Raw genomic sequence first — 230,686 nt, 5'->3', positions numbered from 1 at the left:
CGCCCGGTCGATGGCGCCCTGCCCGGCATCGCGGTGGATGGCGACAATGCATTCGCCAGCTATCCCTGGTTGAACCCGATCAACCTCGGGCGCATGGCCGATGTGGTGGCCAATGACCTGGAGCGCCTGTCCCCCGCTGACAAGGACAAGATCCAGGCCAACCTCGCCGGGCTCAAGCGACAGATGCTGGAGCTGACGTCCAGCAGCCAGACGCGCCTGGCCGAGGCCGATAACCTCAGCGTGGTCAGCCTGTCGGAACGTCTGGGCTATCTGGTCAGCGGGTTGAACCTGGATGTGGTGTCACAGGCACTGCCGGCAGATGGCAAGTGGGACGAAGCGGCGCTGAAGGCGCTGGGAGAGACCCTCAAGACGCAGGATGTGGCGTTGGTGCTGCACCATCGTCAGCCTGAGCCGCAGGTGCTCAAGGTGATCGAGGCGGCAGGCGCCAGGTTGGTGGTGGTCGACAGCGATCCGGAGGATACGGTGGCGGGGCTCAGGAACACTGTCGACGCTGTGGTGGCCGTATTGGTCAAAGGATGACGAAACGCCTGTTTCGGCAGATCAGAGCATGGCCCGGCATCGCTTCGTACAAGCCACGGCCAGGCACTGGCACCAGCTGCTCGGCCCGCAGTGGCATCTTCATGATGGCCGCCGGGCCAGGTTTATGTCCCGAGACGGCGCACACCCAAACTGGCGGCTGTACTCGCGGCTGAACTGTGACGGGCTTTCATAACCGACCCGATAACAGGCGCTCGACACATCCAGCCCCTCCCCCAACATCAGCCGCCGAGCCTCCTGCAGGCGCAATAGCTTCTGGTACTGCAAGGGGCTCATGGCGGTGACTGCCTTGAAACGGTGATGCAAGGTCGAACTGCCCAGATTGGCGATCCGCGCCAGTTGCTCGATGCGCAGCGGCTGGGTGTAGTGGTTGTTCAACCAGTCGATGGCCTTGCTCACGCGCCGGGTCTGCGAGTCGCCCATGGCCAACTCGTACAGCCGACGCCCATGCACTCCTCGCAGCAAGCGGTAGTGCAGTTCGCGCAGCGCCAATGGCGCGAGCATGCCGATATCCCGTGGCGACTCCAGCAACCGCACCAGGCGCAACATGGTTTCCAGCAGCGACACATCGATCTGTTCGAGAAATAACCCGCGCTCGGGCTCATCCGGTACGCCCGCGGGCGGCGCATCGGCGATCACCTGGGCAAGCTCGGTTGGCTCGAAGTCCAGGCGGATGCACAAGTAAGGCGCCTGCGCGCTGGCTGTCAGCACCCGACCAGACACCGGTAGCGTCACCGACACCACCAGGTAGTTGAGGGGGTCGTACAGATAACGCTCCTCGCCCAGGCCCACCTCTTTTTGCCCCTGCACGATCAGGCACAGCGCCGGTTTGTGCACGGTATGGATGATGTCTGACGGCGCATCCATTCGAATCACGTGCAGCGGCGCGATGGCAGTTTCGTAAATGCCCGGCGCGGTAAAGCGCTCGGTCAGCGAGCGGACGAGCTCGCCACGGTACAAGGCAGTGGTTTGCAGGAGAAAAGCATCGTTCTGCGCCATTCAAGGGCTCTCGCATGTTGGAATTCGGCGTTGTATCACGGTCTTGGTGTGACGGCAGACCATGGGGGCTACCTGGCGGCGTCGTCAGGGCCAGGCACCCATTGTCCCCCGCGAAAAACACCTGCGTTAGGTCGAAACTGTCGTCGAGTTGCCTGATCCTTCCGCTCCGGCGCGTGGCACGAGGCTGCGCGGATCACCGACACGAATAGGCAAAGGTCGCGCAGGTTTCGGCACGCATCGTGCCGCCCCACAACCTTAGTCTTTTCTCCGTACCCAGCAGCAACGTCTGCCTTCCCTGCAGACGCCTGAACCTTCATGTACAGGAGATACGCAAATGTCCAACATCAACGATAAAGTCGTGCTGATCACCGGCGCCAGCAGCGGCATTGGTGAAGCCGCCGCCAGGCTGATCGCCGCCAAGGGTGCTCACGTGGTACTCGGCGCCCGCCGTATCGATCGCCTGCAACAGCTGGTGAGTGAAATCCGCGCCGAAGGCGGCTCGGCAAGTGCCCGCGCACTGGACGTGACCGACCTCGATTCCATGCAAGCCTTTGTCGAGTTTGCCAAGGCGCAGTACGGCAAGGTCGATGTGATCATCAACAACGCAGGGGTAATGCCGCTGTCGCCACTGAACTCGCTGAAAGTCGAGGAATGGAACCGGATGCTCGACGTCAACGTGCGCGGAGTGCTGCACGGCATCGCCGCGGTGCTCCCAGGCATGGAGGCGCAAGGACATGGTCAGGTCATCAACATCTCGTCGATCGGCGGGCTTTCGGTCTCCCCCACCGCTGCTGTGTATTGCGCGACCAAGTACGCCGTTCGGGCGATCTCCGATGGCCTTCGCCAGGAAACCGACAAGATCAGGGTGACGGTGGTGTGTCCTGGGGTGGTGGAATCGGAGCTGGCCGACACGATCACCGACGACACGGCCCGCGAGGCCATGAGAACATTCCGACGCGTGGCGCTGGAGGCCGACGCGATTGCCCGGGCGCTGGTCTATGCCATCGAGCAGCCGGATGATGTGGATGTCAGCGAGCTTGTGGTGCGACCGACTGCCAGTCCTTATTGAGCACTCCTGGGCGTCGGCTGCATGCTCGCGAGAAATGCGCTGGTGTCCCGATCGGAGCGCAGGCAGACCACCCGACAACCCACCGGCGCGCTCGCCGCAAGTTGCTCCATCTTCGTTCGAGCCGAGCGCTTCGTTTGCCACATGAACCTGAAGAACTCCGGCAGGTTGGCCAGCCGCTCCGGGCAGTTGTGCGGCAAGTCCGGACGGGTCTGTCCGCGATAACGCAGCGCTCTGGTCAGCACCCGCCAGAATCGCAGCGTCGCCGACCGGTCGATCCAGATCAGAAGATCGGCGCGAGCCAGTCGATTGCTCCAGGTGGTTGAATGGCCGCCTTCGAAAATCCAGCGATCGCGCGCCTCCACTTCATGGCACAAGCGTGTCTTCTCGTCCCGGCTGCGCTCGACCCAGCCGGGCTGCCAGTGGATGGTGTCGATATGCACCACCGGCAGCCCCGTGTATTCGCCTAGCTTGCGCGCCAATGTGCTCTTCCCGGCGCCGGGTTGGCCGACAATCATGATCCGCTGCATCGAAGCTCCTTTTCGCCATGCATGTTGAACAGGGCGCGCGATTCTACGGAAATGTCCGGCAGCGTCAACCCAAGGAACGGGCGAGCCATTCACGGCGTGTCATCTCCCATATCTCCACCTCAAACGGCCCGGAGACAAAATGCCCGTCGCGCGTGTCCACCAGGCGCATCCCTTCATGCTCCGAGACTTTTCGAGAGGCGTGATTGGCAACGGCCTTGGGCACCTGCATGACAGGGCGAGACAAGGTCTCGAACCAATAGGCATTGACCACCCGGCAGGCTTCACGCATGTAGCCTTGCCCCCACCACTGCGGCGCAAGCCAGAAACCCCGGTTGTTCCCGGGTTCGTCGTACAGGCTGATGCTGCCGATGATGCGCGGGTCTTCACCGCGCAGGCGGATCATCCAATGCCATTCACGGCCCGCGGCCATGGCTGGCAGGGCGATATCACGCACGTAGACCAACGCGCCGTCTTCCGGGTACGGCCATGGCACGCGGCGATCGAGATAACGGACCACCTCCCACTGCGGAAACAACTGCTGGATCGCAGGCGCGTCTTCCAATTGCAGAGGGGTGAGAACAAGGCGTTCTGTATACAGCGTCTTAAGGCAATCCATGGCATTCGCTCCTGAGTACCCTTGTGCAGGGCACTTGATGGTCGGCGATTGCCCCGGCTGTGTCGAGCGCTCGGGCCAACGGGGGCGCTGGGCCGATCTGCCCGTCTCAGATGACGCGCCCCGACAGGGCATTGACCCCCTCCAGCGTCGCAAAGGGAATATCCAACTCGCGAAATTGGTGCGACAGCGCGGATTGTGTCAGGTGCAGGCGTTCGGCGGCGTCGTGCAGGCTGTCCATTTCCCGCAGGGCGTCGATGGTGCGCAGGTGTCTCAAGTCGATCATGGGCAGAACTTCAACCCTGTGCAAAATAGCGAAACCTGAACCGCTCAAAAGGCCGCGAGGTTGCAGTATTGTCCCTTGAAATACAGCAACGGCTGCGTCGCCCCGGCCTCTTGCAGGGTCAGCGCTTTCACTTCCCCAATCACGATCAGGTGATCGCCTGCGGCATGTTCGGCGTGGATTTCGCAATCGAGCCAGTGCAGGCTGCCGGCGATGAGTGGATTCCCCAGAGGCGACGACTGCCATTCGACGCCGTGCCACTTGTCGGTGCCACGGCGCGCGAACTGGTTGGAAATACCGACCTGCTCATCTGAAAGGATGTTGACTGCAAAACGACCGGCCTGGCGAATCTTCGGGTAGCTGGCCGAGTTCGACATCACGCTGAACGACACCAGGGGCGGGCTCATCGACACGCTGTAGAACGACTGGCAGGTAAAGCCGATCGGCTCGTCATCGATGAACGAAGTCACCACCGTGATACCGGAGGCGTAATGCCCGAGCGCTTCGCGAAAACGCAGAGGCTCGATGGCGGTTCCAAGCTGCGACATGACAGACAGACCCTAGTTCGACAGTTCTTGCCGAACGATATCCGCGCCTGCGACCAACGCCTCGAGCTTGCCACTCGCGACGCGACGTGGCAGTGGCGCCATGCCGCAGTTGGTGCACGGATAAAGCTTGTCGGCATCGACGAACTGCAAGGCCTTGCGCAGGGTATTGGCGACTTCTTCCGGAGTCTCGATGGCGTGATTGGCCACATCGATGGCGCCGACCATCACTTTCTTGCCGCGGATGAGCTCGATCAGATCCATGGGCACGTGGGAGTTGTGGCATTCGAGCGAAACGATATCGATAGAGGATTTCTGCAGCTTTGGGAACGCCTGCTCATACTGGCGCCACTCCGACCCCAGCGTCTTTTTCCAGTCGGTGTTGGCCTTGATGCCATAGCCGTAGCAGATGTGCACCGCCGTTTCACACTTGAGGCCTTCGATGGCCCGTTCCAGGGTGGCGACGCCCCAATCGTTCACCTCGTCGAAGAAGACGTTGAATGCAGGCTCGTCGAACTGAATGATATCGACACCCGCCGCCTCCAGCTCCCGGGCTTCCTGATTGAGGATCTTGGCAAATTCCCACGCCAGCTTTTCCCGGCTCTTGTAGTGGGCGTCGTACAGCGTATCGATCATCGTCATGGGACCCGGCAGCGCCCACTTGATGGGTTGACGGGTTTGCTGGCGCAAGAACCTGGCGTCGTCGACGAACACAGGCTTGCGACGCTCGACTGCACCCACCACCGTCGGGACGCTCGCATCGTAGCGATCACGGATCCGCACGGTTTCGCGCTTCTCGAAATCAACGCCGCTGAGGTGTTCGATAAAGGTGGTGACGAAGTGCTGGCGGGTTTGCTCGCCGTCGCTGACGATGTCGATACCGGCCTGCTGCTGTTCGTGCAACGCCAGACGCAGTGCATCCTGCTTGCCCTCGACAAGCCCTTCGTCCTGCAGTTTCCAGGGCGACCAGAGGGTCTCGGGCTGCGCCAGCCAGGAAGGCTTGGGCAAGCTGCCGGCGGTTGAGGTAGGGAGCAGTTTTTTCATGATGGAAGCCTTGTGAATTCGATAAGTCAGATTGCGTACTGAGCAGACCACTGCTCGAGAACCGCCCGATAGGGTTTGATGAAGTGCTCCTCGGCAAACCGCCCTTGTTCGATCGCCAGGCGGCTGCGTTCCTCGCGGTCATAAACGATTCGGGTCAACGAATAATCCTGGTGCTTGAGGCTTGGCTGATAGGATTGCCCTGCCGCAGAGTTCGCGTTGTAGATTTCCGGCCGGTAGATCTTCTGGAAGGTGTCCATCGTGCTGATGGTGCTGATGAGCTCGAGATTGGTGTAGTCGGCAAGCAGGTCGCCCGTAAAGTAGAACGCCAAGGGCGCGACGCTGTTCGCGGGCATGAAATAACGCACCTTCAAGCCCATCTTGCTGAAGTACTCATCCGTCAACGAGTATTCATCCTGACGGTATTCGAACCCCAGTACCGGGTGCTGGTTTTGCGTGCGGTGGTAGGTCCTGCTGCTGGAGACGCTCAGGCAGATGACCGGCAACTTGCTGAAGTTGGCCTTGTAGGCCTGCGAGTTCAGGAAGCACTTGAACAGCTTGCCATGCAGGTCGCCGAAATCATCCGGGGTGCCGAAGCCAGGCTTGCCCTTGTTGTGCTCCAGCAGCAGCACGCTGAAGTCGTAATCACGCACGTAGGAAGAAAAATTGTTCCCTACGATCCCGGCGATGCGCTCGTTGGTTTTCTGATCGACGATGTTGGTTTTCAGAATCTCGATCAACGGGAGCGCATCGGCAGTGCTGTCAGCCCCCAGGTCCATCTCGACGGAAATGATTTCGAGCTCGACCTTGTAACGGTCACCTTCAGGGTTGTCCCAATGGGCCAGGGCATTGAAGCGGTTGTCGATCATCCGCAAGGTATTGCGCAGGTTTTCCTGGCGCTGCTCGCCCCTCGCCAGGTTGGCGAAGTTGGTGGTGATGCGGGTGTTGTCCGAGGGCTGGTAGTGCTCATCGAAACAAATCCGCTTGATCGCGAAAGTGAAGTCTTTGGCCATGGTGATCTGAATCCTGATTCCTGAGGTAAACCTGGAACGCCTCGCGCAGCGAAGGTGCCTGCCGATACGGATGTCCGGTTCCGAGTGGGGGAATTGTCGGGATCAGCCACTCATGAAGCAAACTCATTTTTTTTGCATTCAACCTTAGTAATTTTCATGATCGCTCTTGCGCCTGGGTTGGGTGCAATCCATAACCTAGAGCCTTCCATCGATCCCACTGATGATTACTATCGAACGACCTGCCTATGGGCCTTGCAAATCCGACTCCTATAATCGCCCTCCTATTTTCCCGCCTCCTGCGCCTGCTCCAGGCGACAACACTTGGAATCCGTACCATGCCAAGCGTCAATCAGGCCCCCGATGGCCTTCTTGAACATAACCAACAGAGCGTCAAACAGCAGTGGCTGGCGATTCTCTCGGTTGCCGTGGGCGCCTTCGCCCTGGTCACCAGTGAATTCCTGCCGGTGGGCGTGCTCAACGATGTGGCCAGCGACCTGGGCATCAGTGCCGGCCAGGCCGGCCTGATGGTCACCCTGCCCGGGATCATGGCCGCCCTCGCCGCCCCGCTGCTGTCGGTAGGCATCGGCGCCATGGACCGCCGCTACCTGCTGATCGGCCTGACGCTGATCATGATCATCGCCAACTCGGTGGTGGCCTATGCCAGCGATTTCAGCCTGTTGCTATTCGGCCGCGTGCTGCTGGGTATCAGCATTGGTGGCTTCTGGGCCACGGCCATTGCCCTGAGCGGGCGCCTGGCGCCCAAGGGGGTGGGCGTGGCGCAGGCGACCTCGATCATCATGGTCGGGGTCACCCTGGCCACGGTGCTGGGGGTGCCGGTCGGCACCTGGCTCAGCGGCCTGATGGGCTGGCGCATGACCTTCCTGGTGACCGCCCTGCTGGGTGTGCCGGTGCTGCTCGCGCAGGTCTTCCTGCTGCCGCGGCTCAATCCGGACAAGGCCATCCGCATCAGTGACCTGCCGGCGCTGTTCATCAATCCGCTGGCGCGGGTCGGCCTGATCGCGGTGTTGCTGATTGGCCTGGCGCACTTTGCCGCGTACACCTATGTCGCACCGTTCTTCAAGCAAAGCTCCGGCTTCGATGGGGCAACCATCGGCTCGCTGCTGCTGCTCTACGGTGTAGCAGGCGTCATCGGCAACCTGTTCGCCGGCTTCGCCGCCAACCGCAGCGTGCGCTACACCCTGCTGCTGGTGGCCTTGCTGATCGGCGTCAGCACCGCGCTGTTCCCCTACTTCGCCACCGGCATGACCGGGGCGGTGATGCTGATCGCGCTGTGGGGCTTTGCCTTCGGTGCCTTCCCGGCCTGTGCCAGCATCTGGATGTTCGTGGTCGCGCCCAAGGATGTCGAACGCGGCATGCCGCTGTTCGTGGCCATGTTCCAGGTGATCATTGCACTGGGCTCGTTCTTCGGCGGGCGGATCGTCGACCAGATGGGCAGCTCGGTGCTGCTGAGCCTGGCCACGGCGTTGGTCGGCTGCGGGTTCGTCACCGTGCTGGTGCTGGGGCGTAATGTCAGCAACAGCCTGGCGGCCCAGCCTGCCTGACCTCTGCAGGGGCCGCCTGGCGGCCCCTGTACCTTGCGTCGATCAGCGCGCCATGCAGCGCTGGTAGCGCTCATCCACCCTCCCCGCAAACCACGCCGTGGTCAGCTTGCGGGTGATCTTCGGGCTCTTGAGCACGATCCCTGGCAGCACCGCACGTGGCAGTGGCTTGCCCGCCTTGGCATCGGCGAGTGCGAATACGCCGCGGTACAAGGCGCTGTCCTCGAGCGCCAGGCTGTTCTCCAATTCCAACTGACTGCGAATCTGTGGATTGCGCAGCCCAAGCTTCACCCCAAGGCTGCGCGCCGCGCGCTCGGTGGTGCCTGGCAGGATCGAGCCCGGTGCGATCAGGTCGCCGTCCAACGCCAGTTCCGCCCCCGTCACACTGTTCAGCGCTGCCTGGAAAGCCGCGTTGCGGCTGGCGTACCAGCCTGCGTTGAAATCGGCGAAGCGGTACAGCGGCCGCTCATAGTGGGCGGGATACCCCAACAAGTGGGCGATGCCGAAGTACAGGCCGCCGCGACGGCTGAAGACCTCCTGGCGAATCGTGCCCTGGCGCTGGTAGGGGTAGTCCTGGGCATGGCGTTCGGCAAAGTCGATGCTGACCTGCATCGGCCCGCCGGTACGCACCGGGTTGAGCCCGCCGAGCAGCTTGTCGCCCAGCGGCAGGCCGGCGATGAAATCGTCGAACAGCGCACTGAGTTGCCGCTCGCTGCGCACCGCCAGCAGGCGCTGCTGGTAGCTCTGGCCGTTGGCCGAAGGGGTGGCCAGGGCGCCATCGACCAGCAGCCTGGGGATGTGCAGACGCGCGGCGCGGCGGTCGATTTCCTCGCGGGCGATACGGCCCAGGTTGGGCACCTGGGGGTCGGCGGTGAAGGTGGACTCCTGCTCGGTCACCGCCAGCACCGCACACAGGTTGCTGCGGCTGGGCGCGATGCCCTGGGCGGTGAACGCGACCTGAATGTCCTCGGCCCAGCCCTGGCGGTCCTTGACCGAGGCAGGCAGCAGGCGCATGAGCTGGGCGCGGACCTGGGCAGGGTCGACTTCGGGCGCCTCCTCGCGGCGCCCGGCACAGCCTTGCAGCAGGGCCAGCAGCATCAGCCCAGCGCCCAGCAGCCGCAGGTTCAGGACAGATCACCGACGATGTAGGTCTTGCTGATATGGCGGAACAACGGGTGGCTGGCACTGCCCAGCAATTCGAACAGCACCATCTCGCGGGTCACGATCTGCGCCCCGGCGTCGCGCATACGCGCCAGGCCTGCCGCCTTGCTTGCCGGGGTGCGGCTGTCACAGACGTCCTCGACCACGAACACCTGCTTGCCCAGGCCCAGCAGGCCAAGCACGGTCTGCAGCACGCAGACGTGGGTTTCCATGCCACAGACGATCACCTGCTCACGCGCCAGCAGACTGGCCGGCAGGCACTCGGCAGCCACGCAGGAAAAGTGCAGTTTCTCGACGATTTCGGCCCCTGCCGCCGCGGCCTTGAGTTCGGCCAGGGTCGGGCCCAGGCCCTTGGGGTACTGCTCGGAAATCACCGTGGGCAGTTCGAGTTCGGCGGTGGCGGCCAGCAGCCCGCAGGCCCGCGCGCGGGTGCCCTCGGGATCGCTCATGGCGCCAATGAGGCGCTCCTGGATATCGACGACCAGCAGCGTGGCCTGGCGGGGATCGATCAGCATGGGGACAACCCTTGTCCTGTGGGAAAGCCCCCAGCCTCCCCCAGGCAAAGGCCTACGTCAATCATGCCGAAAGTCGATGAGGTTCCAGAGAGGCGGCCAGCAGGCTCAGCACCCGGTCTTCGTGCTCATGGATGAAGAAGTGCCCGCCGGGGAAGACCTCCAGCGAGAAATCGCCCAGGCTTTCGCGACGCCAGGCCAGCAGTTGCTCTTCGCTGGCGCGGTCGGCCTCGCCGCCCAAAACATGCAGCGGGCAGTGCAACGGCGCGCGCTGGCGATAGTCGTAGCGACCGCACATGAGGAAATCGGCACGCAGAATCGGCAAGGTCAGGCTCATGAGTTCCTCGTTGGCCAGGACCTCCTCGGGGGTCCCTTGCAACTGGCGCAACTCGTCGATCAGCTCGGCATTGGTCTTGGGTTCGCGCCAGCCCTTGCCGTCGTAGTCCTCACGTCGGGTCGGTGCCGCCGTGCCGCAGGCGAACAGTGCGACCGGCGCCTTGCAACCCAGGGCTTGCAGCTCGTGGGCCAGCTCGAAGGCGAGCAGCGCACCCAGGCTATGGCCGAGCAGCGCATAGGGCGTGCTCGCCGCCAGGCGCTGCTCGCTGGCCAGTTGCCGGGCCAGTGCCTGCATGTCGGTTTGCAGGGGTTCGCCCAGGCGAGCACCGCGCCCCGGCAGCTCCACCGGGCGCACCTGCAACCAGGCCGGCAGCTTGCGCCGCCAGCGGCTGTAGACCATGGCACTGGCGCCCGAGTAAGGCAGGCATAGCAGGTTGAGTGCCGTCACGCCTTACTGCACCGCAGCTTCGGCCATCTTCTGGCGCAGGCTCAGGGGGCGCATGTCGGTCCACACTTCATCGATGTAGGCCAGGCAGTCTTTCTTCAGACCGCTCTTGCCTGCGGCGCGCCAGCCGTTGGGGATCGCCTTGTAGTCGGGCCAGATCGAGTACTGTTCCTCGTGATTGATCACTACCTGGAACACGATGTCGTCGCGGTCGAAAACGGAAGTCATTGCCTGTCTCCTTGGGGTGATGATGGCCCGGTCCGTCTGGACGCAGGGCAGCTCTCAGGAAAACGAAGGGAGACGGGGGAAAATTACGCTTTTTTCACGGCTCGACCTGCAAGGGCGTCGAGCGGCAGGCGGCGCTTGCGGGCCATTGCGGCCCGCAGCGCTGTGTTGCGGGGTGATGCTGCTACGGCATTACCGGCGGCACGTACTGCAAGGTGGTGCCCAGCGCCCAGAGCAGCACCAGCACCAGGGGCACGTGCACTAGCAGTTGCACGAAGGAGAAGCCGATCAGGTCCCGTGCCTTCAGGCCCAGCACGCCCAGCAACGGCAGCATGTAGAAGGGGTTGATCAGGTTCGGCAGCGCCTCGGCGGCGTTGTAGATCTGCACCGCCCAGCCCAGGTGGTACTGCAGGTCGTTGGCCACCAGCATCACATAGGGCGCTTCGATGATCCATTTGCCGCCGCCAGATGGAATGAAGAAGCCCAGCACCGCCGAATACACGCCCATCAGCAAGGCATAGGTGTCATGGGTGGCGATCTGGGTGAAGAACACCGAGATGTGGTGCGCCAGGGTCTGTGCGTCGGCGCCCTTCACCTGGGTGAGGATGGCGGCGATCGAGCCGTACAGCGGGAACTGGATCAGCACGCCGGTAGTGGTCGGCACCGCACGGGCCACGGCGTCGAGGAAGCTGCGCGGTCGCCAGTGGAGCAAGGCACCCAGCATGATGAACAGCAGGTTGTAGGTGTTCAGCCCGGAGATGGCGGTGATCGCAGGCTTGGTGGCGAACTCCTGGTACAGCCAGCCGGCCGCCAGGGCCACCAGCAGCAGGATAAGGATCGGGCTGTGCTCCAGCCACTCGCCGGGGCGGGTGCGCTGCGGCGCAGGTGGGGCGGTGAAGGTCGGATCGACACCACAGTCCTGGGCGCTGCGCGCACTGTTCGGACCGGGCGCGGTGGCATAGGCGACGACCAGCGAGACGATCACCAGCGCGGCCAGCATCACCCCGGACTGCCAGAGAAAAATGGTCTCGGTGAACGGAATGACGCCGGTGATCGACAGGATCGACGGCGGCAGGCTGGCCGGGTTGGCCTGCAACTGTGCGGCCGACGACGACAGGCCCAGCGCCCATACCGCGCCCAGGCCCAGGTAGGCGGCGGCACCGGCGGCGCGGTAGTCCATCTTCAGGTCTGTGCGGCGGGCCAGGGCACGCACCAGCAGGCCGCCGAACACCAGCGACAGGCCCCAGTTGAGCAAGGAGGCGAGCATCGAGATCAGCGCCACCCAGCACACCGCCGAGCGGCCGTTCTTGGGCAGGCGCGCGAGGCGGTCGATCAGGCGTGCAGCGGGCGGGGAGCTGGCGACCACATAGCCGCCAATGACCACGAAGGCCATCTGCATGGTGAACGGGATCAGGCTCCAGAAGCCGTCACCAAAGGCCTTGGCGGTGTCGGTCGGCTTGGCGCCCATCGCCAGGGCCCCCAGGCACACCAGCATCACGGCCAGGGCGGCGAACACCCAGGAGTCGGGGAACCAGCGCTCGGCCCAGTTGGAGCAGCGCAGGGCAAAGCGGGCGGAGCGGCTGTCTTGGATTTCAGCGGCCACGAGTGTTTTCCTTTTTTGGTCTTATTGGTGGATGTTGCTTGTCGATCAACGCAAAACCCCTGTGGGCGCGGGGCTTGTTGTAGGAGCGGGCTTGCCCGCGAATACGTTGGTGAATGTACCGACGCATTCGCGGGCAAGCCCGCTCCCAAAACGAGTCCGCCCTCACAGGGGGGAGGTAAAGCAGTAGCGTTAGAACGTCATCTCTTTCACATCGTCCGGCACGATCAGCTTGCCGGCGGTTTTCTCGACGATCTCCTGGACACTCACCCCAGGCGCGGTCTCGCGCAGGATGAAGGCGCCGTTCTCGATCTCGAGGTAGGCAAGGTCGGTGAGCACCTTGCGGATGCAGCCGGCGCCCGTCAGCGGCAGGCTGCAGCGCGGCAGGAGCTTGGACTCGCCGTCCTTGGAGGCGTGGGTCATGGTGACGATGATGTTCTCGGCGCCGGCCACCAGGTCCATGGCCCCGCCCATGCCCTTGACCAGCTTGCCGGGGATCATCCAGGAGGCGATGTTGCCCTCCACGTCCACCTCGAAGGCGCCCAGCACGGTGAGGTCGACATGGCCGCCACGGATCATGGCGAAGGATTGCGCCGAGTCGAAGATCGACGCGCCACGGCGGGCGGTCACCGTCTGCTTGCCGGCGTTGATCATGTCGGGGTCGAGGGTGCTCTCGGTGGGGAACTCGCCCATGCCGAGCAGGCCGTTTTCCGACTGCAGCATCACGTCCATGTCGGCGGGCACGTAGTTGGCCACCAGGGTGGGGATGCCGATGCCGAGGTTGACGTAGTAGCCGTCCTTCAGTTCACGGGCGACACGTTGGGCCATCTGTTCGCGGGTCAGTGCCATGGTCAGGATCTCTTTGTTGTTCTGTGGGCGGCGCTCAGGCCTTGACGGTGCGCTTCTCGATGCGCTTCTCGAAGGTGCCGACGATGACCCGGTCGACGAAGATCCCCGGCGTGTGGATCTCGCTGGGCAGCAGTACGCCCGGCTCGACGATTTCCTCGACCTCGACCACGGTGATCTTGCCGGCGGTGGCGGCCAGCGGATTGAAGTTCTGGGCGGTGTTGCGGTACACCACGTTGCCGTAGTGGTCGGCCTTCCAGCCCTTGACGATGGCGAAGTCGCCGGTGATGGACTCTTCGAGGATGTACTTGCGGCCGTTGAACTCGCGTACCTCTTTGCCTTCGGCGACCGGGGTGCCGTAGCCCGTGGCGGTGTAGAAAGCCGGGATACCGGCGCCGCCGGCGCGCATCTTCTCGGCCAGGGTGCCCTGGGGGGTGAGCTCCACTTCCAGCTCGCCGCTGAGCAGCTGGCGCTCGAACTCGGCGTTCTCGCCGACGTAAGAGGCAACCATCTTGCGGATCTGCCGGTCTTCGAGCAGCACGCCCAGGCCGAAGCCGTCGACGCCGCAGTTGTTGGAAACTACCGTCAGGCCCTTGACTCCGCGGCGCTTGATCTCGGCGATCAGGTTCTCGGGGATGCCACACAGGCCGAAGCCGCCGGCCAGTACCGTCATGTCGTCGGTCAGGCCTTCGAGAGCCTGTTCATAGGTTGCTACGCGCTTGTCCAGTCCGGCCATGCTGATCCGCCTTTGTAGTTGTTTGAGCGTGTGGAAGGCATCTTCACCGCTGGCGACTGATTTGTTAATTTTGTTTTCGTCATCGATTGATAACTTTTGCAAAACAACCAGCGGATCCGCCATGAACGTCAAGCAACTGCGCGCCTTCGTCACCGTGGCCAAGTACCAGAGCTTCGCCCAGGCCGGCGAACACCTGCACATTTCGCAACCGGCACTGAGCCTGACCATCAAGGCGCTGGAGGACAACCTCGGCGGCGCCCTGCTCACCCGCACCACCCGCAGCGTCAGCCTCACCGCCGAGGGCGAAGTGCTGCTGCCACTGGCCCGGCGCCTGCTGGCCGACTGGGACGATACCGAGGAAATGCTGCGCCAGCGCTTCACCCTGCAACTGGGGCGGGTGTCGGTGGCGGCGATGCCGGCCTTTGCCGGGAACCTGCTGCCGCAGTCACTGAAGGTGTTTCGCCAGCGCTACCCCAAGGTCAACGTCACCGTGCACGACGTGATCAACGAGCAGGTGCTGGAGCTGGTTCGCCACCGCCGCGTCGAACTGGGCATAGGCTTCGAACCCGAGCGCAGTGATGCCCTACAGTTCCACCCGTTGTACCTGGACCGTTTCGTCGCGGTAGTGCCTGGCGATTCACCCCTGGCGCAGCAGCCCCAGGTGAGCTGGCGCGAACTGCTGACCCAGGACTTCATCGCCCTGCAACGCCCGTCGGCGGTGCGCCTGCTGCTGGAGCAACACCTGGCCGCCGAGCATGGTCGGCTGGCGGTGGCGTTCGAAAGCCATCAGTTGTCCACGGTCGGGCGCATGGTTGCCAATGGTTTAGGCGTCAGTGCCGTACCGGCGCTGTGCATCAACCAGATGCAGGAATTGGGTGCGCGTTGCGTGCCCTTGGTCGAGCCCACCGTCGAGCGGCGCATCGGCGTCATCGCCCTGAGCGACCACAAGTTGTCCACTGCTGCGCAGGCGCTGCTGGATGTGTTGCTGTCACATACGCGTGCGCCGGAGGTGTGTTCGCATGGGGTTGCGTGAGGGCTGACAGGTGCTTGCCTGAGGTTTTTCAGCGCCGGTGAGATCGAGCGCCGCGCGGGCGGCGCTCGATCTCATAGGCGCTGAAAAACTTTCGGCAAGCACCTCCCCGTAGCAATCAGTTACCAACGAGATAATCACGCAACCGCAGCAACATCGCATCACAACCCTGCAGTTGCGCAACGCTGACAAACTCGTCCGGCTTGTGCCCCTGGTCCATGCTGCCCGGCCCGCAGACCACGGTCGGGATCCCCGCCTGGTCGAACAACCCGCCTTCGGTGCCAAAGGCCACGGTGCCGAAATCTTCCGAACCGCTGAGCAGCGCCACCAGGCGCGCCGCTTCGCTGTCTTCGGGCGTTGCCAGCCCCGGGTAGGCGCTGAGTGGCTTGAGGCGGATATCGCTGGCATCACTGACGGCACGCATGCGCGGCAGCAGGTCGGTTTCGGCGTAGGCCTGCAAGCGCTCGGCCACGACCTTGGCTTCAAAGCCCGGCAAGGCACGCACCTCGAAGTCGAACTCGCATTCCTCAGGCACGATGTTCAACGCCCGCCCGCCCTTGATCACGCCGGTCTGGACGGTAGAGAACGGTGGATCGAAGCGCGCGTCATGGTGCTCGGGACGCGCCAGCTCGCCGCCGATCTCGCCCAGCTTGCCGATCAATTGCGCGGCATACTCAATGGCATTGACGCCATAGGGTGCATAAGCCGAGTGGCACGCGGCGCCGTGCACCTGGCAGCGCATGGCCAACTTGCCTTTGTGCCCGAGCACCGGTTTGAGCTCGGTGGGTTCGCCGATCAGGCACAGGCGCGGCTTGTTCGGGCGCTGTTCGAGCGCCTCCAGCATCGAGCGTACACCGAGGCAGCCGACCTCTTCGTCATAGGAGAATGCCAGGTGCACCGGCGTTGTCAGCGGCTGGGCGAGGAACGCCGGCACCGCCGCCAGTACCGAGGCGATGAAGCCCTTCATGTCGGCCGTGCCACGGCCATACAGGCGCCCATCGCGCTCGCTCAGGCGAAACGGCTCGACACTCCAGGCCTGGCCGTCCACCGGCACCACATCGGTATGCCCGGACAAGACCACGCCGCCACGATCGGTCGGGCCGATGGTGGCGAACAGGTTGGCCTTGGTGCCCTCCTCGTTGAGGAACAGTTCGCTCTCGACCCCCAGCCCCGCCAGGTAATCGCGGATGAAACCGATCAGTTCGAGGTTGGAGTCGCGACTGACCGTGGCAAAGCCGATCAGGCGCTCCAGCACGGCGCGGCTGGTGAGATCACTCATCGCCCGGTACCCCGTAGCTGGGGGCCGTGGTCGGATTCAGGGCACGGGTGACGTAATCCTGCATCTGTGGGCGATAGGCCTGCCACAGGCGGTCGAGTTCGCCGATCGGATCGTGCTCGGCCCAGTCCACACGCAGGTCCACCAGCGGCCAGGTCAGCTCGCCGGCGATCTTCAACGCTGCCGAGTGCACGGGGCCCGCCTCGCCACCGGCAGCCAAGGCCGCGTGCATCGCCGCCAGCAAGCGATCGGCCAGGTGCCCGCCCGCCTGCTCGAACGCGTGCACCATCGCCTCGATCACCTGCGGCGAGGCCAGCAGGTTGCCGGCTGCGGCGCATTGCTCACCCGCCACGGCGTTGTGCACGCCCAGCGCCTCCTTGCCGGTGAACAGCGCGACCTGGCCATGGCTGTCGATCACTGTCACCTGGCGGTACTCGCTCCAACCGTTGGCACTGAGCACCCGGTCCAGCGCCGCGGCGGGCGGCAACTGGCCCTGCTCGAGGGCGTCGAGGATCTGTGGGCCGAGGGCCGGCAAGGTGATGTTCTGCGTCGCCACCGCCCCGACCCCGGCGCGCACCCATGGGCAGCGGGCACCGACGGCGATGCTGGACGAGCTGATGGCGATGCCGACCTGGCCGGTTTCCTGGCAGCGGCCGATGATGGAGAAGGTCATGGTGCAGCTCCTTTCTGGGTTTACCGGCATTCTCGGCAAGCCCTGGCGGCGGCGAAACGAGCATTTTGCTTGGCACTGGCGAGGAAAAAACTGGGCACCCCAGGTTTGCCGGGCAAATCCGCCGGGTTGGCCGCTGCAGCGCTGCCACCCTTCGCCAATTTATCGGCAAGCCCCAGCTAAATACTATTTTCGCGAAATTCCGTGCATCCCTAGTCTGGCCCCAGGCAACGGCGGTCCTCCACAACCGACCTGACAAAAACCGCCTGAACAAGGGCTCGGACATGACACTGAACAATCTCGAAATCGACACCCTCGTGGTCGGCGCCGGCCAGGCCGGCGTGGCCATGAGTGAACACCTGAGCAAACTCGGCGTGCCGCACCTGGTGCTGGAACGCAACCGCATCGCCGAGGCCTGGCGTACCGGGCGCTGGGACTCGCTGGTGGCCAACGGGCCGGTCTGGCACGACCGCTTCCCCGGCCTTGAATTCGACCTCGACGCCGATGCCTTCGCCGGCAAGGACCAGGTCGCCGACTACTTCGAACGCTACGTGCGCAAGTACAACCTGCCGGTGCGTACCGGCATCGAGGTCAAGCGCGTGGTGCGCAACGGCGACCGTCCAGGCTTCACCATCGAAACCAATGAAGGCGTGATCCGCGCCAACCGCGTGGTCGCCGCTACCGGCCCGTTCCAGAAACCGGTGATCCCGGCCATTGCGCCAAAGGACGAGCGCCTGCACCAGATCCACTCCGCCGCCTACTACAACCCGCAGCAGTTGCCTGAAGGCGCGGTGCTGGTGGTCGGCGCCGGGTCTTCCGGGGTGCAGATCGCCGAGGAGCTGATGCGCGCCGGGCGCCAGGTCTACCTCTCGGTAGGCGCCCACGACCGCCCGCCACGTGCCTACCGCAACCGCGACTTCTGCTGGTGGCTGGGCGTGCTGGGTGAGTGGGACGCGGAAATCGCCAAGCCCGGCCGCGAGCACGTGACCATTGCCGTCAGCGGTGCCCGTGGCGGCCATACCGTGGACTTCCGCGCCCTCGCCCACCAAGGCATGACCCTGGTCGGCCTGACCCAGTCGTTCGAAGACGGCGTGGTGCGTTTCCAGGACAACCTGGCCGACAACATCAACCGCGGCGACGAGAACTACCTGGCCCTGCTCGATGCCGCCGATGCCTACATCGAGCGCAACGGCCTGGACCTGCCAGAAGAGCCCGAAGCGCGCCAACGCCTGGCCGACCCGGACTGCGTCAGCAACCCGCTGCTGGAACTGGACCTGGCCAAGGCCGGCGTCACCAGCATCATCTGGGCCACCGGCTACGGTGTGGACTTCAGCTGGCTGCAGGTCGACACCTTCGACGCCAATGGCAAACCCCAGCACCAGCGCGGCGTGGCCCGCGAGCCGGGGGTGTACTTCCTCGGCCTGCCCTGGCTGTCGCGCCGCGGCTCGTCGTTCATCTGGGGCGTCTGGCACGACGCCAAGCACGTCGCCGGCCATATCGCCACCCAGCGCACCTACCTGGCCTACCGCGACCGCGACCAGCGCGACGCGGATCAACAGCTACACACCTCGATCAGCAACGTCAGCACCCTCGGAGCCCACTGATGCCTACCCATACCCGCATCCGCATGTTCAACACCAAGGCCACCTACCCCAACCAGACCTTGGACAACGACCTCTGCCAGGCCGTGCGCGCCGGCAACACCATCTATGTACGCGGCCAGGTCGGCACCGATTTCGAAGGCCGGCTGGTCGGTCTGGGCGACCCGCAGGCACAGGCCGAGCAGGCGATGAAAAACGTCAAGCAACTGCTTGAAGAGGCCGGCTCCGACCTGTCGCATATCGTCAAGACCACCACCTACATCACCGACCCACGCTTCCGCGAGCCGGTGTACCGCGAAGTCGGCAAGTGGCTCAAGGGCGTGTTCCCGATCTCCACCGGGCTGGTGGTCGCGGGCCTGGCGCAGGCTGAGTGGTTGATGGAAATCGATGTGATCGCGGTGGTGCCGGATCAGCAGTAAGCACTGATCGCCACCGCAGTGTTCTTTTCGCGGCGGTTCGGGCAACCGAACCGCCGCGAATCGTTTACAGCTTCGCCAACTCTTCGCGACAGAACTCGACGAACAACTGCGCAGGCTTGGTCAACTGCACACGCTTGAGGTGCGCCGCCGCCAGCCCCGACAGCGCCACCGGCTCGGCGATATCCAGCGTCACCAGGCGCTTGCCATCGTAAGTGAAGGGTGAGTGCGGCCGGGTCACCAGCAGCGAGAAACCGAACCCCTGCCCTACCATCCCCCGCACCATCTCGATCGATGGCGAGCTGAAGACAATGTTCGGCGTCAGCCCCATTTCGTTGAACAGGCTGACGAAGTAGGTACGGCTCGGCGCAACATCGAGCAGGATCATCGGCTCCGGGCAAAGGTCGCGCAGCGAAACCTGGGCCTGGCTGGCGAAGCGGTGCTTCTCGGGCAGCAGCACATAGGGCTTCTGCGGCGGCATCAGCGGCTCGGCCTCGATGGTGCCGTCCAGATCGTGGTCGTAGAGAAACGCCAGGTCGAAGGTGCCCGCCGTCAGCCCCTGGATCAGCTCCTGCTGCTCGCCGTCGCGCAGGCGGATATCCACACCGGGATAACGCTCGCGAAAACCTGCGATCAGCCGTGGCAGATAAAGCGGCGCGACAGTCTCAAAGCAACCGATGTCGATCTGCCCGGCCACCGTATCGTTGTCGGCCAGGGCGTTCTGCTCGAACTCGTGGGACATCTGCAGCAGCGCCTTGGTCTTGGCGTAGAAGCGCTTGCCACTGGGGGTCAGCGACACGCCCTGAGCGTGGTGACGAATGAACAACTGCACACCGAAGCTCTCTTCCAGGCTCTTGATCGCGGTGGAGATCGACGGCTGGGCGATGTACAGCTGGCGCGAAGCCTCGGCAACACTGCCGGCCTCCACGGTGGTGACGAAGTACTTGAGTTGTCGCAAGGTATAGGAAGCCATGGGCACCTCTGGGGCGCCGTGGGCGGCGCGCGGAATTTTCCTCTCACCTTACCTTAGTGGCTCGCGTGCGTGCGGCCAGTGCAGCCTAGGATTTGCCTGGGGGCTGAGCATATTTTTGCTCGCTTGTTGGCCGCCCCCAGGGCAACGGCCCCTCAGAACCCGACCGTCGCCGACAGCAGCCACGTCCGCGGGGTCGACAGGGTCAGACCAGTGGCGGTGCCGTCGGGGACGTTGGCCGAGGCCCAGTAGGTCTTGTCCAGCACGTTCTCGACGCTGGCGCGCAGAGTGACGTCCTTGTCACCGAGCTTGAGCGCGTAGCGCGCGCCCAGGTCATAACGCTGCCAGGCGTCGATCTTCTGCCGGTTGGCGGCATCCAGGTACTGGTTGCCGGTATGGATGACGCGGGCGCTGAGGGTCAGCCCGTCGATGGCTGGCAGGTCCCACTCAACACCAAGGTTGGCATTGACCACCGGCGCACCGATGGCCCGGTTGCCATCGTTGCGGCCATTGGCCGTGCGCGTCTGCTCGGCATCGAGGAACATCGCCCCACCCAACACCCGCACCCCGTCCAGTGGCTCGCCGAACAGGCTGATTTCCAGGCCCTGGTTGCGCTGCTCGCCGTCGGCGCTGAGGTTGTTCTGGGCATCGGTGAAGTACGACGGTTTCTCGATGCGGAACAGGCTGACCGTGGTGCTGAAACGCCCCATGTCGTACTTGGCGCCGACCTCCAGTTGCTTGCTGCGGTACGGCGCGAAGACCTTGCCGGCGTTGTTCGCCGTTTCCGGTGCCACCTGGCCCTGGGTCAGGCCCTCCATGTAGTTGAAGTACAGCGACAGCTGCTCGGTGGTGCGCCACACCAGGCCCATGGCCGGAGAGGTGGCGCGCTCGTCGTAGCGCTGGTCGGGCTCGCCGGGCTCGGAGCTGTCAACCTCGACACGCTGCAGGCGCGCGCCGAGGGTGAGCAGCACAGTGTCGTCAGCGAAACTCAGGGTGTCGGCCAGGGCCAGGCTCGACAGCACGGTGTTGGTGTGGGTCGGGTTGTCGTCGGACAACGGCGCGCCCGGTGCGGGCAAGGTCACCGGGTCGAACAGGTTGCTGAAGCCGTTGGCGTAGCGTGCGCCGCTGTTGTCGAAGGTCAGGTCGAAGCGATTGAGGCTGATGTTGAGGGTATGGCCGACCGCGCCGGTGTTGAACCAGCCGCGCACGCCGACCGTGCCAGTCACCACGTCTTCCTCGCGCTGGAAGGCGCGCGGGCTGACGGTGAAGCGCCCGGCATCGTTGACCACCTGCACGGCGTGGCGCATGAAGTCGTAGTCGCCCTTGCGCGCGCCCAGGGCACCGAGCAGCATCCAGTTGTCGCTCAAGTCGTACTCGCCGCGCACGGCGCCGAAGGTATCCTTGGCCCGCGAGTAGCTCCAGGGCTGGGCGAAATTGTGGTGAATGTCCTTGGCATCCGGCACCTTGAGCCCTGCGGCAAGGCCGACACGCTCCATCGGCGCATCCACGTCACGCGCCTGATGCCCGATATCCAGCGACAGGCGGGTGCGCTCGCCTTTCATGTCCAGGCCCAGCACCGTCGCCTCGCGGTCCATGTGCTGGTGATCCCACTCGGTGTCGCCGGCCTGGCGCACCGCGTTCAGGCGCACGCCAAAACGTTGCTCGTCACCAAAGCGCCGACCGATGTCCAGATGACCGCCCCCCTGTCCCGCCGAGGCGTACAACGCGGTGAACTCGGTCAGCGGTGTCTGGCCAGCGCGCTTGGGCTCGATGTTGACCCCGCCGCCAATGCTGCCATTGGGCGCCAGGCCGCCCAGCAGCGCGCCTGGCCCCTTGAGGATATCGACCCGCTCGACCATCTCCATGTCGATCGAATAGGTCGGCAGCACGCCATACAACCCGCCGTAGGCCACATCGCTGTTGTACAGGCTGAAGCCGCGCACGGAGAACTGCTCGAAGCGTCCACCTGCGGGGTTGGTGCTGCGCACCGAGGGATCGTTGGCGACGACATCGGCAAGGGTGCGGGCCTGCTGGTTCTGCAGCATCTCGCGGGTGTAGGAGGTCATGCTCAAGGGCGTTTCCATGTAGTCGCGCTCGCCCAGCATGCCGAGGCTGCCGCGTCGCGACACCTGGCCGCCGGCGTAGGCGTCGCCTGCCAGCGCAGCGCCCTGGCCATGGACATTGGTTTCGGGCAGCACATGCGCGCCCTCGACCGGCGCGGCCTGGCGTACCAGGGTGAAGCTACCGGGCCCTGCCGAGACCAGTATCAGGCCCGAGCCCTGCAGCAAGGCGGCGAAGCCCTCCTCCACCCCGTATTCGCCCGCAAGCCCCAGGCTGCTGCGCCCGGCGACCAACGCCGGGTCCACCGACAAACTGACCCCAGCCTGGCCAGCAAAGCGTGTCAGCACCGCGCCAAGGCTGCCGCCCGGCACCTGGTAGCTGCGCCGCGCTTCATCGGCCCAACCTGGCGCGGGCAGACCCAGCGCAAGCAGCAGGCCAGCGCGCATCAGGTGCAGGGATAGAGGACGAAGCAAAGGGGTGCGGGACATCCGGAACGCTCTCAGGTCAGGGGTGGATACCCTTGATGACAAGCGGGCGCAAAAAAAGGGACAGGCTTCAGGCAATTTTCTTGCGAGGGGTCAGCGACACCCAGTAGCGGGTGCGGTAATGCACCTGAAGCGGCAGGCTCGCCGCCAGCAGGGCGAGAATGCGGTCGGTGTCATCGAGCTGGAAGGTGCCGGTCACCGCCAACTGCTCCAGCGCCGGGTCCCAACGCAGCAGCCCGGGGCGGTAGCGATCCAGTTCACGCAGCAGATCGCCCAGGGGCTGGTCGTCGACGATCAACAACCCCTGCTGCCAGCCCGGCAGTTGGGCGTCGAACGGCTGGCTGGCTGTCACCCCAGAGGCGCTCAGCATCGCCCGCTGCCCGGCCTCCAGGCGAACCGTCGGCCCGGCCAGCGGTTGCAGGCTGACCTGGCCACGTGTCACCGACACCACACAGCCCTGCGCACGCTCACGCACGCAGAAACTGGCCCCATGCACCCGCACCAGACCGTCGCGGGTCTGCACCTGCAGCGGGCCCACGGTGTCGAGGGCAATTTCGCCCTGCACCAGTTGCAGCCTGTGGCGACCTTCGGCGAAGTCCAGATTGACCGCAGTGCCGGTGTTGAGCTGCAACCGGCTGCCATCGGGCAGGGTCAAGCCGCGGCGCTCGCCCGTGGCGGTACGCAGGTCGGCACGCCAGTCGTCCAGCGGCAACTGCCGATAACCCAGCCAGGCCAGCGGTGCCAGTGCGCCGAAGCCCAGCACTTGCCCCAGCAGGCGGCGGCGATCCGGATCGGGACGGTCCAGGCAAGCCACCGCCAGTGGCGCCGGGACCTGGGCGAAGCGCTGACGCAGACCCTCGGCCTTCTGCCACAAGGCTTCATGGGCGGCACTGCGGGCTCGCCAGCGTTGCAGTGCAGCAGCCTGCTCCGTGTCGAGCTGGCCGGCATCCTGCAAGGCCAGCCACTGCGCCGCCTCACGGGCCAACTGGCGTGCACCGGCATCCACCGGGGTGCTCACAGGTCCACCAGCAGGCAGTGTTCGTATGCCTTGGCCATATAGCGTTTCACCGTTCGCTCTGACACCTCCAGGCGCCCGGCGATGCTGGCGTAGTCCAGCCCTTCTAGCTGCGACCAGAGAAAGGCCCGGCGTACCACAGCAGGCAGGCCATCGAGCAGGTCATCCAGGGCCTGCAAGGTTTCCAGCAGCAACCAGCGCTGCTCCGGCGACGGCGCCAGCGCCTCGGGCAGGTTGGCGAGGGCATTCAGATAGGCCTGTTCGAGGCTGCGCCGCTTGTAGTGGTTGACCAGCAACCGGCGCCCGACCGTCAGCAGGTAAGCCCGTGGCTCGCGCAGGCTCGGCACGGCGTTGCCCTGCTGCGCCGCGAGCACCCGCAGGAAGGTGTCCTGGGTCAGGTCCGCCGCAGTCCAGGCATCGCCCAGGCGCCGGTGCAACCAACCTTGCAGCCAACTGCGATGGTCGCGATAGAGGGTGTTGAAACTGGGTTCGGCTGCCGCGGCGGGGTCGGACATTCGGAGGCACGCTGAGGGAGGATGAGATACGAATGCGAGTGATTCTAATTATTTCTCATCCGCTCGCCAAGGTGCCCTGCTGTCATCCGCCCGCGAAGCGGCGGCTACGGCCACCGGCAAAATCCAATTAAACCCTCACCCACCTCCCCCTTCTAAACAGGTTGTGCCCACGGCACACCCTGCAATCAACAACACCTCGGAGGGGGACCCGATGGACGAACGATTTCTGCAGTTGCTGACCACCACCACGGTATTCGGCATCTCCATCCTCAACCTGCTGCTGGCCCTGACGGTGACGGTGATCACCTTCCTGGTGACGCGCTGGGCGCTGAGTTTCCTCAAGCGCCGTGCCCGCCAGTGGTCCAGCCATGACGGGCAGCTCAGCAGGCTCATCACCCAGGTACTCGAAGGCACCAGCAACTTCCTGCTGATGCTCGCCTCGCTGCTGGTCGGCCTTGGCGTGCTGGACCTGCCGGAACGCTGGCTGGACCGGGTCGGCAGCCTGTGGTTCGTGGTCGCTGCGTTGCAGATCGGCCTGTGGGCCAACCGCGCCATCGCCCTCGGCCTGACCCGCTACTTCGCCCGCCACGACACCGGCAATGCCTACCGCGGCAGCGCGTTGGCGACCCTGTCGGGCTGGGGCGCGCGGGTGCTGTTGTGGTCGGTGGTGCTGCTGGCGATGCTGTCGAACCTGGGCGTGAACATCACCGCCTTCGTCGCCAGCCTTGGCGTTGGCGGCATCGCCGTGGCGCTGGCGGTGCAGAATGTGCTGGGCGACCTGTTCGCCTCGCTGTCGATTGCCGTCGACAAACCGTTCGAGGTCGGCGACTTTATCGTCATCGGCTCGCTCGCTGGCACCGTGGAGAACATCGGCCTGAAGACCACGCGCATCCGCAGCCTCGGCGGCGAGCAGATCGTCATGGCCAACGCCGGCATGATCAGCAGCACCATCCAGAACTACAAGCGCCTGCAGGAACGGCGCATCGTCTTCGAGTTCGGCCTGTCGTACGACACGCCCACCGAGGCTGTGAAAAAGGCCCCGGCGATCGTCGAGGAGTCGATCAAGACCCAGGGCCAGGTGCGCTTCGACCGCGCCCACCTGCGCGGCTTCGGCAAGGAGGCGTTGGAGTTCGAAGCGGTCTACATCGTGCTCGACCCGGGCTACAACCTGTACATGGACATCCAGCAGGCGATCAACTTCCAGTTGCTCGAACGCTTCTCCAAGGTCGGCGCCAAGTTTGCCGTCGGCGCGCGCTCGATCAAGGTGACAGGCTTGCCGGAGGCTTCGAACCAGCTTACTCATGTCAGGGGACGGGACTCGCAGGGGAACTGAACGCCGCCCCCGGCGCTACAGCCGCACCCCGCACATCCCGGCAATGATCGCCAGCGCAATGGCCGCGCAGGCGATCACGCCACTGCGCCAGATCAGACGCACTGCCCGAGCCTGTAAACCGTGCGCCTGCATCACCATGCGCAGCCCAAGCAGCAGGTGCAGCAGTACCAGGAACACACCCAGGGCGTAGTGCGGCACCAGGCGGATGTTCCAGGGATCGAGCAGCACGCGCGCGCTCCAACGCCAGGCCAGATGCAGGCCGCTGACCACCTGGAAGACGAATGCCAGTACCAGCAGCGGTTCAATGAAGCCCGCCCGGTAAAGGGTACGGCCAAGGTCCATGACCTCAACGTGCAGCTCGGGCCCGACCAGCCCGGTCAGATGATTGGCCAGGTGGAACAGCACGTACAGGCACAGAATCGCACCACTCACACCGTGGGCCACGCGCCAGCACACCAGCACCGCCATCAGTGGTACGGCCAGCAGGCTGCGGTTGCCCAGACGTTCGAGCAGCATCGCTCCAGCTGGCGTCGCTTATAGCCGGGCCTGCGTAGTTGGCTCCAGCTTGGGCGACTGCTGCAACAATCCTCGTGGCAACTGAAAACCTTTGAAAGGCTCTTGCGTTATAGGGTTGAAGGCCTTCTCCGCGTTGAGTCGATAGCGCATCACGCCGTCACCGGTCCGGAAGCTCAAGTCCACGCTGGTCGCGGTGCGTCCATTGAGCGAGCCACGGCTGAGCAAGCGGAACATCGACCAAGGCCCGCGGTATTCCAAGCTGCTACTGTTGCCGTTCTGCCTGAGCAAGGTCAGGTTGCTGCGCACGTGCTGCCCCAGAGTATTAGGCCAGACGATACCGGTGATCTGGCGCGGACCATGGGTGTAAGAAATCAGCTGGCCATCGAGGTCCAGCAGGCTGGTACGCTGGTTAGCGCTGAGCCCCAGCGGCTCGATGCTGAACTGTACGCTCAGGTTGCCGCGCTGATCGAAGAACGTTTCGCGGATGCGATCTGCCCGCTCCAACTGTTCGATCACATCGCTGCGAATCAACGACCGCCCTTGCTGGCCAGCCTGCAGGGCTTCGAGATTGTCCTTCAGGAAAACACGCAGGTACTGATCGTTGAACTGCTGCAGCCGTCCCTTAGGCCCGAAGAAGGCTTCAAAGTCGTCCAGCGAAGCATCGGGTGCCCGCACCACGAAGGGGTAACGTCCAGCCAGGCGCTGCTGGAAGAAGCTGTACACCTCGGCATCCCAGCGCCGCTCCAGTTCGCGCAGGGCTTCGATGTTGAGCACTTGTGCCGTTTGATCGGCCACTTTTCTAACCTGGTGGTTGATTGGCTCTGGCAAGCCGGTGGCTACGCGTTGCAAGGTGCCGATCGGATCGGGCCCTGTCATCGAGAAGCGCTGAAGTACTGCCTGGAGTGCTGCTTTGCCTCTGTCCGGACTGTCCTGCACTGCCTTGGCGTAATCATGAACAGCGGCAATGGCAGCAAGGGTTTCATCGTAATAGCTGGGCTTTTCACCCGTTGCCTGCAACATCGCGCTCAGCCCGGCAAACGCACGCTGAATAGCCCACGCCTGTTGTTGCTCGGGCTTGCGGGTTATCGGTCGTAAGGCCTCAGCCTGCGCAACTGCATCTGCCTCCACAGCAGATGACAGCGAAGTATTGACCCTCACCGTATCCAATAGCCGATGCAGCGGTGCGGCTGGGCCGGTGAACTGCTGAAGCACCTCAACCCCATGATCCAGATCGCGGAAGTCGGCCACCGAGAAAGCATTCAAGGCACGCCGCCAACTGTCGATGAAATCGGCGCTGTACAAATTGCGCAGCCGTTCACCCAGCGCCTCTCGGTCTGCATCCGAGTAGTCGAGCTGGCCGCGCTCGCCCAGTGCCCACTCGTCGACCATGGCCATTTCGGCGAACCGTTGGCTACGCGGCTCGAAGTATTCTCTGAAGCCCTTGGCCGTAAGCATGGGTGCTACCAACACACTTTCACCATGCCTGGCACCGACAGACGACTGATACACCACGTCGAAGGTCGGCCCGACCTGATGACGCAGGTCCAGGCCTGTAGGCAACTGCTCCCCCGCCTGCTGCTTGAGGCTCGCATAGATCCGCTCTGGCAGCGGCGCCTTGCGTAAAATCTGCTGCACCTCGGCGATTCGCTGGTTGTATTGCGGCAGTTCGGTATCGGCATACGCCATCGCGTACTTCAGATGCCGCATGAGGTCGCGTTGCAGTTGGCCCTGGCCAGGAAATTTCTGCTGCCACTGGCGAGCCATCCACTCCTCGACCCATTCGGATCGGCGGTTCTGGCGATCCTCCAGCATCCGGTATATCCGCAGGGCAGCCATCTGCTGTTCACTACCTGGCGGGGCCGCATCCATGGCATCGACTACCCCACTGGCCAAGGCCGGCAGGAAGCGTTTCGAGAGCAAACTAAGGTAGGCCTCATCGACACGCGGACCGATGGCACGCCCCTGATACAAACCTAAATCAGCCACACCCGGCCATGCGCCACGGTAGTCGCCAAATACCGACACCGCGTCGCGGATCTGATCCAGCGGCTCCAGCAGGTTGCGCCCGGTCGGGTCGAGTCGCTGGTCCACTTCGTGATGCCTGTACTCCCGACTTTTGGCGAGCACGTTGGCGGCCTTGGCACCATTGATATCGAAGTAGCGTTGCCAACTGGCGATGGCGACAAGAAAAGCCAGTGCGCCCACACCCGTGCCAACCCAGAGCAACTGCCGCTTGCTACGCGCCACTCTGATGTTGTCCCCGGCAAGCCCGGCTTCCTGATAGATGACGCGCCTGAAGGCATGCTGGATGAAGTAGACCAGAGCCTTGCCTTGGACCTTACCCTCGCGCAGCGGAAGTTTTGTCTTGTAGGGCTGGGCAGCCTCGCGAACGAATGCATTGAGCATGTCGCCTTGCTGCACTACCGAAGACCAGTACACACCACGCACCAGCGCAGGCGTGGTGAAACGGTCACTTGCCAGTGCTTCTTGCAGGAATCTCAGTAGTATCGGGCGCAGCCCAACCAGCTGGGCATGCAATGAGAAGAGACGCGCCCGCAGTGATGCATCGCCCAATGTATCGAGTCGGTCCAGCACCTGCTCAAACAACTGGCTGATCAACCGATCGTAGTGATCGCCATACTCGTCCAGCCAGGCGTCGAACGTTCCAATCGCATCCAGCTTGAAGGTGAAGCCCAGCATCTTTTCCCGCGCCGCAGCGGGAAGCCCGGCGTAAAGCTGATCGAAACCATCCAGTAGATCGAACTTGCTCAGTACCACATACAGCGGCAGGCGTGAGCCCAGTTGGCTGCTCACCTCGTACAGCCGCGCGCGCAAGACATGCGCCAGCGCGACACGTTGCTCAGGTGTGCCGTGCAACAGTGCAGGCAGATCGACAACCAGCAGCACACCGTTGAGGGGTCTCTGGCTTCGGTTGCGCAGCAGCCAGTCCAGGAGGTGCTGCCACAATCTGGCCGAAGTGGTGGGAGGTACTGGCATTGCGTCTGCTTCCTCGGCAGGCGAAGCGACCCCAGCCCCCTGGCTGATAAAAGCGCCTGGCGGATCGATGATCACCGCATCGTTGCTGATCCACCAACCGATCGGATAGGTCAGTGCTTGCACTGGTCGGCCACGCGCCCGTGCCTTGTCGATGCGAGTCAGAGAGAAACTTTGTTCGGTACGGTCGAGGAAGTTGGTCTTGCCTGCATGCTGGTCGCCCACTACCAGATACCAGGGCAGTCGGTACAACGCTCGTCGCCCACCGGCATTGTGTAGAAATCGCGAAAGCCCTTGGTCCAATGCCTTCTCTTGCGCTTGAACGAACGGCAACGTTTGATCCAGTTCGACGGCTGCTGCCTGATTGCGCTCTGCCTGCAGATGGCGAAAACGCCTGCGCAACACCACGAGCCAGCACACCAGGGGTATCAGCACAAGCACCAGGCTTGCCAGCCCTCGATGGGCAATGCTGGCCAACGGTCGCTGCTCGCGCCACGTCCATTGCGGACCGAGCCACCAGATGGCAACGAGCATCAGCACAGCAGCCAGCACGAGCAGCAGCGGCATCGCCAGGCCAATGCGCGTCACCAGCGGCAAGCCCCTGCGTTTGAGTTGCTTCCATAATTGCTTCATCAAGATTCCTGCTCCTTGCTCCGTTCAACCAGCAACTGGGGGGCGGCATATTGCTGAAGCCGCTGAAAGACCTCCGGCTCCCAGGCGCTGGCAGTGGTGTGCTGCATCGTCCGGGCAACGCTCGCGCACAGGTCCTGCGCCAGCCAGGACACCCCCCGCGCAGCCAGCAAGTCAGCAGCGACCACCGTGGTATGGCAGCGCTCCCGAGGCGTTCGCAGATCGGCCTGCATCCCTTGCAGCCTGAGCAGAACCGGTTCGACGCCACCGACTTCCAGTTGGCCGGTCAACTCTTCACGCAAGCTTGCAAACTCCTGAGCGCCTGCACCCTGATCGGATTGCCCTTGGGATCCCTTGAGCCAGGCCAGGCATTGGTCATCCACGAATACCCGGCCGTCGCTGAAACACAATTGCTGCAACGCTGGCATGCGCAGCACAAACCGCGCGGTGGCAGCGCGAATGGCCTCGGCCACTTCGCCCATCGCCAACCGGGTTGCGGCGGCCGCCGCGAGGAAACTGCCGCGAATCCAGTAAGGGCAAGCCGTCACACTTTTCTCGATCCGCTGCAGCAATGCCGCATCAACCGTCGTGCCCGCGATGGCCTCTTCATAGTCACCGGCAATATCCTGCGGAACCGCCATCAGCTCCGTTCGATTGTCCTGCCTGGTCTGCGGCGCGGCCTGAATATGTGCCCACAGGCCGAAGCGGCGTAGCTGGTAGCCGGTAGGGTCGTAGGGGTCCTGCTGATTGATGAGCTCGGCCATGCTCAGTACGGCACGCCGCGTTTCTCGCTCGTTGCCCAGCGACACGCGTGGCGTTGGCTTGGCAATGACTTGCGCCAGAGATTCAGGTTTGATGTTGGGTGCAGCAGCCGTAGGCGAAGACTCGCCGGCGCCGCTGGCAAGTTCCAGGTGTTTGCCCAACACGTGCTCGAGCTCGCCCAGTGCCGCGGAATCCAACTGTGCGGCGTCCTGTTGCTGTTGCAGACGCTTCAAGCCGTCCTCAGCCAGGGCTGCATGGGAGGCGTTGTAGGTGAAGCGGTCTAGTCGCGGCAGCGCCTCGATCAAGCGGGTGACCACGATGGTGACCAGCTTGCGCTTGCCCAGATAGCCCTTGGGGCCCGGTTTTGGATGAGCGGTTTCCCAATAGCGTTCAACCACACCCGCCAACAGCTCCAAGGTAAATCCCCAGCGCTGCCAGCAATCGGCGCGCAGCCATGCCGCGCTCAGGTGGGTAACGATTCGCAAATGCTTGCACTGCTGGGCCAAGTACTGCCGGGAAGCCTCTTCGATGTAGGTCCAGTCGATCGAGGTCTCCTGCAACCCTCCCAGCTTGACCATCTCCTGGTCAATGGCCTGGTATGTCTCATCCTCCACATCGAACAGGCCAGCCGGTGCCTGTGGGTCGATCGGCGCAAGCAGCCGGGCGATTTCTTCAGCCGAAACCTGTGCTACCAGCGACATGTCTTGCGCGCCTCATCGATGAGTGGGTCAAGCCCCTGGGCATCAAAGATCAAGCCATCGATGGCCGGGTTGTCGCTCTGGACGTGAATGCGGTGGGCGCCGATCAGTTGCTTGATCTGCTCGATCCCCGGCAAACCTCGACCAGCGTCGAGGACCTGACCGTTTTCCATTACCTGCCATGGTGTCGCGTTGGTATTGCGGCGTTCGCCCAGCAACTGCACCGTCACCCGGCCTACATCGAGCGGGCGTCCAACGACCAACTGCAACCTGGAGATGTTCTGCACACAGCTGATGACCAAGTATGGGGACGGCGTTGCCGATGCGATGGCGGGTGCGGATATCAGCAACCCCTCCCCTTCAGCGCTGAGGCGAAACGTCAGGTCCTCTGGCGGCCGACTCGCTTCATGAGCCAACACGCGGCGCACGGTGGGTGAGTCCTGCTCCGGCGCGGACCACCTCAGCGGCTCAACGCGAGCCGGTGTTCCTGCGGACTTGTCGAAACATGCCAGGCGCTCAAGATTGGACACGATCCTTGGGCAATCTCGATCAGCGTATGCAGGCATCGGCATACAACTGAGTAGCAGAGAAATCCCTACGCCGTATGTATTGCGCACAATCACTGACAATAACTTCCTGTTCTAAATCTGCACTTACCCGAGACCAGACCTGCGCATCGCTTAATTCCAGTCGCATCTTAAAACTGGCGAAATCGTAGGCCATAAGCGAGAAAAACAACAAACAAATATTTAGTTACAAATTCCCGCTCGACCAATTAACACCACTCAATGCAAGGTTTTTAATGATGAAGTTACCGCTAACTATAAAAGTGAAAATTCGCCCCGCACTTAGAGAACTTTCCTACAAGTAAGCTTGCAAAGCTCACGCATCACGGAAACTTCCTACAGACCAAGGATAGATTTTATGGCTAAGAATATTGGCTCAGTCGCGCCCAAGGAACGCATAAACATCAAATATGTTCCGGCCACTGGAGATGAACAAGCCGAAATAGAGCTTCCCCACAAGATGCTGGTCATGGGCGATTTCGGCCTGAATGACAACCGTGCGCTGGAAGATCGTCCTGTCATGCGCATCGATAAACACACATTCAACAACGTACTGAATGACGCGGACGTAAGCCTGGGCATGTCCGTGCCCTCCATGCTCAACGCGGCTCCAGGCACAGAGCTTGCCGTGCAGTTGCAATTCCGGTCGATCAACGACTTCGGGCCAGACCGGATCGCCCGTCAGGTACCGGAGCTGAACAAGCTGCTGGAGCTGCGCGAAGCCTTGGTTGCCCTCAAAGGGCCGTTGGGCAATGTGCCTGCGTTTCGCAAGCAACTGCAGCATCTGTTGAGCAACGAGCACGCCCGAAAACAACTCGCCGAAGAACTGGACCTGGTGCTCGAAGCGCCAAAAGAAGACTGAGACAGCGGAGCGTCCCATGCCTAAGCAAAACAGCACTACCGTGGCCGTTGAAACAACTGTCGACACATTGGGCACAGCCAGCTTGCTCGACCAGATCATGGCAGAAACCAAATTGGTGCCTGCACAAGAGGGTTATCAGGTCGCCAGGCAGGGCGTCTCGGCCTTTATCGCAGAAATACTTAAAAGTGATGACCCAGATCAATTAATCAACAAACACCGCGTCGATCAGATGATCGCCGAAGTGGATCGGGTGCTCAGCAAACAGATGGATGCGATCCTGCACCAGCCTGAGTTCCAGCAGCTCGAATCCTCGTGGCGCAGCCTCAAACTTCTGGTCGATCGCACTGACTTCCGCGAAAACATCAAGCTTGAAGTCCTGCATGTCAGCAAGGAAGACTTGCTCGATGATTTCGAGAATGCTGCCGATATCACCTGCAGTGGAATGTACAAACACGTTTACACGGCAGGCTACGGTCAGTTTGGCGGCGAGCCGGTTGCAGCCATGGTGGGCAACTACAACTTCGGCCCCTCTTCCCCCGATATCAAACTGCTGAGTTACATGGCCTCCGTCGGTGCGATGTCTCACGCCCCTTTCCTCGCCGCGCCGTCCCCCGAGTTCTTCAATCTGAGCAGCTTCGAAGAGCTGCCCAACCTGAAAGAGATCAAGGACATTTTCGCCGGCCCACGTCATGCCAAGTGGCGTGCATTCCGTGAAAGTGAGGACTCCCGGCACGCGGCCTTGACCGGCCCGCGGTTCATGCTGCGCTCGGCCTATCACCCCCAAGAAAATCCCGTCCAGAGCTATCACTACTACGAGGACATCGACGGAAAACACGACAACTACCTGTGGGGTAACTCTGCCTTCCTGCTGGCCAGTTGCATCAACGACAGCTTTGCCCGCTACCGTTGGTGCCCGAACATCATCGGTCCGCAGTCCGGTGGCGCCGTCGAGGACCTGCCGGTGCACCTGTACGAGTCCCTCGGCCAGCTGCAGGCCAAGATCCCGACCGAAGTGCTGATTTCCGACCGCAAGGAGTTCGAGCTGGCCGAAGAGGGTTTCATCGCTCTGACCATGCGCAAGGACAGTGACAACGCCGCGTTCTTCTCCGCCAACTCGGTACAAAAACCGAAAAACTTCCCCAAGACCCCGGAAGGGCTGCAAGCGCAGACCAACTACAAGCTCGGCACCCAACTGCCCTACCTGTTCATCGTCAACCGCCTGGCCCACTACATCAAGGTGCTGCAGCGCGAACAGATCGGCAGCTGGAAGGAGCGTCGTGACCTTGAGTCCGAGCTCAACAAATGGATCAAGCAATACGTCGCAGACCAGGAAAACCCCTCTGCCGATGTGCGCAGCCGCCGGCCATTGCGTGCCGCCAGAGTCGAGGTATCGGACGTTGCCGGCGATCCAGGCTGGTACCAGGTGTCGCTCGCCGTACGCCCGCACTTCAAGTACATGGGCGCGAACTTCGAAATCTCCCTGGTTGGACGGCTCGATACGCAATGAGTGGATTTTTCGATCGCTTGACGGTGGATCAGTCCGTCTGCCGGGAGCCGTCCCGGCAAGAAAACGCCAGCCAAAAGTTCGCCGCCATCAAGCGTCACCTCGAAACCTTGCTCAACGCTCGCCAGGGTTGCTCGCAGAGCAGCCCCGAGCTGGGCTTGCGTGACTTCAATGGACACGACGCAAGCAGTGGCGACCTATTGCAGCAAGTGAGCGCGGACATCCGCCGCACCATCCTGCGCTTCGAGCCCCGCGTGCATGTGCGTTCGCTCAAGGCAGTGCCCGATTGCCACGCGCCGCTGGAGCTGCATTTCAGGTTGGACTGCCACGTGCAGGTCAACAACCACACGGAGCAGTTGCAACTGGAGCTGCTGGTCAACGGCCATAACCGCCACACCCGAGTGAGGTGACGCATGTCGCTCAAGGACAGATTCAGCGAAGAGTTGCGTTACCTCCATGAGCTGGGGAACGACTTCGCCGAAGACAACCCACAACTTGCACGATTGCTCGGCAAGGGTGGCAGCGACCCGGATGTCGAGCGTTTGATAGAGGCTTTCGCTTTCCTCACCGCCAAGCTGCGGCTCAAGCTGGAAGACGACCTCCCTGAGCTGACGCACCCCATGCTGCAACTGCTGTGGCCCAACTACCTGCGGCCGCTGCCGAGCGCCACGATCATCCAGTTCACGCCACGCAAGCAGGCACTCAGTCAATCCCAGCGTATCCCGAGGGGCTCGCGGTTGTTTTCCAAACCTGTGGATGGGGTGCCCTGCGAATTTCGCACCTGCACCGAGGTGGACATCCACCCGTTCGCGATCGAAAAGGTACACGCTACCCAGACACTCGACAGCTCGGTGGTTCGGCTCGACCTGCGAACCTTGGCAGAGCGGCCGTTGAATACGATGAGCTGCCACAGCCTGGACTTTCACCTGAGCGGTGACACCCAGACCGCCCGCACCCTGTATCTCTGGATCGCTCAGTACCTCAAACATGTCAGTGTGATGATCAATGGTGAAGTTCGTCGACTATCCGCCAGTAGCCTCGCTTTCCCAGGCTTCAGGCCAGACGAGGCTTTACTGCCCTACCCGCAGAACGTCTTCGACGGCTACCGAATCCTCCAGGAATACTTCGTTTTCCCTGAGCGCTTCCATTTCTTCACGTTAACGGGGCTGGAGAAGATCTGGCCTGATCAAGCTGCGCAGCAAGTGGGCCTTGAATTTCACTTCTCCCGCCAGTTACCTGACTCACTGCGTGTCGCAGAAGCAGACTTCAGCCTGTGCTGTACCCCTGCGGTGAATTTGTTCGCACACAGCGCCGAGCCAATCGACCTGTCCAATGAGGCTGCCCAGGTCGAGCTCACTCCCAGGGGGGACGCGCGGCATGCCTATGAGATCTTCAGTGTGGACCAGGTAATCAGCACCCGCACGACAACCGACGGTAGTGCCGGCGAACACCTGCGGACCTTCCGCCCTTTCGAATCGTTCGCTCATGAGATCGAGCATGTTCAAGGGCGCAAGGCGCTGTACTACCGCTACACGCTCGAAGAGTCCCTGCGCGGTGATGGGGTCACGCACCGCATTGCCTTTGTGCGCGCGGACGCCAACGCCTACATCGGTGAGCTGGAAACCGCGTCCATCGACCTGACTTGTACCAATCGCGACCTACCGCTGGCACTGGCGATCGATGACATCAACGTGATCTCCGAGTTGACGCCACCGCTTGCCAGCTACAGCAACATCTGTGCCCCAACCCGCCCGTATCGACCGGTGTTGGACGGCCAGTTGCAGTGGGCCCTGATCTCCAACATGTCACTGAACTACCTGTCGTTGCTTTCGGCTGAACCGCTCAAGGCGGTCATTCGCGCCTACGACTTCGCGGCGCTGCACGATATCCAGCAGACACGTACCACCCGCAAACGCCTCGATGGCATCAGGGATGTTCAAACAGAGCCATTGGACTGGCTGATCAAGGGACAGCCCGTTCGTGGCCTGCGCACACGACTGAAGCTGGATCAGGCGGCGTTCCTCTGCGAGGGCGACCTCTACCTGTTCGGTTGCGTGCTCGCACACTTCTTCGCCCTCTACGCCAGCATCAATTCCTTCCATCAACTGGAAGTGATCAACATCACCAATACCGAGCACTACACATGGCCAATCCAGACCGGCAAGCAACCGCTGATCTAGCCGACACGTTGCTCGCCGAGGCACACCAGTACAACTTCTTCCAGTTGCTGGAGCGCCTGCACGGCTTGCACGGTGATGATCTGGAACCGCGTTGGCCAGACAAAGCCACACGTCTGCGCGTGCGGCTTGCCTGCGACCCGCGGCTGACCTTTCCTGTTTCGGACGTATACAAAGCCGAGCGCATGCCTGCGGCGCAAGACCGCTACCGCGTCTGCACCACATTCATGGGCCTGCATGGTACGGACTCCCCCTTGCCGTCCTACTACCTGGAGCAGGTGGCGTATGAGCATGCGCAGGGTATCGGTGTGCGCCCGGCCTTCTTCGACTTCTTCAATCATTACCTGCTCAGCCTGTTACACCGCATCTGGCGCAAGTACCGCTACTACATTCGTTTCCAGCCGGGTGCTACCGACGGCTTCTCGCAGTACATCTTTGCCCTGCTCGGGTTGAATGATAAACAGCTGCGCGGCGACACAGCACTGCCCTGGAGTCGGCTGCTCAGCTTCGCCGGCGTCATCGCCAGCCGCAGCCGTGCGCCCGGCACTGTCGCCGGCATCATCGCCCACTGCTTCGACCTCAAGCAGGTGCAGATCCGCGAGTTCGAAACCCGCTTGGTCCCCACCACGACCCAGCAACTGGTAAGCCTAGGCCGCAGCAATGGCCAGTTGGGCAGTTCGTTCATGGTCGGCAGCCGCACGCGAACCCGCAGCAGCAAGTTCACCATCGTGATCAGTGAGCTCGACCAGAATCAGTTGCGCAACCTGTTGCCCAGCGGCATCAACTTCAATCGCCTGCGTGCACTGATCGACTTCCTGCTGCGCGACGGCCTGGCCTACGACCTGGAGCTGCGTCTCAAGCAGAACGCCCTATCGCCCTTTTGCCTGCACGCCAGCCAAGGCGCCTACCTGGGCTGGACCAGTTTCGTCGATGACCGCCATGGCCAGATCACCCCGGTTGTGCGGTTTCGGGGGCGCTCATGAGCACCTTGACCTTGAGCATCACCAACCTTGAACAGTTGCAGCACGACGTCACGGCACGACATCAGTTCGATCGCACCGGTGGCACCATCGGCAGCGCAGGGGCTACCTGGCGGATCAATGATCGTGAGGGGAACGTTGCGCCGGTCCACTGCGAGATTCGCTGGATCGAAGGCAGCTTCTGTGTCATCGATCACTGCCAGCGCACTTACCTGAACGACAGTCTCGACTGCGTGGGGGCGCTCACCGCCCGACGCCTGCTCGAAGGTGACCAACTGCGCATCGGCGCTTACCGGCTGCAGATTCAGCTTTCACAAGCGGATGTGCGCTCGCTGGAAGACCTGTTCAGCCTTGACCAGAGAACCTTTGATCAATGGCTAATCGATATACCCGCCCAGACCTGGCAATCGGCTTGTGCCACCCGCGAGGCCGTCGTTGAAATCTGCTCGGTCTTCGAACCAGGGGTTGGCAGCGATCCCTTGGCGGCGCTGGATACTGAGACAGGACCTGCGCAGCAGCCCCCCCTGGAAAGCCTGATTGCAGGAGAACGCCCATGATCCGTTACCCATTCGCAGCCGCTCTGCTGACGGCGCTGTTCGGGCTCTGCGGCTGCACTTCTCTGAGCAAGATCGGCCAGGTCATCGTGGACCCCTCGGTGCCCGTCGGACCGCCCAAGGAACACCCGACCCAACTCGCGTTCAGCATCAACGCCAGCCCGACGCTCAACGGCAACGCTCACAGCGTCGAAGTATTCGTCGAGCAGCCTGGCGCCCTGGAAGCGAGCCCCTACGCCGTCAGTTTGAGCGCTGGTGACCCGTACGCCTTGACCGAGAAAGTCGGGACCTTGCTCGAATATCTCCAGCAACAGTTCCCCGCCATGTCGCCAGTCACGATGCCAGTGGACGAGGACGACGACCTGCTGCGATCGCCCATGGAAGAAAGCACTCCTGGCAGCTACGACGACCCGGCCGTGGTCCTGACCTTACCCCACACCACGACCGTGGCCGCCGAGCCTGTCGCTACGCCCATGGCGATCAAGATCCTGCAACTGCGTGACGACTCGCTACTGCGCAACAGCGTTTACGAACTGCTGGACAAGGACCCGCCCAAGGCGTTGCGCAGCACCTACATCCGCGATGACGACTACCTGCTGCGACCGGGCCAGTTCAAGTTCATTCCCTTCGCGCCCATCGATCCCGAAACCCGCTTCATCGCGGTGATCGCCGACTACCGCAACCAGGAAAACGCCACCTGGAGTCAAGTGCTGCGCATTCCCCCTCGCGGCCACCAGATCATCCTGTCGGTGTTGCTCAACGACACGCAGGTCCAGCTCAAGGAGGAAGACTGATGCCACGCCAGACTACCTCACCTACTCACGCTGACACGGAGCGCTCATGAGTTCACGCAACCCCGTACTGTGGCCTGAAGGCCTGTTCGTCAAACCGCAGCATTTTCAACAGGCGGCCCGGGCCAGCGAAGCAGCCCTGCACCAACGCCTGGGCAGCCTCAATGCGGCGTTCTATGGTTTCAGCGAACTGCAGTTGAACGACGAGTACCTGAGCCTGGGCAAGATCGCTATCACCCGTGCGCGGGGCATCATGCCGGACGGCACAGTGTTCGATATACCCGCCGACCTGCCGCCCCCGCCACCATTGGAAATCGAGGACGACGGGGCGAAAGACAGCGAGATCTACCTGTGCCTGCCACTGCGCACCGAAGGTGGCCGAGAGGTGAGCTGGCCCGACAATCCCGCCAATTTCCGATACTGCGCTCAAGCCGAGGAAATCAAGGACACCCACAGCGCAGACGGTGACCTGGTACAGGTCGACTTGGCAGTACCCAACTTGCAACTCAAGCGCAAAGCCGACGACAGCAGCGCCTATACCCGCTTGGCCGTGACCAGGATTCTTGAGCGGCGCCCCGATGGCAGCCTGCAACTGGACGAAGGGTTCTACCCCACTAGCGTTTCGGTACGCGCCATACCGGCACTGCAGCGCTTTCTGGAAGAGATCACCAATACGCTGCGCGAACGCGCACGCAACCTGGCCGCCCGCATCGGCGCTTCTGGGCAGTCGGGCATCGCCGACATCCGCGACTTCAACCTGCTGCAGGCGATGAACCGCTGGTGGCCGTGCTTCCAGCACCTGACCAGGCAAGGCCAGACCCACCCCGAGCAGCTGTATCTGCACATGAGCCAGGCCTGTGGCGAGTTCGTCACCTTCACCGACGAAACCCGGCTACCACAGGACTACCCCGCCTATCACCACACCGCATTGCGCACCTCGTTCAAGCCGCTGGAGGACACACTGCGCCGGGCACTGAGCACTGTGCTGCAACCCCGCGCCGTCTCGCTGCCATTGCAAACGTTGGAGTACGGCGTGATGACGACCACCCTGGAAGACCGTCGCCTGATCGACCAAGCCGACTTCATCCTGGCGGTACGTGCCAATCTGCCACCGCACACGTTGCGCCAGATGTTCGTGCAGAAGGCAAAAGTCGTCTCGCTGGAATCGTTGAATGAAGCTGTGCCGCTGCAACTGCCAGGTATTCCATTGGTGCCGCTGCCCGTGGCGCCTAGGGACTTGCCATTCCACGCAGGTTTCACCTACTTCGAACTGGACCGTCGAGGCCCAGCCTGGGCTGGCATGAAGACGTCCAGTGGCTTCGGCATTCATGTCGCAGGCGAGTTCCCAGGGCTTGAAATTCAGTTCTGGGCAATCAGGAGTGAATGAGATGAGAGATGGTGTTCACGACAGCCAGGATGGCAACAGGGGCCTCTTCGACGCGTTAGCCAACGCAGGTAGGGACGCCAAAAGATCCTCCGACAACATCGCCACGAATGCGCAGGCACAACCTGCTTTTCAAGGTTACTTCGCCGACCCAGACTTCCAACTGCGGGGCGGCTATGCCAATCCCATGCTGGATGCCGCCGCCCCCCTGTTCGGCCTGGTGATGCGCCTGCGCACACTGGATTCATTGCCCAACATCAAGGATGTGCATCAACAGGTGCGCAACCAGATCGACAACATCCGGGAAGAGATGCGCCAGCACGGTTACGAGCATCCTCAGTTGCTCGCCTACTCGTACGGGCTGTGCCTCTATATCGACGAAGCGGTCATGGACAGGCCCTGGGGTAAGACCAGTTGCTGGAGCCAAGAGCCGCTGCTCAGCATCTTTCATGACGAAACCTGGGGTGGAGAAAAACTCTTCACGGTGCTCGCGCGCCTGATGCAAGAACCCAAGCGTTATCAAGCCGTACTGGAGTTCATGTACTTCGCGCTGTGCCTGGGCCTGAAGGGCAAGTACGCCATCGCACCGAAAGGCGATGAGTCCTTGAACGCTTTGATCCACAAGCTCCACGGGATCATCCGTGAACTACGTGGACCAACACCGGTACATGTCTGCGATCCCTACACCAACGTGGCTCCACGCAACTTCCGCATGAACCGGCAATGGCCATGGTGGAGCCCACTGGCAATTTCCGCCGCGGCCATGGCTGCGGCCTACAGCACCTACAGCTACCGCCTGCACCTCATTACCACAGAGGTGCTGGCATCGCTCAACGGCATTTTGCAGCAGTAACCCGCCGACATCCGGCGCAACGGAACTCAACGAATTGACGAGGCAATGGCTTCGTTGACAAGCCCATCGTTTCCGATGGCCACGCCACCGTGTGTGCGCGTGCTCAATCCACATGGACGCAGGAGAAACTGCCATGCCAACACCCGCTTACATCAAGATCGAAGGCCAGACCCAAGGCAACATTACTGCGGGCGCCTTCACCTCCGACTCGGTGGGCAATGTCTTCGTCGAAGGTCACGAAGACGAGATTCTGGTACAGGAAATCAAGCACCAAGTGACCGTACCTACGGATCCGCAAAGCGGTCAGCCCGCCGGACAACGGGTACACAAACCGTTCATCTTCACCAGTTCGCTGAACAAGGCCACGCCGTTGATGTATCAAGCCTTGGCCAGCGGTGAAATGCTGCCCACCGTCGAAGTCAACTGGTACCGCACCTCGGTAGAGGGCAAGCAGGAGCACTTCTTCACGACCAAGATGGAGGATGCAACCATCGTTGATATCAATACGGTGCTGCCTCACGCACAAGACAAGGATAACGCTGATTTCACCCAGCTTATCGAGGTCTCGCTGTCATACCGCAAGATCTCTTGGACCCACGTGACTGCGGGCACCGAGGGTTCCGACGACTGGCGCAAACCGATCGCCTGATCTAACAGAAATGCCCCGGCAGTCATCGCTGCCTGGGCATTTCGTATCTCAGACGGCGGACAAGGATTGCTTATGCCTAGCCAATCTGACTTGCGTTACAGCTTTCAGCCACTTGCTGGCAAAGCAGAATTCGAAGTGGTTTCGTTCACACTCAAGGAGGGCATCAGCCAGCCGTTCACGCTCGAACTTCAGCTGATCAGCCACGAAAACGACATCGACTTCGGTCAGTTGCTCGACAAGCCGGTGTTGTTCACCATCTGGGAAGGTGAACGCCCTGTGCGCTACGTGCACGGCCTGGTCAGCCGTTTCAGCCAGGCTGAAAGCGGCTTCTACCGCACTTACTATCAGGCGCTGGTCGAGCCGCAACTGGCCCGCGCCGACTTGCGTTCGAACTGGCGTATCTTCCAACAGAAGACTGTGCCGCAAATTCTTGAACTGATGCTCAAGCGTCAGGGCATCGACCAATACGAACTGCGTGCCAGCATGGACCACCAGGTCCGCGAGTTCTGCGTCCAGGCCGGCGAGACGGACCTGGCGTTCATCGCCCGCCTTGCTGCTGAAGAAGGCTTCGTCTATCGCTTCGCCCACAGTGAGAAGCTGCACAAGCTGATCATCACCGATCGGCTGCAATCACTGGGGTTGATCAGCCATGGCGCCATCAAGCCCGAGGATAAAGACGAGGGCTTCTTTGATAACGAAGAGCCTGTAGCCCCTGACAGCGTGCTGTACCAAGCCAGCAGCGGTGGCGACCAGCCTGTTCCCTGCTTGCGCCGCTTGAGCTACAGCGAGCAGGTTCGCACAGCACGCCAGGTTCAGCGCGACTACACCTTCACCAACCCGGCTTACCGCCAGGAACACAGGGCCTCCGGCCCCTTCCTGGAGCATCAGTCCAACGAGTACGAATATTTCGATTACCCAGGCCGCTACAAGCGCGATGTCGTAGGTAAACCGTTCACCGAAAACCGCATCACGGCACTGCGTCATGATGTACGACTGGCGCAAGTCGAAGGTGATGACGTACGCCTGCAACCGGGCTTGAGCTTCACGCTGACGGGTCATCCGCGTGATGACCTCAATACCCATTGGCGGGTGAAGGCGGTTACCCACAAAGGTAGCCAGTTCACCAGCCTGCAGGAAGAAGCCACAGGGATCGACCAGAGCACGCGTTATGAGCAGACCGCCGTGCTGATCCCCGGTCGGACCGAATGGCGCCCTGCCCCCCTGGCAAAGCCGCGCATCGACGGCCCGCACATGGCCACCGTGGTCGGACCTAAGGGTGAAGAGATCTATTGCGACGAGTGGGGGCGGGTCAAGGTCAGCTTTCCTTGGGATCGCGAGAGCGAGAGCAACGAGTTCAGCTCCTGCTGGGTACGGGTATCGCAAGGCTGGGCCGGGGGCAGCTGGGGCTCGATGGCCATTCCGCGCATCGGCCAGGATGTGATCATCCAGTATGTCAACGGTGACCCCGACCAACCGATGATCACTGGCCGCACCTACTGCGGCGATCAACTGCCGCCCTACGACCTGCCCGAACACAAGACCCGCATGACCATCAAGAGCCAGACCCACAAAGGGGATGGTTTCAACGAGCTGCGCTTCGAAGATGAACTGGGGCGGCAGGAGGTGTTCATTCATGCCGAGCGGGATCAGAACAATGTGGTCAAGCATGATGAAACCACACAGATTGGAAATGATCGGTCTGAACGTGTAGCGCGGGATGAGCAGATCAGTATTGGCCATGACCGACACGAGGAAGTGGGTAACGACCAAGGTCTGAAAATTGGGAGAGACCATCATCGTGAAACAGGTCGGGATGACCTGCTTCAAATTGGCCGCCATCGCATGATCACCACAGCAGAAGATCGTACGGAGCAGGTGGGTAACAACAGATATGACAAAACCACAGCGAATCACTCGATAGAGATTGGCGGCCATCTGGAGCAACACGTGGTCGGAAATGTCGAGCTACGGGCAGGACAAGCGATTCGCCAAGAAACGCAAGTCATAGAGCTCCAAGTGTCACAAAGCCTAACCATCAAGGCGCCGGGAGCAACGCTAACGCTTGACGGCAGCGGCATCACACTTGACGCCATTGCAATCAAAATCAAAGGCCCTGTAGCACAAAGTCCAACAGGAAGCACGCATAACCTAGCTATCAGTTCCACTCCAACGCCTGCGGAAGCCATCTGCATCAGCTGTTTGCTGAAAGCCATCGCAGAAGGTCGCAATGTCATTCGCATGGAGGGGGATCACGAATGAAAGACCTCTTCGTCGAAAAACTACTCCGTCCTCTACGACAAGCAGAAGGCTATCGACTTTCCGCTGTTCTTGAACTTTCCCAGCTAAGCACTGAACAGTTGGAAAGCCTCGCACAGCGGGAGCACGGAATATTGTGTCCACTGATGCAACAGGATGAGCTCAGCAACCTGCGCCCGTTCGGCACCGGTCTATATGCGGCCAACACCAACGCCAACTTACAGAACCAATCCGACCTCTTCTGGCAGTTGAGCGAGTTCGCAGCCGATGCCATCTGCGGCTGGATCATCAGCTCGTTGCCTACTGCTGCGTTAGCCACTCACCTGGCGCAAGCCAACACAGTTCTGGCACCTGACGGCCAACGCTATTTACTGCGCTATCACACCGAACAGTGCCTGCGTGTGCTGCATGCCCGAAAGGATCTGCCCAAAATCGTCGAATGGTTCGCACCCATTCATAGTTGGTGGGTGCCTTATCCAGATGCCAATGAAGAAACCTGGGGCTGTTTGATGGGGGGCGACAGATCTGCAACCGAAGAACTCAACGACCTAACACTAGACCCTGCGTGCTGGGAGGCGCTGGCAGGAGACCCACTTGAACATCGACTCGCCGATCAATTGAAAAGCTCACTGGCCGCGAGTGGGCAAGCTAAACAATGCCACAGCGTGCGCCTGGGTCGGGTACGCAAGTACCTCGCTGCCGCGCGAGAAGCAGGATTCATCGAGCAACAAGACCTGATCACCTATGTCACCTATTCAGCGCTGCTCGGCGACAGATTGACACTCGATCCCATTTGGCAGGCCGCTATGAAGGAATCACTCGAGCAACGACAGCCATTTGCTCACCGCCTTCAAACACATCTGCACCGCTTACTTCACTAGGACCTCTCATGCTCGATCTGGAGACGCTGCTTGAAATCAATCGGCAGAACTGCGAGGCACTGCAAGATCCTTTTTCAGTTGGGCCTGACGTCACATGTACTCGGACCTTCACTGTGCTGCCATTACGCTATGCCGCCGTTGGCGGCAGTGCCCACCAGCGCCAACGATTACCTACCCTGCCTGAGCATCTGCGCCACCCTCATCGCGTCACTGCGTTGGGTCATGCCGATTACGCCATTCGCCCGCTTCGTGAAGGCTTCCTGTATGTCATGGAAAAGCGCAAACGCAGCGGGCGCTACAGCCTGCATCTACCCTATCGAATCGCCGCGAACGGGGCCCTGTCGCTCATAGACCCTGAACACACCGAGCCTCAACCGTCAGGTACCCACACCCTCCAGGATGTCGTGCGCAATATGACTTGGGCGTTCAAGGTTCAGGATCTCGACGATTTGCTTGAGCTTCGCCTGTTCTACAGCCCTGATCCTTTGACCCTCGCGGCACAGCGACAATTGCTGCGTCGACGCGACGCGCTACCGGCCGTGGATATAGCGCCCTTCGCCGGTCCCAGCTGTCCGACGCCCAGGCCTTACACGATACGTCATGACCAACTGGAGCTTGTCGCCGACTTTGCCGCCGAATCCAACGACGCGTTGCGCAGGCTATTGGACTCCCAGGTATTCAGTACACCCAGCATCAGCTCGCTGGCTGCGGCGCGGCAAGCACTGGCTCCTTTGGGCGACAGACCTGAAGCACGGGGCGTAGCCATCGTGGTGGAGGACGCCATCGGTATTACTCAAGAACTCAATGCCTGGCGCAACGCCGGCATGGAACACCTCAAGCACTGGCTGGAAGCCAGCACCGAGAAAGCCGGCCCTAGTAACGAGCGCAAGGTTTTGGTCGCACAGGCATTCAGCGAATTGCATCAGCAATTCACTGAGCGCAAAGTCGCCGCGCTGGTCGATCACCATAAAGAGGCGATGCGCGCTTATCTCGCCCGCAGCGACCAGGGTGTTCACCCGCAGATGGCCGATTGGTGGGCGCAGACCAAAGAGGACATTCTCGACAGCGCCAGTGAGTTAAAAAGGCAGAACCTTGAAACACGTGCGAGAAACGGCGAATTTGCAAAGCATTTCGAAGAGCGCTACCTGTCAAAGGTCAACCTGCAAGGCATGCATCAACACCTTGACATGTTCGATGCGCAGAGCCTCGAAGCACAACGTATTGCCGAGTCCAGAGCGGCAGATCACCTCACGTGGTTGAAGTCCCCCGAGCTTCTGAAGGCGCTTGCCCACTACGACGAGAACGACCTCGCCAATGGCCTGTGCTTTGCGCAGCAGACGGGGCTGTGCGTGGTCGGCCTCGAAGGCGTGCCCGCCGGCGCAGAGTTACTTGCCCAATGGTGGCGCGCCGACAATATCTCCCCCGACAACTTGGCGCTGCGCTCGTTTGTCTTCAACCAGCGCGCAATCGCCGAGGTGCTTGCGCAAACACGCACAACGCTGGACGCACTGCCGCAGGGTGACGATCCTTTGCAGCAACTGGATACAGCGCTCAAACAAGCCAAGGAACTCGCCGCACACTTCAGCCAGGTCGATAGCCATCTGGACCAGCTCGCGCAACACAGCCCCGCCAACACGGCCGGCGCGCTGGCCTGGCTCGGGCAATTGGGGCGACAGAGCTTGTCAGTGGGTGCCCCTGGCAGCGCCGATCGCTTGCTTTACCGACGCCTGAGCACCTACCTCATCGCCTCACTGGGTGAGCAAGCATTGAACCTGCGATTGAGTGAGCAGGCGCTGGAAGGCCAAACCCCGTCGCCCGGCCGAGTCGCGGCACCTATCGTGCGCCGCCTTGATCGAGCTTATGTCGAGACATTGCATGGCGTACACGGCAATCAGTTCTATCGCTTGCGTGTGGCCAGTGCGCTACTCCTGCTGGAGGCCGGGTTGCTGCTGTTACAAGGAAGGCGGGATGACAAGGACCGACGCTTCTGGAGTGAAGTGACTGCGGCCGCATTGACCAGCGCGGCCGCGGGGATGGAACTACTTGCAGTGGGTACTGAGGTGACGCTCAGAGGTGTTGGTGAGAACAGCGTTACTGCGCGAGGTGCGCAAGTTAGTTTGGGACGTTATCGACTGTGGGGGGCCGGGTTAGCGGCGGTGGGGGGGATTGTCAGTATTACGTGGGACATCGCCGACGCTATAGAGGCAAAGAATAAATCCAAACCAACATTAGCGTTAGCTTATGGAGTTAGAACAGGTGCTACTTTCGCGCTACTCGTGGGGCAAGGAGGAATAGCATTTTCACAGGCTAGTGCGCTTTTCCACTGGCTGTCGGTTAGCGTCTTCACTGCCCGCGTAAATAACTTAAGCGTGACCTTATCAAGATTATCTGCACGATTGGCGGCGAACAGAGCTGCCATGCTTTGGCTCAGTCGTTTGAGCTGGATTGGAGGCGCCATAGTGCTCGCCAGCAGTATCGCCTTACTGATTCTCGATGAAGACGCGCTAGAAAAATGGTGCAGCAAATGCTGCTTCCGCCTTCAACTATCTCACAAAGGTTACACAAAGGATGCAGAAGAACTTGAGGCTTTGTTCAGTGCGACCAGTGAGGTCATATAATGTATTTTGTTGAATGGCTCACATGGCTTGCCTACATTGATCCAAAAGAAGAACGCGACGCTTTTGAAAAGCAGTATAAGAAGGTCAAAAGAAAAGCTTTATATGAAAGCGATGACCTGGAAATGCTCGAATCCGCCAAAAAGCCTGCTTGCAACACACCCAAAAGCCGTGGACCAGTCTATATTTACAACGAGCAAATATTAGAAATGCGATATGGCATGTGGGAAGATAAACGAGGACTGATAAGCATACTATCCCTTACGGCTATAGTTTACTCATTAGTAAATATAGCGATTGTTTTAGAGGACATAAAATTTCTTTTCAACCTAGCACTCAACTATAATGGCGAGCCCTATGGCGAGCAGCTTCTCATGGCGTCATTCTTCCTCACCACGGGCTTAGGTACATTATGGCTTTACCTAAAATTTGGGCTCCGCTTCACGCGATTCGAGATGTTCACATCCCGCCACTTACTAATACGCTTCAACCGCACTACCCAACAAGTTTACCTGCATCGCCCAACGTACTGTGGCGGTATCGTCACACTCCCATGGCACGGCGTGACGTCTAGTGGCTCGGATAAAAAATACGCCACTGCCGGTGGCTTGAGCCTTCCTTTAGATCTCGTGTGGCCACCCTCGTTCGCCGGCGCACTTCATCCCGAATTCATCTACGTAGGCAAGGCCACCAACAACTTCGCGGAACTGCAAGCCGAATGGGAGTTCATCCGCCGCTTCATGGATGAGGGGCCTGAGGGTTTGCCACGCCCTTCTATCACCTCGCACTTTCCCTGGCCCTGGCAGGCCTTCACACCTCAATTCGAAGGGATGACCCATTACTTTCGAAGAGCTTCTCGAATCACCAAGATCGGCCTGGTCTTGATCTCGCCCGCCTTCCTGATCATCGGAACCGGTCACTGGCTGAGCCTCATGCTGTGCTGGAAACCGCGCTGGCCCAAGATCATTCGTGAAGCCGGCCTACCCGGAAAGCCGGTTCCGCCATTCACCACCCTTGACGACTATCCCCCGGCTATCCAGGAACGCTTGCGCGAAAACGCGTACCTCTGGGCTGCTCGTCCAGGCAAGCGTCCGGAGAGAAAGAAACGCACCTCTACGCGTCAGCGAAAGACCGAAGTGGAAACCTCGACCGTCGAAAAGGATATCCCCTGTGAAACCCATCGTGCTGATCGGCCATAAACATGATTGCCCCCTTCATGGTGAGGGCGAAGTCATCTCCGGCACCTCCAGCCTCACAGTGAAAGGCCGAGCGGCCGCGCTTGCAGGAGACCGCATCAGTTGCGGAGCCATCATCGAAACCGGGACTTCGAGCTTTCACATAGAGGGCAAAACAGTCGCCCGCCAAGGCGACCGTACCGACCATGGTGGCGTGCTGATAGAAGGTGACCCAGATTGGCAAATCGCATGAAAACGTGCCCTGGCAGTCATCGCTGCCTGGGCATTTCGTGTCTCGGACGGCGGACAGGGATTGCTTATGCCTAGCCAATCTGACTTGCGTTACAGCTTTCAGCCGCTCGCTGGCAAAGCAGGATTGGAGGCACCATCGTGCTCGTTAGCAGTATCGCCTTAATGATCTTCGATGAAGACGCACTAGAAAAATGGTGCAACAAATGCTGTTTCCGCCTTCAACCATCCCACAAAAGTTATGCCAAGGATGCAGAAGAACTTGAAGATCTGTTCAGCGCGATCAGCGAGATCATATAATGTACTTTGTTGAGTGGCTCACATGGCTTGCCTACATCGACCCAAAAGAAGAGCGTGAGGCTTTTGAAAAACAGCATAAAAAATTCAAAATAAAGATCACATATGAAAGCGACGATCAGGAAATGATTGAGGCCGCCAAGAAGCCAGCCAGCAACAGCCCCAAAAGTCGCGGACCAGTCTATGTTTACAACGAGCATATATTAGAAATACGCTGCGGCATGTGGGAGGATAAACGGGGACTAATAAGCATAATATCCCTTGCATTTATAGCCTACTCATCAGTGAACTTAGCAATTGCTTTAGAAGACATAAAAAGCCTCATCAGCCTATCACTCAACTACAACGGTGAGACCTATGGCGAGCAGCTTTTCATGGGGTCACTCTTCTTCACATTGGGCGTAGGTGCATTATGGCTTTACTTAAAATATGGGCTCCGCTTCACGCGCTTTGAAATGTTCACCTCTCGCCATTTGCTGATACGGTTCAACCGTACCACCCAACAGGTCTACCTACACCGCCCAACGTACTGTGGCGGAATAGTCACACTCCCTTGGCACGGTGTCACGTCCGGTGGCTCGGATAAAAAATACGCCACCGCCGGGGGAGTAGGCCTTCCTTTGGAGCTCTTATGGCCACCCTCCTTCGCCGGCGCACTTCATCCCGAACTCGTCCACGTAGGCAAGGCCGCCAACAACTATACGGAGCAGCAAGCCGAATGGGAGTTCATCCGCCGCTTCATGGATGAGGGACCAGAGGGTCTACCGCGCCCCCGCATCACCTCGCACTTCCCCTGGCCCTGGCAAGCCTTCACACCTCAATTCGAAGGGCTGACCCGCTATTTTCGTACCTCCTCTCGAATCACCAAGATCGGCCTGATCTTGATCTCGCCCGCCTTCCTGATCATCGGAACCGGTCACTGGCTGAGCCTCATGCTGTGCTGGAAACCGCGCTGGCCCAAGATCATTCGTGAAGCCGGCCTACCCGGAAAGCCCGTTCCGCCACTCACCACCCTTGACGACTATCCCCCGGCTATCCAGGAACGCTTGCGCGAAAACGCGTACCTCTGGGCTGCGCGTCCAGGCAAGCGACCGGAGAGAAAGAAACGCACCTCTACGCGTCAGCGAAAGACCGAAGTGGAAACCTCGACCGTCGAAAAGGATATCCCCTATGAAACCCATCGTGCTGATCGGCCATAAACATGATTGCCCCCTTCATGGTAAGGGCGAAGTCATCTCCGGCACCTCCAGCCTCACAGTGAAAGGCCGAGCGGCCGCGCTTGCAGGGGACCGCATCAGTTGCGGAGCCATCATCGAAACCGGGACTTCGAGCTTTCACATAGAGGGCAAAACGGTCGCCCGCCAAGGCGACCGTACCGACCATGGTGGCGTGCTGATAGAAGGTGATCCTGATTGGCAAATCGCATGAAAACGTGCCCTGGCAGCCATCGCTGCCTGGGCATTTCGTATCTCAGACGGCGGACAAGGATTGCTTACGCGACCCGTACCTTGGCCGAACTCCGCCGCTGGATAGAAACCCTGCTCCCGCAACTCAAAGCGCTCAATTTTCGTGACGAGGACGTTGCCGGCCAGTTCATCCGGATGACGGCCAAACACATGTCCGTCATCAGCGATGGCAAGGCCGCAGACATCTACACCAACCTCGAAGAATCGCCCCAAGGGCGCCTGCGGCAACTGCAAGCGCTGATTGATAGCAAGGAGCCCCGCCATGACTGACGTTTCGGTTAGCAGCGCTACTGCCGGCCCGGCCTGCAGCCCGCGCGTACCAATCCTGCCGGTGCGCTACGCGATCGTGCCCCGTGTCGCCGGCGCTCCTGGCTGCCTGTATAGCGACGCAGGTTTCAAGCTGGAGCAGGACCTGCCCCCGCTACAGCATTGTGCCTATACGCTGCGGGCCCTGCGCCCAGGGTACGTCTACGTGTTCATGAAAGGCCCCCTGGGCGAAAAGCTGGTCATTCATGAATACGACGGAAAAGGGAATTACAAAGAGCTGCGCTACCAGGGACTCGAGCAATACCACCGACGCAACCGCTATCGTTCCGGCGAAACCATGGCTTGGGTCTGGGCAGATACCTGCCAGGAGTCAGCCAAGGAAGTGTGGATCGGTTACAGCCCCCACCTATGGACCAACGCTACCACCGCTCGCATCAGCGCTTCGCCCGCCCTACGCAAACGGCACATGCGCCTGCTGGATATGGCTGAGCTGGTGGCCGGCAATCAGGCCCACTCCTCCCAGCCCCATGTTTTGCCCGTCAGCGCGCTGCAGAACTGGGTCGAAGACTTCAAACAGGCCAATCGGCGCATGCCCCTGACTTGGAGCAGCCACCCTGTCGCCGATACCTTGCCAATTGCCATGTTCAGAGCAGCGGCTGGGCATTATCCGTGGTCGCAGCCGAAAGTACCGGTGGTGGTCGCACTCGCTGATGCCGAAGGCATGGCTCTTGACCTGAGCCTATCGGTCTCGGCCTACCAACACCAACTGCGCGACTTGATGCCCGCAGAGCAACTGGAACACACAAAACCTGCACAAAGCCCCGAGCAACAGGAGTTACCCTCCTGTTTCAAGCTGGACGTTGAGCAAGTGAGCCCTCAGAGCCGAGACTTTCACCATCGCAACTTGGTTGCCATGCTGCTGAACAAGACGCTGGAAAGCCTGTACCCGGCAGATGCGCCTTCGCCGCAGTTGGTCGGTTTCAGGTTGAAACCAACCCGCGACAACCCTGCCCATTCGCGCGCCGCAGCACGCTACCTGGCCCTCACCCACGAAGACTACTCTCCCAACGGGGCACGTCTGGGCCTGCGCATCGATACCGAAAAATACCTGCGGTTCCTCGACGAGCGCGATGCGCTGGATCAGCGCATGGCACGCCTGCGTGACCTGGCACTGCAAGCCAGCCATGATCACGACACCTGGCTGGCCACTGCAGAGGCCGGGAATATCGATGACCCTTACAGCCTGGCCGCCGCCTTGGCCTGCTATGACCGTGACGATCGCACTTCCGCCCGCGGCCTGGAAATCATTCTGGCGCTGCTGATTCTGCCCATGAGCCAGCCAACACCCGGCAGCGAAGATCAGGACCCACGGTTCAGGCGCCTGGAGCAGTGGCTCGATCAGCACGACAGCCCGCTGTACACCGCCCTGGCACCGTTCAACCCGTTCAAGGACAAAGCCGATGCGGTCGGCAGCCTGTTGGGAGCCGCCGACAGCGTGATCGAAGGATTGGCCGGCCGCTTCCCGGCGAGTGCCGGCATCACCGAACTCACCGCACAGTCGGTCAGCACCGTAGTGCTCAAGCGCCTGCGTGGCAATACTCGCTGGGACACCAGCCATGGCCTGCGTCAGCAAGTGCTGGCGGCAGCGCGTGAGGCCAATGCCGAGAAGGTATTGGGATTGTTGGCGGCACGCTACCAGATCACCGATCAGGCCATTAGGGATAACCCGTTCAGCCAGGCCGTAGAACAGTACTTGAACAAAGGCATGGCCCAGGTTGAAGAGATGAAGCAACTGCGCATCTCGGGCAGCCGCACGGTAGCGATCGAGTTGACCACCACCGCGCACATGAAACCCAACTTTCTTGGATTGCTTACGTCGGGCAGTGGCGGGGCTTTGAACGCGGGGATGCTGTGGTTCAACGTGATTTCACTGAAAACAGCTTATAGCAGCCTTCAGAAGAGCTCTACCCCGGAATACGCACTGGGGTTTGCGTCGTCAATATTTGGCGTGATCGGTGCGACTGCGGCGACGTTAGTTAGCGTCCGGGCGACGCAAAAGGTCATGATGCTGAGATTGAGTCCGACAGCGCCGGGGATGGGATTTGGCAACGGAATTACCAGTCTCTTGAGTAGCAAACTTTTTGCGCGACTAGCAGGATATCCTGCAATAGGTTTTGGCTTTCTCTCTGATAGCGCCAAAGCGCACCGCCAACTCGCTAACGGTGATGCAGTTGCAGCCATATAGGCGACCGCATCAGTTGCGGGGCTGTAATCGAAACCGGCGCAAACTGCACGCTCATCGAAGGCCAGCCGGCAGCCAGGGAGGGAGACACTACCAGCCACGGTGGGACTCTGGTCGAGGGAGATCCAGGTTGGCTGGTTGACTAGCTGCAGGGAGCGGATATCAGGCCAATCGGCCCTGCGAAGGGGGATTCAGCACAAGTCGATGGAGCTGCTGTTCGGCGCCGCTCCACCGAGCCTGTATCTCACCCTGACGATGACGGAACCTGAGGAGAAAGCCACACGTCATACCCTGATGCAGCAACACGGGCTCAGTGAACTGGACGCGGCGGTACGCATGGCCCAGAGATCGACCTGGCCCGTGGCACCGCCCCTCTGCACTTCGACCTGCCAGGAGAGGCACCATGCTCAAACGGATGAGCAAGACCAACACCCAATGGGCACTGAGCTGGTGTGCCCTGATCGTCCTTGTCGTACTGCTGTGGCAGCCGTTTCGCGCACAGATGATCGACAAACCCGACGGCCCACCCTGGATCTACGGCAATCCCGAGGCCCGGTTTACCGTGGCGCTCTACGCCGACCTGGAATGCCCTCATTGCCAGGTATACCTGCCGCAATTGCAGCGGTGGGTCGTCACCAACGATCACGTCAACCTGGCTTGGCATCACCTGCCGCTCCCCCAACACGAGCCTGCCGCCAGCCGCGAGGCCGCGCTGGCCGAGTGCGTGGGCCAACTGCAAGAGCGCGAAGCGTTCTGGGGCGAGGTGATGTGGGTGTTCCTGCATACTCAGGGCAATAGCCTTGGGCTGCCCAGCGGCACGAAGCCCCCCAAAAGCTCCGCTAGTCTGCGAAACTGTATTGCGGGCCAAGAAATAGCTCAGGTGGTGCAAGCGCATAAAAGAGATTCACAGCGCTACGGGTTGAATGTCACCCCTGCCCTGCGCCTGATCGACAATCACAGTCAGCGGGAACTGACCCTGCGCGGTACCGTCGAGCCCGACGCACTGCTCTCGGCGATCGACCTGCTGGTCCCGCCCGACAGCCCAAACACCGAAATGCCTGCTGACACCGTCAGCGACATGCCCAGGTAGCCCACGTTCGTCGCAGTTGCAGTACAGCTGCCTGAACCAGGTACAACGGTATAGGCGCGTCGCCGCTCGATCCTGGCCAGCACGTCGAATAGATCGTGGCGCTTGATGGTGTAGATCGATAAACCGCGACAGTGGAAGCCCGGATCTCATGGACTCACTTCTGGACTAAAACGTCCGGATGCCCATAGATCGAAGTGGTTTTGGCTGGAACGAAAAAAGACGCCGAAGCGTCTATTTTCAAGGACTTACAGACTTCCATGGAACTCTGTAGATCGATATTTGGAGCGGGAAACGAGACTCGAACTCGCGACCCCGACCTTGGCAAGGTCGTGCTCTACCAACTGAGCTATTCCCGCAATATGGCGTCCCCTAGGGGACTCGAACCCCTGTTACCGCCGTGAAAGGGCGGTGTCCTAGGCCACTAGACGAAGGGGACATACCCAACGCTTTTCAGCGCACCAGCGATAAAGCCTCGCGGCTTACACTGGATTTATTTCCCAGCACTGCCTAAAGCAATACCGTGAAAACTGGAGCGGGAAACGAGACTCGAACTCGCGACCCCGACCTTGGCAAGGTCGTGCTCTACCAACTGAGCTATTCCCGCGTCGTGATGGGTGCCATTCTAGCGAACTGCCAGGGAAGGTCAACCCCTTGATTCAAAAAAAGTTTTACTTCTGCTCGGAGCCTTCGCGCAGGTGCGGCCAGGCCGCCAGCAGGTAATGCACCATCGACACCAAGGTCAGCCCTGCGGCCACCAGCAACAGCGCATAACCCAGTGCGACCCAGAACGTCAGCACCGGCGGATTGCCCAGCAGAATGACCAGCGCCAGCATCTGCGCTGCGGTCTTCCACTTGCCCAGGTTCGACACCGCCACATGCGCCCTCGCCCCCAGCTCGGCCATCCACTCGCGCAATGCCGATACCACGATCTCACGTCCGATGATCACTGCGGCGGGCAGCGTCAGCCAGAAGTTGGCGTGCACCTGCACCAACAGTACCAGCGCCACGGCAACCATCAGTTTGTCGGCGACAGGATCCAGGAACGCCCCGAACGGCGTGCTTTGTTGAAGACGACGGGCCAGATAGCCATCGAGCCAGTCAGTCGCGGCGGCGATGGCGAACACGCTGCTGGCGGCTACGTAACTCCAGTGATAAGGCACGTAGAACAGCAGAATGAAGATCGGGATGAGCAGGACGCGTAGAACGGTGAGCAGGTTTGGAATATTCATCGGTACGACTGGCTGCGAGTTGAACCCGGCATTCTACTCGCTATGCAGGCTCGCATAAATCGACTCGGCAAGCTTTTTACTGATGCCAGGCGCCTTGGCAATCTCGTCGACACTGGCGCGGTTGAGCTCCTGCAAGCCGCCGAAATGTTTCAGCAGGTCGCGGCGGCGCTTCGGTCCGACCCCTGCGACGTCTTCCAGACTTGACGTGCGGCGGGCCTTGCCGCGACGTGCGCGGTGACCAGTGATGGCAAAACGGTGCGCTTCATCGCGAATCTGCTGAATCAGGTGCAGTGCCAGTGAGTCGCCCTTGAGGGTGAATTCGTGGGCGACATCGTTGAGATACAACGTCTCGAACCCGGCCTTGCGGGTCACTCCCTTGGCCACCCCGAGCAAGGTGAGGTCACTCAGCGCCAGCTCCTGCATGACTTCACGCGCCATGTTCAACTGCCCCTTGCCGCCGTCGACCAAAAGCACATCGGGCAACTTGCCCTCGCCGTCCTTGATTCGCCCGAAACGACGGGTCAGGGCCTGGTGCATGGCTGCATAATCGTCACCGGCAGTCACGCCTTCGATGTTGAAGCGACGATAGTCGGACTTGAGCGGGCCTTCCGGGCCGAACACCACGCATGAGGCCACGGTAGCCTCGCCGCTGGAGTGGCTGATGTCGTAGCACTCCAGGCGCTGCGGTACTTCCGGCAGGTTGAGCACCTGAGCCAAGGCTTCGAAACGCGCGGCCATGTGCTGGCGGTTGGCCAGACGCGCACTGAGCGCCTGCTCGGCGTTGGTCACTGCCAGTTGCTGCCAGCGCGCCCGAGTCCCTCGGACTCTATGGCTGATGGCGAGGTCGCGACCGCGCAAGGTCTGTACCGCTTCAGTGATGGCCTGGAAGTCCTCGTGGACCACATTGACGATCAGCTCCCCCGGCAGCTCTCGCTCGGCGTTGCCCAGATAGTACTGGGAGAGGAAGGCCGCCATGACTTCGGCCACCTCCTCCTCGATACCCACCTGCGGGAAGAAGTTCTTGCTCCCCAGCACCCGCCCGCCGCGTACGCTGATCAGGTGCACACAGGCACCGCCCGGGTTGACGAAGGCAGCGACCACATCGACGTCGCCAGATCCCCCTTCCATGTACTGCTGGTCCTGAACCCGACGCAACAAGGCGATCTGGTCGCGCAGCTCGGCGGCCTTCTCGAAATTCAGCGCCATGGCAGCCTGTTCCATCTCGGCGTTGAGCTCGTTGCCCAGTTGCTGGCTACGCCCCTCGAGGAACATCACAGAATGGCGTACGTCTTCGGCATACTCCTCGGGTGCGACCAGGCCGACGCACGGCCCCTTGCAGCGCTTGATCTGATATTGCAGGCACGGACGGGTGCGGTTGGCGTAGTAACTGTCCTCGCACTGACGTACCGAGAACGCTTTCTGCAGCAGGCTCAGGCTTTCACGTATAGCCCCGGCGCTTGGATAAGGGCCGAAGTAGCGCCCCTTGGCTCTTTTCGCACCACGATGGATGCCCAAGCGTGGGAAATCGCCGTCGGAAAGAAAGACGTATGGGTAGGATTTGTCGTCGCGCAACAAAATGTTGTAGGGCGGACGCCACTCCTTGATCAGCGTCTGCTCGAGCAGCAGCGCCTCGGTCTCGTTGGCGGTGATGGTGGTTTCGACCTGAGCGATGCGCCCCACCAGGGCAGCCGTCTTCGGCGCCAAGCCAGTCTTGCGGAAATAGCTGGCCAGACGCTTCTTGAGGTTCTTGGCCTTGCCCACGTAAAGCAGCCGGGACTCGGCATCGAACATCCGGTACACGCCCGGGCGACCGCTACAGGTCGCCAGGAACGCGCTGGCATCAAAGAGTTGGGACATGGGGGATTACAGGCTTGCGTCAACCATACCGTGGCGAACGGCCAGCAATGTCAATTCGACGTCGCTGGTGACCGAGAGTTTTTCGAAGATCCGATAACGGTAAGTATTGACGGTCTTGGGGGACAGACACAACTTGTCAGAGATGATCTGCACTTTCTGGCAGCCGACAATCATCAGGGCAATCTGGATTTCCCGCTCCGACAGCGTATCGAACGGTGACCCCTGAGGCTGGAACGATTTGAGTGCCAGCTGCTGGGCGATCTGCGGGCTGATATAGCGCTGCCCCGCGAAGGCCAGGCGGATGGCCTGGACCATTTCGTCGAGCCCCGCGCCCTTGGTCAGGTATCCCGCCGCGCCTGCCTGCAGCAAGCGCGTGGGGAACGGGTCTTCCTCGCACACGGTGACGGCCACCACTTTGGTGTCCGGGTGGCTGCGAAGCAATTTGCGCGTGGCTTCCAAACCACCGATTCCGGGCATCTTGACGTCCATGAGGACCACGTCCGGTTTCAGCTCACGGGCAAGCTTCAGAGCGGCCTCGCCCGAATCCGCCTCGCCGACCACTTGCAGACCATCGATATCGGCCAGCATGCGCGTGATGCCGGTACGCACCAGATCGTGATCATCGACCACAAGTACCCTAATCAAGCAGACACCTCGTCATGGGGGCGATTGGATCCGGCCACCTTAACAAAAAATTTCATCGCGAACCTAGCGCAAAGCGTCATTGACATATGGCTGCCGGTCCCCCCTTCGCAGGCGATTATTTTCGTGGCTTTCGTGGTCTGCAGCCAGACGCCCGACCAGGTGCCAGATCGCCGCCCGATCGGCTGAAGTCAGTCGTCGCAAGATCCCCAGCAGTCGGCTCTCGTCGCCACTGAGGCTTTCCAATGGCGCTGGCGTGCGCAAGCCGCTGAGTACGTAAAGGGCATCGACGCCCTTGGCTGCGAGCGCAGCCAGATAATCGATGCGTGGCGTGCGTTCGCCGCTTTCGTATTTGCCCTGGGCGTTGGGCTCGACCCCGCCTATGTCGCCGAACACTCGCTGGGTCAATCCCAAACGTTCGCGCTCTTCCCTCAAACGCAGACCGAATCCTTTCATTCGACTCCCTTCCTCCCTCGATCAAATACACTTGGGCGCGTCCGGCACCCGGGCGAATAGCCACGAATCCAGTTGGCACTATGCACATTGGATCCAACCAATACAAGCTACCATTACGCCACTTGTCTAAACCTGTACCTACAAAACCCGTATGATGCTGAATCAAGACCTCGCACCCGCGACCATGACATTGCGCTGCATGCGAACGAAGCAGTCGTCCTCCCCCATTTCGACAAAGCCCGAACGTGCATAGAGTCGCCTGGCCGGGTTACTGCGAAACACCATCAGGCGCAGCAGCGGCAAACGACGTCGCGCTGCCCATTCGGCCAACTGCTCCAGTACCCACCCCCCGATGCCGTGCCCGCGGTGCTCGGGCAGCAGGTGCAGTTCGCGAATGAACAAGGCCTGACGGTCCTGGCTGAGGCTGCAGAAGCCCAGCACCTGCTCGCCCTCCTTCACCAGCCACTGCTCGCGCCAGCCCCAGGCTTCGTCAAAAGCCTCTTCGATCCACAACAGGTCGAACTCGCGGTAATACGGGAGCATGGCACGGCGCGTCAGATCGCGGGCGAAGGTCCGAGAGTCAGCAGTGGCCGGAACGAGTTCACGTGACATTGGGGTCATTGCATCGCTATCCGGCAAATTCATGGGCATGACACGTCGGCGAACTGCCCGGTCCCGCCTTGCACAGTTTGCGTGGCCAGAAGCGATCGGCCAGCACGCGCTGGCCGTACTCAGGCGAAGCCGATTGATACACGCGTTTGCAACATATCATCGAATTCTCCGGCGCTATTTTCACCTTCAACCTACGATCTACATTGACCAAGGTCACGCGACAGCCACTCGACCGACACCACGCCGCTGACCCGCAGCCCCTTGCCGGAGACAAAAAAGAGGCCGCGCAGGCGGCCTCGATCAGGTCATCCCGGAATTTTCAGCCCACGCTGCACAGCAGGACGTTCCAGGAATTTTGCCAACACTCGCTGCACATCCTTGAACTGGTCAAAGCCCACCAGATCACGGGCGTTGTAGCGGTCCACCAGATTGCGCACCCAGGGGAAGATGGCGATATCGGCGATACTGTACTCATCGACCATCCACTCACGGCCCTTCAGGTGACGATCGAGCACCCCGAGCAGGCGCTTGGATTCGTTGACGTAACGATCACGCGGACGCTTGTCCTCGTAATCCTTGCCAGCGAAGAAATGGAAGAACCCCACCTGGCCAAACATGGGCCCGACGCCGCCCATCTGGAACATCAACCACTGCAAGGTCTGATAGCGCTGGGCGGGGTCCTGACTGAGCAACTTGCCGGTCTTTTCTGCCAGGTACTGGAGAATCGCCCCCGACTCGAACAGCGGCAACGCCCGTCCATCCGGACCGGCAGGATCGAGAATCGCAGGAATCTTGTTGTTGGCGCTGAGCGAGATGAACTCGGGGGTCAACTGATCGTTGGTCTCGAAGCTGACCTTGTGCACCTCGTAGGGCAGGCCGATCTCTTCGAGCATGATCGAGACCTTGACGCCATTGGGTGTGGCCAGAGAATAGAGTTGCAAGCGCTCGGGGTGCTGCGCCGGCCACTTCTGCGTGATGGGAAATGCGGACAGATCGGTCATGGTCGATTCCGAATGCGAGGGGACCATCACTCTAGAACCAACGTCAATGTTTGACCATGGCCTTTTCGGTATCGAGGGTGACGCACCCGCACGGGTGCGCCCCCTCTCGTACGATCAATAGCGTGGCAGTACGGGCTGGGCACCGTTGGAGATGACCACTTCGACGCGCCGGTTGAGCTGGCGCGACTGTGCATCGGCATTGCTTGCTACCGGATACTCCTTGCCGTAGCCGGCAGTGACCATGCGATCACCGGCCACGCCCTGACGACGCAGGGCATTGGCCACCGCCGCCGCACGCTGCTCGGACAATCGCTGGTTGAGCGCATCGCTGCCAGTCGAGTCGGTGAAGCCTTCGATCAGTACCTTGCGCTCTGGGTTCTGTTCCAGGTAATGCGCGAGTTGCTGGATGTTACGATGGCTGCCGCCACGCAGTTCGGCACGTCCTGTATCGAACAGCACATCGCCGAAGGTGATGACCGTGCCACGGTCACTGGGTTTGGCATTGAGGTTCTGCAACGCCTTGAGCTGGGCGGTCCGTACATCCAGACGCGCCTGGGTGCGCTGGGCTTCGATGCCCTGCAGGCCGGTTTCAGCCTGACGCAACAAGATGGTCTGCTCGGCAGTTTCGATCCTGCGGTTGGCAAGATAGGCGAGCTGAGTCACCTCGGCGCTCTTGCGGTTCTTGAGCGAAGCCTGCTCGGCTCGTCCCAGGGCGCTATAGGCCTCACGGGTTTCCAGTGCAGCAACGCGACTCGCCTCAGGCTTTGCCTGCAGCACCGAATACGCCTCACGCGCTTCAAGCAACCCAGGGTTTTCCGGAGTGGTACCACAACCGGCCAGCATCAGAGCGAGGACCGAGACACCCGGCAGCAGATGGAATTTCGACATGATGGTTCTCCTCAGCGGGGGGTAGCGGTGGCTTGCGGGGCTTCGAGCAATTCCTGCTTGAGCACCTCGATGCCTTGGCGGGCAGTGTCCAGCTGGGCTTTGGTCTTGCGTGCAGCAGCCTTGCGCTCGGCCAGACGGGCATCGGCCTCGGCCTGCTCGGCAAGTGTCTTCACCTGAGCGGCATTTTTCTCACCCAGTGCGCGCTCCATGGCGTTAAGTTTGTCCTGGGCAGCACGCATCTCCACCGGTGCGTACTGCGTGGCGTCAGCAGAGACCGCTCGGTTGACCGCGCTTCGGGTCAGCTCGATCTGCTCGCCAGGCATGACCGAACTGGCGCAGCCACTCAGGGCCAGAATCAGGCCGGCGGCAGGCAGGGACTTGATAGTGAATCGGGCAGGCATTGAACAACTCCTCGTGAGTTGACGACACACGAACACTGGGCTCCCTCCGTGTTCGTGCGGTGATGGTCGAAAGGATTCAGAGGGCACGGTCGATGTTCATGATGCGGGCGGTTTCAGCCGCTACGAGAGGGGAGCAATCGGTGAGAAACGTAGAACATCTATGCCAGTCTCTTGGAAAAGCATTGCAAGACTATTCCGCAGACCTTGAACACCACATGGGAATTATCCGAACCAACCACTAGGAATTTTCGACAAACCGCATGCTGCATCGGGTAGCCGATGGCTACCCGCCCCAACCGTTCAGCTACGCTCGTGCGCTTGCCGCTTGAGCTTTTCGGTGTCCACACGCACGAACACAGAATCGGCGCTGACGGTCAGCACATCCCCGGCCCAGACTTCGCAGATGACCCGGCTCTTGCGCCCGACCTCGCCTTCGACCCTGGCCTTGAGCAGAAGCTCAACGCCCATGGGCGTGGGCTTGAGGTAAGTCAGGTTGAGGGTGCCGGTGACACAGTCGATACGCGGCAAGCTGCCCGGCTCGCGCCCTTCTGCCCGGTAGTGGTAGGCCATTGCGGTCCAGTTGGAATGGCAGTCCACCAGCATCGCCAGCAGGCCACCGTAGACCAATCCGGGCCAGCCGATGAAGTTACTGTCAGGCGAGTGCCGGCAGAGCAGGTGCACGCCGTCGCTGTCCCAGCGGCTCTGGATATGCAGGCCACTGGGGTGGGAACAACCGCAGCCATAGCAGGAGCCTTCGGGCGCCGCCAGTTGCTGGAGGGAGAGTGCTTTCTCGTTCATACGCTTCCTGTGCTTGTTGGAATGGGAAGGATGGTGGGAGGATGGTAGCGCTCCCCCCGTCCTTGTGCACTCACCTGCAGCGGCAACACAGGATGAGCGCAAGCGTCAAACGACTTGCACCCGACCAGACCTCTCTCGCCGCCGTGTCACGGAAATCAGCAGGATCACCGCCGTAACCCCGGCCGTCATCAGGGTTTCGTAGCGATAGGCATCGCTGAACAGCATGTACCCCAGCACCAGCACGATAGTCCCGATCACCAGCCAGGTGAGCCATGGGAACAACCACATCTTCAATGCAAGCTCCGTCCCCTCACGCTCAGCCCGCGCACGCATGCGCAGTTGCGAAACGGCAATCACCAGGTACACCAGCAGGGCGATGGCCCCCGTGGTCGACAAGAGGAAGCCGAACACCTTGCCCGGGAACACATAGTTGACGAAGCAGCCGGCGAAACCCGCCAAGGTCGACAGGATCACCGCTACGGTCGGCACACCAGCCCCGGAAATCCGCCGGGTCATGCTCGGCGCCTCGCCGCGAGCGCCCAACGAATAGAGCATCCGCGAGGCCGTGTAGAGCCCGGAGTTCATGCAACTGGTCACCGCTACCAACACCACCAGATCGACCACCAGCTTGGCGCCCGGCACATTGAGCACCTCAAGCACGCGCTGGAACGAGCCCACTGCCTTGAGCCCCGGATCGTTCCAAGCTACCAGCGACACTACCAGGAAGATCGAAGCCAGGTAGAAGATGGCGATGCGGTACACCACCAGGTTGGTGGCGCGACGGATCTTTTCCTTGGGGTTGGCGGTTTCATCGGCGGCAATGGTGACGATCTCGGCACCGAAGAACGAGAAGATCGTGATCAGCACGCCCCCCAGCACCGTGCCGAAGCCATTGGGCATGAAGCCTCCGTTGGCCCACAACTGACTGACACCTGAGACCTTGGCCAACGGCCAGACACCGAACAGTGCCAGGCTGCAGATGATGATGAAGGCGAGAATCGCGACCACCTTGATCAACGCGAACCAGTACTCGAAGGCGCCGAAGTTCTTCACGCTGACCAAGTTGGTCCCCGACAGCAGCACCATGATCAGGAAGGCGAATAGCCAGGACGGCACATCGGGAAAATAGGCATAGAGGATGTCGGCGCCAGCGATCGCCTCGACCGGGATGATCAATACCCAGAACCACCAGTACAGCCAGCCGATGGTGAAACCGGCCCAAGGTCCGATGGCCTCGGTGGCGTAGGTGGAAAACGAACCGCTGTTGGGGTTGGCGATAGCCATTTCGCCAAGCATGCGCATCACCAGCAGCACCAGCAGGCCGGTCATGGCATAGGAAATGAGGATCGCCGGACCTGCCGTGGCGATGGCGTTGGAGGAGCCGATGAACAGGCCGGCACCAATGATGCCAGCGATGGAAATCATGGACACCTGGCGCGAAGTCAGGCCGTGCTGCAGCGAACGCTGTTTCTTTTGTTGAGACGATGCCATGGGGAACCCTCTGATGGGTCGGCCGCCGCAAAAGGCGGCGATGAGTCTGAGCAGATTTTGTTGTAGGTCTGTGCAGTTGTTTCTTGTTGTTTTGCAGTTTTCGCTGTCACTGCGCACAGGACAGGAAGTTGGAGTAAGGGGTGTTTTTTCTCGTGCCTCTCCATCGGGTTGTAATCGTTGATCCAGGTCAGTATTAATCTATAGGCGTGGCTCAACAAACGACCTTTTAGAAACACATGATTCCGTTTTGGAATGCATTTCTTATTTTTCCTGCCTGGTAACGCCTGTCATGTCCAAACGCCTGATGCCCTCCACCACCGCCCTGCAATGCTTCGAGGCAGCCGCCCGCCACCTGAGCTTTACCCGTGCGGCGCAGGAGTTGCACCTCACCCAGAGCGCGGTGAGCAAACAGGTCGCACAGCTCGAGTACATGTTGTCCCACCCGCTGTTCCAGCGTATTCGCCGACGCCTGCACCTGACCCCGGCAGGCGCGCTGTACCTCACCGAAGTGAACAAGATCCTCACCCAGATCGACATCTCCAGCCGCTACATCCTCAGCTACGGCGACGAGACCGAAGTCCTGCGCATCGCCACCCAACCCACCTTCGGCGCGCGCTGGCTGGTGCCCCACCTCAAGGGTTTCGGCGAACGCCATCCGCGCATCCACCTGGACGTCCGTAACGAACTGGAGCCATTCGACCTCGTGCAGGCCAAGGTCGATATCGCGTTCTTCTTTGGCCAGGGCACCTGGCCCGGCGCCACTTGCCTTGAGCTGTTCAGCGAGGAGGTGGTGCCGGTGTGCGCACCACAACTGTTGCAGGCACATGCTTTCGACAGTGCCCAGTCGCTGACCGAGCACCGTCTGCTGCAATGCGCATCGAGGCCCGAAGCCTGGCACGAGTGGTTCCTTGGGCTGGGGCTGCACAGCCAGAACAGCTACCACGGCCCACGCTTCGACACCTTCTACCTGTGCATCCGCGCAGCCATCGCAGGCTGCGGGATTGCCCTGATTCCGCGTTACCTGGTGGCCGAGGAACTAAGCGAAGGCAAGCTGGTGGTGCCGTGGAATCATCCGGTGGCGAGCAATGGCCGACACTTCATGGCCCATGCCGAGCATGCGGCCGAGGTGCCCAAGGTGAAGGCCTTCGTGGAGTGGATCCTGGAACGGGCAGCTGAAGAGGGTTAAAAGTCGAACTTCGAGAATCCAAGGAATGATCCCAATCGAATAATTCGTTTGCCGAACACACATTCATCGCGCTTGGATAATAAGAAATTCGAACAAGGTTCCGCGCGTCCATGAATCAGGAAAGTATCAGCCAGTCCATCGCCATCGTTCACCCGATCACACTTTCCCATGGCCGCAACGCCGAAGTATGGGATACCGACGACAAGCGCTATATCGACTTCGTCGGCGGTATCGGCGTGCTCAACCTGGGCCACTGCAACCCGGCAGTGGTCGAGGCCATTCAGCACCAGGCCGCCCGCCTGACCCATTACGCCTTCAACGCCGCCCCCCATGCACCCTATGTTGCGGTCATGGAGCAGTTGAGCGCGTTCGTGCCGGTGAGCTACCCGCTTGCAGGCATGCTCACCAACAGCGGCGCCGAAGCTGCGGAGAACGCATTGAAGGTGGCCCGTGGCGCCACCGGCAAGCGGGCCGTCATCGCCTTCGACGGTGGATTCCATGGCCGCACCCTGGCCACCCTCAACCTCAACGGCAAGGTCGCCCCCTACAAGCAACGCGTGGGTGAGCTGCCGGGGCCGGTCTACCACCTACCCTACCCCAGCGCCGACACCGGCGTGACCTGCGACCAGGCGCTCAAGGCCATGGAGCGGCTGTTCGCCGTCGAGATCGCGGTCGAGGATGTGGCAGCCTTCATCCTGGAACCGGTGCAAGGCGAAGGCGGCTTCCTCGCGCTGGACCCCACCTTCGCCCAGGCCCTGCGCCGCTTCTGCGACCAGCATGGCATTCTCATCATCATCGACGAGATCCAGTCCGGTTTCGGACGCACCGGCCAGCGCTTCGCCTTCCCTCGCCTGGGCATCGAACCGGATCTTCTGTTGCTGGCCAAGAGCATCGCCGGCGGCATGCCACTGGGTGCCGTGGTCGGCCGACGTGAACTGCTGGATGCCCTGCCCAAGGGCGGGCTTGGCGGCACCTATTCAGGTAATCCCATCGCCTGTGCCGCGGCCCTGGCCAGCCTGGCGCAGATGACCGACGAGAACCTCGCCACCTGGGGCGAGCGTCAGGAGCACGCCATCGTGAGGCGCTTCGAACACTGGAAAAGTAGCGGCCTGTGCCCCTACCTTGGGCGCCTGACCGGCGTCGGCGCGATGCGCGGGATCGAGTTCGTCAACACCGATGGCAGCCCAGCGCCAGCGCAGCTGGCCAAGGTAATGGAGACTGCGCGAGCCAAGGGGTTGCTACTGATGCCCAGTGGCAAGGCCCGCCACATCATTCGTCTGCTGGCACCGCTGACCATCGAAACCGAGGTGCTCGAGGAAGGGCTGGATATCCTCGAACAGTGCCTGACCGCACTGGACTGAGACTCAGAGCCCCAGTTCTTCTGGGGTGAGCATGTCGGACTCGAAGGCGATCCAGCCGCCTTCGAGCTCGGCGTGGCCATTGACGATCGGGCCGTAATAGGTCAGACCGTTCTCAAGCGTGACGCAGATGTGCGTGGCCGACTTTTCAGGCGCCGCGAGCGTACCGACGAAATGCACCTTCTTCAGCGTTTCGGTCACCGCCTCGAGACCGATGCGCATACCTGGGTTCTCCGAGGCCTCGGCGTCCCCGCCACGGTCTTCGGCGCTGACAGTCACAGTGGCGATGTAGGGGTACTTGGTGCTCAAGCGGGGTTACCTCGGGTGGATAGTCGTGTGGGCGCGTAGAGTACGGCAGGTGATCCCTGTTGTCTCTACTGGCCTCTTCGCGGGATGGCCTGCAACAGGTGATCTGCCCCCCTCGATCTGTTAGGGTGCCGGGCGATGCACGCCATACCAGACGAGGACACCACGTGAGCGCCGAAGAACCCCTGATCGCCGACCTGTTCGAGGTCGACAAACGCCTGACCCTCAAGCCCGTCGTGGACTTCAACACCTACCTGCGCAACGCCTTTGGCGACGGCGCGTGCCGCTGTCATCGCTGCGTCGAGCTGAACGGCGACGAAAGCAGCTACAGCCACCGCCACACCTTCGAGTTCGATGGCCGCCCGATGCACCGGCGCTTCGCCAACACCGCAGGCAGCGATGTATTGCAAGCCTTGAAGAAAGCCTGGCTGTCATACACCAAGAACGACCTGCCCCTGCTCGGCCAGCTCGATCTGCACACCCTGCGCACCTTCACCGAAACGAACCTGCATGAGCGGCTTGTGGCCCTGCTCCCGGCCAGCGGCCTGGCGCGCGAGGTCGAAGGTACTTGGGTGCTGCAAGCCCAGGCCGACTGACAGCCCGGCGGCGCAGCAGGATTCTCCCGGTCTGCTACCGTGGGAGAATCCTCACCTGCAGGTGACCTGCCATGGCCCGCACAACCCCCATCGAGCTGTACCGCAATATCGGCATCGTCGCCCACGTCGATGCCGGCAAGACCACCACGACAGAACGCATCCTGTTCTACACCGGGGTCAACCACAAGATGGGCGAGGTCCACGACGGCGCCGCGACCATGGACTGGATGGCCCAGGAGCAGGAACGCGGCATCACCATCACCTCGGCGGCGACCACGGCGTTCTGGCAAGGCTCGACCAAGCAATTCGCCGACAAGTACCGCTTCAACATCATCGATACGCCCGGCCACGTCGACTTCACCATCGAGGTGGAGCGTTCGCTACGCGTGCTCGATGGCGCAGTGGTGGTCTTCAGCGGCGCCGACGGGGTCGAGCCGCAGTCCGAGACGGTATGGCGCCAGGCCAACAAGTACCACGTGCCACGCCTGGCCTATATCAACAAGATGGACCGCCAGGGTGCGGACTTTCTGCGTGTGGTGAAGCAGATCGACCAGCGCCTGGGCCACCACCCGGTGCCCATCCAGTTGGCCATCGGCAGCGAAGAAAACTTCATCGGCCAGATCGACCTGGTGAAGATGAAGGCCATCTACTGGAACGACGCCGACCAGGGCACCAGCTACCGCGAAGAACCGATTCCCGCCGAACTGCAGGCCCTGGCCGACGAATGGCGCGCGCACATGGTCGAGGCCGCGGCCGAAGCCAATGACGAACTGACCCTTAAGTTTCTTGAAGGCGAAGAGCTGAGCATCGACGAGATCAAGGCCGCCCTGCGCCAACGCACCATCGCCAACGAGATCGTACCGACCATCCTTGGCTCCTCGTTCAAGAACAAGGGCGTGCCACTGATGCTCGATGCGGTGATCGACTACCTCCCCGCCCCCAGCGAAATCCCTGCAATCAAGGGCACCGACCCGGACGACGAGGAAAAGCACCTCGAGCGCCATGCCGACGACAAGGAACCGTTCTCCGCACTCGCCTTCAAGATCGCCACCGACCCCTTCGTCGGCACCCTGACCTTCGCCCGCGTCTACTCCGGCGTACTCAGTTCCGGCAATGCGGTGCTCAACTCGGTCAAGGGCAAGAAGGAACGCATCGGCCGCATGGTCCAGATGCACGCCAACCAGCGCGCGGAAATCAAGGACGTGTGCGCAGGCGACATCGCCGCGCTGATCGGCATGAAGGACGTGACCACCGGCGACACCCTGTGCGACATCGACAAGCCGATCATCCTCGAGCGCATGGACTTCCCGGACCCGGTGATCTCGGTCGCAGTCGAGCCGAAAACCAAGGCCGACCAGGAGAAGATGGGGATCGCCCTGGGCAAGCTCGCGCAGGAAGACCCCTCGTTCCGCGTGCGCACCGACGAAGAGACCGGGCAGACCATCATCTCCGGCATGGGCGAGCTGCACCTGGACATCATCGTCGACCGCATGCGCCGGGAGTTCAACGTCGAGGCCAATATCGGCAAACCACAGGTCGCCTACCGCGAAAAAATCCGCAACACCTGCGAGATCGAAGGCCGCTTCGTCCGACAGTCTGGCGGACGCGGCCAGTATGGCCACTGCTGGATACGCTTCGCCCCGGGCGACGAAGGCCAGGAAGGCCTGGAGTTCATCAATGAAATCGTCGGCGGCGTGGTGCCGCGCGAATACATCCCGGCGATTCAGAAAGGCATCGAGGAGCAGATGAAGAACGGCGTGCTCGCCGGGTATCCCCTGATCAACCTCAAGGCCGCAGTGTTCGACGGCTCCTACCACGACGTCGACTCAAACGAAATGGCCTACAAGATTGCCGCGTCCATGGCGACCAAGCAGCTGTCTCAAAAAGGCGGCGCAGTGTTGCTAGAGCCGGTGATGAAGGTCGAAGTGGTAACGCCGGAGGAGTACCAGGGCGACATTCTGGGCGACCTCAGCCGTCGCCGCGGGATGATCCAGGATGGTGACGAGACGCCCGCCGGCAAGGTGATTCGCGCCGAGGTGCCATTGGGCGAGATGTTCGGCTACGCCACCTCGATGCGCTCGATGACCCAAGGCCGGGCCAGCTTCTCAATGGAGTTCACGCGCTATGCGGAGGCGCCGGCGAGTATCGCCGATGGCATCGTGAAGAAGAACCGGGGGGAATAGCCCAGGCGACCTCATCGCGGGGCCCGGACTTGCCCCGCGATGGCGTCGGTCTCGCCGACTCAGAACCTCAATGCTGCTCGCCTGCCCGCCGCAACAGCTTCTTGCACCGCTCCGACAGATGCACCACGCGCAGGTGCTTGCCCGCACGGGAATACCGCTCGCGCAGGGTCTTCAACGCGGCGATCGCCGAGTAGTCGACGAAACTCAGGTGCTTGCAGTCCAGCGTCACGCTCTGCGGATCCTGCGCCGGATCGAACTGCTCGAGAAACGGTGTGGTCGAGGCGAAGAACAAGGTGCCGTGCACTTGGTAAATCTTGCCGCCCTGGCCGTCCTCGTGGCTATCGGCATACAGCTCACGAGCATGCTGCCAGGCGAAGTTGATGGCCGCGATGACAATCCCGAACAGCACCGCAGTGGCCAGATCCGTCAGTACCGTGACCACCGTTACTGCAATGATCGCCAACACATCGCTTTTCGGCACCTTGTGCAGCACTCGCAGCGACGCCCAGGCAAAGGTCTGCTGCGCCACGACGAACATCACCCCGACCAGTGCGGCCAGCGGAATACGCTCGATCAGCGGCGACAGGAACAACACGAACAGCAGGATCATCACCCCCGCCACCACGCCCGACAGCCGACCGCGGCCATTGGAACTCAGGTTGATCACGGTCTGGCCGATCATCGCGCAGCCGCCCATGCCACCGCACAGCCCCGACACCATGTTGGCCGCGCCCAGGGCCACACATTCACGATCAGGGAAACCGCGGCTCTCGGTGATCTCATCGGTGAGATTGAGGGTCAGCAGGGTTTCCAGCAGACCGACCATGGCCATCAACAGCGCATAGGGGGCGATGATCTTGAGCGTCTCGAGGTTCCAGGGCACCTCCGGCCAGGCCAGTTGCGGCAGGCCACCGGCGATGTGCGCCATGTCGCCGAGGGTGCGGGTCGGCAGCTCGAGCAGGTAGACCAGCAGGCCCACACCGAGAATAGCCACCAGCGCAGGCGGCACCGCGCGGGTCAGCTTCGGCAGTACGTAGACCACCAGCATCGTCAGGGCTACCAGACCGACCATCAGCAGCAGCGGCTTCCCGCCGAGCCAGTGCTCGCCGTCCTTGAAATGCTCGAGCTGGGCCATGGCGATGACGATGGCCAGGCCATTGACGAAGCCAAGCATCACCGGGTAAGGCACCAGCCGCACCAGCTTCCCAAGACGCAGCACGCCGAACAGGATCATCACGATCCCGCCAAGCAGCACCGTGGCCAACAGATACTGGGCACCGTGCTGCACGACCAGGGCGACGATCACCACCGCCATCGACCCGGCGGCGCCGGAGATCATCCCTGGGCGACCGCCGAACAACGCGGTCAGCGTGCAAATGATGAAGGCACCGTAGAGCCCCATCAGCGGATTGAGGTGCGCCACCAAGGCGAAAGCGATGCACTCGGGCACCAGGGCGAAGGAGGTGGTCAGGCCAGCGAGGACGTCGGCGCGAAGTCGGGCGGGTTTCATGTAGATCCTGTGAAGTGTCCAGTCATGGCGACGGCGCGCGCGCAATGGGAGCAACCCATCACCCACGCAGAAGCAAAAATGAAGGGCGCGATGTTACGGAATTTGTCTGACAGCGGCCACCGCCGCTCTGCTCAGCGCACCCGCTCCCGGCTCTGCACCGCAAGATCCAGCGCGCGGTGCATGTCCAGTCGTGCCGAGCGGCCCAGGTCGGGATCATTGAGGCGGCCATTGCGCTCCGACGGCAGGATCGGCGCAGTCAGGTCCTCGGCATCCATCGCCTCGAAGTCCTGTTCAGAGCCCATGGTCAGGGAGCTGCGGCGCAGCAACATACGCACCTGCTCGGGCGTAAGCTGCGGATTGATCGACAGCATCGCTGCAACCGTCGAAGCCACCAACGGCGTCGCGTAGGACGTACCGCAGTGCGGCTTGCCAGCATCGGCAGGTTGCAGGCAGGCTGCTGCACTGACATCCACACGCATGTCGACGTTGGAGCTGCGGCGCTTGACCACATGCTGCGGATCCTCGACCGCGGTGTCGCGCTCGCCGCGTTGATGCCCGCCCACCACCAGCAACTGCTCGGTCACGAACGACGATGGCAAACGGTATTCATCGGTGCCAGACCATGACGAGCCATTGCCCGCCGAATTGACCACCACCACATCCGGGTGCTCGCTGCGCAGCCACAGGAAGAATTCCTCGAGCAACTCCTCGTAGCCACTCATGGCCAACCCCGAGCGCACCAGCGAATCGACCTCGTCGCCCTCCACGTTTTTGGCGCCCACGCGGTGGATACCCCAACTCCAGTTGAGCACCCGTACGCCGTCCTCGACCAGGTTGACCGACGCGGCGATATTGGCGGTGATACCTGCATCCGAGTTGCGCTCGACGATCACCTCGAACCCGGGGCTGGCCTTGCCCAGGCCGCTGAGAAAGCCACCTGCCACCCCCTCCCCGCGCCCGGCCAGGATACCGGCGACGTGGCTGCCGTGGCTCTGCGCACGTGCGCCGTCGCGGCCATAAAGGCAGGTCTGTCTTGGCCCGCAGGCGCCGCGATAAACCTGAAAGGGCGCAGCGTCGAAATCCAGCTCGCGCTCGATCACGCCCACACGTATCGGCTGTACAGGCACGTTCGAGGCCGGGACCCGGCGCTGGTAGTAGTACAGGGCATCCGTGAAACGATTGGCCGCCCACTCATCGGCCTGGTCGATGACCGTAGCCTTGCCGCCCTCGCCTTCCTCACCTCGCTCCGGCGCCGACTCTTCGACGATCACCGCGTCCACGCTTATCTCGCTGCCCATGCGCAGGATCATCGCATCGCGCTGTACAAGATCACGTACCGGAAGGCGCAGTTGGTAGACGTTCAACGGCGGGATCGCCCCCACCACCTGCGCACCATATTTGTTGGCGATACGTTGCGCCTCCTTGCGCCCGTTGTGCTTTTCCTCGATCAACAGGCTGACCAGGTCGAGGTAGGTGGTCAGGCCGTCCATGTTCCTGGCCACCTCGTGCGGGCCTGCGGCGACCACATGGCTGCGCTGGCGAGTGAGCCAGACCGGATTGCTTTTCTGCCCGCTGACCTGCAGCCACAAAGCAGCGCTCGGACCGGGCTGGTCGAGCGTGAACTCGAGCCTGTCGCCCTCGCGCTGCACGGCATTGGCAGGCAAGGCCCGGTCGCCCAGCCACACCTGTGGAGCCTGGTGCTCCAGACCTTGCGCGCGCAGGCACCAGTGCTGCGAGGCCTCGGACAGCAAATCGTCGCAGCGCTGCAACTGCTGGATGCGCGGTTCGGCGATGGCACTCTGTCCAAGAACAAGCAACAACAAAGGTAGGTAGTGCTTCATGCTGAAGGTCTGCAATGGTCTTTTTGCTGCGACCCCAGCGCTCAGGCGATGGTTCAGCTGTTGACGGTAGCCCTCGAAAGCTCCGCAGCCGCACTGCAAATTTCAAATCCCTGTGATCCAGACACGGCACAATGCTGGCAAATTTGCCATCATGTCTATTCAACCTGCGGAGACCACCTACATGCCGCTACGCCCCCTTGTCACCGCCCTGCTGCTGGCGGCCAGCCTCACCGCACAGGCGGCCACCGAAGTCGTGCCGCTGCAGCACCGCAGCAGCGCCGAGCTGCTGCCGACCGCCCAGTCCTTTCTTGGAAAGGACGGAACCGTCAGCGCCTTCGAGAACAAATTGATCGTCAATGCCAGCCCGGAACGCATCGACGACCTGCGCGCCTTGCTACAGCAGTTGGACACTGCGCCCAAACGCCTGCTGATCAGCGTTGACAACAACGACAGCAACTACCAGGACAACCGCGGCAACGCCCGGGTCATCCAGTACGGCACCAGCAACCGCGAAGGCGGCCTGCAGCAGATCCAGGCCAGCGAAGGCCAGCCGGCACTGATCCAGATCGGCCAGAGCATCCCCATCACCAGCACCTCGACCGATGGTTACGGACGCATCCAGAGCGATACCCAGTACCGCAATGTGACCCAGGGTTTCTACGTCACGCCGAGCGTCAGCGGTGAAACGGTTCGTCTGCAAATCAGCACCAATAATGATCGAATGAGCCAGGAACGCCAGGATGTAGTGAAAGTGCAGAGCACCGACACGACCATCTCGGGCAAGCTCGGCGAGTGGATCACCCTGGCGGGGTACAACCAGCAGAGCCAGGCCGAAAACAGCCCTTCGGCCCTCACCTACAGCACCCAGCGCGGTGAAAACATGACGCTACGCGTCAAAGTCGACCTTCTCGACTGATCCCAGGCAGTTCAAGGCCTCGACCAAGGGCCTTGAAACTGACTGCAGAGTCGCATTAGACCAAAGATGTAGTAAGCCAAAAAAAGCACTACAAAACATTTGACAGGCTCTTTTCGCCAAGGGCATGATGGCCTCGCTCCCGCTAATCAGGGGCCCTGGCAAGGGCCTTCGGGACGCCCTCCCGATACCCCTGGAGGCGTCCTGTGTCTATACGGCCCACAAGGCGGTTCGACGGGATTGCGACTGCAACGAAGAAGTTGTCCCGAGGGACGGAAGCGCATCACCGCAGAACCGGCAATCGACGTCGCACCGCAGCAAGGCATCCACGAGCCGACCTGCTGGGGACACCTTCGCCTGAACTGCACCCCCTTCCCCTTCGAGCCTTCCCCGTTCGCCGCCGCACTCCCCCGGACAGGACAGCCGCCAGGCCTCTGATTCCGCGACCTGAGCATCCGCACAACTACACTCAAGATCGATGCGACGAGGTTTATTTCCATGGCACTGACACGCGAACAGCAAATTGCAGCCCTCGAGAAAGACTGGGCCGAGAACCCGCGCTGGAAAGGCGTGACCCGTACCTACACCGCCGCCGATGTCGTTCGCCTGCGTGGCTCCCTGCAGCCAGAGCACACCTTTGCTCGTCAAGGCGCAGAAAAACTGTGGAAGCTGGTCACCCAAGGTGCCCACCCGTCCTTCCGGCCCGAAAAAGATTTCGTCAACTGCATGGGCGCCCTCACCGGCGGCCAGGCCGTGCAGCAGGTAAAAGCCGGCATTCAGGCCATTTACCTGTCCGGCTGGCAGGTAGCCGCCGACAACAACTCGGCCGAGTCCATGTACCCTGACCAGTCGCTGTACCCGGTCGACTCCGTACCGACCGTGGTCAAGCGCATCAACAACGCCTTCCGCCGCGCCGACCAGATCCAGTGGAAAGCCGGCAAGAACCCAGGCGACGATGGCTACATCGACTACTTCGCACCGATCGTGGCTGACGCCGAAGCCGGTTTCGGCGGCGTGCTGAACGCCTACGAGCTGATGAAGAACATGATCGAGGCAGGCGCCGCCGGCGTGCACTTCGAAGACCAGCTGGCCTCGGTGAAAAAATGCGGTCACATGGGTGGCAAGGTACTGGTGCCAACCCAGGAAGCCGTACAGAAGCTGGTGGCCGCGCGTCTGGCCGCTGACGTTGCGGGCGTACCGACCATCATCCTCGCCCGCACCGACGCCAACGCTGCTGACCTGCTGACCAGCGACTGCGACCCTTACGACCAGCCGTTCGTGATCGGCGAGCGCACCCGTGAAGGCTTCTACAAGGTACGTGCGGGCCTCGACCAGGCCATCGCCCGCGGCCTGGCCTACGCCCCGTACGCCGACTTGATCTGGTGCGAAACCGCCAAGCCGGACCTGGACGAAGCCCGTCGCTTTGCCGAAGCGATCAAGAAGGAGTACCCGGACCAACTGCTGTCGTACAACTGCTCGCCATCCTTCAACTGGAAGAAGAACCTGGACGATGCCACCATCGCCAAGTTCCAGCGCGAACTGTCGGCGATGGGCTACAAGCACCAGTTCATCACCCTGGCCGGCATCCACAACATGTGGCACGGCATGTTCAACCTGGCGCACGACTACGCCCGCAACGACATGACCGCCTACGTGAAACTGCAGGAGCAGGAATTCGCCGACGCCAGCAAGGGCTACACCTTCGTGGCGCACCAGCAGGAAGTGGGCACCGGTTATTTCGACGACATGACCACCGTGATCCAGGGTGGCGCTTCGTCGGTGACAGCACTGACCGGTTCGACCGAGGAAGAGCAGTTCCACTGATAGTGGGTTGCTGACAGAGGCCCGGGGCTTGAGAAAGCCCCGGGCTTTCTTTTGCCTGCCGCCCCACCACTGCCTCCCCCTGCAGGCGCCTGATGTCCTGACGACGAGCCAAACCCCGAGATCAGGGCTATGCTTGAGACAGCACAGCAAGCAAGGACTGCCACATGCCTCGTCCAAGCCAACGCCTGGATGCCCTCTATATTAAGAAGCACAGCCCGCACCCTGCTTGCTCGCTTGCGCCTCCTTGCCATTGCAGCCCGCCCCGTAGCCCCGTCTTTCGCCGAAACATTGACCCGGAGCGGTGCACGAGAACGCTGCAACTGCTAGAACGAGAGTTTTTCTCATTTGCAAGTGACAAGATTGTGAATTGAACTAGGCAGGTAACAGATGAGGAAAAAAACAGCGGCCCAGCCCAAATGATATTAATTATCATTATTAAATTGAAGACTCGTTACGCCAACCAAGAAACATAATTAACAAATCTGGTTGGAATGCCCGAAACTCAAGGCTTTCAGCCATTTACGAAAGATTTTTGTTCTTAATCCTACGAATAAATTTGCGCTGGAAATTTTACTTGCCGTGGGTTTACCCATAAAATCAGCGCGATTGATTCAGCTGCGACATTTGGTCACTGCGTCAGCGACACCGCGTCGCCGCTCTACTTATTTCAGACTGCAGAGCTGGGTCTCTGTATAAGGATTTCAAGCATGTCCGATTCGGCAGGACTCATCGCCCACAACTGGGGCTTTGCCATCTTCCTCCTGGGTGTCGTCGGCCTGTGTGCCTTCATGCTCGGCCTGTCCAGCCTGCTCGGCAGCAAGGCTTGGGGCCGCGCCAAGAACGAACCCTTCGAATCCGGCATGCTGCCCGTCGGCAGCGCCCGCCTGCGCCTGTCCGCCAAATTCTATCTGGTCGCGATGCTGTTCGTGATCTTCGATATCGAAGCCCTCTTTCTCTTTGCATGGTCTGTGTCCGTCCGCGAAAGCGGCTGGACCGGATTCGTCGAAGCTCTCGTTTTCATAGCAATTCTGTTGGCAGGTCTTGTCTACCTTTGGCGCGTCGGTGCTCTTGATTGGGCTCCCGAAGGTCGCCGCAAGCGGCAAGCGAAGCTGAAACAATGAGGCTTTGGCAATGCAATACAATCTCACCAGAATCGATCCGGATGCGCCCAACGAGCAGTACCCGGTAGGTGATCGGGAAACCGTCACCGACCAACTGCTGGAGGACCAGGTCCACAAGAACATCTACATGGGGAAACTCGAAGATGTGCTGCGTGGCGCGGTCAACTGGGGTCGCAAGAACTCCCTCTGGCCGTACAACTTCGGCCTGTCCTGCTGCTACGTGGAAATGACCACGGCCTTCACGGCACCCCACGACATCGCCCGCTTCGGCGCCGAAGTCATCCGGGCGTCGCCGCGCCAGGCTGACTTCATGGTCGTCGCCGGTACCTGCTTCATCAAGATGGCGCCGATCATCCAGCGCCTCTACGAGCAGATGCTCGAACCCAAGTGGGTCATCTCCATGGGTTCGTGCGCCAACTCCGGTGGCATGTACGACATCTACTCGGTCGTTCAGGGGGTCGACAAGTTCCTCCCCGTGGACGTGTACGTGCCTGGCTGCCCGCCGCGCCCCGAAGCCTTCCTGCAAGGCTTGATGCTGCTGCAGGAATCGATCGGCCAGGAGCGACGCCCACTCTCCTGGGTTGTCGGCGATCAAGGCATTTACCGTGCCGAGATGCCCGCCCAGAAGGACCTGCGTCGCGAACAGCGTATCGCGGTAACCAACCTGCGCAGCCCCGACGAAGTCTGATCCAGCGACCTGCCGCCCGCTCCCCAGGAGCCGGCGGCCTGGCTTCATTCTCTACGTTGACTCAAAGCGACCGAGACCATGACAGCGGACACCGCTATTTATATTCCGCCTTACAAGGCTGACGACCAGGATGTGGTCGTCGAACTGCACAACCGTTTTGGCGCTGACGCCTTCGTCGCCCAAGAGACCCGCACCGGCATGCCGGTACTGTGGGTCAACCGTGCCCAGCTCAAAGATGTACTTTCTTTCCTGCGCAACGTCGCCAAACCGTACAGCATGCTGTACGACCTGCACGGCGTCGACGAGCGCCTGCGCACCCAGCGCCGCGGCCTGCCTGCCGCCGACTTCAGCGTGTTCTACCACCTGTTGTCGGTCGAGCGTAACAGCGACGTGATGATCAAGGTGTCGCTGAGCGAAGGCGACCTGAACCTGCCGTCCGTGACCAGCATCTGGCCGAACGCCAACTGGTACGAGCGTGAAGTCTGGGACATGTTCGGCATCGACTTCGCCGGTCACCCGCACCTGTCGCGCATCCTGATGCCGCCGACCTGGGAAGGTCACCCGCTGCGCAAGGACTTTCCGGCTCGCGCCACCGAGTTCGATCCCTACTCGCTGAACCTCGCCAAGCAACAGCTTGAAGAAGAGTCGGCGCGCTTCAACCCCGAGGCCTGGGGCATGAAACGCCAGGGCGCCAACGAGGACTACATGTTCCTCAACCTCGGCCCCAACCACCCTTCTGCCCACGGTGCCTTCCGTATCGTCCTGCAACTGGACGGCGAAGAAATCGTCGACTGCGTCCCCGACATCGGCTACCACCACCGTGGTGCCGAAAAGATGGCCGAACGTCAGTCCTGGCACAGCTTCATTCCCTACACCGACCGTATCGACTACCTCGGCGGGGTAATGAACAACCTGCCGTACGTACTCGCGGTCGAGAAGCTGGCCGGTATCCAGGTGCCGCAGAAAGTCGACGTGATTCGCATCATGCTCGCCGAATTCTTCCGGATCACCAGCCACCTGCTGTTCCTGGGTACCTACATCCAGGACGTCGGCGCCATGACCCCGGTGTTCTTCACCTTCACCGACCGCCAGCGTGCCTACACCGTGATCGAGGCGATCACCGGTTTCCGCCTGCACCCGGCCTGGTACCGCATCGGCGGCGTCGCCCACGACCTGCCGCGCGGCTGGGACAAGCTGGTCAAGGATTTCGTCGAATGGCTGCCCAAGCGCCTGGACGAATACACCAAGGCCGCCCTGCAGAACAGCATCCTCAAGGGCCGTACCATCGGCGTTGCCGCATACAACACCAAGGAAGCGCTGGAGTGGGGTACCACCGGTGCCGGCCTGCGCGCCACCGGTTGCGACTTCGACCTGCGCAAAGCCCGCCCCTACTCCGGCTACGAGAACTTCGAGTTCGAAGTACCGCTGGCCCACAACGGCGATGCCTACGATCGCTGCATGGTTCGTGTCGAGGAGATGCGCCAGAGTATCCGCATCATCGACCAGTGCCTGCGCAACATGCCGGAAGGCCCGTACAAGGCGGATCACCCGCTGACCACGCCGCCACCGAAAGAGCGCACCCTGCAGCACATCGAGACCCTGATCACCCACTTCCTGCAAGTCTCGTGGGGCCCGGTCATGCCGGCCAACGAGTCGTTCCAGATGATCGAGGCGACCAAGGGCATCAACAGTTACTACCTGACGAGCGATGGCGGCACCATGAGCTACCGCACCCGGATCCGCACGCCCAGCTATCCGCACCTGCAGCAGATCCCTTCGGTGATCAAAGGCAGCATGGTCGCGGACCTGATCGCGTACCTGGGCAGTATCGACTTCGTTATGGCTGACGTGGACCGCTAAGCATGAACAGCACGCTTATCCAAACCGACCGTTTCGCCCTGAGCGAAACCGAGCGCTCGGCCATCGAGCACGAGATGCACCACTACGAAGACCCGCGCGCGGCGTCCATCGAAGCCTTGAAAATCGTACAGAAAGAACGCGGCTGGGTGCCGGACGGCGCCATCTACGCAATCGGCGAAGTGCTGGGCATCCCTGCCAGCGACGTCGAGGGCGTGGCCACCTTCTACAGCCAGATCTTCCGCCAGCCGGTCGGTCGCCACATCATTCGCGTGTGCGACAGCATGGTCTGCTATATCGGCGGCCATGAATCGGTTGTCAGTCAGATCCAGAGCGAGCTGGGCATCGGCCTGGGCCAGACCACCGCCGATGGCCGCTTCACCCTGCTGCCGGTGTGCTGCCTGGGCAACTGCGACAAGGCCCCGGCGCTGATGATCGACGACGACACCTTTGGCGACGTGCAGCCTGCCGGCGTCTCCAAACTGCTGGAGGGTTACGTATGACCATCACTTCCTTCGGCCCGGCCAACCGCATCGCGCGCTCGGCTGAAACCCACCCGCTGACCTGGCGCCTGCGTGACGACGGCGAGCCAGTGTGGCTGACCGAGTACGAGTCCAAGAACGGCTATGCCGCGGCCCGCAAGGCCCTGGCCGACATGTCCGCCGACGACATCGTGCAAAGCGTCAAGGACTCCGGCCTCAAGGGCCGCGGCGGCGCAGGCTTTCCCACTGGCGTGAAGTGGGGCCTGATGCCCAAAGACGAATCCATGAACATCCGCTACCTGCTGTGCAACGCGGACGAAATGGAGCCCAACACCTGGAAAGACCGCATGCTGATGGAGCAACAGCCCCATCTGCTGGTCGAGGGCATGCTGATCAGCGCCCGCGCGCTGAAGGCCTACCGTGGCTACATCTTCCTGCGCGGCGAGTACACCACGGCAGCGAAGAACCTCAACCGTGCCATCGAGGAAGCCAAGGCCGCTGGCCTGCTGGGCAAGAACATCCTCGGTTCCGGTTTCGACTTCGAACTGTTCGTGCACACTGGTGCCGGGCGCTACATCTGCGGTGAAGAAACCGCACTGATCAACTCGCTCGAAGGCCGTCGCGCCAACCCGCGCTCCAAGCCGCCCTTCCCTGCCGCCGTCGGCGTGTGGGGCAAGCCGACCTGCGTGAACAACGTCGAAACCCTGTGCAACGTCCCGGCCATCGTCGCCAACGGCAACGACTGGTACAAGTCGCTGGCCCGCGAAGGCAGCGAAGACCACGGCACCAAACTGATGGGCTTCTCCGGCAAGGTGAAAAACCCGGGCCTGTGGGAACTGCCTTTCGGCGTGACCGCCCGCGAGCTGTTCGAAGACTACGCCGGCGGCATGCGCGACGGCTTCAAGCTCAAGTGCTGGCAGCCAGGTGGTGCCGGTACCGGTTTCCTGCTGCCGGAACACCTGGACGCACAGATGTACGCCGGTGGTATCGCCAAGGTCGGCACCCGTATGGGTACTGGCCTGGCGATGGCGGTCGACGACAGCATCAACATGGTCTCGCTGCTGCGCAACATGGAAGAGTTCTTCGCCCGCGAATCGTGCGGCTGGTGCACCCCATGCCGCGACGGCCTGCCATGGAGCGTGAAGATGCTGCGCGCCCTGGAGAAAGGCCAAGGCCGCGCCGAAGACATCGAGACCCTGCTGGGTCTGGTCAACTTCCTCGGCCCAGGCCGCACCTTCTGTGCTCACGCACCAGGTGCCGTGGAGCCGCTGGGCAGTGCCATCAAATACTTCCGGTCCGAATTCGAGGCCGGTGTCGCGCCCGCGAGTGCTGCCGACACCCTGCGCCCGAATCTGGCCAAGCCGATTGTGGTCGGCGCATAACAAGATGAATCGCGGGTGGTCCGTGCCACCCGCCAGCTTGCAGGCCGGCCCGAACCATTCGCGGCCGGCCGCAAGCTCACCGATTTCCATTAGCCACGCCTGCTCACGCGGGCCAACGAAGAACTTTGAACCATGGCCACTATCCACGTAGACGGCAAAGCGCTCGAAGTCAACGGTGCAGACAACCTGTTACAGGCCTGTCTGTCGCTCGGCCTCGACATCCCTTATTTCTGCTGGCACCCGGCGCTCGGTAGCGTCGGCGCCTGCCGGCAATGTGCGGTCAAGCAGTACACCGACGAGAACGACACCCGTGGTCGCATCGTCATGTCCTGCATGACCCCTGCCTCCGACGGCACCTGGATCTCCATCGACGATGACGAGTCGAAGGCGTTCCGTGCCAGCGTCGTCGAATGGCTGATGACCAACCACCCGCACGACTGCCCGGTGTGCGAGGAAGGTGGTCACTGCCATCTGCAGGACATGACGGTAATGACCGGCCACAACGAGCGCCGCTACCGTTTCACCAAGCGTACCCACCAGAACCAGGACCTCGGCCCGTTCATCGCCCACGAGATGAACCGCTGCATCGCCTGCTACCGCTGCGTGCGCTACTACAAGGACTACGCAGGCGGCACCGACCTGGGTGTCTACGGCGCCCACGACAACGTGTACTTCGGTCGCGTTGAAGATGGCGTGCTGGAGAGCGAGTTCTCCGGCAACCTCACCGAGGTCTGCCCAACCGGCGTATTCACCGACAAGACCCACTCCGAGCGCTACAACCGCAAGTGGGACATGCAGTTCGCCCCGAGCATCTGCCACGGCTGCTCCAGCGGCTGCAACATCAGCCCCGGTGAGCGCTACGGCGAACTGCGCCGCATCGAGAACCGCTTCAACGGCTCGGTGAACCAGTACTTCCTGTGCGACCGTGGCCGCTTCGGCTATGGCTACGTCAACCGCAGCGACCGCCCACGCCAGCCGATGCTGGCCGATGGCAGCAAGCTGGGCCTCGACGCCGCGCTGGACAAGGCCGCTGACCTGCTGCGCGGCCGTACCATCGTCGGCATCGGCTCGCCACGCGCCAGCCTCGAGAGCAACTACGGCCTGCGCGAGCTGGTCGGCGCCGACTACTTCTACTCGGGTATGGAAGCCGGTGAGCTGAGCCGCGTGCGCCTGGTGCTGGACGTGCTGAACAACAGCCCGCTGCCAGTCCCGACCCTGCGCGACATCGAAGACCACGACGCCGTGTTCGTACTCGGCGAAGACCTCACGCAAACCGCCGCCCGCGTCGCCCTGGCTGTGCGCCAGGCCACCAAGGGCAAGGCCGAGGCCATGGCCGAAGGCATGAAAGTGCAGCCTTGGCTCGATGCCGCCGTGAAGAACATCGGTCAGCACGCGCTGTACCCGCTGTTCATTGCTTCGCTGGCCGAGACCAAGCTCGATGACGTCGCCGAGGAATGCGTGCGCGCAGCCCCTGCCGACCTCGCCCGCCTGGGCTTCGCCGTGGCCCACGCCATCGACCCGAGCGCCCCCGCCGTCGAAGGCCTGGACGCAGAAGCGAAGGCACTGGCCCAGCGCATCGCCGACGCCCTGGTCGCCGCCAAGCGCCCACTGGTGGTTGCCGGTACTTCGCTGGCTGACGCCGCACTGATCGAAGCCGCCGCCAACATCGCCAAGGCCCTCAAGCTGCGCGAGAAGAACGGCTCACTGAGCCTGGTGGTACCTGAGGCCAACAGCCTTGGCATGGCCATGATGGGCGGTGACTCCGTCGATGCTGCGCTGGACGCCGTCATCACCGGCAAGGCCGACGCCATCGTCGTGCTGGAGAACGACCTGTACGCCCGCGTACCGGCCGCCAAGGTCGATGCTGCGCTCGCCGCCGCAAAAGTGGTGATCGTCGCCGACCACTCCAAGACCGCCACCAGCGACCGCGCCGACCTGGTCCTGCCTGCGGCGTCCTTCGCCGAAGGCGACGGCACCCTGGTCAGCCAGGAAGGCCGCGCCCAGCGCTTCTTCCAGGTGTTCGACCCGCAGTACCTGGACAGCAGCATCCAGATCCACGAAGGCTGGCGCTGGATGCACGCCCTGCGTGCCACCCTGCTGAACAAGCCGGTCGACTGGACCCAACTGGACCACGTCACCAGCGCCTGCGCCAACGCCGCACCGCAACTGGCCGGCATCGTCAACGCAGCGCCAAGCGCCGCGTTCCGCATCAAGGGCTTGAAGCTTGCCCGTGAGCCGCTGCGCTACTCGGGCCGCACCGCCATGCGCGCCAACATCAGCGTCCATGAGCCGCGCACCCCGCAGGACAAGGACACCGCGTTCGCCTTCTCGATGGAAGGCTACTCGGGCTCGGCCGAACCGCGCCAGCAAGTGCCATTCGCCTGGTCGCCGGGCTGGAACTCGCCGCAAGCCTGGAACAAGTTCCAGGATGAAGTCGGTGGCCACCTGCGTGCCGGTGACCCTGGCGTGCGCCTGATCGAATCGCAAGGCGATCGCCTGAACTGGTTCAACACCATCCCGGGCGCCTTCAACCCGGCGCGTGGCACCTGGACTGCCGTACCGTTCTTCCACCTGTTCGGCAGCGAGGAGAACTCTTCGCGCGCGGCACCGGTGCAGGAGCGTATCCCGGCGGCCTACGTGGGCCTTGCCAAGTCCGAAGCCGACCGTCTGGGCGTAAACGACGGCGCACTGCTGAGCCTGAACGTCGCGGGCGTTTCGCTGCGCCTGCCGCTGCGCATCAATGAAGAACTGGGCGCTGGCCTGGTTGCGTTGCCCAAAGGCCTGGCCGGCATTCCGCCTGCCATCTTCGGTGCATCCGTCGAAGGCCTGCAGGAGGCAGCACAATGAGCTGGTTCACCCCCGAAGTGATCGATGTGATTCTCACCGTCGTGCGGGCCATCGTGGTTCTGCTGGCGGTGGTGGTCTGCGGCGCGCTGCTAAGCTTCGTCGAACGTCGTCTGCTGGGCTGGTGGCAGGACCGTTATGGTCCGAACCGCGTCGGCCCGTTCGGCATGTTCCAGATCGCTGCCGACATGCTGAAGATGTTCTTCAAGGAAGACTGGAACCCACCCTTCGTCGACCGCATGATCTTCACCCTGGCACCGGTGGTGGCGATGAGCGCCCTGCTGATCGCCTTCGTGGTCATCCCGATCACCCCGGTATGGGGCGTCGCCGACCTGAACATCGGCCTGCTGTTTTTCTTCGCCATGGCCGGTCTGTCGGTCTACGCCGTGCTGTTCGCCGGCTGGTCGTCGAATAACAAGTACGCCCTGCTCGGCAGCCTGCGGGCCTCGGCGCAGACCGTGTCGTACGAGGTGTTCCTGGGCCTGGCGCTGATGGGCGTGGTGGTACAGGTGGGCTCGTTCAACATGCGCGACATCGTTGAATACCAGGCCCAGAACCTGTGGTTCATCATTCCGCAGTTCTTCGGTTTCTGCACCTTCTTCATCGCTGGCGTCGCCGTGACTCACCGTCACCCGTTCGACCAGCCGGAAGCGGAACAGGAACTGGCCGACGGCTACCACATCGAATATGCCGGCATGAAATGGGGCATGTTCTTCGTCGGTGAGTACATCGGCATCATCCTGGTCTCGGCACTGCTGGTAACCCTGTTCTTCGGTGGCTGGCACGGCCCGTTCGGCCTGCTGCCGCAAGTACCGTTCCTGTGGTTCGCGCTGAAGACCGCGTTCTTCATCATGCTGTTCATCCTGCTGCGCGCCTCGATCCCGCGCCCGCGCTATGACCAGGTGATGGACTTCAGCTGGAAGTTCTGCCTGCCGCTGACCCTGATCAATTTGCTGGTGACCGCTGCGATCGTGCTCTACAACACGCCAGCCGTCGCGGCCCAGTGAGGATTTGACCCATGTTCAAGTATATCGGCGACATCGTTAAGGGCACCGGCACTCAGCTGCGCAGCCTGGTGATGGTGTTCTCCCACGGGTTCCGCAAGCGCGACACCCTGCAATACCCCGAAGAGCCCGTGTACCTGCCGCCACGCTATCGCGGCCGCATCGTCCTCACCCGCGACCCCGACGGCGAGGAGCGCTGCGTAGCGTGCAACCTCTGCGCGGTGGCCTGCCCGGTCGGCTGCATCTCGCTGCAGAAAGCCGAGACCGAGGACGGCCGTTGGTACCCGGAGTTCTTCCGCATCAACTTCTCGCGCTGCATCTTCTGTGGCCTGTGTGAAGAGGCGTGCCCGACCACCGCGATCCAGCTGACTCCGGATTTCGAAATGGCCGAGTTCAAGCGTCAGGACCTGGTGTACGAGAAAGAAGATCTGCTGATCTCCGGCCCCGGCAAGAACCCTGACTACAACTTCTACCGTGTTGCGGGTATGGCCATCGCTGGCAAGCCGAAAGGCTCTGCGCAGAACGAAGCCGAGCCGATCAACGTGAAGAGCTTGCTCCCATAAGGACAGAAAGATGGAATTCGCTTTCTACTTCGCATCCGGGATCGCCGTGGTCTCCACCCTTCGGGTGGTGACCGGCACAAACCCCGTGCACGCCCTGCTCTACCTGATCATTTCGCTGATCTCCGTGGCGATGATCTTCTTCTCCCTGGGTGCGCCGTTCGCCGGCGCCCTGGAAGTGATCGCCTACGCTGGCGCCATCATGGTGCTGTTCGTCTTCGTGGTGATGATGCTCAACCTGGGGCCGGCCTCGGTCGCCCAGGAACGTGGCTGGCTCAAGCCGGGCATCTGGGCAGGGCCGGTGATCCTCGCCGCCCTGCTGCTGCTGGAACTGCTGTACGTGCTGTTCGCCAATCCGAGCGGCGCTGCCATCAGCGGTACCACGGTTGACGCCAAGGCCGTCGGCATCAGCCTGTTCGGCCCCTACCTGCTGGTGGTCGAACTGGCCTCGATGCTGCTGCTGGCTGCGGCCGTCACCGCCTTCCACCTGGGCCGCAACGAGGCGAAGGAGTAAATCATGGGTGCTATCCCTCTCGAGCATGGTCTGGCGGTCGCCGGCATCCTGTTCTGCTTAGGTCTGGTCGGCCTGATGGTCCGCCGCAACATCCTCTTCGTACTCATGAGCCTGGAAGTCATGATGAACGCCGCAGCCCTGGCGTTCATCGTCGCCGGTGCCCGTTGGGTCCAACCCGACGGTCAGGTGATGTTCATTCTGGTGATCAGCCTGGCAGCCGCCGAGGCCAGCATTGGCCTGGCAATCCTGCTGCAGCTGTATCGCCGCTTCCACACTCTCGACATCGATGCTGCCAGTGAGATGCGCGGATGAACCTTCTCTTCCTGACTTTCGTCTTTCCCCTGATCGGCTTCCTGCTGCTGTCGTTCTCGCGCGGGCGGTTCTCGGAGAACCTGTCCGCCCTGATCGGTGTCGGTTCGGTCGGCCTCTCGGCCGCGACCGCCGCCTACGTGATCTGGCAGTTCAACGTCGCCACGCCTGAGGGCGGTGCGTACAGCCAGTTGCTGTGGCAGTGGATGTCGGTGGACGGCTTCGCGCCGAACTTCACCCTGTACCTGGACGGCCTGTCGGTCACCATGCTCGGCGTGGTCACCGGCGTAGGCTTCCTGATCCACCTGTTCGCTTCCTGGTACATGCGTGGCGAAGCCGGTTACTCGCGCTTCTTCTCGTACACCAACCTGTTCATCGCCAGCATGCTGTTCCTGATCCTGGGCGATAACCTGCTGTTCATCTACTTCGGCTGGGAAGGTGTGGGCCTGTGCTCCTACCTGTTGATCGGTTTCTACTACAGCAACCGCAACAACGGTAACGCGGCACTGAAGGCCTTCATCGTCACCCGTATCGGTGACGTGTTCATGGCCATCGGCCTGTTCATCCTGTTCGCCCAGCTGGGCACGCTGAACGTCCAGGAACTGCTGGTGCTGGCACCGCAGAAATTCCAGGCGGGCGACACCTGGATGGTGCTGGCCACCCTGATGCTGCTCGGTGGTGCGGTCGGTAAATCGGCCCAGCTGCCGCTGCAGACCTGGCTGGCCGACGCGATGGCTGGCCCGACCCCGGTTTCGGCACTGATCCACGCCGCGACCATGGTCACCGCAGGCGTCTACCTGATCGCCCGTACCCACGGCCTGTTCACCCTGGCGCCGGACATCCTGCACCTGGTTGGCGTAGTGGGTGGCATCACCCTGGTACTGGCCGGTTTCGCCGCACTGGTACAGACCGACATCAAGCGTATCCTCGCCTACTCCACCATGAGCCAGATCGGCTACATGTTCCTCGCCCTGGGCGTTGGCGCATGGGATGCGGCGATCTTCCACCTGATGACCCACGCCTTCTTCAAAGCCCTGCTGTTCCTTGCCTCCGGTGCGGTGATCGTTGCCTGCCACCATGAGCAGAACATCTTCAAGATGGGCGGCCTTTGGAAGAAACTGCCACTGGCCTACGCCAGCTTCGTGGTCGGTGGTGCTGCCCTGGCCGCCCTGCCGATCCTGACCGTCGGTTTCTACTCCAAGGACGAGATCCTCTGGGAAGCCTTCGCCAGCGGCAACACCAACCTGCTCTACGCAGGCCTGGTCGGTGCGTTCATGACCTCGCTGTATACCTTCCGCCTGATCTTCATCGCCTTCCACGGCGAAGCGAAGACCGAGGCCCACGCTGGCCACGGCATCAGCCACTGGCTGCCGCTGGGCGTGCTGATCGTGCTGTCGACCTTCGTCGGCGCCTGGATCCACCCGCCGCTGGCAGGCGTGCTGCCTGAAAGCGCCGGCCACGCCGGTGGCGAAGCCAAGCATTCGCTGGAGATCGCCTCGGGCGCCATCGCCATCGCCGGTATCCTGCTCGCTGCAGTGCTGTTCCTGGGCAAACGTCGCCTGGTCACCGCGATCGCCAACAGCAGCATCGGTCGCGTCCTGTCGGCTTGGTGGTTCGCCGCCTGGGGCTTCGACTGGATCTACGACAAGCTGTTCGTCAAACCTTACCTGCTGATCAGCCACATCCTGCGCAAGGACCCGGTTGACCGCGGTATCGGCCTGATTCCTCGCATGGCTCGCGGCGGCCACGTCGCCATGAGCAAGACCGAGACCGGTCAGCTGCGCTGGTACACCGCCTCTATCGCCGTAGGTGCCGTGCTCGTGCTCGGCGCCGTGGTAGTGGCCGCGGTATGACCATGAATATTGCGAACCTCGCGAACCTTGCGACTCTGCGAAAGGAAACGAACCCGTCATGATTCTGCCTTGGCTGATCCTGATCCCCTTCATCGGCGGCTTCCTGTGCTGGCTGGGTGAGCGCTTCGGCGCCACCCTGCCACGCTGGATCGCGCTGCTGACCATGTCCCTGCTGCTCGGTATCGGCCTGTGGCTGTGGGGCACCGGTGACTACACCCTCGCCCCCGCTCCGGGCGCCGAACCTGCCTGGGCTGTGGAATACAAAGTCCAGTGGATCCAGCGCTTCGGCATCAGCATCCACCTGGCCCTTGACGGCCTGTCGCTGCTGATGATTCTGCTCACCGGCCTGCTCGGTGTGCTCTCGGTGCTGTGCTCGTGGAAAGAGATCCAGCGCCACGTCGGCTTCTTCCACCTCAACCTGATGTGGATCCTCGGCGGCGTGGTCGGTGTGTTCCTGGCGCTGGACCTGTTCCTGTTCTTCTTCTTCTGGGAAATGATGCTGGTGCCGATGTACTTCCTCATCGCGCTCTGGGGTCACAGCTCGGCAGACGGCAAGAAGACCCGGATCTACGCGGCGACCAAGTTCTTCATCTTCACCCAGGCCAGCGGCCTGATCATGCTGGTGGCGATCCTTGGCCTGGTGCTGGTCAACTACAACGCCACCGGGGTGATCACCTTCAACTACAGCGACCTGCTCAAGGCACAGCTGCCGCCAGGTGTCGAATACCTGCTGATGCTGGGCTTCTTCATCGCCTTCGCGGTCAAGCTGCCAGTGGTTCCGTTCCACTCCTGGCTGCCTGACGCCCACGCCCAGGCGCCGACTGCAGGTTCCGTCGACCTCGCCGGCATCCTGCTGAAGACTGCGGCCTACGGCCTGCTGCGCTTCGCCCTGCCGCTGTTCCCGAACGCCTCGGCCGAGTTCGCGCCGATCGCCATGACCCTGGGCCTGATCGGTATCTTCTACGGTGCCTTCCTGGCCTTCGCACAAACCGACATCAAGCGCCTGATCGCCTTCTCCAGCGTCTCGCACATGGGCTTCGTGCTGATCGGTATCTATTCCGGCAGCCAGCAAGCCCTGCAGGGCGCGGTGATCCAGATGCTGGCCCACGGCCTGTCGGCTGCGGCGCTGTTCATCCTGTCCGGCCAGCTGTACGAGCGTCTGCACACCCGTGACATGCGCCAGATGGGTGGCCTGTGGCACCGCATCGCGTATCTGCCAGCCATCAGCCTGTTCTTCGCCGCCGCGTCGCTGGGCCTTCCGGGCACCGGCAACTTCGTCGGCGAGTTCCTGATTCTGATCGGCAGCTTCGCCCACGTGCCTTGGATCACCGTGATCGCCACCACCGGCCTCGTGTTCGGTTCGGTCTACTCGCTGATCATGATCCACCGCGCCTACTTCGGTCCGGCCAAGGCCGACACCGTGCTGGCCGGCATGGACGGACGCGAACTGATCATGGTGCTGGGCCTGGCGGTGCTGCTGATCGTGCTGGGCGTCTACCCGCAGCCGTTCCTCGACACCTCTGCCGCCACCATGAGCGGTGTGCAGCAGTGGCTCGGTTCCGCTTTCACTCAACTCGCTTCGGCCCGGTAAGAGCGCTATGGAATTCACCACTCAACACTTCATCGCATTGGCGCCGATGCTGATCACCACCATCACCACGGTGGTGGTGATGCTGGCGATCGCCTGGAAGCGCAACCACTCGCAGACCTTCCTGCTGTCCACCGTGGGCCTGAACCTGGCCCTGCTGTCGATCCTGCCGGCACTGAAAGTCGCACCGCTGGCGGTCACCTCGCTGGTGACCATCGACAAGTTCGCCTGCCTGTACATGGCGATCATCCTGGTGGCCACCCTGGCCTGCGTCACCCTTGCCCACGCCTACCTGGGCGAAGGCTCCAAGGGCTTCCCAGGCAACCGTGAAGAACTCTACCTGCTGCTGCTGATGTCGGCGCTCGGTGGCCTGGTGCTGGTCAGCGCCAACCACCTGGCGGGCCTGTTCATCGGCCTGGAGCTGCTGTCGGTGCCGGTCTACGGCCTGGTAGCCTATGCGTTCTTCAACAAGCGTTCGCTGGAAGCCGGCATCAAGTACATGGTGCTTTCGGCTGCAGGTTCGGCCTTCCTGCTGTTCGGCATGGCCCTGCTCTACGCCGATGCCGGCGCCCTGACCTTCGACCAGTTGGGCAAGGCCCTGGCCGCCACCAGCATGCCAAGTCTGCTGGCACAGCTGGGCCTGGGCATGATGCTGGTGGGCCTGGCCTTCAAGCTGTCGCTCGTGCCTTTCCACTTGTGGACTCCGGACGTGTACGAAGGTGCTCCGGCACCGGTCGCCGCCTTCCTGGCTACCGCCAGCAAGGTTGCGGTGTTCGCCGTGGTCGTGCGCCTGTTCATGCTCTCCCCTGCCGCCAGCAGTGGCGTGCTGAGCACCGTACTGGCGGTGATCGCCGTCGCCTCGATACTGGTCGGTAACCTGCTGGCGCTGACCCAGAGCAACCTCAAGCGTCTGCTGGGTTACTCGTCCATCGCCCACTTCGGTTACCTGGTCATCGCCCTGGTGGCGAGCAAGGGCCTGGCACTGGAGGCCATGGGCGTGTACCTGGTCACCTACGTGATCACCAGCCTGGGCGCCTTCGGCGTGATCACCCTGATGTCCTCGCCGTACGCCGGCCGTGACGCCGACGCGCTGTACGAGTACCGCGGCCTGTTCTGGCGCCGTCCGTACCTGACCGCGGTACTGACCGTGATGATGCTGTCGCTGGCCGGTATCCCGCTGACCGCAGGCTTCATCGGCAAGTTCTACATCATCGCCACTGGCGTCGAGTCGCACCTGTGGTGGCTGGTCGGTGCACTGGTGATCGGTAGCGCCATCGGCGTGTACTACTACCTGCGGGTCATGGTGACCCTGTACCTGGTAGAACCGAACCTGCGTCGTCACGATGCTCCGCTGAAGTGGGAACAGCGTACCGGTGGCGTGATGCTGCTGGCCGTTGCGATCCTGGCCTTCGTGCTGGGTGTCTACCCGCAGCCGTTGCTGGAACTGGTTCAGCAGGCTGGCCTGCACCTGGTAGGCTGATTCGTTCTGCGCTGCATCAAGACACCCCGCCTCGGCGGGGTGTCTTGTTTCTGGCACCGGCAAAACCGGCCAGCGCCTTCAACCACAACGGGCACGGTCCCACGCCGGGCACTGAGCTCGGTGCAGGTTCAACGCGGTATTGATGATGCCGATGTGGCTGAACGCCTGCGGAAAATTCCCCAGCATCCGCTGGCCGAGCGGATCGTACTGCTCGGCCAGCAAGCCCACGTCATTGCACAGCCCGGTCAGGCGGTCATACAACGCCTGCGCCTGTTCCTGGCGCCCCAACAGCACATACACATCAGCCAACCAGAACGAACACACCAGGAAAGTCCCCTCCCCCGGCGTCAGGCCATCGCTGCAACTGTCGCTGTCGTAACGCAGCAACAAACCATTTTTCAGCAGGCGACGTTCGATCTGTTCCAGTGTCCGCAAGAAACGCGGATCCTCCGCCGGCAGAAAACCGGTCAGGGCAATTTGCAGAAGACTGGCGTCGAGCTCGTCTGAACCATAGGCCTGCACGAAGTACTGCCCACCAGCATCCAGCCCTTGCTCGCACACCTCTCGGTGAATCTGCTCGGCCACCTGACGATAGTGCCGCCCCCGCTCGCGATCCTCCTCGGTGGTTTCAGCCAGCCTCGCCGTGCGGTCGAACGCAACCCAGGCCATCACCTTCGAATGCACGAACTGCTGACGACCGCCACGCACCTCCCAGATACCTTCGTCGGGCTCGCGCCAGATGCGCTCCACATACGGCATGATCAGCCGGGCGATTGCGGCACTGCGAGGGTGACGAGGCAGCCCGCCCTTGATCGCCTGGGCCATGGCATCGGCCACCTCACCATAGATATCCAGCTGGCGCTGCCCGGAGGCGGCGTTGCCGATGCGCACCGGGCTCGAGCGTTCATAGCCGGCCAGCCAGGGCAAGGTGAACTCGCCTAGGTCGCGCTCGCCTGCCAGGCCGTACATGATCTGCATCTGCTCCGGGTTGCCGGCCACCGAGCGCAGCAACCACTCGCGCCAGGCCTGCGCTTCATCGAAGTACCCCAGGTTCATGAACGCCAGCAGGGTCATGGTGGCGTCCCGCAACCAGCAATAGCGATAGTCCCAATTGCGTTCACCCCCGATGCGCTCGGGCAACGAAGTGGTGGCCGCAGCGACGATCCCGCCGGTGGGCGCATAGGTGAGCGCCTTGAGGGTCAACAGCGAGCGACGCACCTGGGCACTGTGCGGCCCTAAGTCGGGGCAGCGTGCAGCGAAGTCCTGCCAGTGCGCCAGGGTGTCGGCCAGCGCCTGATCGGCGTCGAAATCCGGTGTGTCGGGCAGGTGCGAGGGTTGATGACGCAAGGCGAACACATGGCGCTCGCCTGCGCCCACATGAAAACGGCAGACGCTGTGATGGTCCATCGCATGCAGCCCGACCGTGCTGCGCAGGATCAGGCGGTCGGGGCCGGCAACGGCACTGAGGGTCAGTGGATCGAGCCGCTCCACCCAGGGGACACTGCGGCCATAGTCGAAGCGCAGCACCAGATCGAGTTCGAATCGGGTTTCTCCCGAGAGGCCTTCGACGATACGCAGCACGGCGTTTGGTTCACCCAGGGGCATGCAGTCGAGTACCCGGGCACGACCACTGGCAGTGGTCCAGGTGGTTTCCAGGACCAGGGTATCGCCCAGGTACTGCCGACTGCACTGCTCCACCGAGTCGCTGGGCGCCAGGCGCCAGCGACCATTCTCTTCATTGCCGAGCAACGCGGCGAACACCGCAGGGGCGTCGAAACGGGGCAGGCACAACCAGTCGATCGAACCATCGCGGCTGACCAGGGCTGCGCTGCGGCAGTTGCCAAGCAGGGCATAGTCTTCGATGTGCGCGGGCATTGGAGCTCCTTGGATTGAGGCTTGGGTTCGCTCTGTTGTTTGTGACCACAACCGAGCACGCTTTGCGCCCCTCGCCCGAATCCTGCAGTACATCAACGACGTCGCCCGCCTGGCCTGCTACTGTTCTCCCCAGCCCCAACCCGTGAAGGATCACCCTGCCCCATGTCTTCAGACCTGCTCCTGGTCCTCGGCCTGCTCGCCATCGTCGTCACCCTGTTCATCCTCAATCGCCCCCGCATGGATGTGGTTGCGCTGCTGGTGATCCTGTTTCTGCCGCTGTCCGGCATCCTCACCGTCGAACAGGCCCTGGCCGGCTTCAGCGATCCCAACGTGGTGCTCATCGCCGCATTGTTCGTGATCGGCGAAGGCCTGGTGCGCACCGGTATCGCCTACCGCATCGGCGACTGGATGAGCGAGCGCGCTGGCAACAGCGAGGCCCGCTTGCTGGTGCTGTTGATGGTCGCGGTCGCCGGGCTTGGCTCGGTCATGAGTTCGACTGGGGTGGTGGCGATCTTCATCCCGGTGGTGCTCAGCATCGCCGCGCGCCTCAAGTGCTCACCGAGCCGCCTGATGATGCCGCTGAGCTTCGCCGGCCTGATCAGCGGCATGCTCAGCCTGGTGGCGACGCCACCGAACGTGGTGGTGCACAGCGAGCTGGTGCGCCACGGGCTGGAAGGCTTCAATTTCTTCAGTTTCACCCCGTTCGGCCTGGTCATACTGGTGCTGGGTGTGGGCTACATGCTGCTGACCCGCCACTGGCTCAACGGCGAAGTGCGCAAGGACGGTCGTAGCGAAAGCCGCCGCACCCTGCTCGACCTGGTACTGGACTACAAACTCAGCGGTCGCGAGCGGCGGCTGCGCATCCGCCCACATTCGCCACTGATCGGCCATACCCTAGGCGAGCTCGAGTTGCGTACCCGCCATGGCGCCAATGTGGTCGGCATCGAGCGCCAGCACAAATTCACCACCCGGGTGATCGCCGCCGACTCCGGCACCCTGCTGCAACAGGGCGATGTGCTGCTGCTCGACCTGTTCGCCAATCGCGACGACCTGCGCAGCCTGTGCCAGACCATGCAACTGGAACCCCTGCACTTCAAGGCCGCCTACTTCATCGATCAATCACAGGAAGTGGGCATGGCCGAGGTCTCGCTGCCGCCCGGCTCGCAACTGATCGGCAAGACTATCCTGGAGCTGGCCTTTCGCAGCCGCTACGGCCTCAATGTGGTCGGCCTGCGCCGCGAGCAGAGCGCCGTAGAAGCACAACTGGTGGAGGAGAAACTGCGCCTGGGCGACACCCTGCTGGTCATCGGCCCCTGGAAAGCCGTGCGCCAGTTGCAAAGCCAGCCGCGCGACTTTCTGGTGCTGAGCCTGCCAGCCGAAATCGATCAGGTCGCCCCTGCCCGCACCCGTGCTCCCCAAGCCCTGCTGAGCCTGGCGGTGATGGTCGGGCTGATGGTCAGCGGCCTGGTACCCAATGTCCTCGCTGCGCTGATCGGCTGCCTGTTGATGGGCGCCGGGCGCTGTATCGACATGAACAGCGCCTACCGCGCGATCCATTGGCAAAGCCTGGTACTGATCGTCGGCATGCTGCCCTTCGCCCTGGCGCTGCAGAAGACCGGCGGTATCGACCTGGCCGTGACCGGGCTGGTCGGCCTGCTCGGCGGTGCCGGCCCGCAGGCCATCCTTGCCTGCCTGTTCGCCCTCACCGCCGTGATCGGGCTGTTCATCTCCAACACGGCAACGGCAGTACTCATGGCCCCGGTTGCGATCAGCACGGCGCAGCAACTGGGCATGTCGCCGTATCCCTTCGCCATGACCGTGGCCCTGGCCGCCTCGGCAGCATTCATGACGCCGGTGTCCTCACCGGTCAACACCCTGGTGCTCGGCCCTGGCCAGTACCGCTTCGCCGATTTCGTCAAGGTCGGTGTGCCCTTCACCCTGCTGGTGATGGTGGTGACCGTGGTGATGGTGCCCTGGTTCTTCGGATTGCAGTGACCAGGATGTTTACCTGTAGCAAACGTGAAATATCAGGGAGGATCGGCGCAAATTAATATCCAATTGACATCAATTCGCTTCCTGAACCACACTGCGATCTATCTGTCCCAGGTGTTAGCTGCAGTCGTCCTGGATTACGTTTGCGCTTGTCGGTCGAGCCCATGGTGTTTTCAGCCCAGTCGCGCCTGCTGCCTCCCTTGATCCTGTTCGGTCTGACCTTCGCCCTGACGCTGGGCGGTATCCTGGCCCGACCGATCGAGTCCCTGTCGCTGTTCTGGCCGGTCAATGCCGTGTTGGCCGGGATGCTGCTGCGCCACCCCCGCCAGGGCAGCATCCTGGGCATCGCCCTGATGTACCTGGCGATGGTCAGTGCCGACCTGATCTGTGGCAGCGAGTGGCGCCCCGCCCTGTGGTTTAACCTGTGCAACGTCGGTGCGATCGTCACCCTCTGGCGTCTGCTGGCGCACTTGCCCCGCCCCCATCGGCGACTGCGTACACCCCATGGCGTGCTCCGCGTATTCGCTGCCTGTGCCGCAGGGGCCGTGGTGGCTGCAAGCCTCGCATGCGTCATGGCCGCCCCCTGGTTCGATCAGTCATTGCGCACCACCTGGCTGGCCTGGTTCAGCGAACAGTTCTCCACCAGCGTACTCGTGTTGCCAATCATGCTCACCGCGCCGTCGCTACCGGCACTACTGCGCAGCGGAGGACAGCCTGTGCGACTGGCACCCTTGCTGGTGCTGCTGGCTTCGCTGGTACTCAGTATCGTTTTCGGCGGCCCTGGCGCAATCGCCTTCCCCATTTCTGCGCTGCTGTGGTGCGCCCTGAGCTATTCCCCTTTTCTGCTCTCGCTGCTGACGCTGACAGCAGGCAGCACCCTCATCGTTGCCGTGGCCCAGAACCTGATGCATTTCAGCGTGCCGCAGAGTGAGCCGGGCGTCACGGCACTGATGTCGGCTCGCCTGGGCATCGCCATGCTGGTGCTCGGGCCGCTGGTAGTGGCCTGTGTCAGCAATGCCAACCGCGCCCTGCTGTCGCGCCTGGCGCACCAGGCGACCATCGATCACCTGACCGGCGCCCTGACCCGCAGCGCCTTCACCCGCCAGGCCAACGCCCTGCTGGAAGGCCGGCAGCAGCATGCCCAGGCGCTGCCGCTGACCTTGATGATGCTCGATATCGACTACTTCAAGGCGATCAATGACCGCCATGGCCACGCGGTCGGCGACCACGTCCTGCGCCAATGTGCCAGTGCATTGCAGGAACAATTGCACGACGGCGAACTGTTCGCTCGCCTGGGTGGCGAGGAATTCGTCATCGTCGTTCCGGGGCTCGCGCCCGAACAGGCTGCGTTCACTGCCGAGCGTCTGCGCCGCGCCGTGCAGGACCTGCAGATGGTGCAAGGTGAGACGCAACTGCGGATCACCGTGAGCATCGGTGTCAGTGGCTGCAACGACAGCCAGCCGACAGCCGACCTTGATGCCTTGCTCGCCGATGCCGACCAGGCGCTGTATCGCGCCAAGGCCCATGGCCGCAATCGTGTCGAGCAGGCCCAGCGCCAGGTGGTCTGAGTCAGCCGATCAGATCCCAGGAAAGCTTGGCGATCAGCACGCACAGCAGTACCAGGAACAGGCCCCGCACGAACCCTGCCCCTTTGCGTACCGCCAACCAGGTGCCCGTCAGAGCCCCCAGGATGTTGAACACCGCCATCGGCAATGCAATGGCCCACAGCACGTTACCCGAGGGAATGAAGAACACCAGTGCGGCCAGATTGGTGGCGATGTTCACCAGCTTGGCCGACGCCGAGGCGTGGAGAAAATCCAGGGCGAAAAAGCGGATGAACAGGAAGATCAGGAAGCTGCCCGTTCCAGGGCCGAACAGACCGTCATAGAAACCAATGGCACCGCCGATCAGTATCGCCAGGCACTGCTCCTTGCGGCCGATTCGCGTCGGCGTGTGCAAGGCCCCGAAATCTTTCTTGCAGAAGGTGTAGATCGCCATCAACACGATCAGCACCAGCACCGCCGGGCGCATCACGCTGGGAGGCACCAACGACACGGTCGCGGCCCCTGCGAACGACATGACAAAGGCACTGGCCATCGCCGGCACGATCAGCCCCCAGTCGAGTCTGACCTTGCGAATGAACGAGCGCGCGGCGAAGGCCGTGCCGCACACCGACGCGAACTTGTTGGTGCCCAACAGCGCCGCCGGTTGAGCACCGGGCAGCACATTGAACAGCGCAGGAATCTGAATCAGCCCGCCACCGCCGACCGCAGCATCGATCAATCCGGCAGCGAACGCGAACAGGGACAACAGGACGATATCCGTCATTTGAGAAGTTCCAGGCAGGGAAAGCGTGCCCAAAGCCTAATCAAACGGCCGCACCTGTGTTGAAATGCCATATTGCACAAACCGCAATGAGGAACCCGCCATGGCATTGGATATGCTGCGCGAAATACAGGCTTTCGTCAGCGTCGCCCACAAGCGCAGCTTCGTTGCCGCCGCCCGCGCCCTGGGGCGCTCACCCAGCGCCGTAACCCGCGCAGTGCAGGCGCTCGAGGACAACGCTGGCACCCGCCTGCTCAATCGCAGTGCCAACGCCGTGACCTTGACCGAAGCCGGTGAGCACTTGCTGCCCCACGCACAGCGCTTGCTGGAGGTGCAACGTGATGCGGCCGATGAGCTGGCGGCGCTGAGCGGTTCGGCACAGGGCTGGATCCGCTTCGCAGTGCCCGAGCTGCTGGCCCAGAGGGTACTGCCGGCGGTGCTCGCCGAATTCTCCCAACGTCACCCCCAGGTCACCCTGGACGTGCAGTTCGGCGATCAGGCCCTCGACCCGGTGCAAGGCAAGTTCGATTTCGTGGTGCGCGGTGCCTTTCCCCAGTCGAGCGAACTGATCGGCTATCCACTGTGGAACTACCGCCGCCACCTGTACGCAAGCCCGGCGTACCTGCAGCAACACGGCTTGCCACTGGAACCCGAGGAGTTGGGCGGCCATGCACTGATCCTGCACACCGCTCCCCGCATCCTCAAGGCTTGGCATTTCTACCGCGACGGCCAGATCACCAGCCTGCAACCACGTCCGCGCCTGCGCCTGTCTGCAGGCACTGCGGTGTACCAAAGCGCGCTGGCCGGTGCCGGCATCGCCCGTCTGGCCGACTGGCTGGGCGAGCCGCAAGTGCAGGCCGGGCGCTTGCTGCGGGTATGCCCGGCGTATCACCTGACCTCCAGCAGCGGCCAGGATCCGCAGATGCATGCGCTCTACCCGCCTGGCGAACAACCGGCTCGGGTACGTGAACTGCTGCAGGCGCTACGACGCGCGCGTCCCTGACCCCAAGACAGCACTGTACAAATTCTGCTCAATTTAACAAAGGCCGCTTCGTTACTGGCTTGTAGCGTTTTATCCACAGACCTACCCACGTTTTTTGTGGACAGAATTCCGAGCCCAGTTAACGACTTATCGCACACGCAATAGTGCAGCATTCGCTAGCCTGACCAATTCGATCCACTCGCCAACGTTGATCGCCCCGGCACGCTCGAGTTGCTCGGCACAGACCAGTGCCTGCTCGTAATCCCGTTCGCTGGCGATACCGGTGCCGACGAACCTCTCCCGCCACTCCAGCATCGCTGCAGTGCCCTTCTTGCTTTCCATGTACGACTCCGAGGCAGGTGGGCTGCCGTCAAGCCCAAAAACTCCAGACGCCCCACGCTCGGGGGCCGAAAACGGCCGCGGGAGATTACACGAGCGGTTATCAAGTGAGAATAAATATCAAGAAGAAGCCGACAGACAGTCGATGAGCGGCGTGGCAGGAGGTAAAACGCATCGGGCCCGTCTCACAGGTAGACGGGCTCGGGGAAGTTGGACGGGATATTTCAGCCCGGTGGGATGGTACCCAGCAAGCCGATCAGGATCGTCAGCATCAGGAAACCACCCAGGAACAACGCAAGCTTGCCCATTGGAACCTCGACAAAGTGGGGACTGAACGGCAGAGCTGCCCGCCAGGGATGCGGTGCAGCCGCGCTTGCCCGGCGCATACCGCTTCGTACGGCTGGGCTTGAGGGGCATTGTCAGGCCTTGGCTGATACGGTTACAGATTCAGGTTGCCGGAAAAAAAGCATATCAGATGGATCGTTCAGTCCAGCTGTCGCAACTTCTCCTGCGGCAACCACCCCAGTTCACCGTTGCGCTGTCGCCGACACCAGAGCCAGCCGTTCAAGCGCCGCAGCCCCACCACCTCGTGCCCAGGATCGACGTCCAGCTCATGGGCAGAATACGACTCCAGTGCCCGCCCCTGGCCGACACCCAGGCACTCGATCAACTGCCCCGGCACCCAGCCTGGCTCGTGCCCCTCACAGCTGCACAGATACCAGTCCTGCCAGTCTTCTTCACCCTCGTAACGTTGCCCGATCTGCAACAACGTCCCTCGGGCGAAGCGGATGGGTCGAGGGTATTCACTGCGATGGCTTTCGATCACCACGTATTTCATATCCCGCTCCCTGGCTTCAGAAGAATCAATCCTGGCAACCGCTCAGAGGCTCATGACCATTTCATGCCAGGCCATGCCACCGTGATCGGAACTGGAAGGTTTCACGTACTGGTATCCCATCTTTTCGTACAACCCTACATGCTGGTCCTTGCACATCAGGTGAATGGTCTTCTTGCCGCGTTCGCGCATCTGCTCGATGAAGCGCGTCATCAGTTGCCCGGCGTAACCGCGCCCCTGAAACGCCGGATCGACCACCACCGACATGATCACCACGTTTGGCGCCTGGGCATCGTGCCCAACCAGCTCCTTGAACGCCTCATCGGACATCACCACTTCGTGAGCACAGCCACTGTTGATGAAACCCACCACCTGGCCGTCCTGCTCCAGCACCAGAAAGCCCTCCGGGTACTGGGCGATGCGCGTGGCAATCTTCTCCCGCGTGGCCGCTTCGTCGCCTTCATAGGCAGTGGTTTCGATGTGATAGCAGCGGTCCACATCCGAAGGCGTGGCGGGGCGGAAAACAGGCGTATTCATGGGGTAGGTCCGTGTCTCGGTAAACAGAGGACGACATCCTAACCGGAGCGGCTCGGCTTCGCACCGCGATCACACGTCACACCCTGCTTAACCGAGCATTACCTGTGCGGCACGCTTTGTCTGTTGGCCTGGGAGGATGTAGACCTGTCCGCTGATACCGTCGAGATCCCGCGGGCACGGTGGCTGGCCAGTACAAGGCGACCAAGACCCGGCGCTCGACACGCACGGTCAAGCTGCTTGCCCCAGCTCTGCGTGCTCTATAGGCGCAAGTGCAGTTCACCATGAATCTGCCGGCGGAGCTGATCGAGGTTATCGATCGAGACAATCGGACTGTGCGCGAACAGCGCGTGCGGTTCGTCTTCCACAACACCGCCACAAACGAGCCGTAGCGCGCATCGGACGAGCTGCGACACGGATGGTGGATCACGCACCTGGAAAAAACAGGCGTGCACCAGCGCGGACCAAAACCTGCCGGCACGCGGTCGCCAGCCAGATGCTGAGCAGCGGCATTCATTCGAAGTGTATCCCTGAATTAGGGATAGCCTTGACACTGAACTCATTCTTGACGGTAAACAAGCGGATTGGCCACGGTAGGACTTCCCCAGCACGGACAAAGCTCCTGCGACGCTAATCTCCTACCCGGACGCTTATCGTCTCTCGCAAACACTGAATGAATACCGCCTCCTGAAGATAGGCCACATTCAACCGGGTCCACGCGGTCACGGCTTTCTGGTTGGTCTGGAAAATCGCCCCCGGCGCCAGCATCACGCCCCTGCCCTGCACTTCACGGGTCAACACGGCGGTATCATCGATACCCGGAAAACGCGCCCACAAGTACAAGCTCTGTTCCGGCCGGCAGAACACCTCGGCGCCGAGCTCATCCAGCACCCGCAACCCGCCTGCGGTGGCCTCCCGCACCCGGTCCTGCAGGCGCATCAGGTGGCGCAGGAAGTGCCCTTCGCTGAGGATCACATCCGCCGTGCGCTCGCACAGTTCAGAGCAACTGGTGTGCAGCATCATCTGCAGGTCAGCCAGCTCGTCGATGGCCTCCTTGCTGCCGGCGATATAGCCCACGCGCAAGGCCGCCGACACCGACTTGGAGAAGCTGCCGATGTATAGCGAGCGGCGCAGCTGGTCGAGCGCCGCCACCTTCAGCGCCGAGCTGGGCTTGAAGTCGGCCAGCGCATCGTCCTCGACCAGCAGCAGGTTGTTCCGCTCGGCCAGTTGCAGCAGACGGTGGGCCTTGGCCGGGGAGATATCCGAGCCGGTGGGGTTGTGACACACCGACTGGATGAAGAACAGCTTGGGCCGTTCGACACGCAGCATAGCTTCCAATACGTCCATGTCCGGGCCGTCCGCCAGGCGCGGCACGCTAAGCAACCGTGCGCCATGCAACTGCAACTTACCGAACAGCGGGTAGTAACCCGGGTTTTCCACCAACACTGCATCTCCCGGCACCACGAAGCGGCGGATGATCAGGTCCAGCGCATGGTTGGAGCCGTGGGTAGTCACAATCTGCCGGGGCGTGGCATTGATGGCGTAGCTGGCCAGCTTGCGCACCAGGCTCTGGCGCAGCCCCGGGTTACCCAGCCGGTTGCCATAGCGGAACAGGTTGCCGGCGCCGCTGCGCATCGCCTGCCGGGTAAATTTGTCGAGGCGCATGTCCTGCAGCCAGGCCACTGGCGCAAAGCCCTCGCCCAGCGGCGCCAACCCGGGCTCGCGAACAAACTGCTGACGCATCATCCAGATGGTGTCCATGGCCCGGGTATAGGGCCGCGTTTCATCCACTTCGGCAGCCTGTGCCTGTGCCTCAACGAAAAAGCCCTGGCCGTGGCGCGCCTCCACCAGCCCCTTGGATGCAAGGATCTCGTAGGCGGTGATCACCGTGTTCTTCGAATGCCCGTGCAAGCGCACGTATTCACGTAGCGATGGCAGGCGGTCGCCAACCTTGAGCACGCCGCTGCGGATCTGCTGCTCGACCGCATCGGCAACCTGTTGGGCAAGGGTGACACGGGTCATCGGCGGGTTCCTTGGCTGCATTGGGTACAGACTGGGTACTGTTGGGCAAAACTGTACCTTCAACAAAGGGCACAGTGGTTGCACATTAAGCACCACGCCAGCGCCGCGCTCAAGGCGCCGCCCAATAACAATGACACCAACGGAGCCTTCATGAGCCTCGATTCCCGCCTGCCCGCCTTCCGTAACCTATCCCCCGCCGCACGTCTGGACCACATTGGCCAGTTGCTCGGTCTGAACCCCGACGACGTCAACCTGCTGGCCAACGCCGGTGCCCTGCCGATAGACATCGCCAACGGCATGATCGAAAATGTCATCGGCACCTTCGAGCTGCCCTATGCCGTGGCCAGCAATTTCCAAGTCAACGGCTGTGATGTGCTGGTGCCGCTGGTGGTCGAAGAGCCCTCGATTGTCGCTGCAGCCTCGTACATGGCCAAGCTGGCCCGCGCCAATGGCGGCTTCGTTACCTCCAGCAGCGCCCCGCTGATGCGTGCCCAGGTACAGATTGTCGGCGTCCACGACCCGCTCAATGCGCGCCTGAGCCTGCTACGCCGCAAGGGCGAAATCATCGAGCTGGCCAACCGCAAGGACCAGTTGCTCAACAGCCTGGGCGGCGGCTGCCGCGACCTCGAAGTGCACACCTTCGCCGAATCGCCACGCGGCCCGATGCTGGTCGCGCACCTGATCGTCGATGTGTGCGACGCCATGGGCGCCAACACCGTCAACACCATGGCCGAAGCCGTGGCGCCGTTGATGGAGGCTATTACCGGTGGCCAGGTACGCCTGCGTATTCTGTCCAACCTGGCCGACCTGCGCCTGGCCCGGGCCCAGGTGCGAATCACCCCGCAGCAGCTGAAGACCGACGATTTCAGTGGCGAGGCGGTAATCGAAGGCATCCTCGACGCCTACGCCCTCGCGGCCATCGACCCGTATCGCGCGGCCACCCACAACAAGGGCATCATGAACGGCATCGACCCGCTGATCGTCGCTACGGGCAACGACTGGCGTGCTGTGGAAGCCGGCGCCCACGCGTTTGCCTGCCGCAGCGGCCGCTACGGTTCGCTGACCACTTGGGAAAAGGACAGCAACGGCCACCTGGTCGGCACCCTGGAAATGCCGATGCCGGTCGGTCTGGTCGGTGGTGCGACCAAGACTCACCCATTGGCACAACTGTCGCTGCGCATCCTGCAAGTCAGCACCGCCCAGCAGCTGGCGGAGATTGCCGTGGCCGTAGGCTTGGCGCAGAACCTTGGGGCCATGCGCGCCCTGGCCACAGAAGGTATCCAGCGCGGGCACATGGCCCTGCACGCGCGCAATATCGCGGTGTTGGCGGGTGCCCGCGGTGATGAAGTGGATTGGGTTGTCCGGCAACTGGTAGAAAATCACGATGTCCGTGCCGACCGTGCCGTTGCGCTGCTGAAACAAAAGCGCGGCCAATGACCATGGCTCCGGCGCAAGCGGTAAAAGTGTTTGAAGTCGGCCCGCGTGACGGCCTGCAGAACGAGCGCCAGCGGTTGTCGGTGGCCACGCGCGTGGCGCTGATCGACGCGCTGGCGGCCAGCGGCCTGCAGCATATCGAGGCCGGTGCCTTCGTGTCGCCGCGCTGGGTGCCACAAATGGCCGGCAGCGACGAGGTGTTGCGCCAGTTGCCCGCCGACGATGAGGTCAACTACACAGCCCTGGTCCCCAACCTGCAAGGCTTCCAGGCCGCGCAGCGGGCCGGCTGCCGCGAGGTGGCGGTGTTCGCGGCCGCCTCCGAGGCGTTTTCGCGCAATAACATCAATTGCTCCATCGATGAAAGCTTCGAGCGCTTCGCCCCGGTATTGCAAGCCGCCAAACAAGCCTCTGTCCGCGTGCGCGGTTATGTATCCTGCGTGCTCGGTTGCCCATTCAGTGGCGCGGTGGCGCCAGAGGTCGTGGCGGCGGTCGCACGCCGCTTGTATGAACTGGGCTGCTACGAAATCAGTCTGGGTGACACCATCGGCGCCGGCAGACCGGACGCGACCGCGCAACTGATCGAACACTGCGCCCGGCAAGTGCCGGTGACCGCGCTGGCCGGCCACTTTCACGATACCTGGGGCATGGCCATCGCCAATGTCCACGCCGCACTAGCGCAAGGTGTACGCACCTTCGACAGCTCGGTTGCCGGCCTTGGCGGCTGCCCCTACTCGCCCGGTGCTAGCGGCAACGTGGCCACCGAAGAGCTGCTGTACCTATTGCACGGCCTGGGCTACAGCACAGGTGTCGACCTGCAGGCGGTGGCCCGGGTTGGCGTGCGTATCAGTGCCGAACTGGGCATCGCCAACCGCTCCCGCGCCGGCCTTGCAATGGCGGCAAGGAGCGCCGGCGAACAACACCTGTAGTACTTGTAGCACCCGAATAATAACAACGTGCCCGCAAAGGCAGGAGAATGCCAATGACCCTTGAATGCCGCCTGCACCCCCGCGCACCGGAGGTGAACCAGGCTTACGACAACCTCTATGAAGTGTGGGGCGACACCGTGGACAGCCGCCACCTGATCGCCGCCATCGCCATCGGCGCCGCCTGCAGCCTGGGCACGTTCTTTCTCGCCGAGCACCTGCTGACCGGCGGGGTCCAGTCCAGCCAGATGGCCCGTGCCTACGCCATGCTGCTGGGCATTCTCGGCTCGCTGTTGGGTGGCGGGGTCAGTGCCTGCCTGTTCAAACCCAAGCGCCATGTGGTCGAACACGTCGCCGACCCGGCCTGGCGCCAGCAGGTGATTGAAGAACTGCGAGATGAATACGGCGGTATCGGCCAGCTCAGCGATCTGCCGCAAGAAGTGCGCAACGAGCTGCGCGAACTGGGCCTGGAGCGCTTGTTCGCCGAAGCCGAACCTGCCAGCCCAGCCGTGGCCTGCTCAAGCACTGCAACCCTGAAGCGAGGGACCGCCTGATGGACGCCTTGTTCGACCAGGTACTGATCGCCGTACTGATGGGGGTAATCGGCGCTGTGGTGTTCTCGGCCATCGGCCTGATTTCCGGCAGCGACGAAACCACCACGCTGGCACCGCTGACCTTGCTGGTGGTGCTGCTGGGTGTGCCCGCTGCCGGGGTGTTCACCTTCTTCCTTGCCGGCGCGGTGGCCAAGCACATGACCCATGCGGTGCCCACAGCGTTGCTCGGCATCCCCGGCGACACCATGGCCACGCCACTGATGCGCGAGGCCAACTTCCTGCGCAACCTTGGCGTGCCGCATATTGCCCTGCGCAAGATGATCTCCGGCGCGGTCATCGCCGCCCTGGTGGCCCTACCGCTGGCGGTTCTGTTCGCCGTACTGCTGGCGCCGTTCGGCGATGCGATCAAGCAGGCCGCGCCTTGGGTATTCCTCGCAGCCGCCACCATCATTGCCTACTTCTCGGCCGGCCGCTGGGCCTCGGTGCTGGCGCTGCTGCCGTTCGTGCTGGTGATCATTGCTTTGCAGACCCTGACCACCCAACACGGCGTCAAGCTCAGTGTCAGCTACTTCCTGGGCATCGCTATCGGCCCGCTGATCGCCGCCCTGTTCGCCATGCTCGCCCCGGCAGAGCGGGCTCGGATAAAGCGCAGTGTGCCGCGCACCTTTGCCCTGTCGCCAGACGTCAAGAGCTGGGGCGGCTGGTTCCCCAACCCGCTGAAGGTGCTGGACCGCCGCCAGGCCGGCTGGACCCTGGCCACCGCTACCGTGTCGAGCGCCACCTTCGTATTCAGCCCGGTGGCAATGACGGTGATCCTCGGTGAAGTAGTCGGTTCGCGCATCAAGCACGCCTATCATCGCCTTACCTCGGTGATCAGCGTGCGCAACGGGGTCACCGAGTCCACCTACATTGCCGAGGCATTGATCCCGCTGATCGCCTTCGGCCTGCCGCTCAGCCCCGTGGCTGCCGGCCCGGCCGCGCCGCTGTTCAACGCCCCGCCACGCTTTACCGTGGATGCCGCCAGCGGCCAGGTGAACAATCTGCACAACCTGCTCAGCGCCGGCGAGTTCCTTGCTTTCGGCATGCTCGCAGTGGTGATCGCCATTCTGATCGCTTACCCATTCTCGATGAATTTCGCCCACCGCGCCGCCTCGTTTGTTTCGCGGCGCATCAGCCACGAGGCGGTGATCGCCACCTTCGTCGGCCTGATTTTGGTGATCGGCCTGTGGGAAGGCGGCTTGCTGGGACTGCTGGTGATACTCACGGTCGGTCTGCTGGGTGGCTTCCTGTACCGCTTTATCGGCTTCAACATCGGCGTGCAGTTCATGGGCTACTACACGGCCGTGCTCAGCGTGCCGGCCATCGTCGCCCTGTTCGTCTGACCTGACCTTCTCCTGCTCCACCACGCAGCCACAGGGGCTGCGTGGTTTCATTCGCCTGCAATAAAGGAACAACAACAATGAATATCCTTTGCCCCCCTTGCCGCATGATGGCGGCTGGCGCCTGCCTGTTGCTCAGTGCCGGCAGCGCCCTGGCCGAAGGCTTCAGCGAAGATGCCAACGTCGGCCTGACCCTGCGCAACTTCTACATCAACCGTAATTTCGTCGACCCGGCCCACACCCAAGGCATGGCCGAAGAATGGACGCAAAGCTTCATCCTCGACGCCCGCTCCGGCTTTACCCAGGGCGTGGTCGGCTTTGGCGTGGATGTGCTGGGGCTGTATTCGGTAAAGCTCGACGGCGGTCGCGGCACTGCCGGTACCCAGTTGCTGCCGGTGCACGATGACGGCCGCCCGGCGGATGACTTCGGCCGCCTCGGCGTTGCACTGAAGGCACGCGTTTCGGCCACCGAGCTGAAGATTGGCGAGTGGTCGCCGATGCTGCCGGTGCTGCGCTCAGACGACGGCCGCTCGCTGCCCCAGACCTTCCAGGGCGCCCAGCTCACCTCGCGTGAAATCGACAACCTCACGCTTTACGGCGCACGCTTTCGCGGCAATAGCCCGCGCAACGACGCCAGCATGGACGACCTGTTCATGTCCGGCCGACCCAGCGCCACATCGGACCGCCTGGATATCCTGGGCGCCGAGTACCTGTTCAACGATAAGGCCACCCAGCTCGCAGCCTGGCATACGGACCTGCAAGACATCTACCGCCAGCAGTACTACAATCTGATCCACAGCCAGGCCATCGGCAACTGGACGCTGGGTGCCAACCTCGGCTATTTCGTCGGCGAGGACAGCGGCCGCTCACTGTCAGGCAAGATGGACAACCGCACCACCTCGCTGCTGCTCTCGGCGCGTACCGGTGGCCATACCCTGTACCTCGGCCTGCAGCGAGTGAGCGGCGATACCGGCTGGATGCGGGTCAACGGCACGGCCGGCACCAGCCTGGCCAACGACAGCTATAACTCCAGCTACGACAACGCCCACGAACGCTCCTGGCAGGTGCGCTACGACCATAACTTCGTAGTCGATGGCCTACCGGGGCTACAGTTCATGACCCGCTACATCAGCGGCGACAATGTGCACATTGGCAACGTGCGCGATGGCAAGGAATGGGGCCGCGAAAGCGAACTGGCCTATACCCTCCAGAGCGGCAACTTGCGAGACCTGACCGTCAGGTGGCGCAGTTCCACCTTGCGCCGGAACTTCAGCAGCAATGAGTTCGATGAACACCGGGTGATTGTGAGTTATCCGCTGTCTATCCTTTGAACTAAGTCCTCTCCTCCATGCAACCACGCAGCGACCAAGGCCACTGGTTCGCTGCGTATCCGCACGTCAGTTTGTAGTGCTCTGAATCGCCCCTGGCTTCCTAGACACCTCCGAGCCTCATAATGAGGCCCAAATAGGAGGTGCCATGAGTCGTCAGCGTTACCCCGAAGAATTCAAGATCGAAGCGGTCAAGCAAGTGACCGAAAAAGGCAAACCTGTCGCCGAGGTCGCCCAGCGCCTGGGCATGTCCGTGCACAGCCTTTACGCCTGGATCAAGGTCTACAGCAAGCCCCGAGAACAGCGTCAGCAAGACGATGATCAGCACGCTGAACTGCGTAAGCTGCGCGCTGAACTCAAGCGGGTGACAGAAGAACGAGACATCTTAAAGAACGCCGCCGCGTACTTTGCCAAGGAGTGCGGCTGAAGTACGCCTTCATCAAGACGCACTCGACAGATTACCCGGTGCGGCGCCTTTGCCAAACCCTCAAGGTGCATCCCAGCGGCTACTACGCTTGGTTGGCTGAACCTCAATCTGCCCGAGCAAAAGAAGATCGCCGTCTGCTTAGCTTGATCAAACATGCTTGGCTCGAAAGCGGAGGTGTGTACGGCTACCGCAAAATTCACGATGACCTGCGTGTAGTGGTCTACTAACCCCGGACACCCATTTAGGCGAGAATGCTCGCCACAGAGAGGTGTCCGATGACCAAGCCACGCCGTACTTTTACCCCTGAGTTCAAGCGCGAAGCTGCATGCCTGGTGCTCGATCAAGGCTACAGCCATGCCGAAGCGGGCCGTTCGCTCGGCTTGGTCGAATCAGCACTGCGCCGATGGGTTAATCAGCTTCAGCAGGAGCGCAGCGGCGTTACGCCGGCCAGCAAAGCGCTGACGCCAGAGCAGCAAAAAATTCAAGAGTTGGAAGCCCGGATCGCGCGCCTTGAACGTGAGAAATCGATACTAAAAAAGGCTACCGCGCTCTTGATGTCGGAAGATCTCGAGCGTACGCGCTGATCCGCCAGCTCAGCGACCATGAGCCCGTTGATTGTTTGTGCGAAGTGTTCGAAGTCACTCGCTCAAGTTACTACGCACATCGTCACAGAAGGCGAACTCCGGACGTTGAACGACTGCGGTTGCGCAGTCGAGTGAGTGAGTTGTTCACGCGATATCGAAGTGCGCCCGGCAGCCGTACCATCATGGCAATGATGCAAGAAGAGGGTGAGCAAATCGGGCGGTTCAAGGTACGCCGTCTGATGCGTGAGCTGGCGTTGATCAGCAAGCAGCCAGGATCACATGCGTACAAAAAGGCCACAGTGGAGCGGCCAGATATTCCGAACACCTTGAACCGAGCATTTGATGTCGAAGCGCCAAATCAGGTCTGGTGTGGAGACATCACTTACGTCTGGGCACAGGGAAAATGGCACTACCTGGCAGTTGTCTTGGACCTCTATGCACGCAGAATGGTTGGCTGGGCCTTATCAGAAAAACCGGATGCAGACCTGGTGGTCAAAGCGCTGGACGTCGCTTACGAACAACGTGGAAAGCCTCAAGGATTACTGTTCCACTCCGACCAGGGATCGCAATATGGCAGCCGTCAGTTCCGCCAGAGACTGTGGCGCTACCGCATTCGCCAGAGCATGAGCCGCCGAGGCAACTGCTGGGATAATGCACCGGTGGAGCGTGTATTTCGCAGTTTGAAATCAGAGTGGATACCGACCACGGGCTACCTGACCGGGCAACAAGCTCAACGAGACATCGGCCAGTACCTGATGAGCCACTACAACTGGATCCGACCTCATCAGTTCAACGATGGACTGGCTCCGGCGAAAGCTGAAGAAAAACTCAAAACCGTGTCCGGGATGAGTTGACCACTACAAACCTGCCGAACAACTAACGGGGCGGAAGCGCTTCGGAAATTTTTCAATACCCTAATAACGCAAAAAGCCCTGAATAATCAGGGCTTTGAATATGGCGGAAGCGTAGAGATTCGAACTCTAGGATAGTTGCCCATCGACGGTTTTCAAGACCGTTGCCTTAAACCACTCGGCCACGCTTCCAGCTTGCTTTGCGGCGGCAATCATACCGTAATGAAACACGCTGTCAAACTCTCTCTGTCGCCCGTTGCAGAGGCTCTGTTATGATCTTTGCATCTGAACGTTTCAAACCCACAGGAGTGTCGCCATGCGCGAACAGGATTACGCCGTACAACACGGCCAGCAGGTCGAGCAGCAGGAGGTCAGCAAGGTCCTGCGTAACACTTACAGCCTGCTGGCGCTCACGCTTGCCTTCAGCGGCGTGATGGCTTTCGTCGCTCAACAGATGCGCGTCGGCTACCCGAACATCTTCGTGGTGCTGATCGGCTTCTACGGGCTGTTCTTCCTCACCGCCAAGCTGCGTGACTCGGTCTGGGGCCTGGTCTCTACCTTCGCCCTCACCGGCTTCATGGGCTTCATCCTCGGCCCGATCCTCAACCGCTACCTCGGCATGGCCGGTGGCGCTGAAGTGGTCAGCTCGGCCTTCGCCATGACCGCACTGGTCTTCGGTGGCCTGTCGGCCTACGTGCTGATCACCCGCCGCGACATGAGCTTCCTCAGCGGCTTCATCACCGCGGGCTTCTTCGTGTTGCTGGGTGCCGTGGTCGCGAGCTTCTTCTTCCAGATCAGCGGCCTGCAACTGGCGATCAGTGCTGGCTTCGTGCTGTTCTCGTCGGTCTGCATCCTGTTCCAGACCAGCGCCATCATCCATGGCGGCGAGCGCAACTACATCATGGCGACCATCAGCCTGTATGTATCGATCTACAACCTGTTCGTCAGCCTGCTGCAGCTGTTCGGCATCATGGGTCGTGACGACTGATCGTTAGCGATTGGACGATTCAGGAAAGCCCGCTTCGGCGGGCTTTTTTGTGCGTGGATGCTTTTGGGGTGCACGCCCCTCCCCGCCACGAAGAAGCAGAGAGCAGCCTAGTCAAGACGTACCTCTACCCCTTCGCCGTCGGGCCCCGTAGAATGCGCTCCTTTTTTCTTCGGGGCGGTTTCCCATGAGTTCACTCGAACACGAGCCGGGCGCGACGGCGCCTGCCAACGAACTGGTCCTTGGCCTCGAGGACAAGCCGCGGCCACTGATCGGTCTGCTGGCGGCACTGCAGCACTTGCTGGCGATCATCGTGCCAATCGTCACGCCTGGCCTGCTGATCTGCCAGGCGCTGGGCGTTTCGCCGCGGGACACCAACCTGATCGTGTCGATGTCGTTGGTGATCTCGGGCATCGCAACCTTCGTCCAGTGCAAGCGCTTCGGGCCATTCGGCGCAGGGTTGCTGATTGTCCAGGGCACCAGCTTCAACTTCGTCGGACCACTGATTGCCGGTGGTGCGCTGATGGTCAAGCAGGGTACGCCGGTCGAAGGCGTGATGGCGGCAATCTTTGGGGTCGTGATCGCCGGCTCGTTCGTGGAGATGGGCGTTTCGCGCATCCTGCCATTCATCAAGCGCCTGATCACCCCGCTGGTGACCGGCATCGTGGTGCTGATGATCGGCCTCACCTTGATCAAAGTTGGCCTGATCAGCATGGGTGGCGGCTTTGCGGCCATGGGCAACGGCACCTTCGCCAATGGCGAGAACCTGTTGCTGTCAGGCGTGGTGCTGGCGATCATCGTGGTCCTCAACCGGATTCCGGTGGTGTGGATGCGCAGCTGCGCCATCGTCATCGCGTTGGCGGTGGGCTATGCGCTGGCGGGCTACCTGGGGCGTCTGGATTTCACCGGCATGCACGAGGCCGCGCTGTTCCAGGTGCCGGTACCGCTGCACTTCGGCCTGGGCTTCTCCTGGGCGCTGTTCATTCCGATGCTGGTGATCTACCTGGTGACCTCGCTGGAAGCCATCGGCGATGTGACAGCCACCAGCAAAGTGTCGCGTCAGCCGGTCGAGGGGCCGGTGTGGATGCAACGCATCAAGGGCGGGGTGCTGGTCAATGGGGCGAACTCGCTGCTGGCGGGCCTGTTCAACACCTTCCCCAGCTCGATCTTTGCGCAGAACAACGGGGTGATCCAGCTGACGGGGATCGCCAGCCGTCATATCGGTGTCTGGATCGCGCTCATGCTGGTATTGCTGGGGCTGTTCCCGAGCGTGGCCGGGGTGATCCAGGCCGTGCCGGAGCCTGTACTGGGTGGTGCGGCGATGGTGATGTTCGGTGCGGTGGCGGCATCAGGGATCAATATCCTGGCCAGCACCCGCCTGGATCGTCGGGCGTTGCTGATCATCGCCGTGTCGCTGGCCCTGGGGCTGGGCGTGGCGCAGGTGCCGGAGTTCCTGGCGCACATGCCTGCGGCGCTGCGTAACGTACTGGAGTCTGGTGTTGCCACCGGCGGTATCTGTGCCCTGGTGCTGAACTGGTTCCTGCCAGAGAGCCGGGAACGCGCCTGACCATCTTTGCAGGCAGACAAAAGCCCGCGCCTACAGGTGCGGGCTTTTTGCTTTATCATGACGGCACTTCTTTACACGAGCCTTCCATGAAATTCGCCATCGCGGTGTTTTCTCCGGCCCATGCGCCCTCCTCGCGCCGCGCGCTGCGCTTCGCCGAGGCGGCCCTGGCCGGCGGACACGAGATTACTCGACTGTTCTTCTACCAGGACGGGGTGCACAGCACCTCGGCCAACGTCGTCGCGCCTCAGGATGAACAGGATGTGGCGGCGCAATGGCGCAGCTTCGTCAGCCACCATCAACTCGATGCGGTGGTCTGCATCGCCGCAGCATTGCGCCGGGGCGTGCTCGACGAGGCCGAAGCCAATCGCTACCAGCGCCCTGCCGTGAACCTGCCCAAGCCGTGGGAGCTGTCTGGTCTTGGGCAACTGCACGAAGCTGCGCAAGTGGCAGACCGTCTGGTCTGCTTCGGAGGCGATTGAAATGGCCAGCTCTTTGTTGATCATCAGCCGCCAGGCACCCTGGAATGGGCCATCCGCCCGCGAAGCGCTGGATATCGCGCTTGCCGGTGGCGCCTTCGACCTACCGCTGGGCATGCTGTTTCTCGATGACGGTGTCTTCCAACTCGCCAGCGGCCAGCAACCGGCCCTGCTGCAGCAGAAGAACCTTGCCGCCAACCTGCAGGCGCTCCCGATGTTCGGGGTCGAGGAGCTGTTCGCCTGCGCGCACAGCCTCCAGCAACGCGGACTGGACGGCAGCACGCTAGAGCTGCCGGTACAGGTCCTCGACGATGCAGCACTGCGCGCACTGATCGCCCGTTTCGACCAGGTGGTGACCCTCTGATGACGACCCTGCATGTAATCAGCCATTCGCCCTTCGGCGACAACCGCTTGACCAGTTGCTTGCGTTTGCTGGACAACCAGGACGCGCTGCTGCTGTGCGGCGATGCAACCTACGCCCTCAAGCCCGGCAGCGAGCCTTACCGTGTATTGCAGGCTGCTGGCCTGGAGCAACGCCTGTTCGCCCTCGAAGAAGACCTGCAGGCCCGCGCAATCCCCGGCGAGTTGGCAAAGGCCGTGGACTATCCCGCCTTCGTCGCGCTTTCGCTGCACTACGACAAGGTCAATACCTGGCTATGAGCGACCTGATTGTCGGCAATCGCTCGATTGCCCTGGACAAGGACGGCTTCCTGGTCGACCTGCAGGACTGGTCCCATGAGGTCGCCCAAGCCCTGGCCGCCCGTGAAGCGATCGCACTGACCCCGGACCACTGGGAAGTCCTCGAATTGCTGCGCCAGTTCTACGACGAATACCAGCTTTCGCCAGCGACCCGTCCGCTGATCAAGTACACCGCCCTGAAGCTGGGCCCGGACAAGGGCAACAGCCCGCACCTGAACCGTCTGTTCAATGGCACCCCCGCCAAACTGGCCGCCAAGCTGGCGGGCCTGCCCAAGCCGACCAACTGCATATGACCGAGCCGATGACCGACAGCCCGAGCCCCCTGACCCTGGAAACCCCGGCCGAACACCCCTTCGCCGAGTTCGTGCGCATTCTCGGCAAGGGCAAGCGCGGAGCACGGGGCTTGACCCGCGAGGAAGCGCGCGCAGCGATGACACTGCTGCTCGAAGGAAAGGTCGAAGACACCCAACTGGGCGCCTTTCTGATGCTGCTGCGGCACAAGGAGGAAAGTGCCGAGGAGCTGGCAGGTTTCACCGAGGCCCTGCGCACCCACCTGCAAGCCCCATCGATCGCTGTGGATCTCGACTGGCCAAGCTACGCCGGCAAGAAGCGCCACCTGCCCTGGTACCTGCTGGCTGCCAAGTGCCTGGCCAACAGCGGCATTCGCATTCTCATGCACGGCGGCGGCGCCCACACGGCTGGGCGCCTGTACACCGAACAGTTGCTCGCCCTGTTGGACATCCCCTTGTGCCGTGACTGGCAGGCGGTGGCCGACAGCCTGGACCAGCAGCGCCTGGCCTTCTTCCCGTTGCAGGACTGGGCGCCGCAATTGCAGCGGATGATCGACCTGCGCAACACCCTGGGCCTGCGCTCGCCGATCCACTCCCTGGCCCGCGTACTCAACCCGCTCGGCGCGCGCTGCGGCCTGCAAAGCATCTTCCACCCGGGCTACCAGGCCGTGCACCGCGAGGCCAGTCGCCTGCTCGGCGATCACGCCCTGGTGATCAAAGGTGATGGCGGCGAGATCGAAGTCAATCCGGATGTCATCAGCCACTTGTACGGCACCACCGGCAGCGAGGCCTGGGACGAAGAATGGCCCGCGCTGAGTGCACAACGCCACGTCAAGCCAGCAAAGCTTGAGCCCGAGCATCTGTTGGCGGTATGGCACGGCGCGGCGCAGGACAGCTATGGCGAGCTGGCGGTCGTCGCGACCATGGCCCTGGCGCTGCGCGGTCTGGGCCATGATCGCGAACAGGCGTTCGACACCGCGCGCACGTTCTGGTCAAACCGAAACATCTAACCAGTCGATCAATAACTGGCGATATTTGCGCTATTTATTCGAACGGTATGCCCTAGACTGAGCTCCAACGACAGACTATTTGGTAATTGGAGCTCCACATGGGCCTTTTGATCGACGGCCGCTGGCATGACCAGTGGTACCAGAACAGCAAGGATGGCGCCTTCCGCCGCGAAAACGCCCAGCGCCGCAATGCGCTGCCTGCGGCCGAAGCAGGCCGTTACCACTTGTATGTTTCACTGGCTTGCCCATGGGCGCACCGCACCCTGATCTTCCGCGCACTCAAGGGCCTGGAGCCACTGATCGACGTATCTGTGGTGAGCTGGCTGATGGGCGAGCACGGCTGGACCTTCGACATCGCACAGGGCTCGACCGGCGATCATCTCGACGCCCTACAGTACCTGCATCAACGCTACACCGTGGATGATCCGCACTACACGGGCCGAGTGACCGTACCGGTCCTGTGGGACAAGCAAGAGCAGCGCATCGTCAACAACGAGTCAGCGGAAATCATCCGCATCTTCAACAGCGCGTTCGACGAGTTGACCGGCAATCGCCTGGACCTCTACCCCGAGCCACTGCGCAACACCATCGATGCGCTCAACGAACGTATTTACCCCGCGGTGAACAACGGCGTGTATCGCGCAGGCTTCGCCACGACCCAGGAGGCGTACGAGGCAGCGTTCGATGAGGTGTTCAACGAGCTGGATCACCTGGAAGCGCTGCTCGACAGCCAGCGCTACCTGGCCGGCGAATACCTGACCGAGGCGGATGTAAGGCTGTTCACCACGCTGGTGCGCTTCGACGCGGTGTATCACGGGCACTTCAAGTGCAACCTGCGGCGGCTGGCGGACTACCCGAACCTCTGCAACTGGCTACGCGAGCTTTATCAGTGGCCAGGGGTGGCGCAGACGGTGGATATGGAACATATCCAGAAGCACTACTACATGAGCCACAAGACCATCAACCCGAACGGCATCGTACCCAAAGGGCCACTGCAGGACTTCACATTGCCCCATGATCGTGAGCGGTTGGCGGGCAAGGGCATATGGCAGGGTTGAAATCATTGGGGCTGCTTTGCAGCCCATTCGCGGGCAAGCCCGCTCCCACAGGTGTAAAGCTGCGCAGTACCTGTGGGAGCGGGCTTGCCCGCGAATGGGTCACGAAGTGGCCCCAGTGATCAGCTGTTCTGCGCCCCTTCGAACCAGGCCAGCTTGTCACGCAACTGCACCACTTCCCCAACGATCACCAGGGTCGGCGCATGCACTTCATGCCGGGCCACCAGGTCCGGCAGGTCTGCCAGGGTCCCGGTGAACACGCGCTGATTGCGGGTCGTGCCCTGCTGCACCAGCGCTGCCGGCGTGCTTGCCGCACGGCCATGACGGATCAACTCGGCGCAGATGGTCGGCAAGCCTACCAGGCCCATGTAGAACACCAGTGTCTGGGCTGGCGCCACCAGGTCATTCCAGGGCAGGTTGCTGGTGCCGTCCTTGAGATGGCCCGTGACGAAGCGCACCGACTGGGCGTAGTCGCGGTGAGTCAGTGGAATACCACCGTAGGCCGAACAGCCGCTGGCCGCCGTGATACCCGGCACGACCTGGAAGGGGATGCCCTCGTCGGCCAGTTCCTCGATCTCCTCGCCGCCACGGCCGAAGATGAACGGATCGCCGCCCTTCAGGCGCAACACCCGCTTCCCCTGGCGGGCCAGATCGACCAACAGGCGGTTGATCTGGTCCTGGGGCACAGCATGGTCAGCGCGGCGCTTGCCGACATAGATGCGCTCGGCATCACGCCGACACATCTCGATGATGGCCGGGGCCACCAGACGGTCGTAAAGCACCACGTCGGCCTGCTGCATCAGGCGCAGGGCACGGAAGGTCAGCAAGTCGGGATCACCAGGGCCGGCACCGACCAGATAGACCTCGCCACCCTGCTGTACAGGCGCGCCATCGACCATGGCCTGCAACAGCCGCTCGGCTTCGGCGCCCTGCCCGGCCAACTGCCGCTCGGCGATCGGCCCCTGGAACACAGTCTCCCAGAAGCCGCGACGCTGGTTGACGTCCGGGTACAGCGCCTTGACCTTGTCACGAAAACGCGCGGCCAGGCCTGCCAACTCGCCGTAGGTGGACGGAATCCAGGTCTCGAGCTTGGCCCGGATCAAACGTGCCAGCACCGGCGCATCGCCGCCACTGGAAACCGCCACCACCAACGGCGAGCGATCGACGATGGCAGGGAAGATCACCGTGCACAGGGCCGGTGCATCCACCACGTTGACCGGTAGGTTGCGCGCCTGTGCGTCCGCCGATACCTGTGCGTTGAGCCCCGGGTCATCAGTGGCGGCGATCACCAGACGGCAACCCTCCAGGTCAGCGACCTGATAGCCGCGCACCAGCACCTCTCCGCTGCCTTCCCTGGCCAGCGCGGCCAACTGGCCGTCGACTTCCGGCGCGACCACCCGCAGCACGCCGCCGGCATCCGCCAACAGGCGCGCCTTGCGCAGGGCGATCTCACCGCCGCCGACGACCAGTACCCGGCCGCCCTGCAGCTTATGGAACAGCGGCAGGTACTTCATTTAGCGGATAACCTCGACGCCGCCCATGTAGGGCTTGAGCACCTCAGGCACACGAATCGAACCATCGGCCTGCTGGTAGTTCTCCAGCACCGCAACCAGCGTGCGGCCCACTGCAAGGCCGGAGCCGTTGAGGGTGTGCACCAGCTCCGGCTTGCCGGTTTCCGGGTTGCGCCAGCGGGCCTGCATGCGGCGGGCCTGGAAGTCGCCGCAGTTGGAGCAGGAGCTGATTTCGCGGTACTTGCCCTGGCTCGGCACCCACACTTCCAGGTCGTAGGTCTTCACGGCGCCGAAGCCCATGTCGCCGGTGCACAGGGCCAGCACGCGGTATGGCAGCTCCAGCAACTGCAGCACGCGCTCGGCGTTGGCGGTCAGGCCTTCAAGGGCTTCCATGGACTTGGACGGCTCCACCACCTGGACCATCTCGACCTTGTCGAACTGGTGCTGGCGGATCATGCCGCGGGTGTCACGACCCGATGCGCCCGCTTCGCTGCGGAAGCACGGGGTGTGGGCCACCAGTTTCAGCGGCAGCTGCTTGGCGTCAAGGATCTCGCCCGCTACCAGGTTGGTCAGCGACACTTCGGCGGTCGGGATCAGGTAGAAGTCGGCCTCGCCTTCGCGGGTGATCTTGAACAGGTCTTCCTCGAATTTCGGCAACTGGCCGGTGCCCTGCAGGGCCGGGGCGTGTACCAGGTAAGGGGTGTAGTGCTCCTCGTAGCCGTGCTCGCCGGTGTGCAGGTTGATCATGAACTGCGCCAGGGCGCGGTGCAGGCGGGCAATCGGCCCACGCAGCACGGCAAAGCGAGCGCCGGACAGCTTGGCCGCGGCCTCGAAGTCCAGGCCACCACTGACTTCACCCAGGGCAACGTGATCCTTGATCTCGAAGTCGAAGGCCTGCGGCGTGCCCCAGCGGCGCACTTCGACATTGTCGTCTTCGCTGGCGCCGACCGGCACGCTGGCGTCCGGCAGGTTGGGGATGGTCAGCAGGATGCCGTCGAGCTCGGCCTGGATCTCGTCCAGCTCGGTCTTGCCGGCTGCAAGCTCATTGGCCATGCGCTCGACATCCGCCATCAGCGGGGCGATGTCTTCGCCCTTTGCCTTGGCCTGGCCGATGGATTTGGAACGGGCATTACGCTCGGCCTGCAGCTGCTCGGTGCGGGTCTGCACCGACTTGCGGCGCTCTTCCAGTGATTCGATGCGCGCGACATCCAGGCTGAAGCCACGGGAGGCCAGGCGATCCGCCACTTCCTGAAGTTGGCCGCGTAACAGTTTGGAATCGAGCATATCGTTCTCTCGTTGTGTTTTAGGTGTTGGTTCAGATTCGGGTCAGGGCCAGGCCGGCCCAGGTGGCGAGCAGCCCGCCCAGCACGCTGGCGGCGGCATAGCCGAAGGCCAGGGGCGCCTGTCCGCTTTCGAGCAGGCGCACGGTATCCAGTGAAAAGGACGAAAAGGTGGTCAGCCCGCCGACGAAGCCGACGATCAGCCCCGCACGCACCTCGATCGGCACGCCGGGCTTGTTGAGAAACAGGCCGTACAGCACACCGATGATCAGGCAGCCCACCAGATTGACCGCAAGCGTAGCGAGATAGAAGTGTCGTGGCCAGTGGGCATTGACCCAGTTGCCCGCAGCAAAGCGAAGCAAGGTGCCAGCAATACCGGCGGCGCTCACCGAGGCGATCAGAGCAATCACGTTTTTCTCCGTTGACGAGGGCTGTTGCGGTCCAGTTCGGCAAGGTGGCGCAGTTTCTCGCCAATCTTCAATTCCAGGCCTCGTGGCACTGGCTGGTAATAGGGGCGTGGCTCGAGCTCGTCGGGGAAATAGTCTTCGCCCGCAGCGTAGGCGTCTGGCTCATCGTGGGCGTAGCGGTATTCGTCGCCATAGCCCAGTTGCTTCATCAGCTTGGTCGGTGCGTTGCGCAGGTGCAGTGGCACTTCGAGCGAGCCGTGCTCGGCGGCCTCGCGCAGGGCGGTCTTGAAGCCCATGTAGACAGCGTTGCTCTTGGGTGCGCAGGCCAGGTAGGTGATGGCCTGCGCCACTGCCAGCTCGCCCTCGGGGCTGCCCAGGCGCTCCTGGACATCCCAGGCCGCCAGGCACAGGCTCAGTGCACGGGGGTCGGCGTTGCCGATGTCCTCGCTGGCCATGCGCACCACGCGGCGGGCGATGTACAAAGGATCGCAACCGCCGTCGAGCATGCGCGCGAACCAATACAGCGCGCCGTCGGGGTTGGAGCCGCGCACCGACTTGTGCAGCGCCGATATCTGGTCATAGAACGCCTCGCCGCCCTTGTCGAAGCGGCGGCGGCTGTCGCCAAGCAGGCTTTGCAGCATCTGCACGTCGATTTCGCTGCCATCCTCGGCAAGGTCGGAAGCGTTCTCGAGGAAGTTGAGCATGCGCCGACCATCGCCATCGGCAGCGGCCATGAGCATCTTGAACGCCTCATCGCCGACCCGCAGGTTGCGCTTGCCCAGCCCACGCTCTTCGGTCAGCGCACGGTTGACCAACTTGCGCAGGGCCGCTTCGTCCAGGCTCTTGAGTACATAGACCCGAGCCCGTGACAGCAAGGCGTTGTTCAGCTCGAACGAGGGGTTTTCAGTGGTGGCGCCGATGAACAGCAAGGTGCCGTCTTCGACGTAGGGTAGAAAGGCATCCTGTTGGGACTTGTTGAAGCGGTGCACTTCGTCGACGAACAGGATGGTGCGCCGGCCATACTGGCCGGCCTGCTGCTTGGCCACCTCGACGGCCTGGCGGATTTCCTTGACCCCCGCCAGCACCGCCGAGACCGTTTCGAAATGCGCATCGCAGAACTGCGCAAGCAGCCGGGCCAGCGTGGTTTTGCCAACTCCCGGCGGCCCCCAGAAGATCATCGAGTGCAGCGCACCCTGCTCCAGCGCTTCACGCAGCGGCTTGCCACGCGCCAGCAAGTGCTCCTGGCCCACGTACTCATCCAGGTTGGACGGACGCAGGCGAGCAGCCAGAGGCTGGGCAACGGGTTCGCTTCGAAACAGGTCCATGATGCCTCGCGTTACTCCTGGATGACGTCGGCGCCTTCCGGGATCTTGAACTGGAACGTGCTCGCCGGGACAGCCTGGTTGGCCTTGACCCCGTTGAACAGGATGTTGGTGCGCTGACCGACGCTGTCGATCAGTTGCATGTCATTGATCAGCCCTTTGCGGAACGAGATGCGCAGGGAGTCGAACAGCGTGTCCTTGGTCTTGGGCTTGAGGGTGAAGTCCATGACCTCGCCCTGCTCCTTCGACGCGATGTCGAAGCTCTGGCTGATCTTGGAGACATCGCCGGACAGCAGCAACGCCGGGGTCTGGCTCAAACGCACATCAAGCTTCTTGACCGTGGCCTGTTCCAGGTCCGGGTCCCACAGGGTGACTTTCTGGCCATCGGACACCACCACCTGCTCTTGCGGTGCATCGGTGTGCCAGTAGAACAGCCCCGGGCGCTTGACCGTCATCTTGCCGGTCGTTTCCTGCAAGCTGGTGCCGCTGGCATCCAGAGTCAACTGAGAGAAGTTGGCCTCGATGGTCTGGGACTTTTCCAGCAACTGGGTCAGGCGCTGTACATCTTGCTCACCGGCATAAGCGGTAACCGAGCCCAGGGTCAGGGCAGAAACCAACAGCATGCGAATCGCGCGCATGGGAATCCTCATTGAGCAGTGAATAGGCCGGACGCCGTCGTTGGCGCCCGACAAAGTGATCATCAATCGCGCGGGCCACCTGGGGCAATCACTTCCCGCGAGCCGTTGCTGTTCATCGGAGTGACCACACCGGCCATCTCCATCGCCTCGATCATCCGCGCGGCACGGTTGTAGCCGATCTTGAGCTTGCGCTGTACCGCTGAAATCGATGCACGACGGCTTTCAAGCACGAACTGCACCGCTTCGTCGTACAGGGCGTCGGTTTCCGCATCGTCGCCATCGCCACCGCCGCCACCACCTTCGAAGCCGCTGCCAGCCTCTTCGACGCCGTTGAGGATGTCGTCGTTGTAGTCCGGCGCCCCCCGCAGCTTCCAGGCTTCGACCACACGGTGCACTTCATCGTCGGATACGAACGCACCATGGACCCGGATCGGCAGGCTGGTACCCGGTGGCATGTAGAGCATGTCACCGTGGCCGAGCAACTGTTCGGCACCGCCCTGGTCGATGATGGTCCGCGAGTCGATCTTGCTCGACACCTGGAACGCCATGCGGGTAGGAATGTTGGCCTTGATCAGACCGGTGATCACATCGACCGATGGACGCTGGGTAGCGAGAATCAGGTGAATACCCGCCGCCCGCGCCTTTTGGGCGATTCGGGCGATCAGCTCTTCGACCTTCTTGCCGACGATCATCATCATGTCGGCGAACTCGTCGACGATGACCACGATGGTCGGCAGGGTTTTCAGCGTCGGCGGCTCGTCTTCCATGCTCTCGCGGCGGTACAGCGGATCGTGGATAACCTCGCCCGCTTCCTGGGCATCCTTGATCTTGCGGTTGAAGCCCGCCAGGTTACGCACGCCCATGGCGGCCATCAGCTTGTAGCGGCGCTCCATCTCGGCGACGCTCCAGCGCAGGGCGTTGGCGGCGTCCTTCATGTCGGTGACCACCGGGCACAGCAGGTGCGGAATGCCTTCGTAGATCGACAGTTCGAGCATCTTCGGGTCGATCATGATCAGCCGCGCATCTTCGGGGCCGGACTTGAACAGGATCGACAGGATCATCGCGTTCACACCCACCGATTTACCGGAACCGGTAGTACCGGCCACCAGCAAGTGCGGCATCTTGGCCAGATCGGTGATCACGGGCTTGCCGCCGATGTCATGCCCCAGCGCCAGGGCGACCGGCGACTTGGCTTCGTCGTATTGAGACGAGGACAGGACCTCGGAGAACCTCACCATCTGACGGTTCTCGTTGGGAATCTCGATGCCCACGGTGGTCTTGCCGGGAATCACCTCGACCACCCGCACGCTGGTCACTGCCAGCGAACGCGCCAGGTCCTTCGCCAGGTTGGCGATGCGGCTGACCTTGACACCTGCAGCCGGCTGGATTTCGTAACGAGTAATCACCGGGCCCGGATGGATGGAGTCCACCGACACCTCGACACCGAACTCCTTCAGCTTGATTTCCAGCAGATGACCGACGCCGGCCAGCGACTCGGGCGAATACTCGATTTTCTTCTGCTCGGCCGGGTCGAGGATGGAGATCGACGGCAGCGTGCCTTCCACGGCGCTGTCGACGAACAACGGTGCCTGCTTCTCCTTCATCACCCGCTTGCTCGGTTCGGGCGCCTTGACCGGGGCCGGGATATTGATCACTGGCGCCGGCTGTTGCTCGCGCTGGGCCACATGCTTGGTCAGGGCCTCGTCGCGCTCGATGATGCGCTCGCGGGCCTTGACCTGCTCGCGCTTGTCCGTAACCACAGGGGCGACCACTTCATCGACCTGGTCGTCCACCTCGCGCAGTTGCGCCACCAGGCGTTTGCGCTCGTTCCGCGCCTCCCACCAGCGGTTGGCCGCACCTTGCACCAGTTCGAACAGGTCGAGGGTGATCTTGCCGGTGAGGTCCATGACCTTGAACCAAGAAAGGTCGGTGAACACGGTCAGGCCGAACAGGAACAGGGCGATGAACATCAGCGTGCTGCCCTGCACGTTCAGCAGGTTGCGCGCCAGGTCCCCCAGGCTTTCACCCAGGGCGCCGCCAGCGGAGAACGGCATGCTCGCGGGAGGGTGGAAATGGATATGCGCCAGCGCCGCGCCCGACAACACCAGGAATACCAGGCCGATCAGGCGCCAGGAGAACAACCAGCCGCTCCACTGCCAGGGCTGGTGGCGCTCGCGAAAGATCTGCCAGGTCTTGATTGCCAGCAGCAACGGGAAAATGTAGGCGAAGTAGCCGAGCACCATGAACAGGATGTCGGCGAAGAAGGCACCGGCGCGACCGGCAGCATTCTGCACCTGGTCGACGTTGCTGGTGTGGCTGAAGCTTGGGTCGGAGGTGTCGTAGGTCAGCAGCGCCATCCACAGATACAGGCACAGGGCACCGACGGCGATCAGCGCGCCCTCCTTGAGGCGGTAATGCAACTGCTGGCGCCACAACGGCACGGGCAAAGGGGTCGGGGTTGCGGTGGATTTCTTCAAAACGCGTCTATTCCTGCGCTCGCTGCGCGTTAAATAGTGATCGAGCCGATGACTGGCCGACGAACCACTACTTTTATCATTACTGCCCGCCCGCCGCCATGGCGGCACGCCGCATGGCACATGAACAGAGGGCCGATTTCCATGGGTGCAATTTGAGCATGCATTTTGTTCTGTGACAAAGGCTTATGCTGTATTTTTGCACAGGTATGACAGCAAATGTCCGGGTTGGTGCCGGATGGCTCACTAATGCGTAGGAAACCGCCTCAAACGCTGCGCCAAAACCACGCATGACGGGCAGGGACCAACCCTGGCCGCCGGCAACCTCCCCCAGGCAGCACAAGACCAGACGTTGACCACACTTCTTGCAGCCGCCATGCTGCACGCTCCCCTCCCCCACCGCCGAAAGACCATGCTCACCTGGCTGACCCGCGACTCGCTGACCTTCCCGCCCCTGGAAAAAGCCCTGCACGAGCCCAACGGCCTGCTCGCCGCCGGTGGCGACCTGACGCCCGAGCGCCTGGTCCAGGCCTATGGCCATGGCTGCTTCCCCTGGTATCAGGACGGCCAGCCCATCCTCTGGTGGTCACCGGATCCGCGCACCGTGCTGTTCCCGGACGAACTGCACGTTTCGCGCTCACTGGCCAAGCTCATACGCCAGGGCCGCTACCAGGTCACTTTCGACAGCGACTTCGAACGGGTCATCGCCGCTTGCGCCGCACCCCGCGACTATGCTGACGGCACCTGGATTACCGACAGCATGCGGGCCGCCTACTGTGAATTGCATCGACGCGGCATCGCCCATTCGGTGGAGGTGCGCCAGGATGGCGAGCTGGTCGGCGGCCTGTATGGCCTGGCCATGGGCCAGCTGTTCTTCGGAGAGTCCATGTTCAGTCGCGCCGACAACGCTTCGAAGGTCGGCTTCGCCACCCTGGTCGAGCACCTGCGCCAGGCTGGCTTTGCCCTTATCGACTGCCAGATGCCGACCAACCATCTGCACAGCCTCGGCGCCCGTGCCATCAGCCGCGCCGAGTTCGCCCGCTACCTGGCGCGCCACCTCGACCAGCCCTGCAAGGCAACCTGGGTTCGCTAGGCGAGTTCCCATTGCTGGCATACACTTAAGACAACGTCTTGCCGAGGGGTCAATCATGACAGAGTTGGCGCGGTTGAAGTTCTATGCCACTCAACCTCACTCCTGCAGCTATCTGCCGGAGGAGCAGGCGACCACGCTGTTCTTGGACCCTAGCCAGCCGATGGACGTACATGTGTACGCCGACCTTTCGGAAATGGGCTTTCGTCGCAGCGGCGATCATCTCTACCGCCCGCACTGCCAGAATTGCAATGCCTGCGTACCGGCTCGCATCCCTGCAGCACGCTTCATCCCCAACCGCCAGCAGCGGCGCATCCTCAAGCGCAACGCCGACCTCACCGTCACCGCTGCGCGCCCGGCGTTCAAGGAAGAGTACTTCGACCTGTATCGACGCTACATCGAACAGCGCCACTCGGATGGCGACATGTACCCGCCCAGCCGCGACCAGTTCTCCACCTTTCTGGTGCGCGACCTGCCATTCTGCTGGTTCTACGAGTTCCGCCTCGAAGGCCGCCTGCTGGCGATCGCCGTATGCGACCTGCTGCCTAACGGCCTTTCGGCGGTCTACACCTTCTACGAGCCCGATGAAGAACGTCGCAGCCTGGGGCGCTTTGCCATTCTCTGGCAAATCACCGAGGCACTGCGGCAGAATCTCGAGGCGGTCTACCTGGGCTACTGGATCAAGAACTGCAAGAAGATGAACTACAAGACCCAGTATCGCCCCATCGAATTGCTGATCAACCAGCGTTGGGTCAGCCTCAACTGAAAGCATTGGCTTGAAACACAGTTTTCGGGCATAATCCACGCCACTTTTTTGCCCGGTGCAGTCGTGCGTCGGGCCATCTCTGGATACCGAGGGCTTTACTGCATGTCGAAAGAAGACAGCTTCGAAATGGAAGGCACTGTCGTCGACACCCTGCCCAACACCATGTTCCGCGTGGAGTTGGAAAACGGGCACGTCGTTACCGCGCACATCTCCGGCAAGATGCGCAAGAACTACATCCGTATTCTCACTGGCGACAAGGTCCGCGTCGAACTGACGCCGTACGACCTGAGCAAGGGCCGCATCACTTACCGTGCGCGCTAAGCTCCAGCCATGAAAAAGCCCGGCCAATGTGCCGGGCTTTTTTGTATCTGCGCAATCGCAAGGAGCGGCTTCACAGGGCTGCAGGAGCGTACCCGCCTGCGAAAAAGACACCGAGCTGCCTGGCACGGGCTACGCCCGTGTTCGCGGGACAAGCCCGCTCCCACAGGGATTGGGCCAGCCTTTGAATTTTGAACAAGGCAGCTGCCTGCGCAGGCACAGCTGTCACGCAACCTCGGCCGTGGTCTCGAAGTCGAAGACCAGTTCACCGTCACGCAACTCGACATGCACCACGCCACCGTGCTCGGACAACTCGCCGAACAGGATCTCTTCGGCCAGAGGCCGCTTGATCTTGTCCTGGATGAGTCGCGCCATCGGTCGCGCCCCCATCTGCACGTCGTAGCCCTTGACGGCCAGCCAGCCGCGCGCCTCGTCACTGACCTCCAGCAACACGCGCTTGTCTTCCAGCTGAGCCTGCAGTTCGATGAGGAACTTGTCGACGATACTCTTGATCGTCTCGTGGCTCAGGCGGCCGAACTGGATGATAGTGTCCAGGCGGTTGCGGAACTCCGGCGTGAAGCTCTTGCGGATGACTTCCATGGCATCGGACGTGTGGTCCTGCTGGGTGAAGCCGATCGAGGCTCGCGCCGCGGTTTCGGCACCCGCGTTGGTGGTCATGATCAGGATCACATTGCGGAAGTCTGCCTTGCGCCCGTTGTTGTCGGTCAGCGTACCGTGGTCCATCACCTGCAGCAGCAGGTTGAAGACTTCAGGGTGGGCCTTCTCGATTTCATCGAGCAGCAGCACGCAGTGTGGTTGCTTGGTAATCGCCTCGGTCAGCAGACCGCCCTGGTCGAAACCGACATAGCCGGGCGGCGCGCCGATCAGGCGCGACACGGTGTGCCGTTCCATGTACTCGGACATGTCGAAGCGCACAAGCTCCACCCCAAGCGCCTTGGCCAACTGACGCGCAGCCTCGGTCTTGCCGACACCGGTAGGCCCTGCGAACAGGAACGAACCAACTGGCTTGTCCGGTGCCTTCAGGCCTGCACGCGAAAGTTTGATGGCGGTGGACAGCGAGTCGATCGCCGCATCCTGGCCGAACACGGTCAGCTTGAGGTCACGCTCCAGGTTGCGCAGCAGCTCCTTGTCGGAACTGGTGACGTGCTTCGGCGGAATCCGCGCGATCTTGGCGACGATGTCCTCGACCTGCGGCACCTCGATGCGCTTGACCCGGCTGGCTTCCGGCTGCAGGCGCTGATAGGCACCCGCCTCGTCGATCACGTCGATAGCTTTGTCCGGCATGTGCCGATCGTTGATGTAGCGGGCAGCCAACTCCGCAGCTGCACGCAGGGCCTCATCGCTGTACTCGATGTTGTGGTGGCTTTCGAAACGCCCCTTCAGGCCGCGCAGGATACCCACGGTATCTTCCACCGACGGCTCACTGACATCGACCTTCTGGAAACGCCGCGCCAGGGCACGGTCCTTCTCGAAGATGCCACGAAACTCCTGGAAGGTGGTCGAACCGATGCAGCGGATATCTCCGGAGGACAGCAACGGCTTGAGCAGGTTGGACGCATCCATCACCCCACCGGATGCCGCACCGGCACCAATGATGGTGTGAATCTCGTCGATGAACAGGATCGCCTGCGGCCGCTTGCGCAGCTCACCCAGCAGCGCCTTGAAGCGCTTCTCGAAATCGCCGCGGTACTTGGTGCCGGCCAGCAGGGCACCCAGGTCGAGCGAGTAGACAACGCTCTGTGCCAACAGGTCGGGCACCTGGCCGTCGACGATGCGCTTGGCCAGGCCTTCGGCGATGGCAGTCTTGCCGACACCCGCCTCACCGACCAGCAGCGGGTTGTTCTTGCGACGGCGGGCCAGGATCTGCGCGACGCGCTCGACCTCCTGCTCACGCCCCACCAACGGATCGATACGACCGGCACGGGCCAGTTCATTGAGGTTGCTGGCATAGGCGTCCAGCGGGTTGCTGGACGAGGACGCCTCGCCCCCTTCCTCATCCTGCATTTCCTGGTCGCTGTCGGTATGCGGACCGTGCCCCGGCACCTTGGAGATGCCATGGGCGATGTAGTTGACCACATCGATGCGCGCCACGCTCTGCTGCTTGAGCAGGAACACGGCCTGGCTTTCCTGTTCGCTGAAGATCGCCACCAGCACATTGGCGCCGGTCACTTCACGCTTGCCGGAGCTTTGCACGTGGAAAACGGCGCGCTGCAGCACACGCTGGAAACCGAGCGTAGGCTGGGTTTCGCGATCCTCGTCGTGGACGGGAATCAGTGGCGTGGTCGAATCGATGAACTCCTGCAGGTCATGCTTGAGCTTGTCGAGATTGGCGCCACAGGCGCGCAGAACGGTCGCGGCGGCCTCATTGTCAAGGAGTGCCAGCAACAGGTGTTCGACGGTCATGAATTCATGACGCTTCGAACGGGCCTCCTTGAAGGCCAGATTGAGGGTGACTTCGAGCTCGCGGTTTAACATAGCTTCACCTCATACCCAAGTGGTCGGCGATTAACCGTCCTTCTCGATTTCACAGAGTAGCGGATGCTGGCTTTCTCTTGCGTATTGATTGACCTGCATGGCCTTGGTCTCGGCGATGTCCCGGGTAAACAATCCGCACACTGCCCGCCCTTCGGTATGGACGGTCAGCATGATCTTGGTCGCCAGCTCGCGGTTCAGACTGAAGAACGTCTCGAGCACTTCGACGACGAAATCCATCGGCGTGTAGTCATCGTTGAACAAAACCACCTTGTACATCGGTGGCGCCTGCAGGATCGGCTTGGCTTCCTGCACTGCCAGACCTGCACCGTCGTCCTCATCGGACTTCGGATGATCCTGATTGAATGTTAGTCGAATCTGCCTGAGTGCATGCATGGAAAGAATTTCATCATATCGACAGGTTAGGGTAATGGATTGACCGCGCAGTCACCGCAGGAGCGGCCGCCGCATGACCTTGACTATCGGCAAAACGGTGTTACAACCAATAAGAACCCACCGTGGTCTATAAAGATCCGCGCAGTCAACCAGATTTTTCGCACGGTTCGTATGCGGATGAAGTGGATGATACTCCAGTGATGGAGTCCTTTGCAGAGGGACATAGGGATGGCAAGCGGTAAAGTCAAGTGGTTCAACAATGCCAAGGGCTATGGGTTCATCAACGAAGAGGGCAAGACAGACGATCTGTTCGCCCACTACTCGGCGATCCAGATGGACGGCTACAAGACATTGAAGGCCGGCCAGAGCGTATCCTTCGACATCGTCCAAGGCCCCAAGGGACTGCACGCGGTCAATATCAAAAACGCCGGCGCCACAGCTGACAGCCCTCAAGCGAGCCGGACAGCCGAGGCCTGACCCCTTACCTTCTGCCGTATACGAAAAAACCGGCCGCTTCTTTATACAAGGAGCGGCCGGTTTTTTTGTTACCTCACATGTGCTTGATCATCTCATCACCGAAACCCGAGCTGCTCACCAGCCTGGCGCCGTCCATCAGGCGCTCGAAGTCGTAGGTCACGGTCTTGGCGGCGATTGCGCCGTTGGTGCCCTTGATGATCAGGTCGGCCGCTTCGGTCCAGCCCATGTGCCGCAGCATCATTTCGGCAGACAGGATCACCGACCCTGGATTGACCTTGTCCTGCCCGGCATACTTGGGCGCCGTCCCGTGGGTCGCCTCGAACATGGCCACGGTATCGGAAAGGTTCGCACCCGGCGCAATGCCGATGCCGCCCACCTCCGCCGCCAGCGCGTCGGACAGGTAGTCGCCATTGAGGTTGAGCGTGGCGATCACGTCATACTCGGCCGGGCGCAGCAGGATCTGCTGGAGCATGGCATCGGCAATGGCGTCCTTGACGATGACCTCGCGCCCCGTCTTCGGATTGCGGAACTTCATCCACGGACCGCCATCGAGCAGCTCGGCGCCGAACTCGTCCTTCGCCACTTCGTAGCCCCAGTCCTTGAACGCACCCTCGGTGAATTTCATGATGTTGCCCTTGTGCACCAGGGTCAGCGACTCGCGATCGTTGTCCACCACGTACTGCAGGGCCTTGCGCACCAGGCGCTTGGTGCCTTCGCGGGAGACCGGCTTGACCCCGATGCCGCAGTCCTGGTCGAAACGGATCTTGGTGACGCCCATTTCCTCCTTCAGGAACTTGATCACCTTGTTCGCCTCCGGCGAGCCGGCCTTCCACTCGATACCGGCGTAGATATCCTCGGAGTTCTCGCGAAAGATCACCATGTCGACATCGCCAGGCTTCTTCACCGGACTGGGCACGCCCTGGAACCACAGCACCGGGCGCAGGCAGACGTACAGGTCGAGCTGCTGGCGCAGGGCGACGTTCAGCGAGCGGATACCGCCGCCAACCGGCGTGGTCAGTGGCCCCTTGATCGACACCACGTAGTCGCGCACCGCATCGAGGGTTTCCTGGGGCAGCCAGGTATCCTGGTCATAGACCTGAGTGGCCTTCTCGCCGGCGTACACCTCCATCCAGGCGATCTTGCGCTTGCCGCCATAGGCCTTCTGCACGGCGGCATCCACCACCTTGATCATGACCGGAGAGACATCGACACCGATGCCGTCGCCCTCGATGTAGGGGATGATCGGGTTATCGGGAACGTTGAGCGAATGGTCTGCATTGACGGTGATCTTGGCGCCATCCGTCGGAACCTTGATTTTCTGGTATCCCATGCTTGCACTACTCCGCTGTCGGGTGTGGTTGGACATCATGCGATCCAATCAGCCTAAACCACATCCGCCGACCTGCAAGCTGTAGGAGCGGGCTTGCCCGCGAAGAATGCGCCACCGATGGTGCGTCACTACGCCACATTGCCCGTACATCTTTGGTCTTATAAAGGCGTCGATATCACTTCGCCTTGCTGATTAGCCCAAAGGGTTTGATATACTCCGGCCCTGACCGCAGGGTCATCGGGGCGAACCCTTGGAAAATGCGGCTCGCCCTCGGCCAGGAAAGGCCAGAAAGCCTGGGCTGTTACCGCATCCCAGCATTTGACGCTCGACTGATGCATCCACCATCACCGCTCGCAGCCTCTCGACCATCCGCTCATGGCGTCGCCAGGGCGAAGCGCCTACCCTGCGCACCTCGAGACTCGAGTACGCTCAGCACATAGAGAGTTAACCCGCATGCCCACCCGTTCCAAGATCATCTACACCTTCACCGACGAAGCCCCCGCCCTCGCCACCTACTCGCTGCTGCCGATCATCGAAGCCTTCACCGCTTCGGCTGACATCGCTGTCGAAACCCGCGACATTTCCCTGGCTGGCCGTATCCTCGCGGCGTTCCCGGAGCAACTGGGCGCAGAGAAGCAGGTAGGCGATCACCTGGCGGAACTGGGTCAGCTGGCCACCACCCCTGAAGCCAACATCATCAAGCTGCCGAACATCTCCGCTTCGGTTCCACAGCTGAAGGCGGCGATCAAGGAACTGCAGGCCAAGGGCTTCAACATCCCCGACTACGCCGACGAGCCGGCCACCGCAGAAGAGAAAGAGTCCCGCGCGCGCTACGACCGCATCAAGGGCAGCGCCGTGAACCCGGTACTGCGCGAAGGCAACTCCGACCGTCGTGCACCGCTGTCGGTCAAGAACTACGCACGCAAGCACCCGCACAAGATGGGTGCCTGGGCCGCCGACTCCAAGTCGCACGTTGCCCACATGACCCAGGGCGACTTCTACGGCAGCGAGAAAGCCGCACTGATCGAGGCTGACGACAGCCTGCGCATCGAACTGGTCGCCAAGGACGGTTCCACCACCGTCCTGAAAGAGAAAACCGCCGTCAAGGCCGCCGAAGTCATCGACTGCGCCACCCTGAGCCGCAAGGCCCTGAAAGCCTTCATCGCCGAGCAGATCGCCGATGCCAAGGCTTCTGGCGTACTGCTGTCGGTGCACCTGAAAGCCACCATGATGAAGGTTTCCGACCCGATCATGTTCGGCGTCATCGTCGAAGAGTTCTACAACGACGTACTGACCAAGCACGCGGCTGCGCTGGCTGAAGTGGGCTTCAACGCCAACAACGGCATCGGCGACCTGTATGCCCGCATCAAGGACCTGCCAGCCGACAAGCAGGCCGAGATCGAAGCCGACATCCAGGCCCTGTACGCCGAGCGTCCAGCCCTGGCCATGGTCAACTCCGACAAGGGCATCACCAACCTGCACGTACCGAGCGACGTCATCGTCGACGCCTCGATGCCAGCGATGATCCGCGACTCGGGCAAGATGTGGAACACCGCAGGCGAGCTGCAAGACGCCAAGGCGATCATTCCGGACCGCTGCTACGCCGGCATCTACCAGGCCACCATCGAAGACTGCAAGAAAAACGGCGCCTTCGATCCGACCACCATGGGCAGCGTGCCGAACGTTGGCCTGATGGCGCAGAAAGCCGAAGAGTACGGCTCCCACGACAAGACCTTCCAGATCAAGGCCGACGGCGTCGTGCGCGTGGTCGATGGCAAGGGCAACGTCGTTCTGGAACAGAGCGTCGAAGCCGGTGACATCTTCCGCATGTGCCAGACCAAGGACGCACCGATCCAGGATTGGGTGAAACTGGCTGTCAACCGCGCCCGCCTGAGCAACACTCCGGCGGTGTTCTGGCTGGACCCGGCTCGTGCCCACGACGGTGTGATGATCGAGAAGGTCCAGAAGTACCTGAAGGACCATGACACCACTGGCCTGGACATCCGCGTCCTGGCCCCGGTCGACGCCATCAAGTTCTCCCTGGCTCGCATCCGCGAAGGCAAGGACACCATCTCGGTGACCGGCAACGTGCTGCGCGACTACCTCACCGACCTGTTCCCGATCATGGAACTGGGCACCAGCGCCAAGATGCTGTCGATCGTGCCGCTGATGAACGGCGGTGGCCTGTTCGAGACCGGCGCCGGCGGTTCGGCCCCCAAGCACGTGCAACAGTTGGTCGAAGAGAACTTCCTGCGTTGGGACTCGCTGGGTGAATTCCTGGCCCTGGCCGCCTCGCTCGAGCACTTGGGCAACACCTACGACAACCCACGCGCCAAGGTCCTGGCCAACACCCTGGACCAGGCCACCGGCAAGTTCCTCGACACCAACAAGTCGCCTTCGCGCAAGGTCGGCGGTATCGACAACCGCGGCAGCCACTTCTACCTGACCCTTTACTGGGCCCAGGCCCTGGCTGCCCAGAGCGACGACGCTGCCCTGCAGGCACGCTTCGCCCCACTGGCCAAGACCCTGACCGAGAACGAAGCGACCATCGTCGCCGAGCTCAACGCCGTCCAGGGCAAGCCGGCCGACATCGGTGGCTACTACGCCCCCGATGCCGAGCTGACCGCCAAGGTGATGCGCCCAAGCCAGACCCTGAACAGCGCCATCGCCGCCCTGTAAGGTTCGCTTGAAGTAACAGCACAAACCCCGGCCACGCACCGGGGTTTGTGCTTTCTGGGATTGGGGCTGCTGCGCAGCCCTTCGCGGGCAAGCCCGCTCCCACAAGAGAAGTGCTGCCTGTGAGACCTGCACTGCACCTGTGGGAGCGGGCTTGCCCGCGAAGGACCGCAACGCGGTCCCGACATTATGAAAGGACACCGCAAATGACCTGGCAACCCCACATCACCGTCGCCACCATCGTCGAACACGAGGGCAAGTTCCTCTTCGTCGAAGAGTTCAAGGCCGGGCAGCACGTGTTCAACCAGCCCGCCGGCCATCTCGAGGCCAACGAGACGCTGCCCCAGGCTGCCCTGCGCGAAACCCTCGAGGAAACCGCCTGGGAGGTCGAATTGACCGGCGTGGTCGGCATCTACCTCTACACTGCGCCGAGCAACGGCGTGACCTATCAGCGTATCTGCTTCGCCGCCCGCCCCCTGCGCCACCACCCCAAGCGTGCCCTGGACAGCGACATCACCCGCGCCCTGTGGCTGACCCGCGACGAGCTGCTGGCCGATCCCGCACGCTGGCGCAGCGAGCTGGTGCCACGCTGCCTTGACGACTATCTGGCAGGCCCGCTGCACAGCCTCTCGCTGCTGCGCGACTGACGCGGATGCGCCGTCCTGATAGAATCGGAATTTTTCCCCCAGATACACATCGGTAGCCATGACCAGCCCAGCACCCAAAGACCCCTCCAGGACCCGCGTCATCGTCGGCATGTCCGGCGGCGTGGACTCTTCCGTCTCCGCCCTTCTGCTCATGGAGCAGGGCTACCAGTTGGAAGGTCTGTTCATGAAGAACTGGGAGGAGGACGACGGCACCGAGTACTGCACCGCCCGCGAAGACCTGGCCGATGCCCAGGCCGTGTGCGATCGCATCGGCATCAAGCTGCACACCGCCAACTTCGCTGCCGAGTACTGGGACAACGTGTTCGAGCACTTCCTCGAAGAGTACAAAGCCGGCCGTACCCCCAACCCGGACATCCTCTGCAACCGCGAAATCAAGTTCAAGGCCTTCCTGGACTACGCCCTGTCGTTGGGTGCCGACCTGATTGCCACCGGCCACTACGTACGCCGCCGTGATACCGGCGAGCTGACCGAACTGCTCAAAGGCCTGGACCCGAACAAGGACCAGAGCTACTTCCTGCATGCCGTGGGCGGCGCGGAAATCGCCCGCACCCTGTTCCCCGTTGGCGAGCTGGAAAAGCCCGAGGTACGCGCCATCGCCGAGAAACACGGCCTGGCCACGGCGAAGAAGAAAGACTCCACCGGCATCTGCTTCATCGGCGAGCGCCGCTTCAGCGACTTCCTCAAGCAGTACCTGCCCGCCCAACCCGGCGAGATCCAGACCACCGACGGCGAAGTGATCGGCCAGCACCACGGCCTGATGTACCACACCATCGGCCAGCGCCAGGGCCTGGGCATTGGCGGCCTGAAAGACGCCGGCGACGAACCCTGGTACGTGCTGGAAAAAGACCTGGCGCGCAATGTGCTGGTGGTGGGCCAGGGCAACGAACATCCTTGGCTGTTCTCCCGCGCCCTGCTCGCCTCGGACATCTTCTGGGTCAACCCAGTCGACCTGAGCAGCCCACGCCGACTCACCGCCAAGGTGCGCTACCGCCAGAGCGACCAGCACTGCACCCTGGAACGCACCGCGAACGGCTACCGCGCAGTGTTCGACGAGCCACAACGCGCTGTGACGCCGGGTCAATCCGTAGTGTTCTATGACGGCGAAGTGTGCCTGGGCGGCGGCGTGATCGAGAGCGCCGAGCCATGGAGCCCACGCGCATGAGCAATCTGCAGGAGCAACTGATCGCCCTTGGTGGCGTGTTCCAGGCCGCGGTGCTGGTCGATCGCATCGCCCGCACCGGGCAGGCCAGCGAAGCCAATATCGGCTGCATGCTCGGCAGCCTGCTGGTACGCGACCCGAACAACACCCTGGAAGTGTTCGGCGGCGACGACCTGAACCTGCGCGACGGCTACCGTGCACTGGTCGGCGCCCTGGAGCGCGACCCCAGCAGCCTGCAACGCGAGCCGCTGCGCTACGCACTGTCCATGCTGGGTCTGGAGCGCCAGCTGGCCAAGCGTGGCGACCTGCTCGACACCATCGGCAATCGCCTGCCGCAGATCCAGTCGCAAGCCGATCATTTCGGCCTGGTTCACGAAAATGTCATCGCTTCCAGCGGAGCCTTGTACCAGGACACCCTGAGCACCCTGCGTCAGCGCATCCAGGTACACGGCGACATGCGCTTCCTGCAGCAGGCCAGCAACGCCTCGAAGATCCGTGCCCTGCTGCTGGCAGGCATCCGCGCCGCCCGCCTGTGGCGCCAGCTGGGCGGGCATCGCTGGCAGTTGGTGTTCAGCCGCCGCAAGTTGCTCAATGAACTGTACGACATGATGCGTGCGCCTTCCTGACCTGTAGGAGCGGGCTTGCCCGCGAATGCGATGCCGGATTCACCGCCGCATTCGCGGGCAAGCCCGCTCCCACAGGAACCGCGACACGCGTTTCGACGGCCGACCTTTGGTCAGCCACCCGACCCAGGCGCAATTTTCATGTATGATATGCGCCCTTCCAAAAGCCTGACTGTCCGAGAACACCCCATGCAGCTCTCTTCGCTCACTGCGGTTTCCCCTGTAGACGGCCGTTACGCCGGCAAAACCCAGGCCTTGCGCCCCATCTTCAGCGAATTCGGCCTGATCCGTTTCCGCGCCCTGGTCGAAGTGCGCTGGTTGCAGCGTCTGGCCGCCCACCCGCAGATCGGCGAAGTGCCGGCGTTCTCCGCCGAAGCCAACGCCCTGCTGGACAGCCTGGCGACCGACTTCAAGCTCGAACACGCCGAACGCGTGAAAGAAATCGAGCGCACCACCAACCACGACGTCAAGGCGATCGAATACCTCCTCAAGGAGCAGGCCGCCAAGCTGCCTGAGCTGGCCAAGGTCAGCGAGTTCATCCACTTCGCCTGCACCAGCGAGGACATCAACAACCTGTCCCACGCCCTGATGCTGCGCGCCGGTCGTGACGAAGTGCTGCTGCCGCTGATGCGCCAGATCGCCGAGGCCATCCGCGCCCTGGCCCACGCTCACGCCGACGTGCCGATGCTGTCGCGCACCCACGGCCAGCCGGCCTCGCCGACCACCCTGGGCAAAGAGCTGGCCAACGTCGTCTACCGCCTGGAGCGTCAGATCGCTCAGGTCGCCGCCGTGCCGCTGCTGGGCAAGATCAACGGCGCCGTGGGCAACTACAACGCCCACCTGTCGGCCTACTCGCAGATCGACTGGGAGCAGAACGCCCGCGCCTTCATCGAAGACGAACTGGGCCTGCAGTTCAACCCGTACACCACCCAGATCGAACCGCACGACTACATCGCCGAGCTGTTCGATGCGATCGCGCGCTTCAACACCATCCTCATCGACTTCGACCGCGACGTCTGGGGCTACATCTCGCTGGGCTACTTCAAGCAGAAGACAGTCGCTGGCGAAATCGGCTCCTCGACCATGCCGCACAAGGTCAACCCGATCGACTTCGAGAACTCCGAAGGCAACCTCGGTATCGCCAACGCGCTGTTCCAGCACCTGGCCAGCAAGCTGCCGATCTCGCGCTGGCAGCGCGACCTGACCGATTCCACCGTGCTGCGCAACCTGGGCGTGGGCTTCGCCCATAGCGTCATCGCCTATGAAGCCAGCCTGAAGGGCATCGGCAAGCTGGAAGTCAACGAAGCGCGCATCGCCGCCGACCTCGACGCTTGCTGGGAAGTACTGGCCGAGCCGATCCAGACCGTCATGCGCCGCTTCAACATCGAGAACCCCTACGAGAAGCTCAAGGAGCTGACCCGTGGCAAGGGCATCACCCCAGAAGCGCTGCTGACCTTCATCGACGGCCTGGACATGCCGGCCGACGCCAAGGCCGAGCTCAAGCTGCTCACCCCCGCCACCTACATCGGCAACGCAGCCGCCCAGGCCAAACGCATCTAATCTGCGCCCTGCGTACAACGCCCGGCTCAGCCGGGCGTTTTTATTCCCGGACGAAAATTACGTTTTTTCAATAGGTTGAACATGAATCCTGATACTCCACTGCAGCTGCTTGGCGGCCTCACCGCTCGTGAATTCCTGCGCGACTACTGGCAGAAGAAGCCCCTGCTGGTGCGCCAGGCCTTCACCGACTTCGAAAGCCCGATCGATCCGGACGAACTGGCCGGCCTGGCCCTGGAAGAAGAGGTCGAATCGCGCCTGGTGCTGGAGCACGGCGAGCGCCCCTGGGAGCTGCGTCGCGGCCCGTTCGAGGAAGACACCTTCGCCACCCTGCCCGAGCGTGACTGGACCCTGCTGGTACAAGCCGTGGACCAGTTCGTCCCGGAAGTAGCCGAGCTGCTGGAAAATTTCCGCTTCCTGCCCAGCTGGCGTATCGACGATGTGATGATCAGCTTCGCCGCCCCTGGTGGCAGCGTCGGCCCGCACTTCGACAACTACGACGTATTCCTGCTGCAAGGCCACGGCAAGCGCAACTGGAAAGTTGGCCAGATGTGCAACAGCGACAGCCCGCTGATCGAGCACGCCGACCTGCGCATCCTCGCCGACTTCGAGCAGAGCGACGAGTGGACCCTTGAGCCGGGCGACATGCTCTACCTGCCGCCGCGCCTGGCTCACTACGGCGTGGCCGTGGATGACTGCCTGACCTACTCGGTCGGCTTCCGCGCGCCAAGCGCTGCCGAAGTGCTGACCCACTTCACCGACTTCCTCAGCCAGTTCCTGCCTGACGAGGAGCGCTACAGCGACGCCGACGCCCAACCTGTCAGCGATCCGCACCAGATTCAGCACGATGCCCTCGACCGCCTCAAGGCCCTGCTGGCCGAGCACATGGGTGACGAGCGCTTGCTGCTGACCTGGTTCGGCCAGTTCATGACCGAGCCGCGCTACCCCGAGCAGGTTGCAGGCGAAGCGCTGAGCGAGGAAGAGCTGATCAATTATCTCGAACAGGGCGCGATCCTGGTGCGCAACCCGAGCGCGCGCCTGGCCTGGTCGGAAGTCGATGACAACCTGCTGCTGTTCGCCAGCGGCCAGAGCCGCCTGCTGTCCGGTCACCTGCGCGCTCTTTTGCAACTGATTTGTTCAGCCGACGCCCTGCACAGCGAAAACCTTGTAGAGTGGCTCGCAGATGAAGAGGGCCTGACGCTGGTCTGCCAGCTGGTCCAACAAGGAAGCCTGGGATTTGCCAATGAATAAGATCCGCGTTCGCCTCGCCGACTGGCATAAAGACAACGCCGATATCCACCGTATCCGCAGCGCGGTGTTCGTCGCCGAGCAGCACGTGCCGCCGGAGCTGGAGTTCGATGCCGAAGACCCCACCGCCGTGCATTTCCTGGCCATGGAAGGTGACTATCCGATCGGCACCGCGCGCCTGTTGCCAGACGGCACCATCGGTCGAGTGTCGGTGCTCAAGGACTGGCGCGGCTTGAAAGTCGGTGACGCGTTGATGAACGCGGTCATCATCGAAGCGCAGAACCGGGACCTCAAGCAGCAGATGCTCAGCGCCCAGGTACACGCTACGCCCTTCTACGAGCGCCTGGGCTTCAAGGTGGTCAGCGAAGAGTTCCTAGAGGCCGGCATTCCGCACGTGGACATGGTTCGCGATTCGCGCGAGATCGCCTGATCGGAAGGGGCCGGCGCTGCCGGCCCAATCGCGGGCAAGCCCGCTCCCACAGCTTCACCGCTGCTCTGAACGGCGCGGAGGGCCTGTGGGACTGGGCTTGCCCGCGATTGGGCCGCAGCGCAGCCCCACCCTTGCTCAGCCAATCACGATCTGCCCATCCCCCACCCCCTGCCCCGCGATCCCCACCAACGTCACGCTATCGCGCCCGAACGTCAGCACCAGATCATCCCCCACCCGACTCAGGTGGTCACGCCAATCCGGCACTGCCGTCCCGCCTTCCACGCCCATGAACACCAACCGGTCCTGGCCGGTGAAATCCAGCACCCGGTCCTGCCCGAAGTGCCCGCTGAACAGAAAGGTGTCCCGCCCACCGCCGCCACTCAACACATCATTCCCCGCGCCGCCCACCAGCACATCGTTGCCTGCCCCACCCACCAGACGATCATCGCCGCCCAGGCCGAACAGCCACTGCCCTTGGTTGCCCGCCACCAACTGGTCATTACCTTGCCCACCGCTGACCGACAGGGCATAGGGGTCCAGCTTGCCGCTGCTGAGCAGCCCATTGGCGGTCACGGCGTGACTGACGTCCTTGCTGAAGAACACCAGGCTGCTTTCCTTGCTCACCAGCGACTCGATATTGCGCACCTGGCTGATCCCTCCATCGGCATCGCGCACATACAGCGTACCCTCGCCATCCCGGGCGACCGAGAAGCGCGCCAGTGCATCTCCCAGGTGCAGGGTGTCATGCCCGGTGCCACCGTCTATCAGGTTGAACCCGCCGTCATCGCGGAAGGTGTCATTGCCAGCACCGCCATACAGATAGTCGTTGCCGCGCCCGCCGCGGATCAGGTCGTCCTGGGCCGAACCGACAATGAAGGTACTGCCGGAGTGCGGCTCGGCGTTGCGGTTGAGGTCCTGTACCCAGGTCGAACCGCGGGTGGCGTCGGACAGGTTGCTGACCACGACGGTGGAGTCGCGGCTGGTCCAGGGGTAGAACGGCGAATCCACTACCCGACCCAGGCCATCGGCGTAGGCTGCCGGCAGGTGCGAGAGCCAGGTGGCGATATTGCCGATGGAAAACGGCAGAAGGTTCCACGCGTCGGAAGCGTAGTGGTCATTGAAATTGACGATGTTGTCAGTGGTCGAAGGCTTGGCGGCATCGTGCACGCCCAGGGTCGCCCAGGTCAGCGCCGTGCCGTCGAGCACGCGAAATACAGGATCGTTCTCGTAACCGATATTGAGCACCTTGTCGGGGTCCGCAGCCTGCGTGGGCGAGGCGAAGGCAACATAGCGTGCATCCTGGTAGAAGCCGCCCCAGCGCGAAGCACTGAGGTCGGCCAGGCTGTTGACCGCCAGCCCGCCAAGGCTGTGGCCGCTGACGGTGATATCGGCACCTGAAAGCCCCTGGGACTTGGCAAACGTCGCGACATCACCCAGCAGGCGATCGAAGGCATTGCCAGCGTAGTTGCGTGCGTAGTCGGCCGGCCCCAACGCTGCCAGCAGGTCGTTGATAGCATCGCCGAGGGTGTCGCCGATCAGGTTCTCCCGTGGGCCGCTGGTACCACGAAAGGCGATGCCGAGGCCAATGAGCTGGCCATCGCCTGCATAACGGCCGAGTACCTCGACCTGCGCCGAGGTGTAGCCCGGCGCCTCGCCATGGAAGGTGCCACGCGCATCGGTCTTGCCCTGGTAACCCAACTGTGCGGCGCTGATCGGCGTCCAGCCAGCGGCCTTGACCTGCGCCAGCGCCTTGGCCTCGGAGTCGGGGTTCCAGGGGATGCCGGGAATCACGCCCTGACTGTCGGTGCCGCCGATCAGGGCCTTGACCAGGGTTGCCGGCAAGCCGAGACCGAAGCCGTGTTTCTGGTAGCCGGCGGAAAAACCGTCGTCGATACCATGGTAGGCATAGACCGCCAGGGCCATGGCATCCTTGTAGAGTGCGGAGGAGGCAGCACCGTCGAGCTGACGGTAATCGAACAGAGGCATGATCTGACTTCCTTGTTGTGGTTGGAGTGAAGGCCCCCAAGCGACATCGTCCATTGACACATCTGGCAGGCGAACGACAAAGCTGGCACGGTACCGGCCGGTCATCCAAGCCCGATCCCGAGGCATTCTTGCCAAACCTGCGGACATATTTCCTGGCACAAAGCTGTACATGCATACAGATAAATCTTGCCTGCACGTCCTGTCTTGCGCATCCTAGTCGCCATCAACCTCGATGAAGCGTTCACGGCCATGCGCCTTTTTCTGTGTGAAAAGCCCTCCCAGGCAAAAGACATCGCCAAGGTACTGGGTGCCAACCGCAAGGCCGATGGCTGCTGGCAAGGCACCGATGTCTGCGTCACCTGGTGCATCGGCCACCTGCTCGAAACCGCACCGCCCGACAGCTACGACGCGCGCTACAAGCGCTGGTCGCTCGATGACCTGCCGATCATTCCGGAAAAATGGAAGATGCTGGTCAAGCCCAAGACCGCCAGCCAGTTCAAGGCGGTCAAGCGTCTGCTCGGCGAGGCCCGGGAGCTGGTGATCGCCACCGACGCCGATCGCGAAGGCGAGATGATCGCCCGCGAACTGGTCGAGCATTGCCGCTACCGCGGGCCGATCCAGCGCCTGTGGCTCTGCGCACTCGATGACGCCTCGATCCGCAAGGCGCTGGCGCGCCTGCGCCCCGGCAGCGAAACCTTCAGCCTCTATCACTCGGCCCTTGGTCGCTCGCGGGCCGACTGGTTGATCGGCATGAACATGAGCCGCCTGTTCACCCTGCTTGGCCGCCAATCCGGCTACCAAGGCGTGCTGCCGGTTGGGCGGGTACAGACTCCGACACTGCGCCTGGTGGTGGACCGCGACCGCAGCATCGCCGATTTCGTGCCCGTACCGTTCTGGGCCATCGAAGTGCAACTGGCACACACAGGTAACCTGTTCACCGCCCAATGGCGTGCACCGCAAGACGCCTGCGACGACCAGGGCCGCTGCCTCAACCAGGCACTCGCCCAGCAGGCCGCCACCCAGATGCAGGCCGCAGGGAGCGCACAGGTGCTCCAGGTACAGACCGAGCGTGTGCGCGAGGCCGCACCACTGCCCTTCGACCTCGGCACCCTGCAGGAGCTGTGCTCGAAGAAATTCGGCCTTGGCGCCCAGGAAACCCTCGACATCGCCCAGGCACTCTACGAAACCCACAAGCTGATCACCTATCCGCGCAGCGACTGCGGCTACCTGCCGCTTAGCCAGCACGCTGAAGCGCCCGCCATTCTCGCCGCCCTGCAACGCGCCGACACAAGCCTTGCGCCATTGCAGGCGCACCTGGAGCCGCACCGCCGCTCCCGCGCCTGGAACGACGCCAAGGTCAGCGCCCACCACGGCATCATCCCCACCGCAGCCGCCAGCGATCCTGCGCGCCTGCCACCCAAGTACAAAGCGGTCTATACCCTGATCCGGGCACGCTACCTGGCGCAGTTCCTGCCCAATCACGAGTACGACCGCACCCAGGCCGACCTGGACTGTGCCGGCCACGCCCTGCGTGCCGTGGGCAAGCAGATCGTCGAACCCGGCTGGCGCCGTGCCCTGCCCGAGGCACTGACCCCAACCAAGGGCCGCGAAGCACCACCCGCGCAAGTCCTGCCGCAACTGCGCGAGGGCGACGACTGCAGGGTGCAGGAACTGCAACTGAAAGACCTGTGGACCCAGCCACCGAAGCCGTTCACCGAGGGCGACCTGATCAAGGCAATGAAGAACGTCGCCAAGCTGGTGGATGACCCGCAGCTCAAGCAGAAACTCAAGGAAACCACCGGCATCGGTACCGAAGCGACCCGGGCCAGCATCATCCAGGGCCTGCTCGACCGCGGCTACCTGGTCAAGAACGGCAAGGCGCTGTCCGCCACGCCCGCAGCCTTCAGCCTGATCGACGTCGTACCCCGGGCCATCGCCGACCCCGGCACCACCGCGATCTGGGAACAGGCGCTGGACATGGTGCAGAGCGGCGAAATGAGCCTGGAAGAGTTCGTCACCCGGCAATCGGCCTGGATGGGCAAGCTGGTGCAACGCTGCGCGGGAATGCGCCTGACCATCAGCGGCCCGCCCCTGCCTGCCGGTGGCAAGGGTGCACCCTGGAAGAAAAAACGCCGCAGCAGCGGTAAAGGCAAAACCGCCGGCAGCAAAGCAGCGCCCCGTGCAAGCAAATCCACAAGACGCCCTTCGGGCAAATCCAGCTGACGATCACCTCACGGGGTGTGTCGCCGCCTCGCCAACGCTCGTCTTGTACAGCAGACAACCCCTGAGCCCCATCACCCGCTCCGCGCAGGCCCCCATGCAAGCATTACTGCAAGAAATCCTCGACCAGGTCCGCCCGCTGCTCAGCCAGGGCCAGGTCGCCCAGTACATCCCCGCCCTCGCCCAGGTCGACCCGCAACAACTCGGCATCGCCGTACAGAGCCTGGACGGCCAGCTGCACTGCGCCGGCGATGCCCATACGCCCTTCTCGATCCAGAGCATCTCCAAGGTCTTCAGCCTGGTCCAGGCGATCAACCACAGCGGCGAGGATATCTGGTCGCGCCTGGGCTACGAGCCCTCCGGGCAGGCGTTCAACTCGCTGGTACAGCTGGAGGTGGAGAAAGGTCGCCCACGCAATCCTTTCATCAATGCCGGCGCGCTGGTGATCTGCGACATCAACCAGTCGCGCTATGCCACCCCGACCTTGTCGATGCGCGACTTCGTTCGCCGCCTGACAGCCAACCCACGCATCGTCAGCGACCCGGTCGTGGCCGACTCCGAATACCAGCACCGCGCCCGCAACGCCGCCATGGCCTACCTGATGCAGGCGTTCGGCAACTTCCACAACGATGTCGACGCCGTGCTGCGCAGCTACTTCCATCATTGTGCGCTGTCGATGAATTGCGTGGACGTCGCCCGTGGCTTTGCGTTCCTGGCCAACAGCGGCTATTGCCCGCACAGCGGCGAGCACGTGCTCAGCCCGCGCCAGGCGCAACAGGTGAATGCGATCATGGCCACCAGCGGGCTGTACGACGAGGCGGGTAACTTCGCCTACCGTGTGGGCCTGCCGGGCAAAAGTGGAGTGGGCGGCGGCATTGTCGCGGTAGTGCCGGGGCGCTACAGCATCTGCGTGTGGTCACCGGCGCTGAACGCCTCAGGCAACTCGCTGGCGGGGCTGCGGGCCTTGGAACTGCTCAGCGAACGGATCACTGGCTCGGTGTTTTCAGCAGTGCTGTAGGGCTGACGCCTCGAGCGCAGCGCGCCATGAAAAACAAACCCCACCAGGGAGAACCCTGGTGGGGTTTGTTTTATTACACCTACCCGTGACCGGGCTGACGCGATGTCAGAGGAAGTTGTAGGTGTAGCTCACGATCAGACGGTTCTCGTCCTGGTCGCGCTGGTTGGCCACGTCAGTGCGCAGCGAAGCGTTACGCCACTGCAGGCCCAGGCCCTTGAAGGTGCCTTCCTGAACAACATAGGCCAAGCTGAAATCACGCTCCCACTCCGAGCGGTCCGAGCCCGCCGAGTTGACGTTGGTGCCTTTCAGGTAGATGGCGTTGGCGGTCAGCCCTGGTACGCCCAGCGCGGCGAAGTCGTAGGCATATTGCGCCAGCCAGGTGCGCTCGCCGGCACGCAGGAACTTGCCGATCTGCACGTCGGTGATCAGGTAAGCACTTGCACCGTCGCCCTGGTTCAGGAACGGGAAGTCGCTGGTGCCGTTGACACGCTGGTAACCGGCGCTCAGTGCGTGGCTGCCCAGCGAGTAGGTGAACTTGGCGCTCCAGGTGCGGTTGTCCACTTCACCGTTGTTCTGGTAGCCCGATGCGCGATAGCCAGCCAGGCGGCCTTCGGTGCTGGCGTTCTTGCCATCGGAATCGCTGTAGAAGTAACGCAGGTCGGACTTCAACGCACCAACCGGCAGCGCCAGGTTGTGGGTCAGGCCCAGGAAGTGCTGTTTGTAGAAGTCGTCCAGGTTGCCGTAGTAGTACTGCAGCAGCAGGTCCTTGCTCAGCTTGTAGTCGGCACCGGCGTAGTAGAACGCGTTGCTGCGACGGTTGGAGGTGGCGGTGGCCGGGTTGCCGTTGGAACCGGCAATGGTCAGCGACTCCATGTTGGTGCTGTTACGGCCCTTGGCGTGCTCGAGCTTGCCGCCGATCAGGGTCAGGTTGTCGATCTCGTTGGAGGTGATCTGGCCACCCTCAAACGTTTGCGGCAGCAGGCGACCGTCGTTGTAGGTGACTACTGGCAGCTTGGGCTGCAGTACACCGAGCTTGGCTTCGGTCTTGGAGATCTTGACCTTGCCGGTTACGCCCAGGCTGCTGAAGTCGTCAACGGCGCGGCCATCGGAATCGGTCGGGAACACAGTACCGCCCTTGGCAGTGCTGGTCGGGTTGTAGTGGGTGCCCTTGCCCGAATCCAGGCGGAAACCGGTCAGGCCGATGGCGTCTACACCAAAGCCGACGGTGCCCTGGGTGTAGCCGGAGGTGAAGTTGAAGATGAAGCCTTGGCCCCACTCTTCCTGCTTGGACGGGTTGGCAGTGCCATTGCGGTTGTCGGAGTTGATATAGAAGTTACGGGCAGTGACCGAAGCCTTGCTGTCTTCCACGAAACCTGCAGCCTGCGCCCCCAGCGACAGGCTGGCCAGTGCAACGGCCACTGGCAATGTGCATTTGTACATGTGTGCTCCTTTCTAGCTTTTCTTATAGGCCTCTCGCTGAACGCGAGGGCCGACTTTCGATACGTTTGAATGTCACGCGTTATTACTTTAACAACAACCGAAAAAGATTTTTATTCGATTGTGCTATAGGGACCGAATGCTAGCAAAAAACCACCATCCGCAGAGAGAAAGGTTTCAGTTCCATGACCGCAGGCAGGGCTTTTAGAGATACGCTTGGTCGCCACAGCACACTGCTGTTTCGGCCGCTATGCAAAAAGGATGATGACATGCTGCGAATATTGGGTAAGGCGAGCTCCATCAACGTGCGCAAGGTGCTTTGGACTTGCGCTGAAATCGGCGTGCCTTTCGAACAGGAAGACTGGGGCTCAGGCTTTCAGTCGACCCAGACCCCGGAGTTCCTGGCCCTGAACCCCAATGCCATGGTCCCGGTGATCCAGGACGGCGACCTGACGCTGTGGGAGTCCAACACCATCGTCCGCTATCTCGCCAACCGCTATGGTCAAGCGGCAGGGCTTTACCCGGCCGACGCAGTGGCCAGAGCGCGTGTCGATCAATGGATCGACTGGCAGGCCAGCGATCTCAACCGCTCCTGGAGCTACGCCTTCATGTCTCTGGTCAGGCAGTCGGCAGCGCATCAGGATGAACAGGCGCTCAATGCCAGCATCGGCGAATGGTCGCGACATATGCAGATCCTCGACCAGCAGCTGGCAAAGACCGGCGCCTACGTTGCCGGCAAAACGCTCTCCCTGGCAGACATTCCGATCGGGTTGTCGGTAAACCGCTGGTTCCAGACACCGTTCAAGCACCCGCACCTGCCTGCAGTGGATGACTACTACGCGCGCCTGAGCGAGCGGGAAGGCTATCGACTGCACGGCAGAAACGGAACGCCCTGACCAGAGGAATAAAATTATTTTGCATATTAGAATATGCAAAAAATGAATTTCCATCATTTATCGCTGGCCGTTAGATTCTAAGAAGAAGCCCGGCCAGCTCGTTTTCTTATAAAGCGCTCAACGCCAGGCAGCCTTGTCCCACCAAAGGAACCCAGCAATGAGCGTCGAAATCCTTGGCATGATCACCGCGTCACCCGGCTCGGAGGTCGACCAACCCACGGGCGATGCGGTCGATCCGGACTACGTGCGTCGCTTCGCCCAGGCCCACGAAGCAGCAGGCTTCGACCGGATTCTGGTCGGTTACTTCTCCAACGGGCCGGAAGGCGCCGTCGTCAGTTCGTTCGCCGTCGCTGCCACCGAGCGCCTGGGTATCCTGCTCGCCTACCGTCCAGGGGTGATCAGCCCGCCCCTGGCCGCACGGCAACTGGCGACCCTCGACCAGTTCAGCAAGGGCCGCCTGGCCCTCAATGTGGTCAGCGGCGGCAATGACCAGGACCTGCAACGCGACGGCGACTTCCTCGATCACGACCACCGCTATGCGCGCACCGGTGAATACCTCGACGCCTTGAAAGCCATCTGGACCGCCGAACAACCGGTGGACTTCGCCGGCGACTTCTACCGTTTCAACGCCGCCTCGCCCGCCGTAAGGACCGTGCAGCGCCCGCATATTCCGATCTACTTCAGCGGCTCATCGGATGCCGCGGTGCGGGTCGCCGCGCAACATGCCGATACCTACATGCTCTGGGGCGAGCCCCTGGCCGCCGTCGCTGAGCATATCGCCAAGGTCCGCAAGGCTGCCGCCGCGCAACAGCGCGCCCCGCGCTTCTCGGTATCGTTCCGCCCCATCGTCGCCGATACCGAGGAAGCCGCCTGGAAGCGCGCCGCCGAAATCCTCGAACAGGTCCGCGACGCACGCCAGAAACTCGGGCTAGCGCTGCACGACCATCACCCCGAGAACGTCGGCTCCCAGCGTCTGTTGGCCGCCGCGCACCAGGGCGAAGTGCTCGATCAACGCCTGTGGATGGGCGTTGCCCGCCTGACCGGAGCACGCTGGAACTCCACCGCGCTGGTCGGCACCCCCGAGCAGGTCGCCCAGGCGCTGGGCGAGTACTACAAGCTCGGCGTCTCGACCTTCCTGATCCGCGGCTTCGATCCACTGAACGACACCATCGAATACGGCAAGACCCTGATCCCCGCCATCCATCGCCAGATCGAACGCCTGGACACTCGCCAGGCCAGCTGAGGAAGCCCCATGAAACTGCACCACCTGATTCGCGTCACCCTCGCCGGCCTGTTCCTTGGCACCCCGCTGGCGCAAGCCATCGCCGCCGAGCAGGTCACCCTGCGCATCGGCGACCAGAACTACTACAACGTGCGCGCATCGCTGGAAGCCTCTGGGGCACTCAAGGATGCGCCCTACAAGGTCGAGTTCAAGCACTTCCAGTCGGCCGCACCGGTGGCCGAAGGGCTGGAGGCCGGTGGCCTGGACATCGGTTTTCTCGGCGACTCGGGCTTTTTGTTCCTGGCCGCTAAAGGGGCACCCGTCAAGCTGATCGGCGTCTCACGGCAGAACCTCGACACCATCGCCCTGCTGGTGCCCAAGGACTCCCCCGCCAAGACCATTGCCGACCTCAAGGGCAAGAAGGTCGCCTACTGGCCCGGCGCCTGGAGCCAGCAGTTGACCTTGCGCGCACTGGACAAGGCCGGCCTGCCGCATGACTACGTCGAGTTCGTCAAACTGATGCCAATCGATGCTGCCGCCGCACTGCCCAACGGCAGTATCGATGCCTTCCCGGTGTGGGAACCGTACATCTCGCAACAGATCGTGTTTTCCGGTGCGCGCAAGCTGGTCACCGCCCAGGGCCTGATGCCTGGCCTGAGCAGCATCGCGGCGCGCAACGATTCGATCGACAGCAAGCACGCCGCCATCGAGGACTTCCTGGGCCGTCTGCAGAAAGCACGGGCCTGGGTCGGTGAGCACAAGGAAGCCTATGCCGACCTCTGGGCCAAGAAAGCCTACCTCGACCAAAGCGTCTCGCGTCATTGGATCGGCCAGGCCGACATGAGCGTAGGCCCGGTCGATGCGCAGGCCGCGAAGGACTACCAGGATACCGCCGACTTCCTTGTCCAGACCGGCACCCTGCCCAAGCACCTGGACACCGGCACGATCATCGACACGTCGTTCGACGGCGCATTCGCCCGGTAGCCTCCCCGTAAGTGCGAAGGATCAAGCCGCCAGCCGCACCGCATTGCGCCCGCCAGCCTTGGCCAGGTACAACGCGGCATCGGCCTGGGCGATCAGCCGTGCCGGGGTATCACCCTCACCCGGCACACCGCACCAGAGCCCGACACTGAAGCACAGCTCGATCTCCAGCCCGGCGAACCGCGCCGGGTTCTTCGCCATGGCTTCGCGCAGGCCGTTCAGCGCCGCCAGGGCGCCTTCCCCCTCGGTTCGTGGCAACAGCAGCAGGAACTCCTCGCCGCCGTAGCGCCCCAGGCTGTCCCCTTCGCGCAGCCTCTGCTGCAACTGGCGCACGCAGTGACACAGCACTTCGTCCCCTGCCAGATGACCGTGCACATCGTTGATACGCTTGAAGTGATCGATATCGATCATCGCCACGGCCAGGCTGTACTGCGCCACGCGCGCCTGCTCCAGCTCACGCTCGAAACGTTCCAGGATGGCGCGACGATTACCCGTCCCGGTCAGCACGTCGTGTCCGGCAAGGTGCTGCAAGCGCGATTCGCTGCGCTCCTTGGCCATCAGCACCAAACCAATGGAATACATCATCACCGTGACCGTGCCGATGGCCACCGACACCGTCTGCTTGAGGTTGCTGGTGTCGTAGCGCATCTCCTGCGCCGTGCCCGCCAGCACGGCCACCACCCGCATGCCCAGCCCCACCAGGCTGATGGCAGCACCGATCACCAGCAGCAGGTGTGCCCGGCCCTTGCCCAGGGCCCGTTGCCGGGCCCAGTAGAGAATCAACGCGCATTGCAACATCAGCACCAGGGTCGCCAGCAGCATGCGCGGCTCCACCGTCTCGAGCAGCGACATCAGGCCCAGCAGCATCAACAGCGGAATGGCGAAGATCGGCCGCCACGGCACCGGGCGCTCGCGCACCCGGAACAGGCTCGCTGAATAGAACGCCAGCGCCAGCGACAGCAGGCTGTTGCCCAAGGCATAGCTCACCCACAGAGGCGCATGCCCGAACAACGTGTAACAGACATAGGCCAAGGCATGGGCCAACAGCCCACAACCGGTCAGCAAGAGGTTGTCGCCTCGGTTGAACTGCCCGACCAGCAACAGGCAGAAGGCCAGGATCGTCGCCACCAGCGCAACCGCAGCGAACAGCGTAGGGGTATGGGCGATCATCATGATTCACCGTGTGGCAGATGGCCGTCTTCGTCGCGGCCTGCCTGACAGTCTAGGAGCCGTGCAGGCCCGCGACCATGACCGAGCGGGACAGAACAGCAGCCCACAGGCACGCCGCATGTCCCTTGCGCGGTAATATTTTGTGCCGCTTTGAAACCAAATGAATCCTGCCCGGTCTCAGCAGTTGTCCCGTAAACCCTTGCGGATCAAGGATTTCCATCGCCATGCCACGCCTTGCCAGTGTTTCGCTGATCGCCGCCGTCGTGCTCCTCGCCGGTTGCCACAGCCATCGCCACCATGATGACGATGGCTGGCGTGACGGCGACCGCGACCGTCACCGTTATCATCACCGCGATGATCGCGATGACGACGATCGTCGCTACCGTGACCGTTATTACCGCTGAAGCGTCTGCCCAATCCCTATCCGCCGCACACCTGCGGCATTCAACCCTGATGATTCCTTCGAGGTTCATGAAATCATGCGTCTGACTCTGCCTTCCCTCGCCCTGGGCCTGCTGCTGTGCCAGGGAGCGTTCGCCGGTGACGGTACCGCAGCCATTGGCGGCGGCCTGGGTGGTGCCTTGGGCAACGTCGTCGGCAAACAGATCGGCGGCAGCACCGGCGCCGCCATCGGCGCGGGCCTGGGTGGCGCAGCCGGCAGCGCCGTTGGCGCACGCAAGGGCAACCGCACCGAAGCAGCCATCGGTGGCGGCCTGGGTTCGGCCGGCGGCTCGCTGGTGGGCGGCAAACTTGGCGGCAGCAATGGCTCGACCATCGGCGCCGGCCTTGGCGGCGCAGCCGGCGGCGCGATCGGCAACCACCTGGGCGACAAGAACAAGAAGCACCGTCGCCACTGATTGACGCACTCGCCTGCAGGAGCGGTACGTGTGGGAGCGGCGGCTCGGCGCCCCGACTTGCCCGCGAAAAAGACACCGCGCAGCCTGGCACGGGCTGCGCCCGTGTTCGCGGGCCAGCCCGCTCCCACAGGGATTGGGCTGGCCTCTAGATTGTGAACAAGACGCTCAGCCGTCTTTCAGCCCAGGCGGTGCCACTCGCGCTTGTCCCGGCTCAGCAACTCATTGCCCTCCTCGGGCCCATCCTCACCCACCTCGTACTCGTGCACTTCGCCCCCCTTGGCCCAGGCGTCGAGAAATGGCTGTACCGCACGCCAACCATTCTCGATATTGTCGGCCCGCTGGAACAGCGTCTGGTCACCGGTCAGGCAGTCGTAGATCAAGGTTTCGTAACCGGTCGCCGGGGTCATCTTGAAGAAGTCCTTGTAGGCAAAACCCAGCTCGACGTTCTCCATCACCAGTTCAGGCCCGGGGCGCTTGGCCTGTAGGTCGAACCACATGCCTTCATTGGGCTGAATCTGAATCTTCAGGTAGTTGGGCTTGGGTCGCTCCAGCTCCGACTCGCGGAACTGCGCGTAAGGTGCAGGCTTGAAGCAGATGGCGATTTCGGTGTCGCGCACGCTCATGCGCTTGCCGGTACGCAGGTAGAACGGCACACCCGCCCAGCGCCAGTTGTCGATCATCACCTTGAGCGCGACGTAGGTTTCAGTGCGGCTTTGCGTGTCGACATTGTTTTCCTCGCGATAACCGGCCAGCCGCTTGCGCCCCTGTTTGCCCGCCACGTACTGCCCCCGCACCGAGTTCTTCAGCGCCATCTTCTGCGACCAGGGGCGGATAGCACCGATCACCTTGGCCTTCTCGCCGCGAACGGCGTCGGCGCCGAAGGCTGCCGGTGGCTCCATGGCGACCATCGCCAGCAACTGGAACAGGTGATTGGGCACCATGTCACGCAAGGCACCGGTATTGTCGTAGAACGCGCCACGCGTCTCGACACCGACCGTCTCGGCGGCGGTAATCTGCACGTGGTCGATGTAGTGGTTGTTCCAGAACGACTCGAACAGGCCATTGGAGAAGCGGCTGACCAGAATGTTCTGCACCGTCTCCTTGCCCAGGTAATGGTCGATGCGATAGATCTGCCGCTCGCTCATCACCTTGAGCAGGCAGGCGTTGAGCGCCTCGGCACTGGCAAGATCGGTACCGAACGGCTTCTCCACCACCACCCGGCGAAAACCGCCCGCAGACTCGTCGAGCAAGCCGGCCTCGCCCAGGCGCTGGGCCACCTCTGGGAAGAAACGCGGCGAAGTGGCCAGGTAGAAGATAGCGTTGCCGTGACGGGTCTTGGCGATGCGCTTGCCGATCGCCGAATAGGTCGCAGGGTCCAGGAAGTCGCCGGTCTGGTAGTCCAGGCGCTTGGCCAGGCGCGACCACAGCCCTTCGTCCAGACACTTGCCCGCCCCCTCGCCGCCTTTGTCGCGCTCGATCATGAAGTCGTGCAGGCGCTCGGCGAACTGCTCGGCGCTGGCGTGATTATGGTCGACCCCGACAATCCGCAGGTTGCGGTCCAGCAAACCGTCACGGCTGAGGTTGTACAGTGCCGGCATCAGCAGGCGCTTGACCAGGTCGCCATTGGCGCCGAACAGGAACAGCGTGCAAGGCGGCGCTGCGGGAATCGTCTGTTTGCTCATGAACCCTTCTTCTCGACATGGCCGCCAAAGCCCAGGCGCATGGCAGACAACACCTTGTCGCCGAAGGTGCCTTGCTGCTGGCGTGAGCGGAAACGGGCAAACAGCGCGCTGGACAACACCGGCACCGGCACCGCCTGCTCGACCGCCGCATCGATGGTCCAGCGCCCTTCACCGCTGTCGGACACCGAACCGCTGAACTGGGCCAGGTGCGGATCGGCAACCAGCGCATCGGCGGTGAGGTCGAGCAGCCAGGAAGTGACCACACTGCCACGCCGCCAGACTTCGGCGATCTCTGCCACATTCAGGTCGAAACGCTGGTCCTCGGGCAGCTCGGGGCCGCCCTTGCTGCGCAGCAGGTCGAAACCTTCGGCATAAGCCTGCATCAGGCCGTACTCGATACCGTTGTGCACCATCTTCACGTAGTGCCCGGCACCGGGCGGGCCGGCGTGAATGTAGCCATGCTCGGCACGCCCAGGCTCGCCCGTGCGCCCCTGCGTACGTGCAATGTCACCCACACCCGGGGCCAGCGCCTTGAACAACGGCTCCAGCCGCTCGAACACACCCTTCTCGCCGCCAATCATCATGCAATAGCCGCGCTCCAGGCCCCAGACCCCACCGGAGGTGCCTACGTCCAGATAGTGCAGGCCACGCGTTGACAGGTGAGCAGCGCGGCGCACGTCATCCTTGTAGAAGGTGTTGCCACCATCGATGATCGCGTCGCCCGGCTCCAGCAGCTCGGCGAGCTGGGTGATGGTCTGCTCGGTGGGCTCACCCGCCGGCAGCATGATCCAAACGGCCCGAGGCGCCTTGAGTTTCTGTACCAGCGCGCCCAGGTCGTGGGCCCCCAGGGCACCCTCGTCGCTCAAGGCGCTGATGGCCTCACGGTTGCGATCATGTACCACGGTCTGGTGGCCTGCGCGCATCAGCCGTCTTGCGATATTGCCGCCCATGCGGCCCAGCCCGACGATTCCCAGTTGCATGTGCCGATGCTCCCCTTGCGAAATGGATGACGAACGCGATTCAGGTGTTCAGGTTAGTCCAGCGTACCGCACGAGGGTTCACCGACGAACGGCGTGACCACCATAAACAAAAAAGTTCCCAAGGGCGGGGAAAGAATTCAGAATGCGCGCCGCACGAAGCGTCTACGCTTGTCACTGTCACCAGCCAAACTGCGAGGTGTGCTCATGGGTACCTACATGCCTGCCACTCCCCCCCAGACCCTCTATGTCACCGTGCGCCGCGACGAACTGCGCCAACTGAAGGACGAGCGCGACCAACTGCGGCAACAGGTGGCCGAGCTGAACCTGTTGCTCGAACAGGCCCGCCTGGGCAACAAGGCTGCCGGACGCTGACCTTTCGCCGCACCGCGCAGCCCCTGCGCACGCGGCGCCCTGTCGTACCCCGCCTCCTTAACCAGCGAAAATGCCTTCAAAGATAGTCGCCTGTTCCTATATAGGTCTCATCTCAGGCTACCTAGATTGAGCGACGCCGCGGGCCCATTCCGGTGCCTGCTTCGCGTGGAAAACACCCATGAACAAACTGACGTACTGGCTCCCGCTCGTTTTGCTGGGAAGCCTCAGCCTGCACGCGCACGCCGCGCCGCAGCCGTGCCAGCAGCTCGACGAGAAACAAGCCCTGGCGCTGTTCGAACGCTGGAACGACAGCCTGCGCAGCGGCGATCCACAGCAAGTGGCCAAACTGTACGAAAACGATGCGGTGCTGCTGCCGACGGTCTCCAAAGCCCCACGCCTGACCACCGTCGAGCGCCTCGACTACTTCAAGCACTTCCTCGCCGACCAGCCCTCCGGCAAGCTCGACACTCATCACCTGAGCCAGACCTGCAACAAAGCCACACTGGCCGGGTTGTACACCTTCGACTTCGCCAAGACCGGGCAACAGGTCGCTGCGCGCTACACCTTCACCTACCGCTGGGATGGCCAGCAGTGGCTGATCCACCACCACCATTCCTCGCTGCTGCCGACCACCTGACACTGCCCGCATTCCCCGCCCAACGGATGCCTGTTGCGCCGCAGCAACGCAATGTCGCTGCGGCTTTGGTGCGCCAACGTTTGCGCAGATCAACGGTCATGCAGATAGTGACCAGCGGGTCATCCTGCCTACCTTTCGTCCCCTACACTGCGGATTCGGCCCGTGTTTTGCTCCGAAAACCAGTGACGCAATCAAGTCGAACTTTCCGAAACACGGGCAGGTCAGGAAGTAAGTAGGCCACGCAAAGGGACTTCCTCACGCGTCAGCCCGCCCACCCCACACTGTCCAGGCGCCTGTTCGGCCGGAATGCCGCTCGCGCTGTGCCTGCGCGCACGACCATGGGGCAAGGAATGCACTACGAAGATGCTGAAAGCCAAAGCGAGAACAGATACGAGATAAACGTAACGGGTGCCAGCACCCGCATGAACAAGGGACGGAGAGAAGTATGATCAGTGCCGCTGTCGAGCCTCACGCAGAATCATTCAACCTGGAAAATCGCGAGCCTGTTGCACCTGGCTTCGCCACGACAGGCAAGGCACCCGCTACCACGCGCCGCAACAATCCGCACAAGCGCAAGGTGCTGTTCGTCACCTCCGAAATCGCCGACCTGGTCAAGACGGGCGGCCTGGGCGATGTTTCCGCCGCCCTGCCCCGGGCGCTGTCACACCTGCACGATGTGCGTGTGCTGATCCCCGGCTACCCGCAAGTGGTCGATAGCGACAACCCCATTCACATCGTTGGCGAACTCGGTGGCCATGCTGCGCTTCCGCCGTGCAAGATCGGGCGCATGGACCTGCCGGATGGCCTGGTCATCTACGTGCTGATCTGCCCCGAGTTGTATGAGCGCGAAGGCACCCCATACGGTGCCAACAATGGCCGTGACTGGCCGGACAACCACATCCGTTTCGCCCGCCTGGGCCTGGCCGCCGCAGAGATCGCCGCAGGCGATGCAATGGCGCACTGGCGCCCCGATCTGGTGCACGCCCATGACTGGCCAGCCGGTCTGGCGCCTGCCTACATGCACTGGCGCGGCCTGAATACACCGACTTTGTTCACCATCCACAACCTGGCGTACCAGGGTGTCTACAGCCGAGGCTGCAGCCCGGAGCTGGCCATTCCCGACCATGCCATGCAGCAGGAAGGCATGGAATTCTACGGCAAGCTGTCGTTCCTCAAGGCCGGGCTTGCCTACTCGAGCCACATCACCACGGTCAGTGCCACCTACGCCCGAGAGATCACCACGCCCGAGTTCGGTTGCGGCCTCGACGGCTTTCTCGCCAGCAAGGCCCAGCAAGGCCTGCTGGGCGGCATCCCCAATGGCATCGACGAGAGCTGGGATTCGGCCACCGACACCCATCTGCTGCACAACTTCAGCATCAACGACTGGGAAGGCAAGGCGCGCAATGCCGAGCAGGTCCGCGAGCTGTTCGGCCTGGAGCCGTCCGAAGGGCCGCTGTTCGCCGTGGTCTCGCGCCTGGTCTACCAGAAAGGCCTGGACCTGACGTTGAGCGTGGCCGCCGACATCGTCCAGCAAGGCGGGCAGATCGCGATCATCGGCCGCGGCGAGCCGGAAGAGGAACAGGCCATGCGCGATCTGGCCCTGCGCCATCCTGGTCGCATCGGCGTGCGCATCGGCTTCAACGAAACCGATGCCCGGCGCATGTTCGCCGGCAGCGATTTCCTGCTGATGCCCTCGCGCTACGAGCCCTGCGGATTGAGCCAGATGTACGCACAGCGTTTCGGCTCACTGCCGGTGGCACGCAATACCGGTGGGCTGGCCGACACCATCGAAGATGGCGTCACGGGTTTCCTGTTCAACGAGTCGAGCGCCGAGAGCTACCGCGAAGCCTTGAACCGCGCCTTCTACGTACACGGCAAGAAAGACCTGCTCAATGCCATGCGGTGCCTGTCGATGACCCAACCGTTCAACTGGTGTCAGGCGGTGGAACCCTACGCTCGCCTCTACGAGGAACTGGTCTGCCAGGCACGCAGCCGCCACTACTGAACGAGGGCTACGAAGATGCACAGGCATGGCGCACAGCAACTGGACGCCACGTCGGCGCGCTTCGCCCTCTGGGCGCCGGATGCGCGCAACGTGAGCGTGGAAATCGAGCGGCAGCCGTCTGTCGAGCTGCTGTCCGAGGGAGATGGCTGGTTCAGCGGTATCGCTCCCTGCCAGGCGGGTGATCGCTACCATTTCAGGATCGACGGCCACCTGAAGGTGGCCGACCCGGCGTCGCGCTACCAGCCCGACGGCGTGCACGGTCCCAGTGAAGTCGTCGATCTCCAGCGTTACGGCTGGCAGCACCCTTGGCGCGGCCGCCCATGGCACGAGGCGGTGATCCAGGAACTGCACGTGGGCCTGCTCGGCGGCTATGCAGGTGTTTCCCAGCAGCTGCCACGCCTGGCAGAACTGGGTATCACCGCCATCGAGCTGATGCCGATCAACCAGTTCCCCGGCGAGCGAAACTGGGGCTACGACGGCGCCCTGCCCTTCGCCCCGCACAACGCTTACGGCAGCCCGGATCAATTGTGCACACTAATCGACCAGGCCCATGGCCACGGGCTGATGGTGATGCTCGATGTGGTCTACAACCACTTTGGCCCTGACGGCAATTACCTGCCGCAGTACGCCAGCCGGTTCTTCCGTGAAGACCGCCAGACCCCCTGGGGCGCCGCCATCGACTTTCGCCGTGCAGAAGTACGCGAGTTCTTCATCCAGAACGCCCTGATGTGGCTGTGCGACTACCGCTTCGATGGCCTGCGCCTGGACGCCGTGCACGCCATCGACCAGCCGGACTTTCTCGTCGAACTGGCCCGCCGCGTGCGCGCCGCTGTCGAGCCGGGCCGCGAAGTGTGGCTGGTGCTGGAGAACGAACACAACCAAGCGGCGCTGCTTGAGCAAGGCTTCGACGCGCAGTGGAACGATGACGGCCACAACGCCCTGCACGTGCTGCTCACGGGCGAGACCGAAGGCTACTACGCCGACTACAAGCACCGCCCGATCGAGCAACTGGCCCGCTGCCTGAGCGAAGGCTTCGTGTTTCAGGGCGAGCCCAATCGTCATGGCACACCCCGCGGCGAGCCCAGCGCTCACTTGCCACCGAGTGCCTTCGTACTGTTCTTGCAAAACCACGACCAGATCGGCAACCGCGCCCTTGGCGAGCGTCTCAGCCGCCTGTGCCCGCCCCCGGCGCTGCGGGCCGCCACCGGCCTGTTGCTGCTGGCGCCGATGATCCCGCTGCTGTTCATGGGTGACGAAGAAGGCAGCTGCCAGCCGTTCCTGTTCTTCACCGATTTCCACGATGAGCTGGCCGATGCCGTGCGCGAAGGTCGGCGCGGCGAATTCGCCCACTTCGCAGCCTTCGCCGACCCCGAGAAGCGCGCGCACATACCCGACCCCAACGCCCTGCAAACCTTCGAAGCCTCACGCCCGGTCAACACACAGGTGCTCGCTGGCTGGCACGGCCTCTATCACCAACTGCTGGATATCCGCCATCGCCAGATCGTCCCGCGCCTGGTGGGCAGCCGCGCACTGGGCGTCGAAGTGCTCGGCGACAAAGCCCTCAGCGCCCGCTGGCGACTGGGCGACGGCTGCGAGTTGCGCATCGATTTGAACCTTGGCGCATCTGCGCAGCCCATTACTTTGCCAGGCATAGATACACGCCTGTTCGACAGCAGTGACAACGCCCATCCAGACTCCACCCTGGCCGCGTACAGCTGCGTGGTCAGCCTGCTTCCCTCTCGCCTGGAGACGCCATGAGCGAAATGCCCCTGCACCGTCTCGCCGCCCGCGCGGGCCTTGCCCGCGACTGGATAGACGCGAACGATCGTCCCCAGCAGGTATCTGACGAGGCTCTGCGCCGGGTTCTGCAAGGGCTTGGCCATCCGGCCGAGGATGACGCTGCCATCGCGTGCAGCCTGGCCGCCCTGGAGCAGCTCGAGGACAGCGAGCACCTGCCGCCACTGCTCACCGCCGACCTTGGCCAGCCGCTGGCCCTGGCACGCTGGTTCAGCCCAAACAGCCCGGTACGTTGCACCCAGGAAGACGGCAGCGTGCACGCGCTGACCCTCGACCCACTGGCACAACTGCCCGGCGAACTGCCTATCGGCTACCACCGCCTGGAAATCGATGACCGACAGGTCACCATCGCCGTCGCGCCGCCGCGTTGCCACAGCCTGCAGGACGGCACCGAGCAACACCCTCCGCGTTGCTGGGGCCTGGCCGTGCAACTCTACAGCCTGCGCCGCCCTGGTGACGGTGGCTATGGCGACTGCCTGGCCCTGGAGCAACTGGCGCGCAGTGCGGCAGAGCGAGGCGCCGATGCGCTGGCGATCAGCCCGATCCATGCGTTGTCGATGTACGACCAACAGCACTTCAGCCCCTACTCACCATCCAGCCGCCTGTTGCTCAACACCCTCTACGCCAGCCCCTCGGTACTGCTCGGCGAGCGCGAGGTGCGCATGGCGGCCGAAGCTGCGGGCCTGACCCAGAGCCTCGAAGACCTGGAGCAGACGTCGCTGGTCGACTGGCCGCGCGCGGCCGATGTGCGGCACAAGCTGCTCAAGGCGCTGTATGCAGATTTCAGCCAGAGCGAACACCCCCTGCGCCCGGACTTCGACAGTTTTCGCCAGTCCGCTGGCCAAGCCCTGGAGCACCATTGCCATTTCGAAGTGCTGCAGGCCGAAGCCGTGGAGCAAGGCCTGGGCGCCGACTGGCGCGCATGGCCGGACGCCTGGCGCAGCCCCGATGAGCCGGAAGTGCAGGCCATGGCTGCGGCCTACCCGGCGCTGGTGGAGTTCCATGCCTTCTGCCAATGGCTCACCGAGCGCAGCCTGCAACGCGCCCAGGATGCCGCGCGCAGCAACGGCATGGGCATCGGCTTGATCGCTGACCTGGCGGTGGGTGCCGACGGTGCCGGCAGCCAGGCCTGGAGCCGCCAGGACGAACTGCTGGCCGACCTCAAGGCCGGCGCGCCGCCCGACATCCTCAACCGCTCCGGCCAGGACTGGGGCATCTGCGCCTTCTCGCCCGACGGCCTCAAGCGCAACGGCTACCGTGCCTTCATCGAAATGCTGCGAGCCAATCTCGCCCACGCCGGCGGCCTGCGCATCGACCACGTGATGGGGCTGCGCCGCCTGTGGCTGATCCCGCGCGGCGCCAAGCCGAGCGAGGGGGCGTATCTGAACTACCCCGTCGAAGACCTGCTGCGCCTGCTGGCGCTCGAATCGACACGCCATCAGGCGGTGATCCTCGGCGAAGACCTCGGCACCGTACCGCCCGGGCTGCGTGAGCAACTGGCGGACAAGGGCGTGCTGGGCATGCGCGTGCTGCCGTTCGAGCAGACCTCGCCCGGCCACTTCAAGGCGATCCTCGACTGGCCCGATACCGCCCTGGCCACCACCGGCACCCACGACCTCGCCCCGTTGGCCGGCTGGCTGCGAGCACGGGACATCGACTGGAACCACCGACTGCAACTGATCGACGCCGCCACCGAACTGCACTGGCGGCATGAGCGCGAGCAGGAGATTCACGGCCTGCGCCGCAGCCTGGAAGCGAACTATGGCCCTCTGAAGGATAACGACGCCTTGATCGACACCGCCATCCGTTATGTCGGCCACACCCGCGCACCGCTCGTGCTGGTCCCACTCGAAGACCTGCTCGGCAGCGACGAACAACCCAACCTGCCTGGCACCACCGACGGCCACCCCAACTGGCGTCGACGCTTCGCCCTGCCCGTCAGCGAACTGCTCGACGACGAGGATGCCGCACGTCGCCTGGAACTGCTGGCGCAGGCCCGCGAACAAGCCTGGGAGCGCGACCGATGAAGCCCTTGACCGCCACCCAGCGCCTGCAGTTTCACAGCGACTTCACCCTCGACGATGCCGTGCCACTGGTGCCCTACTTCGCCCGACTGGGCATCAGTCACCTGTACGCCTCGCCCATACTCAAGGCCCGCGCCGGCTCCCGGCACGGCTACGACGTGGTCGATCCGACCCAGGTCAATCCCGAGCTGGGCGGCGAAGCGGCGCTGCAGCGGCTGGTAGCCGCGCTGCGCCAGCACGGCATGGGGCTGATCCTCGACACCGTGTCCAATCACATGGCCGTGGGCGGTGCCGACAACCCCTGGTGGCAGAGCCTCCTGGCCTGGGGGCGGCGCAGCCCCTACGCCGAATTCTTCGATATCCAGTGGCACTCCAGCGACCCGCTGCTGGCTGGCCAGTTGCTGCTGCCGTTCCTGGGCAACGACTATGGCATCGCCCTGCAGAATGGCGAGATTCCGCTGACCTTCGACGCTGAGCACGGGGTGCTGCAGATCGAGCACTACGAGCACCGTTTCCCGATCTGTCCTCTGGATTACGGACGGATCCTCAGCCAGAGCGATGCCCCCTCGCTGCAGGCGCTGGGCACGCGCTTCGGCGCCTTGGGCGACTCCACCGACCCACTGGCCGAGAGCCTGCCATTGCACGCGGAACTGGCCCGCCTGGTACGCGAGGGCGCTCACCTGGAGCAGGCCCTGGCCGCCTTCGACAGCCACAGCGAAGCGGGCTTCAAGCGCCTGCACCTGCTGCTCGAGCGCCAGACCTATCGCCTGGCCAGTTGGCGCACCGCCGCCGACGACATCAACTGGCGACGTTTCTTCGACATCAACGAACTCGGCGGCCTGCGTGTGGAGCGAGCGACGGTGTTCGAAGCGACCCACGCCAAGCTGTTCGAGCTGATCGCTCGCGGCCTGGTCGATGGCCTGCGCATCGACCATATCGACGGCCTGGCCGACCCTCGCCGCTACTGCCGCAACCTGCGCCGCCGTGTCGATCACTTGCTGGTCCTGCGTCCACCAGAAGCGGCACTCGAGCATTTCCCGATCTACGTGGAAAAGATCCTCGGTGCCGACGAGCACCTGCACCAGGACTGGCTCACCGACGGCACCACCGGCTACGAGTTCATGAACCAGGTCTCGCTGCTTCAGCACGACCCGTCCGGCGAAGTGCCGTTGACCGACCTCTGGCGCAACGTCAGCGAGCGCCCCGAGTTCGACGAGGAAGTGCGCATCGCAAGACGTCTGGTACTCAATGCCAGCCTGGCCGGTGACTGCGAGTCGGTGGCCCAGGCGCTGTTGCAGGTCGCCCGCGACGATCTGATGACCCGCGACCTCACCCTCGGCGCAATCCGTCGTGCCCTGCAGGCGCTGGTCGAGCACTACCCGGTGTACCGCACCTACATCAATGCCTGTGGCCGTCCCCAGCAGGATGAGGCGTTCTTCCAGCGCGCCCTGGAAGGTGCCCGGCAGTCGCTCGGCGAAGCCGACTGGCCATTGCTCGAACACTTCGAGCGCTGGCTCGGCGGACAGCCCTGGCGTCAGTTGCCTGTCGGCCGTGCCCGCAAGCACCTGCGCCATGCGTGCGTGCGCTTCCAGCAACTGACCGCACCCAGCGCCGCCAAGGCGGTCGAGGACACCGCGTTCTACCGCAGCGCCCGCCTGCTCTCGCGCAACGACGTGGGCTTCGAGGCCGAGCGGTTCAGCACCACACCTGCGCAGTTCCACAACGAAGCGCAGCGCCGCCTGCGCGACTTCCCGGATAACCTGCTGGCCACTGCCACCCACGACCACAAGCGCGGCGAAGACTGTCGCGCGCGCCTGGCGGTGCTCAGTGAACACAGCCAGTGGCTCACCAGCCGCGTCGAGCACTGGCGCGAACTGGCCGAGCCGCTGCGTGAAACCCTCGAAGACGGCCTGGCACCCAGCCCCGGCGATGAGTTGCTGCTGTTCCAGACCCTGCTCGCCAGTTGGCCGCTGGAGCTAAGCCGTGATGACCCGCAGGGCCTGGAGCACTTTGCCGAACGTGTGCGCCAGTGGCAGCAGAAAGCCCTGCGCGAAGCCAAGCTGCGCAGCAGCTGGGCCGCCCCCAACGAGCGCTACGAACAGGCCTGCGCCCGCTACCTCGATGGCCTCTTGCTCGACAGCGAAAACCAGCAACTGCGCCACTCGCTCGCCGACGCCGCCGCGCGCATCGCCTGCCCCGGTGCGCTCAATGGCCTGGTCCAGTGCCTGCTGCGCATGACCACGCCGGGTGTTCCCGACCTGTACCAGGGCAACGAATACTGGGACTTGAGCCTGGTCGACCCGGACAACCGCCGCCCCGTGGACTACCCGGCAAGACGCGCCAGCCTCGACGCCAGCCTGCCCGAGGCCGAGCTGCTTGAACACTGGCGCGACGGACGCATCAAGCAGGCCTTGATCGCCCGCGTGCTGGACCTGCGCCAAGCGCATCCCGAGCTGTTCCTGCGCGGTGCCTACCTGCCGCTCAACGCCCAGGGTCGCCACGCCGACAAGGTGCTGGCCTTCGCCCGCCTCGGTGAGGGCGAGCGTGCCATCGTCATCGTGCCACGGCTGGCCAGCAGCTTGCTGGACGAGGCCCCGATCCCCCTGATCCCAGCACAGAACTGGGACGATACCCGGCTGATCCTGCCGTTTGCCTTGTCGCCTGCCACTTGCACGGGACTTTTCGCACACACCGCTGTCAGCCCTACTAGGGAGCTGATGCTGAGCAATGTGCTGTCGGAATTTCCGCTCAACCTGTTGATTGAACATGCATGAACTTCAGGAGCGTCGAAATGAGTGTCGATGAAAAGCGTATCCGCGAATTCGCCTACCAGATCTGGGAGTCGGAGGGTAAACCGGTAGGCCAGGAAAAGCGCCACTGGGAGATGGCCCACAAGCTGGCCGAAGCCGAGGCCCTGGCGCCCAAGGCCGCACCACGCAAGAAGGCCCCGGCCAAGCCCAAGGCGCCTGCCGAACCCAAGGCCGCCGCACTGCCGGCGGGCAAGCCTGTGGCCGAGAAGAAACCACGGGCGCCGCGCAAGCCCGCCGCCGGCTGATATCCGCCTGCGGTTCAACCCAAGACCTGTGGAGCAGCTGCCTTGTTCAAAACCCAAAGGCCAGCCCCTCCCTGTGAGAACAGCTGTCCTGTTCAAAATCCAAAGGCAAGCCTGTCCCTGTGGGAGCGGGCTTGCCCGCGAACACGGGCATAGCCCGTGCCAGGCAGCGCGGTGTCTTTTTTTCGCGGGCAAGCCCGCTCCCACAGCCGAATTGAATTCACCTGGCCCGACGAGGACTGCCATGAACCCACGCACGCCGAAGAAAACCCGTTCCGTCGCGCCCACCCGGATTCGCGAGGGCCTGCCCTTCCCGCTCGGCGCCACCTGGGACGGACTGGGCGTCAATTTCGCGCTGTTCTCCGCCAACGCCACCAAGGTCGAGCTGTGCATCTTCGACGCGACCGGCGAAAACGAGCTCGAGCGCATCGAGCTGCCCGAATACACCGACGAGATCTACCACGGTTACCTGCCCGACGCGCATCCGGGGCTGGTCTATGGTTATCGCGTGCACGGCCCCTACGAGCCCCAGAACGGTCACCGCTTCAACGCCAACAAACTGCTGATCGACCCCTACGCCAAGCAACTGGTGGGCGAGCTGAAATGGTCCGAGGCGCTGTTCGGCTACACCCTGGGGCACCCCGACGACGACCTGTCGTTCGATGAACGCGACAGCGCCCCCTTCGTGCCCAAGTGCAAGGTCGTCGACCCGGCCTTCACCTGGGGTCGCGACCAGCGGGTGCAGATTCCCTGGGAGCAGACCGTCATCTACGAAGCCCACGCCCGTGGCATCAGCATGCGCCATCCGGCAGTGCCCGAGCATCTGCGCGGCACTTTCGCGGGGCTTGCCAACGACGAGCTGCTGGCCCACATCAAGGACCTGGGCGTTTCCAGCATCGAGCTACTGCCCGTGCACGCCTTCGTCAACGACCAGCACCTACTGGACAAGGGCCTGAACAACTACTGGGGCTACAACACCCTGGCCTTCTTCGCCCCCCATCCCAAATACCTGGCCAGTGGCAAGATCGCCGAGTTCAAGGAGATGGTCGCGCACGTCCACGAGAAGGGCCTGGAAGTGATCCTCGATGTGGTCTACAACCACACCGCCGAGGGCAACGAGCGTGGCCCGACCCTGTCCATGCGCGGTATCGACAACGCCTCCTACTACCGCCTGATGCCTGACGACAAACGCTTCTACATCAACGATTCGGGCACCGGCAATACCCTCGACCTGAGCCACCCCTGCGTACTGCAACTGGTCACCGACTCACTGCGCTATTGGGCAGGCGAGATGCATGTGGACGGTTTCCGCTTCGACCTGGCGACCATCCTGGGCCGCTATCACGACGGCTACAGCGAACGTCACAGCTTCCTCGTCGCCTGCCGCCAGGACCCGCTGCTGCGCAGCGTCAAGCTGATCGCCGAGCCCTGGGACTGCGGCCCCGGCGGCTACCAGGTGGGCAACTTCGCCCCCGGCTGGGCGGAATGGAATGACCGCTTCCGCGATACGGCTCGCGCCTTCTGGAAAGGTGACGAGGGCCAACTGGCCGATTTTGCCGCGCGCCTGACAGGCTCCGGCGACATGTTCAACAACCGCGGCCGGCGCCCTTACGCCTCGGTCAATTTCATCACCGCCCACGATGGTTTCACCCTGCGCGACCTGGTCTCGTACAACGAGAAGCACAACGAGGACAACGACGAGAACAACCAGGACGGCACCAGCAACAACCTGTCCTGGAACTGCGGCGTCGAAGGCCCCACCGACGACCCGCAGATCAATGCCTTGCGCATGCGCCAGATGCGCAATTTCTTCGCCACGCTGCTGCTGTCCCAAGGCACGCCGATGATCGTCGCGGGTGATGAATTCAGCCGCACCCAGCATGGCAACAACAACGCCTACTGCCAGGACAGCGAGATCGGCTGGGTCAACTGGGACCTTGACGAGGACGGCACGCAACTGCTGGCCTTCGTCAAGCGTCTGACCCGGCTCAGGCTGCAGTACCCGGTGCTGCGCCGTACGAGCTTCCTGGTCGGCGACTACAACGAAGCGATCGGGGTCAAGGACGTCACCTGGCTCGCCCCCGACGGCAGCGAGATGAGCGTGGAGCAGTGGGAAGACCCGCACGGGCGTTGCCTGGGCATGCTGATCGACGGCCGCGCGCAAGTCAGCGGCATTGCCCGGCCAGGAGCGGAAGCGACGGTGCTGCTGATCGTCAATGCGCACCATGACGTGGTGCCGTTCAAGCTGCCGAGCGTACCTGAAGGCGAACACTGGAGTTGCCTGGTCGATACCGATCGGCCGCAGTTGCGCAAGGCACAGCACCTGGCGTTCGAGAGCCTGTTCGAGGTACAGGGCCGCTCGGTGCTGTTGCTGGTGTTGCAGCGCGAAGAGGAATGACCAGCCAGCGATACCCGCCCCCGCCCGCGTGACCATTGCCGATGGGCTGCCCGGCAGCCCATCGGCACGTTGCTCGAGCCACATCGATGGCCCGAGGCCGGCGCCTCAATGCAAAGTACTGCGCGCCTTGAGCCGTGCCCGCTCGATGACCTCCTGCCAGGTATCGTTTTCGTCTTCCGATACCTTGAACCAGGGGTATACCTGCACGCGCTGCTCGTAGTTCGCCCACTCGCCTTCGACATCCTCGCCATTGGCGCGCACGATCCTGCATTGGCGGCCCAACGCATCGTAAAAATGCGTGTCGGCATAGATGCCTTCACGCGCACTATCGTCGCTGACCCAGCGCCAGTCGTCGAGGTAGAACGGCAACCACATTCGAACCGCCTGCCCTTTGTTGTCGAACTCGGTCTTGCCGGTGACCGCCCAGCGCACCTCGGTGTGAGCCGACACCGCGTGCCCATCCTGATCCTGGGCAAGGCCTCCTTCCTCGGTACGCACGAACGCCTCGCCGCCCGGATTGAGGATGGCGACCTGCAACAACTGCGAGCCGCCTGTCAGCGACACCTGCACGCGCACCTGTTGCTCGGGATCGTTGTCATAACGGTCGGGCTGGATCTGGATCACATGGGGTGGCGTGCGCCCGGCCATGAACAGCTCGCCAGACACCTCTATGCCATCCCGACGCAAACGCTGCGCATCCCGCTGCCAGGCCAATGCACCGCAACGGCGGGTGCCCACGACACGACCATCGGCCTGCAGCGCCAAAGGCATCCAGCTGTCGACCACGGTGGTGAATGCCATGGCCACCGGCACCCCTTTGCTCTCGTTGAGGGCCACGGCCTGCTCGACCGTGCGAGGGGGCGTGAAGGCAGCATCGGGGGAGAAGCCGCTCATGACGGCTTCATCGCTGCCTGCCGGGGTTTCAGTACCATAGAAACGGGTATGCATCACCCGCCCCAGAGCATCGAGGCTGCTGGTGTGGGTGTTGTCATTGGCGTCCTTGATCTGCACTGGCTGCATGAAGCGCCAGTCATACACCTCGACAGTGGAGGTCAGACCGGCAGCATCGGTCACTTTGCACACGGCGATGTCATGGGCGCTGTACTGCAGTTGGCTGGGGCCCGTCACCGTGCTTTCCTGGACGGTGTCGGGCATCCAGAAATGCTCGGCGCCACGATACTCCGAAATGCCGTGGTGGCCGCAGTACGCCTCTTCGACTGGCGGCGACCACGGAATCGACGGCGCGCCTGTATCGGAGGGATCGTGCGGCTCGGCCAGTTCTTCGGCATCCTCCGGTCGGCTCATGGCGACATAGCCGCCGCGCTTGAGCAGCTCGGTCAGGGATTCGGCCTGCACCCGGGTGTCCAGCAAGTGCTGGACGTCTGCCAACCATGCCTGGAGCTGGAATGGGTGGGATGGATCACCACCGCGCATCGCAAGATTGGCCAGCACGACTCGCCAGAACACGCTGTCAGCACCGGTCACGGCCAGTCCGTCCGCCACTGCGCCATGCAGGCGCTGCAGATCCGCACTGCCTTGCGCCTGGCCGGCGAACCATGCCACCACCGCTGGCAGGGCCGCATCGGCCACACGGCTCTGCTTGCGCAACGCCGCCTGCAAGCCCTCCGGCAACACCGCAGCGTCGGCCTGGTACAGCCGCTCGCGCAAGGCATCCACCGAAATCACGGTCTTGAGCGCTGCGCGCAGAATCCCGAGCGCCTGCTCGTCCTGGGGCGAGCACTGCAGATAAGCCATCAGCAGTGAGTACGAGGTCGCAACCGCCGTCACGTGCGGCAGGCGATCGCGCACCCGGCGCAGCACTGCCGGGTCGGCATTCGGGTTGGCCAGCGCCTGCTCCACCAGATTGCCCAAGGTCTGCTCGAAGGTCGGCCGCAGGACATCCAGTGAAGCCTTGTCGAGCATCGCCGTGCGGGTATAGGCCAGCAGTGCCTGACGCGAAGGGACCGTAGCGGCGCCTGAGCCATCGGCTTTCCGCCAGATCGCCTTCTCGTAGCCGACCAGCGTCGTCCTCTGCGGATCGGCCATCAGCAGTTCATCCACTGCCAGGTTCTCTACACTGAAACCGTCCATGGGCACGTCGCTGGCCGCCAGCTTGATCACATCCCGGCGCGTGCCATCCGCCAGACCGATGACAAAGTCATCGCCACGGACCAGATTGTGCACGCGGGAGCGGGTCAGATTGACCCAACAGTCGTACTGCTGCTCATCGCAACTTGCCTCGATCAAGCCCGCCGGCAAGCTGTCGGGATAGATCTGCCGCTCACCCTCCTCCTTGACCAGGTCCGCCTCGCGCAACTGACGCGGATAGTTGACGACAGCGCTTTGCAGCACGTTGCCATACAAGTCCTGGGCGAGAACGAGCGTCTGGGCGACCACCGGGTCCTGCGGCACCCGTTCGCAGCTGAATGCCAGCTGCTGGATTGGCGTCACCAGCGCGCTCGGTCGCTGAGGATCGGCACTGGCCAAGGCCCGGATCTGCAGGCGCGAGCGCTCGAGGCTGTAGGGGTTGCCGGCACGCGGATGGCCGTCTTCCCCGTACACCTCACTGCGCATGACCTGGCCACGGACCGCGCGGTACAACCAGGCGCGCAGCGCCCCCGTTACCTCGAGCGCCTCCTCTGCATCGTCACGCCATTGGGTGAAACGCGGTGGAGCCTGAGGGAATCGGGCATCCATGTCGACAAAGGCGTCGTCAGCCACCGCATCGAGCGCCTCCACCCCAGTGTAGAACCAGGTGCAGGTACGCGAGGGCGGCGACAGATGGGCGGCCATCGACCGGACCATGTCATGGGTGTCGGTCTGGATCAGGCGCCTGAACCCGGCAAATTCACGTTCGCGGCCATCCCACACGCCGCCGAGATAGGTGGTCTCGCGCCCCATGCACAAACCGGTAATTTCATTGATCGTCGTGATCCGGCTCACGGTATGGACCGGGAACGGCAAGTAGCTGACCGGCGTCTGGCCGCGGGCCAGTTGCTCGGCCTTTTCGTCGAGCCAGGCCTGGGCCGAGCTGCGGTACTGCAACTCGGTGCGGTTGCCGATGTTGTCGACGATGGTCGACAGCAACCACGGCCGGTGGTCGTTGAAGCGGTACAGCCAACTGCGGGGTGTTTTTTCAGGGCCATGGCCCGGCACCGTCACCAGCAAGTCGGCAGTCCCCTGGCCACGGATGTCGGCCACCTGCAGCTGGGCTTCACTGTCCAGCGTCACCCCCTGCGGCATCTCGATCGCAGGCCCCTCGACGAAACGGTTGCCGCACTGGCTGATGAACACACGGATACGGGCGGGTTCCAGGTAAAGGATATCGGTGGTGCCCGCACCGTCGGTATCGGCGAGGAACACCCGCGAGGCGTTGAAATCCTCCACCTTGAAACCCGGGATACTGATGGCCTCGTCGAACCGGCCATAGCCCAGGGAGGGCCAGAGCGTCACACTGTCGCCAGTGATGCGCAGCAGGTGCGACTGGCCACTGCCGGCAGGATCGGCGAAGGCGACCAGTTGCCGGTCGGCCCCATCCAGTGACGGCAGCGCTTCGCGCCCCGCGTACTCTGCAGTGACCGCCGCCAGCCAGCCGTCGGCGCCTGCGGAGGGATATAGCCGTACGCTCCGTGGGCCGAGGGCGCGCAGCATGACCACATCGGAGCGGCCATCGCCGGTGAGATCAGTCATCTGCGCAGCCTGATGGCCATACTCGCTGGGCAAGCCCAACAGCGGTTTCCACGCCCCCCAGATACCGTCGGGCGCCAGCGTGAAACTGCCACGCATTCCCGATTCGGTGATCAACCACTCGGGGCGGCCATCGCCATCCAGGTCGGTCAGGCTGCCGGTGCTATCGGCCGGACGCTTGGGCAAGAGCTGCGGCGCCCCCCAGATGATCGCATCCTGCGCCGCGCCTCGGGCCTTGTCCGGGCGCATCGGCGGCCGGTAATGCCAGGCGCCCCGATCCCGGTACAACAGCCCTGGCACGCCTTCACCCTGCAAGTCGGCCATCTGCCATGCAGGGGCCCAGAAGCCGTCGAGCGCTGGCACCGCTTCCCAACCGGGCGTAGCTCTGCCAGGTCGGGTCAGCTCGAACTCCATCGGCGGCAAGCGACAGTCGGATACGCTCGACAGTTGTTGCACCGACACCAGAATGCTGCAGACCGGGCCGCTGTCGTACTGCAGGTGCAGCCGTGCCACCAGCTCTGGCGTGTCGTCGGCCTCGCCGTTCATGCGTGCGGTGCGGTGCCAGAGCAGCACATCGCGGCACAGCCGGCGGATGCGCACGTTGAACCCATAGCGCCAGAACGAATGGCAGTCGTCGCGCACCGGCCAATCCTGCTCCGGCGCAAGCCCAGGCACCCGCTCGGGGTCGGCGCCGCGCTCGCCATAGTCGAATTGGGTGAAGGTGAGAAAATCCGTCTCGTCGAAGCCGTCCTGGGGAATCAGCAGCGCCTGCGAAGGCGTGGCGTTCATGGCATAGACAGTATCGGCATAGAGGTTGGCGACCTGCGGGTGGGCCTTGAGCTCCTGGTCGCTGCAGCCTTTGTCGTCTTCGGCGCGATAGCGGTACACCAGGTGCTCGCCACGGGCCGAAACGCGCTCCTCCAGGTACCAGCCCGCCACACGTTCAGGGGCTGCGGGATCGCGCAGACGTGCAGAGGCCGACCAGCCGAACAACGAAAGGCTGCCATCGGGCTGCCAGTGCAGCCAGAAACCAGGGTCAGCCGCAGCGCCTTTGACGACCCAATGCTCAAGACGCTGCGATGGCGCGCCGCTGCGCAGGCACCAAGGGGTGACGCTGTAGGTCTCACCACCAGAGGCCTCGGCGAACGGCAAGGCTGTGCGGTCATGGGGTGCACCGGCCTTGAGGATTTCCTCCCCGGACGGGCCGACCATTCGGTCGTTGCCGTCGTATTTAGGGAAACCGAAGCGGGTCATGCAGAAGATCGCCGGCAGGTCGCAATCCCAGCCGGCGCCGAAGGCGCTGTTACCGCCGCCAGAGGAGTAGTACAACGCCAGTTCCGCCGACAGCGCACGACCAGCCGGCGATGGCAGGGGCATTTGCCAACCCGCCGCACCGTCCGGGCCACCCGCCGAGAGCATGCCGCCACCGACCGAGACCGTGCCACCGCCCTTGGGCAGGGCTGGGGGGGTGTAGAAGGGAGCGCCGCCCTCTTCCCTCGCGGACGCGGGGGCCTGACCCGAAGCAGCAGCCTGGTTTTCGTGTGAATACCCATCCAATGAGTCGGGCATGAGCCCCTCCTGTGACCAGTTCCAATCTACTTATGTATGACGCGCAGCATTAAACTGCACAGTCACTTCAGAACTCCCGACCGCCCATAACCCAAAGGCGAGCTGTTTAGCAATGCCTACAAAACAATACGTAACCAGGACAACAATACGGCATCGAGCGCTCGTCACGTGTCAAAACACTCAGGGCGGCTTTTGCAAAGACACCTTAAGCGAATCGTTATAACGGTACGCCATATGGCACGTTAACCGGGCATGGGAAATCGTCTCCTCCAACGGTCAGCACCGAGACCGTTCTCGAAATAGGGCCCAGGTTCCACAATAGAGCTGAGGCACCTTTCAGCTCCCTAGCCACTTTGAATCCTGGATCTGGCACGAACCCTGGATCTGACTTGTTAGTCCACAACGATAATGAATACGACTTATCGGCAATGGGACTATCCTTAACAGCGGTGACAATAAGAATCATGTCCCCTTCGGATGGCGCGATTCTAACTCTTAACTCTTTCGCACCGGTGTTGGACAGCATCAAAGACGGCACGAGCGTTATCGGGGTATCGAAGCCGTCGACATAAACTTTCAAGTTGAAATAACCACTGGCCTCCCGGCCTCGCGTATTCCAACTCACCCCTGCCTCTGAAAGTCTCATTTTTGAGCCGAACTCGGGCACTGACCCCATGTCGCCCTCTTTCAGCGTCTGCGGAATAAATTCCATGCTCGCCGATAGCCTGGCAGCAACCAACGGACTTCCCGCCTTGGCCTTCAATGTGAATGACAGATACTCCTCGCGATAGAATACCGTGGGATCAGGCAGGAAATGAGGTGTATAAGTCACCTCCGCTTCATCTGCCAACTTGCTGGATAACAACACACATGTCGGAATTGTCAGAACGGTCGAAAAACCCGCGATATGAAAAGCCAAGCCGAATTTCCCACTGAGGTCGCCCCCGGTCACCTCCCACTCCAGCCCCTCTGCAGGCATCACTCTTGACACACCAAAATCGGGAGTGGCCGATACATCCCCTTCCTTCACAGTGTCAGCGCAGAGTGTCATCCGTACCTCTTGCTTCAGGTTTGCCAGAGGGCTATCAGGCTTGGGCGCGATCCTGACGGTCTGGCTCACCAAACGCCGAAACACCAACAGGTCGAAGATCAGGTGGCCGCCTACCCTCACATCCAGTTCATCTCTCAGGTCTTGCGACAAAGCAATGCCCAACTTCACCGTCAGGGGTGTTGGAAACGCGTCTGTATGAATGGTCAAGCCGAATGTGCCAGAGACTTTGGCGGACAAAGTCCAGGCCAGTCCTGGAATGGATATCGGTCGTTTTTCTTTGTAAGTCGGAAGCGAAATCAGTTGCGCCTGGGGCAAACTGCCTTCGACGTACTCGATCCACGCTTCGCTCAGAAATTCTCGTTCTAGCGGACTGCCCATTTTCGGCACGATAGCCAGCTTGTGCTCTGCGTTGGAGAGAATAGCCAGCGGCTCAACCAGAGGCACCAGATCCAGCAACACGTCGAACTCATCCTCCATACGTAGCGACAGCAGCCAGCAACTGCCCGTGATCAAGGGCGTCGAGAAACCCGGCACTTGGATGGCCAACCCGAACACACCGCTTGCCTGCTTGCCCATCATCTCCCATCGCAACGCCCCCTCCGAGAACCCCTGCTCAACCTCGTAATTCGGGTGGGCCTCCATGTCCTCCGGCACCAGGTCATCGCCCACAAACGTCAACTTGGCCTTCAAACCGCTTTCAGCCAAGGGGCTTCCGGCTTTTGGCTTGACCTCGACGTAGGACGGCACCATGCGCCGGAATATCCAGGTCGATTCGTCCGATCCACGCTCATCGTCATAGACCAGCTCGGCTTCGTCGGTCAGTGCTCGCGACATCAGCAAGCACGTGTCGACGACCATCGGTTCGTCAAAGCCCTGCATGTGCACCTGCACCCCAAAGGTGCCACTCACCTGCGCACCGGTCAGTGTCCAGCTCAACCCGTCTTCCAACATCGCCCGCCGCTCACCGTAATTGGGCGCGGCAACGACACTGGCCGGTTTCAGGCTGCCGTCGGTGAAGGTCAGCCAGGCTTCTGTTTTCATCTTCGCCAGCGGGCTGCCGGGCTTCAGGGTGACCTTCAGCGTCTGCGCATCGTCTCGCCAGAACAGCGCAGGGCTTACCGGCACAGCGTCTGCAAGCGTCAGCTCGATCTCTTCCTCGAGGTTGGGCGATAGGCGCAAGCCTTTGAGTGACAGGGGCAAAGTCAGCGTCGGCGTGACGACTTCGAGCGTGAAATGATCCCGCTCTACACCAGGCATGATGGTCCAACTGACACCAGCAGCAGTCATTTCCTGCGGTTCGCTCGGGCTGAAGGTGATGTCCAGCTGTGGTGTGCCTCCTGGCCAACCCAAGGTCACCTGTTCGCCTATGAAAAAGTTGTCCGCAGACTTGGGCTTCAAGGTCAACGTATGCTCGCCGACACTGCCCAGCACCAGGTTGACGTCATCGAAATCAGTGATTGGCCTGTCGTCGAACAACACATCGAACTGGGCCGACCACGGTGAGCGGGAGTACACAGGGATAGCATGTAGCTTGTCGCTTTCCGCGCCGAGGCCATCAACGCATCGGGCGCTGAGTTCTGCGGTGTAGAAGTCGACACCATCCTTCGGCTCAGGGGTGAACTCAAGCGTCGACTTGCCCTGCTCATCCGTTGGGACAGTCTTGTAGAGCACATCGTCGATGTACCAATCCACATCCTGACCAACGATCGTTCGCGCTGGCGCGACAAGGTTGCTCAGCGTTGCGGTCAACGTGGTACTGCTATTCCACTCCAGAACCGGCACCACGCCATCCCAGGCCACCTCGCTCACTTCATAGCGAAAATCCCCCAACTGCGCCTGGAGCTCATGCTTTTCGGCCCGCCAGTAACTACCCAGGCCCAGCGGTAGCGCGCCGGACATCACCTCCTGGGCGGCACTGGCCCCCAAGCTCCAGGTACTGGTCCCGGCATCCGGTTGCGGATAACGACTCTCCTCGTCACTGTCGTCGATATTCAGCAACGGATTCGTTGTCAGCCCGTATGTCGTGGGCGGCGTATCGGCATTCCCCGGCCACAGCACGCTCAGCTTTTGCCCCTGCCAGGCATCGCTGACCTGCAGGCTGTACGTGGCGCCATGGCACAGTTTGAACGGCGGCTGGGGTTGCGGAGCAAGCGATGGCTGATCAGGCTCAGGCGACAGCAAAACCTTCCCTTCGAAGGGGGCCAGGTGCACTTCGGAAATGATGTTGCGCAGGCTCAGTTCATCCTGCCTCCCACCCGTGGGGGTTTCGAACGCCACGCGTATTGTCGAGATTCCCTGGGGTATATCGATGAGCCTGGGCGTCAACGTATGCCAGGTAGGTTCAGCTTCGGGCTTGGGGTTTTGCTCGTCAGCCTGCCCGGTGGTCTCCGGGTTCTTGAGCGCTTGCTCATGGATAACCTGGCCTTGCGCCCCCCCCGAGAGTGCGTAGACCTTGAGCCAGCAATTTTCGGTAAAGTACAGAACGTTGTACTGGCAGCCCAAGGCATAGCCCTGTGCAACCCCCTCGAGCAACGTGAAGTCCTGGTAGAGCCGACCCTCTCGGAAAAGTGAAAGGTACGTGCCGTCTCTGGCATCGTTTTCACGCAGCATGAAGCTGTCTTCGCCTTCGTAAATCCATAGCCCTTCGGAGCCAGCGCTTTGCGTTGGTTTCTGGATGAAGGGATCCTGAAGAAAATCATGCCCTTTGGTAAGGTCTTGCGCACGCGTCGAAATCGGCTGGATACCCTGTGCCTCATGACTATTGCTCATGACTGTCTCCTGGTTGGACATGCCCTCGCCGGACCACACCAGCAAAACGTCCGGGCGCTTCTTCAGGCAACAACGCCTCGACTTGCTCCTCGAACAGTGCACCGCCATACAGCGCGAGGTAGCGCACCTCCATGACGATATCGCTCAGCCCTTGGAGCAGTTCGGTTTGCCGGGCAGCTCGCGGAAACTTCAGGTTCCAGTCGGAGACGGCGCCGGTGCCTTCGAACGGCAAGTAACGGTCATCGCTCTCGGGGGCCGTGACCAACCCGATATCCTGCGTAGCCGACGACAGGCAGACCTGTTGGCTGGGCCGCAAACTTCGCATGACGTAGCGCCCCTCACCCTCACCCTGGTCAAGTTGCGGCGACAGGTACTTCACCCCTTCGATATCGGCTTTGGTCAACAATCGGCTCTGCGTCTGGGTCAGGGTGGCGCGGATGTCCTGGTAAGGCCCCAGCAACGCAGGTAGCGACAACGCCACACTGTGCAGGCGCCGCAGGTAATGCCCGGGGTAATCCTGGTTGAACAGCGTTTCACTCAGGCTGAAATCCAGTTCGCCGTTCTCGACCAGCGTCTCGAGCAGCGCCGGCCAGTCGCCAAGTGCAGCCCCTTTCTTGTCAAATACCTGGCCCTGTTCGATCAGTGCACGCAGCGACACGGTCTTGCGCAGCTCCAGATGACGCTCGTTGCGCAACAAGGCTTCGGCTTCCAGGCGATGCAGGTCCAGGCGCAGTTCGCCTGCGGCATTGAGGCCATGCCGATCTGCCTGCCAGACCGAGGCACGCACGATGCGTTTGTCATAGTTGCCCGTCTCGTACTGCCAGCAAGCTTCGGCACTGTTGCACAAGCCCACCGCGACATCGAACAACGTCGCATGCCAGGCGGTCACCTGCGACCTCAGCCAGCGATACAGCGATACGTTGGTCGATTTGCTCTGGTAGAAGGCGTACATCTGCTGGGCCTGGTCCAGCACCTTGCGGCTGTGATCGAGCGAGTTCCTGGCGGCCTGGGTTGCGCAGGCCTGGGCCTTGACCTGCTCGGCGATGACATCGATATCCTTGCTGGCCAAGGTGGCCTGCAACTGCCATTCCTGTCGGCGACGCTTGTAGGTCGACGTCTCGCGCATGATGTCACCGGAGATCTGCAATGCACTCCCCGCCAGGAACAGCAACTGAGCACCGCTCATGATGGGGGCGGTCGTATCCCCCCTGTCCTGCGCCATTCCGAAGATCCTGGGCGCCATCTGTGTCGCGTAGTAGGCGCTCAATGCGCTGGAACCCCCGCTATTGATAGCCCCACCTGCGTGATGGGCAACCATTGCCGAGATTTCCAGAACAGACATGTCTTGGCTGACCAGCTCGGTATAGTGCGCGTATCGAGTCTGGGCGGCGAGCGCTTGCTTGGACAATACCCCTTCCTGCTGCTCCTGCTGCTCAAGCAACTGCTCCTGGATGGCAATGGTGTATCCGGCGATCTCGGCGGCGTGCTGGTATTGCAACGCTTCAAGCCCGGTGCGCTCCTCCTGCTCCATGAGGCCACGCAGTTGCTCGGAGAACTGGGTCAGGGTCGCCACCACCTCATGAGCCTTGGCGATCAGGGTGCGGAAACGATACGGCGGCACCACCGTGCGCTGGCCCATCAGGTGCGACAGGTTGGTACCGCCCCCCATGCGTGCCATCAGCAAGTCGAACGGGTTCGCAGCCGGTGCATACAGTGGCAGCACCATGGGTCGTCCGTCGAGGGTCAGGAAGTGCCGCAGGTTGTAGAAGCGCTCCGCCAGCAATTGCCAGAGGTCCAGCAACTGCCGATTGACCGGCAAGCGGAAGGCCGGATGTGCCGCCACTCCAGCCCAGAAGAAGGTCGACAGCTGCTTGGGCAAGTTGGCCGGGACAATGTCCTGACCACTATCCGCCAACAGCATGTCGGTCGGCTCGACAGCCAGTACCTCGCTGACCGTTTTCGGTTGCCAGGTATTGATTGCCCGCGCATCCGGCACCTCTCCCATGAGGTCCGCGGCCATGCGGTACAACAGCCAAGCGTGGGCCAGGCCGTCGCGGGTCTGGTAGCGATAGTGCTGGTCGGCTTCGCCGATCAGCATGTTCACGTACTGCACGAACACGGCCTTGCGATAATGCGACGGCGCGCGCAGCGCGATGACATGCGGCTCGATCAGCTCGTGGTCGAGCCCTGCCGCCTGAGTGTCATCCTGAAGCAACCAAGCGCAGTTCCAGTAGTCAGGGCCGGGGATCGCCCTGGGCGGCTGCTTCTGGTAGGGGTTGAAGATCAACCCCAGCCAGCGCCGGGCATCGGCGAAGCGCTCCTCTTCCTGCAGACGCGATGCGATCAGATGGGGGACATGGAAGAACAACTCACGCAGGTAGCTGCCATAGGCATCGAACATGTGCAGCAACGGGTCCGCCGCACTTGGCTGCCACCCCTGATACACCGCGCCGGCCAGCTGCTTGCGGTATGCCGGCTCCTGCCGGTGCTGCGCATCCCAGGCGAACACGGCCTGGGGCGAGGCTTCGGCGCGATTGATCAAATCGGAAACATGCTGGGAGTTCAGCCGCACGGTCAAGGGCGCGCTGGCGCCACCGATGGCATTGAACACGAGGAAGTCGGTACCGTCGGACTGTTGGTGAATATATGGAATCGTTGTATCGGCCAGACTCGAGGTGGCGCCCCAGGTCACCGTGAAGGTGGCGGGCGCTTCACCAGCGGCGGTAACTTCGAAGATTGCCGAGCCCGTTAGAGGAATGTCCTCCAGACGGCTCCAGGTGCTGACGGCATGCTTATTGAGAACCCAGGGCCCCGACCAGCATGTTGTCGATTTATCGCCTTGCCGATGTAGGAGTTCCACTTTCGGCAAACGGATACTTTCAACAGTCCCATTGACTCGGTTTCGCGTGCTCTGCAGCGGCAGGCCCGACGCTTCATCGATAATGACCGTGAAACCCATGCCTTCACGGATGTACTCCTTGGAGAGTGGACGCGAAAGTTCCGGTAACGCGAAATTTGTCATACCCGAAAACATGTTGGGGTACCACGTTCCAGTAAAATCGGACCGTTTCAATACCGCCAGGGTCTTACCATCATGCTGGATTGTGATGGACTCAAAGTTCGGGGCACCATGCGTGACGGCGATAAAATTAAGTTGCGTTTCGCCTCGTGATTCAATGGCGTATAGTCGGAAATCCACGTAAAGACCGTAGTAATCCCAACCAATTTCGTCAAACAACAGGGCCAATGTCTGAAAACGCATGCGCAACTCGCTGGAGCGTGCACGTACTCGCAGTGAAGGCGCCGTCGGGCCCTGCTCGAGTACAGCATCGAGTGCAATATGAGGGTTGCCACTCGACTTGATGCTTTTCACCGCAGCATCGACCGCTGCAATACGCTGCGAAAAGGCCAAGCGGCTCGCGCCACCTGTGAATCGTCGAGAAAGGGCTGCGCTGTTGATAGGATCGATAGCGGGTGCGGTCCCACGTTTCAAGACATCCCGTTGAAGGCTGAATCTCTCCTCCCAGGCGTCATTGTCCGACGTATCGTGAACAGCAACGAACAGTTGATCGTCATCCCCGTTCACGCGCCCAAGCGCAACCGCCATCACCCTGAAATTCTTCACTTTAGAGGGTATCTGCGACGAGTCGTCAGAATCGGTAACTTCGACGCCGTGCTGCCACAGTCGCTCCGGCGTAGTCCACTGGTTATCGAGCCCAAGGTGAATGATGTCCAAGGTCAGCGCATACGAACGCTTGCTGCTTTCTTCACCATTCGCACCGAGGACCTTTGTCGGTGCAGTGAAGTACCACCAGATCACGTGCAACCGACCACCGAACAACACCGGACACATCTGCAACATTGTCGTGCCCGGCGGAATGCTCACCGGTTTCCATTCCGACCACGCATCGGGCTGGATATAAGTGGAGGCCTGGTCCAGACGTACCTGGACCTTGCGCCAGTAATAGGCGCAGGGCGAGGCATTGTCCTTGCCCAGCAAGTAGTAATCGGCGTTGGCGTAGGCATACCCTGGGAACTGGTCGGCATCACGGTGCCCGTCGCGATAGTCGATGTAACCGGCCTGGACCCGGATGTTGTTCAGAAACTCATAACCCTTCAGATAGTTCAGCAGCGCCTTCTGAACACCCGCATCATCGATTCGTCCCTGCGCCAGGTCGTTCTCGAGGGTCTTGAACAGCTCCGTCTTGTCCAGACGCAGTTCGGCACGGATATAGTTTTCCGGGTAGTCCTCCATCATCTGGTAGGCCGCCCATAACGAGTAGGTCGACATGGCCTGCTGCCAGAAAAGAGTCAACTCGGGGGCGAAATCCTTGCCGTAGCCCTGTTCGATATTGTTGAGGATCGCGTTGACGTAGGTCTGGACACAGGCGATTGCCTCGGCCAACGCGGACGTGGTGACCTTGGCGCTGACCTGGGTGTCGGTCATCAGGTAACGGTCCAGGTGATCGGCCGTCATCATGCTCAGGCTACCGGCCTGCAGCTTGTCCGGTAGTACGTGGTGAATGGCATAGGCACTCAGCGCGTCGCGCCATTGTTCCGCGAGTTGTTGGCTCAATTCAGTCTTCATATGGGCCTCGCTGCAAAAGCTCGAAAGTCGATGGGGCTACAGTCATTTCTGTGCTCCCTTGATCACGACATCAGTCAGGTTCGACGGATAAGTGGCGTCATAGGAGAATCCGAACTTCAGCCCTACATCCGTCTTCAGGCCCACGGGTCGACTGGTGATGGTCCAGGTCACGCCATCTTCGCCCAGTGCGTTGTCGGCACCCGGCGCAGGCGAGATCACCAAGCCCAACGAAGCTGCCGAGTTGCGGCCACTGACGTGAAGAGACATCGGCTGGCCGATCAGCGAATGGCCGGCAGCCACGCGATAGGTCAAGGTGTGCGGCGTTTCCCCTTCGGAAGGCGGCGTAATGACGATCGCCCCCTCCAACGGTTTGCCGTCGAATTCGATCGTCAACCCGAGGGGCTCGAGGAAGGTCACCGGCTCGAACGGCTGGGACTGCGCCTTGCCCCAGCTCGCGGATACCGTACGCTGGCCAGCCGTGGTGCTTTTGAGATCGAAGCGGGCAATACCATCACTGCCTGTCAAGCTGACAGCGGGCTCGGCCACACGCGTGCCGCCTTCACTGACGCTCCAGGTGATGGGGTAGCGCGCCACGGGGATGCCATCGGAAGTGGCGATATGGATGTCATACTCCACCGTGCTGATGCCATCGGCCAACGGCCAGCTCCCCATCTTCCTGTACTGCCGCATCACCGCATCGGGAAGCACGTCGAACGCAAGATCCTTGCTGTGATAGGCCTCTGCGGTTTCATCGGCAGTACTGAGGGTCACGGTCACCTTCACCCGCCCAGCCGTACCGACCTGCAGTACGGCTCGACCCAGCCCGGCTCCATCACTGGTTTTGTCGGCGCTGACCAGTTCGCCCCCTTCAAGCAACCAGGACATCGCCTGGCCAGCGACCGGCTCGCCATCAAGCCCCAGGACCCTGGCCTGAACCGTGATCGGCTCATCCACGACCAACGCAGATTGCAGTACGAGCGAACTGATGTAGGGTCTGTCGGCAAAGCCAATCTGAACCACAGTGACGTCATCGGGCTTGCCTGCGTACCACGCGCGGACCTCGCCCGAGCCTGCCTCCCGGCTTCTTAGCGCAATCCGGCTGTAGCCGGTGTGGTCAGTCAAGGTTTCACCGATGTTGTCCACAAAGTAGCCGATGGTGGTGGACCAGTTGACCAGACGATCCACCCCATCATTGTCATAACGGTCGACGAGCAGGGCAGCCAAGCGATAAATGCCTTGTCCGCCTGCGAGCTCCAGAGGCGCCCTGGCACCTGGTTGTCCCTCGATCCTGATCAATCGCACCGTCTCTTCGTCACAGTCGATCACCACCGGCGGCGCGAATGCCTTGCCATCGAGCAGGTAGCTGGCCTGCACATGGGCACTGCCCAACTGCGTACCGGCCTGCAGTCGCACCTTGGCCACCCCCTCTTCATCGGTGTAGCTGGAATGGGACTGCAAAACCCCCAGATCGGTGGACCAGGTGACGCGAATACCTGAAACCGGCTCGTTCTGCATATCGAGCAGTTTCAAGGTCACCGTGGTTTCCTGATCAGGCGCCCTGGCGATCAGACGTGTCTCACTCACGGTGCAGCGCGTGGCCAGGCTCTGACGCAGCTCTGCCTCGTCCCGGCGTTGCGCGCTGTCACCGTCGAGGCTGCTGAGCATCTCTTGGGCGGCATCGCGGTAGTCCTGTGTGTCTGAATAGGCAGTCAGCTTGCTGAGTTTCATCAGTGATTCAGCGCTCAGCCCCGTGGTCTCGCTGAGCAGCTTGGTGTCGACCACGATGCGCAACTGGGTCAGATCGCGAATGATGCCATCGGGCGAAACCCGGGCCGCCACGTCCAGCACCTCACGGATCCCCCAACCCAACCAGGCCGAGATACGCTGGGCAGCCGCATCCCTGATCAGACGCTGTTCATTTGCGGTCAGGTCATGCAATCCCTCGATTGCCGAGAAATAGCCCAGCAGTTGTGCTTCCGTTTGCTTGGCCAGACGCAGGCCACGGGCGTAGCGATCGAGATGGTAGAGCGTGTGCAAGGACAAGTCGAAGGCGTCGATGCCGAACCGTGCGCGGTGCGCGCGCATCAACAAGCTGGAGAACAACGTGGGCGTCAACTCGAAACGCGTCGCGATTTGTGCACAGCGCTGCATCCGCTGCACCAGCCCCAGCATGGCCTTCATGGCATCGGACTGGGATTGCTGCGGGTCGAAGGCCACCGCACTCTCCAGCAGTTGGTGCACTGTGCCCTCGGCCCAGTAGACCATCGGGATCGCCATGTCGGCATTGACCTTCAGAAGCTGTGAAAGACCCTGTTGAACGACGCCCCACTGCTGCGAACGAATGCGCAGGACCACGCCGAGAATAATGCCGGTCAGGCGCTCCTTTTCAGCGCTGTCCATATCGGGCAACTGGCTTTTGCCGGCGCTGGCCAACTGATCGACCGCCGCCTTGATTTCCCGCTCGGCAAATTGCTCGTACTGTTCCGGGTCGAAGTCCTGTTCGGGGTCGCCAGTGTCCGCCAGCAAGCCCTGCTCATCGACAACCTGTACCAAGGCTTTCAACCACTCACCTGCAGGTAGGGCCAGAACACCGGCATCCAGCAGGGCCTGCTCGAAGGCCTGGAAAGGTAGCAACTGAGTCTTGAGTTCGCCGAACAGTGCAGAGATTTCCTGGGGCACCACATCGGGCGTCTCGACCGGCAGCAACTGCTGCACCAGCCAGCTGATCGGCAGGTCCTGCTCCTGACACCAGAGCACGCAGTGGCTGATGGCATGGATGACGCTGAGGGTGTCGGTCTGGGCAAAACTGCGGTACATGGCATTTTGCGGTGCCCCCGCCAGTTGCAAGGCATAAAGCCCCTCGGGGCTCAGGGTTTCCAACAGTGCCAGCAGCTCGATGGTGGTAACCGAAAGCAGACGGGCCAGCATCGCTACACGGTAGAAGGCACTGACCACGCGCACAGAGCGCTGCAGCTTGTCGCCCCCTTGCCCCTGCATCAACACACGCGACAGGTAACGGAACGTCTCCAGGTTGATGCCCAGCCCGCGGCATAACTGGTCAACGGTACGTTTGCTCACGACATCGTCGCCCGAGAGGCTGAAGTCGCTACCGTCGAGCACCAGACGCGACGTGGGATCGCTGTTGAAGACCCGGTCGAAATGGCTCGCAGTCGCGCCAATGCCGTGAACAGCCATATCCGAGAGCAGCACGGAAAAGTCTTCAGCGCTACAGGCGAAGCGCTCTCGCAAGAACTGGAACAAACCCAAGGCCCGATGGGTATTGACCGTCATCCATAACGGCGAGTCATCGGACTTGATGCGCCTGACTTCGGCGACAGCGCGCTTTTCCGCATCAATTGCCGCACACACCACCTGGTCGGCCTCGGCATAGGTCAGATTCAAAGCGCTGGCCACGCGCACCAGACGTTGGACCCGGTCAAACCGCATTTCGGACAAGTTTTCGAAGGTATGCAGCTGTGGGTCCTGCACATCGCTGACAACCCCAACCGGCGCTGCCTCGCCGCTGTTGATGAAGCGTGCGACGAACAGGGCCGGCGAAACCTGCTCGGCCAGCACATTGCTGGTCACGTTGTCCGAACGCGTGGGTGCATAGGCCGCCAGACCGAACAGCGACTCCATCTCATCCTGACTGATCTGCACCGCCTGACAGAAGGTCACCACCTTTTGCAGGTACATGGCATTCGGCACTCCGAAGTTGTCCTCGAAGAACGCCTGATGCCGCTCCCCGGGCTCATCGGACTGTGTCTTCAGCCCACGACTCTGCGCCGCTGTGCCGAAGTAGGGTGGCTCGATCAGCAGGGCACGCAGCAGCGGGCCCAGCGTGGCTTCCTGCTGCAGCGCGGCATCGGACCAGGGTGAATGCGCACCGGGCTGGATGAAGTAAGGGTTGTCGATGTCCGACAGGCGTGCCACATCACCCATCAGCAGCGAGTTGTGCGACAGCACGGTACGGATCTGCGCCCAATACGCTTCATAGGGAAACTGCTTGATGGGATAGCGAACCTTGAGCAGCTTGTCTTCAGTGGCCGTGCGCTCACTGTCCGCTTGCTGGCGATGTTCTTCGATCAACTGTTCCAGGACATGGATGATCACCTCGACCTGCGGCAGTTCACGGTTCATGAACGCCTCATCGATCAGGCGCTCGAACAGATCAGGGCGCCGGGTTTTTAGCGTCAGGATCAGATCCGCATCGCCCTGGGCCTCGACGTGATCCTGGATGAACGTCAGTAGATCGATGAGGTAGGCCACTGGCGAGGTGGTGGCATCCACCGCCTGCGGATGTGCGTTGTTGCCCCAACTGGGCAAGAACTGATTTTCGAAGGTCGGGCCTCTGGATAAGTCCAGAGGGCCCTTTAGCTCATCTGAGGGGCGGCGCGCCCCGGCAATCAGGCGCTTTTCCCGGAAAGTACGCATCATCGCCGCTGCCGCAGCATTCAGACGCCCCTTCAGTCGCTGGGCTTCGTCGCTGTGCAAGCTCGGATAATGCGCCATCAGCGCATCGGTCGTCTTGCACTGCAGGCCAATGATCGAGTCTTGCTCCAGGGTCGCTGGGGTGAGTTTGACTTTGATTCCCGGCTCGGTGTCCAGCAGTCTGTCGAGTAGGCCAACTTGTTTGCGGCTCTGGCGTTTGGCCATGGTTTCCCCCTGGCGATCCTTGGCGTGAGCGAGCGAAGCGGGCCTGCGTTGCGCTGGCCCTTTCGTGGGTGTCACTGGATGCTAGGTACAAATACGCCCGAGCGAAACTGACAGAATTAGCAGGTAGCCAGTCGATCAAAGGGCCGCTAATACAGCCAAACCTGGCTAGCAATGTTTTGGCATAACCAAACCCAGACAAAGAACCCACATTACTAACCGAAGGGCAATCACACGCTTATTCAACGCGTTACCCGTCACAACACAATTTTCTGATCGCACCAACCTTTTCTTGACGCAAGGCGCCAGCTCTCCTTAGCTGAACATATCGCCCACTGCGAAAACTTCGCGCCGAGCTCTCTGGCCCGCGTCTTTACGCGCGCCAGCAAACTCCGCGTGCTGGTTTGTGTCGCCCCCTGTTTCGTGTCGTACAGCTCGTGACACCAGGCCAGGCCTTGGCTGTTACCCACAAGAAACAGGAGATCCGCCATGAAACGAGCATCGAATCCTTTGCGCTTCGACCGGCTGTTCTGTGCGGTTTCCACGTCGCTGCTTCTGGCAACCCCGGTGGAAACGTTCGCGCTCGACCTTGACGAAGAGACCCCTTTCGCCAGCCCGTTGCAGCCACCGGCGATACCCCTGCTGTCGCTCAATCCTGTGAGCGCCAGTGGCCTGGGGATGGGCACCCTGCAGGCGTTCTCCGAACGCATGAGTGCGCGTCACGGGGATGTGCCGATGGGCATGGTCGCCAGCCAATGGGCACAGTTCTTCCCCGGCGCCCCGCACCCGACCTCCGTGCCGCCAGCCCGGCTTGAGGCGCCCAGCCAGCAGTTGACGATCGGCCCGGACCTCTTCGTACGTGAGACCGCCGGCGGTAACGTGCACCGCGCCGGGGTGTTCGTCGGCCACAACAACCTGCAGAGCAGCTTCAACGGCATGCGCTCCCTGCTCGGTGACAAGCAGCGCAACGCGGTCAACCTCAGCGGCGAAAGCCTGGGCGTTTACTGGAGCATGACCCACGACCAGGGCTGGCATGTGGATGCAGTGGCCATGGGCACGCGCATCGATGTCAACGGTCGCAGCCAGAGCGGCCAGCGCCTGGATGACAGCGGCCATGCCATGACCTTCTCGGTCGAGGGTGGCTTCCCCATCGGCCTGGGCAACCACTGGGTGATCGAGCCGCAGGCGCAGTTGATCAACCAGCAGTTCTTCCCCGCCGGCCAGGCCCAGGCCGAGACCCTGCAGGCGTTCGACAGCCAGCCGAGCTGGAGTGGCCGGGTGGGCGCGAAACTGTCGGGGCGCTACGAAGTGCGGGGCATGCCAATCGAACCCTATGTGCGGACCAACGTCTGGTACGACTTCAACAACAGCGATGCGGTAAAGCTGGATCAGGTCGACAAGATCTCCAGCTCGCGCAGTGCAGCGACCGTGGAACTGGGCCTGGGTTTGGTAGCGCGGGTCACGCCGACGGTGGCGCTGTTCGTCAGCGCCGACTACAGCAGTGATGTGGATGACAACGATCTGAATGGGCTGATCGGAAGCCTTGGGGTACGGATGCGCTGGTGATCAGCGCATGCGGCGCATCCCCCTGCAGGAGGATGCGCCGCGACATCATGCAGGTTTCATGACTAGAACGCCCAACGGCGGCAGGTTCAAGGCCAGCGACAGCGGCTGCCCATGACTTGCCACCGCTTCACCGGCCACCGCCCCGAGGTTGCCGACGTTGCTCCCGGCATACAGCTCGGCATCGCTGTTGAGCAGCTCGATCCAACGCTCGCCGAACGGCACGCCGATACGGTAACCCTCACGCGGCACCGGGGTGAAGTTGGCCACCACCAGCAGCGGCTCGCCGGCGCTGCTCCAGCGTAGCCAGGCATACACGCTGTTGACGGCATCGTCGCCGATCAGCCACTGGAACCCTTGGGGCTGGCAATCCTGCTCGTGCAGTGCCGGCAGCTCGCGGTATAGCCGGTTCAGGTCACCCACCAGCTTCTGCACGCCCTGGTGCTCGGAATACTGCAACAGGTACCAATCCAGTTGATGGTCGTGATTCCACTCGCGCCACTGGCCGAACTCGCAGCCCATGAACAACAGCTTCTTGCCCGGGTGCATCCACATGAACGTCAGGTAGGCACGCAGGTTGGCGAATTTCTGCCAACGATCGCCGGGCATCTTGTCGATCAGCGAGCGCTTGCCGTGCACCACTTCATCGTGAGAGATGGGCAGGATGAAATGCTCGGAGTAGGCGTAGATCAGGCCAAAGCTCATTTCGTTGTGGTGATGGGCACGGTGTACCGGATCGTTCTGGATGTAGTGCAAGGTGTCGTGCATCCAGCCCATGTTCCACTTGTAGGCGAAACCCAGGCCGCCCTGCTGCGTGGGTTGGCTGACGCCCGGCCAGGCCGTGGATTCCTCGGCGATGATCAGCGCACCGGGCGCCTCGTGCATTGCGATGTCGTTGAGCTGACGAATGAAGTCGATCGCCTCGAGGTTCTCACGCCCGCCATGGCGGTTGGGCACCCACTCGCCGGCCTTGCGCGAATAGTCGCGGTACAGCATGGAGGCCACGGCATCGACACGCAGGCCGTCGATATGGAAATGCTTGAGCCAGTGCAGCGCCGAGGCGAGCATGAAGCCTCGCACTTCGTTGCGGCCAAGGTTGTAGATCAGCGTGTTCCAGTCCTGGTGAAAGCCTTCGAGTGGGTTGTCGTACTCGTACAGCGCGGTGCCGTCGAAGCGTGCCAGGCCGTGTTCGTCGGTGGGGAAATGCGCCGGCACCCAGTCGAGAATCACGCCGATGCCGCCCTGGTGGCAGGCATCGATGAAGGCAGCAAAATCCTCGGCACTGCCGTAGCGGGAGGTTGGCGCGAACAGCGACAGCGGCTGATAGCCCCAGGAGCCGCCGAAGGGATGCTCCATGATCGGCAGCAGTTCGATATGGGTGAAACCCAGCTCTTGCACATAGGGCACCAGGCGTTCGGCCAGCTCGCGCCAGTTGTAGAAGCGTGCGACCTCACCGGCTTCGTCCAGCTCGCAGCGCCAGGAGCCGGCGTGCAGTTCGTAGACCGACAGCGGCGCACTGTAGGCATGGCGCTGGGCCCGCTGCTCCATCCACTGCTGGTCGCGCCAGTCGTGGCTGAGTGCCCCTGCGACCTTCGAGGCGGTGCTCGGCGGCAGTTCGGTGGCGCGGGCCAGGGGGTCTGCCTTCAGCGGCAGCACACCGTCCGCCCCCAGCACTTCGAACTTGTAGGTTTCGCCCACGCCCAGGCGCGGGATGAACAGCTCCCACACCCCGGCATCGTGGCGCAGGCGCATGGGGTGGCGACGGCCGTCCCAGTTGTTGAAGTCGCCCACCACCGAGACACGCCGGGCGTTGGGCGCCCAGACCGAGAAGCACACGCCGTCGACGCCGTCGACCTGGATCGGCTGGGCACCGAAGCGCCCTGACAGGTCGCGATGATTGCCCTCGGCGAACAGGTACAGATCCATGTCGCCAAGCTGCGGGCCGAAGCTGTAGGGATCCTCGGTGATCTGCTCGCCACCGGCCCAGCCGATCTGCAGCAGGTAGGGCTGACGCTCGTCCAGGTATGCGCTGAACAGGCCCGGCAGGCTGCCCTGCTCCATCTCGGCGAGAATGCGCCCGTCGTGACGCGCCAACACCCGGGCGTTCAAGGCGCCTGGCAGGAAGGCGCGGATGACTTCGTCGCCCGCCCCGTCGACGTGCGGGCCGAGCACCGCGAACGGATCTGCGTGCGCGGCGCTGGCCAGGGCGTCGAGATCGCGTTGGCGAAGACCGCCGTTGCTACGCATTGATGCATTCATCTCACTGCCCCTTTCCATATTCCATATATTTTTCAAAGTAACGCAGTGCCTGGCACGGGCTGCGCCCATGATCGCGGGACGAGCCCGCTCCCACCCCTGCACAACAGTACCTGTGGGAGCGGGCTCGTCCCCCGATCACCGGCGCAGCCGGTGCCAGGCAACACTACCGTCCCTCCAGGGTTCATGCTTCGCCCCAGGTACTGATCAACCCATGCAGACCATGCAAAGGCACGGCCAGCCAGCCGGGTCGGTTGTCGGCTTCATAGGTGATTTCGTAAGCGGCCTTTTCCAGGCAGAACAGCTCCAGCGCGGCGCGCTCGCCCTCGGCGTGCTGCCAGGCATGGGCAATGGCGGCGGTGGCCAGGCCATAGGCTTCGACGAAGGCATGACGCGACTGATGCAGGTACTGCCGGGCAACCCGTTGACGGGCCTGGCGCGCGGCATCGGACAGGTCTACCGCCGAGGCGCTGCGCAGGATCATCGCTGCAGCATAGTCGAACGAGCGCAGCACGCCGCTGACATCCTTGTACGGGCTGTGCTTGGCCCGGCGCTCGTCCAAAGGCCGCGCTGGCTCGCCCTCGAAATCGATCAGGTAGGCATCGCCTTGCACCACCAGTACCTGACCCAGATGCAGGTCGCCATGCACCCGCATCAGCAAGCCGCCCTGGGCCTGGCGTGCGAGTGTGTCGATGTGCTGGGCAAGGCCTTCGCGTTGCTGCTGCAGGTCATCGACCAACGCCTGGCTTTCGCCGTCCAGCTCCTCGCGATGCTCGGCCAGCAGGTCGAGGGCATGACTGAGCTCGGCATTGATCTGTCGCCCCCAGCGCTGGCTGTCCTGGCTGTCGCTGGGGCGCGGTGCAAAGGCCGGGTCGGCGGTGGGCGCGGCCAGCAAAAGGTGCATCTCACCCAGGCGCTGCCCCAACAAGGTGGCAAAGCCCGAAAGCTCCGACAAGGCGTCGGTGTGCGCCTCGGCACTGGTCTGGGTGGGTTCCATCTCGTCGCGGATCGCCCGCTCCAAGGTGTTCTGGGTCCACGACCAGGCATCGCCCTGGTTGCTCAGGTAACCTTGGGCAATCATCAGCAGGTGCGATTGCGCCTGCTCATCCACACGACTGACCCAGGCCAGCAACGGCGAGATATTGGCAAAGCCGGCCGCCGTGAGATAAGCGCTCATTTCCAACTCCGGGTGAACGCCCGGATTGACCCGCCGGATCAGCTTGAGCACCACACGTTCACCGATCACCACCGAACTGTTGGACTGCTCGGCACTCAGGTAGCGCACCTCACTGTCCTCACCCAGCGCCAGGTCAGCCAGTTGCCCGGTGCACTCGAAGCGCAGCTCGCCGGCACTTGAGGGCAAGCGGGTATCATCCTCGCAGGCGCGCAACACCGCCCGCACGAACGACTCCTGCACGAAGGCATCGGTGATCAGCCCGACCTGTCGACCTCGGCGTACCCGCGACAACGCAAGCTGCTGAGGCAAGGCGCTGTGGATCTGCTCTTCAGGCAGCAGGCCGAACGGCAGTTGGTAGTGGCTGGTCACGCCGTCACTGAGCACCTCCAGCTCGCTGAGCAGCACCGGGGCGGCCGGCGTGCCGAAGCGCACGCCATAGCGAATGCGCACCGCATCGATCGGTCCTTCCTTGCCGGCGAACCAACGGCGCTTGGGCAGGTACTGCGGCAGGATCGACGCCTGCAGGGTGTCCACCGACGGCGCTTCGAGCAACTCCTCCAGACGCTTGCGCAGCACCAATGTGGTCAGTTCAGGCAAGCCTTCGGCAGGCTGGATATGCCAGCTGGGCATGCGGTCGTGGGAAGCCAGCAGGAACCAGTAGAATGCATACGGCGGCAGGGTCAGCAGGAAGGGTAACTGGCCGATGGGCGGGAAGGCGCTGCCACCAAGCATTTCCACCGGCACCCGCTCGGCATACTGCGACAGGTCCAGTTCGGCGGCCTGCGCCGCGCGCGAAACGTTGGCCACGCACAGGATGGTCTCGCTGTTGCCATCGGCATCGGTGTATTCGCGCACGTAGGCGAGGATGCGCCGGTTGCTCGGGGTCAGCATCTTCAAGGTACCGCGACCGAAGGCCTTCTGTTGCTTGCGCACCGCGAGCAGACGCCGGTTCCAGTTGAGCAGCGAATGCGGGTCGTGGCTCTGGGCCTCGACATTGACCGTCTGGTAGCCATACAGCGGGTCCATGATCGGCGGCAGCACCAGGCGCTGCGGGTCGGCCTTGGAGAAACCACCGTTGCGGTCCGGCGACCACTGCATTGGTGTGCGCACCCCATCCCGGTCACCGAGATAGATGTTGTCGCCCATGCCCAGCTCGTCGCCGTAGTACAGCGTCGGGGTGCCGGGCATCGACAGCAGCAGGCTGGTCAGCAGTTCGATGCGCCTGCGGTCGCGCTGCAACAGCGGCGCCAGGCGCCGACGGATACCGAGGTTGATGCGCGCGCGGCGGTCCTCGGCGTAGTAGTTCCATAGATAGTCGCGCTCGCGGTCGGTGACCATTTCCAGGGTGAGCTCATCGTGGTTGCGCAGGAAGATCGCCCACTGACAGTTGGCGGGAATCTCCGGGGTCTGGCGCAGAATGTCGGTGATCGGAAAACGGTCTTCCATGGCCAGGGCCATGTACATGCGCGGCATCAACGGGAAGTGGAAGGCCATGTGGCACTCGTCGCCATCGCCCTCGCCGAAATACGGGCGGGTGTCTTCCGGCCACTGGTTGGCCTCGGCCAGGAGCATGCGATCGGGGTAGTTGGCGTCGATCTCGGCGCGGATCGCCTTGAGCACGTCGTGGGTTTCGGGCAGGTTCTCGTTGTTGGTGCCGTCGCGTTCGATCAGGTAGGGGATCGCGTCCAGACGCAGGCCATCGACACCGATGTCGAGCCAGAAACGCATGACCTCGATCACCGCTTTCATCACCTGCGGATTGTCGAAGTTCAGGTCCGGCTGGTGCGAGTAGAAGCGATGCCAGAAATACTGACCGGCGACCGGGTCCCAGGTCCAGTTGGACTTCTCGGTGTCGAGGAAGATGATCCGCGTGCCGTCGTACTTCTGGTCGTCGTCCGACCACACGTAGAAGTCCCGCGCCTTGCTGCCGCGCTTGGCGTGGCGGGCACGCTGGAACCAGGGGTGCTGGTCGGAGGTGTGGTTGATGACCAGCTCCGTGATCACCCGCAGCCCCCGCTTGTGCGCCTCGGCGATGAAGCGCCTGGCATCGGCCATGCTGCCGTAGTCGGGGTGCACGGCCTTGTACTCGGCGATGTCATAGCCGTCGTCACGACGCGGCGAGGGGTAGAACGGCAGCAGCCAGAGGGTGTTGACCCCAAGCTCGGCGATATAGTCGAGCTTGCTGATCAGGCCGGCGAAATCGCCGATACCGTCGTTGTTGGCATCGAAGAACGACTTGATGTGCAACTGGTAGATCACCGCATCCTTGTACCACAGCGGGTCGTCGATGAAGGCTGCCGGGCGGGAACGCTTGGCCATGTGCGACTCCTTTCAAGATCGAATTTCGGCGTGAGGCTGTCGGGACCGTTCTGCGGTCCTTCGCGGGTAAACCCGCTCCTACAAAGGCGGCGCAAAACCTGTGGGAGCGGGCTTGCCCGCGAAGGGCCGCAACGCGGCCCCTGCATTTACAAAGCTTTCTCGATACGCCAGATCCCGAACGGCTGGTGCCAGGGCTCGATGCGCATCCACTGGGTCTTGCCATGCCAGGTCCAGCGGTGGCCGGTCATCAGGTCCTCGCCTTGCGTATCGGCGTTGTCATCGAGCCCCAGCTCCCACAGCGGCAGTTCGAAGTGCGCCTCCTGGGCGTTGTACGGATCGAGACTGATGGCGATCAGGATAAAGTTGTCGCGCTCGGGCGTGCGCTTGGCGAAATACAGGATCTGGTCGTTCCAGCAGTTGAAGAAGGCCACGCCCAGATGCGTCTGCAAGGCGCGGTTCTGTCGGCGAATACGGTTGAGTTGGGCAATCTCGGCGACGATGTTGCCGGGCGCGGTGAAGTCGCGCGGGCGGATCTCGTACTTCTCCGAATCCAGGTATTCCTCCTTGCCCGGCAACGGCGTGCCCTCGCACAGCTCGAACCCCGAGTACATGCCCCACAGCCCCGAGCCCATGGTCGCCAGCGCCGCGCGAATGAGAAAGCCGGCGCGCCCACTGGTCTGCAGGAAATAGGGGTTGATGTCGGGGGTGTTGACGAAGAAGTTCGGTCGGTAGCACAGGCTCCACGGCGGCTGGTTGAGCTGCTCGAAGTATTCGCGCAGCTCCTGCTTGGTATTGCGCCAGGTGAAATAGGTGTAGCTCTGCGCGTACCCGACCTTGCCCAGGCGCGCCATCATCGCCGGGCGGGTAAACGCCTCGGCGAGGAAGATCACATCAGGGTACTGGCTGCGCACATTGGCGATCAGCCATTGCCAGAAGGGCAGCGGCTTGGTGTGCGGGTTGTCGACGCGAAAGGTGCGCACGCCCTCCTCGACCCAGCCGACCACCACATCGCGCAGTGCCAGCCACAACGAGGGGACAGCGTCAGGCGCATAGAAATCGACGTTGACGATGTCCTGGTATTTTTTCGGCGGGTTCTCGGCGTAGCGAATGGTGCCGTCCGGGCGCCAACTGAACCAGCCAGGATGTTCGGTAAGCCAGGGGTGGTCCTGGGAACACTGGATGGCGAAGTCGAGGGCGATTTCCAGACCATGCTCGGCGGCGGCGGCGACCAGCCGACGGAAGTCTTCGCGGCTGCCCAGTTGCGGGTGGATGGCGTCATGGCCGCCATCGGGGCTGCCGATGGCGTAGGGGCTGCCCGGGTCGTCGGGGCCTGCCTGCAAGGCGTTGTTGCGCCCCTTGCGGTGCTGCTTGCCGATGGGGTGAATGGGCGGGAAGTACAGCACGTCGAAGCCCATGTCGCGGATCATCGGCAGGCGCTGGTGCACATCGTCGAAGGTGCCATGGCGCGCCGGATCGTCGGTGATCGAACGCGGAAACAGTTCGTACCAGCTGGCAAACAGGGCGCGCTCGCGGTCCACGTCCAGCGGCAGCTCGGGGCTGCGAGTCAGGTAAGCGCGGTGTTCGGCCTGACTCATCAGGCTGGCGCTTTCAGGGCTCAGCAGCAACGCCACCTGCTCGTCCGGTGCCAGCGTCGGCAAACGCTGTTGCAACTGTTCGAGCTGCTCGCGCAACGGCCCTTCGCTGCGCTCGATGCCCTTACCCAGCAGCAGCCTGCCCTCCTCCAGCTCCAGCTTGACCTCGACACCGGCGTGGTACTTCTTCTCGAGGTCGTGGCAATAGGTGGCGTAGGGATCGATCCAGGCTTCGATGCCGAACAGGTGCAAGCCCAGTTCCACTGGCGTGAACTCGGCAACCCACAGGTCATTGCCTGCCGACGTCATCGGCACGCCATGCCAGTGGCGGCTGTGGGCCTGGCGCCAGTGCAAGACCACCGCCAGGCGGTCATGACCGTCGCTGTAGACCTTGCTGGTCACCTGCACGGGCTGTCCGCTTACCGCCTTGGCCGCGAAGGTGCCACCGTCGAGTACGGGAGTGGTGTCCTCGATCACGATGCGTGGCGCCAGCAAGGCCTGGGACAGGCTGATGGCCTGGTCGGGATGATCGTTGGCCTTGGGCACTTGCTCGAAAGGCGCTTTTGCGACGGGCTCATTACCGGACATCGAACCTTGCTCCCCTAAGCTGGTGGCGGTAAGGGTTCAGAGCCGTGGGTGCGCGGCGGGTTCAAAAAAATTGAGCGAATGGCTGGTACGGCAGGTCGAAGCCTGCACAACCTCTTCATCCACTGCGCGAGGTCAGGCCATGAACATTCCCACTCCACCGGAGACGCCCGATCCGAACATCGACGACCCGGCGCTGCCGCCGCCGGTGCCCGAGGAAGATCCGGACGAACTGCCGATCAAGCCGACCGTGCCACCGACGGTAGGTGATCCGCCGAGCCAGGAGCCGCCGGTGAAAGCTTGAGGATAGACAAGGTTATGGACTGTCGACTCCACGGCGACAGACCGTAACCTGCCCCGCACATAGCCAAACCCGGCGCACCAAGCATTTCTGCGAGTGTCACCAGAAGGCGTAGCCACGCACAGAAAAACAGCGTCTGCGTCTGCGCCTTCCCTGCCATCTATCCCCTCTGATTCTCCCGCCGTAACGAGCGGTCACACCTAGCATTTTTGCCAGGTGTGCAATCAACCTGCACGGCTTACATTCAAGTCGCACACATACTTGGAGAGCTGTCTGGCTCTGTGGTCACATTTCCTTTCAATGGTGATTCGCAATGAACAAGCTATTCAGCCCAACCACGAGCAACGCGCCTGGCTCGCGCAAGGACACAGTCACATACAGCAACCTGTTCCCCGACAACACTGTGCGCTGCGCCCCCGGCGCACTCCAGGCCAATACCAGCCAGGCGGCATATCTGGTCTACCTCAAGGATATGATCGAGGCTCTGGAAACCCGTGCCGATGTCACGGCGCCGATCACCTTGCAGCAGCGGCGCCCCGACCTGATGCGACTCAAGCTCGATGAGCGCAGCGCGAAAAAGGTCTTGCCCAGCCTGCGCTTGCTGCTGGGCGTGTTGGAACAGCATGCACAGCAAGCGCTGCCGAACGATCAAACGCTGCAAGAGGCCGTCGCGGCAAAGGTGCATCTCGGCAGTGTACCCTTCCACGCGACATGGGAGTCGGTGAAGGCAGCCCTGACGCTCAAGCAGCTACCGCTGCTGGACGCACTGCGTGCCGCCGAACTGGAGTGGCCAGCATTCATCTTCGATCATCTCACGCTGTCAGCCCAGAGGGCGGCAACCACCTTGAGCAGCGGTTTCTCCCCCCAGCTGCGCTCATGGTTGCTCGAGCCCAGTGCTGCGGACTCCCCGCTCAAAGGCTTGACCACCACCCAGGCCGTGAGCAAGGCACTGGCGCTGACCCGCAAGGAACTACGCGAACTTCTGGCCGTCAGCGCCATTGGCGAGTACAAGAGTACGGTCAGGCTCAGCCAGCATGTGCGGGCCGCAGATCATTACCTGCCCTCCAGCGCGGTTTACGCTGCCGAGTACGTCAATCAGAGTGATACTGCGCTATACCTCACCCAGCCAGACCCCTCCGACAAGAGCGTCGAAATCAGCGGCATCACCGACGACCATCTGTACCGCCTGGAGCGCATCCTGGTGATCCAGCGCGCCCTGAAACTGAATTTCAGTGAAGCCGACTGGCTGGTCATGGCTGCAATCTGGTCTGACGACTCGACGGACGATTTCGCGCTCACCGACAATACCTTGCGCGCACTGGGCTTGTTCCGCCATCTGCAGCAGAAGTACAACATCGGCCCCCAGCAGTATTCGGCGTTGATCTGTGAGATCAGTGTCTATGGCACCGACCGGGAAAGGCCGTTCTACGATCAACTGTTCGCCCCGGCTACGCTCGAAGACAGCGGCGGCGCACTGGCCGTCATGAAACTGGATGGGCAGGCATTCGACCCGCAATCCAACAACCCCGACGACATTCTCACCGTCAAGCAACTGTGCCTGGCCTTCAAGGTCAGCGAGCCGGTGCTGTGCGCGGTGTTGAACAAGGTGATCAAGGCTCAGGGGCTGGACAAGCCCATGCGCTCGCTGGCAGTGGTTTCGGCGTGTTATCGCTTGACCCAACTGCCTCGCCTGTTCGGCTTGCCAGTCGAGGCCGGCTTGTTGGCCATTGCCCTGCTGGAGCAGGAGCAGCCTGCGTGCATGACGCAACTGGCCGGCTGGCCCCGCCTTGCAGCGGAGCCGTCAGAGGCGGATATCGTCGATGTGATCGTCGCCGTGATGGATACCGTGGAATGGCTGAAGCAGCAGCCCTGGAGCGTTGACCAACTGTACCTGGCGCTACAGACTGAGCTACCGCTTTTACGCCCTCACTGCAAAACGATCTGTGAGGCCGTCATCTCCGATGAGTCCCAACTGCTGGCAGCGTTGCAACATGCCCTGCAGTTGGACAACGTGGCACAGGTACTACCACTGTTACGCTGGGTCGGCCTTGACACCAATGAGTTTCGTCGGCGCATAGCCACCCTCCAGCAATGCTACAACGGCCAACGTTTACCTATAGACGACTGTTTCACCGAAGACGACCTCAACGACTGGGCCTTGCTGGACCGCCACGCCGCTTTCGTGAAAATGCTCGGGCTCAGCGCTGGCACGATCACCAAACTGCTGGAAAAGCCTGAGTACTTCGATTTATTGGATGAGACGGGCACCGTTTTGCGCGAGCTTGATCTCAGCGTCGTGTATATGCTCAGCCGCTATAAAGCGCTACTGACAAGATGCCCGAGCACGCACAGCGAGAGCGCCTTGCTCGATTATCTGGCTGACAGAGCGAGCACTGCCAGCGACCCTGAGAGCGCAGCCGATCAAGCCAGGGCCTGGGCCTCGCTGGAGGCCGTCCTTGGCGAAGCCAAGGGTAGCCTGGAGGGGCTGACGACGCTTTCACCGCCTGCCACGGTAGGCGAGCTCGACCGCCTGCTGCGGTTGCTGGATCTGTCGAAGCGGCATGGGTTGTCGGTCGATGCCCTGGTCGGACTTCGCCAACTGCCCGGCACCCACGACCATGCCCCGTTCCAACAAGCAGCCACAACCGTGCGGCAAAGTTGCACCGACAAGCAGCGCAAGGCGCTCGATGAGCAACTGAGCGTGGCGTGGCGCGATGCGCTGGTGAACTGGATGCTTGCCGTCTGGGTACCCGCCGACAGCCAGCGTAGCTGGATCAAGAGCCCTCAGGCATTGGCTGATTATCTGCTGATTGATACTCAGGTTTCCCACGAGCCGAAAACCACGCGCCTGATGTCGGCCATCGCCAGCGCGCAGCGTTACCTGCACCAGATCTACTCACGCCAGGAAAAAGGTTACCGCGACACCCAGTTGAGCGAGGCCGAGCGCGACGAATGGCAGCTGTATGCCAGCCGTTACGAGAACTGGAAGTTGCGCCAGCAGGTGCGCAACGAGCCGCACAACTTTATCGACCCGACCCGCCGCATACGCAAGACCACAGCCTTCACCGAACTGGAGAATCTCCTGGCCCAGGGCAAGTGCCAGCCTCTGGATATCCAGCAAGCGATGGTGAGCTACTTGAGCAGCTTCGAGAAACTGAGCAACATCCAGCCGATTTCGGCCTATGTCGATGGGACCTCGCCGCTCACCGACACCTATCACTTCATCGGCAAGAGCAACGTCGAGCCGGTGGAATACTACTGGCGCACCCTGGACATGAGCCAGCGCGACCAGAACAACGCGCCCAGCATGCTGGCGTGGGGAGAGTGGCAGAAGTTGTCGCTGACGGTCAGCGGTGAGCTGGCGACGACGACGCTGCCGAACATCACCGGCTCGAACGACGACGATGCACGCGAGCGAATCGAACTGATACGCCCCGTCATCATCGCCGGCCGTCGTTACGCCGTGTGGGTGGAGTGGGGGGCGACAGCCCTGGCAATGGGCAAAGACAACAAGCCCAGTGGTTATTACCCGTTGAAGGTCTGCTTTGCTTTCCAGCAAACCGATGGGGCCTGGAGCCCAGCTAACACATTGCTGCACCTGGACGGAACAGGCCCCGGCGCTGCCTTCGATTTCACGCAGAACGCGCCAAAGCAAACATTAGGCACCGCAGAGAACTACCCATCGCTCAGGACCAAGGCGTTCGTGCCAGGCTTGTGCGTAATGGTCAACACCATGGGGATTCGTCAGCATGATCCGTGGCTGACCGTGATGCTGTTCGATGCGCATCCGGATCATTTCGCGAAGGGCACTGCCAAGGCTGACTGGAAACCCGACCACGATTACTTCCTGGTCTCGAAGGACCTGCTGCTGCTCGAACCCAAGCATCTGGATACGCAACGCTCGGGCTCGCGCCCCATCGAAGCAGCCTTGGTCAAGGACTGGGTCCAGTTCTTCCATGATCCGCGGACGGTTCAGCATCCTTACGTCGGGGCCGTTTTGGCGCTGGAGGAACGTGACGAAGGGAGCGAAGCGTTTACATGGACCTCACATGCAGAAGCGTTGTTCAAGACTCGACTCGACGTCACAAACAAAGGGCGTGCAAACATTGAAGCAACATTGAAAGGCAATCACACAGAGCAGTTAATCACCGTAAAGTCAGACAGTCACTTTAAAACAAAAACAGGCCAATACGAACTCGAACCCAACATCATTAAAGGCACCTTTGACAACGAAGAAATAACTTTTGAGATCAACGAATTAATCACCTTCGACAAAACCAAAAAGAGCCATTCAACCGTTGAATCACTCAAACTTGAAGAGCGCTCAAACCCCACAAGAGACTCTATAATATCGAGCCTCGCAAAGCACACCACCCTAACGCAAAACGAAGAAACGAAATACATATTACTTTCGACATCTCACAACTCAAAGAAAAACCTTTGGCTCGAGTTTAATGAAAAAGACAGCTCTCTTTGCCATCTCGGCCAGGGATTATACATCACAACCACTCAGGACTGGAAACGCCCTCGAGAACCCATCTGTATACGCACACACCTCACCCTACTAAACGGCGTCCAAAAGCCGCACAACATGGACGTTGCAGTCGCATGCGCAGAGGTCCTAAGAAGGAAGCTTAAAGTCGCTAGCGCTAAAAAAATCAGAGCCCTGCTGACCACCTCGATAGATCCCGACATTAAGCCTAACTGGGCACTGAGCCAACATGAGCAATCACTACTCAATGAGCTCAATCTGAACGATCTGAAGGATTTCGCTAAAAACGCCACAACCAAAGATGCCTTTCAAGCATTCAGCCGAACCCTGCTCAAGGTTCGCTACACCACCCAGAACGACTACAACCGCAAAATGGGCCTGGCCGAGGAAGGCGGAGCCGATACCCGCCTGTCTGTCGCCGACGCCATCGCGCGGGCCCGAACCAACAATAATGCAGATGTCATGAACGCCTACATCGACGAGGAAACCGCCGCCATACTCGCGGATATCGGCTCCGCGCCTAACGGTATCGCACTGGACGCGGCCGTTCGCTTACGCCACCTGCACCCTGAGGCTTGCCGCAGAATCCTCTTGTGCCTCGATCCCAACCACTTGTTGGTATTGGAAGACGTACTCATTGCCGACGGCCGTGGCCAGATCGATTACCGGGTCCCGATCAGCAGCGAAATTACCCGGTTCACCCATAAGCTTGAGCTGTATGACGGCAGGGAACTGCTCGGCTCACTGTCCCAAGGGTATGCATTGAAAACCCTGGACGACGACGCTGTCCCCAGCGTCCAGATCCTGCGCAACAGCGAGCAGGCGCTGTACCTGGACCTGCATGAAGCCAACCGGAAGGCGCCCACCGGCCAAGCGCTGGCCATTCAGAGCCTGCGGCTCAACACCCTGTTCGGCAAGCAACTGGTTGCATTGGCCACTCAGTCCGTGGAAGCTGCGTTGTCGTGGCAAGCCCAATGCCTTCCCGAACCCCGGCTGGAAGCGGGCAGCACAGCTACCACCGTCGATTTTCGCGGTGCCAACGGCCTGTACTTCTGGGAACTGTTCTTCCACGCGCCCTTCCTGGTGGCCTGGCAACTGCGCCAGAACCGCGAGTATCGCGAGGCTTGGCGCTGGTGCACACGCTATCTGTTCGACCCCTACCGTACCTGGACCCCGAGCTCGGGCAACCATCCACCACTGTATTGGTTGAGCCAGCCGCTGAGCGCTCCCGCCGCCCATGGTACGGATGAGACGGTCAACGACCCCGACCTGCTGGGCTATGCCGCCCCCGAACGCTACCGCAAGGCCCTGCATCTGTTCGTGGCCGAGAGCTGGCAGCGCCAGGGCGACGACCTGTACCGCCAGTTGACCCGCGATACCCTGGTCGAGGCTGCGATCTGCTACGACAAGGCCCTGCGCCTGATCGGCGTGCTGCCGGAGCAATTTTCCACCGCCCCGGCACAGGCACTGTCGTTGGCCGATGCCCGAATCACGAATTTCGTACCACCGCTTAACGGCAAGCTGGTGGAGTTGCGCAACTTGCTGCGCAACCGCCTGTTCAACCTGCGCCACGGCCTGACCCTGGATGGCAAGCCGGCCTCAGTACTGCAGGATCCCAATGTGTTCAATCCGCCGAGTCTCGGCTATCCCAGCGCCAGTCTAGACACAGACCCGGCCATCCCCGTGGCGCGCCCCGTACCGCCCTGCCGCTACGCCGAGGTGCGCAAGAGCGCCGACGCAGCCGTACTGCAACTGATCGAACTGGGGCAGACGATGACGCGTTTCTACGATCGTGAGAGCGCCCTGCAACTGGCCGTGCTCGGCAAAGCCAACCTCATCAAGTTGCTCGACTTCCCTTATCGCCTGCAGGAGCAGGCGCTGGAATCGGCGAAACGAGGTCGGGATACCCTGCTCTCGAGCAAACAAATGATCCAGCAGCGTTTGAACTATTACCAAGGGCTGGTCGATGAAGGGATCACCGACCTGGAGCATGCATCGCGTGCATTCGGCTACATGTCACGGCTGTCTCTTGGCGTGGCAATCTCCATGGAGGCCACCTCAGGCGCCATCGATGCCGCCATTCCCACCGTCTTTGGTTTGGCGTTTGGTGGTAACCGACCGGGCAGGGGGGCCGCTGCAAGCGGAACCTGTTTCAGGATGTTTAGCGAAATAGCCGACATGACCAAGGACGAACTTCGCCTGCAGGCTGACTACCAACTCCGCGCTCAGGAGTGGCAATTCCAGGCAGATCAGGCGCAACTGGAGCTGCAGGTGCTGGAAAAGCAATTGCAGGAACAGGACATCCATGTCCGCGCCGCCGGGATCGCCGTTGAGGAAGCGAGGGCGACGCTAGCGGCACACCGCGCCGAATACGAAGTCATGACCACGGTCTTCTCGAGCCATCCGACCTACCTGTGGCTGATCGGAAGGTTGTCGGGCATCTACAGCAGTGCCTACGACGCCACAGTGTCGCTGTGCCTGATGGCAGAAGCCTGCCTGCAATACGAGTTGGGGGATTTCAGAAGCACCTGGATCCGTACCGACGGCTGGCTCGACAACTGGCGCGGCATGCTCGCCGGTGAAGCGCTGGAGCGCGACCTGATACAAATGGACGTGGCGGCGATCAGCAACAACGAACGCCCACTGGATATCCGCCTCGACCTATCGCTTTGTACTTGCATGGCCTGGACCACCGAAGAATTGCACAAGCATCTGAAGGCCGGCGAAGTGCCCTTCGACCTGACCGCCCGGCATTTCGACGAACAGTATCCAGGCCAGTACCTGCGCCGGATCGAGCGAATCGTGCTGACGTTCAAGAACGGTAAGAAATCTTTGTCCGGCCCAGTCTCAGCCATGCTGACCCAGACCAAGAACATCGTCCTGCTCAGCAATGAAAGCGCAGGCGCACAGCGACTCTACTCAGCCACCGAAGGTAGCGAGGACAGCTTGCTGCGTGACCTTCGACCGAACCAACAAGCGGCTATATGGTCGGCCAAGGAGACCACCCGAAACTTCGATCTGCAGCCCTCACCCAAGGATGAAACACGCTATCAACCCTTCGAGGGCACAGGCGCTATCTCGAGCTGGGTACTGTCGTTCCCGAACGCCGACCAGGCCAACAACAATAAAAGGGCGCCTCTGTATGATCCTGATGGTAATTGCCTGGTCACCGATATCGAGGTCGAGATCAGTTACACCGCAATGGATGGCGGGGAGTCGTTCAGAAAAGAGGTCAAAGCGCTAATGGCGAAGACCACAGCGGACGTAGATGCCAAAAACGGGGCTGGCAGAAAGCCAGAGACGGAAAATAAGGCCGACGCGGCATCCAGAAAGCCAGAGGCAGAACATAAAACCGACGCGGCAGCGACCGCCGAAGCAAAACGTAAAGCCGACGCAGCAGCAGCCGAAGCAAAACGTAAAGCCGACGCAGCAGCAGCCGAAGCAAAACGTAAAGCCGACGCAGCGACTGCGGCCGAAGCAAAACGCCAGGCGCAGCTGGCCCAACAAGCCGCCAAGGCAAAACGCATCGCAGAGGCAGCCGAAAAAGCTGCCAAGGCAAAACGCGAAGCCGAAGCAGCCCAGAAAGCCGTCGAGGCTAAGCGCAAAGACGCCGCAACCGCTGCTGTCTCTGCAGCCAAACAAGACGAACTCGCGGCACAAAAGGCCGTCAACGCCGCCGAGGCCGATGCCAAGGTGCCCGTCCTTTCAACCCCCGAAGCGGCGGCTGAGGCCAAAAAAGCCAACGATGCCGTGAACGAAGCGCAAGAAGCTGCCAGGCGAGCAACAACAGCGCGGACAGCTGCCGACGCCGCAGCGAAATCCAAGCAGTATGAGGAAACCGTTACCCAGGCCAGCAAGGCAAAGCAAGCCGCCGAACAGGCGCAGAAGGCTGCGCAAAGTGCGGCCTCGGCGCGCAAAGCTGCAGAGTCTCTGAAAGCCAAAAAAGAAAAACTGGCAGAACTTGTGAAACAAGCGCAAGCATGGAAAGGCGTTGATAACATCAGAATTCACTACACAAGCCAATACGGTGCCAATCTGGCAACCGGCAAGTTACTAAGCATTGATGGTACCGAGGCAAAACTGGAAATACGAAGTTATTATAAGGTTAGTACCCTAACCATAAACACATCAGCAATCACCAACATCTCGAAGGGTCGATAGCACTTCCTCTCCCCCCAGACTCATACTGTCACCAGACGCAGGAGGCATCATGGATAACCTGAAAAAACTCAAAGTACTGCTCGCCAACAAGTACGGCAAGAAAATCAGCGACCTCAATAACGATACGCTTATCAGGGAAATAATTGGCAACGATAACAAGCTTGCACTTCATTTGAAAAGCGAATTTGACGTCGACCTGTCTGCCGGCGAACTGGAACAGGGAGACACCATCGAGTCATTGGCCAATTTACTATGATGTTTTTTTGATCTGCACTCCTTCTCCTGCCTGACGGGTTGGCGGAGAAGGAGTTCGATTATCATCGCGCCCCAATTTCCGCCATGCTGATCTCGCGCATGCGGAACTTCTGCACCTTGCCGGTCACCGTCATCGGGAACGCTTCGACGAAGCGGAAATGCCGCGGCACCTTGAAGTGCGCGATGCGTGCCTTGCACCAGGCCTGCAAGTCCTCGACCGTGGCGCTGTGCCCGGGGTGCAGCTTGATCCAGGCCACGACCTCCTCACCATAGCGGCTGCAAGGGATGCCGATCACCTGAGCATCGGCAACCGCCGGGTGGGTATGGAAAAACTCCTCGAGCTCTCGCGGATAGATATTCTCGCCGCCGCGAATGATCATGTCCTTGTTGCGCCCGACGATGCGCACATAGCCCTGTTCGTCCATCACCGCCAGGTCACCCGTGCGCATCCAGCGCGCCGGATCGATCGCCTGTTGAGTGGCTTCGGGGTTATCCCAGTAACCGAGCATCACGCTGTAGCCGCGGGTGCAGAGCTCGCCGATCTCGCCACGCGGGACGATGGCGCCGTGCGCGTCCACCAGCTTGGTCTCCAGTTGCGGCTGCGTGCGCCCGACCGTGGTCACGCGCAGTTCCAGCTCGTCATCCGGGCCTGTCTGCAGCGACACCGGGCTGGTCTCGGTCATGCCGTAGGCGATCTGCACCTCACCCATGTGCATCTGCTCGATCACCCGGCGCATCACCTCGATCGGGCAGGTGGCACCGGCCATGATGCCGCTGCGCAGGGTCGAGAGGTCCAGGGTGCTGCGCGACGGGTGGTCGAGCATGGCGATGAACATGGTCGGCACGCCATAGAGGATGCTGGCACGCTCTTCGGCCACGGCCTGCAGCGTCAACTCGGGATCGAAGGCGTCGTTGGGGTAGATCATGGTGCTGCCGTGGGTGATGCAACCCAGGTTGGCCATGACCATGCCAAAGCAGTGGTACAGCGGCACCGGGATCACCATGCGGTCCCGTTCGCTCAGGCCCAGGCTTTCGCCGACCATGAAGCCGTTGTTGAGGATGTTGTAGTGGCTGAGCGTGGCGCCTTTCGGCGCGCCAGTGGTGCCGGAGGTGTACTGGATGTTCACCGCCTGGTCGAACTGCAAGCCCTGCTGCCTCGCCTGCAACGCCTGGGCATCGACCTGCCCTGCCCGTTCGGCCAGTGCATCCCAGGGCAGAAAGCCTTCGGGCGGGTGCGACGACAGGCTGATGACGCCCTGCAGGTCCGGCAGGCGTTCACTCGCCAGCGGCTGCGCACCCAGCTCGGGCAGCATTTCCTGGACCATCGCGTGATAGTCGGACGACTTGAAGGCATCGGCACACACCAGCCAGCTGCAGCCGGACTGACGCAACACATACTCCAGCTCGCCCACCCGGTACGCCGGGTTGATGTTGACCAGGATCGCGCCGACCTTCGCCGTGGCGATCTGCAGGATGCACCACTGGGCGCAGTTAGGCGCCCAGATACCGACGCGATCGCCACTGGCCACGCCCAGGGCAATCAGGGCCCTGGCATGCACCTCGACCTGCTCGGCCAACGCGCGCCAGCTATAGCGCAGGCCTTGGTGACGCACCACCAGGGCCTCGCGCTCGGGCCAGCGGGCGGCGGTGGCATCGAACGCCTGGCCGATGGTCTGGGTCAGCAGAGGCCGGTCCTGGCGGCCGCGGGTGTAGCTTGGTTGACTCATGAGTGTCCCTTCTTGTGGTTGTTCTGGGCATGACTGAAGCAAGCGGCAATTACTCTGGCGCAGATTTACGTTTACGTAAAGGTGATGATCCAATTGACAGCCCGGAAAGGCAGGTTTACGTTAACGTCAACCACGAGCACCGACCCTGTGGGAGCGGACTTGCCCGCGATGAGGCCGGACCAGACAACAGCGCTGGCCGTTCTGACGGGCATCGCGGGCAAGCCCGCTCCCACAGGGTCGGTGCAGTACCTCGAATTTCAAGAACAACAAGGTGCCCCCATGCATTACCCGACCCTGAACTTCGCCCTGGGCGAGACCATCGACATGCTCCGCGACCAGGTACGCACCTTCGCTGCCGCCGAACTCGCCCCGCGCGCGGCGCAGATCGACCACGACAACCTGTTCCCCGCCGACATGTGGCGCAAGTTCGGCGACATGGGCCTGCTGGGCATCACCGTCGCGGAGGAATATGGCGGCGCAGGCCTGGGCTACCTGGCCCATGTGGTGTCGATGGAAGAGATCAGCCGCGCCTCGGCCTCGGTGGCACTGTCCTATGGCGCCCACTCCAACCTCTGCGTCAACCAGATCAACCGCAACGGCACCCATGAACAGAAGCTGAAGTACCTGCCCAAGCTGATCAGCGGCGAGCACATCGGCGCCCTGGCCATGAGCGAGCCCAATGCCGGCTCCGACGTGGTGTCGATGAAATTGCGCGCCGAGAAACGCGGCGACCGCTATGTACTCAACGGCAGCAAGACCTGGATCACCAACGGCCCCGACGCCAACACCTACGTGATCTACGCCAAGACCGACCTGGACAAGGGCCCGCACGGCATCAGCGCATTCATCGTCGAACGTGACTGGAAGGGCTTCTCGCGCAGCAACAAGTTCGACAAGCTGGGCATGCGCGGCTCCAACACCTGCGAGCTGTTCTTCGATGGCGTCGAAGTGCCGGAAGAAAACATCCTCGGCCAGCTCAATGGCGGTGTGCGTGTGCTGATGAGCGGCCTGGACTACGAGCGCGTGGTGCTCTCGGGCGGACCGACCGGCATCATGCAGAGCTGCATGGACCTGGTGGTGCCCTACATCCACGATCGCAAGCAGTTCGGCCAGAGCATCGGCGAATTCCAGCTGATCCAGGGCAAGATCGCCGACATGTACACCCAGCTCAACGCCAGCCGCGCCTACCTCTACGCCGTGGCCCAGGCCTGCGACCGTGGCGAGACCACGCGCAAGGACGCCGCCGGGGTGATCCTCTACACCGCCGAACGCGCTACGCAGATGGCCCTGGAAGCGATCCAGATTCTCGGCGGCAACGGCTACATCAACGAATTCCCGGCCGGCCGCCTGCTGCGTGACGCCAAACTCTACGAGATCGGTGCCGGCACCAGCGAAATTCGCCGGATGCTGATCGGCCGCGAACTGTTCAACGAAACCCGCTGAGCACAAGGAGCTGGCGTCCATGGCTACCCTGCACACCCAGATCAACCCGCGCTCGGCTGAGTTCGCCAGCAACAGCGCGGCCATGCTCGAACAGGTCGATGCCCTGCGCACCCTGCTGGCCCAGGTCAGCCAGGGCGGCGGGCCCAAGGCCCAGCAGCGCCATACCTCGCGCGGCAAGCTGCTGCCGCGCGAGCGCATCGACCGCCTGCTCGACCCGGGCTCGGCGTTTCTCGAGATCGGCCAGCTCGCCGCCCATGAGGTGTATGGCGAAGACGTGCCGGCAGCAGGCGTGATCGCCGGCATCGGCCGCGTCGAAGGGGTCGAGTGCATGATCGTGGCCAACGACGCCACGGTCAAAGGCGGCTCCTACTACCCGCTGACCGTGAAGAAACACCTGCGCGCGCAGACCATCGCCCTGCAGAATCGCCTGCCGTGCATCTACCTGGTCGACTCCGGCGGCGCCAACCTGCCACGCCAGGACGAAGTGTTCCCGGATCGTGAGCACTTCGGACGGATCTTCTTCAACCAGGCCAACATGAGCGCCCTGGGCATTGCGCAGATCGCCGTGGTGATGGGCTCGTGCACCGCAGGTGGCGCCTATGTGCCGGCGATGGCCGACGAAGCGATCATGGTGCGCCAGCAGGCGACCATCTTCCTCGCCGGCCCGCCGCTGGTGAAGGCCGCCACCGGCGAGGTGGTGAGCGCCGAAGACCTGGGCGGCGCCGATGTGCATTGCCGCACCAGCGGCGTGGCCGACCACTATGCCGACAACGACGAGCATGCCCTGGCGATCGCCCGGCGCAGCGTGGCCAACCTCAACTGGCACAAACTCGGACGCCTGCAATGCCAGGCACCGATCGCACCGCTGTACGACGCCCAGGAGCTGTACGGCGTGGTGCCGGCCGATGCCAAGCAACCGTTCGATGTGCGCGAGATCATCGCGCGCCTGGTCGATGGCTCCGTGTTCGATGAATTCAAGGCCCTGTTCGGCACCACCCTGGTGTGCGGTTTCGCCCACCTGCACGGCTACCCGGTAGCGATCCTGGCCAACAACGGCATCCTCTTTGCCGAGGCTGCGCAAAAAGGCGCGCACTTCATCGAACTGGCCTGCCAACGCGGCATCCCGCTGTTGTTCCTGCAGAACATCACGGGCTTCATGGTCGGCAAGAAATACGAGGAAGGCGGTATCGCCAAGCACGGCGCCAAGCTGGTGACCGCAGTGGCCTGCGCCCAGGTGCCGAAGTTCACGGTGATCATCGGCGGCAGCTTCGGTGCTGGCAACTACGGCATGTGCGGGCGCGCCTACGATCCGCGCTTCCTGTGGATGTGGCCCAACGCGCGAATTGGCGTGATGGGTGCCGAACAGGCCGCCGGCGTGCTGGCCCAGGTCAAGCGCGAGCAGTGCGAGCGCAGTGGCGAGGTGTTCAGCGCCGAGGACGAAAAGCAGCTCAAGCAGCCGATCCTCGACCAGTACGAGCGCCAGGGCCACCCTTACTATTCCAGCGCCCGGCTGTGGGATGACGGCGTCATCGACCCGGCGCAAACCCGTGAAGTGCTGAGCCTTGCCTTGTCCGCCGCGCTGAACGCCCCGATCGAACAGAGCCGCTTCGGCATTTTCCGGATGTGACCCATGAGCGATTTTGCCACCCTCGAAGTGATAAAGGACCCTCGCGGCTTCGCCACCCTGTGGCTGAGCCGGGAAGACAAGAACAACGCCTTCAACGCCCAGATGATTCGCGAGCTGATCGTTGCCATCGACCAACTGGGCGAAGACAGCCGCCTGCGCTTCGTGCTGCTGCGTGGCCGTGGCCGGCACTTCAGCGCCGGTGCTGATCTGGCCTGGATGCAGCAGTCGGCGCAATTGGACTTCAATACCAACCTGGACGACGCCCATGAACTGGGCGAGCTGATGTACGCGCTGCATCGGCTAAAGGCGCCAACCCTGGCCGTGGTCCAGGGCGCCGCATTCGGTGGTGCGCTGGGCCTGATCAGTTGCTGCGACATGGCCATCGGCGCTGAAGATGCACAGCTGTGTCTGTCGGAGGTCCGCATCGGCCTGGCACCGGCAGTGATCAGCCCGTTCGTGGTCAAGGCCATCGGTGAGCGTGCCGCTCGCCGCTATGCCCTGACCGCCGAGCGCTTCAGTGGTGCGCGCGCCCGCGAGCTGGGCCTGCTGGCCGAGGTGTACCCTGCCAGCGAACTGGACACCCAGGTCCAGGCCTGGATCGACAACCTGCTGCTCAACAGCCCTCAGGCCCTGCGCGCCACCAAGGACCTGCTGCGCGAGGTGGACGATGGCGAACTGAGCCCTGCCCTGCGCCGCTACACCGAGAACACCATCGCCCGCATTCGTGTCAGCCCCGAAGGCCAGGAGGGCCTGAGCGCCTTCCTGGAAAAACGCCGCCCCGCCTGGCAGCCCGTCGACAAGGAACCTCGCCCATGAGCCACCCCCCGCTGACCACCCTGCTGGTCGCCAACCGCGGCGAGATCGCCTGTCGGGTGATGCGCACCGCCAAGGCCATGGGCCTGACCACCGTCGCAGTGCACAGCGCCACCGACCGTGACGCCCGGCACAGCCGCGAAGCCGATATCCGCGTCGACCTGGGCGGCACCAAGGCCGCCGACAGCTACCTGGTGATCGACAAGCTGATCGCTGCAGCCAAGGCCAGTGGCGCACAGGCGATCCATCCCGGCTACGGCTTTCTTTCCGAGAACGCAGGCTTTGCCCGCGCCATCGAGCAGGCCGGGCTGATCTTCCTCGGCCCACCGGCCAGCGCCATCGATGCCATGGGCAGCAAGTCGGCGGCCAAGGCCCTGATGGAAGCCGCCGGGGTGCCGCTGGTGCCCGGCTATCACGGTGACGCCCAGGACCTGGAGACCTTCCGTGCCGCTGCCGAACGCATTGGTTATCCGGTGCTGCTCAAGGCCAGTGCCGGGGGTGGCGGCAAGGGCATGAAGGTGGTCGAGCAGGAGAGCGAGCTGGCCGACGCCCTGGCCTCGGCACAACGCGAGGCGCAGTCGTCGTTCGGCGATGCGCGAATGTTGGTGGAAAAGTACGTGCTCAAGCCGCGGCACGTGGAAATCCAGGTGTTCGCCGACCAACACGGCCATTGCCTGTACCTCAACGAACGCGACTGCTCGATCCAGCGTCGCCACCAGAAGGTTGTCGAAGAGGCTCCGGCCCCAGGCTTGTCGGCGCAACTGCGCCAAGCCATGGGTGAGGCGGCGGTGCGCGCGGCCCAGGCCATCGGTTATGTCGGCGCTGGCACCGTGGAGTTCCTGCTCGATGCCCGCGGCGAGTTCTTCTTCATGGAAATGAACACCCGCCTGCAGGTCGAACACCCGGTCACCGAGGCGATCACCGGGCTGGACCTGGTGGCCTGGCAGATCCGTGTCGCTTGCGGCGAGGCCTTGCCGATCACCCAGGAGCAGGTGCCGCTGGTTGGCCATGCCATCGAGGTGCGGCTGTATGCGGAAGATCCGGCCAATGACTTCCTGCCGGCCACCGGCACCCTGGCGCTGTACCGCGAATCGGCGCCAGGCGAAGGGCGCCGGGTCGACAGCGGGGTCAGCGAGGGCGATGTGATCTCGCCGTTCTACGACCCGATGCTGGGCAAGCTGATCGCCTGGGGACAGGATCGCGAACAGGCGCGCTTGCGACTACTGGCCATGCTCGACGAGTTCGCCATCGGCGGCTTGAAAACCAACATCGCCTTCCTGCGGCGCATCCTCGCCCATCCGGCCTTCGCGGCCGCCGAACTGGATACCGGCTTCATTGGCCGTCATCACGAAGTGCTGCTGCCCGCCACCGGCGAGCGTCCGGCGCTGTTCTGGCAAGCCGCTGCCGAAGCCTGGCTGCAGAGCGGCTCGCCACGACGTCGCACAGACGACGGCAACTCGCCCTGGGCCCGCTGCGATGGCTTGCGCCTGGGCCTGCCAGCCCGCAGCAGCCTGCATCTGTCATGCGAGGGTCAGGACCAGGCCGTGGCGCTGCAGAACAGCGCGCCCTCAGCGTTCCAACTGCTCGGCGAGCAACTGGTGCAGGACCAGGATGGCCTGCGGCGGCGCTACCTGGCCATTCGTCGCGAGGGCGTGCTGTACCTGCAATGGGCGGGCGAACTGCACGCAGTCACGGCGTTCGATCCGATTGCCGCCGCCGAGGCCAGCCATGGCCATCAGGGGGGGCTTGGCGCGCCCATGAACGGCAGCATCGTGCGCGTGCTGGTCGAAGCGGGTCAGGCAGTGGAAGCCGGAACGGCGCTGGTGGTGCTGGAGGCGATGAAGATGGAGCACAGTATTCGTGCACCGCAGGCGGGGATCGTGAAGGCGCTGTTCTGCCAGGAAGGCGACATGGTTAGCGAAGGGACGGTGCTGGTGGAACTGGAAGAGAGCTGAGTGCCCTGCAGGAGCGGCCATGTGCCGCTCCTGCAGGGATTGCGCTGGTTTTCCGCGCCTGGATGAAGACTAGCCGCACCACATGGCCGGGCGGGCTCAATGCCGCCCGTGCGACCTCACCACCACGCCCAGCACTTCGAAATCCTCGCCGCACAGCAGCTTCGGGTAGGTCGGGTTCAACGGTTTGAGATACCGCTGCCCGCCATCCTCGACCAACTGCCGGAACATCGCCGAGGTGCCCTTCTGCCGGGCGATCACCAGTTTGCCTGGCGCCGCCGGCACCCCAGGATCCACCAGCACCAGCGTTTGCTCGGGCACGCTGGGGCCGGTGGCGGCGCTCATCAGGTCGCCTTCGACCGGCAACCAGAATGCCTTGCCCAGCGCCGGGTAGTCGGTCTGCTCATAGACGATGCACCCCTCGGGCCACGGCCCGTCCAGCTCGGTCCAGGCCAGCACCGGGTAGCGGAAGCACATGATGTACTGCAGCAGGTCGTCGTCATCCCCGCCTGCCTCGGCGGCGTAGGTGCCATTGGGCTCGGCCAGTTGGTCGATGCGTACCATGCGCAGCGAAACATGCAGGTGCGCCATCCCCAGGGCCTGCAGGACCTGGTTCATCATGCCCACCTTCGGCTGACGGGTGCCACGCAGCCAATGGCCGACACCGCCCTGGGTCACCCCAACACGTTCGGCGAGTTGTTCCTGCGAAAGCCCCAGCTCCCGCATCCTTTGCTTGACCAGCGCGATCCATTTTTCCATCGCCCGCACGATACGGACTGCCCATCAGCGCTCAATACACATATTGTATTATTAATCTGATAGTTATAAGTACTTTTCGTATTAGTATTCGAGTGTACTGATTTCCCTATCACGCTCAACAGGTAACAGGATGAAACCGATGACACATCCAGAAAAGGATTTGGACAGTGAGGCCGCGCGTCGCGCACTCGATTACTACCTCAACCCGACGCCCCCCCACACCAGCATCGACAGCGTGCCCTGGACCCTTCGCGAGGAGGTCTCCCCAGAGCAGGCCAGCGCCCACGCCATGGCCCTGCTGCGCTGCGCAGCAGCCACGGCACAAGAGACCGGCAGCCACCAACAGGGCACGACCCGCGAGGTGCTGTTCGCATTGATGCATATGGTGAACATGGCCCGCGCGATGCTGGAGCAACGGCATGCGCCACAAGGGCTGTGAAAGACGGGAGTACGTGATGACCGGGTAACTGACACTGCCCGGTTGCCGGACAGAGGAAGTGCGCAAGAAATTATTTTTCTGGAGGACAGAAAAATCATTTGACTTGCAAATGATAACGATTATTATTGCACTCAGCAGGTCGCGAGACCCGCTGGATAACCTGGAGCCCTCAGGTCGGGCGCTCAGATTATCTCCTCATCAGGCTAATCACGGTTTTTGACCCGGCTTTTTGCCGGGTCATTTTTTTTGGCTCTTCAGGCTAATGAAGAAGGGTTACCGCGTTGAATGGCCGCGATGATAGCAAAGGTGTGTCAATTCGTGAATGCGTGTTACAGCGTTTTGCGCAAACAGCACTTGAGAATCAATCTCGTTAAGATTAAGCTGCCTGCGCATCAGGGAGGATGCCCCCTCTCCCCCTCTTCTCGCGCAAGGAGCCGTCCATGACCCGTCTGCTGCTGCCCCTCGAGCATGGCCCGCAAGTCGCCCGCACGCCCACCGAAGACACGTTGCTGCATGGCCTCAGGCGCTTGCCACGCCGGGTCCAGCAGGTGTTTCTGCTCAATCGCCTCGACCAGCTCGGCATTGCCGACATTGCTGCCCGCCTCGACCTGCCCCTGCTGACCATCGAACGCCATCTCTTCCAGGCACTGCAAAGCGCATTGCCACGTGGCGACCGCCTGGCCAGCATTGCCGGCCAATGGTACGTGCGCCTGCAAAGCCCGGAGGCGACAACCTGCGAGCGCATCGATTTCCGCCGTTGGCTGGATGCCGCGCCGCAGCACCTGCAGGCCTTTGAGCAGATCGAACTGTGCTGGCGCAGCCTGCTGGCTCCAGCTCGCCAGTTGGGCCAGGATGGCGGGTATCGCAATGGCCGTGCCGCGTTATCGCTGGGCGGGTGTTCGATTGCCGTAGGCCTGGGCGTTGCCGCATTGATCGCCCTCGGGCTGCTCGCCTGATACGCAGGCGCCGCCCTCGCGCGGGAGCTTGTCGCGTAAAGGGGCCAGCAAAGACACCCCACCTGTCGTTGAGCTACAGTAGCGTCACAACAAAGCCACAGGAGTCTGGCAATGACCGTGACGCTGTCCCCACTGCAGATCGACTGCGATTTCGATTCCGGCAATATCCAGGTACTGGATGCCAGTGACCCGCGCCAGGTGCGCCTGGCCATCCGCCCCGACACCCACAGCGGCCACTTCCAGTGGTTCCATTTCAAGGTGAGCGGCCTGACGGTCGGCCAGACCCACCGCTTCAGCCTCGACAACGCCCATGAGTCCTCCTACAAGAACGCCTGGGACGGCTACCACGCCGTGGCGTCGTACGACCAGCAGAACTGGTTCCGCGTACCCAGCAGCTTCGACGGCAAGGCCCTGGCGTTCGATTTCACGGCCGAACAGCCACAGGCTTGGTTCGCCTATTTCGAACCCTACCCACGCGCGCGCCACAACCAGCTCATCGAGCGGGCCCGGCATATTCCCGGCGTCACGCTGCTGGCCAGCGGTCGTAGCGTGCAGGGCCGCGACATCCCGCTGCTGCGTGCCGGTGATGGCGCCGACGGCAAGCGCAAACTGTGGATCATCGCCCAGCAGCACCCCGGTGAACACATGGCCGAGTGGTTCATGGAGGGCGTGATCGACTGCCTTGAGAGCAACGATGCAACGGTCCAGCGCCTGCTTGCCCAAGCCGACCTGTACCTGATCCCCAACATGAACCCTGACGGCGCCTTCCTCGGCCATCTGCGTACCAACTTCAAGGGCAAGGACCTCAACCGTGCCTGGCAGGACGCCAGTGTCGAGCTCAGCCCGGAGGTGTTCTTCGCCCAGAGCCAGATGAAGCAGTACGGCGTGGATGCCTTCGTCGACGCCCATGGCGACGAGGAAATCCCCCATGTATTCACCGCAGCCTGCGAAGGCAACCCGGGCTACACACCACGCATCGCCAAGCTGGAGGAGCAGTTTCGTAGCACCCTGTGCAGCGTGACCAAAGACTTCCAGACCGTCCACGGCTACACCCGCGACCAGCCTGGCCAAGCGAACATGACGCTGGCCTGCAATGCGGTCGGGCAGGCCTACGACTGCCTGTCGCTGACCTTGGAAATGCCGTTCAAGGACCACGACGACAACCCCGACGCCAAGTGCGGCTGGTCGGGCGCGCGCTCCAAGAAGTTGGCAGGCGCAGTGCTGGAAACGTTGGAAAAGATGGTCAAGGAGTTGCGCTGATCCGCAAGACAGCGGCCCAATGATCCGCTCAGAACTGCACGTCGAGAATCACGCTGTCGGTGTAGGTCGCTGCAGGCGGCGTCGCCTGGTCGGTGTAGACCTTGGCGTTGTAGTTGAACACCTGGCTGCCGGTGCCCGTGCCGGCACCAGGGTTCACGTTGGCGTCGCTGCTCGCGCGCCGGGCCGCGCCCACCGATCCCCAGCGCACGGTGCCAGCGCTCTTGAAGATGTCGTAGGCCAGGTAGTTGTTGGCCGTGGACTTCATCCGCCGACGCCCACCCGACACGTTCTGCCCATCGTCCAGCCCGACCGTGTAGTTGCTGCCCTTGGTACAGGCGATGTTGATGCTCTGGTTCACTGTCGCAAACCCGGCCACCACCGGCGCACTGGCAAAACTGATATTGGGGGTGGTGATCTGGCAGTCGTTGCTGACGGTCAGCGTCACTGTCAGGGTCTGCGTACCGCTGCCGATATCCCGTCCCAGGCAGATACCGCCCAGGCCGATGCCTGAGCAATAGTTCCAGTCCCAGAAGATCGACAGGGTCTCGGTGTAGACCCCGGCCGCAACATTGGCCCCCACCACGGTGCGCAGGTACAGCGGCACCGACTTGGGCGAGGTGCCGTTGAGCAGCCCCAGGGCGTCGATGATGCCGTTGGGGACGAAATCGAAACGCGTGCCGCGACTGATCGGAAAGTTGGTGGTGTTGTTGGCGTAGATCGTATAGGGGATGACATCGCCAGTCGGGCCGACCATGCCCGTGCTGGTGGAGGTGATGGTGGCGTAGAAATGGTCGTTGCTGGTCAACAGCGACAACAGTGAGCCGGTGCAGGACAGCCCGGCATTGGTGGTCGAAGCCGGTTGCACCGTGGTGCGCACCAGCGTCGAATTGATCGTGCCGAAGGACGCAGGCACCGTGGCCCCCACCGAACAGGCCGACCACGCCTGAGCGCAACCGGCACACAGGCCGAGCCCCAGCACCACCCTGCCCAGGGCATTCATCGGCACACCAGAGGGCCGATCAGCGGAATCGCCCCTTCCCCTTCAGGCAGGTCGAATTCGACCTGGCACTGGCCGCCATCAGCGACTTCGACCTGCAGGCGATTGTGCGCCGACAGGTTCTCCAGGTAGACCAGGCCATCCCACCCCACCACGGCCTCGCTGCCGCCCTGGATGCCCCTCACCCGGCTGCCCAGCTTGAGCTCCTGCTGGTTGGCATCGACCAGCACGATGCTCGCTGCCAGCACCCGCTTGAGCGGGAACTCCAACAGATAGCCACTGCCCCGACGCACCGCGACGCGTTGTTCGACCGTCGAAGCCATCACATCGGCGGGCAGCTCCATTGGATCGATCTCGTACTTGCCACGGTAGTAACCGCTGCTGTACGGCACCAGCAGGTGGCCATTGCGGTCGGTGCGACCGACCATCTGGTTCTCGTAGCGCACCGGCACATCGGCGTAGCCACTGGTGCTGACAACCACGAACGCATCATCGATACGGTTGGCGGCGAACATGCCCGAGTCCATCAGCACCAGCGAACCGCTGGCATCGGCCCAGCGGGTCATCTCCTCGCTGCTGCCATAGACCCCCGCCTGCAGCTGCACGGACTGCAGGCGCCAGGTCACATCGGCCTGCCGATAGGCGCCGCGATCCCCCCCATTGGCGTAGCCAAGGTTGTAACCCACACCGCCACCCACTGGCACTGCGCGGCTGTAGTTGACGCGCTGCAGGTCCTGGCCGTCCTTGCTGCGCTCGGCGCTGAAGGCCAGGGTGCCATGAGTATCGAACGGGACCACCAGTTGTGCCTGCACCGCCCACTGGCTGTCACCGACATCGCGGTTGGCCGACAGGTACAGGCTGCTGTTGCGCCACAACGGCTTGCTCCAGCTCAGGTTGATCAGCCGCGTGCGCGAGCCATCCCCCGCGCGCACGTCGAAATAGCCAGCACCGACGCTGCCGTAGCGATCCAGGTTCAGGCTTACGGTCGCCTGCTCGCTGCGCGTGCTCAGGCGGGTATAGGGATTGTCGACCAGCGTCAGGTCGGCATAATCGCCATGGCGCTCGATCCGCTGGTAGTTGAAGCCGATACGTCGGCTGTTGTACTGGTAACCCAAGGCCACCTGCTGCCCTGTGTCGCCCTCGAAACGGCTCTGCGCCACGGCGGCGTTGAGCACACCGAAGGTCCCCAGGCGCAGGTTGCCACCCAGGCCACCGAGCATCATCGACTCGGCCGTTTCGGCGTGGGTTTCGAGGGTGAAGTAATCGGACACACCATGGCGCAAGCTCGCCGATGCCACTGCGGGCCCGTAGCCGAAGTCCTTCACGGCATAGTCACGGCGAAGGCTACCGGCAGCCACCGAAAAGTCCGACAGCCCCTCGGCCAGCAAGCTGCTGGTCACGTAGAACGGCAAGGTCGTCGAGATCTGGCGCCCGAGCGCATCGGTGGTCACCACCACGGCTTCACCGGCACCGTTGATGAACGGCACGTTGGTGAGTGTGTAGGGCCCCGGTTGCAGATCGGTGGTGCTGGTCTTGTAGCCATTGATGAACAGATCCAGCGACGTGGGTACCGCCGCCTCTCCGGCAAAGGCCGGCAGCGGATAGGTGACCAGGTCCGGGCGTGCGGCAAAGTCTCGGGAAACCTGCAAGCCGCCCACCCGCACCGAGCTGCTCCAGGGCAAGGCGCTGGTGACCAGATCGCCTGCCTCGTAGGTCAACAGGCGCTGCTCGTCGGTGAAACGCCAGGTGGTGTCGTAGCGCAGAAAGCCTTCGCGGCTCTGATTCCGGGGGGCACCGTTGAATGACTCACGCCACTGCCCGGTGGTGGAGAAGGTGCCCCAACTGTCGAACACCCGCAGCTCGTTCCAGGCGGCGAGATAGGTGCCGGCATCATCGGTGTCGTTCAGGTACAGGTCATAGTTGAGCAAGGCGCCGAAACTACTGCGCGCATCGCTGGCCGGATACAGGTTGCGTCCACCGAACTGCTGGTCGGGCAGCCACGCCGGCGGCACCTGCAGCAGCAGGCGCTGGTTTGGGCTGTCGTAGTCCACATGCAGGCCGACGATGCTCTCCAGCGCCACCTCCCCCTGAGGATCGCCCGGCACCAGGATGCCCGCCGCACGCAGAGCATCGCTGGCCAGGTACAGTCGCCCGGCACGCTGCTGCACCGGCACCAGCTCAGCCTTGGGCACCTGATTCACCAGCAGGTCCAGGTACAGGGTGGCATCGGCAATCGCCGTGCTTTCTGCCGGGGGTGGCGGCAGATCGTCGGCCACGCCCAGCACCGGCCCCAGCATCGCCAGGCCCAGCCACCACCGGCGCGTCGCCCGCCGCCAGCCACTCACACACGGTTTCCAACCATCGGCGGGTCCTCCCTGGCCCCTCCACTACCCGCGTTTGCAGGTCACTGCCCTTGGCGGATGGCCTGAGCCACCTCCTGGCCATTGACCCGTCCCTTGAGCACGCTGCTCGCGCCCAGTTCGGTCGGTGCCGGCCAGCGCATGCTGGCCCCCGGCAGCACATAACCCAGCAGCCCCTCGACCAGCGGCTTCTGCTGGCCCCCTTGCTGCAGCACCACATCGGTGAGGCGCGCATGCACCGGCCCGGTATTGCGCAGCTCGATATACGGCTTGCCCTGTACCGTCACTGCACGCCAGCTCAATTGAGGCTTGCCGACACCTTCGGCGCTGCGCTTGCCCTCCGGGTCGGGCTTGCCCCACAGGCCTTCGCCATACACGAACAGCGGCACCGAATAGCGCATCTGCAGGCGAATGGCTGCCTTCGGCCCTTCGGTGCTGGCATCGGCCGGTGTTGGCGAGGGGATCTCGTCGATGATGATCCGGTAGGCTTGCTCCTGGCCCACCGGCGAGCTGCCGGTGCGGGTCAGCCGGATCAGTTGCTTCTGACCTGGCGGGATATTGGCCACAGGGGGGCTGCCGATGATCTCGCGCTGCGCCTGGAACTGCTCCTGATAATCGCCCTGGCGCCAGGCGAACACCCGCACCTGCAGGCTGGCCGGTGCGCTACCGCGGTTCTCCAGCCATAGCGCGCCGGCCTTCTGGTCGGCCTCGAGCACCGGATCGATCGGCCAGATCAGCACCGACGTCGCGGCTGCCACCGGCAGGCTGGCCAGCAGCAATGCCCCGATGATGATGTTCCGCGCCGTGTTCGCGCCTGCCCCCATGCCGCTCTCCTCTGTCTTGTCGATAGCCGTGCCTGGACGTGCGGATCAGCATCACCAGGTCACTGTCACTTGCACTACATCGGTGTAGGTCCCCGCCGGCACATTGCCGGGCAACTGGGTGCGGCCATACACCGGCAACTTGATCGCCGTCGGATCGCTATAGCTCACCGGCACGCTGGTGCCGATGGTCAGGGCCTGGCTCAACGCCGCATCGCGAAACAGCTGGTAGGCCACCAGCTGCGTGCCGCCACTGCGCTTGAGATTGCGCGTGCCGCTGGCACTGTTCTGCCCGCCATCGAGGCTCATGCCAAGGGTCACGCCCGGCGTACATTGAAAGGTCACCGTGGTGCCGCCCAGCGCGGTGCTCAGGGTGGCGGTGGACAGCGCCGACTGGGTGCCGAAATCGAGTACGCCGTAGGCGCTCACGCCGCCGACCACCAGGCAGCCTGCGGTGATCTGCGCGCTGACCTGGAAGGTACTGGTGGTCGCTGCCGTCGAGGGCGACGTCCACACCAGCCACAGGCCCGCCAGCAGTGCGTGGGGCCAACCGCGCATGAGTCAGAAGGTCAGCTCGACCGCGACCGTGTCGGTGTACACCCCGGCCGGCAGGCCCGCCTTGCCACGCGCCTGGCCGTACAGGTTGACGGTCTGGGCGACACCGGTGCTGGTCGGCAGCGTGATGGTGCCGTCGATGGCCAGCAGTTGAGTACGACCGGTATCGGTGTAGAAGTCGTACGGCACGAAGTTGCCAGCGCCGTCGGCCAGCGCGCGCGTCCCGCCGCTGGATGCACCGTCGTGGGCACCGGCCCGCACCCGGATCGCAGGCACCGTGCCAGCCGAGCAGAGAATGCTCATGGCCCCGCCGCCGCCACCGAGCACCTGGCCGTTGGCAGTGGTGAACAAGGCATCCTGGGTGCCGAAGTTCAGGCTACCGAAATTGAGCCCGGAGGTGCCGGCGCTGCCATTGACCTGGCAGGCCGAGATCAACGTCAGGGTCGAGTTGATCGTCCCGGTCACGGTGGCCGCTTGGGCCTGGGCCGCCAGGGCGAGACCCAGGGCGGTAAGGATGCAGCGAATCGATGTGCTTGCCATGGGAATCTCCTTGCGTGTTACCAGTCCAGGGTTACTCGAAGGGTGTCGCGGTACAGCCCGGCCGGCAGCGCGCGCGGCTGCGCGACCACCACGCCGTAGATCGGGACGGGCACCTGCTGGGTGCCTTGAATGGTGAAGGTGCGCGCCTGGCCGATGCCGTATCGGGTGTTGCCGCCCGGGTCGATAGCCAGCTGGTAAGGGATGAGCACGCGCCCGTTGCTCAGTTGTCGCACACCCCCTGCGCCATTGCGTCCTTCGTCGATGCGCACGCTGAAAGCGCGCACCTGAGGCGTGCAACTGATCTGCAGGCTGCCCTGCCCGCCCGCATCATCCACGCGGGTGCGCAGCGGACCATCCCAGCTCGGGGCCTGCGAGCCAAAGTCCATCAGCCCGGGATTGGCGAGGGTCGCCGGTTGCTGGTCGCTGCTGATCTGGCAGGCAGAGCTGATCACCAGGCGCGCCTGGATGAATCCCGTGGTGCTGCCATGCACCGAAACACCGGGCAGCAGCAATGGGCCGAGGGTCAACAGCAGCAAAGAAGTACGGTTCATGTCGGCGCGTCCTTGTGCATGTGGGTCCGCTTCCTACCAGGTGACCGTGACTTTGACCAGGTCGGTGTACAGCCCGGCTTTAGGTACCCAGGCCAGTCGATCGATGCGCGCGTACAAGGGCAGCTCCACCGAACCGCTGTCCGGCACCCGCGCCGATTGTGCGACGTCCACGGCCAGTGGCTCACGCCAGGCAGCGTCGCGATAGAGGCGATAGGGAATGGGGCGCGCCTGCCGATCAGCGTCGCCCAGATAACGCAACTCGCCCACGCCGCCATGCTGGCCGCCATCGACCTTGACTTGATACGGCGTATCGGGATTACACTCCAGGCGAGGCGGGCGTTGGGCAAGCAGTACGCCGCTCAGTGGCGCATCAGGGCCGTCCAGGCGCGCGGCACTGCCCAAGTCGATTCGACCCAGGGCCTGTGCACCCGCGTCGCGCGGTTGGTTCACCAGCATGCAGCCTCGCTGCACCTGGACCCGCACTTCGACGAGAAAATCCGCCGCTACGGCACCACCACTCAACAACAGGCCCAACAGCGAGGCCAGCAAGCGCTCCGTCACCGAATCTCCCTTCCAGTGTTCCCTGTGCTGTCTTGAGCGTAGCAGTAGGATTGGATCCTGCTAGCGCGCGGGAATTTTCCAGGATTGGCAGCCCTCGGCTAAGACTTGCCCTAGGGCCTGCAACGGGAAACTTATACAAATTTCAGCGTCACATAGAACCTCCCCGAGCAATAGCCCTCAAATGGCCATGACCCCGGCGAACATGCTGACTTTCTGATACCTTGCACAGTACACACTTTGTGCCAGACGCCTATGGCCACCGCTTGCGGCCACGACGGGAGAGCTTTTCTTGACCACCGCCCAGAACGCCTTCGATCAAGCCGTGGAACGCTGCGCCCAGGAGCCCATCCAGATTCCAGGCAGCATCCGGCCCCACGGCTTTCTGCTGGTACTCGACGAACAGGATCTGCGCATCCTGCAGGGCAGCGAGAACGCCGAGCGCTGGCTTGGCATCCCCACCCCGGCACTGATCGGCTGCACCCTGCCCGAGCTGATGGATCAAGGCTTCGATGCCCGTCGCCAGTTTGCGCGCCTGCCCCAGGACGAAATCTTTCCCTTCCACATCGGCGACGTGAAACTGCGTGAAGGTGCGCCCTGCGCCGAGCATCTGCGCCTGCTGGTACACCGCCACGACCAGGTATTGATCGCCGAATTCGAGCCCTGTCGCCCGGCCGACTCCCTGAGTGAACACGACGACTACTATCCCCTGGTGCGCGCCTTCGTCAGCAGCCTGCACCAGGCCACGAGCATCGAGGAACTGCTCCAGCAGTCGGTGCTGCAGATCAAGCGCATCACCGGTTTCGGTCGGGTCAAGGCGTATCGCTTCGATGCCGAGGGCAACGGCCAGGTACTCGCCGAAGCTGCCGACCCCGGCTATCCAAGCTACCTGGGGCTGTGCTTCCCGGCCTCGGACATTCCGCGCCAGGCTCGCGAGCTGTACAGGATCAACCGTATCCGCCTGATCGAGGATGCCAACTACCAGGCCTCACCCTTGATTCCCAGCCACAACCCCCGCACCGGCAAGCCTCTGGACATGAGCTTCGCGGCCCTGCGCAGCGTCTCGCCCGTGCATCTGCAGTACATGCGTAACATGGGCACGCTGGCGTCGATGTCGTTGTCGATCATGGTCGATGGCCAGCTCTGGGGCCTGGTGTCCTGCCACCACCAACAGCCGCGTGCCCTGGATTTTCGCACCCGCGCCGCCTGCGAACTGCTGGGCAGCGTGCTGTCGCTGCAGATCGAGTCCCACGAGGCACACAGCGCAACCCGCACCCTGCTCGACTTGCGCCAGCGTATCGTCCACATGCTGTCAGCCATGGCCGACTACGACAGCGTCAGCGAAGGGCTGCTCAGCCTGCCCGACGTGCTGCTGGATTTCGTCGGCGCCAGCGGTGCCGCGATCATCAGCGCCGAACGTTGCGACCTGATCGGCAACGCACCGCCCGAAACATTGGTCAATGAACTGGTGCAATGGCTGTCCAGCCGCGGGGACGATGGCGTGTTCAGCAGCGACAACCTGGGCCGCGACATCCCTGAGCTGCCGGCATTGGCCGAACATGCGGGGGGGCTGTTGGCGGTGGCCATCTCCCAGATCCATTCGCACTATTTGCTGTGGTTCCGTCCCGAGCAGGTGCGCACGGTCAACTGGGCTGGCCAACCGCTCAAGGAGGTCAGCGCCCAGGGCAGCCTCAGCCCACGACACAGTTTCGACAGTTGGCAGGAAGAGGTCCGCGGCTTCTGCGCCGCCTGGAACCCGTTGGTCATCGATGGCGTGGCCGAGCTGCGCTCCGCCGTGCTGGTTATCGTGTTGCGCAAAGCCGAGGAGCTGGCGCAACTGAGCGGTGAACTGCAGCGCTCGAACAAGGAACTCGAGGCCTTCTCCTACAGCGTCTCCCACGATCTGCGCGCCCCACTGCGGCACATTGCCGGCTACTCCGAACTGCTCAGCGAGGTCGAGGGCGAAGGTCTGTCCGAACGCGGCCAGCGTTTCCTCAAGCACATCGGCGAGGCCGCGCATTTCGCCGGCACACTGGTGGACAACCTGCTCAATTTCTCGCAGATGGGCCGCTCGGCCCTGCGTCTTTCGGATGTCGACCTCAATGCGCTGGTCGACAACATCCGCCTGGAATTCGCCCCGGATTACAGCGGCCGCGAGATTGTCTGGGAGATCGCGCGCCTGCCTAAGGTGATCGCCGATCCTGCCTTCATCAACCTGGTGCTGCAGAACCTGATCGCCAATGCGATCAAATACACCCGCGGGCGCGAGCCTGCGCGCATCGAGATCGGTGCACACGAGCACGCAGACCGGATCGAGGTCTTCGTGCGCGACAATGGCGTGGGCTTCGACATGACCTACGCCAGCAAGCTGTTCGGCGTCTTCCAGCGCCTGCACCGCATGGAAGACTTCGAAGGCACCGGCATCGGGCTGGCCAGCGTGCGCCGCATCATCGAGCGGCACGACGGCGAAGTCTGGGCCGAGGGGGAAGTCGACAAGGGCGCCACCTTCCATTTCGCCCTGCCTGTCATCCGTTGAATACCTGAGGTAACCGTACACATCATGCTCAAACCGATCCTGCTGGTCGAAGACAACCCCCGGGACCTGGAACTGACGCTCCTGGCCCTGGAACGCAGCCAGTTGGCCAACGAAGTCATTGTCCTGCGCGATGGCGCCGATGCCCTCGACTACCTGCTGCGGCGCAACGCCTACGCCGAACGCGACGACGGCAACCCGGCGGTGCTGCTGCTCGACCTCAAGCTGCCCAAGGTCGACGGCCTGGAAGTGCTCAAGGAAGTACGCTCCACGCCAGAGCTGCGCAGCATCCCCACCGTCATGCTGACCTCGTCGCGCGAGGAACCCGACCTGCTGCGCGCCTATGAGCTGGGCGTCAACGCCTACGTGGTCAAGCCGGTGGAGTTCAAGGAGTTCGTTGCCGCCATTTCCGACCTCGGGGTGTTCTGGGCCGTGCTCAACGAACCTCCGCCCGGCTCGCTGCGCCTGAACCGGCGTGGCGGCAACTGAAGGCGTCGACGATGCAAACTACCGCGCTGAAACTGCTGATGGTCGAAGACAGTTCGATGGACGCCGAGCTGAGTCTGTTGCGCCTTGAGCGCAGTGGTTTTCAAGTCCAGTCGCGCCTGGTGTTCGACCATGCCGGAGTCGAACACGCTCTGCTCGAGGGCCGCTACGACCTGATCCTGTGCGACTGCGTCCTGCCCGGCTCCTCCGGCACCGAAGTGCTGGCCATCGCCCAGCGCCTGGCACCAGACGTGCCCTTCATCTTCCTTTCCGGCATCTACGGCGAAGAGCACGCCGTGGAGATGATCCGCCTGGGCGCCACCGACTATGTGTTGAAGAAAAACCTGCCGCTGCTGCCCAAGGCCGTGCGCCGGGCACTGACCGAGGTGCAGGAGCGCCAGCGGCGGCGCCGTGCCGAAGAGGCGCTGGCCGATGTCGAAGCACGTGCACGCATTGCCATCGACGCCGCCGGCATGGGCACCTGGGACTACCGCCCGCAGGAAGACCTGCTGCTCTGGGACGACCGCTGCAAGACCCTGTTCGGCCTGCCGGTCGACACCGAGATGAGCCTGGAGGTGTTCTACGCCGGCATCCATCCCGAGGACCTGCCCCATGTCAGCCAGGCCGTGGAGCTGGCGATGCGGCCGGACAGCGACGGCCACTACCGCGCCGAATTCCGCATTACCGCACCCGGCAACCTGGAACCGCACTGGCTGCTGTCCACCGGACAGACGCAGTTTGTCGATGGCCGCTGCGTGCGCTTTTCCGGCGTGCTGCAGGACATCCACCAGCAACGCCTGGCCACCCAGGCGCTCAAGCAGCTCAATGAAATGCTCGGCGAACGGGTCGAGCGCCGCACCCGCGAGCGCGACCGGGCCTGGGAGCTGTCGCAAGACCTGCTCGCGGTGTTGAACAAAGACCTCACGCCAGTGGCGCTGAACCCGGCCTGGGAAGCGGTACTGGGCATCAGCCGCGAACGCCTGAGCCAGACGTCGCTGCTGCACCTGCTACCCGAAGCCGAGCAGGAAGCCTTTCTCGAAGAACTGGCCGCCCTCGCCCACGGGCGCACCAGCGCCCGTTTCATCGGCCGTATCCAGCATGCCGGCGGGCAGCAGCGCTGGCTGTCCTGGGCGGTGGTCCCGGAAGATACGCTGTTGTACGTGGTCGCCCGCGACATCACCAGCGAGCGCGAAGCGGCGCTGGGGCTGGCCGAGGCCAACAGCCGCCTGCGTGACCAGATCGTCGAGCGCGAGCGCATCGAGGCAGCCCTGCAACAGATGCAACGCCTGGAAGCGGTGGGCCAACTCACCGCAGGCGTGGCCCACGACTTCAACAACCTGCTGACCGTGATCCTCACCGGCGCCAGCTTCGTCGAGCGAGACCTCGACAAAGGCGACCTGGTCAGGGCGCGCAGCCGCCTGAAGCATGTGCGCGAAGCCGGCGAACGCGGGGCCAAGCTTACCTCGCAGTTATTGGCCTTCTCGCGCCGCCAGCGCCTGGAGCCGGTGCCATTGAACCTCAATCGCACCCTGGGCGGCCTCGAGGAACTGCTGAGTCGCACCCTGGGAGGCAATATCTCGGTGCGCCTGGATCTGGACAGCAGCCTCTGGCAGGCACTGACCGACCCGACCCAGACCGAGATGATCATCCTCAACCTGGCGATCAACGCCCGCGACGCCATGCCGGCCGGCGGCCAGTTGACCCTGTCGACTCGCAACATGCAAATCGATACCCTCGCCCAGCGCCCGGAAGACCCCGAGCCTGGCGAGTACGTGATGCTGTCGATTCGCGACACCGGTTGCGGCATGAGCGAAGAGGTGGTGGCCCGGGTCTTCGAACCCTTCTTCACCACCAAGGATATCGGCAAGGGCTCGGGCCTGGGCCTGGCCCAGGTGTTCGGCTTCGCCAAGCAGTCAGGCGGGGGCGTACGCATCGACACGGCGCCCGGGCTCGGCACCCAGGTCAGCGTCTACCTGCCGGCGGTCAAGCGAACCGACCTCGACGAACCGCAGAATCTCGCACAGTCGCAGGGTACATCGCTCAACGGCCATGACCGAGTGGTGCTGCTGGTGGATGACGATCACCTGGTCCGTGACATGATCGGAGACGTGCTGCGCCTGCATGGCTACCAGGTACGCCAGGCCCACAGTGGCGAACAGGCCCTGACCTTGCTCGACGAGCGCATCGATCTGCTGCTCTCCGACTTTGCCATGCCCGAGTTCAACGGCGCCCAGTTGGCCCACGCCGCGCGCGAGCGCTACCCTCGCCTGCCCGTGGTGTTTCTCACGGGCTACGCCGAACTGGAAGGGCTGGATTTGCCCGGCAGCCTGGTCATACAGAAGCCCGTGCAAGCCGAGGATCTGACCCGGGCACTGAACGATTTGCTGGGGGACGCGGGATAAGCCAGGATGGCGCGCCGTGCGCGCTTCATCTGACCAGCAGACACAACAAATCGCCAGGCTGGCTTGCAGGCTGGACGCTTGAGAATGCTTGGAAGTAATGGCAGGGGCGGCTGGATTCGAACCAACGCATGGCAGGATCAAAACCTGCTGCCTTACCGCTTGGCGACGCCCCTGTATCGAATTCACTGACAGCTACGTGTGTTGCTGTGCTGGAATGGGCCGCACTTTACCAACATTCTTTTCGACTGGGAACCCCCGAGTTGAAAAAAATTGCCGGAAAACAGCAAGTTAGTGCCCACGCCCACGAGATGATGCCTTCACACCCGTTGCCAGGGACACTGCTCGCCCCTGAAAGCCTCGGCACCGATAACCATCCGTCGGTTTTTTTCCGCCTCGCTTCAACACATGCGCCTTTGCCCATTCCAAGCAATTAACCACCGCTTGCGCATCACAAGGAGGGCGCCATGCCAGTCTCACACGACCTGTATCAGGACCTGCACTACCCACGCGAAATCGTTCAACAACGGCGTCAGCAGGACAAGACGCTGGACCGCCTGCTGGACGACTACATGGATCTCGACAACCAGGTGCTGGCGGCCGAATCGATTTCGGCGGGCAACTTCGTGGATGAAGACCTGCGCCATCTCAAGGAAAAGCGCCTGGCCGTCAAGTTCATGATCGAACGGCAGTTGGAGCGCAAAGCCTGATCGGCACGACTTATCGCGTCATGCGATAACGGCGGCGCACATTCTCGACTAGTCAAACGACGCAGGCTCGCGCAAGCTGCGTCTGCCCTCGTCATTCGGAGCTGTCGCCTTGTCCGCCTGGATTCAAAACTCTCTGCGCCACCTCGGCCAGCGCCTGCGTGCCTCGACCCCGGCCGACGCCACGCTGCTGACGCACTTCCAGGGCAAGGCCCACGAACGCGGTTACACCCTGAGCGAAGGCCAACACCGGGTGATCGAGGCCATGGCCACGCAACTCGCCGCCCTCGACCAGGGCCAGGCGCGCAGCCTGTATCTCCATGGCTCGGTCGGTCGAGGCAAGAGCTGGCTGCTCGACGGGTTCTTCCAGGCCGTGCCGACCACCGCAAAACGCCGCCTGCACTTCCATGATTTCTTCGCCCGCCTGCACGAAGGCATGCACCGCCACCGCGCCCTGGACGATGCACTGGGGGCCACCCTGGATGCATTGCTAGGCGATTGCCAGGTGTTGTGCTTCGACGAATTCCACGTCCATGACATTGGCGATGCAATGCTGCTCACCCGCTTGTTCGGTGCACTGTTCGAGCGTGGTGTGTTCTTGCTGGTAACGTCCAACTACGCTCCTGAAGGGCTGCTGCCCAACCCGCTGTATCACGAGCGCTTCCTGCCGGTGATCCGCCTGATCAATGACCGCATGCAGGTGCTGGAAGTGGGCGGTGAAACCGATTTTCGCAGCCTGCCGGCCAATCGCGAGCAGCAGCGCTTTACCCAAGGGCACTATGTCTGGCCGGCCGACACCACGCAGCGCCAGATCCTTGCCGTGCCTGCCGCCCAGGCCCTCACGCTGGAGGTCAATCGCCGCCCGCTGCGTGCGCTGCACAGCCATGGGCGACAGGTGATGTTCGCCTTCCACGACCTGTGCGAGCAGCCCACTGCGGTCATCGACTATCTGGCCCTGGCCGAACGTTTCGACCAATGGATCATCGATGGCCTGGATGACCTGTCAGCCTGTTCACTGGCCGCGCAGCAGCGCTTCGTCAACCTGATCGATGTGCTGTACGACCAGGACAAGTCGCTGCTGGTGCTGGGCAGGCGCAGCCTGGAGCAAAGCCTGGGCGGGGCGATCAACGACCTGATGCGCACCCGCAGCCGGCTAGGGCAACTGCAGCAGATGGGGCCTGCGGCCTGAGGGCGCGCGCCTGCCGTTGACAGCACAGCCTTAGCCCACCCGCGGCAAGTCCGCCAGCACGCCCTCTATCTCACCCAGGACCGCCGGGTCATCCAGCGTGGACGGTGCCACGTAGTCCACGCCATCGGCAATCTTGCGCAGCACCGCGCGCAGGATCTTGCCCGACCGCGTCTTGGGCAGGCGCTTGACCAGACGCACTCGATTGAAACAGGCCAGCGCCCCGATCTGCTCGCGTACCCTGGCCACCAGTTCGGCCTGCAACTGCTGCTCGGCAATGCCCTGCCCGTCCTTGAGTACCACCAGCGCCAGCGGCACCTGGCCCTTGATCTCGTCGTGCACGCCGATCACCGCGCATTCGGCCACCGCCGGATGCTGCGCCACCAGGTCCTCCATCTCGCCGGTGGACAGCCGATGCCCGGAGACGTTGATCACGTCATCGGTGCGCCCCATGATGTAGACGAAGCCGTCATCGTCCAGGTAGCCGCCGTCACCGGTGTGGTAATAGCCCGGATAGCTGTGCAGGTAGGCCTGCAGGTAGCGTGGGTGGTCGCCCCAGAGCGTCTGGCTGCAACCTGGCGGTAACGGCAAGGCGATCACAATGGCGCCCTGCTGGTTCGGCCCCAGGGGTCGCCCCTCATCGTCCAGCACCTGCACGTGATAGCCCGGCACTGCGCGATTGCTCGATCCCGGGCGTGCAGCGCTGCCCTCGAGCCCCACGCACGGCGCGGTCACCGGCCAACCGGTCTCGGTCTGCCACCAGTGATCGTGCACAGGTTTGCCACTGACCCGCTCCAGCCACTGGTGGGTGCTGGAGTCGAGTTTCTCGCCGGCAAGGAACAACTGTCGCAGCGAGCCCAGGTCATGACGGCGGATCAGCTCGCCCTCCGGATCTTCCTTGCGGATCGCACGCATGGCGGTCGGTGCGCAGAACAGTGCATTGACCTTGTACTGTTCGACCACCCGCCAGTACGCCGAGGCATCCGGGGTGCGAATCGGCTTGCCTTCGTAGAACACCGTGGTGCAGCCGCTCATCAGCGGCCCGTAGACGATCAGCGAATGGCCGACCACCCAGCCCACGTCGGAAATCCCCCACCACACATCGCCCGCCTGCATGCCATAGACGTGACGCATGGCGTAGCACAGCGCGACCGCATTGCCGCCATTCTCACGCACGATACCCTTGGGTTTTCCGGTGGTGCCGGAGGTGTACATGATGTACAGCGGGTCGCCTGCGTCCAGCTCGACCGGTGCCACCGGCTCGGCGTCGGCCACCGCCTTCTGCCAATCCAGGTCGCGCCCAGGCTGCAACTGCGCGCGAGCCTGGGGACGTTGCAGCACCAGCACATGCCGGGGTTGGTGCCGGGCCAACTGCAGGGCGCGATCGACCAGCGGTTTGTATTCGATCACCCGGTCGAACTCCAGGCCACAGGACGCGGTGAGCAGCAGGGTCGGACGCGCATCATCGATACGCAGGGCCAATTCGTTGGCGGCAAAACCGCCGAACACCACCGAGTGCACCGCGCCGATCCGCGCGCAGGCCAGCATGGCCATGGCCGCCTGCGGCACCATGGGCATGTAGATGATCACCCCATCCCCCTTGCCCACGCCGAGCGCGCGCAGCAGACCGGCCAGGCGCGCGACCTCGTCGCGCAACTGAAGGAAGGTGAAGGTCTGCGCGGCGCCGGTCACGGGCGAATCATAGATCAGCGCCAACTGCTCGCCGCGGCCTTGCTCGATCTGATGGTCCAGGGCCAGGTAGCTGCTGTTCAGGCGCCCGTCAGCGAACCAGCGGTGGGTGCCGTCCTGGTTTTCCTGCAGGGTGAGAGTGGGTTTGCGGTGCCAGGCGAGCTGCTCGGCCTGGGCTTGCCAGAAGCTGGCGGGGTCGGTGATGGAATGCGCATAGCTGTGCTGATAGGTCATTGGTTCGCAACCCGGTACTTGTTGTTATTGAAGGGCGAGCCTTGAGTATGGACCGGCATTGCAGCCCTGCCATCGGACTTAAGTCGCAACCCTTGTGCAGATTTGCAATGGCCTGGCGCACCTCTAGAATGGCGGTCTTTCCAAGCCATAAGCGCGCACCATGCACAGCCTCGAAGACCTCAAAGCCGGCCGACTCCAAGGCATCACCCGCCTAGACCTGTGCGAAGGCCTGACCGACTTCCCGCCAGAGATCTTCACCCTCGCCGACACACTCGAGGTGCTCAACCTGACCGGCAACGCCCTGAGCGCTTTGCCCGATGACCTGCACCGACTGACCCGGCTGAAAGTGCTGTTCTGCTCGGATAACCGCTTCACCCACCTGCCCCACGGCATCGGCCGCTGCGCGCGCCTGGAAACCGTGGGATTCAAAAGCAACCGCATCAGCCAGGTCGATGCGCAGGCGCTACCCGCCAGCCTGCGCTCGCTGGTACTGACCGACAACCTGCTCGAAACCCTGCCGCAGCAGATTGGCGACTGCCCCCACCTGCAGAAGCTGATGCTCGCAGGCAATCGCCTGACCGATCTGCCTGCCAGCCTCGCCCGCTGCGAACGCCTGGAACTGCTGCGCGTCGCCAGCAACCGCCTGACGGCCCTGCCCGACTGGCTGCTGCGCATGCCGCGTTTGGCGTGGCTGGCCTATGCCGACAACCCGCTGCCCCAGGCGCTGCGCACGCCCATGGCAGAATCCAGCGGCCAGCGTATCGACTGGGCGGACCTCACACTGGGTGAAGAACTCGGGCGTGGCGCCTCGGGCGTGATTCACCTGGCGCATTGGCCCGCCCAGCAGGCGTCGGTGGCGGTCAAGCTGTACAAAGGCGAGATCACCAGCGATGGCTCGCCCCTGGCAGAGGTGAGCGCCTGCCTGGCAGCCGGGGACCACCCGCAACTGGTGCGGCTGCTCGGGCGCATCGACAACCACCCTCAGCAACGCCCTGCACTGGTGATGCAGCGGATAGACCCAAGCTGGTTCAACCTTGCCGGCCCACCGAGCCTGGACAGTTGCACCCGTGACCGCTACCCGGCAGAGCGCCATTTCAGCCTGAACGCCGTGCAGCATCTGCTGGCCGGTATCGCTTCGGTGGCCGCGCACCTGCATGCACGGGGCCTGAACCACGGCGACCTGTATGCCCACAACATCCTCTGCACAGCGGACGGTGACTGCCTGCTCGGGGACTTCGGCGCGGCGTCGTTCCACTCGCTGGCTGCAGGCGCGGCTGGCGAGGCCATCGAGCGCCTGGAGGTTCGCGCCTTCGGCATTCTCATCGACGAACTGCTGGACCGCTGCGAAGAAGACGCGGCCCGACTGCGCGCCCTGGCCGAGCACTGCCAGCAAGCGGATGTACAGCGACGCCCGGCGTTCGCACAGGTGCTCGAGGCGCTGCACAGGCATTGAGGGTACGCTGGGGCGCCCAGCCCCCCTGGACCATTTACCCGCCCCAATCCAGTGCAAAGCCCCTAGAATGGCTCACTGACCCCACAGCCGAGCACTCAATGGACATCGATCAGGCCCGTACTTTCCTGGAAATCGTGCGTTGCGGCAGCCTGGTGGCCGCCGCCGAGCGCCTGTTCGTCTCACAGACCGCCATTTCGGCGCGGGTGCAGCGCCTGGAACAACAACTCGGCTGTCAGCTGTTCGTGCGCAGCCGCAACGGCGCCAGCTTGACCGGCGACGGCGAGGCCTTCGTCACCTACGCCAACCAACTGGTACAGACCTGGGAAGCGGCACGCCGTGACCTGCCGCTGCCACAAGGCTGCCAGAAGGTGCTGCACCTGGGGGGCGAGGTGAGCCTGGGCAATCCGCTGATGCTCGATTGGGTCAGCGCACTGCATCGGGCCCTGCCCGACCAGGCGATCCGCAGCGAAGTGAGCGAGGGCGAGGCGTTGTTGCGCAAGGTAGAGATGGGCTTGCTGGATGCGGCGCTGGTCTATCAACCGACCTACGGCCCAGGGTTGCAGATCGAACAGTTGATGGAAGAAAAGCTGATTCGCATCCGTCGCGTCGATCTGCCCGAGCCGTACATCTATATCGACTGGGGCGAAGCCTTCCGACGCCAGCACGACGCGGCCCTGCCCCACTGCGCGCGGCCGGCGCTGAGCTTCAACCTAGGCCCCCTGGCGCTGCAGTTCATCCTCGACCAGGGCGGCAGCGGCTATTTCCGTACCCGTGTGGTGCAGGCCTATCTGGATAGTGGCGTGCTGGAGCGCGTGCCACAGGCGCCGGAATTCACCTACCCGACATTCCTGGTCTATGCCCGCGAGCGTGACAGCGAAGCGCTGCAGC

The 230,686-nt window shown here is 62.6% G+C and carries 180 protein-coding genes, 5 tRNA genes and 5 pseudogenes (2 of these 190 only partly in view); 110 read left to right on the top strand and 80 right to left on the bottom strand.

Annotated features, from left to right (window positions below; all coding sequences use genetic code 11):
- Positions 1–540, top strand: partial view of a metal ABC transporter substrate-binding protein gene (locus ACK3BK_RS10430; protein ID WP_411384242.1) — the 3' portion only. The gene continues 363 nt to the left of window position 1, outside the view; 540 of the gene's 903 nt are visible here — the last part of the coding sequence; its start codon lies off the left edge, out of view; the stop codon is at positions 538–540.
- Positions 541–639: 99 nt separating this feature from the next.
- Here the strand turns inward: ACK3BK_RS10430 and ACK3BK_RS10425 are convergent, their stop codons facing one another.
- Positions 640–1,557, bottom strand: coding sequence for an AraC family transcriptional regulator N-terminal domain-containing protein (locus tag ACK3BK_RS10425; RefSeq protein WP_411384241.1), 918 nt, complete (start codon positions 1,555–1,557; stop codon positions 640–642).
- 334 nt (positions 1,558–1,891) lie between these two features.
- Here ACK3BK_RS10425 and ACK3BK_RS10420 point away from each other — a divergent pair, with 334 nt between their 5' ends.
- The gene (locus tag ACK3BK_RS10420) at positions 1,892–2,626 is read left to right on the top strand and encodes an SDR family oxidoreductase (protein ID WP_186722120.1); all 735 of its coding nucleotides are present in this window, start codon (positions 1,892–1,894) and stop codon (positions 2,624–2,626) included.
- On the opposite strand, the gene ACK3BK_RS10415 is transcribed toward ACK3BK_RS10420, so the two are convergent.
- The 6 genes and pseudogenes from ACK3BK_RS10415 to ACK3BK_RS10390 form a co-directional block, all read right to left on the bottom strand.
- Positions 2,620–3,153 carry an AAA family ATPase gene (locus ACK3BK_RS10415; protein WP_411384240.1) on the bottom strand — a complete coding sequence of 178 codons (534 nt, stop codon included), beginning with the start codon at positions 3,151–3,153 and terminating at the stop codon, positions 2,620–2,622. The two genes, ACK3BK_RS10420 and ACK3BK_RS10415, sit on opposite strands and share 7 nt — an antisense overlap.
- A 64-nt stretch (positions 3,154–3,217) precedes the next feature.
- The gene (locus ACK3BK_RS10410) at positions 3,218–3,769 is read right to left on the bottom strand and encodes a GNAT family N-acetyltransferase (protein WP_411384239.1); all 552 of its coding nucleotides are present in this window, start codon (positions 3,767–3,769) and stop codon (positions 3,218–3,220) included.
- Positions 3,770–3,929: 160 nt separating this feature from the next.
- Positions 3,930–4,052 (bottom strand): annotated as a pseudogene (locus tag ACK3BK_RS10405) (LysR family transcriptional regulator); the annotation flags it as partial.
- Between the two features lie 44 nt (positions 4,053–4,096).
- Positions 4,097–4,597: a flavin reductase family protein gene (locus ACK3BK_RS10400; protein WP_411384238.1), complete on the bottom strand. Its 501-nt coding sequence runs from the start codon at positions 4,595–4,597 to the stop codon at positions 4,097–4,099.
- 12 nt (positions 4,598–4,609) lie between these two features.
- Positions 4,610–5,638, bottom strand: coding sequence for a methionine synthase (locus ACK3BK_RS10395; protein WP_411384237.1), 1,029 nt, complete (start codon positions 5,636–5,638; stop codon positions 4,610–4,612).
- 26 nt (positions 5,639–5,664) lie between these two features.
- Positions 5,665–6,648, bottom strand: coding sequence for a DUF1852 domain-containing protein (locus ACK3BK_RS10390; RefSeq protein ID WP_411384236.1), 984 nt, complete (start codon positions 6,646–6,648; stop codon positions 5,665–5,667).
- A 335-nt stretch (positions 6,649–6,983) separates the two neighbouring features.
- Here ACK3BK_RS10390 and ACK3BK_RS10385 point away from each other — a divergent pair, with 335 nt between their 5' ends.
- The gene (locus ACK3BK_RS10385) at positions 6,984–8,210 is read left to right on the top strand and encodes an MFS transporter (RefSeq protein ID WP_186711112.1); all 1,227 of its coding nucleotides are present in this window, start codon (positions 6,984–6,986) and stop codon (positions 8,208–8,210) included.
- 42 nt (positions 8,211–8,252) lie between these two features.
- Here the strand turns inward: ACK3BK_RS10385 and ACK3BK_RS10380 are convergent, their stop codons facing one another.
- The 7 genes from ACK3BK_RS10380 to ACK3BK_RS10350 all read right to left on the bottom strand — a co-directional run bounded on the left by ACK3BK_RS10380 (position 8,253) and on the right by ACK3BK_RS10350 (position 14,068).
- A complete protein-coding gene (locus tag ACK3BK_RS10380; RefSeq protein WP_411384235.1) occupies positions 8,253–9,305 on the bottom strand; it encodes a DUF1615 domain-containing protein in 1,053 nt (350 codons plus the stop codon).
- A 26-nt stretch (positions 9,306–9,331) separates the two neighbouring features.
- Entirely contained in the window at positions 9,332–9,883 is a 552-nt protein-coding gene (locus ACK3BK_RS10375; RefSeq protein WP_411384234.1) for a hydrolase, read from the bottom strand.
- 61 nt (positions 9,884–9,944) lie between these two features.
- On the bottom strand, positions 9,945–10,664 hold the full coding sequence (locus ACK3BK_RS10370) for a thioesterase II family protein (RefSeq protein ID WP_186669688.1): 720 nt from the start codon (positions 10,662–10,664) through the stop codon (positions 9,945–9,947).
- A 3-nt stretch (positions 10,665–10,667) separates the two neighbouring features.
- Positions 10,668–10,889 (bottom strand): MbtH family protein, encoded by a 222-nt coding sequence (locus ACK3BK_RS10365; RefSeq protein ID WP_054893211.1) that lies wholly within the window; start codon positions 10,887–10,889, stop codon positions 10,668–10,670.
- 181 nt (positions 10,890–11,070) lie between these two features.
- Positions 11,071–12,489, bottom strand: coding sequence for a short-chain fatty acid transporter (locus ACK3BK_RS10360; RefSeq protein WP_054893210.1), 1,419 nt, complete (start codon positions 12,487–12,489; stop codon positions 11,071–11,073).
- A gap of 189 nt (positions 12,490–12,678) precedes the next feature.
- Positions 12,679–13,335, bottom strand: a complete 657-nt coding sequence (locus ACK3BK_RS10355; protein ID WP_054893209.1) for a CoA transferase subunit B — start codon at positions 13,333–13,335, stop codon at positions 12,679–12,681.
- 34 nt (positions 13,336–13,369) lie between these two features.
- Entirely contained in the window at positions 13,370–14,068 is a 699-nt protein-coding gene (locus ACK3BK_RS10350; protein WP_054893208.1) for a CoA transferase subunit A, read from the bottom strand.
- Positions 14,069–14,189: 121 nt separating this feature from the next.
- On the opposite strand from ACK3BK_RS10350, the gene ACK3BK_RS10345 reads away from it, so the two are divergent.
- The gene (locus tag ACK3BK_RS10345) at positions 14,190–15,101 is read left to right on the top strand and encodes a LysR family transcriptional regulator (protein WP_153775005.1); all 912 of its coding nucleotides are present in this window, start codon (positions 14,190–14,192) and stop codon (positions 15,099–15,101) included.
- A 115-nt stretch (positions 15,102–15,216) separates the two neighbouring features.
- Here ACK3BK_RS10345 and argE read toward each other — a convergent pair whose 3' ends face one another.
- A complete protein-coding gene (gene argE / locus ACK3BK_RS10340; RefSeq protein WP_186669689.1) occupies positions 15,217–16,377 on the bottom strand; it encodes an acetylornithine deacetylase in 1,161 nt (386 codons plus the stop codon).
- Positions 16,370–17,047, bottom strand: coding sequence for a DUF1028 domain-containing protein (locus ACK3BK_RS10335; RefSeq protein ID WP_186711116.1), 678 nt, complete (start codon positions 17,045–17,047; stop codon positions 16,370–16,372). The genes argE and ACK3BK_RS10335 overlap by 8 nt, the downstream gene beginning before the upstream one ends.
- A gap of 281 nt (positions 17,048–17,328) precedes the next feature.
- Here ACK3BK_RS10335 and ACK3BK_RS10330 point away from each other — a divergent pair, with 281 nt between their 5' ends.
- Both ACK3BK_RS10330 and ACK3BK_RS10325 read left to right on the top strand, forming a co-directional pair.
- Entirely contained in the window at positions 17,329–18,648 is a 1,320-nt protein-coding gene (locus tag ACK3BK_RS10330) for a flavin-containing monooxygenase (protein WP_186711117.1), read from the top strand.
- On the top strand, positions 18,648–19,064 hold the full coding sequence (locus ACK3BK_RS10325; protein ID WP_186669694.1) for a RidA family protein: 417 nt from the start codon (positions 18,648–18,650) through the stop codon (positions 19,062–19,064). The genes ACK3BK_RS10330 and ACK3BK_RS10325 overlap by 1 nt, the downstream gene beginning before the upstream one ends.
- Positions 19,065–19,128: 64 nt before the next feature.
- Here the strand turns inward: ACK3BK_RS10325 and ACK3BK_RS10320 are convergent, their stop codons facing one another.
- From ACK3BK_RS10320 to ACK3BK_RS10305, 4 genes are all read right to left on the bottom strand, one after another.
- Positions 19,129–20,034: a LysR family transcriptional regulator gene (locus ACK3BK_RS10320; RefSeq protein ID WP_054892743.1), complete on the bottom strand. Its 906-nt coding sequence runs from the start codon at positions 20,032–20,034 to the stop codon at positions 19,129–19,131.
- 152 nt (positions 20,035–20,186) lie between these two features.
- Positions 20,187–22,580: a TonB-dependent siderophore receptor gene (locus ACK3BK_RS10315; protein WP_411384233.1), complete on the bottom strand. Its 2,394-nt coding sequence runs from the start codon at positions 22,578–22,580 to the stop codon at positions 20,187–20,189.
- A gap of 67 nt (positions 22,581–22,647) precedes the next feature.
- Entirely contained in the window at positions 22,648–23,595 is a 948-nt protein-coding gene (locus ACK3BK_RS10310) for a FecR domain-containing protein (RefSeq protein WP_186669696.1), read from the bottom strand.
- On the bottom strand, positions 23,592–24,107 hold the full coding sequence (locus ACK3BK_RS10305; RefSeq protein WP_411384232.1) for a sigma-70 family RNA polymerase sigma factor: 516 nt from the start codon (positions 24,105–24,107) through the stop codon (positions 23,592–23,594). The genes ACK3BK_RS10310 and ACK3BK_RS10305 overlap by 4 nt, the downstream gene beginning before the upstream one ends.
- Positions 24,108–24,318: 211 nt before the next feature.
- On the opposite strand from ACK3BK_RS10305, the gene ACK3BK_RS10300 reads away from it, so the two are divergent.
- Positions 24,319–25,440, top strand: a complete 1,122-nt coding sequence (locus ACK3BK_RS10300) for a mechanosensitive ion channel family protein (protein WP_411384231.1) — start codon at positions 24,319–24,321, stop codon at positions 25,438–25,440.
- A 15-nt stretch (positions 25,441–25,455) separates the two neighbouring features.
- Here the strand turns inward: ACK3BK_RS10300 and ACK3BK_RS10295 are convergent, their stop codons facing one another.
- From ACK3BK_RS10295 to vasI, 4 genes are read right to left on the bottom strand one after another with little or no spacing between them, the layout of a single operon-like run.
- The gene (locus tag ACK3BK_RS10295; RefSeq protein ID WP_411384230.1) at positions 25,456–25,956 is read right to left on the bottom strand and encodes a hypothetical protein; all 501 of its coding nucleotides are present in this window, start codon (positions 25,954–25,956) and stop codon (positions 25,456–25,458) included.
- Between the two features lie 18 nt (positions 25,957–25,974).
- Entirely contained in the window at positions 25,975–29,583 is a 3,609-nt protein-coding gene (tssM, locus tag ACK3BK_RS10290) for a type VI secretion system membrane subunit TssM (RefSeq protein ID WP_411384229.1), read from the bottom strand.
- Positions 29,583–31,043 (bottom strand): type VI secretion system protein TssA, encoded by a 1,461-nt coding sequence (tssA, locus tag ACK3BK_RS10285; protein ID WP_186722090.1) that lies wholly within the window; start codon positions 31,041–31,043, stop codon positions 29,583–29,585. The genes tssM and tssA overlap by 1 nt, the downstream gene beginning before the upstream one ends.
- Positions 31,031–31,606 (bottom strand): type VI secretion system-associated protein VasI, encoded by a 576-nt coding sequence (gene vasI / locus ACK3BK_RS10280; RefSeq protein WP_238343442.1) that lies wholly within the window; start codon positions 31,604–31,606, stop codon positions 31,031–31,033. The genes tssA and vasI overlap by 13 nt, the downstream gene beginning before the upstream one ends.
- A gap of 358 nt (positions 31,607–31,964) precedes the next feature.
- Here vasI and tssB point away from each other — a divergent pair, with 358 nt between their 5' ends.
- From tssB to ACK3BK_RS10170, 22 genes and pseudogenes are all read left to right on the top strand, one after another.
- Complete coding sequence (tssB, locus tag ACK3BK_RS10275; protein WP_186710589.1) at positions 31,965–32,468, top strand: type VI secretion system contractile sheath small subunit; 504 nt, start codon at positions 31,965–31,967, stop codon at positions 32,466–32,468.
- 16 nt (positions 32,469–32,484) lie between these two features.
- A complete protein-coding gene (tssC, locus tag ACK3BK_RS10270; protein ID WP_186669703.1) occupies positions 32,485–33,975 on the top strand; it encodes a type VI secretion system contractile sheath large subunit in 1,491 nt (496 codons plus the stop codon).
- Positions 33,972–34,382 carry a type VI secretion system baseplate subunit TssE gene (gene tssE / locus ACK3BK_RS10265; RefSeq protein WP_186669704.1) on the top strand — a complete coding sequence of 137 codons (411 nt, stop codon included), beginning with the start codon at positions 33,972–33,974 and terminating at the stop codon, positions 34,380–34,382. Before tssC ends, tssE begins: the two co-directional genes overlap by 4 nt.
- 3 nt (positions 34,383–34,385) lie before the next feature.
- Positions 34,386–36,152, top strand: a complete 1,767-nt coding sequence (tssF, locus tag ACK3BK_RS10260) for a type VI secretion system baseplate subunit TssF (RefSeq protein WP_411384228.1) — start codon at positions 34,386–34,388, stop codon at positions 36,150–36,152.
- Positions 36,116–37,132: a type VI secretion system baseplate subunit TssG gene (tssG, locus tag ACK3BK_RS10255; protein WP_186669706.1), complete on the top strand. Its 1,017-nt coding sequence runs from the start codon at positions 36,116–36,118 to the stop codon at positions 37,130–37,132. The genes tssF and tssG overlap by 37 nt, the downstream gene beginning before the upstream one ends.
- On the top strand, positions 37,129–37,686 hold the full coding sequence (locus ACK3BK_RS10250) for an FHA domain-containing protein (protein ID WP_411384227.1): 558 nt from the start codon (positions 37,129–37,131) through the stop codon (positions 37,684–37,686). The genes tssG and ACK3BK_RS10250 overlap by 4 nt, the downstream gene beginning before the upstream one ends.
- Positions 37,683–38,477, top strand: a complete 795-nt coding sequence (gene tssJ / locus ACK3BK_RS10245; RefSeq protein ID WP_411384226.1) for a type VI secretion system lipoprotein TssJ — start codon at positions 37,683–37,685, stop codon at positions 38,475–38,477. Before ACK3BK_RS10250 ends, tssJ begins: the two co-directional genes overlap by 4 nt.
- Before the next feature lie 46 nt (positions 38,478–38,523).
- Entirely contained in the window at positions 38,524–39,861 is a 1,338-nt protein-coding gene (gene tssK / locus ACK3BK_RS10240; RefSeq protein WP_186669710.1) for a type VI secretion system baseplate subunit TssK, read from the top strand.
- 1 nt (position 39,862) lies between these two features.
- A complete protein-coding gene (icmH, locus tag ACK3BK_RS10235) occupies positions 39,863–40,711 on the top strand; it encodes a type IVB secretion system protein IcmH/DotU (protein ID WP_411384225.1) in 849 nt (282 codons plus the stop codon).
- A gap of 133 nt (positions 40,712–40,844) precedes the next feature.
- Positions 40,845–41,360, top strand: a complete 516-nt coding sequence (locus tag ACK3BK_RS10230; protein WP_186669712.1) for an Hcp family type VI secretion system effector — start codon at positions 40,845–40,847, stop codon at positions 41,358–41,360.
- Positions 41,361–41,432: 72 nt separating this feature from the next.
- Entirely contained in the window at positions 41,433–43,619 is a 2,187-nt protein-coding gene (locus tag ACK3BK_RS10225; RefSeq protein WP_411384224.1) for a type VI secretion system Vgr family protein, read from the top strand.
- The gene (locus ACK3BK_RS10220; protein WP_411384223.1) at positions 43,616–44,497 is read left to right on the top strand and encodes a DUF4123 domain-containing protein; all 882 of its coding nucleotides are present in this window, start codon (positions 43,616–43,618) and stop codon (positions 44,495–44,497) included. The genes ACK3BK_RS10225 and ACK3BK_RS10220 overlap by 4 nt, the downstream gene beginning before the upstream one ends.
- Before the next feature lie 8 nt (positions 44,498–44,505).
- Positions 44,506–47,115, top strand: coding sequence for a T6SS effector BTH_I2691 family protein (locus ACK3BK_RS10215; protein ID WP_411384222.1), 2,610 nt, complete (start codon positions 44,506–44,508; stop codon positions 47,113–47,115).
- On the top strand, positions 47,115–48,311 hold the full coding sequence (locus ACK3BK_RS10210) for a DUF6708 domain-containing protein (protein ID WP_411384221.1): 1,197 nt from the start codon (positions 47,115–47,117) through the stop codon (positions 48,309–48,311). The genes ACK3BK_RS10215 and ACK3BK_RS10210 overlap by 1 nt, the downstream gene beginning before the upstream one ends.
- A complete protein-coding gene (locus ACK3BK_RS10205) occupies positions 48,283–48,540 on the top strand; it encodes a PAAR domain-containing protein (RefSeq protein WP_186722545.1) in 258 nt (85 codons plus the stop codon). The genes ACK3BK_RS10210 and ACK3BK_RS10205 overlap by 29 nt, the downstream gene beginning before the upstream one ends.
- Positions 48,541–48,835: 295 nt before the next feature.
- Complete coding sequence (locus ACK3BK_RS10200; RefSeq protein WP_411384220.1) at positions 48,836–50,032, top strand: DUF6708 domain-containing protein; 1,197 nt, start codon at positions 48,836–48,838, stop codon at positions 50,030–50,032.
- Positions 50,004–50,261, top strand: coding sequence for a PAAR domain-containing protein (locus ACK3BK_RS10195; RefSeq protein ID WP_186722511.1), 258 nt, complete (start codon positions 50,004–50,006; stop codon positions 50,259–50,261). Before ACK3BK_RS10200 ends, ACK3BK_RS10195 begins: the two co-directional genes overlap by 29 nt.
- Positions 50,262–50,326: 65 nt before the next feature.
- A pseudogene (locus ACK3BK_RS10190) lies at positions 50,327–50,569 on the top strand (hypothetical protein); the annotation flags it as partial.
- Complete coding sequence (locus tag ACK3BK_RS10185) at positions 50,562–52,811, top strand: T6SS effector BTH_I2691 family protein (protein ID WP_411384219.1); 2,250 nt, start codon at positions 50,562–50,564, stop codon at positions 52,809–52,811. The pseudogene ACK3BK_RS10190 and the gene ACK3BK_RS10185, both read left to right, overlap by 8 nt.
- Positions 52,802–52,954, top strand: a pseudogene (locus ACK3BK_RS10180) (PAAR domain-containing protein); the annotation flags it as partial. The gene ACK3BK_RS10185 and the pseudogene ACK3BK_RS10180, both read left to right, overlap by 10 nt.
- Positions 52,955–52,997: 43 nt before the next feature.
- Positions 52,998–53,227, top strand: a pseudogene (locus ACK3BK_RS10175) (hypothetical protein); the annotation flags it as partial.
- Positions 53,224–53,898 (top strand): DsbA family protein, encoded by a 675-nt coding sequence (locus tag ACK3BK_RS10170; protein WP_411384218.1) that lies wholly within the window; start codon positions 53,224–53,226, stop codon positions 53,896–53,898. The pseudogene ACK3BK_RS10175 and the gene ACK3BK_RS10170, both read left to right, overlap by 4 nt.
- Positions 53,899–54,178: 280 nt before the next feature.
- Here the strand turns inward: ACK3BK_RS10170 and ACK3BK_RS10165 are convergent.
- From ACK3BK_RS10165 to ACK3BK_RS10100, 14 genes are all read right to left on the bottom strand, one after another.
- Positions 54,179–54,254: transfer RNA gene (locus ACK3BK_RS10165), tRNA-Gly, on the bottom strand.
- A 4-nt stretch (positions 54,255–54,258) separates the two neighbouring features.
- Positions 54,259–54,334 (bottom strand) — tRNA-Glu (locus ACK3BK_RS10160).
- A 92-nt stretch (positions 54,335–54,426) separates the two neighbouring features.
- Positions 54,427–54,502, bottom strand: a tRNA-Gly gene (locus ACK3BK_RS10155).
- Positions 54,503–54,566: 64 nt separating this feature from the next.
- Positions 54,567–55,127 (bottom strand): CDP-diacylglycerol--glycerol-3-phosphate 3-phosphatidyltransferase, encoded by a 561-nt coding sequence (gene pgsA, locus ACK3BK_RS10150; RefSeq protein ID WP_288375341.1) that lies wholly within the window; start codon positions 55,125–55,127, stop codon positions 54,567–54,569.
- Between the two features lie 33 nt (positions 55,128–55,160).
- Positions 55,161–56,984, bottom strand: coding sequence for an excinuclease ABC subunit UvrC (gene uvrC / locus ACK3BK_RS10145; RefSeq protein ID WP_411384217.1), 1,824 nt, complete (start codon positions 56,982–56,984; stop codon positions 55,161–55,163).
- A 6-nt stretch (positions 56,985–56,990) separates the two neighbouring features.
- A complete protein-coding gene (gene uvrY / locus ACK3BK_RS10140; protein WP_186669750.1) occupies positions 56,991–57,629 on the bottom strand; it encodes a UvrY/SirA/GacA family response regulator transcription factor in 639 nt (212 codons plus the stop codon).
- A gap of 63 nt (positions 57,630–57,692) precedes the next feature.
- Positions 57,693–58,082, bottom strand: coding sequence for a helix-turn-helix domain-containing protein (locus ACK3BK_RS10135; RefSeq protein WP_411384216.1), 390 nt, complete (start codon positions 58,080–58,082; stop codon positions 57,693–57,695).
- A 162-nt stretch (positions 58,083–58,244) separates the two neighbouring features.
- A complete protein-coding gene (locus ACK3BK_RS10130; protein WP_411384464.1) occupies positions 58,245–58,694 on the bottom strand; it encodes a GNAT family N-acetyltransferase in 450 nt (149 codons plus the stop codon).
- 16 nt (positions 58,695–58,710) lie between these two features.
- Entirely contained in the window at positions 58,711–58,854 is a 144-nt protein-coding gene (locus ACK3BK_RS10125) for a hypothetical protein (protein ID WP_411384463.1), read from the bottom strand.
- 145 nt (positions 58,855–58,999) lie between these two features.
- A complete protein-coding gene (locus ACK3BK_RS10120) occupies positions 59,000–59,695 on the bottom strand; it encodes a glutathione S-transferase N-terminal domain-containing protein (protein ID WP_411384215.1) in 696 nt (231 codons plus the stop codon).
- A gap of 114 nt (positions 59,696–59,809) precedes the next feature.
- Positions 59,810–60,583, bottom strand: coding sequence for an OmpA family protein (locus ACK3BK_RS10115; RefSeq protein ID WP_288375345.1), 774 nt, complete (start codon positions 60,581–60,583; stop codon positions 59,810–59,812).
- An 11-nt stretch (positions 60,584–60,594) separates the two neighbouring features.
- Entirely contained in the window at positions 60,595–60,984 is a 390-nt protein-coding gene (locus ACK3BK_RS10110; RefSeq protein WP_186669758.1) for a DUF4398 domain-containing protein, read from the bottom strand.
- 300 nt (positions 60,985–61,284) lie between these two features.
- Positions 61,285–61,782 (bottom strand): PaaI family thioesterase, encoded by a 498-nt coding sequence (locus ACK3BK_RS10105; RefSeq protein ID WP_411384214.1) that lies wholly within the window; start codon positions 61,780–61,782, stop codon positions 61,285–61,287.
- A 105-nt stretch (positions 61,783–61,887) separates the two neighbouring features.
- Positions 61,888–63,273 (bottom strand): amino acid permease, encoded by a 1,386-nt coding sequence (locus ACK3BK_RS10100; protein ID WP_411384213.1) that lies wholly within the window; start codon positions 63,271–63,273, stop codon positions 61,888–61,890.
- A gap of 289 nt (positions 63,274–63,562) precedes the next feature.
- Between ACK3BK_RS10100 and gcvA the strand changes: the two genes are divergently transcribed.
- Positions 63,563–64,459 (top strand): transcriptional regulator GcvA, encoded by an 897-nt coding sequence (gene gcvA, locus ACK3BK_RS10095; protein ID WP_411384212.1) that lies wholly within the window; start codon positions 63,563–63,565, stop codon positions 64,457–64,459.
- Between the two features lie 110 nt (positions 64,460–64,569).
- Positions 64,570–65,820, top strand: coding sequence for an aspartate aminotransferase family protein (locus ACK3BK_RS10090; RefSeq protein ID WP_411384211.1), 1,251 nt, complete (start codon positions 64,570–64,572; stop codon positions 65,818–65,820).
- Positions 65,821–65,823: 3 nt separating this feature from the next.
- Here ACK3BK_RS10090 and ACK3BK_RS10085 read toward each other — a convergent pair whose 3' ends face one another.
- The gene (locus ACK3BK_RS10085) at positions 65,824–66,126 is read right to left on the bottom strand and encodes a hypothetical protein (protein WP_063544334.1); all 303 of its coding nucleotides are present in this window, start codon (positions 66,124–66,126) and stop codon (positions 65,824–65,826) included.
- A 164-nt stretch (positions 66,127–66,290) separates the two neighbouring features.
- Between ACK3BK_RS10085 and ACK3BK_RS10080 the strand changes: the two genes are divergently transcribed.
- Together ACK3BK_RS10080 and fusA are read left to right on the top strand one after the other, a co-directional pair.
- Positions 66,291–66,719: a hypothetical protein gene (locus tag ACK3BK_RS10080; protein ID WP_186711466.1), complete on the top strand. Its 429-nt coding sequence runs from the start codon at positions 66,291–66,293 to the stop codon at positions 66,717–66,719.
- A gap of 71 nt (positions 66,720–66,790) precedes the next feature.
- Positions 66,791–68,902: an elongation factor G gene (gene fusA, locus ACK3BK_RS10075; RefSeq protein ID WP_411384210.1), complete on the top strand. Its 2,112-nt coding sequence runs from the start codon at positions 66,791–66,793 to the stop codon at positions 68,900–68,902.
- Between the two features lie 67 nt (positions 68,903–68,969).
- Here fusA and ACK3BK_RS10070 read toward each other — a convergent pair whose 3' ends face one another.
- Positions 68,970–70,412: a SulP family inorganic anion transporter gene (locus ACK3BK_RS10070; RefSeq protein ID WP_186669772.1), complete on the bottom strand. Its 1,443-nt coding sequence runs from the start codon at positions 70,410–70,412 to the stop codon at positions 68,970–68,972.
- 131 nt (positions 70,413–70,543) lie between these two features.
- Complete coding sequence (locus ACK3BK_RS10065) at positions 70,544–72,253, bottom strand: S8/S53 family peptidase (protein ID WP_411384209.1); 1,710 nt, start codon at positions 72,251–72,253, stop codon at positions 70,544–70,546.
- 181 nt (positions 72,254–72,434) lie between these two features.
- Between ACK3BK_RS10065 and ACK3BK_RS10060 the strand changes: the two genes are divergently transcribed.
- The 15 genes from ACK3BK_RS10060 to nuoN all read left to right on the top strand — a co-directional run bounded on the left by ACK3BK_RS10060 (position 72,435) and on the right by nuoN (position 90,672).
- Positions 72,435–73,169, top strand: coding sequence for a secretin N-terminal domain-containing protein (locus ACK3BK_RS10060; RefSeq protein ID WP_238348413.1), 735 nt, complete (start codon positions 72,435–72,437; stop codon positions 73,167–73,169).
- A gap of 495 nt (positions 73,170–73,664) precedes the next feature.
- Positions 73,665–74,990 (top strand): isocitrate lyase, encoded by a 1,326-nt coding sequence (gene aceA, locus ACK3BK_RS10055; protein WP_054892704.1) that lies wholly within the window; start codon positions 73,665–73,667, stop codon positions 74,988–74,990.
- Between the two features lie 707 nt (positions 74,991–75,697).
- Entirely contained in the window at positions 75,698–76,111 is a 414-nt protein-coding gene (locus tag ACK3BK_RS10050; RefSeq protein ID WP_003251427.1) for an NADH-quinone oxidoreductase subunit A, read from the top strand.
- A 10-nt stretch (positions 76,112–76,121) separates the two neighbouring features.
- Positions 76,122–76,799, top strand: coding sequence for a NuoB/complex I 20 kDa subunit family protein (locus ACK3BK_RS10045; RefSeq protein ID WP_186669778.1), 678 nt, complete (start codon positions 76,122–76,124; stop codon positions 76,797–76,799).
- A 78-nt stretch (positions 76,800–76,877) separates the two neighbouring features.
- On the top strand, positions 76,878–78,659 hold the full coding sequence (gene nuoC / locus ACK3BK_RS10040) for an NADH-quinone oxidoreductase subunit C/D (RefSeq protein ID WP_186669780.1): 1,782 nt from the start codon (positions 76,878–76,880) through the stop codon (positions 78,657–78,659).
- Between the two features lie 2 nt (positions 78,660–78,661).
- Positions 78,662–79,159: an NADH-quinone oxidoreductase subunit NuoE gene (gene nuoE, locus ACK3BK_RS10035; RefSeq protein WP_012313767.1), complete on the top strand. Its 498-nt coding sequence runs from the start codon at positions 78,662–78,664 to the stop codon at positions 79,157–79,159.
- Positions 79,156–80,520: an NADH-quinone oxidoreductase subunit NuoF gene (nuoF, locus tag ACK3BK_RS10030; RefSeq protein WP_186669782.1), complete on the top strand. Its 1,365-nt coding sequence runs from the start codon at positions 79,156–79,158 to the stop codon at positions 80,518–80,520. The genes nuoE and nuoF overlap by 4 nt, the downstream gene beginning before the upstream one ends.
- Before the next feature lie 132 nt (positions 80,521–80,652).
- The gene (nuoG, locus tag ACK3BK_RS10025; protein ID WP_411384208.1) at positions 80,653–83,367 is read left to right on the top strand and encodes an NADH-quinone oxidoreductase subunit NuoG; all 2,715 of its coding nucleotides are present in this window, start codon (positions 80,653–80,655) and stop codon (positions 83,365–83,367) included.
- A complete protein-coding gene (gene nuoH, locus ACK3BK_RS10020) occupies positions 83,364–84,371 on the top strand; it encodes an NADH-quinone oxidoreductase subunit NuoH (RefSeq protein WP_186669786.1) in 1,008 nt (335 codons plus the stop codon). The genes nuoG and nuoH overlap by 4 nt, the downstream gene beginning before the upstream one ends.
- A gap of 11 nt (positions 84,372–84,382) precedes the next feature.
- Positions 84,383–84,931, top strand: coding sequence for an NADH-quinone oxidoreductase subunit NuoI (gene nuoI / locus ACK3BK_RS10015; protein ID WP_011534620.1), 549 nt, complete (start codon positions 84,383–84,385; stop codon positions 84,929–84,931).
- A 10-nt stretch (positions 84,932–84,941) separates the two neighbouring features.
- Positions 84,942–85,442 (top strand): NADH-quinone oxidoreductase subunit J, encoded by a 501-nt coding sequence (gene nuoJ / locus ACK3BK_RS10010; protein ID WP_054892700.1) that lies wholly within the window; start codon positions 84,942–84,944, stop codon positions 85,440–85,442.
- 3 nt (positions 85,443–85,445) lie between these two features.
- Positions 85,446–85,754 carry an NADH-quinone oxidoreductase subunit NuoK gene (gene nuoK, locus ACK3BK_RS10005; RefSeq protein WP_023631349.1) on the top strand — a complete coding sequence of 103 codons (309 nt, stop codon included), beginning with the start codon at positions 85,446–85,448 and terminating at the stop codon, positions 85,752–85,754.
- Positions 85,751–87,604, top strand: a complete 1,854-nt coding sequence (nuoL, locus tag ACK3BK_RS10000) for an NADH-quinone oxidoreductase subunit L (RefSeq protein WP_411384207.1) — start codon at positions 85,751–85,753, stop codon at positions 87,602–87,604. Before nuoK ends, nuoL begins: the two co-directional genes overlap by 4 nt.
- A gap of 58 nt (positions 87,605–87,662) precedes the next feature.
- Positions 87,663–89,195: an NADH-quinone oxidoreductase subunit M gene (gene nuoM, locus ACK3BK_RS09995; RefSeq protein ID WP_054892698.1), complete on the top strand. Its 1,533-nt coding sequence runs from the start codon at positions 87,663–87,665 to the stop codon at positions 89,193–89,195.
- A gap of 7 nt (positions 89,196–89,202) precedes the next feature.
- Complete coding sequence (nuoN, locus tag ACK3BK_RS09990; protein WP_054892697.1) at positions 89,203–90,672, top strand: NADH-quinone oxidoreductase subunit NuoN; 1,470 nt, start codon at positions 89,203–89,205, stop codon at positions 90,670–90,672.
- Between the two features lie 78 nt (positions 90,673–90,750).
- On the opposite strand, the gene ACK3BK_RS09985 is transcribed toward nuoN, so the two are convergent.
- The gene (locus ACK3BK_RS09985) at positions 90,751–92,547 is read right to left on the bottom strand and encodes a glycoside hydrolase family 15 protein (protein ID WP_411384206.1); all 1,797 of its coding nucleotides are present in this window, start codon (positions 92,545–92,547) and stop codon (positions 90,751–90,753) included.
- A gap of 162 nt (positions 92,548–92,709) precedes the next feature.
- On the opposite strand from ACK3BK_RS09985, the gene ACK3BK_RS09980 reads away from it, so the two are divergent.
- Together ACK3BK_RS09980 and ACK3BK_RS09975 are read left to right on the top strand one after the other, a co-directional pair.
- Positions 92,710–94,542, top strand: coding sequence for an SLC13 family permease (locus ACK3BK_RS09980; protein WP_411384205.1), 1,833 nt, complete (start codon positions 92,710–92,712; stop codon positions 94,540–94,542).
- Between the two features lie 146 nt (positions 94,543–94,688).
- Positions 94,689–96,107 (top strand): GGDEF domain-containing protein, encoded by a 1,419-nt coding sequence (locus tag ACK3BK_RS09975; protein ID WP_186708672.1) that lies wholly within the window; start codon positions 94,689–94,691, stop codon positions 96,105–96,107.
- Position 96,108: 1 nt separating this feature from the next.
- Here ACK3BK_RS09975 and ACK3BK_RS09970 read toward each other — a convergent pair whose 3' ends face one another.
- On the bottom strand, positions 96,109–96,867 hold the full coding sequence (locus tag ACK3BK_RS09970) for a sulfite exporter TauE/SafE family protein (protein WP_186708658.1): 759 nt from the start codon (positions 96,865–96,867) through the stop codon (positions 96,109–96,111).
- A gap of 100 nt (positions 96,868–96,967) precedes the next feature.
- Here ACK3BK_RS09970 and ACK3BK_RS09965 point away from each other — a divergent pair, with 100 nt between their 5' ends.
- A complete protein-coding gene (locus ACK3BK_RS09965; RefSeq protein WP_411384204.1) occupies positions 96,968–97,867 on the top strand; it encodes a LysR substrate-binding domain-containing protein in 900 nt (299 codons plus the stop codon).
- A 126-nt stretch (positions 97,868–97,993) separates the two neighbouring features.
- Here the strand turns inward: ACK3BK_RS09965 and ACK3BK_RS09960 are convergent, their stop codons facing one another.
- From ACK3BK_RS09960 to ACK3BK_RS09945, 4 genes are all read right to left on the bottom strand, one after another.
- On the bottom strand, positions 97,994–98,188 hold the full coding sequence (locus tag ACK3BK_RS09960; RefSeq protein ID WP_186669800.1) for a hypothetical protein: 195 nt from the start codon (positions 98,186–98,188) through the stop codon (positions 97,994–97,996).
- A gap of 481 nt (positions 98,189–98,669) precedes the next feature.
- Positions 98,670–99,023 carry an SH3 domain-containing protein gene (locus tag ACK3BK_RS09955; RefSeq protein WP_186708656.1) on the bottom strand — a complete coding sequence of 118 codons (354 nt, stop codon included), beginning with the start codon at positions 99,021–99,023 and terminating at the stop codon, positions 98,670–98,672.
- Between the two features lie 42 nt (positions 99,024–99,065).
- The gene (locus tag ACK3BK_RS09950) at positions 99,066–99,557 is read right to left on the bottom strand and encodes a GNAT family N-acetyltransferase (protein ID WP_186722399.1); all 492 of its coding nucleotides are present in this window, start codon (positions 99,555–99,557) and stop codon (positions 99,066–99,068) included.
- A 627-nt stretch (positions 99,558–100,184) separates the two neighbouring features.
- Entirely contained in the window at positions 100,185–101,576 is a 1,392-nt protein-coding gene (locus ACK3BK_RS09945) for a PLP-dependent aminotransferase family protein (protein WP_411384203.1), read from the bottom strand.
- Between the two features lie 150 nt (positions 101,577–101,726).
- Here ACK3BK_RS09945 and ACK3BK_RS09940 point away from each other — a divergent pair, with 150 nt between their 5' ends.
- From ACK3BK_RS09940 to ACK3BK_RS09910, 7 genes and pseudogenes are all read left to right on the top strand, one after another.
- Complete coding sequence (locus ACK3BK_RS09940) at positions 101,727–103,013, top strand: hydroxymethylglutaryl-CoA reductase, degradative (protein WP_186669808.1); 1,287 nt, start codon at positions 101,727–101,729, stop codon at positions 103,011–103,013.
- 2 nt (positions 103,014–103,015) lie between these two features.
- A complete protein-coding gene (locus ACK3BK_RS09935) occupies positions 103,016–103,936 on the top strand; it encodes a hydroxymethylglutaryl-CoA lyase (protein ID WP_202885243.1) in 921 nt (306 codons plus the stop codon).
- Positions 103,937–103,989: 53 nt separating this feature from the next.
- Positions 103,990–104,487, top strand: coding sequence for a hypothetical protein (locus tag ACK3BK_RS09930; RefSeq protein ID WP_411384202.1), 498 nt, complete (start codon positions 103,990–103,992; stop codon positions 104,485–104,487).
- The gene (locus ACK3BK_RS09925) at positions 104,487–105,869 is read left to right on the top strand and encodes a tripartite tricarboxylate transporter permease (RefSeq protein ID WP_186669814.1); all 1,383 of its coding nucleotides are present in this window, start codon (positions 104,487–104,489) and stop codon (positions 105,867–105,869) included. Before ACK3BK_RS09930 ends, ACK3BK_RS09925 begins: the two co-directional genes overlap by 1 nt.
- 104 nt (positions 105,870–105,973) lie before the next feature.
- Complete coding sequence (locus tag ACK3BK_RS09920; RefSeq protein WP_411384462.1) at positions 105,974–107,197, top strand: OprD family porin; 1,224 nt, start codon at positions 105,974–105,976, stop codon at positions 107,195–107,197.
- 145 nt (positions 107,198–107,342) lie between these two features.
- Positions 107,343–107,833, top strand: a pseudogene (locus ACK3BK_RS09915) (transposase); the annotation flags it as partial.
- Positions 107,834–107,896: 63 nt separating this feature from the next.
- A protein-coding gene (locus tag ACK3BK_RS09910) for an IS3 family transposase (RefSeq protein ID WP_411384201.1) occupies positions 107,897–109,059 on the top strand; the annotation gives its coding sequence in 2 pieces (ribosomal slippage) (positions 107,897–108,152 and positions 108,152–109,059; 1,164 coding nt in all).
- Positions 109,060–109,160: 101 nt separating this feature from the next.
- Here ACK3BK_RS09910 and ACK3BK_RS09905 read toward each other — a convergent pair.
- A tRNA-Ser gene (locus ACK3BK_RS09905) sits at positions 109,161–109,248 on the bottom strand.
- A gap of 124 nt (positions 109,249–109,372) precedes the next feature.
- On the opposite strand from ACK3BK_RS09905, the gene ACK3BK_RS09900 reads away from it, so the two are divergent.
- From ACK3BK_RS09900 to ACK3BK_RS09865, 8 genes are all read left to right on the top strand, one after another.
- Complete coding sequence (locus ACK3BK_RS09900) at positions 109,373–110,044, top strand: Bax inhibitor-1/YccA family protein (RefSeq protein WP_054892316.1); 672 nt, start codon at positions 109,373–109,375, stop codon at positions 110,042–110,044.
- 184 nt (positions 110,045–110,228) lie between these two features.
- On the top strand, positions 110,229–111,608 hold the full coding sequence (locus tag ACK3BK_RS09895) for a nucleobase:cation symporter-2 family protein (protein WP_186669818.1): 1,380 nt from the start codon (positions 110,229–110,231) through the stop codon (positions 111,606–111,608).
- A gap of 86 nt (positions 111,609–111,694) precedes the next feature.
- The gene (tusD, locus tag ACK3BK_RS09890) at positions 111,695–112,087 is read left to right on the top strand and encodes a sulfurtransferase complex subunit TusD (RefSeq protein ID WP_411384200.1); all 393 of its coding nucleotides are present in this window, start codon (positions 111,695–111,697) and stop codon (positions 112,085–112,087) included.
- Between the two features lies 1 nt (position 112,088).
- Positions 112,089–112,448, top strand: a complete 360-nt coding sequence (gene tusC / locus ACK3BK_RS09885; RefSeq protein WP_186669822.1) for a sulfurtransferase complex subunit TusC — start codon at positions 112,089–112,091, stop codon at positions 112,446–112,448.
- Positions 112,448–112,744: a sulfurtransferase complex subunit TusB gene (gene tusB / locus ACK3BK_RS09880; protein ID WP_186708653.1), complete on the top strand. Its 297-nt coding sequence runs from the start codon at positions 112,448–112,450 to the stop codon at positions 112,742–112,744. The genes tusC and tusB overlap by 1 nt, the downstream gene beginning before the upstream one ends.
- Positions 112,741–113,076, top strand: a complete 336-nt coding sequence (locus ACK3BK_RS09875) for a TusE/DsrC/DsvC family sulfur relay protein (RefSeq protein ID WP_186669824.1) — start codon at positions 112,741–112,743, stop codon at positions 113,074–113,076. Before tusB ends, ACK3BK_RS09875 begins: the two co-directional genes overlap by 4 nt.
- Positions 113,077–113,084: 8 nt before the next feature.
- The gene (locus ACK3BK_RS09870; RefSeq protein WP_186708651.1) at positions 113,085–114,083 is read left to right on the top strand and encodes a glycosyl transferase family protein; all 999 of its coding nucleotides are present in this window, start codon (positions 113,085–113,087) and stop codon (positions 114,081–114,083) included.
- Between the two features lie 98 nt (positions 114,084–114,181).
- A complete protein-coding gene (locus ACK3BK_RS09865; protein ID WP_411384199.1) occupies positions 114,182–115,141 on the top strand; it encodes a glutathione S-transferase family protein in 960 nt (319 codons plus the stop codon).
- Positions 115,142–115,260: 119 nt separating this feature from the next.
- Here ACK3BK_RS09865 and cysG read toward each other — a convergent pair whose 3' ends face one another.
- The 6 genes from cysG to ftsK all read right to left on the bottom strand — a co-directional run bounded on the left by cysG (position 115,261) and on the right by ftsK (position 122,773).
- A complete protein-coding gene (gene cysG, locus ACK3BK_RS09860) occupies positions 115,261–116,652 on the bottom strand; it encodes a siroheme synthase CysG (protein WP_186669827.1) in 1,392 nt (463 codons plus the stop codon).
- A complete protein-coding gene (gene serS, locus ACK3BK_RS09855; RefSeq protein WP_411384198.1) occupies positions 116,653–117,933 on the bottom strand; it encodes a serine--tRNA ligase in 1,281 nt (426 codons plus the stop codon).
- 31 nt (positions 117,934–117,964) lie between these two features.
- Positions 117,965–118,339: a fluoride efflux transporter CrcB gene (gene crcB, locus ACK3BK_RS09850; RefSeq protein ID WP_054892326.1), complete on the bottom strand. Its 375-nt coding sequence runs from the start codon at positions 118,337–118,339 to the stop codon at positions 117,965–117,967.
- Positions 118,336–119,661, bottom strand: a complete 1,326-nt coding sequence (locus ACK3BK_RS09845; protein WP_054892327.1) for a replication-associated recombination protein A — start codon at positions 119,659–119,661, stop codon at positions 118,336–118,338. Before ACK3BK_RS09845 ends, crcB begins: the two co-directional genes overlap by 4 nt.
- 11 nt (positions 119,662–119,672) lie before the next feature.
- Entirely contained in the window at positions 119,673–120,296 is a 624-nt protein-coding gene (lolA, locus tag ACK3BK_RS09840) for an outer membrane lipoprotein chaperone LolA (protein WP_065864365.1), read from the bottom strand.
- A gap of 62 nt (positions 120,297–120,358) precedes the next feature.
- The gene (gene ftsK, locus ACK3BK_RS09835; protein ID WP_186669830.1) at positions 120,359–122,773 is read right to left on the bottom strand and encodes a DNA translocase FtsK; all 2,415 of its coding nucleotides are present in this window, start codon (positions 122,771–122,773) and stop codon (positions 120,359–120,361) included.
- Positions 122,774–123,182: 409 nt separating this feature from the next.
- Here ftsK and aat point away from each other — a divergent pair, with 409 nt between their 5' ends.
- From aat to infA, 3 genes are all read left to right on the top strand, one after another.
- Positions 123,183–123,863 (top strand): leucyl/phenylalanyl-tRNA--protein transferase, encoded by a 681-nt coding sequence (aat, locus tag ACK3BK_RS09830; protein ID WP_411384197.1) that lies wholly within the window; start codon positions 123,183–123,185, stop codon positions 123,861–123,863.
- 55 nt (positions 123,864–123,918) lie between these two features.
- Positions 123,919–124,626 carry an arginyltransferase gene (locus tag ACK3BK_RS09825; RefSeq protein ID WP_186669834.1) on the top strand — a complete coding sequence of 236 codons (708 nt, stop codon included), beginning with the start codon at positions 123,919–123,921 and terminating at the stop codon, positions 124,624–124,626.
- Between the two features lie 102 nt (positions 124,627–124,728).
- Positions 124,729–124,947: a translation initiation factor IF-1 gene (gene infA, locus ACK3BK_RS09820; protein WP_002553999.1), complete on the top strand. Its 219-nt coding sequence runs from the start codon at positions 124,729–124,731 to the stop codon at positions 124,945–124,947.
- A gap of 222 nt (positions 124,948–125,169) precedes the next feature.
- Here infA and clpA read toward each other — a convergent pair whose 3' ends face one another.
- Positions 125,170–127,440, bottom strand: coding sequence for an ATP-dependent Clp protease ATP-binding subunit ClpA (gene clpA / locus ACK3BK_RS09815; RefSeq protein WP_186669836.1), 2,271 nt, complete (start codon positions 127,438–127,440; stop codon positions 125,170–125,172).
- Between the two features lie 30 nt (positions 127,441–127,470).
- The gene (gene clpS / locus ACK3BK_RS09810) at positions 127,471–127,833 is read right to left on the bottom strand and encodes an ATP-dependent Clp protease adapter ClpS (protein WP_054892333.1); all 363 of its coding nucleotides are present in this window, start codon (positions 127,831–127,833) and stop codon (positions 127,471–127,473) included.
- Between the two features lie 228 nt (positions 127,834–128,061).
- Here clpS and cspD point away from each other — a divergent pair, with 228 nt between their 5' ends.
- A complete protein-coding gene (cspD, locus tag ACK3BK_RS09805; RefSeq protein WP_186669837.1) occupies positions 128,062–128,310 on the top strand; it encodes a cold shock domain-containing protein CspD in 249 nt (82 codons plus the stop codon).
- A gap of 73 nt (positions 128,311–128,383) precedes the next feature.
- Here the strand turns inward: cspD and icd are convergent, their stop codons facing one another.
- On the bottom strand, positions 128,384–129,640 hold the full coding sequence (gene icd / locus ACK3BK_RS09800; protein ID WP_186669838.1) for an NADP-dependent isocitrate dehydrogenase: 1,257 nt from the start codon (positions 129,638–129,640) through the stop codon (positions 128,384–128,386).
- A 453-nt stretch (positions 129,641–130,093) separates the two neighbouring features.
- Here icd and ACK3BK_RS09795 point away from each other — a divergent pair, with 453 nt between their 5' ends.
- The 7 genes from ACK3BK_RS09795 (at position 130,094) to ACK3BK_RS09765 (ending at position 138,001) form a co-directional block, all read left to right on the top strand.
- On the top strand, positions 130,094–132,319 hold the full coding sequence (locus ACK3BK_RS09795; RefSeq protein ID WP_186669839.1) for an NADP-dependent isocitrate dehydrogenase: 2,226 nt from the start codon (positions 130,094–130,096) through the stop codon (positions 132,317–132,319).
- 203 nt (positions 132,320–132,522) lie between these two features.
- On the top strand, positions 132,523–132,963 hold the full coding sequence (locus ACK3BK_RS09790; RefSeq protein ID WP_411384196.1) for an NUDIX hydrolase: 441 nt from the start codon (positions 132,523–132,525) through the stop codon (positions 132,961–132,963).
- 58 nt (positions 132,964–133,021) lie between these two features.
- A complete protein-coding gene (mnmA, locus tag ACK3BK_RS09785; RefSeq protein WP_411384195.1) occupies positions 133,022–134,146 on the top strand; it encodes a tRNA 2-thiouridine(34) synthase MnmA in 1,125 nt (374 codons plus the stop codon).
- On the top strand, positions 134,143–134,769 hold the full coding sequence (gene hflD, locus ACK3BK_RS09780) for a high frequency lysogenization protein HflD (RefSeq protein WP_186669842.1): 627 nt from the start codon (positions 134,143–134,145) through the stop codon (positions 134,767–134,769). Before mnmA ends, hflD begins: the two co-directional genes overlap by 4 nt.
- 186 nt (positions 134,770–134,955) lie before the next feature.
- On the top strand, positions 134,956–136,326 hold the full coding sequence (gene purB / locus ACK3BK_RS09775) for an adenylosuccinate lyase (RefSeq protein ID WP_288375433.1): 1,371 nt from the start codon (positions 134,956–134,958) through the stop codon (positions 136,324–136,326).
- Between the two features lie 81 nt (positions 136,327–136,407).
- Positions 136,408–137,574: a cupin domain-containing protein gene (locus ACK3BK_RS09770; RefSeq protein ID WP_186708643.1), complete on the top strand. Its 1,167-nt coding sequence runs from the start codon at positions 136,408–136,410 to the stop codon at positions 137,572–137,574.
- Positions 137,567–138,001, top strand: a complete 435-nt coding sequence (locus tag ACK3BK_RS09765) for a GNAT family N-acetyltransferase (protein ID WP_054892342.1) — start codon at positions 137,567–137,569, stop codon at positions 137,999–138,001. The genes ACK3BK_RS09770 and ACK3BK_RS09765 overlap by 8 nt, the downstream gene beginning before the upstream one ends.
- A 135-nt stretch (positions 138,002–138,136) precedes the next feature.
- On the opposite strand, the gene ACK3BK_RS09760 is transcribed toward ACK3BK_RS09765, so the two are convergent.
- Positions 138,137–139,987, bottom strand: coding sequence for a polyurethanase (locus tag ACK3BK_RS09760; protein WP_411384194.1), 1,851 nt, complete (start codon positions 139,985–139,987; stop codon positions 138,137–138,139).
- Positions 139,988–140,236: 249 nt separating this feature from the next.
- Here ACK3BK_RS09760 and ACK3BK_RS09755 point away from each other — a divergent pair, with 249 nt between their 5' ends.
- Together ACK3BK_RS09755 and glsB are read left to right on the top strand one after the other, a co-directional pair.
- Positions 140,237–142,210 carry a DNA topoisomerase III gene (locus ACK3BK_RS09755; RefSeq protein WP_186719811.1) on the top strand — a complete coding sequence of 658 codons (1,974 nt, stop codon included), beginning with the start codon at positions 140,237–140,239 and terminating at the stop codon, positions 142,208–142,210.
- Between the two features lie 94 nt (positions 142,211–142,304).
- A complete protein-coding gene (gene glsB / locus ACK3BK_RS09750; protein ID WP_186669433.1) occupies positions 142,305–143,225 on the top strand; it encodes a glutaminase B in 921 nt (306 codons plus the stop codon).
- Positions 143,226–143,330: 105 nt separating this feature from the next.
- Here the strand turns inward: glsB and ACK3BK_RS09745 are convergent, their stop codons facing one another.
- Complete coding sequence (locus tag ACK3BK_RS09745) at positions 143,331–144,665, bottom strand: OprD family porin (RefSeq protein WP_186669435.1); 1,335 nt, start codon at positions 144,663–144,665, stop codon at positions 143,331–143,333.
- A gap of 266 nt (positions 144,666–144,931) precedes the next feature.
- Here ACK3BK_RS09745 and ACK3BK_RS09740 point away from each other — a divergent pair, with 266 nt between their 5' ends.
- From ACK3BK_RS09740 to ACK3BK_RS09730, 3 genes are all read left to right on the top strand, one after another.
- Positions 144,932–145,558 carry a glutathione S-transferase family protein gene (locus ACK3BK_RS09740; RefSeq protein ID WP_186669437.1) on the top strand — a complete coding sequence of 209 codons (627 nt, stop codon included), beginning with the start codon at positions 144,932–144,934 and terminating at the stop codon, positions 145,556–145,558.
- A 178-nt stretch (positions 145,559–145,736) separates the two neighbouring features.
- A complete protein-coding gene (locus tag ACK3BK_RS09735) occupies positions 145,737–146,801 on the top strand; it encodes an LLM class flavin-dependent oxidoreductase (protein WP_288375575.1) in 1,065 nt (354 codons plus the stop codon).
- A gap of 9 nt (positions 146,802–146,810) precedes the next feature.
- Complete coding sequence (locus ACK3BK_RS09730; protein WP_411384193.1) at positions 146,811–147,764, top strand: ABC transporter substrate-binding protein; 954 nt, start codon at positions 146,811–146,813, stop codon at positions 147,762–147,764.
- Between the two features lie 21 nt (positions 147,765–147,785).
- Here ACK3BK_RS09730 and ACK3BK_RS09725 read toward each other — a convergent pair whose 3' ends face one another.
- Positions 147,786–148,931 carry a GGDEF domain-containing protein gene (locus tag ACK3BK_RS09725; protein ID WP_411384461.1) on the bottom strand — a complete coding sequence of 382 codons (1,146 nt, stop codon included), beginning with the start codon at positions 148,929–148,931 and terminating at the stop codon, positions 147,786–147,788.
- A 224-nt stretch (positions 148,932–149,155) separates the two neighbouring features.
- Here ACK3BK_RS09725 and ACK3BK_RS09720 point away from each other — a divergent pair, with 224 nt between their 5' ends.
- Both ACK3BK_RS09720 and ACK3BK_RS09715 read left to right on the top strand, forming a co-directional pair.
- Complete coding sequence (locus ACK3BK_RS09720) at positions 149,156–149,335, top strand: hypothetical protein (RefSeq protein ID WP_186669441.1); 180 nt, start codon at positions 149,156–149,158, stop codon at positions 149,333–149,335.
- 75 nt (positions 149,336–149,410) lie between these two features.
- The gene (locus ACK3BK_RS09715) at positions 149,411–149,788 is read left to right on the top strand and encodes a glycine zipper domain-containing protein (protein WP_186669443.1); all 378 of its coding nucleotides are present in this window, start codon (positions 149,411–149,413) and stop codon (positions 149,786–149,788) included.
- A 176-nt stretch (positions 149,789–149,964) separates the two neighbouring features.
- Here ACK3BK_RS09715 and zwf read toward each other — a convergent pair whose 3' ends face one another.
- Both zwf and gnd read right to left on the bottom strand, forming a co-directional pair.
- Positions 149,965–151,470, bottom strand: coding sequence for a glucose-6-phosphate dehydrogenase (zwf, locus tag ACK3BK_RS09710; protein WP_411384192.1), 1,506 nt, complete (start codon positions 151,468–151,470; stop codon positions 149,965–149,967).
- On the bottom strand, positions 151,467–152,450 hold the full coding sequence (gene gnd / locus ACK3BK_RS09705; protein ID WP_186669446.1) for a phosphogluconate dehydrogenase (NAD(+)-dependent, decarboxylating): 984 nt from the start codon (positions 152,448–152,450) through the stop codon (positions 151,467–151,469). The genes zwf and gnd overlap by 4 nt, the downstream gene beginning before the upstream one ends.
- Before the next feature lie 204 nt (positions 152,451–152,654).
- On the opposite strand from gnd, the gene ACK3BK_RS09700 reads away from it, so the two are divergent.
- From ACK3BK_RS09700 to glgX, 8 genes are all read left to right on the top strand, one after another.
- Positions 152,655–152,822, top strand: coding sequence for a DUF6026 family protein (locus ACK3BK_RS09700; protein ID WP_186669448.1), 168 nt, complete (start codon positions 152,655–152,657; stop codon positions 152,820–152,822).
- 178 nt (positions 152,823–153,000) lie between these two features.
- Positions 153,001–153,459: an SgcJ/EcaC family oxidoreductase gene (locus ACK3BK_RS09695; RefSeq protein ID WP_411384191.1), complete on the top strand. Its 459-nt coding sequence runs from the start codon at positions 153,001–153,003 to the stop codon at positions 153,457–153,459.
- Positions 153,460–153,904: 445 nt separating this feature from the next.
- Positions 153,905–155,464 carry a glycogen synthase GlgA gene (gene glgA, locus ACK3BK_RS09690; RefSeq protein ID WP_186669459.1) on the top strand — a complete coding sequence of 520 codons (1,560 nt, stop codon included), beginning with the start codon at positions 153,905–153,907 and terminating at the stop codon, positions 155,462–155,464.
- A gap of 15 nt (positions 155,465–155,479) precedes the next feature.
- Positions 155,480–157,222 (top strand): malto-oligosyltrehalose trehalohydrolase, encoded by a 1,743-nt coding sequence (gene treZ, locus ACK3BK_RS09685; RefSeq protein WP_411384190.1) that lies wholly within the window; start codon positions 155,480–155,482, stop codon positions 157,220–157,222.
- Positions 157,219–159,288, top strand: a complete 2,070-nt coding sequence (malQ, locus tag ACK3BK_RS09680; protein ID WP_411384189.1) for a 4-alpha-glucanotransferase — start codon at positions 157,219–157,221, stop codon at positions 159,286–159,288. The genes treZ and malQ overlap by 4 nt, the downstream gene beginning before the upstream one ends.
- Complete coding sequence (locus tag ACK3BK_RS09675; RefSeq protein ID WP_411384188.1) at positions 159,285–162,059, top strand: malto-oligosyltrehalose synthase; 2,775 nt, start codon at positions 159,285–159,287, stop codon at positions 162,057–162,059. The genes malQ and ACK3BK_RS09675 overlap by 4 nt, the downstream gene beginning before the upstream one ends.
- Positions 162,060–162,076: 17 nt before the next feature.
- Positions 162,077–162,340 (top strand): DUF2934 domain-containing protein, encoded by a 264-nt coding sequence (locus tag ACK3BK_RS09670; protein WP_411384187.1) that lies wholly within the window; start codon positions 162,077–162,079, stop codon positions 162,338–162,340.
- 241 nt (positions 162,341–162,581) lie between these two features.
- Complete coding sequence (glgX, locus tag ACK3BK_RS09665) at positions 162,582–164,735, top strand: glycogen debranching protein GlgX (RefSeq protein WP_411384186.1); 2,154 nt, start codon at positions 162,582–162,584, stop codon at positions 164,733–164,735.
- 105 nt (positions 164,736–164,840) lie between these two features.
- On the opposite strand, the gene ACK3BK_RS09660 is transcribed toward glgX, so the two are convergent.
- From ACK3BK_RS09660 to ACK3BK_RS09645, 4 genes are all read right to left on the bottom strand, one after another.
- Positions 164,841–169,991 carry a SpvB/TcaC N-terminal domain-containing protein gene (locus ACK3BK_RS09660; protein WP_411384185.1) on the bottom strand — a complete coding sequence of 1,717 codons (5,151 nt, stop codon included), beginning with the start codon at positions 169,989–169,991 and terminating at the stop codon, positions 164,841–164,843.
- A 217-nt stretch (positions 169,992–170,208) separates the two neighbouring features.
- On the bottom strand, positions 170,209–173,811 hold the full coding sequence (locus ACK3BK_RS09655; protein ID WP_411384184.1) for a hypothetical protein: 3,603 nt from the start codon (positions 173,809–173,811) through the stop codon (positions 170,209–170,211).
- Positions 173,801–178,399, bottom strand: coding sequence for a neuraminidase-like domain-containing protein (locus ACK3BK_RS09650; RefSeq protein ID WP_411384183.1), 4,599 nt, complete (start codon positions 178,397–178,399; stop codon positions 173,801–173,803). The genes ACK3BK_RS09655 and ACK3BK_RS09650 overlap by 11 nt, the downstream gene beginning before the upstream one ends.
- A gap of 42 nt (positions 178,400–178,441) precedes the next feature.
- Complete coding sequence (locus ACK3BK_RS09645; RefSeq protein ID WP_411384182.1) at positions 178,442–183,055, bottom strand: Ig-like domain-containing protein; 4,614 nt, start codon at positions 183,053–183,055, stop codon at positions 178,442–178,444.
- Positions 183,056–183,541: 486 nt separating this feature from the next.
- On the opposite strand from ACK3BK_RS09645, the gene ACK3BK_RS09640 reads away from it, so the two are divergent.
- Positions 183,542–184,618 carry an autotransporter outer membrane beta-barrel domain-containing protein gene (locus ACK3BK_RS09640; RefSeq protein WP_186709741.1) on the top strand — a complete coding sequence of 359 codons (1,077 nt, stop codon included), beginning with the start codon at positions 183,542–183,544 and terminating at the stop codon, positions 184,616–184,618.
- Positions 184,619–184,663: 45 nt separating this feature from the next.
- On the opposite strand, the gene glgB is transcribed toward ACK3BK_RS09640, so the two are convergent.
- The 3 genes from glgB to ACK3BK_RS09625 form a co-directional block, all read right to left on the bottom strand.
- Positions 184,664–186,874 carry a 1,4-alpha-glucan branching protein GlgB gene (gene glgB, locus ACK3BK_RS09635; RefSeq protein ID WP_411384181.1) on the bottom strand — a complete coding sequence of 737 codons (2,211 nt, stop codon included), beginning with the start codon at positions 186,872–186,874 and terminating at the stop codon, positions 184,664–184,666.
- Positions 186,875–187,055: 181 nt separating this feature from the next.
- The gene (gene treS / locus ACK3BK_RS09630) at positions 187,056–190,367 is read right to left on the bottom strand and encodes a maltose alpha-D-glucosyltransferase (RefSeq protein ID WP_411384180.1); all 3,312 of its coding nucleotides are present in this window, start codon (positions 190,365–190,367) and stop codon (positions 187,056–187,058) included.
- A 146-nt stretch (positions 190,368–190,513) separates the two neighbouring features.
- A complete protein-coding gene (locus tag ACK3BK_RS09625) occupies positions 190,514–192,547 on the bottom strand; it encodes an alpha-1,4-glucan--maltose-1-phosphate maltosyltransferase (protein ID WP_411384179.1) in 2,034 nt (677 codons plus the stop codon).
- A gap of 139 nt (positions 192,548–192,686) precedes the next feature.
- On the opposite strand from ACK3BK_RS09625, the gene ACK3BK_RS09620 reads away from it, so the two are divergent.
- From ACK3BK_RS09620 to ACK3BK_RS09610, 3 genes are all read left to right on the top strand, one after another.
- Positions 192,687–192,848, top strand: a complete 162-nt coding sequence (locus ACK3BK_RS09620; RefSeq protein ID WP_186669484.1) for a hypothetical protein — start codon at positions 192,687–192,689, stop codon at positions 192,846–192,848.
- A gap of 310 nt (positions 192,849–193,158) precedes the next feature.
- Positions 193,159–201,498: a neuraminidase-like domain-containing protein gene (locus ACK3BK_RS09615; protein WP_411384178.1), complete on the top strand. Its 8,340-nt coding sequence runs from the start codon at positions 193,159–193,161 to the stop codon at positions 201,496–201,498.
- Between the two features lie 49 nt (positions 201,499–201,547).
- Entirely contained in the window at positions 201,548–201,754 is a 207-nt protein-coding gene (locus ACK3BK_RS09610) for a hypothetical protein (protein WP_411384177.1), read from the top strand.
- A gap of 61 nt (positions 201,755–201,815) precedes the next feature.
- Here ACK3BK_RS09610 and ACK3BK_RS09605 read toward each other — a convergent pair whose 3' ends face one another.
- On the bottom strand, positions 201,816–203,480 hold the full coding sequence (locus tag ACK3BK_RS09605) for an AMP-binding protein (protein WP_411384176.1): 1,665 nt from the start codon (positions 203,478–203,480) through the stop codon (positions 201,816–201,818).
- A 279-nt stretch (positions 203,481–203,759) separates the two neighbouring features.
- On the opposite strand from ACK3BK_RS09605, the gene ACK3BK_RS09600 reads away from it, so the two are divergent.
- From ACK3BK_RS09600 to ACK3BK_RS09585, 4 genes are read left to right on the top strand one after another with little or no spacing between them, the layout of a single operon-like run.
- Positions 203,760–204,923 (top strand): isovaleryl-CoA dehydrogenase, encoded by a 1,164-nt coding sequence (locus ACK3BK_RS09600; RefSeq protein ID WP_186669492.1) that lies wholly within the window; start codon positions 203,760–203,762, stop codon positions 204,921–204,923.
- Positions 204,924–204,942: 19 nt separating this feature from the next.
- Entirely contained in the window at positions 204,943–206,550 is a 1,608-nt protein-coding gene (locus tag ACK3BK_RS09595) for a carboxyl transferase domain-containing protein (RefSeq protein ID WP_411384175.1), read from the top strand.
- Positions 206,551–206,553: 3 nt separating this feature from the next.
- On the top strand, positions 206,554–207,366 hold the full coding sequence (locus ACK3BK_RS09590) for a gamma-carboxygeranoyl-CoA hydratase (RefSeq protein ID WP_186669496.1): 813 nt from the start codon (positions 206,554–206,556) through the stop codon (positions 207,364–207,366).
- Positions 207,363–209,318 (top strand): acetyl/propionyl/methylcrotonyl-CoA carboxylase subunit alpha, encoded by a 1,956-nt coding sequence (locus ACK3BK_RS09585; protein ID WP_411384174.1) that lies wholly within the window; start codon positions 207,363–207,365, stop codon positions 209,316–209,318. The genes ACK3BK_RS09590 and ACK3BK_RS09585 overlap by 4 nt, the downstream gene beginning before the upstream one ends.
- A gap of 96 nt (positions 209,319–209,414) precedes the next feature.
- On the opposite strand, the gene ACK3BK_RS09580 is transcribed toward ACK3BK_RS09585, so the two are convergent.
- On the bottom strand, positions 209,415–210,074 hold the full coding sequence (locus tag ACK3BK_RS09580; protein WP_411384173.1) for a S24 family peptidase: 660 nt from the start codon (positions 210,072–210,074) through the stop codon (positions 209,415–209,417).
- Positions 210,075–210,204: 130 nt separating this feature from the next.
- Here ACK3BK_RS09580 and ACK3BK_RS09575 point away from each other — a divergent pair, with 130 nt between their 5' ends.
- The 3 genes from ACK3BK_RS09575 (at position 210,205) to ACK3BK_RS09565 (ending at position 212,729) form a co-directional block, all read left to right on the top strand.
- Positions 210,205–210,513 carry a DUF6124 family protein gene (locus tag ACK3BK_RS09575; RefSeq protein WP_186709216.1) on the top strand — a complete coding sequence of 103 codons (309 nt, stop codon included), beginning with the start codon at positions 210,205–210,207 and terminating at the stop codon, positions 210,511–210,513.
- 440 nt (positions 210,514–210,953) lie between these two features.
- Positions 210,954–211,469 (top strand): DUF4880 domain-containing protein, encoded by a 516-nt coding sequence (locus ACK3BK_RS09570; protein ID WP_288375461.1) that lies wholly within the window; start codon positions 210,954–210,956, stop codon positions 211,467–211,469.
- A 111-nt stretch (positions 211,470–211,580) separates the two neighbouring features.
- Entirely contained in the window at positions 211,581–212,729 is a 1,149-nt protein-coding gene (locus tag ACK3BK_RS09565) for a carboxypeptidase family protein (RefSeq protein WP_186669504.1), read from the top strand.
- Between the two features lie 28 nt (positions 212,730–212,757).
- On the opposite strand, the gene ACK3BK_RS09560 is transcribed toward ACK3BK_RS09565, so the two are convergent.
- From ACK3BK_RS09560 to ACK3BK_RS09530, 7 genes are all read right to left on the bottom strand, one after another.
- The gene (locus ACK3BK_RS09560) at positions 212,758–213,729 is read right to left on the bottom strand and encodes a spore coat protein U domain-containing protein (protein WP_288375463.1); all 972 of its coding nucleotides are present in this window, start codon (positions 213,727–213,729) and stop codon (positions 212,758–212,760) included.
- The gene (locus ACK3BK_RS09555; RefSeq protein ID WP_411384460.1) at positions 213,726–216,023 is read right to left on the bottom strand and encodes a fimbria/pilus outer membrane usher protein; all 2,298 of its coding nucleotides are present in this window, start codon (positions 216,021–216,023) and stop codon (positions 213,726–213,728) included. The genes ACK3BK_RS09560 and ACK3BK_RS09555 overlap by 4 nt, the downstream gene beginning before the upstream one ends.
- A 107-nt stretch (positions 216,024–216,130) precedes the next feature.
- On the bottom strand, positions 216,131–216,910 hold the full coding sequence (locus ACK3BK_RS09550; RefSeq protein ID WP_186719633.1) for a molecular chaperone: 780 nt from the start codon (positions 216,908–216,910) through the stop codon (positions 216,131–216,133).
- 51 nt (positions 216,911–216,961) lie between these two features.
- Positions 216,962–217,465, bottom strand: coding sequence for a spore coat U domain-containing protein (locus tag ACK3BK_RS09545; protein ID WP_112897910.1), 504 nt, complete (start codon positions 217,463–217,465; stop codon positions 216,962–216,964).
- Positions 217,466–217,468: 3 nt separating this feature from the next.
- Complete coding sequence (locus ACK3BK_RS09540) at positions 217,469–218,002, bottom strand: spore coat U domain-containing protein (RefSeq protein ID WP_054894731.1); 534 nt, start codon at positions 218,000–218,002, stop codon at positions 217,469–217,471.
- A 17-nt stretch (positions 218,003–218,019) separates the two neighbouring features.
- Positions 218,020–218,553, bottom strand: coding sequence for a spore coat U domain-containing protein (locus ACK3BK_RS09535; RefSeq protein ID WP_411384172.1), 534 nt, complete (start codon positions 218,551–218,553; stop codon positions 218,020–218,022).
- A gap of 33 nt (positions 218,554–218,586) precedes the next feature.
- A complete protein-coding gene (locus ACK3BK_RS09530) occupies positions 218,587–219,114 on the bottom strand; it encodes a spore coat U domain-containing protein (protein WP_411384171.1) in 528 nt (175 codons plus the stop codon).
- 289 nt (positions 219,115–219,403) lie between these two features.
- Here ACK3BK_RS09530 and ACK3BK_RS09525 point away from each other — a divergent pair, with 289 nt between their 5' ends.
- Genes ACK3BK_RS09525 through ACK3BK_RS09515 form a run of 3 tightly spaced genes read left to right on the top strand, consistent with a single transcriptional unit; the run spans position 219,404 to position 224,532 of the window.
- Positions 219,404–221,647, top strand: a complete 2,244-nt coding sequence (locus ACK3BK_RS09525; protein WP_411384170.1) for an ATP-binding protein — start codon at positions 219,404–219,406, stop codon at positions 221,645–221,647.
- A gap of 24 nt (positions 221,648–221,671) precedes the next feature.
- Entirely contained in the window at positions 221,672–222,133 is a 462-nt protein-coding gene (locus ACK3BK_RS09520; protein WP_186669516.1) for a response regulator, read from the top strand.
- Positions 222,134–222,144: 11 nt separating this feature from the next.
- Positions 222,145–224,532 carry a response regulator gene (locus ACK3BK_RS09515; RefSeq protein WP_411384169.1) on the top strand — a complete coding sequence of 796 codons (2,388 nt, stop codon included), beginning with the start codon at positions 222,145–222,147 and terminating at the stop codon, positions 224,530–224,532.
- 98 nt (positions 224,533–224,630) lie between these two features.
- On the opposite strand, the gene ACK3BK_RS09510 is transcribed toward ACK3BK_RS09515, so the two are convergent.
- A tRNA-Gln gene (locus tag ACK3BK_RS09510) sits at positions 224,631–224,705 on the bottom strand.
- A gap of 291 nt (positions 224,706–224,996) precedes the next feature.
- Between ACK3BK_RS09510 and ACK3BK_RS09505 the strand changes: the two genes are divergently transcribed.
- A complete protein-coding gene (locus ACK3BK_RS09505) occupies positions 224,997–225,239 on the top strand; it encodes a hypothetical protein (protein ID WP_054894725.1) in 243 nt (80 codons plus the stop codon).
- Between the two features lie 109 nt (positions 225,240–225,348).
- On the top strand, positions 225,349–226,425 hold the full coding sequence (gene zapE / locus ACK3BK_RS09500) for a cell division protein ZapE (RefSeq protein WP_411384168.1): 1,077 nt from the start codon (positions 225,349–225,351) through the stop codon (positions 226,423–226,425).
- A 30-nt stretch (positions 226,426–226,455) separates the two neighbouring features.
- Here zapE and ACK3BK_RS09495 read toward each other — a convergent pair whose 3' ends face one another.
- On the bottom strand, positions 226,456–228,345 hold the full coding sequence (locus ACK3BK_RS09495) for a propionyl-CoA synthetase (protein ID WP_186709238.1): 1,890 nt from the start codon (positions 228,343–228,345) through the stop codon (positions 226,456–226,458).
- A 160-nt stretch (positions 228,346–228,505) separates the two neighbouring features.
- Between ACK3BK_RS09495 and ACK3BK_RS09490 the strand changes: the two genes are divergently transcribed.
- A complete protein-coding gene (locus ACK3BK_RS09490) occupies positions 228,506–229,798 on the top strand; it encodes a protein kinase (RefSeq protein ID WP_411384167.1) in 1,293 nt (430 codons plus the stop codon).
- A gap of 98 nt (positions 229,799–229,896) precedes the next feature.
- Positions 229,897–230,686 carry the 5' portion of a LysR family transcriptional regulator gene (locus ACK3BK_RS09485; RefSeq protein WP_186669522.1) on the top strand. Its footprint extends 77 nt past the window's final position, so the window shows 790 of its 867 coding nt (coding positions 1–790); the start codon lies at positions 229,897–229,899; its stop codon lies beyond the right edge, outside the window.

The organism is Pseudomonas sp. L7 (assembly GCF_046605565.1).
Classification (GTDB): Bacteria; Pseudomonadota; Gammaproteobacteria; order Pseudomonadales; family Pseudomonadaceae; genus Aquipseudomonas; species Aquipseudomonas wayambapalatensis.
The sequence above is the reverse complement of the archived record's forward strand: the minus strand, read 5'-3'. Positions and strand labels throughout refer to the sequence as shown.

What these genes read in the sequence shown, in the direction of transcription:
- ACK3BK_RS10425 (WP_411384241.1), bottom strand. Translation starts at nt 1,557, where the DNA reads ATGGCGCAGAACGATGCTTTTCTCCTGCAAACCACTGCCTTGTACCGT.
- ACK3BK_RS10420 (WP_186722120.1), top strand. Translation starts at nt 1,892, where the DNA reads ATGTCCAACATCAACGATAAAGTCGTGCTGATCACCGGCGCCAGCAGC.
- ACK3BK_RS10415 (WP_411384240.1), bottom strand. Translation starts at nt 3,153, where the DNA reads ATGCAGCGGATCATGATTGTCGGCCAACCCGGCGCCGGGAAGAGCACA.
- ACK3BK_RS10410 (WP_411384239.1), bottom strand. Translation starts at nt 3,769, where the DNA reads ATGGATTGCCTTAAGACGCTGTATACAGAACGCCTTGTTCTCACCCCT.
- ACK3BK_RS10400 (WP_411384238.1), bottom strand. Translation starts at nt 4,597, where the DNA reads ATGTCGCAGCTTGGAACCGCCATCGAGCCTCTGCGTTTTCGCGAAGCG.
- ACK3BK_RS10395 (WP_411384237.1), bottom strand. Translation starts at nt 5,638, where the DNA reads ATGAAAAAACTGCTCCCTACCTCAACCGCCGGCAGCTTGCCCAAGCCT.
- ACK3BK_RS10390 (WP_411384236.1), bottom strand. Translation starts at nt 6,648, where the DNA reads ATGGCCAAAGACTTCACTTTCGCGATCAAGCGGATTTGTTTCGATGAG.
- ACK3BK_RS10385 (WP_186711112.1), top strand. Translation starts at nt 6,984, where the DNA reads ATGCCAAGCGTCAATCAGGCCCCCGATGGCCTTCTTGAACATAACCAA.
- ACK3BK_RS10380 (WP_411384235.1), bottom strand. Translation starts at nt 9,305, where the DNA reads ATGCTGCTGGCCCTGCTGCAAGGCTGTGCCGGGCGCCGCGAGGAGGCG.
- ACK3BK_RS10375 (WP_411384234.1), bottom strand. Translation starts at nt 9,883, where the DNA reads ATGCTGATCGATCCCCGCCAGGCCACGCTGCTGGTCGTCGATATCCAG.
- ACK3BK_RS10365 (WP_054893211.1), bottom strand. Translation starts at nt 10,889, where the DNA reads ATGACTTCCGTTTTCGACCGCGACGACATCGTGTTCCAGGTAGTGATC.
- ACK3BK_RS10355 (WP_054893209.1), bottom strand. Translation starts at nt 13,335, where the DNA reads ATGGCACTGACCCGCGAACAGATGGCCCAACGTGTCGCCCGTGAACTG.
- ACK3BK_RS10350 (WP_054893208.1), bottom strand. Translation starts at nt 14,068, where the DNA reads ATGGCCGGACTGGACAAGCGCGTAGCAACCTATGAACAGGCTCTCGAA.
- ACK3BK_RS10345 (WP_153775005.1), top strand. Translation starts at nt 14,190, where the DNA reads ATGAACGTCAAGCAACTGCGCGCCTTCGTCACCGTGGCCAAGTACCAG.
- argE (WP_186669689.1), bottom strand. Translation starts at nt 16,377, where the DNA reads ATGAGTGATCTCACCAGCCGCGCCGTGCTGGAGCGCCTGATCGGCTTT.
- ACK3BK_RS10335 (WP_186711116.1), bottom strand. Translation starts at nt 17,047, where the DNA reads ATGACCTTCTCCATCATCGGCCGCTGCCAGGAAACCGGCCAGGTCGGC.
- ACK3BK_RS10330 (WP_186711117.1), top strand. Translation starts at nt 17,329, where the DNA reads ATGACACTGAACAATCTCGAAATCGACACCCTCGTGGTCGGCGCCGGC.
- ACK3BK_RS10325 (WP_186669694.1), top strand. Translation starts at nt 18,648, where the DNA reads ATGCCTACCCATACCCGCATCCGCATGTTCAACACCAAGGCCACCTAC.
- ACK3BK_RS10320 (WP_054892743.1), bottom strand. Translation starts at nt 20,034, where the DNA reads ATGGCTTCCTATACCTTGCGACAACTCAAGTACTTCGTCACCACCGTG.
- ACK3BK_RS10315 (WP_411384233.1), bottom strand. Translation starts at nt 22,580, where the DNA reads ATGTCCCGCACCCCTTTGCTTCGTCCTCTATCCCTGCACCTGATGCGC.
- ACK3BK_RS10305 (WP_411384232.1), bottom strand. Translation starts at nt 24,107, where the DNA reads ATGTCCGACCCCGCCGCGGCAGCCGAACCCAGTTTCAACACCCTCTAT.
- ACK3BK_RS10300 (WP_411384231.1), top strand. Translation starts at nt 24,319, where the DNA reads ATGGACGAACGATTTCTGCAGTTGCTGACCACCACCACGGTATTCGGC.
- ACK3BK_RS10295 (WP_411384230.1), bottom strand. Translation starts at nt 25,956, where the DNA reads ATGCTGCTCGAACGTCTGGGCAACCGCAGCCTGCTGGCCGTACCACTG.
- tssM (WP_411384229.1), bottom strand. Translation starts at nt 29,583, where the DNA reads ATGAAGCAATTATGGAAGCAACTCAAACGCAGGGGCTTGCCGCTGGTG.
- tssA (WP_186722090.1), bottom strand. Translation starts at nt 31,043, where the DNA reads ATGTCGCTGGTAGCACAGGTTTCGGCTGAAGAAATCGCCCGGCTGCTT.
- vasI (WP_238343442.1), bottom strand. Translation starts at nt 31,606, where the DNA reads ATGCCTGCATACGCTGATCGAGATTGCCCAAGGATCGTGTCCAATCTT.
- tssB (WP_186710589.1), top strand. Translation starts at nt 31,965, where the DNA reads ATGGCTAAGAATATTGGCTCAGTCGCGCCCAAGGAACGCATAAACATC.
- tssC (WP_186669703.1), top strand. Translation starts at nt 32,485, where the DNA reads ATGCCTAAGCAAAACAGCACTACCGTGGCCGTTGAAACAACTGTCGAC.
- tssE (WP_186669704.1), top strand. Translation starts at nt 33,972, where the DNA reads ATGAGTGGATTTTTCGATCGCTTGACGGTGGATCAGTCCGTCTGCCGG.
- tssF (WP_411384228.1), top strand. Translation starts at nt 34,386, where the DNA reads ATGTCGCTCAAGGACAGATTCAGCGAAGAGTTGCGTTACCTCCATGAG.
- tssG (WP_186669706.1), top strand. Translation starts at nt 36,116, where the DNA reads ATGGCCAATCCAGACCGGCAAGCAACCGCTGATCTAGCCGACACGTTG.
- ACK3BK_RS10250 (WP_411384227.1), top strand. Translation starts at nt 37,129, where the DNA reads ATGAGCACCTTGACCTTGAGCATCACCAACCTTGAACAGTTGCAGCAC.
- tssJ (WP_411384226.1), top strand. Translation starts at nt 37,683, where the DNA reads ATGATCCGTTACCCATTCGCAGCCGCTCTGCTGACGGCGCTGTTCGGG.
- tssK (WP_186669710.1), top strand. Translation starts at nt 38,524, where the DNA reads ATGAGTTCACGCAACCCCGTACTGTGGCCTGAAGGCCTGTTCGTCAAA.
- icmH (WP_411384225.1), top strand. Translation starts at nt 39,863, where the DNA reads ATGAGAGATGGTGTTCACGACAGCCAGGATGGCAACAGGGGCCTCTTC.
- ACK3BK_RS10230 (WP_186669712.1), top strand. Translation starts at nt 40,845, where the DNA reads ATGCCAACACCCGCTTACATCAAGATCGAAGGCCAGACCCAAGGCAAC.
- ACK3BK_RS10225 (WP_411384224.1), top strand. Translation starts at nt 41,433, where the DNA reads ATGCCTAGCCAATCTGACTTGCGTTACAGCTTTCAGCCACTTGCTGGC.
- ACK3BK_RS10220 (WP_411384223.1), top strand. Translation starts at nt 43,616, where the DNA reads ATGAAAGACCTCTTCGTCGAAAAACTACTCCGTCCTCTACGACAAGCA.
- ACK3BK_RS10215 (WP_411384222.1), top strand. Translation starts at nt 44,506, where the DNA reads ATGCTCGATCTGGAGACGCTGCTTGAAATCAATCGGCAGAACTGCGAG.
- ACK3BK_RS10210 (WP_411384221.1), top strand. Translation starts at nt 47,115, where the DNA reads ATGTATTTTGTTGAATGGCTCACATGGCTTGCCTACATTGATCCAAAA.
- ACK3BK_RS10200 (WP_411384220.1), top strand. Translation starts at nt 48,836, where the DNA reads ATGTACTTTGTTGAGTGGCTCACATGGCTTGCCTACATCGACCCAAAA.
- ACK3BK_RS10195 (WP_186722511.1), top strand. Translation starts at nt 50,004, where the DNA reads ATGAAACCCATCGTGCTGATCGGCCATAAACATGATTGCCCCCTTCAT.
- ACK3BK_RS10185 (WP_411384219.1), top strand. Translation starts at nt 50,562, where the DNA reads ATGACTGACGTTTCGGTTAGCAGCGCTACTGCCGGCCCGGCCTGCAGC.
- ACK3BK_RS10170 (WP_411384218.1), top strand. Translation starts at nt 53,224, where the DNA reads ATGAGCAAGACCAACACCCAATGGGCACTGAGCTGGTGTGCCCTGATC.
- pgsA (WP_288375341.1), bottom strand. Translation starts at nt 55,127, where the DNA reads ATGAATATTCCAAACCTGCTCACCGTTCTACGCGTCCTGCTCATCCCG.
- uvrC (WP_411384217.1), bottom strand. Translation starts at nt 56,984, where the DNA reads ATGTCCCAACTCTTTGATGCCAGCGCGTTCCTGGCGACCTGTAGCGGT.
- ACK3BK_RS10135 (WP_411384216.1), bottom strand. Translation starts at nt 58,082, where the DNA reads ATGAAAGGATTCGGTCTGCGTTTGAGGGAAGAGCGCGAACGTTTGGGA.
- ACK3BK_RS10130 (WP_411384464.1), bottom strand. Translation starts at nt 58,694, where the DNA reads ATGTCACGTGAACTCGTTCCGGCCACTGCTGACTCTCGGACCTTCGCC.
- ACK3BK_RS10125 (WP_411384463.1), bottom strand. Translation starts at nt 58,854, where the DNA reads ATGATATGTTGCAAACGCGTGTATCAATCGGCTTCGCCTGAGTACGGC.
- ACK3BK_RS10120 (WP_411384215.1), bottom strand. Translation starts at nt 59,695, where the DNA reads ATGACCGATCTGTCCGCATTTCCCATCACGCAGAAGTGGCCGGCGCAG.
- ACK3BK_RS10115 (WP_288375345.1), bottom strand. Translation starts at nt 60,583, where the DNA reads ATGTCGAAATTCCATCTGCTGCCGGGTGTCTCGGTCCTCGCTCTGATG.
- ACK3BK_RS10110 (WP_186669758.1), bottom strand. Translation starts at nt 60,984, where the DNA reads ATGCCTGCCCGATTCACTATCAAGTCCCTGCCTGCCGCCGGCCTGATT.
- ACK3BK_RS10105 (WP_411384214.1), bottom strand. Translation starts at nt 61,782, where the DNA reads ATGAACGAGAAAGCACTCTCCCTCCAGCAACTGGCGGCGCCCGAAGGC.
- ACK3BK_RS10100 (WP_411384213.1), bottom strand. Translation starts at nt 63,273, where the DNA reads ATGGCATCGTCTCAACAAAAGAAACAGCGTTCGCTGCAGCACGGCCTG.
- gcvA (WP_411384212.1), top strand. Translation starts at nt 63,563, where the DNA reads ATGTCCAAACGCCTGATGCCCTCCACCACCGCCCTGCAATGCTTCGAG.
- ACK3BK_RS10090 (WP_411384211.1), top strand. Translation starts at nt 64,570, where the DNA reads ATGAATCAGGAAAGTATCAGCCAGTCCATCGCCATCGTTCACCCGATC.
- fusA (WP_411384210.1), top strand. Translation starts at nt 66,791, where the DNA reads ATGGCCCGCACAACCCCCATCGAGCTGTACCGCAATATCGGCATCGTC.
- ACK3BK_RS10070 (WP_186669772.1), bottom strand. Translation starts at nt 70,412, where the DNA reads ATGAAACCCGCCCGACTTCGCGCCGACGTCCTCGCTGGCCTGACCACC.
- ACK3BK_RS10065 (WP_411384209.1), bottom strand. Translation starts at nt 72,253, where the DNA reads ATGAAGCACTACCTACCTTTGTTGTTGCTTGTTCTTGGACAGAGTGCC.
- ACK3BK_RS10060 (WP_238348413.1), top strand. Translation starts at nt 72,435, where the DNA reads ATGCCGCTACGCCCCCTTGTCACCGCCCTGCTGCTGGCGGCCAGCCTC.
- aceA (WP_054892704.1), top strand. Translation starts at nt 73,665, where the DNA reads ATGGCACTGACACGCGAACAGCAAATTGCAGCCCTCGAGAAAGACTGG.
- ACK3BK_RS10050 (WP_003251427.1), top strand. Translation starts at nt 75,698, where the DNA reads ATGTCCGATTCGGCAGGACTCATCGCCCACAACTGGGGCTTTGCCATC.
- ACK3BK_RS10045 (WP_186669778.1), top strand. Translation starts at nt 76,122, where the DNA reads ATGCAATACAATCTCACCAGAATCGATCCGGATGCGCCCAACGAGCAG.
- nuoC (WP_186669780.1), top strand. Translation starts at nt 76,878, where the DNA reads ATGACAGCGGACACCGCTATTTATATTCCGCCTTACAAGGCTGACGAC.
- nuoE (WP_012313767.1), top strand. Translation starts at nt 78,662, where the DNA reads ATGAACAGCACGCTTATCCAAACCGACCGTTTCGCCCTGAGCGAAACC.
- nuoF (WP_186669782.1), top strand. Translation starts at nt 79,156, where the DNA reads ATGACCATCACTTCCTTCGGCCCGGCCAACCGCATCGCGCGCTCGGCT.
- nuoG (WP_411384208.1), top strand. Translation starts at nt 80,653, where the DNA reads ATGGCCACTATCCACGTAGACGGCAAAGCGCTCGAAGTCAACGGTGCA.
- nuoH (WP_186669786.1), top strand. Translation starts at nt 83,364, where the DNA reads ATGAGCTGGTTCACCCCCGAAGTGATCGATGTGATTCTCACCGTCGTG.
- nuoI (WP_011534620.1), top strand. Translation starts at nt 84,383, where the DNA reads ATGTTCAAGTATATCGGCGACATCGTTAAGGGCACCGGCACTCAGCTG.
- nuoJ (WP_054892700.1), top strand. Translation starts at nt 84,942, where the DNA reads ATGGAATTCGCTTTCTACTTCGCATCCGGGATCGCCGTGGTCTCCACC.
- nuoK (WP_023631349.1), top strand. Translation starts at nt 85,446, where the DNA reads ATGGGTGCTATCCCTCTCGAGCATGGTCTGGCGGTCGCCGGCATCCTG.
- nuoL (WP_411384207.1), top strand. Translation starts at nt 85,751, where the DNA reads ATGAACCTTCTCTTCCTGACTTTCGTCTTTCCCCTGATCGGCTTCCTG.
- nuoM (WP_054892698.1), top strand. Translation starts at nt 87,663, where the DNA reads ATGATTCTGCCTTGGCTGATCCTGATCCCCTTCATCGGCGGCTTCCTG.
- nuoN (WP_054892697.1), top strand. Translation starts at nt 89,203, where the DNA reads ATGGAATTCACCACTCAACACTTCATCGCATTGGCGCCGATGCTGATC.
- ACK3BK_RS09985 (WP_411384206.1), bottom strand. Translation starts at nt 92,547, where the DNA reads ATGCCCGCGCACATCGAAGACTATGCCCTGCTTGGCAACTGCCGCAGC.
- ACK3BK_RS09980 (WP_411384205.1), top strand. Translation starts at nt 92,710, where the DNA reads ATGTCTTCAGACCTGCTCCTGGTCCTCGGCCTGCTCGCCATCGTCGTC.
- ACK3BK_RS09970 (WP_186708658.1), bottom strand. Translation starts at nt 96,867, where the DNA reads ATGACGGATATCGTCCTGTTGTCCCTGTTCGCGTTCGCTGCCGGATTG.
- ACK3BK_RS09965 (WP_411384204.1), top strand. Translation starts at nt 96,968, where the DNA reads ATGGCATTGGATATGCTGCGCGAAATACAGGCTTTCGTCAGCGTCGCC.
- ACK3BK_RS09960 (WP_186669800.1), bottom strand. Translation starts at nt 98,188, where the DNA reads ATGGAAAGCAAGAAGGGCACTGCAGCGATGCTGGAGTGGCGGGAGAGG.
- ACK3BK_RS09955 (WP_186708656.1), bottom strand. Translation starts at nt 99,023, where the DNA reads ATGAAATACGTGGTGATCGAAAGCCATCGCAGTGAATACCCTCGACCC.
- ACK3BK_RS09950 (WP_186722399.1), bottom strand. Translation starts at nt 99,557, where the DNA reads ATGAATACGCCTGTTTTCCGCCCCGCCACGCCTTCGGATGTGGACCGC.
- ACK3BK_RS09945 (WP_411384203.1), bottom strand. Translation starts at nt 101,576, where the DNA reads ATGACCCGTGTCACCCTTGCCCAACAGGTTGCCGATGCGGTCGAGCAG.
- ACK3BK_RS09940 (WP_186669808.1), top strand. Translation starts at nt 101,727, where the DNA reads ATGAGCCTCGATTCCCGCCTGCCCGCCTTCCGTAACCTATCCCCCGCC.
- ACK3BK_RS09935 (WP_202885243.1), top strand. Translation starts at nt 103,016, where the DNA reads ATGGCTCCGGCGCAAGCGGTAAAAGTGTTTGAAGTCGGCCCGCGTGAC.
- ACK3BK_RS09930 (WP_411384202.1), top strand. Translation starts at nt 103,990, where the DNA reads ATGACCCTTGAATGCCGCCTGCACCCCCGCGCACCGGAGGTGAACCAG.
- ACK3BK_RS09925 (WP_186669814.1), top strand. Translation starts at nt 104,487, where the DNA reads ATGGACGCCTTGTTCGACCAGGTACTGATCGCCGTACTGATGGGGGTA.
- ACK3BK_RS09920 (WP_411384462.1), top strand. Translation starts at nt 105,974, where the DNA reads ATGATGGCGGCTGGCGCCTGCCTGTTGCTCAGTGCCGGCAGCGCCCTG.
- ACK3BK_RS09900 (WP_054892316.1), top strand. Translation starts at nt 109,373, where the DNA reads ATGCGCGAACAGGATTACGCCGTACAACACGGCCAGCAGGTCGAGCAG.
- ACK3BK_RS09895 (WP_186669818.1), top strand. Translation starts at nt 110,229, where the DNA reads ATGAGTTCACTCGAACACGAGCCGGGCGCGACGGCGCCTGCCAACGAA.
- tusD (WP_411384200.1), top strand. Translation starts at nt 111,695, where the DNA reads ATGAAATTCGCCATCGCGGTGTTTTCTCCGGCCCATGCGCCCTCCTCG.
- tusC (WP_186669822.1), top strand. Translation starts at nt 112,089, where the DNA reads ATGGCCAGCTCTTTGTTGATCATCAGCCGCCAGGCACCCTGGAATGGG.
- tusB (WP_186708653.1), top strand. Translation starts at nt 112,448, where the DNA reads ATGACGACCCTGCATGTAATCAGCCATTCGCCCTTCGGCGACAACCGC.
- ACK3BK_RS09875 (WP_186669824.1), top strand. Translation starts at nt 112,741, where the DNA reads ATGAGCGACCTGATTGTCGGCAATCGCTCGATTGCCCTGGACAAGGAC.
- ACK3BK_RS09870 (WP_186708651.1), top strand. Translation starts at nt 113,085, where the DNA reads ATGACCGACAGCCCGAGCCCCCTGACCCTGGAAACCCCGGCCGAACAC.
- ACK3BK_RS09865 (WP_411384199.1), top strand. Translation starts at nt 114,182, where the DNA reads ATGGGCCTTTTGATCGACGGCCGCTGGCATGACCAGTGGTACCAGAAC.
- cysG (WP_186669827.1), bottom strand. Translation starts at nt 116,652, where the DNA reads ATGAAGTACCTGCCGCTGTTCCATAAGCTGCAGGGCGGCCGGGTACTG.
- serS (WP_411384198.1), bottom strand. Translation starts at nt 117,933, where the DNA reads ATGCTCGATTCCAAACTGTTACGCGGCCAACTTCAGGAAGTGGCGGAT.
- ACK3BK_RS09845 (WP_054892327.1), bottom strand. Translation starts at nt 119,661, where the DNA reads ATGGACCTGTTTCGAAGCGAACCCGTTGCCCAGCCTCTGGCTGCTCGC.
- lolA (WP_065864365.1), bottom strand. Translation starts at nt 120,296, where the DNA reads ATGCGCGCGATTCGCATGCTGTTGGTTTCTGCCCTGACCCTGGGCTCG.
- aat (WP_411384197.1), top strand. Translation starts at nt 123,183, where the DNA reads ATGCTCACCTGGCTGACCCGCGACTCGCTGACCTTCCCGCCCCTGGAA.
- ACK3BK_RS09825 (WP_186669834.1), top strand. Translation starts at nt 123,919, where the DNA reads ATGACAGAGTTGGCGCGGTTGAAGTTCTATGCCACTCAACCTCACTCC.
- infA (WP_002553999.1), top strand. Translation starts at nt 124,729, where the DNA reads ATGTCGAAAGAAGACAGCTTCGAAATGGAAGGCACTGTCGTCGACACC.
- clpA (WP_186669836.1), bottom strand. Translation starts at nt 127,440, where the DNA reads ATGTTAAACCGCGAGCTCGAAGTCACCCTCAATCTGGCCTTCAAGGAG.
- clpS (WP_054892333.1), bottom strand. Translation starts at nt 127,833, where the DNA reads ATGCATGCACTCAGGCAGATTCGACTAACATTCAATCAGGATCATCCG.
- cspD (WP_186669837.1), top strand. Translation starts at nt 128,062, where the DNA reads ATGGCAAGCGGTAAAGTCAAGTGGTTCAACAATGCCAAGGGCTATGGG.
- icd (WP_186669838.1), bottom strand. Translation starts at nt 129,640, where the DNA reads ATGGGATACCAGAAAATCAAGGTTCCGACGGATGGCGCCAAGATCACC.
- ACK3BK_RS09795 (WP_186669839.1), top strand. Translation starts at nt 130,094, where the DNA reads ATGCCCACCCGTTCCAAGATCATCTACACCTTCACCGACGAAGCCCCC.
- ACK3BK_RS09790 (WP_411384196.1), top strand. Translation starts at nt 132,523, where the DNA reads ATGACCTGGCAACCCCACATCACCGTCGCCACCATCGTCGAACACGAG.
- mnmA (WP_411384195.1), top strand. Translation starts at nt 133,022, where the DNA reads ATGACCAGCCCAGCACCCAAAGACCCCTCCAGGACCCGCGTCATCGTC.
- hflD (WP_186669842.1), top strand. Translation starts at nt 134,143, where the DNA reads ATGAGCAATCTGCAGGAGCAACTGATCGCCCTTGGTGGCGTGTTCCAG.
- purB (WP_288375433.1), top strand. Translation starts at nt 134,956, where the DNA reads ATGCAGCTCTCTTCGCTCACTGCGGTTTCCCCTGTAGACGGCCGTTAC.
- ACK3BK_RS09770 (WP_186708643.1), top strand. Translation starts at nt 136,408, where the DNA reads ATGAATCCTGATACTCCACTGCAGCTGCTTGGCGGCCTCACCGCTCGT.
- ACK3BK_RS09765 (WP_054892342.1), top strand. Translation starts at nt 137,567, where the DNA reads ATGAATAAGATCCGCGTTCGCCTCGCCGACTGGCATAAAGACAACGCC.
- ACK3BK_RS09760 (WP_411384194.1), bottom strand. Translation starts at nt 139,987, where the DNA reads ATGCCTCTGTTCGATTACCGTCAGCTCGACGGTGCTGCCTCCTCCGCA.
- ACK3BK_RS09755 (WP_186719811.1), top strand. Translation starts at nt 140,237, where the DNA reads ATGCGCCTTTTTCTGTGTGAAAAGCCCTCCCAGGCAAAAGACATCGCC.
- glsB (WP_186669433.1), top strand. Translation starts at nt 142,305, where the DNA reads ATGCAAGCATTACTGCAAGAAATCCTCGACCAGGTCCGCCCGCTGCTC.
- ACK3BK_RS09745 (WP_186669435.1), bottom strand. Translation starts at nt 144,665, where the DNA reads ATGTACAAATGCACATTGCCAGTGGCCGTTGCACTGGCCAGCCTGTCG.
- ACK3BK_RS09740 (WP_186669437.1), top strand. Translation starts at nt 144,932, where the DNA reads ATGCTGCGAATATTGGGTAAGGCGAGCTCCATCAACGTGCGCAAGGTG.
- ACK3BK_RS09735 (WP_288375575.1), top strand. Translation starts at nt 145,737, where the DNA reads ATGATCACCGCGTCACCCGGCTCGGAGGTCGACCAACCCACGGGCGAT.
- ACK3BK_RS09730 (WP_411384193.1), top strand. Translation starts at nt 146,811, where the DNA reads ATGAAACTGCACCACCTGATTCGCGTCACCCTCGCCGGCCTGTTCCTT.
- ACK3BK_RS09725 (WP_411384461.1), bottom strand. Translation starts at nt 148,931, where the DNA reads ATGATCGCCCATACCCCTACGCTGTTCGCTGCGGTTGCGCTGGTGGCG.
- ACK3BK_RS09720 (WP_186669441.1), top strand. Translation starts at nt 149,156, where the DNA reads ATGCCACGCCTTGCCAGTGTTTCGCTGATCGCCGCCGTCGTGCTCCTC.
- ACK3BK_RS09715 (WP_186669443.1), top strand. Translation starts at nt 149,411, where the DNA reads ATGCGTCTGACTCTGCCTTCCCTCGCCCTGGGCCTGCTGCTGTGCCAG.
- zwf (WP_411384192.1), bottom strand. Translation starts at nt 151,470, where the DNA reads ATGAGCAAACAGACGATTCCCGCAGCGCCGCCTTGCACGCTGTTCCTG.
- gnd (WP_186669446.1), bottom strand. Translation starts at nt 152,450, where the DNA reads ATGCAACTGGGAATCGTCGGGCTGGGCCGCATGGGCGGCAATATCGCA.
- ACK3BK_RS09700 (WP_186669448.1), top strand. Translation starts at nt 152,655, where the DNA reads ATGGGTACCTACATGCCTGCCACTCCCCCCCAGACCCTCTATGTCACC.
- ACK3BK_RS09695 (WP_411384191.1), top strand. Translation starts at nt 153,001, where the DNA reads ATGAACAAACTGACGTACTGGCTCCCGCTCGTTTTGCTGGGAAGCCTC.
- glgA (WP_186669459.1), top strand. Translation starts at nt 153,905, where the DNA reads ATGATCAGTGCCGCTGTCGAGCCTCACGCAGAATCATTCAACCTGGAA.
- treZ (WP_411384190.1), top strand. Translation starts at nt 155,480, where the DNA reads ATGCACAGGCATGGCGCACAGCAACTGGACGCCACGTCGGCGCGCTTC.
- malQ (WP_411384189.1), top strand. Translation starts at nt 157,219, where the DNA reads ATGAGCGAAATGCCCCTGCACCGTCTCGCCGCCCGCGCGGGCCTTGCC.
- ACK3BK_RS09675 (WP_411384188.1), top strand. Translation starts at nt 159,285, where the DNA reads ATGAAGCCCTTGACCGCCACCCAGCGCCTGCAGTTTCACAGCGACTTC.
- ACK3BK_RS09670 (WP_411384187.1), top strand. Translation starts at nt 162,077, where the DNA reads ATGAGTGTCGATGAAAAGCGTATCCGCGAATTCGCCTACCAGATCTGG.
- glgX (WP_411384186.1), top strand. Translation starts at nt 162,582, where the DNA reads ATGAACCCACGCACGCCGAAGAAAACCCGTTCCGTCGCGCCCACCCGG.
- ACK3BK_RS09660 (WP_411384185.1), bottom strand. Translation starts at nt 169,991, where the DNA reads ATGCCCGACTCATTGGATGGGTATTCACACGAAAACCAGGCTGCTGCT.
- ACK3BK_RS09655 (WP_411384184.1), bottom strand. Translation starts at nt 173,811, where the DNA reads ATGAGCAATAGTCATGAGGCACAGGGTATCCAGCCGATTTCGACGCGT.
- ACK3BK_RS09650 (WP_411384183.1), bottom strand. Translation starts at nt 178,399, where the DNA reads ATGAAGACTGAATTGAGCCAACAACTCGCGGAACAATGGCGCGACGCG.
- ACK3BK_RS09645 (WP_411384182.1), bottom strand. Translation starts at nt 183,055, where the DNA reads ATGGCCAAACGCCAGAGCCGCAAACAAGTTGGCCTACTCGACAGACTG.
- ACK3BK_RS09640 (WP_186709741.1), top strand. Translation starts at nt 183,542, where the DNA reads ATGAAACGAGCATCGAATCCTTTGCGCTTCGACCGGCTGTTCTGTGCG.
- glgB (WP_411384181.1), bottom strand. Translation starts at nt 186,874, where the DNA reads ATGAATGCATCAATGCGTAGCAACGGCGGTCTTCGCCAACGCGATCTC.
- treS (WP_411384180.1), bottom strand. Translation starts at nt 190,367, where the DNA reads ATGGCCAAGCGTTCCCGCCCGGCAGCCTTCATCGACGACCCGCTGTGG.
- ACK3BK_RS09625 (WP_411384179.1), bottom strand. Translation starts at nt 192,547, where the DNA reads ATGTCCGGTAATGAGCCCGTCGCAAAAGCGCCTTTCGAGCAAGTGCCC.
- ACK3BK_RS09620 (WP_186669484.1), top strand. Translation starts at nt 192,687, where the DNA reads ATGAACATTCCCACTCCACCGGAGACGCCCGATCCGAACATCGACGAC.
- ACK3BK_RS09615 (WP_411384178.1), top strand. Translation starts at nt 193,159, where the DNA reads ATGAACAAGCTATTCAGCCCAACCACGAGCAACGCGCCTGGCTCGCGC.
- ACK3BK_RS09610 (WP_411384177.1), top strand. Translation starts at nt 201,548, where the DNA reads ATGGATAACCTGAAAAAACTCAAAGTACTGCTCGCCAACAAGTACGGC.
- ACK3BK_RS09605 (WP_411384176.1), bottom strand. Translation starts at nt 203,480, where the DNA reads ATGAGTCAACCAAGCTACACCCGCGGCCGCCAGGACCGGCCTCTGCTG.
- ACK3BK_RS09600 (WP_186669492.1), top strand. Translation starts at nt 203,760, where the DNA reads ATGCATTACCCGACCCTGAACTTCGCCCTGGGCGAGACCATCGACATG.
- ACK3BK_RS09595 (WP_411384175.1), top strand. Translation starts at nt 204,943, where the DNA reads ATGGCTACCCTGCACACCCAGATCAACCCGCGCTCGGCTGAGTTCGCC.
- ACK3BK_RS09590 (WP_186669496.1), top strand. Translation starts at nt 206,554, where the DNA reads ATGAGCGATTTTGCCACCCTCGAAGTGATAAAGGACCCTCGCGGCTTC.
- ACK3BK_RS09585 (WP_411384174.1), top strand. Translation starts at nt 207,363, where the DNA reads ATGAGCCACCCCCCGCTGACCACCCTGCTGGTCGCCAACCGCGGCGAG.
- ACK3BK_RS09580 (WP_411384173.1), bottom strand. Translation starts at nt 210,074, where the DNA reads ATGGAAAAATGGATCGCGCTGGTCAAGCAAAGGATGCGGGAGCTGGGG.
- ACK3BK_RS09575 (WP_186709216.1), top strand. Translation starts at nt 210,205, where the DNA reads ATGAAACCGATGACACATCCAGAAAAGGATTTGGACAGTGAGGCCGCG.
- ACK3BK_RS09570 (WP_288375461.1), top strand. Translation starts at nt 210,954, where the DNA reads ATGACCCGTCTGCTGCTGCCCCTCGAGCATGGCCCGCAAGTCGCCCGC.
- ACK3BK_RS09565 (WP_186669504.1), top strand. Translation starts at nt 211,581, where the DNA reads ATGACCGTGACGCTGTCCCCACTGCAGATCGACTGCGATTTCGATTCC.
- ACK3BK_RS09560 (WP_288375463.1), bottom strand. Translation starts at nt 213,729, where the DNA reads ATGAATGCCCTGGGCAGGGTGGTGCTGGGGCTCGGCCTGTGTGCCGGT.
- ACK3BK_RS09555 (WP_411384460.1), bottom strand. Translation starts at nt 216,023, where the DNA reads ATGCTGGGGCCGGTGCTGGGCGTGGCCGACGATCTGCCGCCACCCCCG.
- ACK3BK_RS09550 (WP_186719633.1), bottom strand. Translation starts at nt 216,910, where the DNA reads ATGGGGGCAGGCGCGAACACGGCGCGGAACATCATCATCGGGGCATTG.
- ACK3BK_RS09545 (WP_112897910.1), bottom strand. Translation starts at nt 217,465, where the DNA reads ATGCGCGGTTGGCCCCACGCACTGCTGGCGGGCCTGTGGCTGGTGTGG.
- ACK3BK_RS09540 (WP_054894731.1), bottom strand. Translation starts at nt 218,002, where the DNA reads ATGGCAAGCACATCGATTCGCTGCATCCTTACCGCCCTGGGTCTCGCC.
- ACK3BK_RS09535 (WP_411384172.1), bottom strand. Translation starts at nt 218,553, where the DNA reads ATGAACCGTACTTCTTTGCTGCTGTTGACCCTCGGCCCATTGCTGCTG.
- ACK3BK_RS09520 (WP_186669516.1), top strand. Translation starts at nt 221,672, where the DNA reads ATGCTCAAACCGATCCTGCTGGTCGAAGACAACCCCCGGGACCTGGAA.
- ACK3BK_RS09515 (WP_411384169.1), top strand. Translation starts at nt 222,145, where the DNA reads ATGCAAACTACCGCGCTGAAACTGCTGATGGTCGAAGACAGTTCGATG.
- ACK3BK_RS09505 (WP_054894725.1), top strand. Translation starts at nt 224,997, where the DNA reads ATGCCAGTCTCACACGACCTGTATCAGGACCTGCACTACCCACGCGAA.
- ACK3BK_RS09495 (WP_186709238.1), bottom strand. Translation starts at nt 228,345, where the DNA reads ATGACCTATCAGCACAGCTATGCGCATTCCATCACCGACCCCGCCAGC.
- ACK3BK_RS09490 (WP_411384167.1), top strand. Translation starts at nt 228,506, where the DNA reads ATGCACAGCCTCGAAGACCTCAAAGCCGGCCGACTCCAAGGCATCACC.